This window comes from Rhizobium sp. C104 (assembly GCF_022354505.1).
Taxonomy (GTDB): Bacteria; Pseudomonadota; Alphaproteobacteria; order Rhizobiales; family Rhizobiaceae; genus Rhizobium; species Rhizobium redzepovicii.
The window spans coordinates 1425390-1656075 of sequence record NZ_CP092348.1 but is presented as its reverse complement, the minus strand read 5'-3'; the positions used below and the strand labels follow the sequence as shown (position 1 = coordinate 1656075).

General features: G+C 61.1%; 204 protein-coding genes, 7 tRNA genes and 24 pseudogenes (2 of these 235 only partly in view). 150 read left to right on the top strand and 85 right to left on the bottom strand.

Annotated elements, in window-relative coordinates; translation table 11 throughout:
• The 5 genes from MF410_RS09345 to MF410_RS09325 form a co-directional block, all read left to right on the top strand.
• A protein-coding gene (locus tag MF410_RS09345) for a DUF2157 domain-containing protein (RefSeq protein WP_097625296.1) crosses the window boundary here: on the top strand, positions 1-183 show its end. 921 nt of this gene lie to the left of the window's left edge; 183 of the gene's 1104 nt are visible here — the last part of the coding sequence; its start codon lies beyond the left edge, outside the window; it ends in the stop codon at positions 181-183.
• Entirely contained in the window at positions 180-770 is a 591-nt protein-coding gene (locus tag MF410_RS09340; protein WP_097625297.1) for a GDYXXLXY domain-containing protein, read from the top strand. The genes MF410_RS09345 and MF410_RS09340 overlap by 4 nt, the downstream gene beginning before the upstream one ends.
• Positions 771-922: 152 nt before the next feature.
• A tRNA-Leu gene (locus MF410_RS09335) sits at positions 923-1007 on the top strand.
• 174 nt (positions 1008-1181) lie between these two features.
• Entirely contained in the window at positions 1182-2669 is a 1488-nt protein-coding gene (tig, locus tag MF410_RS09330; RefSeq protein ID WP_097625298.1) for a trigger factor, read from the top strand.
• Positions 2670-2825: 156 nt separating this feature from the next.
• Positions 2826-3263, top strand: coding sequence for a nuclear transport factor 2 family protein (locus MF410_RS09325; RefSeq protein ID WP_097625299.1), 438 nt, complete (start codon positions 2826-2828; stop codon positions 3261-3263).
• A 52-nt stretch (positions 3264-3315) separates the two neighbouring features.
• Here MF410_RS09325 and MF410_RS09320 read toward each other — a convergent pair whose 3' ends face one another.
• The 7 genes and pseudogenes from MF410_RS09320 to iolD all read right to left on the bottom strand — a co-directional run bounded on the left by MF410_RS09320 (position 3316) and on the right by iolD (position 12666).
• Positions 3316-5091 carry a radical SAM protein gene (locus tag MF410_RS09320; protein ID WP_097625300.1) on the bottom strand — a complete coding sequence of 592 codons (1776 nt, stop codon included), beginning with the start codon at positions 5089-5091 and terminating at the stop codon, positions 3316-3318.
• Between the two features lie 158 nt (positions 5092-5249).
• Positions 5250-6054 (bottom strand): annotated as a pseudogene (locus tag MF410_RS09315) (endonuclease/exonuclease/phosphatase family protein).
• A gap of 60 nt (positions 6055-6114) precedes the next feature.
• Positions 6115-7521, bottom strand: coding sequence for a Si-specific NAD(P)(+) transhydrogenase (gene sthA / locus MF410_RS09310; protein ID WP_054183296.1), 1407 nt, complete (start codon positions 7519-7521; stop codon positions 6115-6117).
• A gap of 225 nt (positions 7522-7746) precedes the next feature.
• Positions 7747-8922: a Gfo/Idh/MocA family oxidoreductase gene (locus MF410_RS09305; protein ID WP_239620335.1), complete on the bottom strand. Its 1176-nt coding sequence runs from the start codon at positions 8920-8922 to the stop codon at positions 7747-7749.
• An 8-nt stretch (positions 8923-8930) separates the two neighbouring features.
• Entirely contained in the window at positions 8931-9986 is a 1056-nt protein-coding gene (locus MF410_RS09300) for a sugar phosphate isomerase/epimerase (protein ID WP_097625302.1), read from the bottom strand.
• Positions 9987-9995: 9 nt separating this feature from the next.
• The gene (locus MF410_RS09295) at positions 9996-10814 is read right to left on the bottom strand and encodes an SDR family oxidoreductase (protein ID WP_097625303.1); all 819 of its coding nucleotides are present in this window, start codon (positions 10812-10814) and stop codon (positions 9996-9998) included.
• A 1-nt stretch (position 10815) separates the two neighbouring features.
• Positions 10816-12666, bottom strand: a complete 1851-nt coding sequence (gene iolD / locus MF410_RS09290) for a 3D-(3,5/4)-trihydroxycyclohexane-1,2-dione acylhydrolase (decyclizing) (RefSeq protein ID WP_097625304.1) — start codon at positions 12664-12666, stop codon at positions 10816-10818.
• A 102-nt stretch (positions 12667-12768) separates the two neighbouring features.
• On the opposite strand from iolD, the gene iolG reads away from it, so the two are divergent.
• The 10 genes from iolG (at position 12769) to MF410_RS09250 (ending at position 21487) form a co-directional block, all read left to right on the top strand.
• On the top strand, positions 12769-13779 hold the full coding sequence (iolG, locus tag MF410_RS09285; RefSeq protein WP_206099934.1) for an inositol 2-dehydrogenase: 1011 nt from the start codon (positions 12769-12771) through the stop codon (positions 13777-13779).
• A 3-nt stretch (positions 13780-13782) separates the two neighbouring features.
• Positions 13783-15219 (top strand): NAD-dependent succinate-semialdehyde dehydrogenase, encoded by a 1437-nt coding sequence (locus tag MF410_RS09280; RefSeq protein ID WP_097625306.1) that lies wholly within the window; start codon positions 13783-13785, stop codon positions 15217-15219.
• An 11-nt stretch (positions 15220-15230) separates the two neighbouring features.
• On the top strand, positions 15231-16040 hold the full coding sequence (locus tag MF410_RS09275) for an aldolase/citrate lyase family protein (RefSeq protein WP_097625307.1): 810 nt from the start codon (positions 15231-15233) through the stop codon (positions 16038-16040).
• Positions 16040-16633 (top strand): NAD(P)-dependent oxidoreductase, encoded by a 594-nt coding sequence (locus MF410_RS36600; RefSeq protein WP_275593029.1) that lies wholly within the window; start codon positions 16040-16042, stop codon positions 16631-16633. The genes MF410_RS09275 and MF410_RS36600 overlap by 1 nt, the downstream gene beginning before the upstream one ends.
• The gene (locus tag MF410_RS36595; protein ID WP_345774730.1) at positions 16530-17006 is read left to right on the top strand and encodes an NAD(P)-dependent oxidoreductase; all 477 of its coding nucleotides are present in this window, start codon (positions 16530-16532) and stop codon (positions 17004-17006) included. The genes MF410_RS36600 and MF410_RS36595 overlap by 104 nt, the downstream gene beginning before the upstream one ends.
• 286 nt (positions 17007-17292) lie before the next feature.
• Positions 17293-17787: a substrate-binding domain-containing protein gene (locus MF410_RS36590; protein WP_275593027.1), complete on the top strand. Its 495-nt coding sequence runs from the start codon at positions 17293-17295 to the stop codon at positions 17785-17787.
• Positions 17696-18370, top strand: coding sequence for a substrate-binding domain-containing protein (locus MF410_RS09265; protein WP_275593033.1), 675 nt, complete (start codon positions 17696-17698; stop codon positions 18368-18370). Before MF410_RS36590 ends, MF410_RS09265 begins: the two co-directional genes overlap by 92 nt.
• 76 nt (positions 18371-18446) lie before the next feature.
• Positions 18447-19262, top strand: a complete 816-nt coding sequence (locus tag MF410_RS09260; RefSeq protein WP_239620333.1) for an ATP-binding cassette domain-containing protein — start codon at positions 18447-18449, stop codon at positions 19260-19262.
• Positions 19263-19296: 34 nt separating this feature from the next.
• On the top strand, positions 19297-20496 hold the full coding sequence (locus MF410_RS09255; RefSeq protein ID WP_097625311.1) for an ABC transporter permease: 1200 nt from the start codon (positions 19297-19299) through the stop codon (positions 20494-20496).
• Between the two features lie 118 nt (positions 20497-20614).
• On the top strand, positions 20615-21487 hold the full coding sequence (locus tag MF410_RS09250) for a MurR/RpiR family transcriptional regulator (RefSeq protein WP_097625312.1): 873 nt from the start codon (positions 20615-20617) through the stop codon (positions 21485-21487).
• A 64-nt stretch (positions 21488-21551) separates the two neighbouring features.
• On the opposite strand, the gene radC is transcribed toward MF410_RS09250, so the two are convergent.
• Positions 21552-22379: a DNA repair protein RadC gene (gene radC, locus MF410_RS09245; RefSeq protein ID WP_097625463.1), complete on the bottom strand. Its 828-nt coding sequence runs from the start codon at positions 22377-22379 to the stop codon at positions 21552-21554.
• A gap of 7 nt (positions 22380-22386) precedes the next feature.
• Positions 22387-23223 carry a type I methionyl aminopeptidase gene (gene map / locus MF410_RS09240; protein WP_097625313.1) on the bottom strand — a complete coding sequence of 279 codons (837 nt, stop codon included), beginning with the start codon at positions 23221-23223 and terminating at the stop codon, positions 22387-22389.
• A 248-nt stretch (positions 23224-23471) separates the two neighbouring features.
• Between map and MF410_RS09235 the strand changes: the two genes are divergently transcribed.
• The 3 genes from MF410_RS09235 to MF410_RS09225 all read left to right on the top strand — a co-directional run bounded on the left by MF410_RS09235 (position 23472) and on the right by MF410_RS09225 (position 24763).
• Positions 23472-24131, top strand: a complete 660-nt coding sequence (locus tag MF410_RS09235; RefSeq protein WP_097625314.1) for a TetR/AcrR family transcriptional regulator — start codon at positions 23472-23474, stop codon at positions 24129-24131.
• A 132-nt stretch (positions 24132-24263) separates the two neighbouring features.
• Entirely contained in the window at positions 24264-24437 is a 174-nt protein-coding gene (locus MF410_RS09230) for a hypothetical protein (RefSeq protein ID WP_003586917.1), read from the top strand.
• Positions 24434-24763 carry a DUF6105 family protein gene (locus MF410_RS09225; protein ID WP_097625315.1) on the top strand — a complete coding sequence of 110 codons (330 nt, stop codon included), beginning with the start codon at positions 24434-24436 and terminating at the stop codon, positions 24761-24763. The genes MF410_RS09230 and MF410_RS09225 overlap by 4 nt, the downstream gene beginning before the upstream one ends.
• Here MF410_RS09225 and ruvX read toward each other — a convergent pair.
• On the bottom strand, positions 24703-25194 hold the full coding sequence (gene ruvX / locus MF410_RS09220; RefSeq protein WP_097625316.1) for a Holliday junction resolvase RuvX: 492 nt from the start codon (positions 25192-25194) through the stop codon (positions 24703-24705). The two genes, MF410_RS09225 and ruvX, sit on opposite strands and share 61 nt — an antisense overlap.
• A gap of 227 nt (positions 25195-25421) precedes the next feature.
• On the opposite strand from ruvX, the gene MF410_RS09215 reads away from it, so the two are divergent.
• The 4 genes from MF410_RS09215 (at position 25422) to MF410_RS09200 (ending at position 28400) form a co-directional block, all read left to right on the top strand.
• Positions 25422-26126 carry a metal-dependent hydrolase gene (locus tag MF410_RS09215; RefSeq protein WP_097625317.1) on the top strand — a complete coding sequence of 235 codons (705 nt, stop codon included), beginning with the start codon at positions 25422-25424 and terminating at the stop codon, positions 26124-26126.
• A gap of 69 nt (positions 26127-26195) precedes the next feature.
• Positions 26196-26483, top strand: coding sequence for an Asp-tRNA(Asn)/Glu-tRNA(Gln) amidotransferase subunit GatC (gene gatC, locus MF410_RS09210; RefSeq protein ID WP_003578934.1), 288 nt, complete (start codon positions 26196-26198; stop codon positions 26481-26483).
• 57 nt (positions 26484-26540) lie between these two features.
• The gene (gene gatA / locus MF410_RS09205) at positions 26541-28022 is read left to right on the top strand and encodes an Asp-tRNA(Asn)/Glu-tRNA(Gln) amidotransferase subunit GatA (RefSeq protein WP_097625318.1); all 1482 of its coding nucleotides are present in this window, start codon (positions 26541-26543) and stop codon (positions 28020-28022) included.
• Between the two features lie 102 nt (positions 28023-28124).
• Positions 28125-28400: a hypothetical protein gene (locus MF410_RS09200; RefSeq protein WP_097625319.1), complete on the top strand. Its 276-nt coding sequence runs from the start codon at positions 28125-28127 to the stop codon at positions 28398-28400.
• Between the two features lie 48 nt (positions 28401-28448).
• Here MF410_RS09200 and MF410_RS09195 read toward each other — a convergent pair whose 3' ends face one another.
• Entirely contained in the window at positions 28449-28706 is a 258-nt protein-coding gene (locus MF410_RS09195; RefSeq protein ID WP_003586907.1) for a YjhX family toxin, read from the bottom strand.
• 298 nt (positions 28707-29004) lie between these two features.
• Here MF410_RS09195 and MF410_RS09190 point away from each other — a divergent pair.
• Positions 29005-29491 (top strand): annotated as a pseudogene (locus MF410_RS09190) (GNAT family N-acetyltransferase).
• A 94-nt stretch (positions 29492-29585) separates the two neighbouring features.
• Here MF410_RS09190 and MF410_RS09185 read toward each other — a convergent pair.
• Complete coding sequence (locus tag MF410_RS09185; RefSeq protein WP_097625321.1) at positions 29586-29960, bottom strand: VOC family protein; 375 nt, start codon at positions 29958-29960, stop codon at positions 29586-29588.
• A gap of 6 nt (positions 29961-29966) precedes the next feature.
• The gene (locus MF410_RS09180; protein WP_003586904.1) at positions 29967-30143 is read right to left on the bottom strand and encodes a hypothetical protein; all 177 of its coding nucleotides are present in this window, start codon (positions 30141-30143) and stop codon (positions 29967-29969) included.
• A gap of 268 nt (positions 30144-30411) precedes the next feature.
• Between MF410_RS09180 and gatB the strand changes: the two genes are divergently transcribed.
• The 5 genes from gatB (at position 30412) to MF410_RS09155 (ending at position 33956) form a co-directional block, all read left to right on the top strand.
• Positions 30412-31914 carry an Asp-tRNA(Asn)/Glu-tRNA(Gln) amidotransferase subunit GatB gene (gene gatB, locus MF410_RS09175; RefSeq protein WP_097625322.1) on the top strand — a complete coding sequence of 501 codons (1503 nt, stop codon included), beginning with the start codon at positions 30412-30414 and terminating at the stop codon, positions 31912-31914.
• Between the two features lie 3 nt (positions 31915-31917).
• Positions 31918-32421, top strand: coding sequence for a GNAT family N-acetyltransferase (locus MF410_RS09170; protein ID WP_097625323.1), 504 nt, complete (start codon positions 31918-31920; stop codon positions 32419-32421).
• A 3-nt stretch (positions 32422-32424) separates the two neighbouring features.
• Complete coding sequence (locus MF410_RS09165; RefSeq protein WP_097625324.1) at positions 32425-32898, top strand: GNAT family N-acetyltransferase; 474 nt, start codon at positions 32425-32427, stop codon at positions 32896-32898.
• Positions 32899-33001: 103 nt separating this feature from the next.
• Positions 33002-33400: an NADH:ubiquinone oxidoreductase subunit NDUFA12 gene (locus MF410_RS09160; protein WP_003586900.1), complete on the top strand. Its 399-nt coding sequence runs from the start codon at positions 33002-33004 to the stop codon at positions 33398-33400.
• Between the two features lie 115 nt (positions 33401-33515).
• A complete protein-coding gene (locus tag MF410_RS09155; protein ID WP_097625325.1) occupies positions 33516-33956 on the top strand; it encodes a DUF2155 domain-containing protein in 441 nt (146 codons plus the stop codon).
• A 38-nt stretch (positions 33957-33994) separates the two neighbouring features.
• On the opposite strand, the gene MF410_RS09150 is transcribed toward MF410_RS09155, so the two are convergent.
• The 6 genes from MF410_RS09150 to MF410_RS09125 all read right to left on the bottom strand — a co-directional run bounded on the left by MF410_RS09150 (position 33995) and on the right by MF410_RS09125 (position 38833).
• Positions 33995-34924 carry a DUF2167 domain-containing protein gene (locus tag MF410_RS09150; protein WP_179867106.1) on the bottom strand — a complete coding sequence of 310 codons (930 nt, stop codon included), beginning with the start codon at positions 34922-34924 and terminating at the stop codon, positions 33995-33997.
• Positions 34925-35000: 76 nt separating this feature from the next.
• Positions 35001-35615 (bottom strand): leucyl/phenylalanyl-tRNA--protein transferase, encoded by a 615-nt coding sequence (gene aat / locus MF410_RS09145; protein WP_097625327.1) that lies wholly within the window; start codon positions 35613-35615, stop codon positions 35001-35003.
• Positions 35616-35622: 7 nt separating this feature from the next.
• A complete protein-coding gene (gene accC / locus MF410_RS09140) occupies positions 35623-36978 on the bottom strand; it encodes an acetyl-CoA carboxylase biotin carboxylase subunit (RefSeq protein WP_179867103.1) in 1356 nt (451 codons plus the stop codon).
• Between the two features lie 4 nt (positions 36979-36982).
• Positions 36983-37456 carry an acetyl-CoA carboxylase biotin carboxyl carrier protein gene (gene accB, locus MF410_RS09135; protein ID WP_097625328.1) on the bottom strand — a complete coding sequence of 158 codons (474 nt, stop codon included), beginning with the start codon at positions 37454-37456 and terminating at the stop codon, positions 36983-36985.
• A 20-nt stretch (positions 37457-37476) separates the two neighbouring features.
• Positions 37477-37914, bottom strand: coding sequence for a type II 3-dehydroquinate dehydratase (gene aroQ, locus MF410_RS09130; protein WP_003578965.1), 438 nt, complete (start codon positions 37912-37914; stop codon positions 37477-37479).
• A 160-nt stretch (positions 37915-38074) separates the two neighbouring features.
• Complete coding sequence (locus MF410_RS09125) at positions 38075-38833, bottom strand: DsbA family protein (protein WP_097625329.1); 759 nt, start codon at positions 38831-38833, stop codon at positions 38075-38077.
• Positions 38834-39043: 210 nt separating this feature from the next.
• Here MF410_RS09125 and MF410_RS09120 point away from each other — a divergent pair, with 210 nt between their 5' ends.
• On the top strand, positions 39044-40201 hold the full coding sequence (locus MF410_RS09120; RefSeq protein WP_097625330.1) for an aminotransferase class I/II-fold pyridoxal phosphate-dependent enzyme: 1158 nt from the start codon (positions 39044-39046) through the stop codon (positions 40199-40201).
• Positions 40202-40238: 37 nt separating this feature from the next.
• Here MF410_RS09120 and MF410_RS09115 read toward each other — a convergent pair whose 3' ends face one another.
• Both MF410_RS09115 and phaC read right to left on the bottom strand, forming a co-directional pair.
• Positions 40239-41570 (bottom strand): DUF2778 domain-containing protein, encoded by a 1332-nt coding sequence (locus MF410_RS09115; RefSeq protein WP_097625331.1) that lies wholly within the window; start codon positions 41568-41570, stop codon positions 40239-40241.
• Between the two features lie 206 nt (positions 41571-41776).
• A pseudogene (phaC, locus tag MF410_RS09110) lies at positions 41777-43628 on the bottom strand (class I poly(R)-hydroxyalkanoic acid synthase).
• Positions 43629-43774: 146 nt separating this feature from the next.
• Here phaC and MF410_RS09105 point away from each other — a divergent pair.
• The 5 genes from MF410_RS09105 (at position 43775) to recJ (ending at position 49319) form a co-directional block, all read left to right on the top strand.
• The gene (locus MF410_RS09105; RefSeq protein WP_097625333.1) at positions 43775-44188 is read left to right on the top strand and encodes a hypothetical protein; all 414 of its coding nucleotides are present in this window, start codon (positions 43775-43777) and stop codon (positions 44186-44188) included.
• 220 nt (positions 44189-44408) lie between these two features.
• Positions 44409-45626, top strand: a complete 1218-nt coding sequence (locus tag MF410_RS09100; RefSeq protein WP_239620331.1) for an LL-diaminopimelate aminotransferase — start codon at positions 44409-44411, stop codon at positions 45624-45626.
• 62 nt (positions 45627-45688) lie between these two features.
• Entirely contained in the window at positions 45689-47014 is a 1326-nt protein-coding gene (locus MF410_RS09095; RefSeq protein ID WP_097625334.1) for a homoserine dehydrogenase, read from the top strand.
• A gap of 176 nt (positions 47015-47190) precedes the next feature.
• Positions 47191-47436, top strand: a complete 246-nt coding sequence (locus tag MF410_RS09090; protein WP_097625335.1) for a hypothetical protein — start codon at positions 47191-47193, stop codon at positions 47434-47436.
• Positions 47437-47516: 80 nt separating this feature from the next.
• Entirely contained in the window at positions 47517-49319 is a 1803-nt protein-coding gene (gene recJ / locus MF410_RS09085; protein WP_097625336.1) for a single-stranded-DNA-specific exonuclease RecJ, read from the top strand.
• A 49-nt stretch (positions 49320-49368) separates the two neighbouring features.
• Here the strand turns inward: recJ and MF410_RS09080 are convergent.
• The 5 genes from MF410_RS09080 to gloA form a co-directional block, all read right to left on the bottom strand.
• Positions 49369-49444, bottom strand: a tRNA-Glu gene (locus MF410_RS09080).
• Positions 49445-49876: 432 nt separating this feature from the next.
• A tRNA-Glu gene (locus MF410_RS09075) sits at positions 49877-49951 on the bottom strand.
• Positions 49952-50026: 75 nt separating this feature from the next.
• Positions 50027-50101, bottom strand: a tRNA-Glu gene (locus tag MF410_RS09070).
• A gap of 197 nt (positions 50102-50298) precedes the next feature.
• The gene (locus tag MF410_RS09065; RefSeq protein WP_097625337.1) at positions 50299-51360 is read right to left on the bottom strand and encodes a D-Ala-D-Ala carboxypeptidase family metallohydrolase; all 1062 of its coding nucleotides are present in this window, start codon (positions 51358-51360) and stop codon (positions 50299-50301) included.
• A gap of 165 nt (positions 51361-51525) precedes the next feature.
• Complete coding sequence (gloA, locus tag MF410_RS09060) at positions 51526-51966, bottom strand: lactoylglutathione lyase (RefSeq protein WP_097625338.1); 441 nt, start codon at positions 51964-51966, stop codon at positions 51526-51528.
• Between the two features lie 194 nt (positions 51967-52160).
• Between gloA and MF410_RS09055 the strand changes: the two genes are divergently transcribed.
• Both MF410_RS09055 and MF410_RS09050 read left to right on the top strand, forming a co-directional pair.
• Positions 52161-52739: a cold-shock protein gene (locus MF410_RS09055; protein ID WP_003573434.1), complete on the top strand. Its 579-nt coding sequence runs from the start codon at positions 52161-52163 to the stop codon at positions 52737-52739.
• Position 52740: 1 nt separating this feature from the next.
• A pseudogene (locus MF410_RS09050) lies at positions 52741-53228 on the top strand (DUF192 domain-containing protein).
• A 32-nt stretch (positions 53229-53260) separates the two neighbouring features.
• Here MF410_RS09050 and MF410_RS09045 read toward each other — a convergent pair.
• Both MF410_RS09045 and MF410_RS09040 read right to left on the bottom strand, forming a co-directional pair.
• Positions 53261-53337 (bottom strand) — tRNA-Arg (locus tag MF410_RS09045).
• 57 nt (positions 53338-53394) lie between these two features.
• The gene (locus tag MF410_RS09040) at positions 53395-53700 is read right to left on the bottom strand and encodes an ETC complex I subunit (protein WP_097625340.1); all 306 of its coding nucleotides are present in this window, start codon (positions 53698-53700) and stop codon (positions 53395-53397) included.
• A gap of 595 nt (positions 53701-54295) precedes the next feature.
• Here MF410_RS09040 and MF410_RS09035 point away from each other — a divergent pair.
• A tRNA-Pro gene (locus tag MF410_RS09035) sits at positions 54296-54372 on the top strand.
• 287 nt (positions 54373-54659) lie between these two features.
• Here the strand turns inward: MF410_RS09035 and MF410_RS09030 are convergent.
• Positions 54660-56701, bottom strand: a pseudogene (locus MF410_RS09030) (choice-of-anchor Q domain-containing protein).
• Between the two features lie 767 nt (positions 56702-57468).
• A complete protein-coding gene (locus MF410_RS09025; RefSeq protein ID WP_012557530.1) occupies positions 57469-57801 on the bottom strand; it encodes a hypothetical protein in 333 nt (110 codons plus the stop codon).
• 221 nt (positions 57802-58022) lie between these two features.
• On the opposite strand from MF410_RS09025, the gene MF410_RS09020 reads away from it, so the two are divergent.
• The gene (locus tag MF410_RS09020) at positions 58023-58418 is read left to right on the top strand and encodes a hypothetical protein (RefSeq protein ID WP_003586717.1); all 396 of its coding nucleotides are present in this window, start codon (positions 58023-58025) and stop codon (positions 58416-58418) included.
• A gap of 123 nt (positions 58419-58541) precedes the next feature.
• Here MF410_RS09020 and MF410_RS09015 read toward each other — a convergent pair whose 3' ends face one another.
• Both MF410_RS09015 and MF410_RS09010 read right to left on the bottom strand, forming a co-directional pair.
• Complete coding sequence (locus tag MF410_RS09015) at positions 58542-58853, bottom strand: hypothetical protein (protein ID WP_097625342.1); 312 nt, start codon at positions 58851-58853, stop codon at positions 58542-58544.
• Positions 58854-59022: 169 nt separating this feature from the next.
• The gene (locus tag MF410_RS09010; RefSeq protein ID WP_097625343.1) at positions 59023-59463 is read right to left on the bottom strand and encodes a DUF3597 domain-containing protein; all 441 of its coding nucleotides are present in this window, start codon (positions 59461-59463) and stop codon (positions 59023-59025) included.
• Between the two features lie 505 nt (positions 59464-59968).
• On the opposite strand from MF410_RS09010, the gene MF410_RS09005 reads away from it, so the two are divergent.
• Complete coding sequence (locus MF410_RS09005) at positions 59969-60541, top strand: hypothetical protein (RefSeq protein ID WP_097625344.1); 573 nt, start codon at positions 59969-59971, stop codon at positions 60539-60541.
• 78 nt (positions 60542-60619) lie between these two features.
• Here MF410_RS09005 and MF410_RS09000 read toward each other — a convergent pair whose 3' ends face one another.
• From MF410_RS09000 to MF410_RS08985, 4 genes are all read right to left on the bottom strand, one after another.
• A complete protein-coding gene (locus MF410_RS09000; protein WP_239620329.1) occupies positions 60620-61393 on the bottom strand; it encodes an amino acid ABC transporter ATP-binding protein in 774 nt (257 codons plus the stop codon).
• Positions 61394-61411: 18 nt separating this feature from the next.
• Positions 61412-62566, bottom strand: coding sequence for an amino acid ABC transporter permease (locus MF410_RS08995; protein ID WP_097625346.1), 1155 nt, complete (start codon positions 62564-62566; stop codon positions 61412-61414).
• A 1-nt stretch (position 62567) separates the two neighbouring features.
• Positions 62568-63764, bottom strand: a complete 1197-nt coding sequence (locus tag MF410_RS08990; RefSeq protein WP_097625347.1) for an amino acid ABC transporter permease — start codon at positions 63762-63764, stop codon at positions 62568-62570.
• A 96-nt stretch (positions 63765-63860) separates the two neighbouring features.
• Positions 63861-64886: an amino acid ABC transporter substrate-binding protein gene (locus tag MF410_RS08985; protein ID WP_097625348.1), complete on the bottom strand. Its 1026-nt coding sequence runs from the start codon at positions 64884-64886 to the stop codon at positions 63861-63863.
• 359 nt (positions 64887-65245) lie between these two features.
• Between MF410_RS08985 and MF410_RS08980 the strand changes: the two genes are divergently transcribed.
• Positions 65246-66436: a cystathionine beta-lyase gene (locus tag MF410_RS08980; protein WP_097625465.1), complete on the top strand. Its 1191-nt coding sequence runs from the start codon at positions 65246-65248 to the stop codon at positions 66434-66436.
• A gap of 11 nt (positions 66437-66447) precedes the next feature.
• Here MF410_RS08980 and MF410_RS08975 read toward each other — a convergent pair whose 3' ends face one another.
• Together MF410_RS08975 and MF410_RS08970 are read right to left on the bottom strand one after the other, a co-directional pair.
• The gene (locus MF410_RS08975; protein ID WP_097625349.1) at positions 66448-67602 is read right to left on the bottom strand and encodes an FAD-dependent monooxygenase; all 1155 of its coding nucleotides are present in this window, start codon (positions 67600-67602) and stop codon (positions 66448-66450) included.
• Positions 67603-67630: 28 nt separating this feature from the next.
• Positions 67631-67876, bottom strand: a complete 246-nt coding sequence (locus MF410_RS08970; protein WP_003539274.1) for a zinc-finger domain-containing protein — start codon at positions 67874-67876, stop codon at positions 67631-67633.
• A gap of 166 nt (positions 67877-68042) precedes the next feature.
• On the opposite strand from MF410_RS08970, the gene MF410_RS08965 reads away from it, so the two are divergent.
• The 6 genes and pseudogenes from MF410_RS08965 to clpA all read left to right on the top strand — a co-directional run bounded on the left by MF410_RS08965 (position 68043) and on the right by clpA (position 73908).
• The gene (locus MF410_RS08965; RefSeq protein WP_097625350.1) at positions 68043-68828 is read left to right on the top strand and encodes an alpha/beta fold hydrolase; all 786 of its coding nucleotides are present in this window, start codon (positions 68043-68045) and stop codon (positions 68826-68828) included.
• A 141-nt stretch (positions 68829-68969) separates the two neighbouring features.
• On the top strand, positions 68970-69803 hold the full coding sequence (gene cysE / locus MF410_RS08960) for a serine O-acetyltransferase (protein ID WP_012557537.1): 834 nt from the start codon (positions 68970-68972) through the stop codon (positions 69801-69803).
• Between the two features lie 125 nt (positions 69804-69928).
• The gene (locus MF410_RS08955; RefSeq protein WP_037094675.1) at positions 69929-70132 is read left to right on the top strand and encodes a DUF3126 family protein; all 204 of its coding nucleotides are present in this window, start codon (positions 69929-69931) and stop codon (positions 70130-70132) included.
• Positions 70133-70404: 272 nt separating this feature from the next.
• Positions 70405-70776: a phasin family protein gene (locus MF410_RS08950; RefSeq protein ID WP_097625351.1), complete on the top strand. Its 372-nt coding sequence runs from the start codon at positions 70405-70407 to the stop codon at positions 70774-70776.
• A 277-nt stretch (positions 70777-71053) separates the two neighbouring features.
• Positions 71054-71404, top strand: coding sequence for an ATP-dependent Clp protease adapter ClpS (gene clpS / locus MF410_RS08945; RefSeq protein WP_003586692.1), 351 nt, complete (start codon positions 71054-71056; stop codon positions 71402-71404).
• Between the two features lie 10 nt (positions 71405-71414).
• Positions 71415-73908: pseudogene (gene clpA, locus MF410_RS08940) on the top strand (ATP-dependent Clp protease ATP-binding subunit ClpA).
• A gap of 92 nt (positions 73909-74000) precedes the next feature.
• On the opposite strand, the gene MF410_RS08935 reads toward clpA, so the two are convergent.
• From MF410_RS08935 to MF410_RS08920, 4 genes and pseudogenes are all read right to left on the bottom strand, one after another.
• Positions 74001-74426: an HIT family protein gene (locus MF410_RS08935; RefSeq protein ID WP_097625352.1), complete on the bottom strand. Its 426-nt coding sequence runs from the start codon at positions 74424-74426 to the stop codon at positions 74001-74003.
• A 53-nt stretch (positions 74427-74479) separates the two neighbouring features.
• A pseudogene (locus MF410_RS08930) lies at positions 74480-75669 on the bottom strand (GNAT family N-acetyltransferase).
• 78 nt (positions 75670-75747) lie between these two features.
• A complete protein-coding gene (locus MF410_RS08925; RefSeq protein WP_097625354.1) occupies positions 75748-76467 on the bottom strand; it encodes a glycerophosphodiester phosphodiesterase in 720 nt (239 codons plus the stop codon).
• Entirely contained in the window at positions 76464-76934 is a 471-nt protein-coding gene (locus MF410_RS08920) for a RidA family protein (protein WP_003586684.1), read from the bottom strand. The genes MF410_RS08925 and MF410_RS08920 overlap by 4 nt, the downstream gene beginning before the upstream one ends.
• 136 nt (positions 76935-77070) lie before the next feature.
• Here MF410_RS08920 and MF410_RS08915 point away from each other — a divergent pair, with 136 nt between their 5' ends.
• The 15 genes and pseudogenes from MF410_RS08915 (at position 77071) to lpxB (ending at position 91686) form a co-directional block, all read left to right on the top strand.
• On the top strand, positions 77071-77907 hold the full coding sequence (locus MF410_RS08915) for a cell envelope integrity EipB family protein (RefSeq protein ID WP_097625355.1): 837 nt from the start codon (positions 77071-77073) through the stop codon (positions 77905-77907).
• Positions 77908-78093: 186 nt separating this feature from the next.
• Positions 78094-78324 (top strand): annotated as a pseudogene (locus MF410_RS08910) (hypothetical protein); the annotation flags it as partial.
• 233 nt (positions 78325-78557) lie between these two features.
• Complete coding sequence (gene rpsB, locus MF410_RS08905; RefSeq protein ID WP_003573382.1) at positions 78558-79325, top strand: 30S ribosomal protein S2; 768 nt, start codon at positions 78558-78560, stop codon at positions 79323-79325.
• Between the two features lie 240 nt (positions 79326-79565).
• Positions 79566-80492: a translation elongation factor Ts gene (gene tsf, locus MF410_RS08900; RefSeq protein WP_097625356.1), complete on the top strand. Its 927-nt coding sequence runs from the start codon at positions 79566-79568 to the stop codon at positions 80490-80492.
• A 96-nt stretch (positions 80493-80588) separates the two neighbouring features.
• Positions 80589-81311, top strand: coding sequence for a UMP kinase (pyrH, locus tag MF410_RS08895; protein ID WP_003573378.1), 723 nt, complete (start codon positions 80589-80591; stop codon positions 81309-81311).
• 63 nt (positions 81312-81374) lie between these two features.
• Positions 81375-81935 (top strand): ribosome recycling factor, encoded by a 561-nt coding sequence (gene frr / locus MF410_RS08890; protein ID WP_097625357.1) that lies wholly within the window; start codon positions 81375-81377, stop codon positions 81933-81935.
• Between the two features lie 37 nt (positions 81936-81972).
• On the top strand, positions 81973-82716 hold the full coding sequence (locus tag MF410_RS08885; protein WP_003586675.1) for an isoprenyl transferase: 744 nt from the start codon (positions 81973-81975) through the stop codon (positions 82714-82716).
• The gene (locus MF410_RS08880; RefSeq protein ID WP_003586673.1) at positions 82716-83546 is read left to right on the top strand and encodes a phosphatidate cytidylyltransferase; all 831 of its coding nucleotides are present in this window, start codon (positions 82716-82718) and stop codon (positions 83544-83546) included. The genes MF410_RS08885 and MF410_RS08880 overlap by 1 nt, the downstream gene beginning before the upstream one ends.
• A 37-nt stretch (positions 83547-83583) precedes the next feature.
• A pseudogene (gene rseP / locus MF410_RS08875) lies at positions 83584-84701 on the top strand (RIP metalloprotease RseP).
• A 202-nt stretch (positions 84702-84903) separates the two neighbouring features.
• A pseudogene (gene bamA, locus MF410_RS08870) lies at positions 84904-87244 on the top strand (outer membrane protein assembly factor BamA).
• 51 nt (positions 87245-87295) lie between these two features.
• A pseudogene (gene lpxD, locus MF410_RS08865) lies at positions 87296-88361 on the top strand (UDP-3-O-(3-hydroxymyristoyl)glucosamine N-acyltransferase).
• Positions 88354-88821, top strand: coding sequence for a 3-hydroxyacyl-ACP dehydratase FabZ (gene fabZ / locus MF410_RS08860; protein WP_097625360.1), 468 nt, complete (start codon positions 88354-88356; stop codon positions 88819-88821). Before lpxD ends, fabZ begins: the two are co-directional and overlap by 8 nt.
• Positions 88818-89681: an acyl-ACP--UDP-N-acetylglucosamine O-acyltransferase gene (gene lpxA / locus MF410_RS08855; protein ID WP_239620326.1), complete on the top strand. Its 864-nt coding sequence runs from the start codon at positions 88818-88820 to the stop codon at positions 89679-89681. The genes fabZ and lpxA overlap by 4 nt, the downstream gene beginning before the upstream one ends.
• Positions 89639-90520 carry an LpxI family protein gene (locus MF410_RS08850; RefSeq protein ID WP_097625362.1) on the top strand — a complete coding sequence of 294 codons (882 nt, stop codon included), beginning with the start codon at positions 89639-89641 and terminating at the stop codon, positions 90518-90520. The genes lpxA and MF410_RS08850 overlap by 43 nt, the downstream gene beginning before the upstream one ends.
• Positions 90517-91686 (top strand): lipid-A-disaccharide synthase, encoded by a 1170-nt coding sequence (gene lpxB, locus MF410_RS08845; RefSeq protein WP_097625363.1) that lies wholly within the window; start codon positions 90517-90519, stop codon positions 91684-91686. The genes MF410_RS08850 and lpxB overlap by 4 nt, the downstream gene beginning before the upstream one ends.
• Before the next feature lie 42 nt (positions 91687-91728).
• Here the strand turns inward: lpxB and gltA are convergent, their stop codons facing one another.
• Positions 91729-93018, bottom strand: coding sequence for a citrate synthase (gltA, locus tag MF410_RS08840; protein ID WP_049735207.1), 1290 nt, complete (start codon positions 93016-93018; stop codon positions 91729-91731).
• Between the two features lie 290 nt (positions 93019-93308).
• Here gltA and MF410_RS08835 point away from each other — a divergent pair.
• Positions 93309-95736, top strand: a pseudogene (locus MF410_RS08835) (ComEC/Rec2 family competence protein).
• Here the strand turns inward: MF410_RS08835 and lexA are convergent.
• On the bottom strand, positions 95717-96436 hold the full coding sequence (gene lexA / locus MF410_RS08830; RefSeq protein WP_097625365.1) for a transcriptional repressor LexA: 720 nt from the start codon (positions 96434-96436) through the stop codon (positions 95717-95719). The pseudogene MF410_RS08835 and the gene lexA sit on opposite strands and share 20 nt — an antisense overlap.
• Before the next feature lie 196 nt (positions 96437-96632).
• Here lexA and MF410_RS08825 point away from each other — a divergent pair, with 196 nt between their 5' ends.
• The 16 genes and pseudogenes from MF410_RS08825 (at position 96633) to MF410_RS08750 (ending at position 110255) form a co-directional block, all read left to right on the top strand.
• Complete coding sequence (locus MF410_RS08825; RefSeq protein WP_097625466.1) at positions 96633-97526, top strand: VOC family protein; 894 nt, start codon at positions 96633-96635, stop codon at positions 97524-97526.
• Complete coding sequence (gene kdsA / locus MF410_RS08820) at positions 97526-98371, top strand: 3-deoxy-8-phosphooctulonate synthase (RefSeq protein WP_097625366.1); 846 nt, start codon at positions 97526-97528, stop codon at positions 98369-98371. The genes MF410_RS08825 and kdsA overlap by 1 nt, the downstream gene beginning before the upstream one ends.
• 141 nt (positions 98372-98512) lie before the next feature.
• Positions 98513-99787: a phosphopyruvate hydratase gene (eno, locus tag MF410_RS08815; RefSeq protein ID WP_064838359.1), complete on the top strand. Its 1275-nt coding sequence runs from the start codon at positions 98513-98515 to the stop codon at positions 99785-99787.
• Between the two features lie 135 nt (positions 99788-99922).
• The gene (locus tag MF410_RS08810; RefSeq protein WP_097625367.1) at positions 99923-100243 is read left to right on the top strand and encodes a septum formation initiator family protein; all 321 of its coding nucleotides are present in this window, start codon (positions 99923-99925) and stop codon (positions 100241-100243) included.
• A 145-nt stretch (positions 100244-100388) separates the two neighbouring features.
• A complete protein-coding gene (gene pdhA / locus MF410_RS08805; protein ID WP_097625368.1) occupies positions 100389-101435 on the top strand; it encodes a pyruvate dehydrogenase (acetyl-transferring) E1 component subunit alpha in 1047 nt (348 codons plus the stop codon).
• A gap of 16 nt (positions 101436-101451) precedes the next feature.
• Positions 101452-102843 carry a pyruvate dehydrogenase complex E1 component subunit beta gene (locus tag MF410_RS08800; RefSeq protein WP_097625369.1) on the top strand — a complete coding sequence of 464 codons (1392 nt, stop codon included), beginning with the start codon at positions 101452-101454 and terminating at the stop codon, positions 102841-102843.
• A gap of 10 nt (positions 102844-102853) precedes the next feature.
• Entirely contained in the window at positions 102854-103156 is a 303-nt protein-coding gene (locus MF410_RS08795) for a hypothetical protein (RefSeq protein WP_097625370.1), read from the top strand.
• Position 103157: 1 nt separating this feature from the next.
• On the top strand, positions 103158-104507 hold the full coding sequence (locus MF410_RS08790) for a pyruvate dehydrogenase complex dihydrolipoamide acetyltransferase (RefSeq protein ID WP_097625371.1): 1350 nt from the start codon (positions 103158-103160) through the stop codon (positions 104505-104507).
• Between the two features lie 19 nt (positions 104508-104526).
• Positions 104527-105168, top strand: a complete 642-nt coding sequence (locus tag MF410_RS08785) for an SGNH/GDSL hydrolase family protein (RefSeq protein WP_239620325.1) — start codon at positions 104527-104529, stop codon at positions 105166-105168.
• A gap of 2 nt (positions 105169-105170) precedes the next feature.
• Entirely contained in the window at positions 105171-105752 is a 582-nt protein-coding gene (locus MF410_RS08780) for a GNAT family N-acetyltransferase (protein ID WP_097625373.1), read from the top strand.
• A 19-nt stretch (positions 105753-105771) separates the two neighbouring features.
• On the top strand, positions 105772-107217 hold the full coding sequence (gene lpdA / locus MF410_RS08775; RefSeq protein WP_097625374.1) for a dihydrolipoyl dehydrogenase: 1446 nt from the start codon (positions 105772-105774) through the stop codon (positions 107215-107217).
• A 120-nt stretch (positions 107218-107337) separates the two neighbouring features.
• Positions 107338-107592: a GlsB/YeaQ/YmgE family stress response membrane protein gene (locus tag MF410_RS08770; RefSeq protein WP_003539329.1), complete on the top strand. Its 255-nt coding sequence runs from the start codon at positions 107338-107340 to the stop codon at positions 107590-107592.
• Between the two features lie 14 nt (positions 107593-107606).
• Positions 107607-107855 (top strand): GlsB/YeaQ/YmgE family stress response membrane protein, encoded by a 249-nt coding sequence (locus tag MF410_RS08765; RefSeq protein WP_097625375.1) that lies wholly within the window; start codon positions 107607-107609, stop codon positions 107853-107855.
• A 151-nt stretch (positions 107856-108006) separates the two neighbouring features.
• On the top strand, positions 108007-108978 hold the full coding sequence (lipA, locus tag MF410_RS08760) for a lipoyl synthase (RefSeq protein WP_054183185.1): 972 nt from the start codon (positions 108007-108009) through the stop codon (positions 108976-108978).
• 220 nt (positions 108979-109198) lie between these two features.
• On the top strand, positions 109199-109792 hold the full coding sequence (locus tag MF410_RS08755) for an AAA family ATPase (protein ID WP_097625376.1): 594 nt from the start codon (positions 109199-109201) through the stop codon (positions 109790-109792).
• A 9-nt stretch (positions 109793-109801) separates the two neighbouring features.
• A pseudogene (locus tag MF410_RS08750) lies at positions 109802-110255 on the top strand (type II toxin-antitoxin system RatA family toxin).
• Here the strand turns inward: MF410_RS08750 and MF410_RS08745 are convergent.
• A complete protein-coding gene (locus tag MF410_RS08745; RefSeq protein WP_097625377.1) occupies positions 110240-110770 on the bottom strand; it encodes a CinA family protein in 531 nt (176 codons plus the stop codon). The pseudogene MF410_RS08750 and the gene MF410_RS08745 overlap by 16 nt on opposite strands.
• 7 nt (positions 110771-110777) lie before the next feature.
• A pseudogene (locus MF410_RS08740) lies at positions 110778-111986 on the bottom strand (bifunctional 2-C-methyl-D-erythritol 4-phosphate cytidylyltransferase/2-C-methyl-D-erythritol 2,4-cyclodiphosphate synthase); the annotation flags it as partial.
• Between the two features lie 145 nt (positions 111987-112131).
• Between MF410_RS08740 and dusB the strand changes: the two are divergent.
• The 4 genes from dusB (at position 112132) to MF410_RS08720 (ending at position 117276) form a co-directional block, all read left to right on the top strand.
• Complete coding sequence (gene dusB, locus MF410_RS08735) at positions 112132-113148, top strand: tRNA dihydrouridine synthase DusB (RefSeq protein WP_179867104.1); 1017 nt, start codon at positions 112132-112134, stop codon at positions 113146-113148.
• Positions 113145-114299: a nitrogen regulation protein NR(II) gene (locus tag MF410_RS08730; protein ID WP_097625380.1), complete on the top strand. Its 1155-nt coding sequence runs from the start codon at positions 113145-113147 to the stop codon at positions 114297-114299. The genes dusB and MF410_RS08730 overlap by 4 nt, the downstream gene beginning before the upstream one ends.
• Complete coding sequence (gene ntrC / locus MF410_RS08725; protein WP_097625381.1) at positions 114296-115747, top strand: nitrogen regulation protein NR(I); 1452 nt, start codon at positions 114296-114298, stop codon at positions 115745-115747. The genes MF410_RS08730 and ntrC overlap by 4 nt, the downstream gene beginning before the upstream one ends.
• A gap of 539 nt (positions 115748-116286) precedes the next feature.
• Positions 116287-117276 (top strand): aldo/keto reductase, encoded by a 990-nt coding sequence (locus MF410_RS08720; RefSeq protein WP_097625382.1) that lies wholly within the window; start codon positions 116287-116289, stop codon positions 117274-117276.
• A 125-nt stretch (positions 117277-117401) separates the two neighbouring features.
• On the opposite strand, the gene MF410_RS08715 is transcribed toward MF410_RS08720, so the two are convergent.
• The 6 genes from MF410_RS08715 to MF410_RS08690 all read right to left on the bottom strand — a co-directional run bounded on the left by MF410_RS08715 (position 117402) and on the right by MF410_RS08690 (position 124174).
• Positions 117402-118724, bottom strand: a complete 1323-nt coding sequence (locus MF410_RS08715; RefSeq protein ID WP_097625383.1) for a D-serine ammonia-lyase — start codon at positions 118722-118724, stop codon at positions 117402-117404.
• Positions 118725-118758: 34 nt separating this feature from the next.
• Positions 118759-119517, bottom strand: a complete 759-nt coding sequence (locus tag MF410_RS08710) for an amino acid ABC transporter ATP-binding protein (protein ID WP_097625384.1) — start codon at positions 119515-119517, stop codon at positions 118759-118761.
• A 25-nt stretch (positions 119518-119542) separates the two neighbouring features.
• Positions 119543-120670, bottom strand: coding sequence for an amino acid ABC transporter permease (locus MF410_RS08705; RefSeq protein ID WP_097625385.1), 1128 nt, complete (start codon positions 120668-120670; stop codon positions 119543-119545).
• Positions 120667-121881 (bottom strand): ABC transporter permease subunit, encoded by a 1215-nt coding sequence (locus MF410_RS08700; protein WP_097625386.1) that lies wholly within the window; start codon positions 121879-121881, stop codon positions 120667-120669. The genes MF410_RS08705 and MF410_RS08700 overlap by 4 nt, the downstream gene beginning before the upstream one ends.
• Before the next feature lie 57 nt (positions 121882-121938).
• Entirely contained in the window at positions 121939-122973 is a 1035-nt protein-coding gene (locus MF410_RS08695) for a transporter substrate-binding domain-containing protein (protein WP_097625387.1), read from the bottom strand.
• A gap of 304 nt (positions 122974-123277) precedes the next feature.
• Positions 123278-124174, bottom strand: coding sequence for a LysR substrate-binding domain-containing protein (locus MF410_RS08690; RefSeq protein WP_097625388.1), 897 nt, complete (start codon positions 124172-124174; stop codon positions 123278-123280).
• 126 nt (positions 124175-124300) lie between these two features.
• On the opposite strand from MF410_RS08690, the gene glyA reads away from it, so the two are divergent.
• From glyA to hflX, 8 genes are all read left to right on the top strand, one after another.
• Positions 124301-125578: a serine hydroxymethyltransferase gene (gene glyA, locus MF410_RS08685; RefSeq protein ID WP_097625389.1), complete on the top strand. Its 1278-nt coding sequence runs from the start codon at positions 124301-124303 to the stop codon at positions 125576-125578.
• Between the two features lie 71 nt (positions 125579-125649).
• Entirely contained in the window at positions 125650-126564 is a 915-nt protein-coding gene (gene folD / locus MF410_RS08680) for a bifunctional methylenetetrahydrofolate dehydrogenase/methenyltetrahydrofolate cyclohydrolase FolD (RefSeq protein ID WP_239620322.1), read from the top strand.
• Positions 126565-126586: 22 nt separating this feature from the next.
• Complete coding sequence (gene purU / locus MF410_RS08675; RefSeq protein ID WP_097625391.1) at positions 126587-127483, top strand: formyltetrahydrofolate deformylase; 897 nt, start codon at positions 126587-126589, stop codon at positions 127481-127483.
• 258 nt (positions 127484-127741) lie between these two features.
• On the top strand, positions 127742-130009 hold the full coding sequence (locus tag MF410_RS08670; RefSeq protein ID WP_097625392.1) for a PAS domain-containing sensor histidine kinase: 2268 nt from the start codon (positions 127742-127744) through the stop codon (positions 130007-130009).
• Complete coding sequence (locus tag MF410_RS08665) at positions 129999-131363, top strand: sigma-54 dependent transcriptional regulator (RefSeq protein WP_097625393.1); 1365 nt, start codon at positions 129999-130001, stop codon at positions 131361-131363. Before MF410_RS08670 ends, MF410_RS08665 begins: the two co-directional genes overlap by 11 nt.
• A gap of 65 nt (positions 131364-131428) precedes the next feature.
• Positions 131429-132292: a D-amino-acid transaminase gene (locus MF410_RS08660; protein ID WP_097625394.1), complete on the top strand. Its 864-nt coding sequence runs from the start codon at positions 131429-131431 to the stop codon at positions 132290-132292.
• A 111-nt stretch (positions 132293-132403) separates the two neighbouring features.
• A complete protein-coding gene (gene hfq / locus MF410_RS08655) occupies positions 132404-132646 on the top strand; it encodes an RNA chaperone Hfq (RefSeq protein ID WP_003539403.1) in 243 nt (80 codons plus the stop codon).
• Between the two features lie 77 nt (positions 132647-132723).
• Complete coding sequence (gene hflX / locus MF410_RS08650) at positions 132724-134049, top strand: GTPase HflX (RefSeq protein WP_097625395.1); 1326 nt, start codon at positions 132724-132726, stop codon at positions 134047-134049.
• 194 nt (positions 134050-134243) lie between these two features.
• Here the strand turns inward: hflX and mazG are convergent, their stop codons facing one another.
• Both mazG and MF410_RS08640 read right to left on the bottom strand, forming a co-directional pair.
• A complete protein-coding gene (gene mazG, locus MF410_RS08645) occupies positions 134244-135089 on the bottom strand; it encodes a nucleoside triphosphate pyrophosphohydrolase (RefSeq protein ID WP_097625396.1) in 846 nt (281 codons plus the stop codon).
• Positions 135090-135111: 22 nt separating this feature from the next.
• A complete protein-coding gene (locus MF410_RS08640) occupies positions 135112-135699 on the bottom strand; it encodes a nucleoside deaminase (protein WP_097625397.1) in 588 nt (195 codons plus the stop codon).
• Positions 135700-135966: 267 nt separating this feature from the next.
• Between MF410_RS08640 and cysG the strand changes: the two are divergent.
• The 5 genes and pseudogenes from cysG to MF410_RS08615 all read left to right on the top strand — a co-directional run bounded on the left by cysG (position 135967) and on the right by MF410_RS08615 (position 141171).
• Positions 135967-137402: pseudogene (gene cysG / locus MF410_RS08635) on the top strand (siroheme synthase CysG).
• 2 nt (positions 137403-137404) lie between these two features.
• Entirely contained in the window at positions 137405-137719 is a 315-nt protein-coding gene (locus MF410_RS08630; RefSeq protein ID WP_064838392.1) for a DUF2849 domain-containing protein, read from the top strand.
• Between the two features lie 8 nt (positions 137720-137727).
• Complete coding sequence (locus tag MF410_RS08625) at positions 137728-139398, top strand: nitrite/sulfite reductase (protein WP_097625398.1); 1671 nt, start codon at positions 137728-137730, stop codon at positions 139396-139398.
• Positions 139399-139408: 10 nt separating this feature from the next.
• Positions 139409-139921 (top strand): DUF934 domain-containing protein, encoded by a 513-nt coding sequence (locus MF410_RS08620; protein WP_097625468.1) that lies wholly within the window; start codon positions 139409-139411, stop codon positions 139919-139921.
• A gap of 38 nt (positions 139922-139959) precedes the next feature.
• Entirely contained in the window at positions 139960-141171 is a 1212-nt protein-coding gene (locus MF410_RS08615; protein ID WP_097625399.1) for a UbiH/UbiF family hydroxylase, read from the top strand.
• Here MF410_RS08615 and MF410_RS08610 read toward each other — a convergent pair.
• From MF410_RS08610 to MF410_RS08595, 4 genes and pseudogenes are all read right to left on the bottom strand, one after another.
• The gene (locus MF410_RS08610; protein WP_097625400.1) at positions 141139-142101 is read right to left on the bottom strand and encodes an AEC family transporter; all 963 of its coding nucleotides are present in this window, start codon (positions 142099-142101) and stop codon (positions 141139-141141) included. The two genes, MF410_RS08615 and MF410_RS08610, sit on opposite strands and share 33 nt — an antisense overlap.
• Positions 142102-142288: 187 nt before the next feature.
• Positions 142289-143225, bottom strand: a pseudogene (locus tag MF410_RS08605) (MBL fold metallo-hydrolase).
• Positions 143226-143415: 190 nt separating this feature from the next.
• Entirely contained in the window at positions 143416-144165 is a 750-nt protein-coding gene (locus MF410_RS08600) for a cytochrome c biogenesis CcdA family protein (RefSeq protein WP_097625401.1), read from the bottom strand.
• A gap of 158 nt (positions 144166-144323) precedes the next feature.
• Positions 144324-145205, bottom strand: a complete 882-nt coding sequence (locus MF410_RS08595) for an AraC family transcriptional regulator (protein ID WP_239620319.1) — start codon at positions 145203-145205, stop codon at positions 144324-144326.
• Between the two features lie 278 nt (positions 145206-145483).
• Here MF410_RS08595 and MF410_RS08590 point away from each other — a divergent pair.
• Positions 145484-145559 (top strand) — tRNA-Lys (locus MF410_RS08590).
• Between the two features lie 141 nt (positions 145560-145700).
• On the opposite strand, the gene MF410_RS08585 is transcribed toward MF410_RS08590, so the two are convergent.
• Entirely contained in the window at positions 145701-145928 is a 228-nt protein-coding gene (locus tag MF410_RS08585) for a hypothetical protein (protein ID WP_131710885.1), read from the bottom strand.
• A 151-nt stretch (positions 145929-146079) separates the two neighbouring features.
• On the opposite strand from MF410_RS08585, the gene MF410_RS08580 reads away from it, so the two are divergent.
• Both MF410_RS08580 and MF410_RS08575 read left to right on the top strand, forming a co-directional pair.
• Complete coding sequence (locus MF410_RS08580) at positions 146080-146283, top strand: CsbD family protein (protein WP_097625404.1); 204 nt, start codon at positions 146080-146082, stop codon at positions 146281-146283.
• Between the two features lie 178 nt (positions 146284-146461).
• Positions 146462-146632 carry a hypothetical protein gene (locus MF410_RS08575; RefSeq protein ID WP_165503887.1) on the top strand — a complete coding sequence of 57 codons (171 nt, stop codon included), beginning with the start codon at positions 146462-146464 and terminating at the stop codon, positions 146630-146632.
• 304 nt (positions 146633-146936) lie between these two features.
• On the opposite strand, the gene MF410_RS08570 is transcribed toward MF410_RS08575, so the two are convergent.
• Complete coding sequence (locus MF410_RS08570) at positions 146937-147395, bottom strand: DUF3237 domain-containing protein (protein WP_097625405.1); 459 nt, start codon at positions 147393-147395, stop codon at positions 146937-146939.
• Between the two features lie 107 nt (positions 147396-147502).
• Between MF410_RS08570 and MF410_RS08565 the strand changes: the two genes are divergently transcribed.
• Positions 147503-148360 carry a LysR family transcriptional regulator gene (locus MF410_RS08565; RefSeq protein ID WP_239620414.1) on the top strand — a complete coding sequence of 286 codons (858 nt, stop codon included), beginning with the start codon at positions 147503-147505 and terminating at the stop codon, positions 148358-148360.
• A 116-nt stretch (positions 148361-148476) separates the two neighbouring features.
• Positions 148477-149970, top strand: coding sequence for an FAD-dependent monooxygenase (locus tag MF410_RS08560; protein ID WP_097625406.1), 1494 nt, complete (start codon positions 148477-148479; stop codon positions 149968-149970).
• Between the two features lie 706 nt (positions 149971-150676).
• On the opposite strand, the gene MF410_RS08555 is transcribed toward MF410_RS08560, so the two are convergent.
• Entirely contained in the window at positions 150677-150859 is a 183-nt protein-coding gene (locus MF410_RS08555; RefSeq protein WP_097625407.1) for a hypothetical protein, read from the bottom strand.
• A gap of 309 nt (positions 150860-151168) precedes the next feature.
• On the opposite strand from MF410_RS08555, the gene MF410_RS08550 reads away from it, so the two are divergent.
• Complete coding sequence (locus tag MF410_RS08550) at positions 151169-151462, top strand: DUF982 domain-containing protein (protein WP_097612589.1); 294 nt, start codon at positions 151169-151171, stop codon at positions 151460-151462.
• A 153-nt stretch (positions 151463-151615) separates the two neighbouring features.
• Here MF410_RS08550 and MF410_RS08545 read toward each other — a convergent pair.
• A pseudogene (locus MF410_RS08545) lies at positions 151616-152444 on the bottom strand (nickel-binding protein).
• A gap of 387 nt (positions 152445-152831) precedes the next feature.
• On the opposite strand from MF410_RS08545, the gene MF410_RS08540 reads away from it, so the two are divergent.
• From MF410_RS08540 to MF410_RS08530, 3 genes are all read left to right on the top strand, one after another.
• A complete protein-coding gene (locus MF410_RS08540; RefSeq protein WP_003586584.1) occupies positions 152832-153089 on the top strand; it encodes a DUF982 domain-containing protein in 258 nt (85 codons plus the stop codon).
• Positions 153090-153190: 101 nt separating this feature from the next.
• On the top strand, positions 153191-153361 hold the full coding sequence (locus tag MF410_RS08535) for a hypothetical protein (protein ID WP_010069037.1): 171 nt from the start codon (positions 153191-153193) through the stop codon (positions 153359-153361).
• Positions 153361-153627, top strand: coding sequence for a hypothetical protein (locus MF410_RS08530; protein ID WP_097625409.1), 267 nt, complete (start codon positions 153361-153363; stop codon positions 153625-153627). Before MF410_RS08535 ends, MF410_RS08530 begins: the two co-directional genes overlap by 1 nt.
• A 59-nt stretch (positions 153628-153686) precedes the next feature.
• Here the strand turns inward: MF410_RS08530 and MF410_RS08525 are convergent, their stop codons facing one another.
• A complete protein-coding gene (locus MF410_RS08525) occupies positions 153687-154436 on the bottom strand; it encodes an SDR family oxidoreductase (RefSeq protein ID WP_097625410.1) in 750 nt (249 codons plus the stop codon).
• A 106-nt stretch (positions 154437-154542) separates the two neighbouring features.
• Here MF410_RS08525 and MF410_RS08520 point away from each other — a divergent pair, with 106 nt between their 5' ends.
• Positions 154543-155223, top strand: a complete 681-nt coding sequence (locus tag MF410_RS08520) for a TetR/AcrR family transcriptional regulator (RefSeq protein WP_097625411.1) — start codon at positions 154543-154545, stop codon at positions 155221-155223.
• 21 nt (positions 155224-155244) lie between these two features.
• Here MF410_RS08520 and MF410_RS08515 read toward each other — a convergent pair whose 3' ends face one another.
• Positions 155245-156759 (bottom strand): FAD-dependent oxidoreductase, encoded by a 1515-nt coding sequence (locus MF410_RS08515; RefSeq protein WP_097625412.1) that lies wholly within the window; start codon positions 156757-156759, stop codon positions 155245-155247.
• 44 nt (positions 156760-156803) lie between these two features.
• Between MF410_RS08515 and MF410_RS08510 the strand changes: the two genes are divergently transcribed.
• Complete coding sequence (locus tag MF410_RS08510) at positions 156804-157316, top strand: MarR family winged helix-turn-helix transcriptional regulator (RefSeq protein WP_097625413.1); 513 nt, start codon at positions 156804-156806, stop codon at positions 157314-157316.
• Between the two features lie 37 nt (positions 157317-157353).
• Here MF410_RS08510 and MF410_RS08505 read toward each other — a convergent pair.
• The 7 genes and pseudogenes from MF410_RS08505 to MF410_RS08475 form a co-directional block, all read right to left on the bottom strand.
• Positions 157354-157747: pseudogene (locus MF410_RS08505) on the bottom strand (RidA family protein).
• Between the two features lie 37 nt (positions 157748-157784).
• Positions 157785-158366: an NAD(P)H-dependent oxidoreductase gene (locus tag MF410_RS08500; protein ID WP_097625415.1), complete on the bottom strand. Its 582-nt coding sequence runs from the start codon at positions 158364-158366 to the stop codon at positions 157785-157787.
• 28 nt (positions 158367-158394) lie between these two features.
• Positions 158395-159771: pseudogene (locus MF410_RS08495) on the bottom strand (FAD-binding oxidoreductase); the annotation flags it as partial.
• Position 159772: 1 nt separating this feature from the next.
• Entirely contained in the window at positions 159773-161086 is a 1314-nt protein-coding gene (locus MF410_RS08490; protein WP_097625417.1) for a cytosine deaminase, read from the bottom strand.
• Entirely contained in the window at positions 161086-161937 is an 852-nt protein-coding gene (locus tag MF410_RS08485; RefSeq protein ID WP_239620316.1) for an ABC transporter permease, read from the bottom strand. The genes MF410_RS08490 and MF410_RS08485 overlap by 1 nt, the downstream gene beginning before the upstream one ends.
• Entirely contained in the window at positions 161937-162761 is an 825-nt protein-coding gene (locus MF410_RS08480) for an ABC transporter ATP-binding protein (RefSeq protein WP_097625419.1), read from the bottom strand. Before MF410_RS08480 ends, MF410_RS08485 begins: the two co-directional genes overlap by 1 nt.
• 72 nt (positions 162762-162833) lie before the next feature.
• Positions 162834-163850, bottom strand: a complete 1017-nt coding sequence (locus MF410_RS08475; protein ID WP_097625420.1) for an ABC transporter substrate-binding protein — start codon at positions 163848-163850, stop codon at positions 162834-162836.
• Between the two features lie 181 nt (positions 163851-164031).
• Between MF410_RS08475 and MF410_RS08470 the strand changes: the two genes are divergently transcribed.
• Positions 164032-164982: a LysR family transcriptional regulator gene (locus tag MF410_RS08470; RefSeq protein ID WP_097625421.1), complete on the top strand. Its 951-nt coding sequence runs from the start codon at positions 164032-164034 to the stop codon at positions 164980-164982.
• Between the two features lie 128 nt (positions 164983-165110).
• Here MF410_RS08470 and MF410_RS08465 read toward each other — a convergent pair whose 3' ends face one another.
• Positions 165111-165908, bottom strand: coding sequence for a creatininase family protein (locus MF410_RS08465; RefSeq protein WP_097625422.1), 798 nt, complete (start codon positions 165906-165908; stop codon positions 165111-165113).
• A gap of 240 nt (positions 165909-166148) precedes the next feature.
• Between MF410_RS08465 and MF410_RS08460 the strand changes: the two genes are divergently transcribed.
• Complete coding sequence (locus MF410_RS08460; protein WP_097625423.1) at positions 166149-166628, top strand: DUF2938 domain-containing protein; 480 nt, start codon at positions 166149-166151, stop codon at positions 166626-166628.
• Between the two features lie 188 nt (positions 166629-166816).
• On the opposite strand, the gene MF410_RS08455 is transcribed toward MF410_RS08460, so the two are convergent.
• The 3 genes and pseudogenes from MF410_RS08455 to MF410_RS08445 all read right to left on the bottom strand — a co-directional run bounded on the left by MF410_RS08455 (position 166817) and on the right by MF410_RS08445 (position 169811).
• On the bottom strand, positions 166817-167458 hold the full coding sequence (locus MF410_RS08455; protein WP_097625424.1) for a ThuA domain-containing protein: 642 nt from the start codon (positions 167456-167458) through the stop codon (positions 166817-166819).
• Between the two features lie 17 nt (positions 167459-167475).
• Positions 167476-168577 (bottom strand): annotated as a pseudogene (locus tag MF410_RS08450) (Gfo/Idh/MocA family oxidoreductase).
• A gap of 34 nt (positions 168578-168611) precedes the next feature.
• On the bottom strand, positions 168612-169811 hold the full coding sequence (locus MF410_RS08445) for an ROK family transcriptional regulator (RefSeq protein WP_097625426.1): 1200 nt from the start codon (positions 169809-169811) through the stop codon (positions 168612-168614).
• A gap of 199 nt (positions 169812-170010) precedes the next feature.
• Here MF410_RS08445 and MF410_RS08440 point away from each other — a divergent pair, with 199 nt between their 5' ends.
• From MF410_RS08440 to ugpC (MF410_RS08425), 4 genes are all read left to right on the top strand, one after another.
• Complete coding sequence (locus tag MF410_RS08440) at positions 170011-171315, top strand: extracellular solute-binding protein (protein WP_097625427.1); 1305 nt, start codon at positions 170011-170013, stop codon at positions 171313-171315.
• A gap of 78 nt (positions 171316-171393) precedes the next feature.
• A complete protein-coding gene (locus tag MF410_RS08435) occupies positions 171394-172332 on the top strand; it encodes a sugar ABC transporter permease (RefSeq protein WP_097625471.1) in 939 nt (312 codons plus the stop codon).
• On the top strand, positions 172325-173173 hold the full coding sequence (locus MF410_RS08430; RefSeq protein WP_097625428.1) for a carbohydrate ABC transporter permease: 849 nt from the start codon (positions 172325-172327) through the stop codon (positions 173171-173173). The genes MF410_RS08435 and MF410_RS08430 overlap by 8 nt, the downstream gene beginning before the upstream one ends.
• 23 nt (positions 173174-173196) lie before the next feature.
• Positions 173197-174270, top strand: coding sequence for a sn-glycerol-3-phosphate ABC transporter ATP-binding protein UgpC (gene ugpC, locus MF410_RS08425; protein WP_097625429.1), 1074 nt, complete (start codon positions 173197-173199; stop codon positions 174268-174270).
• A 112-nt stretch (positions 174271-174382) separates the two neighbouring features.
• On the opposite strand, the pseudogene kdgD reads toward ugpC (MF410_RS08425), so the two are convergent.
• From kdgD to MF410_RS08410, 3 genes and pseudogenes are all read right to left on the bottom strand, one after another.
• Positions 174383-175310 (bottom strand): annotated as a pseudogene (gene kdgD / locus MF410_RS08420) (5-dehydro-4-deoxyglucarate dehydratase).
• Positions 175311-175345: 35 nt separating this feature from the next.
• Complete coding sequence (locus MF410_RS08415; protein ID WP_097625431.1) at positions 175346-176320, bottom strand: mannonate dehydratase; 975 nt, start codon at positions 176318-176320, stop codon at positions 175346-175348.
• A gap of 65 nt (positions 176321-176385) precedes the next feature.
• Positions 176386-177096 (bottom strand): FadR/GntR family transcriptional regulator, encoded by a 711-nt coding sequence (locus tag MF410_RS08410; protein ID WP_097625432.1) that lies wholly within the window; start codon positions 177094-177096, stop codon positions 176386-176388.
• A 133-nt stretch (positions 177097-177229) separates the two neighbouring features.
• Here MF410_RS08410 and MF410_RS08405 point away from each other — a divergent pair, with 133 nt between their 5' ends.
• The 5 genes from MF410_RS08405 to MF410_RS08385 are packed head-to-tail and all read left to right on the top strand — an operon-like array spanning position 177230 to position 182361.
• Positions 177230-178825: an ABC transporter substrate-binding protein gene (locus tag MF410_RS08405; RefSeq protein WP_097625433.1), complete on the top strand. Its 1596-nt coding sequence runs from the start codon at positions 177230-177232 to the stop codon at positions 178823-178825.
• A gap of 21 nt (positions 178826-178846) precedes the next feature.
• Positions 178847-179875 (top strand): ABC transporter permease, encoded by a 1029-nt coding sequence (locus MF410_RS08400; protein ID WP_054183148.1) that lies wholly within the window; start codon positions 178847-178849, stop codon positions 179873-179875.
• The gene (locus tag MF410_RS08395) at positions 179872-180774 is read left to right on the top strand and encodes an ABC transporter permease (protein ID WP_097625434.1); all 903 of its coding nucleotides are present in this window, start codon (positions 179872-179874) and stop codon (positions 180772-180774) included. Before MF410_RS08400 ends, MF410_RS08395 begins: the two co-directional genes overlap by 4 nt.
• Before the next feature lies 1 nt (position 180775).
• Entirely contained in the window at positions 180776-181621 is an 846-nt protein-coding gene (locus MF410_RS08390; RefSeq protein WP_097625435.1) for an ABC transporter ATP-binding protein, read from the top strand.
• Positions 181618-182361 carry an ABC transporter ATP-binding protein gene (locus tag MF410_RS08385; protein ID WP_097625436.1) on the top strand — a complete coding sequence of 248 codons (744 nt, stop codon included), beginning with the start codon at positions 181618-181620 and terminating at the stop codon, positions 182359-182361. The genes MF410_RS08390 and MF410_RS08385 overlap by 4 nt, the downstream gene beginning before the upstream one ends.
• Here the strand turns inward: MF410_RS08385 and MF410_RS08380 are convergent.
• Positions 182348-183406, bottom strand: coding sequence for a LacI family DNA-binding transcriptional regulator (locus tag MF410_RS08380; protein WP_097625437.1), 1059 nt, complete (start codon positions 183404-183406; stop codon positions 182348-182350). The genes MF410_RS08385 and MF410_RS08380 overlap by 14 nt on opposite strands.
• Before the next feature lie 185 nt (positions 183407-183591).
• Here MF410_RS08380 and MF410_RS08375 point away from each other — a divergent pair, with 185 nt between their 5' ends.
• The 5 genes and pseudogenes from MF410_RS08375 to ugpC (MF410_RS08355) all read left to right on the top strand — a co-directional run bounded on the left by MF410_RS08375 (position 183592) and on the right by ugpC (MF410_RS08355) (position 190638).
• Positions 183592-186111, top strand: a complete 2520-nt coding sequence (locus MF410_RS08375) for a hypothetical protein (protein WP_131710886.1) — start codon at positions 183592-183594, stop codon at positions 186109-186111.
• Between the two features lie 65 nt (positions 186112-186176).
• Entirely contained in the window at positions 186177-187436 is a 1260-nt protein-coding gene (locus tag MF410_RS08370; protein ID WP_097625439.1) for an ABC transporter substrate-binding protein, read from the top strand.
• An 11-nt stretch (positions 187437-187447) separates the two neighbouring features.
• Positions 187448-188484: pseudogene (locus tag MF410_RS08365) on the top strand (sugar ABC transporter permease).
• Positions 188481-189530 carry a carbohydrate ABC transporter permease gene (locus MF410_RS08360; protein WP_097625441.1) on the top strand — a complete coding sequence of 350 codons (1050 nt, stop codon included), beginning with the start codon at positions 188481-188483 and terminating at the stop codon, positions 189528-189530. Before MF410_RS08365 ends, MF410_RS08360 begins: the two are co-directional and overlap by 4 nt.
• A gap of 28 nt (positions 189531-189558) precedes the next feature.
• Positions 189559-190638, top strand: a complete 1080-nt coding sequence (ugpC, locus tag MF410_RS08355) for a sn-glycerol-3-phosphate ABC transporter ATP-binding protein UgpC (protein ID WP_097625442.1) — start codon at positions 189559-189561, stop codon at positions 190636-190638.
• A gap of 534 nt (positions 190639-191172) precedes the next feature.
• Here ugpC (MF410_RS08355) and MF410_RS08350 read toward each other — a convergent pair.
• Positions 191173-191355 (bottom strand): hypothetical protein, encoded by a 183-nt coding sequence (locus tag MF410_RS08350; RefSeq protein ID WP_071086825.1) that lies wholly within the window; start codon positions 191353-191355, stop codon positions 191173-191175.
• A gap of 371 nt (positions 191356-191726) precedes the next feature.
• Between MF410_RS08350 and MF410_RS08345 the strand changes: the two genes are divergently transcribed.
• The 5 genes from MF410_RS08345 (at position 191727) to MF410_RS08325 (ending at position 195693) form a co-directional block, all read left to right on the top strand.
• Complete coding sequence (locus tag MF410_RS08345; protein WP_003586528.1) at positions 191727-191936, top strand: hypothetical protein; 210 nt, start codon at positions 191727-191729, stop codon at positions 191934-191936.
• An 8-nt stretch (positions 191937-191944) separates the two neighbouring features.
• The gene (locus MF410_RS08340) at positions 191945-192319 is read left to right on the top strand and encodes a GFA family protein (protein WP_097625443.1); all 375 of its coding nucleotides are present in this window, start codon (positions 191945-191947) and stop codon (positions 192317-192319) included.
• 160 nt (positions 192320-192479) lie between these two features.
• A complete protein-coding gene (locus MF410_RS08335) occupies positions 192480-193772 on the top strand; it encodes an efflux RND transporter periplasmic adaptor subunit (protein ID WP_097625444.1) in 1293 nt (430 codons plus the stop codon).
• A 12-nt stretch (positions 193773-193784) separates the two neighbouring features.
• On the top strand, positions 193785-194501 hold the full coding sequence (locus MF410_RS08330; protein WP_097625445.1) for an ABC transporter ATP-binding protein: 717 nt from the start codon (positions 193785-193787) through the stop codon (positions 194499-194501).
• A complete protein-coding gene (locus tag MF410_RS08325; RefSeq protein WP_097625446.1) occupies positions 194491-195693 on the top strand; it encodes an ABC transporter permease in 1203 nt (400 codons plus the stop codon). Before MF410_RS08330 ends, MF410_RS08325 begins: the two co-directional genes overlap by 11 nt.
• Positions 195694-195842: 149 nt before the next feature.
• Here the strand turns inward: MF410_RS08325 and tnpA are convergent.
• Positions 195843-196273, bottom strand: a pseudogene (gene tnpA, locus MF410_RS08320) (IS200/IS605 family transposase).
• A gap of 318 nt (positions 196274-196591) precedes the next feature.
• Between tnpA and MF410_RS08315 the strand changes: the two are divergent.
• From MF410_RS08315 to MF410_RS08295, 5 genes are all read left to right on the top strand, one after another.
• Complete coding sequence (locus tag MF410_RS08315; protein WP_097625447.1) at positions 196592-197347, top strand: autoinducer binding domain-containing protein; 756 nt, start codon at positions 196592-196594, stop codon at positions 197345-197347.
• Between the two features lie 436 nt (positions 197348-197783).
• The gene (locus MF410_RS08310) at positions 197784-198152 is read left to right on the top strand and encodes a hypothetical protein (protein WP_131710887.1); all 369 of its coding nucleotides are present in this window, start codon (positions 197784-197786) and stop codon (positions 198150-198152) included.
• 17 nt (positions 198153-198169) lie between these two features.
• A complete protein-coding gene (locus tag MF410_RS08305; protein ID WP_239620314.1) occupies positions 198170-203083 on the top strand; it encodes a calcium-binding protein in 4914 nt (1637 codons plus the stop codon).
• Between the two features lie 81 nt (positions 203084-203164).
• Complete coding sequence (locus MF410_RS08300; RefSeq protein WP_239620312.1) at positions 203165-203464, top strand: VOC family protein; 300 nt, start codon at positions 203165-203167, stop codon at positions 203462-203464.
• Between the two features lie 192 nt (positions 203465-203656).
• Positions 203657-204271, top strand: a complete 615-nt coding sequence (locus MF410_RS08295) for a GntR family transcriptional regulator (RefSeq protein WP_097628937.1) — start codon at positions 203657-203659, stop codon at positions 204269-204271.
• A gap of 50 nt (positions 204272-204321) precedes the next feature.
• On the opposite strand, the gene MF410_RS08290 is transcribed toward MF410_RS08295, so the two are convergent.
• Complete coding sequence (locus MF410_RS08290; RefSeq protein WP_097628936.1) at positions 204322-205134, bottom strand: ferredoxin--NADP reductase; 813 nt, start codon at positions 205132-205134, stop codon at positions 204322-204324.
• 111 nt (positions 205135-205245) lie between these two features.
• Here MF410_RS08290 and MF410_RS08285 point away from each other — a divergent pair, with 111 nt between their 5' ends.
• The 15 genes from MF410_RS08285 (at position 205246) to MF410_RS08215 (ending at position 221846) form a co-directional block, all read left to right on the top strand.
• Positions 205246-205485, top strand: a complete 240-nt coding sequence (locus MF410_RS08285; RefSeq protein WP_239620309.1) for a hypothetical protein — start codon at positions 205246-205248, stop codon at positions 205483-205485.
• Positions 205482-206210, top strand: coding sequence for a phosphatidylcholine synthase (pcsA, locus tag MF410_RS08280; RefSeq protein ID WP_097628935.1), 729 nt, complete (start codon positions 205482-205484; stop codon positions 206208-206210). Before MF410_RS08285 ends, pcsA begins: the two co-directional genes overlap by 4 nt.
• A 10-nt stretch (positions 206211-206220) precedes the next feature.
• A complete protein-coding gene (locus MF410_RS08275; RefSeq protein ID WP_097628934.1) occupies positions 206221-207201 on the top strand; it encodes a quinone oxidoreductase in 981 nt (326 codons plus the stop codon).
• A gap of 39 nt (positions 207202-207240) precedes the next feature.
• Positions 207241-208809: an ABC transporter ATP-binding protein gene (locus MF410_RS08270; RefSeq protein ID WP_097628933.1), complete on the top strand. Its 1569-nt coding sequence runs from the start codon at positions 207241-207243 to the stop codon at positions 208807-208809.
• A gap of 11 nt (positions 208810-208820) precedes the next feature.
• Entirely contained in the window at positions 208821-209903 is a 1083-nt protein-coding gene (locus MF410_RS08265) for an ABC transporter permease (RefSeq protein ID WP_097628932.1), read from the top strand.
• Positions 209900-210820, top strand: a complete 921-nt coding sequence (locus MF410_RS08260) for an ABC transporter permease (protein ID WP_097628931.1) — start codon at positions 209900-209902, stop codon at positions 210818-210820. The genes MF410_RS08265 and MF410_RS08260 overlap by 4 nt, the downstream gene beginning before the upstream one ends.
• Before the next feature lie 53 nt (positions 210821-210873).
• Positions 210874-211950, top strand: coding sequence for a BMP family ABC transporter substrate-binding protein (locus MF410_RS08255; protein ID WP_097628930.1), 1077 nt, complete (start codon positions 210874-210876; stop codon positions 211948-211950).
• A 141-nt stretch (positions 211951-212091) separates the two neighbouring features.
• Entirely contained in the window at positions 212092-213054 is a 963-nt protein-coding gene (ytfQ, locus tag MF410_RS08250) for a galactofuranose ABC transporter, galactofuranose-binding protein YtfQ (protein ID WP_097628929.1), read from the top strand.
• A 186-nt stretch (positions 213055-213240) separates the two neighbouring features.
• Entirely contained in the window at positions 213241-214764 is a 1524-nt protein-coding gene (ytfR, locus tag MF410_RS08245) for a galactofuranose ABC transporter, ATP-binding protein YtfR (RefSeq protein ID WP_097628928.1), read from the top strand.
• Positions 214761-215774, top strand: a complete 1014-nt coding sequence (locus MF410_RS08240) for an ABC transporter permease (RefSeq protein ID WP_097628927.1) — start codon at positions 214761-214763, stop codon at positions 215772-215774. The genes ytfR and MF410_RS08240 overlap by 4 nt, the downstream gene beginning before the upstream one ends.
• Complete coding sequence (yjfF, locus tag MF410_RS08235) at positions 215771-216739, top strand: galactofuranose ABC transporter, permease protein YjfF (protein ID WP_097628926.1); 969 nt, start codon at positions 215771-215773, stop codon at positions 216737-216739. The genes MF410_RS08240 and yjfF overlap by 4 nt, the downstream gene beginning before the upstream one ends.
• A gap of 15 nt (positions 216740-216754) precedes the next feature.
• The gene (locus MF410_RS08230; protein ID WP_097628925.1) at positions 216755-217540 is read left to right on the top strand and encodes a FadR/GntR family transcriptional regulator; all 786 of its coding nucleotides are present in this window, start codon (positions 216755-216757) and stop codon (positions 217538-217540) included.
• A gap of 165 nt (positions 217541-217705) precedes the next feature.
• Positions 217706-219067 carry a bifunctional UDP-N-acetylglucosamine diphosphorylase/glucosamine-1-phosphate N-acetyltransferase GlmU gene (gene glmU, locus MF410_RS08225; RefSeq protein WP_131710890.1) on the top strand — a complete coding sequence of 454 codons (1362 nt, stop codon included), beginning with the start codon at positions 217706-217708 and terminating at the stop codon, positions 219065-219067.
• 110 nt (positions 219068-219177) lie between these two features.
• A complete protein-coding gene (gene glmS / locus MF410_RS08220; protein WP_097628923.1) occupies positions 219178-221004 on the top strand; it encodes a glutamine--fructose-6-phosphate transaminase (isomerizing) in 1827 nt (608 codons plus the stop codon).
• A 134-nt stretch (positions 221005-221138) separates the two neighbouring features.
• Positions 221139-221846 (top strand): DUF502 domain-containing protein, encoded by a 708-nt coding sequence (locus MF410_RS08215; RefSeq protein ID WP_097628922.1) that lies wholly within the window; start codon positions 221139-221141, stop codon positions 221844-221846.
• Between the two features lie 80 nt (positions 221847-221926).
• On the opposite strand, the gene recG is transcribed toward MF410_RS08215, so the two are convergent.
• Entirely contained in the window at positions 221927-224032 is a 2106-nt protein-coding gene (gene recG / locus MF410_RS08210) for an ATP-dependent DNA helicase RecG (RefSeq protein WP_097628921.1), read from the bottom strand.
• A 92-nt stretch (positions 224033-224124) separates the two neighbouring features.
• On the opposite strand from recG, the gene MF410_RS08205 reads away from it, so the two are divergent.
• From MF410_RS08205 to MF410_RS08195, 3 genes are read left to right on the top strand one after another with little or no spacing between them, the layout of a single operon-like run.
• Complete coding sequence (locus tag MF410_RS08205) at positions 224125-224430, top strand: succinate dehydrogenase assembly factor 2 (protein WP_049735505.1); 306 nt, start codon at positions 224125-224127, stop codon at positions 224428-224430.
• Positions 224427-227930, top strand: coding sequence for a transcription-repair coupling factor (mfd, locus tag MF410_RS08200; protein ID WP_097628919.1), 3504 nt, complete (start codon positions 224427-224429; stop codon positions 227928-227930). Before MF410_RS08205 ends, mfd begins: the two co-directional genes overlap by 4 nt.
• Positions 227931-227946: 16 nt before the next feature.
• The gene (locus MF410_RS08195; protein ID WP_097628918.1) at positions 227947-228414 is read left to right on the top strand and encodes an OsmC family protein; all 468 of its coding nucleotides are present in this window, start codon (positions 227947-227949) and stop codon (positions 228412-228414) included.
• 29 nt (positions 228415-228443) lie between these two features.
• Here MF410_RS08195 and MF410_RS08190 read toward each other — a convergent pair whose 3' ends face one another.
• On the bottom strand, positions 228444-229115 hold the full coding sequence (locus tag MF410_RS08190; RefSeq protein WP_097628917.1) for a DsbA family oxidoreductase: 672 nt from the start codon (positions 229113-229115) through the stop codon (positions 228444-228446).
• Positions 229116-229179: 64 nt separating this feature from the next.
• Positions 229180-230686, bottom strand: a pseudogene (locus tag MF410_RS08185) (extracellular solute-binding protein) (it continues 297 nt past the right edge of the window).

The following is a 230686-nucleotide window of genomic DNA, read 5'->3' as shown; positions in this document are numbered from 1 at the left end:
CGTTATCTCGCTTATACGACCTTTGCCGCCGAGATGCTTTATCTCGCTTCCGTCACCGTTGGCTCGATCCTCGGCACGTCGAGCCTCTTCCTGTTCTCCGGTCTCGTCGTCGCGCTGGTTGCCTGGATCGTCATTCGTCTTGAACGGCGCTTTTCGGCGAATGCACAGGGGGAGGGCGCATGAACTCGCTGATGGCAAGGCTGCAATCCGGCAAGGGTTATCTGCTTTCGGCAATCATCGTCGCCGGCCTGCAGACCGTGATCCTCGGCACGATCATCCAAAGCCGCGCGTCGATCCTCAACAATGGCGCTGAAGTGCTGCTGAAGACCGCGCCCGTCGACCCGCGCGATTTCCTGCGCGGTGATTATGTCGTCTTGAACTATGACATTTCCTCGGTGCCGGTGCAGACGGTCTCGGGCGGCATTCCGGCAGAACCCGGCGAGCGCACGTTATGGGTTCGGTTGAAGAAGCAGGAAGACGGTTTTTGGACGGTGATCGAATCGTCCTTTCACCAACTGCCGCCGCTGCCGGAAACCGTGATCCTGCGCAGCCAGCCCTTCTACAGCGGTGGACTTGCCGCCGGCGACAGCATCCGCGTCGAATACGGCATCGAGCGCTACTACGTTCCCGAAGGTCAGGGCAAGCCGATCGAGGAGGCCCGCAACGGCGGCAATGTCGCAATCGCCGTGCGCGTCTCGCCGGCGGGAAGCGCGCAGATCCGCGGTCTTCTCGTTGACGGCAAGCCGGTTTACGACGAGCCGCTCTACTGATCCGGCGGGTCGTCGGATGAGCGCGGTTTGCGGGCCGCAAATCCCTGTCATTTCCCGTTCATTTTTCCTTTGCCTCGACCAAATCGGGTGATATAGAGACGCCGCGCTCCGGAAGGCCTCATGCGCAGGCATAGGCATGCGGTTTTGTGAACGCGGGTATGGTGAAATTGGTAGACACGCCAGATTTAGGTTCTGGTGCCGCAAGGCGTGGGAGTTCAAGTCTCTCTACCCGCACCAAGCTGTTTGCAGGCGGGAGATAGTCGTCCCGAATACCCGGAAGCGAGTGCCGTTCCCCTTTGGGTGGAATGATACAGGAATTGGGAAAAGCCACGCGCGGCACGCTGCCGGCGTCGTGCTCATTGAAACGAACGGCGTCTGGGCACGGCCGCCAGGACATGAAGGTAGGAAGACATGCAGGTTATCGAAACGCTCGCTGAAGGGCTGAAGCGCGAAATCAAGGTCGTTATCCCGGCCAAGGACATGCAAGACAAGATGAACGAGCGTCTTGCCGATGTGAAGGACAAGGTCCGCATCAACGGCTTCCGTCCGGGGAAGGTACCCGCTGCTCACCTGAAGAAGGTCTACGGCAAGTCGATCATGGCCGAACTCGTCAACGAGATCGTCCGCGAGCAGCCGTCCGCCATCCTCTCCAGCCGCGGCGAGAAGTCTGCCACGCAGCCGGAAATTGCCATGACCGAGGACAAGGACGAAGCCGACAAGATCCTCGCCGCCGAGCAGGATTTCGAATTCACGCTCTCCTATGAAGTGCTGCCGCCGATCGAGCTGAAGTCGGTCAAGGGCATCAAGGTCACCCGCGAAGTCATCGACATCTCTGACGACGAAGTCACCGAGCAGGTCCTGAAGGTTGCCGAAAGCGCCCGCGCTTACGAGACCAAGACCGGCAAGGCTGCCAACGGCGACCGCATCACCATGGATTACGTCGGCAAGGTCGACGGCGAAGCCTTTGAAGGCGGCACCGACCAGGGCGCCGAGCTGGTGCTCGGCTCCGGCCGCTTCATTCCGGGCTTCGAAGACCAGCTTGTCGGCGTCAAGGCCGGCAACGAGAAGACCATTACCGTGACCTTCCCGGCCGACTATCCGGCCAAGAACCTTGCCGGCAAGGAAGCCACCTTCGACGTATCGGTCAAGGATGTTGCAGCCCCCGGCGCCGTCGAGATCAATGACGAACTCGCCTCCAAGCTCGGCATCGAATCCGCCGATCGCCTGAAGGAGATCGTCCGTGGCCAGATCGAATCGCAGTACGGCTCGCTGACCCGCCAGAAGCTGAAGCGTCAGATCCTCGACCAGCTCGATGAGATGTACAAGTTCGAGACCCCGACCTCGCTCGTCGACGCCGAATATAACGGCATCTGGAGCCAGGTGAACAACGACCTCGCTCAATCAGGCAAGACCTTCGAGGACGAAGAGACCACCGAAGAGAAGGCACGTGAGGAATACAAGACGCTTGCAGAGCGTCGCGTCCGCCTCGGCCTCGTTCTCTCCGAAATCGGTGAAAAGGCCGGCGTCGAAGTCACCGAAGACGAGATGCAGCGCGCCATCTACGATCAGCTGCGCCAGTATCCGGGCCAGGAAAAGCAGATCCTCGAATTCTTCCGCAGCCAGCCGGGCGCCGCAGCTTCGATCCGCGCGCCGATCTTCGAAGAGAAGGTCATCGATCATCTGCTGACCGAAATCGACGTCACCGACAAGAAGGTGACCAAGGAAGAACTGCTCGCCGAGGAAGAGGGCGAGGCGAAGGCTGAAACCAAGAAGGCCGCCCCGAAGAAGAAGGCTGCCGCCAAAGCTGAAGCTGCCGACGCCGGCGAAGGCGAAGAAGCCGCCGCTCCGAAGAAGAAGGCCGCTCCGAAGAAGAAGGCAGCCGACGAAAGCGCCGAATAATCGCTTCCCGGTTTTGATGTTTGAAGGCCCCGCCATCGTGCGGGGCCTTTTCTTTTACGGAGCATCCGGCAGTCCCTCGTCTTCATCGGAAACAACAAATAGTTGCAATAAAGTATAATTCGGTGCAGATTTGCTGGTGGGTGGAGGGACCTGAAAGTGACCGCAAAGAACGACATGAAGAAGCTGGTAGAGGATATCTATGCTGTGCGTGGCCGCGGCGATATCGAGGGCACGCTGGCGCTGTTCGGGGAGGATTGTACCTTTCGGATGGCCGGCAATGCACGGATGTCGCCTCTTTCGACTGAATCCGGCGGGCCTGCCTTTCGTCAGGTGATAGAGCAGCTCATCACTGTCTGGGATCTATCCAAGATCAAGACAACCGGCATTTATGTGGACGAAGACGAGCATATGGTCTTCGCCCATCGCGAAGGTGAGGTCCGGCACATTCCATCGGGCGTGAGCTTCCATACGGAATTCGTCGACAAAATCCATTTCAAGGATGGGAAACCAGTCAAGATCGTCGAATTCGTCGACACGCTGCAAGTAGCTGAGATCATCCAGATAAACCAGGACGCTCAAACCTCAAGCCGCTAAAGCGCGTCGCATCAAACTTGATTCATGCGACGCGCTTCAGCGGAATTGCAATTCAATGCGCGGTCCGTGTCAGCTCCGCGACTTTTCTCACATGGCTGACGGCAGCAGTGCCGCCTGCTGTTTTGGTGAAGAGGCTGAGTGTTTCTTCCTCATCGTCGGCGACCGGCGTCAGGGCCTGATCCATATAGGTCTTCGACTTCGCTTCCCTTGAAATCAGGAATGCCGAAATGGTCAGGCCGATGATGGTGCCGGCGAGCGAAGCGTGTTTTCTGAATGTTTCCCAGGCAAAGCGCGGCCAGAAGACCAGCGGATTTTCGCGCGGCAGGTCAGGGCGCCGCTCCGAAGGCGTCTTCAGGCGGAGGAGGCCGCTCTGCAGCGGATGCACGTTTTCCAGCGGCACGGTGGTTGCGAAGGAGACGAGAACCTTGACAAGTCTTGCGAGCGGTACCCCGGTCGCCACGGCCCGGCGTAGCAGCGTCTTCATGTGATCAGGCGAATAATAGAGCGCCCAGGCCTCGTGGTAGATATCTTCCCACTCCTGCTTGCTCATCTTTGGATGCGCGGTGCAGACGTGTTCGACATCGTAGATGTTGAGATCGGCGTCCATCTCGACATTCTTCTTCCATAGGACCTGATGATCCTCGGAGCCGGGCAACGGCGTCAGGATGAAGAATTCGATGACATCGAGCGGCAGCTCTTCCTGGATGATTGCGATGTCGCGGCGGATCGATTCCGGCGTGTCGGCGGGGAAGCCCAGGATATAACCGGCGAGCGTCATGATGCCCTGCGCCTTCCAGGCGAGCAGCATCTTGCGATATTCGGTGATCTTGTTCTGGTTCTTCTTGGCGGCCGTCAGATTGTCAGGATTGACGTTTTCGAGGCCGATGAAGACGCGGGTGACGCCGGCGCGCCGGGATTTTTCGATGAAATTCGGTATCTTGTGGCAGAGCGTGTCGACCTGGATCATCAGACCGAGCGGAATGCCGTCCCGCTCCTTGAGCTCGATCAGCCGGTCGAAAATCGCTTCCCAATCCTTGTTGCGGGCGAAATTGTCGTCGGTGATGAAGAATTTGTGGATGCCCTGCGCCCAGTTCATCCGCACAAGCTTTTCGACGTCATCGGCCGAGCGGAAGCGCGACTTGCGTCCTTGCACGTTGATGATGGTGCAGAACGAGCACTGATAGGGACAGCCGCGCCCGGCATCGAAGCTGGTGCTGAGCCCGAGCGTGCGCTGGATATTGTCCTTCGGCAGGAAGGGAACCGGCGTGCCGCCGATGCCGGGAAGGTCGTTCATGAAATTGTAGAGCGGCTTCAGCTCGCCGCCTGCGGCATCGCGCAGCACCATTTCCAGCCGGCCCTCGGCCTCGCCGGCGAACATCGAGATGCCCATATCGCGGCAGGCTTCGAGCCCGACCGCCTTGCCGTCCAGCATCGACAGGCAGCCGGAAACATGGAAGCCGCCGATCGAAACCTGCAGGCCGGCATCGCGGAAGGGCCGGGCAATATCGAGCGCACGTGGATACTGGTTGGTCTGGACGCCAACCAGCGCGATCATGCCGAAATTGTCGTGGCGCTTGAACTGTGCGAGTAGCCCGGCGAAGTCGATCCGCGTATTGGTCTCGTCGATCACGGTGATGTCGATCGCCGTATCGGGCCCGAGCACTTTGCGTTCCGCGCATTCGGCAGCGATGCCATAGAGAGCCGCGAGCGAATTGGAAGGGATCATCGCCCGCCACCAGCGGATGACATAGCCGTCGTCGTCATAATGCGACGGCTTGATCAGGATCAGCTGAAAACGTCGGCGTGCAGCTTCCAAGACATGGGACAAGATTATCTATCTTTCTTCAGAAGCTTTTGCCGGAGGCAAAATGGCGTTGAATGCATCTATCAGGCATTGCGTATCAATACGATTCAGGCGGTCAAACTAAGGCGTAAAAAAAACGGCGCTGCACGCAAAACGCTTCTCGCAGCATATTCCTCAATATACTACCCGATATCGAGCAGCAATGCGCGGTGGTCGGAGACCTCGGGCGCCTCGACCACCTCGAAACTGGCAATCCTCACCTCCGGTGTGACCAGCATGTAATCGGCAAAGCGGCCCTGCTTCAGATAGTAGGAGGTTCGCGTGTCTACAAGGCCGTTTCCGGTGACCAGCTCGGAAAGCCCGAGTCTGGCGAGAATCGTGAAAGTCTCGCTGTCGGGCAATATGTTGAAATCGCCGCAGATGACGAGCCCTTCGTTGCCGGGCCAGACCCGCTCGACAAGCGCAACCAGTGCGGCCGCCTGCTTCTCGCGGGCGGCCGTGTCGCCCTTGCCGGCCGGATCACGCAGGCCATGCATGTGGGCGATGGTCAGGCTGGAAGCGTGCTCATGGCTGAAGACGCGGATGCAATGGGCGTTCCGCGGCCGCGGATGTTCACCCCAGCCATTGGCGGAAAACCTGCCATGCACGAAGTCCAGCCCCTGGGCGATGACCGAATGCGATTTGCGCACGAAGGTCGCCAGCCCGAATTCGGCGGCAATGGCGCTATCGCCGTTAAACAGCTCACCTCTCGATGTCGGGCAGAAGAAGCCGTCGTGGCCGGGCAGGGCGGCGCCGATCTCTGCAAACAGATTGGCGCGCTGAGGCAAGCTCCAGCTCCCCATCCCGATAGATCGACCATCCCTCATTCGCCCCCGGCGCCCGCAACACCTCCTGCAGGCACAGCACATCCGCATCGGCCCGTCTCACATAGTCAATGAGGGCCTCGTGCAGCCTGCCGCCCCAGGCGTTCAGCGAAATGATGCGCAATAGCGTTCGGCTCCGTTTTGGCGGCCGGATCTAGACGAGCCCGCCGCTTATGAGACGCCCTCAGAGTTCCGACTTGATGTCGCCCATCCGGTTCCAGGCGTCGAGGCCGGCGATCTTGTAGGCTTCCGCAAGCGTCGGATAGTTGAAGGTGTTTTCGACGAAATATTCGACCGTGCCTTTGAGATTGAGCACCGCCTGGCCGATATGCACCAGCTCGGTGGCGCCTTCGCCGACGATATGCACGCCAAGCAGGCGGCGTGTCTTCAGCGAGAAGATCAACTTCAAAAGCCCGGTGTCGAGGCCCATGATATGACCGCGCGAGGTTTCACGGAAACGAGCGATGCCGCATTCGTAGGGAATGCCGCGCTCCTTCATCTCCTCTTCGGTCAGACCGCAGGTGGAAATTTCCGGCACGGCATAGATGCCGTAGGGGAAATATTTCGGCGGCTCCTTGGCAACCGCGCCGATCGCGACGCGGGCGGCGATGCGACCCTGTTCCATCGAGGTCGAGGCAAGGCTCGGAAAGCCGACAACGTCGCCGGCGGCATAGACGTTGGCAACCGATGTCTGGAATGTTTCCGGATTGACCTTGAGGCGGCCGCGGCTGTCGGCTTCGAGGCCGATCGCCGGAAGGTTCAGCGCGTCGGTTGCGCCCATGCGGCCGGCGGCAAACAGCACCATATCCGTTGTCAGGCGCCGGCCGCTGTCGAGTGTCAGCTCGACCTTGCCGCCCTCAAGCGTCTCCACCTTGTCGGCCTTCTGGCCAAGCAGCAGCTTCATGTTGCGGTCGCGCAGCTGATAGGTGAAGTCCTCGACGATTTCCTTGTCGATGAAGTCGAGCATCGTCGCCTTAGGGTCGATGACGGTGACGGCCGTGTCGAGCGCGCTGAAGATCGTCGCATATTCGATGCCGATGACGCCGGCGCCGATGACGACCATCGAGCGCGGCAATTCCTGGATATCGAGCAACTCGTCGCTGTCGAGAACGGTCTTGCCGTCGAAGGGGATGTAATCCGGACGGAACGGCTTTGTGCCGACGGCAAGCAGCACGCTGGCGGCGGTGACCTGGGTGATCTCGCCGTCATCCTTGATCACCTGCAGCGTCGACGCATTGATAAAGCTCGCCTTGCCGCGAATATGCTGCACGCGGTTGCGGGCAAACTGATGTTCCAGCACCTCGACCTCGTGATTGAGCGTGATCAGCAGGCGGCGGCGCAGATCATCCGCACTGATCTCCTCCTTGACGCGGTAAGACCGGCCGTAGAAGCCGCGTTCGCGCCAGCCTGAAAGATTGAGGGCGGTCTCGCGCAACGTTTTGGAGGGGATGGTGCCGGTATGCACGGAGACGCCGCCGACGCGTTTGCCCTGCTCGATGACAAGCACTTTCTTGCCGAGTTTCGCAGCCTGGATCGCGCCGCGGCGCCCTGCGGGACCGCTGCCCACCACAACAAGATCGTACTGAAGCATCATCTGGCCCCGGATTGGAAAGGAATCATTGCGCCGCGAAATGTCGCCCCTCTATCGGTAGCCGGTCAATGTTACAGATTGTTTTACGAGCGTCGATTCAAGCCCGCCTGTGCTTTTCAGATCAGCTTCAGCCCCTTCAGGCTGACATGGCCATCCCCGCCGATGATGCCATCGTCGTGGACGGGGATACCGGAGCGCCTTGGCCGCGTTGACGGGCTTGAATGGTTAAACGGCAATTGGCGTAAACCAAGGCTGATTGGCTGCCGCTGCGCAGTCAGCAACGGCATCGACGAATGCGACACCCTTGAGCCCATCATGTGCAGTCGGAATATCGCGTCCGATCGCTGTCGGTTCGCGTCCTTCGCGCTTGGCACGGATTGCTTCAGCAAAGCCGGCATACAGATTCGCAAATGCCTCGAGATAACCCTCGGGATGGCCGGGAGGTGTGCGGATCCGCGCTTTGGCGCCTTCGCTAAGGTCGTCCGCACCGCGTTTGATGATTTCAGTCCTTCCGTTCAGCCGAGCGTGCACGAGCTCGTTCGGTTGCTCCTGGAACCACGTTAGCGAGGCTTGCTCGCCAAACACCCGGAGCCGCACGCCATTTGATGATCCAAGCGCTACCTGTGAAGACCAGAGAAGTCCACGGGCGCCGCCTTCATAGCGCAGCATGACATGAGCGTTGTCATCCAAGGCGCGCCCTTCAACAAAGGTGGCGAGATCCGCGGTCAACGATTGAAGCTTGAGGCCTGAGACGAAGCCAGCCAGATGGTAGGCATGCGTGCCGATATCGCCGATCGAGCCACCACGACCGTTTTTCTTCGGATCAGTGCGCCAGGCGGCCTGAGCATTGCCTTTTGTCTCAATGGCGGTTGCCATCCATTCCAGCGGGTATTCAACTTGGACGGTACGGATCTTTCCGAGCTGACCGGTCGCAACCATATGCTTGGCTTCATGTATCATCGGATAGCCAGAATAGGTATATGTGACCCCCATGAACCGGCCGCTACTGCGAACCAAGTTTTCGAGCGCGACAGCGTCTTCCAAAGTTGCGGTCAAAGGTTTCTCGCAGATGACGTCGAAACCTGCTTCCAGAAAAGCCTTGGCGATGGGGAAATGAGTGAAATTGGGCGTGCAGATCGCAACGGCATCGATCCGATCCTCACGGCGGCTTTCGCCCGCGATCATCGCCTTGAAATCATCATAGGAGCGCGTGCGATCCAAACCTTCGCTTGCCGCGAAGGCGTGACCGCGGGCAGCATCGACGTCGAATGCGCCAGCGACCAAGGCCCACGCCCTGTCCTGGCGAGCCGCGATACGATGAATATTGCCGATATAGGCGCCGTTGCCGCCCCCCACCATTCCGAGGCGGAGCGGCATTTGCGAAGAAGAGTTTGTCGTCATGGCTGTCCTCAATCAAGTCCGAGCATGGCTCGATTGGCGTCCTTGTTGGCGCCGGATTTCACGAAGTCATCGAACGCACGGTCCGCTACCCTGATAATGTGCTCGCGGATGAACTTTGCGCCTTCCGCGGCACCGTCCTCCGGATGTTTGATGAAGCACTCCCACTCCAGTACCGCCCATCCATCGAAGTCATAGGTTGCCAGTTTGGTGAAGACAGCGCCGAAATCTACCTGACCGTCGCCGAGTGACCGGAATCGTCCGGCGCGCTTCGACCAAGGCTGGAATCCGCCATAGGCGCCCGTTTTGCCGTTCGGCCTGAACTCGGCATCCTTGACGTGGAACATCTTGATGCGCTCGTGGTAGTGATCGATGAATTCTAGATAGTCGAGCGCCTGCAGGACGAAGTGGCTCGGATCGTAGAGGATGTTGCAGCGGCGATGATTGCCGACGCGCTCAAGAAACATCTCGAAGGTCAGTCCGTCGTGGACATCCTCGCAGGGATGGATCTCGAAGCAGAGATCGACGCCCTGTTCATCGAAGTCGTTCAGAATTGGCATCCAGCGCCTTGCAAGCTCATCGAAAGCCTCGTCGACCAGGCCCTCCGGCCATTGCGGATAGGGGTAGAGATAGGGCCACAGCAGCGATCCGGTGAAGCTAACATGGCGATCAATACCGAGATTCCGCGAGGCGCGGGCAGCAAAACGCATTTGTTCCTCAGCCCATGCTCGGCGCCCGGCCGGATTGTTGTGGACATTGGCGGGGGCGAAACTGTCCATGATCCGGTCATGGGCAGGGTGGACGGCAACGAGCTGGCCCGTGATATGCGAGCCCAGTTCGGTCACTTCAAGGCCACTTTCCGCCAGCACCCCCTTGAGGTCATCGCAATACGTCTTGCTTTCGGCTGCCATCTTCATATCGATCAGGCGATTATCCCAGGTCGGGATTTGAACGCCGGCGAAACCTCTGGCCGCGACCCACCTGGAGAGGCTGGAAAGCGAGTTATAGGGGGCTTCGTCAGCTGCGAATTGGGCGAGATAGATGCCCGGTCCCTTGATCGTTTTCATGCTTTTTTCCTATTCGGATAAGGCTTCTGCCGGCGCCGGGGGGCCGCCGTCATAGGCTCCCCAGACCGATTGATCGAAATGAACGACGGAGCCTGTCATCATTCCCGAATCGTTCGATGCGAGAAAGAGGACGGCCCGGGCGACTTCTTCGGGCGCCAGAATGCGGCCAAAGGGTTGCGCCGCCGCGGCCGTGGCGAGCCAGTTGGGGTCGGCCCCGTGGTATTCGCGCTGAATGCGATCTTCGCCGTCAGACGCCATCCAACCGATATCGAGCTGGTTCACGCGGATCTGGTTGCGCATCAGGGCGTAGCCGGAGTTCCGGGTGAGCGTCGCCAGCGCACCCTTCGACGCAGAATAGGGAGCTAGAAATGGCTGGCCCGCATGCTCCGATGTCGAGCCGATATTGACCATACTGCCCTTGACGCCACCACGGATCATCAGTCTCGCCGCTTCCTGCATCAGAAAGAACGGTGCCCGAACGTTGACGGCGAACATTCGATCGAAAAGATCTGGAGACGAATTCAAAAGATTGCCTCGGTCAGTGAGGCCCGCGGCATTGACCAGAATATCGACTCTGCCGAATTCGAAGTCCGCTTTGGCGATGATCGACCGGCAATCTTCGACCTTCTCAAGATCCGCCGGGACAAATGTCACCGGCACCCCGGTTTCGCTCGTTATCGAGGCCGCAACGGCGTTGCCTTTCCCGGCATTTCGTCCGCAGGTGATGATGCCGGCGGCACCTGCTTTGGCGAAAAGTCGCGCAATTGCCGCACCCAGTCCCTGCGTCCCACCCGTGACGACGGCGATTTTTCCCTCGATACTGTTCATCTCAAACACCTACGCGCTGCTTCTGGCGGATCTTTTCCTGATCAGCGCGTGCTTTTTGAACGGATTTACGCTCCGAGACCTCAGGAACGCCGACGTCCCAATCCGCATCGCCCGGCACCCAGGCATGGGCATCGGTGACGAGGGTGATGACCGTCGTCCGGTCGGTCGTTTGTGCCCACTCCATTGCGGTTTTCAGATCGGCAAGGCTTTCGCAGCGCCGGGCGAGCGCACCCATCGATTCAGCATGTTTGACGAAGTCGACGGCAAAAGGCTCCTTGACGCGGCAATCTTTGATGAGATTGTTGAAACCAGGCACGCCCTTGAACTGTTGGAGACGATTGATGACGGCATAACCGCCGTTGTCGCAGACGACGACTATCATCTTGTGGCCCGTCAATACCGTCGAATAGATGTCGGAGTTCATCATCATGTAGGTGCCGTCGCCGATCATCACGATCGGCGTGCCGTTACCGGCTTTCGCCATCGCATGGCCCCAACCTGCGGCGATCTCGTATCCCATGCAACTGAAGCCGAATTCGCAGTCGAACGTGTTGGGATTCTTGACGCGCCAGCCCTTGGTCACCTCACCGGGTGTGCCGCCTGCCGCTGCGATCAGCGTATCGTTCGGCTTTGAAGTTTCGTTGACGATGCCGACCACCTGCGCGTAGGTCGGGATCGGCCCATTCGTGACCGCTTGATGCCGATCGAGGAGCTTGTTCCAATCGGCAAATAGCGACTGCGCCTTCGGAAGCAGCGCCGGATCGGCCTTCCAGTCACCGAGAGCCTCGTCCAGTTCAATCACCGTTTCGAGAGCATCCCCGACGACGGCAAGTGCGCGATGCTTTACCGCGTCAAAGCGCGCGGCATTGATCGAAATGAACTTTGCATCCTGCTGAAACACGGTCCATGAACCGGTTGTGAAGTCCTGCAATCGTGTACCGATCGCCAGAATGACATCCGCCTCACCGGCAAGCGCATTCGCCGAGGTTGATCCAACGATCCCGATGGGGCCGGCGTGAGCGGGATGGTTGTGCGTCATCGCGCCTTTGCCGGCGATTGTTTCGACGATCGGGATGCCGCGTTTGACAGCAAATTCCGCGACCTTCTCTTCGGCCGACGAATAGCGGACGCCACCTCCCGAAATGATCAGCGGTCTCTTCGCGGCCTGGAGCAATGCGGCTGCTTCCACAAGCCTTGTTCTGTCGGCACGGGGGCGGGGTATGGACCATACAGCGGGCTCGAAGAACGCGGCGGGATAGTCGAACGCGACTTCCTGAGCATCCTGTGCAAGGCCAATGAATGCGGGACCGCAGTCTGCGGGATCAAGCATCGTGGCGATTGCCTGCGGCAAGGATGAGATGATCTGTTCAGGCAAAACGATGCGATCCCAATATCTGGTGACTGACTTGAAGGCGTCGTTGACCGTCACGGTCGGGTCACTGAAATGCTCAACCTGCTGAAGAACTGGATCGGGAATTCGGTTTGCGAACGTATCTCCCGCGATCAGGAGCACCGGCAGGCGGTTGGCATGGGCTGTGCCAGCCGCTGTCACCATGTTGGCCGCACCGGGTCCGATCGAGGTCGCCGCGACCATCAATTGGCGTCGGCGTTTGGCTTTGGCAAAAGCGATCGCTGCGAGTGCCATCGACTGCTCATTTTGACCGCGCCAGGTTGGCAACTGATCCTGCACCGACTCCAGCGCCTCCGACAAGCAAGTCACGTTGCCGTGACCGAAAATGCCGAACACGCCGGCAAAAAGCGGTAAGCGCTCGCCATCGATCTCCGTGAATTGATTGCATAAGTAGCGCACAAGCGCTTGCGCCATCGTCAGGCGTACGGTCTTCCGGGACATCCGGTCTCCTCCCATGGATCATGTTTTTTCGACGTTACGAAATATTAATTGACAAAGCAATAGTTCCGCAACAATCATTGCAAAAATAGAAATGAGAGGATCTTGATGTTGAAAATTGCCGTTCTCGGCTGCGGCCGTATTGGCCGCATGCATGCCGAAAACATAGCTGCCCATCCGCGGGCGACGCTTGCGGGCGTCTTCGACGTTCATCGCTCTGCGGCAGACGATGTTGGGAGCAAACACGGTGTGGCCGTCTTTGATTCTGCCGAGCGATTGTTCTCCAGCAGCGCCGTTGATGCGGTCCTGATCGCCACGTCGACACCGACACACGCAGATTTCATCGAGAAAGCCGTCGCGGCCGGCAAGCCGATATTATGCGAGAAGCCGATCGATTTGAGCCTCAAGCGTGTCCAGCAATGTGCGGAGGCAATTGGGACGACCAGGGTACCGATCATGCTCGGTTTTGTCCGCCGCTTCGATCCCGGCCACAGGGCGGCGCGCGATGCTATCCGTGCAGGCGATATCGGGGACCTTCATCAGGTCGTTATAACCTCGCGCGACCCCGGAATGCCGCCGGTCGCCTATACCGAAGCATCCGGCGGCATCTTTCGCGACATGACCATCCATGACTTCGATATGGCACGGTTCATGCTCGGCGAAGAGGTGATCGAGGTTTCGGCCGTGGGTAGCCGTCTTGTCGATCCGGTTCTTATGCAGCGATTGGACGACTACGACACCGTGACGGTCGTCCTCAAGACCACATCGGGCAAGCAATGCATCATCAATAATTCTCGCCAGGCCGTCTACGGCTATGACCAGCGGGTTGAGGCGCTCGGCACAAAGGGAATGGTCGTCTCCGAAAATCGCCGCCCAAACATGACGACGCTGCACGGTGCCGATTTCACCGGCAAAGGCGCGCCGCTTCTCAACTTCTTCATCGATCGCTACGCCGAGGCCTTCATGGCTGAAATCAGCGCTTTCGTCGATGCGATTGGCGCCGGCAAGGCTCCGGAGGTTGGATTTGAGGATGGTCGTCAGGCTCTGATCCTGGCCGAAGCGGCAATCAAATCGGCGGCCGAAGGCCGCGCCATAAAAACCAGCGAAATTGGGTGACCCATGTATCAGAAGTTTGGACTCTATATCGACGGCAACTGGCGCCGTGCCTCCGACGGCGCAACGGCTGACGTCCTAAGCCCCGTCACTCAGAGCGCTCTTGGCGCAGTTCCCGTAGCGACGACCGCCGACACGCAGGAAACCCTGGCTGCAGCCAGCAAAGGCTTCGCGGCTTGGCGGACGACGGCCGCTTTCGCACGTGCCGACGCCCTGCATCGGATTGCCGACGAGATGCTCCGCCGTGCCGATGAGGCGAAAAGGATGATTTCCGCCGAGACCGGCAAGCCGATCGCGCAGTCAGAGCGCGAATGGGGACTGTCCATCGATCAGTTTCGGTGGTTCGCGGAAGAGGCACGCCGCATCTATGGCCGGATCATTGAATCGCGCGTGCCGGGTGGTCGCTTCGAGGTGTCACGTGAGCCGGTCGGCATCGTTGGCGCCTTTACCGCTTGGAATTTTCCCGCGGCACTCGTCGCGCGCAAGGCGGCACCGGCGCTTGCGGCGGGTTGTGCAATCATTATCAGACCTTCGACCCAGACGCCGGGCGTTGCCATGGTCATGGTCGATTGCATGCGGGCGGGCAACTTGCCCGATGGCGTCGTCAATCTCGTCGTCGGTCCGACAGCGACGACCTACGTGCCAATCATGGCGGACAAGTCGGTGCGCAAGGTGTCCCTGACCGGCTCGACACGCGTTGGTCAGCAGATGATCCGCGATGCCGCCGATACAGTGAAGAAAGTATCGATGGAACTCGGCGGCAACGCTCCGCTGATCGTCTATGACGACGCCGATCTCGAGCTCGCACTGAACGTGTCCGTGCCGACAAAGTTTGCAAATGCTGGCCAGGTTTGCGTGACCCCGGATCGCTTCTTCGTGCATGAACGCTTGCACGACGCGTTTGTTGACGGGTTCGTTTCCCGCACAAACGCGCTCAAACTCGGCGACGGCCTCGATCCTTCCGTGCAAATGGGGCCTCTGATCAATGGCGGACGCCTATCGGAGATTGAGTCGATTGTCTCGGATGCTGTGAAAGCAGGTGCGCACGTTGCGGCGGGCGGCGAACGCGCGTCGGAATTCAACGCTGGTCATTTCTACAAGCCAACCGTTCTGACCAATGTCACCGACGATATGAAAGTCTTCGCCGACGAGAATTTTGGCCCCATTGCCGCAATCACACGGTTTAACGAGGAGGATGAAGTTCTTTCGCGCGCCAACGCTTCAGACATGGGACTGTCGGCCTACGCTTTTACCCGGTCGCCGGATCGGGCGCGGCGAACGGTATCGGCGCTGAAGGCAGGGATGGTCGGTATTAACAGCTTTGCGCTGGCGGCGTCCGAGGCACCGTTTGGCGGCACCAACCATTCCGGCATGGGCAGAGAGGGCGGGATTGAAGGCATTGGCGACTATCTCGACACCAAGCTTGCCCAGATCGTGTTTTGAGGGCTGCCGGTATGATCAAGAACAGGTTGAAGGAAATCTGGGCTCAAGGTCGCCCCTCGATCAATGGTTGGCTGTCAATCGGCAATGCGTTCACGGCGGAGATCATGGCAGCTCAAGGCTATGACTCAGTGTCGATCGACATCCAGCATGGTGCGCTGGACTACGGTTCGGTGCTGCCGATGTTTCAGGCCATGCGCGCCTCCGGTGTCGTGCCAATGGCACGCGTGCCTTGGCTGGAGCCCGGCATTATCATGAAGGTGCTGGATGCAGGCGCCTATGGCGTGATCTGCCCGATGGTCAACACTGCCGTACAGGCGGCCGAATTCGTCAGCTATCTACGCTATCCGCCTCACGGTCAGCGCAGTTTCGGGCCGACACGCGTCAGCTTCGCCGCCGGGCCGAACTATGCGGCTGAGGCGAATGGAGAAGTCCTTGCTTTCGCCATGGTCGAAACCAAGCAAGCGATGGAGAACCTCGATGCAATTGCCGCAACGCCACGGTTGGATGGCATTTATGTCGGTCCAGCCGATCTGACCTTCAGTTTGACCGACGGTCGGCTTGCGCCGGCCTTCGATCGCGAAGAGCCGGAAATGATCGACGCTCTCCAGCGCATCGTCGCTGTTTGCAAGAAGAATAGAATTCGCGCCGCCCTTCATTGCGGCACGCCGGAATATGCCGCCCGCGCCATTCAGTGGGGTTTCGATATGACAACTGTGTCCGGCGACACCAGACTGTTGGCGGCTGCAGCGGCGGCGAGCGTCGCGAAGTTCCGCGACCTCGTAGGACAGACGGCGGGTATAGCTGAAAAGGGGGCCTACTGATGCCCCATATTCTCATTGCGGGAAAGTTGCATCCGTCAGGCATGGCGCTCTTGAAAAGCGCTCCGGGCGTGACGTTCGACTACGTGGAAGAAGTGTCGGAGCAATCCTATCATCCATTTATCAGCAAGGCTGACGCCCTGGTGTTGCGCACGCAGCCGCTTTCAGCATCGACTGTTGCGAATGCGGACCGCTTAAAGATCGTCTCACGCCATGGCGTTGGATACGATGCCGTACATCTGGCATCGCTCAATGAAAGAGGCATTGCACTTGCAGTAGTCGGCGACGTGAATTCGGTGTCGGTGGCGGAACACGCCATGATGTTGATCCTGTCGGCGGCGAAACGGGTTCTTCGCGGCGATCGTGCCGTGCGCAATCCATCGGAATGGGGATGGCGGAATCGGCTGGAGGCGGAAGAGATTTCGGGAAAGCGCCTGCTGATCATCGGGTTCGGTCGCATTGGGCGTCATCTCTCCAGAATGGCCGCCGGCTTTGGCATGGAGATCCGAGCTTTTGATCCTTATCTGCAGGCCCAAGGCTGGCCCGGGGGCGGTCTTGCCCGAGGGCAGCCTCCTCAATGGCCTTCGGTGGGCTGACGTAGTCTCGGTCAATGTTCCAAAGGCCGATCGACCGATAATAGCCAAAGATGAACTTGCCGCGATGAACCCCGGTGCCATCCTCGTCAATACAGCCCGCGGTGGTGTTGTCGATGAGGCAGCTTTGATCGAAGCACTGCAATCCGGTCGTCTCGGCGCAGCAGGGCTCGACGTTTTTGACGACGAACCACCATCTGAGGATTGCCGCCTTCTAGCATTCGATCAGGTGGTGCTGTCACCGCATATCGCCGGACTGACCCGTGAATGCGGTGAGCGGATGGCCGTAGCATCGGTTCAAAATGTGCTCGATTTTTTTGCCGGAAGAATAGATCCGAGCCTCGTTGTGAACGCCCAGTACTTGCAAGCGACCTAGGCCAGCAAGCCGATAAGTTACAATCTGAATGTTGTGAGGGCCTGGCTTCCGCGCCCACGAAATTCTATGCGTAACTAGCAATGAAAATTGCACGTATTAAAAATGACATTAAGCATTGAAATATGGTTTGACTCAGTGATTATTGCTGATTAGTTTATTTTGCAATGGTTGTTGCAATTGAGGTTCTCGACAGCAATCATGGGCAGGCAGAAGTTTGGCGCTGGGAGGCGTCGTTCCTAGAAAATCTGTCGGTCCTGGATGCACTTTGTTCCATGGGAGGTAAGAGATGGAACGTCTGATCCGTGGCCTTATGGCCACAACAGTTATCGCAGTCGCAATGGGCGGCGTGGCAGTCGCGCAGGACAAGGCGAAAGTCTTCTTCTTGTTGCCAAATCAAACGACAATTCGCTTCGAAAGCCGCGATGCGCCGTTCTTCGTTCAGGCGATGAAGGAAAAGGCGCCCGACGTTGAAGTCGTGGTTCAGAATGCGCAGGGCGATCCCAATAAACAGCAGGCTCAGGTCGAAGATGCGATCGCTCAGGGGGCAAAGGTCATTCTGCTCACGTCTGCAGACGCGAACCTTGCCGCCGGTGAGCTTGCCGCGGCGGCCAAGGCGAATGTTCCTGTCGTTCTCTACGATCACGATGCTGTCGGCGGAAAGGCCGAAGCCCACATCGTCTTCGAACTCGCTGGCGGTTGGTCAGGCGCAGGGCAAACGCGCTGCGGAACTGATCAAGGCCATGTCGAAATCGCCGGTCAAGGTTGCACGCGTCAAGGGTAACCAGGGCGAGTACGGCACCGGGCAATACGAAAAAGGCCAGAATGAATTTCTTCAGCCGCTGATCGACTCCGGAAAGGTCAAGGTCGTTTGCGAACAGTACACGCAGAACTGGGATCCGGTGCTGGCTCAGAACTTCGCCGAAGATTGCCTGACGAAGAATGGTGGCGACGTCGACGTCTTTCTCGGCATGAATGACGGCACTACCGGTGGGTCTGTTGCGGCGCTGATCTCCCAGGGAGCAAAGCCGGGAGAGAAGCTCGTCACCGGCGGCCAGGATGCCACGGTAGAGGCGCTCCGCTACATCGCGCAAGGCTGGCAGGACAACTCCGTTCTCAAGGACCTGAAGGTCCAGGCAAACGAAGCCGCGGAAGTCGTCGCATCGATCGTTGCGGGCAAGGGGGTGCCGAAAGACCTGGTCAACGGCAAGGTCAACAACACCTTCATGGACGTCCCGGCCGTGTTCCTGCCGGTGAGCAACATCACGAAGGACAATCTTGGCGACGTGGTCTCGAAAAGCGTTTGGACCTGGGCAGAAATCTGCAAAGGCATCGAAACGGCCGACGTCTGCAAGAAAAATCTTTAATTTGATCGGTTGTTGCGGGGGAGGGCGGCGCGGCCGTCTTCCTCCGTTGCAGGATCAAGACCCTTCCGAGGATGACATGACCGTGACCGATTCAGGGCGTTCACAGGATAAAGCCCTTTCAACCAAAAAGTCTGTTCCGCTCATTTCGATGCGCAACATTCACAAATCGTTCGGCTCGGTTCACGCCCTGCGAGGAGCCTCCGTTGAAGTCCATGCCGGCGAAATCGTCGCGATGGTGGGCGATAACGGCGCGGGTAAATCGACGCTCGTGAAGGTGATGGCAGGCGTCTACGCGGCTGACTCCGGAGAATATGAGATCGAAGGTAAGCCGGTTACGATCCGAACCCCGGCGGATGCCACTGCGCAAGGCATTGCGACGGTCTATCAGGATCTTGCGCTCTGCAACAATCTGGACGCTGTCCAGAATCTGTTTCTCGGTCGTGAATTGACCGGCTCGGGCATTTTCGGCCGCCGCATCCGCCGCGCGGAATGCGAAGTGCGCGCCCGCGAAGTCATGACGAGAATGCGTCTGGGCAACCTTTCGCTGACCCGGCCCGTTGGCGCCATGTCCGGCGGCCAACGTCAGAACATCGCGATAGCAAGATCCATTCTTTGGAAGCCCAAGGTGGTCATCCTCGACGAGCCCACCGCAGCCCTTAGCCACTCGGCGGCGCAACAGGTCGCAGACCTTATCCGCGGCCTGGCCGATGATGGACTGGGTATCGTCATTGTCAGTCACGACATCCACCACTTTGTCGTGAATTCGACCGACCGCATCGAAGTCATGCGACTTGGCGCGAATGCGGCGAGCTTTCACTCCAAGGATGTGACCGGGGAAATGGTCGTCAACGCGATGGTCGGCGGCAACGAGGGTGTCAATCTTGCCGGCTGACCAGAACTCTTTCCATAGTCAAGGAACGAATACCATGGCCTCCATCTCCACAACCGCCGCGCCGAAGCGACGCACTTTCGGAGAGCTTCTCAACAGCGATCTGCGGGCGCTGCCCGTGGTCATCGCGCTGATCGCGCTGTGGATCTTCTTTGCCACTCAGAGCGATATTTTCCTCACGCCGCGAAATCTATCGAACCTGCTTCAGCAATCGACGGTCGTCGGCATGATGGCGCTCGGTTTGATGTTTGTCCTCCTGGTTAAGGAGATCGATCTTTCGATCGCGGCAATACATGGGGTCACGGCAGTCTTCAGCGCAAAGCTGATCGTCGATTATGGTTTCTCGCCCTGGCTGGCGCTGCCTGTTGCAATTGTGATCGGCGCAGCGATCGGGTCTTGTTCCGCGCGGTGGGTAAACTGGGTGGGAGTGCCATCGTTCGTCGTCACCCTGGGCCTGGGGCTTGCACTCAACGGCATTCAATTGCTTCTGCTTCCTGCGACCGCGCGTTATGCCTTGATGGGGACAGGGGTTGAATACATAGCGCAGACGACTGTCGCAGGCGCCAGCGCCTGGATCGCCTGGGCAGTTGGGTTGATACTGCTCGGAGGGTTGATTTTTTCTGGCGTCGTCCGGCGACAGCGAGCAGGCCTTGAAGTATCGATTCTTCATAGCGTGCTGCTTCCTCTCCTCGGAGCAGGCATTCTGGGGGCACTGGTTGTGCTCGTCCTCAATGCCAGTCAAGGCATTCCGTTGCCCGTTCTGATCTTTGTGTTTCTCCTTGGTATCGGCGGCTATGTCTTAGGCGAAACTCAATTCGGCCTTTATCTATATGCGGTTGGAAATAATGACGAAGCGGCACGCCGAGCCGGCATCAACGTGCCACTCATTCGAATGGCTGCCTTTGCAATCGCCGGCGGTATTGCGGCAATTGCTGGGATCGTTGCATCGTCGAGAACTCTCGGCGTCGGTGTCTTCTCTGGCGGCGGCGTCGGCGGTGGAACACTGTTGCTGGAATCAATCGCGGCGGCGGTCATCGGTGGCGTGAGCCTGTTCGGGGGGCGAGGCGCTATCCACGCAGCACTCTTGGGAGCCCTGGTCATCGGCACGGTCCAAAACGGCCTTAATCTCATGGGTGTGGAGAACGAAGTTCGTCTGATCGTCACCGGGCTTCTGCTGGTCCTCGCCGTTTCCATAGACAAGATCATTGAAAAGCTGACGGGACAACAGTCCTTTTGATCTTGCGCTGCAAGGGTTGCGGGCGGCTCCGGTAGCCGCCCGGCAAGGCAGATCGATTTGACATTGCCAATCTTTTGCTGTTCAGCGCATGATGCAATGAGATTTGCAGGTTTAGGAAATGGCGAAGATCGAACCACCGCGAGATTACGAGGAATTCATTCGTCTGGTTCATGACCGCTACGGCGACATGAGCAAAACCTATCAGAAAATCTCAGTCTATCTTACCCAGAGCCCGAATGATGTGGCAGTCCTCTCTGTCAATGCGATCGCGGAGCGCTGTGGCATTCACGCCTCCAGCTTCGTCCGTTTCGCCCAGTACCTCGGCTATGAGGGCTTCAAGGATCTGCAAGGCTTGTTTCAGCGCCGGCTCTCCACCGCCGCTCCTGGTTTCGAAGCGCGAAAGAAGGCATTGGAGACGGAGCTCGGTGCGCGGACGGATAGAAGCGAGGCGGGATTCCTTCGCGACCTCGTGGTGCGCGATATAGCGTCCTTACAGGACATTCTTGCGCAAATTTCCGGTGAGGACTTGGCCACAGCGGTCGACCTTCTGGAAAAAAGCGAGACAATCTTCTTAATCGGTCAGCTGCGTTCAGCGCCAGTGGTTGAATTGCTACGGTACGTTCTTACCATGCTTGGAAAGCGATGTGTTCTTCTCGACCCAGGTGGTGGGCTTGCCACATATATGGGGCGTACGATGAAGGATACGGATCTCCTCTTTGCCGTATCGTTTCGTTTCTATGCGACTGAAGTTGTGAACGTGGTGGAAGATGCGGCCGCCCGGGGCATTTCTATCGTCGCCATTTCCGACAGCACACTTTCACCTTTGGCCAAGTCTGCGACGGTTCTCTTCCCTGTCCCGGAGCATGAATACACGTTCTCGCGCTCTCTTGCTGCTCCGATGTGCCTGGCCCAGGCTTTGACTGTTGCGTTGGCAAGCCGCCTCCAGGGCAGCAAGGATGATCCTCGTATTCCGATCGTTACCGGACAATAGCGCGCCCATTTCCCTCAAAATCCAATCCGTCGATTCGACTGCCGCTTCCGCCGGCCCTGTGCTTTCAGATCAGCTTCAGCCCCTTCAGGCTGACATGGCCGTCCTTGCCGATGATGACGTGGTCGTGGACGGTGATATCGAGCGCCTTGGCCGCCTCGATGATCACCTTGGTCATGTCGATGTCGGCACGTGAGGGCGTCGGGTCGCCGGACGGGTGGTTGTGGACGAGGATGATCGCCGTTGCCGAAAGCTCGAGCGCGCGCTTGACCACTTCGCGCGGATAGACCGGCGTATGGTCGACCGTGCCGCGGCCCTGCACCTCGTCGGCGATCAGCACATTGCGCTTGTCGAGGAAGAGGATGCGGAATTGTTCGCGGGTCTCGTGCGCCATGGCGGCGTGGCAGTATTGAATGACCGAAGACCAGGAGGAGAGCACCTGCTTGCTTCTGATCTCGCTTTTCAGCGTCCGGTGGGCCACCGTCGAGATCAGTTTCAGGTCGAGCGCCACGGCCTCGCCGACGCCCTTCACCTCGGTCAGCAGCGCCGCCGGCGCGCCAAAAACGCCGGAAAGCGAGCCGAAGCGTTCGATCAGCGCCTTGGCGATCGGCTTGGTGTCGCGCCGCGGGATCAGGCGAAAAAGCAGGAGTTCAAGGATTTCATAGTCGGCAAGGGCGATGTCGCCCTGTTCGCGGAAGCGGTCACGCAGCCGCTCGCGATGGCCGTGATAATGCTCCTGAGCGGCGAGCGAAGCGGGCAGGGCGGCCTTGGCGTTCGGCGCGGCCGGTTTTTGCGGCTGTCCGCCGAAGAACGAGCGTTCGTCGGCGGCAACAGGCTCTTCGGTCTCAAAAGGCAGCTCGTCGTCGGAAGATGTCGCAACCGGCCTCTTCGCCATCGGATCGTCACCCGGCAAACGATGGCAAGCCCGGGCGGTCGAGCCCGCCTGGCGACAGCGTAAAGATCTCGCAGCCGTCGGAGGTGACGCCGATGGTGTGTTCGTACTGCGCCGAAAGCGACCGGTCGCGGGTGACCGCCGTCCAGCCGTCGGCCAGCACCTTCACATGCGGCCGGCCGAGATTGATCATCGGCTCGATGGTGAAGATCATGCCTTCGCGCAGTTCCGGCCCTTCATTGGCGCGGCCGTAATGCAGGATATTCGGTGAATCGTGGAACAGCCGGCCGACGCCGTGGCCGCAGAAATCGCGCACCACCGAACAACGCTCGGCCTCGGCATAGGTCTGGATCGCCTCGCCGATTGCGCCGGTGCGGGCGCCGGGCCTGACGGCGGAAATGCCGCGCATCAGCGATTCATAGGTGACCTCGAGCAGTCGCTCGGCGGCGCGCTTGATCGTTCCCACCGGATACATCCGGCTGGAATCGCCGTGCCAGCCGTCGAGCACGAAGGTGACGTCGATATTGACGATATCGCCCTCACGCAGCGGCTTGTCGTTCGGAATGCCGTGGCAGACAACGTGGTTGATCGAGGTGCAGGTCGATTTGGTGTAGCCGCGATAATTCAGCGTCGCCGGGTGGGCGCCGTGATCCATGCCGAAATCGAAGACGAACCGGTCGATGTCATCGGTCACCAGCCCCGGCTTGACGATGTCGGCCAGCGCATCGAGGCAGCGCGCCGTCAGCTGGCATGCCCTGCGCATGCCTTCGAATGCTTGCGCGTCGTAAAGCCGGATGGCGCCCGTATTCTTCGAGGGCGCGGAAGAGGCTTCGATATAGTTCACCATTGCAGGGCCTTAGCGGAGAATATTAGAATTGTTCATAATGTAGCTATGCCGGGTTCGTCCATCGCGATCAACCGTCGGGACGAGATTTCTCAGCAGATCCTAATCGCATAGCGGGCAGCCTCCCGCATCGGCTCATCGTCAAATCCTCGGACAGGATGGAATATCCACAATCTTCTCAAGAGGATAGGATTGATTGCATGAAGCCTCCTCGCTACTCACCGATTGGTGACAGTGGGGAAGGGTCGTTCGTGCTTGATGAAGCGGTAAAACTTGAAAATTTGCCTGAGGCCGGCGGCGAGCCGGAGCGGCGAGTGCGCGATCGGGGCGCCACCGAGCGCGCCATCCTTGCCGCCGCCAAGGGATTGCTGGCCGAGGAGGGCTTCCAGAATTTCGGCATCAATGCGGTCGCCCGCCGCGCCGGTTGCGACAAGCAGCTGATCTATCGTTATTACGGCGGTCTTGACGGTCTGGTCGAGGCGATCGGCGCCGATCTCGGCACTTGGGTGAAGGATCGCATTCCCGAAGATGCCGGCGGCATGTTCCTGTTGACCTATGGCGACCTGATGGAGCGGCTGTCGCTTCTCCTGCTCGACGCTTTGAGAAACGATCCGCTGATGCGCCGCATCCTCGCCTGGGAGATATCTGAGAACACCGAGCAGGTGAGGCGGCTTTCCGAAGCGCGTTCGAAGGCTTTGGCTCTCTGGCTGGAGCGCATGCGCGGCTCGCTGGCGCCGCCGAAAGGTGTTGATGCCGCGGCCGTCAATGCCGTCATCATCGCCGCGATCCAGCATCTCGTGCTTGCCGCAGCAAGCGGCGGGCAGTGCGCCGGTCTGTCGCTGAAGACGCCGAAGGACTGGGAGAAGGCGGCGATGGCGCTGAAGCGCATCGTGCGCGGCGTCTACGGCTGACAGCTCATTCATCCACAGGCAGCGGCTGCCGCGTTAACCTTAATGAATGGTTTACGTTGCCTGGCCTGGGTTAACCCGACAGTGTGAAGGGGAGCAGAGATGGAATGAGTAAGAGCCCCCGAGTTGACATCAATGGGAACCAGGATCGCCAAAGCCGCCTTTCTCGTGACTGCGATGATGTTCTTCGCGGTCCTGGCGCTGGATATCGCAATTCCGACGCTGGTGCTGTGCATCATGGCATTGTCGACCCGGTTGGTTTCCCTCGATCTGCCCGTCGCGCGCAAGCATGGAGGTGAGGCCGCATGAAGTGGTTTCTGATCTTCTGGGCCGGCCCCATCGTCTTTCTGGGCGGATGGTACTGGCTCTCCTATTACGACATGAATTTCGGCATCTTCATGCTGTCGCGGCAGGTCCATGACCTGACGTTCCAGCTCTATGGCGAGGCGCTCGGCATTCCGCCGGAAAACATTCCGCCGCTCGTTGCCCGCGCCATCGCCGTCGACAGTCTCGTCGTCTTCGCCATCCTCGGCTTCCGGAAACGCAGGTCGATCGTCGCCTGGTGGAAGGCGCGTCAGCTGAATTCGTCTCCATCGGATCTCGCCAGCAAGGAAAGCCTGTCGAGCGCGCCTTGAAGGATGAAGCTCGCGGCGGCCGAATCGATCCGTTCGGCCCGTTTGGCGCGCGAGACGTCCATTTCGAGCAGCGTCCGTTCAGCCGCCACCGTCGATAACCGCTCGTCCCAGTAGACAAAGGGCAGCGCCGTCTTCTGCTCCATATTGCGCACGAAGGCGCGCGTCGCCTGCACCCGCGGACCTGCCGATCCGTCCATGTTCATCGGCAGACCGATGACGAAACCCGCGACCTTTTCCGATTGTGCAAAATCCATGAGCGCCTGCGCATCGATGGTGAACTTGACGCGCCGGATCACCGGGCGGGGCGTGGCGAAACGCCGCCCGAGATCGGACATCGAAAGCCCGATCGTCTTGGTGCCGAGATCGAGGCCGGCAATGGCCTGCCGCGGGGCAAGCGTCTCGGCCATTTCCTCGATCGTCAGCACCGTCATCGCCATTTCATCCCGTCAAAAGAAATTGAAGTCGCCACCGCTTTTCTTTGCGGCCGCATGAGATATGTCCATAGAGCATGATGCCGAAAAGTGTGAGCGGTTTTCTCATGACATCATGCTCCAATTGTTTGATTGAGATGCGGATTCAGATTTTAGGCAGATCCGGCCTGAAATCATCTGGACCTTCCCGAACGGGCTTTTGCATCACGTAATAAAGGAGAGATTTGATGAAGATCACCTGGCTTGGCCATTCCGCCTTCCGCATCGAGATCGGAAAAGCGACGATCCTGCTCGATCCGTTCCTCAGCCATAACGCTTCCTTCTCCGGCCAGGATATCAAGGATGTCTCTGCAGGCGTTACTCATATCCTGCTGACGCATGGGCACGGCGACCATGTCGGCGATACAGTGGCGCTTGCCAAGGAAACCGGCGCCGTCGTTCTCGCCAATGCCGATCTTGCCGCCTGGCTCGGCTCCAAGGGTCTCGACAGGCTCGAGATGGGCAATACCGGCGGCACGATCGCGCTCGGCAGTTTCTCGGCGACCTTCACCAATGCGCTGCACTCGTCTGCCCAGATCACCGAAGACGGCGTCTCGCATGCGCTCGGCAATGCCAACGGCCTGATGCTGCATTTCGAGGATGAAGCCTCGATCCTCGCCATGGGTGATACCGACATCTTCGCCGACATGGCGCTGATCAATGAGTTGCACCAGCCCGATATCGGCCTCGTGCCGATCGGCGACCGCTTCACCATGGGCGGCGCCGTGGCGGCCCTTGCCTGCCGGCGCTATTTCAACTTTAAGACCGCGATTCCCTGCCATTACGGCACCTTCCCGATCATCGAGCAGACGGCCGATAAATTCGTTGCCGGCATGGAGGGATCGAAGACGGATGTGAAGGCGCTGAAGCCCGCGGAGAGCCTGTCGATCTGACGAAATCCCGTTGCACCGGGCGGACATGGCCTTTATAGCGGGTAGGAAAAATCCCATCCGGAGAATGCCATGTCCGTCGACCTTGCCACCGTGAAGCGCGTTGCCCACCTTGCCCGTATTGCCGTCTCCGAGGACGAGGCAAATCGCATGGTCGGCGAGCTGAACGGTATCCTGGGCTTCGTCGAGCAGCTCTCCGAAGTCAATGTCGATGGCGTCGAAGCGATGACATCCGTCACCCCGATGGCGATGAAGAAGCGGACGGATGAGGTGACCGACGGCAGCAAGGCCGCCGATATCGTTGCCAATGCGCCCGTCACCGATCACAATTTCTTCCTGGTGCCGAAAGTCGTCGAATAGGGCTTCAAGCCTCTTTCCGACCCCTGTTGCCATTTTCAGATCTGAAGCGAAAACATCATGAGCGAACTCACCAGCCTGACCATTGCCGAAGCCCGCCGCAAGCTGCGCGCCAAGGAAATCACCGCACTCGAACTGACCGAGGCCTATATCTCGGCGATCGATGCGGCCAATGGTCATCTTAACGCCTATATCAAGGTGACGCCGGATCTCGCCCGCCTGATGGCGAAGAACTCCGACGAGCGCATCGCTGCCGGCAAGGCCGGCGAACTCGAAGGCATCCCGCTCGGCATCAAGGATCTCTTTGCCACGGTAGGCGTCCACACCCAAGCCTGCAGCCATATTCTCGATGGTTTCGAGCCGCGCTATGAATCGACCGTCACGCAGAACCTCTGGGATGACGGCGCCGTCATGCTCGGCAAGCTGAATATGGACGAGTTCGCCATGGGCTCCTCCAACGAGACCTCGCATTATGGCGCGGTGATCAACCCCTGGCGTGCAGCAGGGTCCAACCAGCAGCTCGTTCCCGGCGGCTCCTCCGGCGGCTCGGCCGCGGCCGTTGCCGCGCATCTTTGCGCCGGCGCCACCGCAACCGATACCGGCGGCTCGATCCGCCAGCCCGCCGCCTTTACCGGCACCGTCGGCATCAAGCCGACCTATGGCCGCTGCTCACGCTGGGGCACCGTCGCCTTCGCCTCCTCGCTCGACCAGGCGGGCCCGATCGCCCGTGACGTGCGCGATGCCGCCATCCTTCTGAAGTCGATGGCCAGCGTCGACGCCAAGGACACGACGTCGGTCGATCTGCCCGTTCCGGATTATGAGGCAGCCCTTGGTCAGTCGCTGAAGGGCATGAAGATCGGCATTCCAAGCGAATACCGGGTCGACGGCATGCCTGAGGAGATCGAGACCCTCTGGCGTCAGGGCATCGCCTGGCTGAAGGATGCCGGCGCCGAAATCGTCGACATCACGCTGCCGCACACCAAATACGCACTTCCGGCCTATTACATCGTCGCTCCGGCCGAGGCATCATCGAATCTGGCGCGGTACGACGGCGTGCGCTACGGCCTGCGCGTCGACGGCAAGGATATCGTCGACATGTACGAGAAGACGCGCGCCGCCGGCTTTGGCCAGGAAGTCAAGCGCCGTATCATGATCGGCACCTATGTGCTGTCGGCCGGTTATTACGACGCCTATTATATCCGCGCCCAGAAGGTCCGCACGCTGATCAAGCGCGATTTCGAACTCGCCTTCGACGCCGGCGTCGACGCCATCCTGACGCCGGCAACCCCGTCGTCCGCCTTCGGCGTCGCCGATGAGAACCTCGCTGCCGACCCGGTGAAGATGTATCTGAACGACATCTTCACCGTCACGGTCAACATGGCCGGCCTGCCTGGTATCGCCGTGCCCGCCGGTCTCGACCAGAAGGGCCTGCCGCTCGGCCTGCAGCTGATCGGCAAGCCCTTCGACGAGGAAACCCTCTTCAAGACTGCTCACGTCATCGAGCAGGCAGCCGGCCGGTTCACGCCGGCCAAGTGGTGGTAACAGGCCGCACGATCCCGCTCTTCCAGAGCATGGGCGTCGAATGCGAAAAGGTGCATCTTAAGAAGCTGTTGGCTGATCGATAACGGGAATCAGGAGGAGCGTGTGGCGACCAATGATCTTGCGCGATTGATCGAGGCAACTGATCGCCTTGCAGCCGGCGGCTTCACCATGGGCGCGGATTGGCAGGCGGTTCACGAAATCTGTCAGCGCCACGAGGGCGAGCAACCGTTCGATTGGGGCCATGCGCTCTGCCATCGCATCGAAGGCGACGACTGGAATGCCGACTACTGGTATCGCCGCGCCGGCAAGCGACGCGGCACGGGCACGATGGCCGAGGAATGGTCGGCGATGCGGACGGAACTCTCTGCAAAGGCCTGAGACTAGTCCTGACCGCGCCGTTCGAGACGCGGCCAGGATGGTTGGTTGCTATCTGTTGTTCAGCTGCGACCTGACCAGCTTCAGCCCTCTTTCGGTGATCCGGTAGGGCTGGCCACTGGAGGACTTGATCGCTCTCAGCCGCTTCAGCCTGCGGAAGAGATCGAGGTCGACGCCGGGATAGAGCCAGCCATCGCGGGTGAAGCAGCTGACCGCCTCGATCTTCCTGTCGTCGTCGCGGGAAATTTCGATGCGGCCGCCTTGGGCCATGAGATGCAGGATGCGCTGCTCCGTGCGGGAAATGTCCATCTGTTGAGATCCGGTATCGCGCCCGGCAGGGCGCACAAAAACGATCTGGCGCTCCTTCGAACGTCAGGGCTTCGTTTTTTCGGGCCATGCGCGCAAGCGGACTTGCGGGCAGGGCCTTTACCGGGTCTGTGACTGGCTCAACATAAGGAGTTTATTATTTCGATCGCAAAAGGCGGTCAAGACCGCGATCGCCGATCAAACCGGTCGAAAACTCCAGTTTCCAGCCATCGTCCCGCTGGGGGGTACTGGTAAATTCCCCGACTCAATGGTCTAGTTGCGGGGTAACGCGGAGGTGTCGTTGATCCACATTCGCAATGCCCGCGACGGCGAAGCGGAGCTTGTTGAGCGAGATCGGGCTGAGGGCCTGGCAAAAAGCGATGGCGTCGATCGGCGAATCGGACGCGATGATCGATGCAGCCCGCAACGCCTTTCGCAACTTCGTGGAAAACGACTGGCTGACCATCACCGTCGTCGAGCAGAACGGCCAGGTCGCAGGCTGGGCAGCGCGCGAGGGATTGGACGAAACCATCTCGGATTTCTGGATCGATCCGGCCTTCATCGGCCAGGGGTTGGGCTCCGCCCTTCTCGAGCGGATCGAAAAGGAGATTGCCGAGCAGGGCCTGGAAAAGGCGGCGATGCAAACCCATTCCGGCAACAACGAGGCGATCGGCTTCTTCCGCAAGCACGGCTACAGCATCCACTGGCTCTCGGTCGCCTATAATCCGAAGCTCGACCGCGACGTGCCCTCGGTCGGGCTGACGAAATCGCTGGTTTCGGACGGTTAGGGTGGGTACGGGCAGGAATTCTGACATTTCGAAAGTCAGGCGGAAAGCGAAAGATTGCTCGCTTTGCGAATATCAGTGTTCAGCCCATAGCGGACTATTCGGACGTCACGCAAAAATTGTTGCCTTCGGGATCATACAATACGCTGTAGCTATTCGTTTCGCGGACGAATGTCGCACCGAGGGATAAGAGCCGCTGAACTTCTTTTTCTCGATCTGGAGCGGCGATATCGAGATGTACGCGGTTGCGGATGGGACGTTCTCCCCGACGAAGGTGGAAGCAAAAGCGCAGGCCCGGACCATCGACCATCACGGTCGGGTCCGTGTCAGGTGTCAGTCCGATCGCGGCGAGGCGGGCCAACTCCGCATCGTCATAGGGCATCACTTCGTAGCCATCGAGCGCAGCCGCCCAGAAACGAGCAACCCGTGAGGGGACGTCGCAATCAACCACGATTTCTTTCAGCTTTGCCATAACGCTTTACAACTTATCCGATCGACGCTGGAGAACGCGCTCAAAGATCGCTCCGCCGATTGCCGGCAGCAATGCGAAAAGAATGAGTTGTGGTGTTCCCTGCAGCGTCAACAGGGCGGAAATGGTCAACGCGATCAGCACTCCCGCCAAGGCTCCGGCCAGATAGGGAAGATAATCCTTCAATACTGCCTCCGTCGTGCGAAGATCTCAAATCAAAGCGGCATCGTGGCTGAAGATAGAGATCCTGATGCTGACGACAACCGGGAGCGGGCTAAACTCATGTCCATTAGCATGATCAAATATTGAGCCGTCGCGCTTCAGGTGCAAAGCCGCCTCGATCTGGGCGGAAGCGGGCAACGGCCACTGCTACACAATTCCGCGAAAGCCTTGCACCGACATCCCATTTCCGTTACCTCACCAGTGGAAAAGAACAGCCTGCAAAGAGTATCAGATGACCCTTGTCGACGTCCGCACGCCTGATCCGAAACGCTTCATCCCCGGCGCCACCGGCGACTGGGAAGTCATCGTCGGCATGGAAGTCCATGCCCAGGTGCTGTCCAATTCGAAGCTCTTCTCCGGCGCCTCGACGGAATTCGGCAAGCCGCAGAATTCGAACGTCTCGCTGGTCGATGCCGCCATGCCCGGCATGCTGCCCGTCATCAACGAGGAATGCGTCAGGCAGGCCGTGCGCACCGGTCTCGGCCTCAAGGCCCAGATCAACAAGCGCTCGCTCTTCGACCGCAAGAACTATTTCTATCCCGACCTGCCGCAGGGCTATCAGATCTCGCAGTTCAAGGATCCGATCGTCGGCGAGGGCAAGATCGTCATTTCGCTCGGGCCGGACCGCCAGGGCCAGTTCGAGGATATCGAGATCGGCATCGAGCGCCTGCATCTGGAGCAGGATGCCGGCAAGTCGCTGCATGACCAGCATGCGACCATGTCCTATGTCGATCTGAACCGCTCCGGCGTCGCGCTGATGGAGATCGTCTCCAAGCCCGACATGCGCTCGTCCGACGAAGCCAAGGCCTATATGACCAAGCTGCGTTCGATCGTGCGTTATCTCGGCACCTGCGACGGCAACATGGACGAAGGCTCGATGCGCGCCGACGTCAACGTCTCCGTCCGCCGCCCCGGCGAAGGTTTCGGCACGCGCTGCGAGATCAAGAACGTCAACTCCATCCGCTTCATCGGCCAGGCGATCGAATATGAAGCCCGCCGCCAGATCGGCATTCTGGAAGATGGCGGCACGATCGAGCAGGAGACGCGGCTGTTCGACCCGAACAAGGGCGAGACGCGTTCGATGCGCTCTAAGGAGGATGCGCACGACTATCGTTATTTCCCCGATCCGGACTTGCTGCCGCTCGAATTCGACGACGCCTTCGTCCAGGCGCTCGCCGTCGATCTGCCGGAATTGCCTGACGACAAGAAGGAGCGCTTCGTGCGCGAGCTCGGCCTGTCGATCTATGACGCCTCGGTGCTCGTCTCCGAAAAGGCGATCGCCGATTATTTCGAAGCCGTGGCTGCAGGCCGCGACGGCAAGACAGCGGCAAACTGGGTGATCAACGACCTGCTCGGCGCGCTGAACCGCACCGGCAAGGATATCGAGCAGACGCCGGTTTCGCCGGCCCAGCTCGGCGCCATCATCGATCTCATCAAGGCTGGCACCATTTCCGGCAAGATCGCCAAGGATCTCTTCGAGATCGTGCTGACCGAGGGCGGCGATCCCGCCGAGATCGTCGAAGCGCGCGGCATGAAGCAGGTGACGGATACGGGCGCCATCGAAAAGGCCGTGGACGAGATCATTGCCGCCAATCCCGATCAGGTGGAGAAGGTCAAGGCGAAGCCGACCTTGGCCGCATGGTTCGTCGGCCAGGTGATGAAAGCGACCGGCGGCAAGGCCAATCCGCAGGCCGTCCAGGCGCTCGTCAAGGCGAAGCTCGGCATCGAGGAATAAGCGGTGTATTTCGTCCGCACTGCCGGCGAGCGCGACCTGGAGAAGGTCCGCGCCCTGCTGGTGGAAAGTTTTCACGCGACCTATGACAGTCTCCACGGCAGAGCCAGGGTGGAGGAGCTCACTGCCCAGCTGTTTTCGCCGGAGGCGCTGAAAACGCGCCTGGTGCGCAAGGATGCCGAATTCCTCGTTGCCGACGACGGCCGCAAAATCGGCGGCATGGGGTATGCGGCGATGTCGCAGGAGCTGACGAAGACGGTCATGCTGCATCTGCTCTATGTCGCTCCGGCGCTACAGCGCCAGGGCATCGGCCGCGATCTCTTCGCCGAGCTCGAAACCTGCTTTCCGGATGCGGAGATCATGCGCCTCGAAGTCGAGCCGCAAAATGCAGCGGCGATCGCCTTCTATCAGGCGCACGGCTTTGCCGAAGTCGGACGCAACGAGAATAGCGCGCCTGGGCAATCCGGCATCCCGGCGGTGATCCTCGAAAAAACGCTCGAGGGGCATTGAGGCGTGGAAGGCGAATTGCCCGACATTCGCATTCGCCAGGCGCGCAGGGAGGATTTGCACGCTCTCGTGTCAATATTTGCCGCCGACGCCGTCGGCGGTCATGGCGACACCACCGATCCAGTGGCCTTTGCCGATTATGTCAGGGCCTTCGCGGCCATCGAGGCTTCGCCCGACCAGGTGCTGTATGTCGCGGAGCGCGGCGGCGAGGTTGTCGGCACGTTCCAGACGATGGTCACGACCACGCTGACTGGCCGAGGCTCGTCGGCGATGATCATCGAGGCGGTGCAGACGCGGGCCGACATTCGTGGGCAGGGGATCGGCGCCGGGATGATCGAGTTCGCCATTGCCGAGGCAAAAAGCCGCGGGATCAAGCGGGTAGCTTTGACCTCGAATGCGATCCGCAAGGATGCGCATCGTTTCTATGAAAGACTGGGCTTCAAGCCCTCGCATCTCGGCTTCAAGATGGCTTTGAAATGACCTTTGGCTGTCGCGGAATCGCTGGACAATTCGGCTTGGCGGCGGCATAAGCGAGAAAACGAATTCTGGTTTGGCCCGCATCTGGCGGGCACAAGGAAAAGACATGTGGAATCTTCTGGTTCAGACCTTTACCTGGTGGAACAGTCAGACGATGGGCACGCGTTTTGCGACCTGGCGTTTCGGCAAGCGCGTCGGCGAGGATGAATTCGGCAACGTCTATTATGAAGGCGGCATGTCGTCCTACGGTCTGCCGAAGCGCTGGGTGATCTACAAGGGTTATGCCGATGCCTCCGCCATCCCGCCGGGCTGGCATGGCTGGATGCATCACCGCACCGATGTTCCGCCGTCCAAGGAAAACTACGTCGCCAAGGAATGGCAGAAGGCGCATCGTCCCAACTTCACCGGTTCTCCGCAGGCCTACCGTCCGCCAGGATCCATCGCCGTTCCGGGCGAGCGTCCGCGGGTCACCGGCGATTACGACGCCTGGACGCCGGGCAACTGAGACGGCTCGACCGGGGCAATCCCAAACCCGGCTTTTGGCCACAATTGACCTTTACCCGCAGGTTGGCCGCGCTTGACCGCGGCCGTGAACGAAGAATATCTGGAGACGGGTACACATGAAGCTCTTCACGCGAAACAGGGCGCTGCGTGCCGCCGGGTCGCTGCTGGCGCTCTCGGTCCTGCTTCCGCCGGTTGCGGCACGTGCTGCACGCATTGAAAACCCGGTAGCCGTTTTCTCTGGCCTCGACAAGATCACCGGCCGCATCACCACCTTCGACGTCTACGTTAACGAGACCGTCCAGTTCGGCGCGCTGCAGGTAACGCCGAAGGCCTGTTACTCGCGCGACCAGGCCGAAGCGCAGAAGATCGACGGTTTCGTCGAAGTCGACGAGATCACCCTCGACCGCAAGATCCGCCGCATCTTCACCGGCTGGATGTTTGCCGCCAGCCCCGGCCTCAACGCCGTCGAGCATCCGATCTACGACGTCTGGCTGAAGGACTGCAAGGCAAACTCGGATGTCCCCGCGCCTGACAACGCCAAGGCGACAGCGCGCTAACGCGTGTCGCCGGCGGTGATCTTGGCCCTGAGCAGGATCTATGCAGTGGGCGTCTTGTTCCTGTTGAAAAGGCCCTTGGCGAAGCGAAGCACAGCGCCGGCCGCGATGACGACAAGGATGCCGGCCTTTTTGAAAAAGGCGAGGGCAACGGCCAGCAATCCCACCTTCGCGGCAATCTTGGCGCCGGCGCCCGCAGCGATCATTCCCGCCATCCCATAGGCCGCGATCTTGTCGCCTTCGACATAGTCGGCATAGGCCATTCCCTTGTCGAACTGCACGAGCTTCGTGACTGTCGGAATGACGTCCTCGATCTCCTTCAACTGGTCGAGGGCAGCGACGAAGTTGAATTGAAAGACACCCTCGCGGCCGAGCGCACGCACGGAATAGTTCAGCGTGTGCTGCCCCTGTGCATCATCGCCGAAGACCAGATCGCGCGCCCAGTGCAGCGCATGCGCCGATTTGTCGTAATGCGGTGTCGAGGCCCAGCCGACAAGCGTGATCTTCTCGAAACCCTGCTTTTCGCGCTCGACGTTGTTTTCTCGGATGGAATCCTTGATGTTCTGCAGCAGTTCGTCGTAATTCGTCGTGGCGGCATCGGCGTCAGAGACATAGCCGTCCGCGCTGTATTCCACAACGGAGCCCCAGGCCTCGATATCGGTCGGCGCGTATTTCGCCGGGAAGATCATCCCCATCTTTCCCTCCGCCGCAGCCGCGGGATTTCCCCAGATATCGACGAGCACCTTTTTCGTGTCGGCGGAATTGAGGTAATAGAAGCCTTGGGGCACGTTCAGCGTCGCCTTTGCCTCAGGCAGCTTGATCGCACCCTGCTGAAAATCGAGCTTCTCCAGCAACGGTTTTTCCGCTTCGGAAAAATCGCTCCTGTCCGGGAACATCTCCTGGTAAGGTCGGGCGTCGGCCTGGCCTGTGAACAAGGCGAAAAGGACCGCCGCCGCAAAATATCGTCTCAAAATTCTATCCCCCATTGCATTTTCCGAACCTATTCAAATCGGCTGGAAAATCAACGCAGGGATGAAATGATCGCGCTTAAAACTTCAGGTGTGGCGATACCATCGCGGCTTCAAGCAGCACGCCATAATCGGCCTTCGCAACGTCGATCGCCCCGAACGTCTTCAGGTGCTCGGTGGTGAACTGTGTATCGAGCAGCGTGAAGCCTCTTTCCCGTAGTCGCTCGACCAGATGCACGAGGCAGATCTTCGAAGCGTCCGTGCGGCGTGAGAACATGCTTTCGCCGAAGAAGGCCGAGCCGAGCGAGACGCCGTAGAGGCCGCCGACCAGCTCGTCGCCGTCCCACGCTTCGACGGTATGGGCATGGCCCATGTCGAAGAGCGTCGCATAAAGGGACCTGATCGTCTTGTTGATCCAGGTACTCGGGCGACCGGATGTCTCCTCGGCGCAGGCAGCGATCACCTGCTCGAAAGCGTGATCGAAACGGATTTCGAAGGGTTTCCTGCGCACCGTCTTGGCAAGACTCTTCGACAGGTGGAAATGGTCGAGCGGCAGCACACCGCGCAATTCCGGCTCGACCCAGAAAATCTCCGGGTCGTCGGCGGATTCAGCCATCGGGAAAAGGCCGATGGAGTAGGCGCGCAGGAGAATTTCAGGGGTAATGCCTGGTGACTTCCTGCGCGATCCCGCCATTCCTGCCCTATGCCGCCGGTTCGTTGGCGAGGTAGTGTTCCAGCCAGTGGATGTCGTAGTCGCCGTTGGCGATATCCTGGTTGGAGACGAGATCCTGGAACAGCGGCAGCGTCGTATTGATGCCGTCGACGACGAATTCGTCGAGCGCCCGCCGCAGCCGCATCATGCATTCGACGCGGGTACGGCCGTGCACGATCAGCTTGCCGATGAGGCTGTCGTAATAGGGCGGGATCTTGTAGCCCTGATAGGCGCCGGAATCGATGCGCACGCCGAGACCACCCGGCGCGTGGAAATGCGTGATCGTGCCGGGCGAGGGCACGAAAGTGCGCGGGTGCTCGGCATTGATGCGGCATTCGATGGCATGACCGGAAAAATGCACTTCATCCTGCGTCACCGAGAGACCGCCGCCGGAGGCGACGCGGATCTGCTCGTGCACCAGATCGATGCCGGTGATGGCTTCCGTGATCGGATGCTCCACCTGCAGGCGGGTGTTCATTTCGATGAAATAGAACTCGCCGTTCTCATAGAGGAATTCGATCGTGCCGGCGCCGCGATATTTCAGCTTCTTCATGGCGTCGGCGCAGACCTGGCCGATCTTCATGCGCTGCTCGACGTTGAGCGCCGGCGAATTCGCCTCTTCCCAGACCTTCTGGTGGCGGCGCTGCAGCGAGCAGTCGCGCTCGCCGAGATGGATGGCATTGCCTTCGCCGTCGCCGAACACCTGGATTTCGATATGGCGCGGCTTGCCGAGATATTTTTCCATATAGACGGCATCGTTGCCGAAGGCGGCTGCCGCTTCCGTGCGCGCCGTCGACCAGGCCTCGATCAGGTCGACCTCGCTCTTGGCGACCTTCATGCCGCGTCCGCCACCGCCGGCCGTTGCCTTGATCAACACTGGATAGCCGATTTCGGCGGCCGTCTTCAGCGCGTCCTCTTCGGTCTTCACTTCTCCGTCCGAGCCCGGAACGACGGGAATGCCGAGCTCCAGCGCCGTCGTCTTGGCGGTGATCTTGTCACCCATGATGCGGATATGGTCCGCCGTCGGCCCGATGAAGGTTATGCCGTGGGCTTCGAGAATATCGGCGAACTTGGCATTCTCCGACAGAAAGCCGTAGCCTGGATGCACGGCATCGGCGCCGGTGATCTCGCAGGCGGCGACGATCTGGTGGATATTGAGGTAGCTCTCGCGCGAGGAGGGCGGACCGATGCAGACGCTTTCGTCGGCAAGCCGCACATGCATGGCATCGGCGTCGGCGGTCGAATGCACCACGACGCAGGCGATGCCGAGCTCCTTGCAGGCCCGGAGCACGCGAAGGGCGATTTCCCCGCGATTGGCGATGAGAATTTTCGAAATCATGGGCATCGGCCTATTCGATGACGACGAGGGCTTGGCCGTATTCGACGGGATGTCCGTCATCGACGAGGATCTCGGTCACCTTGCCTGACTTCGGCGAAGGGATCTGGTTCATCGTCTTCATCGCTTCGATGATGATCAGCGTCTGGCCTTCCTTGACGGTGGCGCCGACTTCGATGAACGGGCGCGCGCCCGGTGCCGGCGCCATGTAGACGGTGCCGACCATCGGTGCGCTGACTGTATTGGCGGGGTTGCGGGCGGGAGCTGCGGCCGGTGCAGCGCCTGCTGCTGCCGGAGTGGCCGCTGCGGGTGCGGCATAGGCAGGCGCTGCGATCGGCGCCTGGACATATTGCTGGGTGCCGGCGCGCGAAACGCGGATGCGCAGGTCGTCCTGCTCGACCTCGATCTCGGTCAGGTCGGTCTCGTTGAGGATATTGGCGAGATCGCGGATCAGTGCCTGATCGATACCCGATTTCTTTTCAACCATGGTGTTGCCCTGTCTTCTTCTTATGCCGTGATGTTCTTCAGCGCCTGCAGCGCCAGGATGTAGCTGTGAGGCCCGAAACCGCAGATCACGCCTTTGCATGCCGGCGCGATCATCGATTTGTGGCGAAATTCTTCCCGTGCATGGACGTTGGATATGTGGAGTTCGATGACGGGAATGGAAATAGCGCGGATCGCATCATGCAGCGCAACCGATGTATGCGTATAGGCGCCCGCATTGATAGCGACGCCAGCGGCTTTCTCGTCGGCCTCATGGAACCAGTCGACGAGCGTACCTTCGTGGTTGCTCTGGCGGAAATCGATGTCGAAGCCCAGTTCGCGGCCGGCGGCTTTGCAGTCCGCCTCGATGTCCTTCAGCGTTTTGCCGCCATAAATGCCGGGCTCTCGTTTGCCCAGCATGTTGAGGTTAGGGCCGTTCAGGACAAAAATCGTTTGCGTCATCGAATGTTCCGTAAAATGTACGACGGCAACCTATAGACTCCGCGAAGGCCGAATGAAAGCCCTTACGGATTGCCGGCAGGAATCGCGCCACATTTGTCCACATGGTTGAAACGCTTCGATTTTGGCGATTTGATGGGCAGCCGTCCGGCGGCTGACGTGCTCAGCAGGCGGTCTTGCCGCAGCTGCGCATGTTCTTGACCTTGGTTTCGAGATCGTCGAGCCCGACGGCGCCCGGCACCAGTTCGGTGCCGATCACATAGGACGGCGTGCCGCTGATGCCGAGACTGGAGGCGAGCTGGTAGGTAGCCTGGACGATGCCGTCATTCGGGTTCTTCGCCATCTCGGCGCGGATTTTGTCCTCGCTGACGCCGAGCGAAGCGGCAACCGCGATCGCCGTTTCGTCCGAAGCGCGGCCTTCGCTGCCGAGCAGGGCGACATGGAAATCGGAATATTTTTCAGGCGCCAGCTTGCGGAAGGCGTCGGCCACCTTGTGGGCAGCGACCGAATCCGGTCCGAGGATCGGAAATTCCTTGAGCACGAAGCGGACGTTTTTGTCCTTCTTCAGCATTGCCTGCATGTCGGGAAGCGCGTGACGGCAGTAGCTGCAATTATAATCGAAGAATTCGACGACGGTGACATCGCCCTTGGGATTGCCGAGCGTGACGTCGTTCTTCGAATCGAAGATGTCGTTGGTGTTCTCTTCGATCGCCATATTGGCCTTCACCAGCCGCTGGGCTTCCTGCTTCTTCTGCAAAGCGTCCTGGACATCGAGCATGATCTCGGGATTTTCGATCAGATATTGCTTGATGAATTCACCGAACTCCTTCTTCTGCTGGTCGTCGAGCGCTGCTGCCGGAAAGGGAAGGGCGATCGATGCGGCAAGCGCCAGTGCGGTGAAGGTTTTCGGAAGAAAGGCCATGATATCCTCGTCAACGGCGATGGGGTCGTCTCCTGGGCGAGATGACCGTCGCCGGGTTAATGGACTTGAATGCGTCGCGTCAAGGTACGGCGCGTTGAGTTCCGCTCAAACAGGAAATTTCACCCCCGCGCGGCCCTCGCGGGATTGTGATGAGCCGATTAATGCGGCAATTGTCGGGCCATCATTGCAGAAGCCGAGCGAGAAGCGATCTTGTTTTCCATATCGAAACGCAGCGAAGTCGAGCCTTTTCATGCCATGGACGTGCTGGCGGAGGCGACGAAACGGCGCGTAGCCGGCCATCCGGTGATTTCGATGGCGGTCGGTCAGCCCTCGCATCCAGCCCCCCAGGCGGCCCTCGAAGCGGCGCGCGCAGCCCTTGCCGAAGGCCGGATCGGTTATACCGATGCGCTGGGGACGGCGCGGCTGAAAACGGCTCTTGCCCAGCATTACCGGTTTCGTCACGGCCTGGAAATCGATCCCACGCGGATCGCCATCACCACCGGTTCCTCTGCAGGCTTCAATCTCGCCTTTCTCTCGCTCTTCGATGCCGGTGATGCGGTGGCGATCGCAAGGCCCGGTTATCCCGCCTATCGCAATATCCTCGGTGCGCTCGGCCTGAGGGTTGTCGAAGTGCCGGTAACCGCCGAGACCCACTTCACACTCACCCCTGAGAGCCTCGAGGCGGCGCAGAAGCAAAGCGGCGTGAGCCTGAAGGGCGTGCTGCTGGCGAGCCCCGCCAACCCGACCGGCACGGTGACCGGCCGCGATGGGCTGAAGGCGCTTGCGAATTACTGCGCGGCCCATTCCATCGCCTTCATCTCCGATGAAATCTACCACGGGCTGACTTTCGCCGGCGAGGAGGCGAGTGCACTCGAACTGACCGACGAGGCGATCGTCATCAACTCCTTCTCCAAATATTACTGCATGACCGGCTGGCGAATCGGCTGGATGGTGCTGCCAGAGCGCTTGGTGCGGCCGATCGAGCGGTTGGCGCAGAGCCTCTATATCTCCCCGCCCGAACTCTCCCAGATCGCCGCCACGACCGCGCTCGGCGCCGGCGCCGAACTCGATCTTTATAAGGCGAGCTATGCCGCCAACCGCGATTTGCTGATGAAGCGCCTGCCGCAGATCGGTCTTTCGATCGCCTCGCCGATGGACGGCGCCTTCTATGCCTATCTCGACGTCACCCGCTTCACCAATGATAGCATGGGTTTTGCCAAGCGCATGCTCGCGGAAATCGACGTCGCCGCAACACCCGGTCTCGACTTCGATCCGCTGGAGGGACATCGCACCCTGCGCCTGTCCTACGCGGGCTCGCAAGCCGAGATCGCCGAGGCGGTGGAGCGGATTGCAGTCTGGTTGAAGTAGCGCGCAGGCACACCAGCGGCTGCTGCTCTCCCATCGCTTAACTGCGCGACGAAAACAGCGAGGCGAGCGTCGAAGACGGCTTGTTGTTCAGGCGCGGCACGACTACGAGCTGCCTGATGTCGCCGCGCTTGTAGGCGGCGAGGAAGCGCTTGTAATCCTTGAAGGAGACGCAGCCGTTGGAATCGCCGTTCTTGCCGAGCATGTAGGTGTGGGCGAGCAGGCCGACACGGTCATAGATGGCGTCCGACCCCTCGAGCGGAGTCAGCCGCAGCGCCTCGACACCGTGGAAAAGGCTTTCGCGCATGGTGAGGGCGTAGGTATGTGGCGGGGTCGGCCCGCGCATCTTCTTGTCGACGTAACGCGGATTGTCGCGCATCTTGCCGAGCCCGGAATGAGCTTCCAGCCTCTCGCCGTTCGGCAGATAAACCGTGCTGTTTTCGATGTCGTAGATGGCGACGCCGGCGCGCAGCTTCGGCGAGAAGACCGGCTTGTCGTAGCGCGGCACTGCATCGTCCTGGTCGTCTTCGATCGGCGAGTTCGGCTGGGCATAGGCAAGGGCAGGCTCGCCGGCGCGCTGCGAACCCTTGGCGGCCGGTGCCGGTTTGCCGATAAGGCCGTCAGGACGCGCCATCGGCAGCGGTACGGAACCGGCATCCGGCGCCAGAACGAGATCGAAAGGCTGCGGGTCTTCGGCCGCGGCAATTTCTACGGGCGCAGATTTTTCCTGCGGCAGTGACGCCGTCTTGAGGGCGGGCTGGACCGGGGCAGGCGCAATCTGCTGCGGTCCGGCATCGGCAAGCGCCAGCAGGGCCGGGAGTTCGGCAGCGGCGACGGCCTCCTTCGAGGGAACGACGATCCGGTCGCCGTCGTCTTCTTCTACACTCTCTGCCGAGGCAACCTCGACGGCCGGCGGCGTGACCACGTCATCCTTGCGGAATTTGGCGCTGTCGGAAATCGCGGCAACCACAGGCTGCTCGGCAGCCATGACAAGCCGATTGTGTTTTGTAAGTGCCGCCAGTGCCGTTGCAGTAGCATTGGTTTTCTGCGCATGCGATTGGACGAGGTCGGCCGTCAGGGCGACGACCGGCTTGGCGTCGAAGGCGGCCAAGCGATCGGCCTTGCCGACATGGATCAGCCGTTCGTGCGTCGCCGGCCTGGGCTTCGGCGCCGCTGCGGCCTGGGTGAATCTTTCGGGCGGAGAAACGGGCGCGGCAACCGAATGCATCGTCGCCAAGGTCGCAATCAACCATGTGGAGGTCAGAAATCCGGCGCCGACGACGCCGTAAAGAAAGCCACGAGATCTGCGCAAACGAAAAGCAGATCCGCCAAGAGGGGTGACGTCATCGAACGTCCCGACCGCAAACGCCATACTGAACTCGTCTTTCAAACTCGCTACGCAGGCCGGCGGCACTGACTGACTACACTTCGCCGGGGCCGGTAATGGCGCAAATGGGCCGAATTTAGACCACCCGCGACATCCGACTGTTTCGCAAGGATGACGAATTATGGTTTCTAATTTGTTTACGCGGTGTTGCGCTTTTTCATGACGTCTCAAAAAGAGATGCGTGGGATCTTTCAGACGCGTTCCATCACATAACTTCCGGGGGCTTCCTCGATCGCGTTCAGCGCATCGCCGCCCGGTTTGCGCGCCGCAACGCGCCTGCCGTCATGGGTCTCGATCCAGGCCAGCCAATGTGGCCACCATGATCCCGCCGTCTCGGTCGCCTGCTCGATCCAGGTCTCGTACTCGCCCTTGGCCGGGCCGCCCGTCCAGAATTGATACTTCTTCTTATCCGGCGGGTTGACCACGCCGGCGATATGTCCCGAGCCCGTGACAACGAATTCCACCTTGCCGCCGAAAAACTGGCTGCCGACGAAGACGGATTTGGCAGGGGCGATGTGGTCCTCGCGGGTGGCGAGATTATAAATCGGGATCTTCACGTCCTTCAGCGACACTGGCTTGCCGTCAAGGATCATCTCGTTCTGCGTCAGCGAGTTCCTGAGATAACAGTTGCGCAGATAGAAGGTATGGTTTGCCGCCGCCATGCGGGTCGAATCGGCGTTCCAGAACAACAGATCGAAGGGCAGGGGATCCTGGCCCTTGAGGTAGCTGTTGACGAAATAAGGCCAGATCAGCTCGGAAGCGCGCAGCATGTTGAACGCCATCGACATCTTCGAGCCGTCGAGATAGCCGGTCGCCTGCATATGCTCTTCGAGCGCTGCAAGCTGCTCCTCGTCGACGAAGACCTTGAGATCGCCGGCATGGGTGAAATCGACCTGGGTGGTGAAAAGTGTCGCCGTTTTGATGCGTTTGTTCTTCTCCTTGGCGTGCAGCGCCAGCGTTGCGGCCAAAAGTGTGCCGCCGACGCAATAGCCGACGGCGTTGACCTCCTTCTCGCCGGTCGCCTTCTCGATCGTCTCGAGCGCGAAATCGATGCCCTCGCGGGCATAGGCCGCCCAGTCCTTGGCGGCATGGCGCGCATCCGGGTTGACCCAGGAAATCACGAAGACGGTCTGACCCTGATCGACGCACCATTTAATGAAGGATTTCTGTGGGTTGAGGTCGAGAATATAGAATTTGTTGATCCAGGGCGGGCAGATCAGCAGCGGCCGCTTCAGGACCGTTTCGGTTGAAGCCTCATATTGGATGATCTGGCAGATGTCGTTCTGGGCGATCACCTTGCCCGGCGTCAGCGCCATGTCGCGGCCGACGGCGAATTTCGTCATGTCTGTCTGGCGAAGGCGAAGATCACCCTTTCCGGCAGCGATATCCTCGGCCAGCATCTTCATCCCGCGCACCAGGTTTTCGCCGCTGGTTGCGATCGTCTCGCGATAGAGACTGCGGATTGGTGGCGACGAAATTGCTCGGCGAGAGTGCTGCCGTGATCTGCTTCACGTAGAAACCGGCCTTGTGCTTGGTGTGCTCGTCGAGGCCGTCGGTCTCCGACACCAGCTTCTCCACCCAGTCGGTGGTGACGAAATAGGCCTGGCGGATGAAATCGAAGAACGGATTTTTCTGCCAGTCCTCGTCGGAGAAGCGTTTGTCCTTGCGGGTGTCCGGTTCCGGAGGCGAGGGCTCGCCCTGCATGCGCTGCATAGAGCGCATCCAGATGCCGAAGAAGGAGGACATCAGCTGCGTCTGCGCCTCGAAGGTGCGGCGGGGATCGGCAATCCAGTATTCGGTGACCTTGGAAAGCGTCTTGACCATGTCGGTCATCGGATCGACGACGGTTTCGCTGATCTCGCCGCGTTCGCGCGGCGCAAGCCAGGCCGAGGCCGCCTGGCCGAGATTTTCGAGCGCCCGGGCGAAATTCATCGCCATCGCCTCGGGATCCTTCAACAGATAGGGATCGAGATCGGTCGCGTCGAAACCGGCCTTGCCGCCATTCTTCTGGCCGCCATTCTCCTGCTTGCTGTCGGTCACCATTTCCTCCGGCGGCAGCACTCTTTTTATCCAATCGTTGTACATCGTGATTGAACGAGAAAACAAGTTCCACCCGCGCCGGCTCATGCTATTGCTTTGTCGCTGCGACAAATTTAACAGTCGACGCAGTCAGAACTGGATTTTGAGGCATGACGAAGAACGGCATTCGGCGCATCGCAACCTTCAACCGCACCGCATTGATCTGCGCCGCGGCGGCGATGGCCCTGGCCGGATGCAATCTGACGGCCGAGGAGAAGGCCGCAGCCGCCGCCAAGCGAGCGGCGCCGACCGCCGTGGTCATGCCGGCCACCAAGGGCGATGCGGTCGAAGGCGGCCTGGCGAAGTCGCCGGACGGTTACCCAAATTTCGGCGCGCCGCTGACGGCCGCCAATGTGCAGATGAGCGACGAGCAGGCAGCCGAACTGCAACATCAGCTGACCGCACTTGCCGCCCGGCGTAAGGCCGGCACGATCTCGGAAGCCGAATATCAGGCCAAGGCCGCCGAAATGCGCCGCCTCGCCGCCGAGCACGGCGCTGATACGCTCTCCGAAATCTCCAAATAGACCTTGCCTTTCAGGCATTTTGGACGCAAAGCCTTCCGGATGGATCGGAAGACAAGATTTTCCCGATAATGCGCTTTATGCGGCTTTTCCGTCAAAGATTTGCCGCGTGTCTTGGGTCTGATGAATACGGCGTTGCGATTCTGAAGTTCGTGTCGCAGCCGCCGGGAGACGGAACGAACTTCGACTGCGGCCCGAAAGCCGCCTTTCCATGGGGAATGAAATGGAAGAGTTTCACAAAGTCCGGCGTTTGCCGCCTTATGTTTTTGAACAGGTCAACCGTTTGAAAGCAAGCGCGCGAGCGGGCGGCGCCGATATCATCGATCTCGGCATGGGAAACCCCGACCTTCCCACTCCCCAGTCGATCGTCGACAAGCTGTGCGAGGTCGTGCAGGATCCGCGCACCCACCGTTATTCGTCCTCCAAGGGCATTCCGGGGCTGCGCCGCGCCCAGGCCGCCTATTATGCCCGCCGTTTCGGCGTCAAGCTCAACCCGGATACCCAGGTAGTCGCCACCTTGGGCTTCAAGGAAGGCTTCGCCAATATGGCGCAGGCGATCACCGCGCCCGGCGACGTCATCCTCTGCCCGAACCCGACCTATCCGATCCACGCCTTCGGCTTTCTGATGGCGGGCGGCGTGATCCGCTCCATGTCAGTGGAGCCGGATGAGAGCTTTTTCCCGCCGCTTGAGCGCGCGGTCCGGCATTCGATCCCGAAGCCCCTGGCACTCATCCTCAACTACCCCTCGAATCCGACTGCCCTGGTCGCGACACTCGATTTCTACAAGGACGTCATCGCCTTCGCCAAGAAGCACGACATCATCGTGCTTTCCGACCTTGCCTATTCGGAGATCTATTTCGACGGCGCTCCGCCGCCGTCGGTTCTCGAGGTGCCGGGTGCAATCGATGTGACGGTCGAGTTCACCTCGATGTCGAAGACCTTCTCCATGCCTGGCTGGCGCATGGGCTTTGCCGTCGGCAACGAGCGGCTGATCGCGGCGCTCACCCGCGTCAAGTCCTACCTCGACTACGGCGCCTTCACGCCGATCCAGGTGGCGGCGACGCATGCGCTGAACGGCGACGGCTCCGACATTGCGGAGGTTCGCAACGTCTACAAGCGCCGCCGCGACGTCATGGTCGAAAGCTTCGGCAAGGCGGGCTTCGACGTGCCGCCGCCGGCTGCCACCATGTTCGCCTGGGCGAAGATCCCGGAAAAGTTCCGTCATCTCGGCTCGCTTGAGTTTTCCAAGCTGCTGGTCGAGAAGGCCGACGTCGCCGTTGCTCCCGGCATCGGCTTCGGCGAACAGGGCGACGACTACGTCCGTCTGGCGCTCGTCGAGAACGAACACCGCATCCGCCAGGCTGCGCGCAACATCAAGAAGTTCATGTCGACGGCAGACGAAACGATGCACAACGTCATTTCGCTGAACGCGCACCGTTAATCCAACTCTTAAAGGCAGCCGCGTCCTGCGGCTGCCGCCACACAGACATTCAGGATCGATCCATGGCAGATGCCCTCAAAATCGGCATTGCGGGCTTGGGCACCGTTGGCGCCTCGCTAGTCCGCATCATTCAGCAGAAGAGCAACGAGCTTGCCGTCACCTGCGGGCGTCCGATCACCATCACGGCGGTCTCCGCGCGTGACAAAAGGAGAGACCGCGGCATCGATCTTTCCGCTGTTACCTGGTTCGATCGGCCGGAAGATCTTGCCGAAAAGGGCGATATCGACGTCTTCGTCGAGCTGATGGGCGGCGCCGAAGGGGCTGCCAACACCTCCGTACGCGCCGCACTCAAGCGCGGTCTCCATGTGGTGACAGCCAACAAGGCGCTGCTTGCCTATCACGGCGTCGAGCTTGCGACGATCGCCGAGGAGAAGGGCGCGCTTCTAAACTTCGAGGCCGCAGTCGCCGGCGGCATCCCGGTCATCAAGGCGCTGCGCGAATCGCTGACCGGCAATGCCGTCTCGCGCATCTATGGCATCATGAACGGCACCTGCAATTACATCCTGACCAAGATGGAAAAGGAGGGGCTTTCCTTCGCCGAGTGCCTGAAGGAAGCCCAGCGGCTGGGTTATGCCGAGGCCGATCCGGCCTTCGATATCGAGGGCAACGACACGGCCCATAAGCTTTCCATCCTGACGACGCTCGCCTTCGGCAATCGCATCGCGGCCGACGATATCTATCTCGAAGGCATCACCAACATCTCGATCGAGGATATCCACGCTGCCGCCGAGCTCGGTTATCGCATCAAGCTCCTGGGTGTTGCCCAGCGAACCGACACCGGCATTGAGCAGCGCGTGCATCCGACCATGGTGCCGGTCGATTCGGTCATTGCCCAGGTCGATGGCGTCACCAATGCTGTCGCAATCGAATCCGACGTGCTCGGCGAACTGCTGATGGTCGGTCCCGGCGCCGGCGGCAATGCGACGGCCTCGTCCGTACTTGGTGATATCGCCGATATCGCCAAAAGCCAGCCGGGCGCACAGCGCGTACCGGTGCTCGGCCATCCCGCAAAGGCGCTGGAACCCTACCGCAAGGCGCAGATGCAGAGCCACGAGGGCGGCTACTTTATCCGCTTGACCGTGCTCGACCGCACCGGCGTCTTTGCCAGCGTCGCAACCCGCATGGCGGAAAACAACATCTCGCTGGAATCGATCGTCCAGCGCTCCAAGCAGCATCTGGCGCCGTCGCACCACCAGACGATCATTCTCGTCACCCACGCGACGATGGAAGAGTCGGTGCGCAAGGCGGTCGCCTCGATCAAATCGGAAGGCTATCTCTTCGGCGAACCGCAGGTGATTCGCATCGAGCGGCCGAAAGAAGAAGCTTAAGCCTTTCCAGCCGGCGAATATCAGCCGCCCTGTCTTGTTGAACTGGCAGTTCAACAAGACAGGGCGGTTTTTTTGTTGATCGTCCGGGCTCCCCTTACGGAAGTCTATATTAACAAATACCGAAATATTGATATAAATAAAACCATAGATGGTGAGTCGTCGGCGTGGAGAATTTCATGAGCAAGGACAGCCACGCCGGCAAGGGGTATGGCCGCCCGAGCGAGGTGCCGCCGGACCGTCCTGATATGCTTGGGGAAATTCTCAAGCCGGCCTACCGTGACATTCGCGAAGAGGTCCCTGATGAGGCTGACGGCGATGAATACACGGAAGGCCGCAACTGGGCTATTCTGCTGACGCTGTTCTCCTTCCTGCTCGTGCAGCTTGCCGGCGTCGCCGCAATCATCTGGGCGGTGTTCTGGTAAAAATCCGTGTCTGTAAATCCATCGCTATGTTATCTCCGCTGCTTCTGTAGAAAGAGCAGATGAAGTCAGCGGAGTATGGCATGGCAGATCTCGTCGATCCGGTACAGCGCGCGTTTCTCGGCGTGGAGAAATCCGCGCTCGACAATCGCTGGGTGGCGCGGCTCGACCAGGCCGGGCAGAACCGGGCGCTGGCCATGTCGCAAATCCACGGCATGCCGGATCTGATCGCCCGCGTGCTGGCCGGGCGCGGCGTGACGGTGGACGAGGCGATCGAATTCCTCGATCCGACGATCCGCGGCCTGATGCCCGATCCGCATGTTTTGACGGATTGCGAAAAGGCCGCCACCCGCCTGGTGAGCGCCATCGAGCGCGGCGAGAATGTCGCGATCTTTGGCGACTACGATGTCGACGGTGCGGCTTCCTCGGCGCTGATGTTTCGTTTCCTCACTCATTTCGGCGTCAAGGCGCACATCTATATTCCCGACCGCGTCTTTGAAGGCTACGGCCCCAATCCGGCGGCGATCAACCAGCTGATCGACAACGGCGCCCGGCTGATCGTCGCGGTCGATTGCGGCTCGACCAGTCACGAGGCGCTGGCCGCCGCCGCCGCGCGCAATATCGATGTCGTCGTCATCGATCACCACCAGGTGACACATGAGCTGCCGCCCTGCCATGCGCTCGTCAATCCGAACCGCGAGGACGATCTGTCGGGGCAGGGGCATCTTTGCGCCGCCGGCGTGGTCTTCATGGTGCTGGTCGCCACACTGAGGCTGCTGCGGGCGGCCGGCAACAAGGGCATCCTGGCGCTCGACCTCTTGCAATGGCTGGATATCGTCGCGTTGGCGACAGTCTGCGATGTCGTGCCGCTGAAGGGCCTCAACCGCGCCTATGTGGTGAAGGGGCTGGTCGCCGCCCGCCACCAAAGCAATGCCGGGCTTGCAGCGCTGTTCCGCAAGGCCGGGCTCGCTGGCCCTGTCACACCCTATCATTTCGGCTTCCTGATCGGTCCGCGCATCAATGCCGGCGGTCGGATCGGCGATGCCGCGCTCGGAAGCCGCTTGCTGACGCTCGATGACACGGGGGAGGCTGAGGTGATCGCCCAGCGCCTGGATGAGCTCAACCGCGAGCGCCAGGCGATGGAGGCGATCATGCTGCAGGAGGCTGAGGCCGAAGCGCTCGCCGAATATGGCGACGGCGAGGGCGCCTCCGTCATCGTCACCGCCCACGAGAAATGGCATCCCGGCATCGTCGGACTGATCGCGGCGCGGCTGAAGGAGAAGTTCAAACGGCCGGCCTTTGCGATCGCCTTCGATACCTCCGGCCGCGGCACCGGCTCGGGCCGCTCTATCAACGGCTTCGACATGGGCCGGATGGTGCGCGCGGCGGTCGATGAAGGGTTGCTGATCAAGGGCGGTGGTCACGCCATGGCCGCGGGGCTGACGGTCGAGCGCGCCGATCTCGGCAGGTTGAGGACCTTCTTCACAGAGAAGTCGGCAAGAACCGTGGCGAACCTCGTCGCCAACGAGACCTTGAAGATCGACGGGGCGATCGGCGCCAGCGGCGCCACGCTCGAACTCATCGACCGCCTGGAGGCCGCCGGCCCCTATGGCTCCGGCCACGCCCAGCCGCTCTTTGCCGTGCCGGCGCATCGGGTGCGCGATGCACGCCTGGTCGGGGAGAAACATGTGAAGGTGACGATGGAGGCAATGGATGGATCGCGGCTCGACGGCATCGCCTTCCGCGCCGCCGATACGGCACTCGGCAATCTTCTCATCAATTCACGCGGCGCCAGCCTGCATGTTGCAGGCTCGCTCGGTGCCGAGCATTACCAGGGCGCCCGCCGCATCCAGCTTCGCGTCTGCGATGCTGCGCCGGCAAAATAAAATAGCCGCGCAAAAAATGCTGACGATGTGGAGTTCAGAGAGAAGAAAGTGGCACGCCCTAGGGGAGTCGAACCCCTCTTCCCAGAATGAAAATCTGGTGTCCTGAACCGATAGACGAAGGGCGCTTCCTTCGTGGTGGCGCCCTTATAGTCAGCACCTTCAAAAGCCGCAAGCGCCAAGACGCGAAAAAATCATCGTTTTCGCCGATTTATTTGTGGCTGTGGAGAAACGTGGCGCTATGCCGATAAGCCAGTTGCGGAGGCCGCAGAGATACGCGCCTCAGAATGTCGCGCAGGAGACCCATTGCCAAGTCTGTTGCAGTTGGTGATCCGCATTGCGGGCTGTGCAGGTACGTAGACGACCGGGGCGGGCGGGTACTGTTGTCCTCGGAATCGGAAGTCGAGGTTCGACGCATTCTGAGCCGACCTGTTTCGTTGCAAATGGGGAATGCCCAGAAATCCATCAACAAGCGTCTTAGTCAAAGAGGGCGGGGACGACACCGTCTGTCGGACAGGCTATTGATCCGGTGCCGCGCCGGTAGTTGATTTGGATAAAATTGGTACGCCCTAGGGGAGTCGAACCCCTCTTTACAGAATGAGAATCTGTCGTCCTAACCGATAGACGAAGGGCGCAGGCCGGCCCCGTTAAAATAGGAGCACGCGCAGACTTCTGCAAGCGGATGCAATGGCTTCTATATGGAGAGAAAGTGGCACGCCCTAGGGGAGTCGAACCCCTCTTCCCAGAATGAAAATCTGGTGTCCTAACCGATAGACGAAGGGCGCTTCCTTCGTGGTGGCGCCCTTATAGTCAGGCGTTATGAATCCCGCAAGCGGCAAATTCGGTTTCTTTCAAAAAAATGACAGGAAATCCGAATGCGTTCGAGGAGCTGATTATTGAAGCTGAATCAACGGGCTGCCGGCTATCTCTTCAACAAGACGAGGCGGCGCTTCCGTAAGGTCATGCGAAGAACGCGCGGCCGTCAGATCGCTCTTGCGGTCGCCATAGGCGCGCGTTTGCCGCCGCAGCCCCAGTTCCAGTCGCGACTTTTGCCGGTATCGAGATGGACCGAATCCGTGTGGCAATAGGTGCCGACGCCGCCGCGGTTCGGCAGTGAGCGGATATAGGCGGCGATATCCCATTTCGTGACGCCGTCGATCTGAATGTCGGCCGCCTCGCAACTCTTGTGCATCGATTCGTCGGCGCCGCCGACCAGGCGGTTATGCTCTTCGTCGCGATAGCCCGACGTAACGATGACAGGCCGGCCGAAATGGGTTTCGACCGTCTTGATCACGTTCAGCAGCTCGGGCTTGAAGCAGCCGACCTCGACCTTGTCGTTCTGGACATGCAGCCCGTTCGGCGCGATCCGCGTCATGCCGGGCAGGGACGCTTTTTGCAACAGGCCGGTGAGGCTGCCGAGCAGGTTCTGCTTCGGCGCGCTGTAGAGCGCATTCATCGTCGGGGCCGGATTGCCGTCTGCCGCCAGCGACGCCGTTTGGACGGGCACAAGCTGTGTGCTGCCATTCTGCGAGGATTGTTGCGGCAGCACCGGATCCGCAGGCGGTTCTGTTACGGGTTGCTGGCTGTAGACGCTGCTTCTGGCGGGTGCTGCACCGACAGGCGCATAGGCCTGCGGCTGAATGACAGTCGACGTGCTGTTGTTCTGCGGCGCCGGCTGGTGGTCGGAAAAGATGCTCATGGCCTGCGCGTTGATCCGGGTCGACTGCAGCACCAGCCCGCCGATATTGGCAGGCGCTGCCGCCGCCGGATCGGCCGGCGGTACGGGGGCATTCGGATCTGCTCCTACGGCCTGGGGCGCGGCTTGGGCGCCGGAGACATTGACGAGCCGGGGATCCGTGTAGACCGAACGTGGGGCAGGGCTTGCGGGTGCCGCCGCGGCAAGCTGCGGTGCGGCTGCCTGCGGTGCCGGAACGGCTGCGGCGGAATCGAGTGCCTTCTTGTCCGACGCGCAGCCGGACAGCGCCAGCACCGAAGTGGCGATCAGCAAAGCGCCCGTCAGGGGCCGCATCTCAATGTTACGCAAGCGACAGTCTCCAATTGATGCGGAAAATGGTCGAAAACCGCCATCTTCCGCGTCGAGTCGTCAGGAGATTGCCTGCGGGGCCGGGTCGCGGCAAGCGTCAAGGCGCCGGCCGGACCCGAAATCGCAAAAGCCGCAAGCCTCGCAAAAGCCTTGCGGCGAAAAGCCTTACCAGGCGCCGGTATTGCCCATCGAGGCCCAGGGTTCGGCGGCGGCGAGCGGGCTGCCTTTCTGCAGGATTTCGATCGAGATGCCGTCGGGCGAGCGCACGAAAGCCATGTTCCCATCGCGCGGCGGCCGGTTGATGGTGATGCCGTTGTCCATCAGCTTCTGGCAGGTTGCGTAAATATCGTCGACCTCATAGGCGAGGTGGCCGAAATTGCGTCCTCCGCTATAATCTTCCGTATCCCAGTTATAGGTAAGCTCGAGGCAGGGAGCCTTTTCGCTGCGCGCACGGTCGAGATCGTCGCGAGCAGCCAGGAAAACCAGGGTAAAGCGGCCCTTCTCGTTTTCGTGCCGGCGAATCTCCTCCAGCCCGAACAGGGTGGTGTAAAAGGCGAGTGAGGCGTCCAGGTCTTTGACGCGAACCATTGTATGGAGATAACGCATTCTATCTACTCCTTTATTGGGTCTGGCTTTTTCGGCGAGCTGAGGTCAGCTTCGGGCAAGTCATCGATATAAAATGTGCAGTTGGGAATAACCGAAAACTAGGACTTGCGCTTATCCGTTACCAAGATGTTAATCTTGATTTCAAGAATCAGTTAACCGTAACAGTGTGACGCGTATTCGAGGGGCTGGCGACTATGGCTGACAGGATTTCATCGAACGAATACTCCGACCTTGACGAGCTATCGGCAGAGGCGGTCGATCTTGTTGAAATCACCGGCGTCGTCAAGTGGTTCGACGTCGCTAAGGGTTTCGGCTTCATCGTGCCCGACAACGGCATGCAGGATGTTCTCCTGCACGTGACCTGCCTGCGCCGCGACGGCTACCAGACGATCCTCGAGGGAACGCGTATCGTCGCCCTCATTCAGCGCCGCGAACGCGGCTACCAGGCTTTCAAGATCCTTTCGATGGATCAGTCGACTGCGGTTCATCCCTCGCAGCTGCCGCCGGTGCGCACGCATGTGCAGGTCACCGCGACGAGCGGCCTCGAGCGTGCGCTGGTCAAATGGTTTAACCGCACCAAGGGCTTCGGCTTCTTGACGCGCGGCGAGGGCACCGAAGACATCTTCGTGCACATGGAAACGCTCCGCCGCTTCGGCCTGACGGAACTGCGCCCCGGCCAGGTGGTGCTCGTCCGCTTCGGCGACGGCGAAAAGGGCCTGATGGCCGCGGAAATCCATCCCGACATTCCGAGCCCGGCCAGCCGGTCGCATTGATATGCGTGACATCGTCCTTCTTCATGCGATCAAAAGCGCCATCCTGGCGCTTTTTTCATGGTCGCGCTGCCGGCTTTCGCCGAGGAGCAGGTCCGCTTCGACAAGGAGCCGCTTCTTATCCAGACCGCCGCGGGCAAGGTGCTGCACTTTACCGTCGAGATCGCCTCGACGCCGGATCAGCGCGCCTACGGGCTGATGTTTCGTAAGACGATGGCAGATGATGCCGGGATGATCTTCGATTTCGACGAGCCCAGGCGCGTAACCATGTGGATGGAAAATACCATCCTGCCGCTCGACATGCTTTTTGCCGACGACACTGGCACGATCCGCCACATCAAGGAAAACGCGACGCCCTATTCGCGCGATATCATCGATTCGATGACCCCGGTGAAATATGTCGTCGAACTCAATGCCGGCATCGCCGCCAAACTCGGGATCAAACCGGGCGACAGAATCGTCAGCGCCACGACGACCAAGAAGTCGAAGTGACGAGCCCGGGCGGCTTCAGGTCATTAAATTTGTGGCGACCCCTGCAGGAATCGAACCTGCGACAACCTGCTTAGAAGGCAGGTGCTCTATCCAGCTGAGCTAAGGGGCCGTCTGGCGATCGCGTTCAGGGAGCGCGATCGGATGCGGCAGTTCTGGACGAGAAATCTCAATGCGTCCAGGGCTGCGTGCGGGTATAGCGGAAATTATCCGGATAGGCGACAACCTGGCGAACCGGATCCTTCGGCGCGATCACCCGGTATTCGATGCCGTTGCGCTGGGCATAGGCTTCGGCCAGTTCCTGTGTTTCAAAAGTGAGTTTCACCTGCTGGCGCGTATCGCCGGAGGAGGTGTAACCCATGATCGGATCGATCTTGCGCGGCGACTCCTGATCGAATTCAAGCACCCACAGATGGGTCTTGGCCTTGCCGGACTGCATGGCGGTCTTGGCTGGACGATAGATCTTGGCAGACATGACTGCGCATCTCCGACTATGCGGGCAACACCCGCCTTTAATGGTCTCATTTCTCGTTGCCGAGGCTCTTGCTTCATCTTGAGAGATAGCGCGAAGAGATGAATTTTGCTTATCCGCGAATCCCCGCCTTTTCAAGAAAAAAGGCGGCGTATGACGCGTTGCCGGTACCATCGCGATGATAGGGCGATGCTGCGGAAGCAAGACACCGGCAGACAGGCCGGTTGCGCAATATTACCGATCGTCTCATGTTGTGATCATAACCTGATTGCCGCGGCCAACCCGCGGGACTATTTACGGCGCAGTCAATTTCAGTGGATTGCACGCATGATGAGACGTTCGGCGGAGTTCAATGCCATTGTGATCGGGGCCGGCATTACGGCTTTCTTCTACGTTGCCATTAGCTACGCTCAATATATCGGTCTGCTCGAACGCGGCTGAGGCAGCGCTCTCCTGACGTCTAGTTGCGTCCGGCGGTGCAGACGCGCGTCATGCAGCTTTTTCTAGAGACATCGACGTATCAGGCGGGATTCTTCGACCCGCGCTGGATTTATGGGTTGCGACGGCGAAGTGAACCGTGTATCTCCCCGCCACGGCACGGAGTGTAGCGCAGTCTGGTAGCGCATCTGGTTTGGGACCAGAGGGTCGGGAGTTCGAATCTCTCCACTCCGACCATTCAATATCCCGATATCTTGCATCTTTGACAGCCGCATCATGGCCCGCATTGTCGGGCGTGCTGTCGGCCAACTGCTTCCGGAAACGGATGACAGACAGATAAAGCGCGTCGCATCAAACTTGATTGATGCGACGCGCTTTAGCTTTGTTTTATGCATGATTGCCACGTTAGTCACCAGCAACCTTCCGTCGACGATGACGGAGACCTTGGTGTCCGAACGCCTGATCGGCGCTCGGATGTCAGCACGATGGTTGTGGCGATCGGACGACCGCCACAACGGGGACAATTACAGGAGAAAATCGCCTGCCCCCAAGTGGACCAAGCCCTTCAGCTGAACCTCGAAGTCATGAACACCGTCGCCGTTCGTGTCGGCCTGGATAACGGTAACATCGTTCGCGGTTCCGGACTGGTCGTCATAGTGCCAAGCGAGCGCGCCAGCCTTGTGGTCGAACAGGGCATTCTCCTGTGCCTGAAAATGGAAGGTTCCATTGCCCGCCGCAGAGCCATTCGCATCGATCGCCGAGAGGTCGATCTTATCGATGCCGTGCTGGAAGTCGGTGATGACGTCGCGGTTCAAGCCGGACCCGGTTTCCGTCGGTGCTTTCAAGATAAACTTATCCTCGCCGGTGCCACCGGTCATAATGTCCTTTCCGGCACCACCAATCAGGACATCATTGCCGGCGCCGCCATCCAGCTTGTCCGCGCCAGCCCCGCCAGTGAGAACGTTGCCGCCGCCGTTGCCGCCGGTCAGTACGTCGTTGTAGCTTGAGCCGGTCAAGTTTTCGATACTGGCGATCTTGTCGCCGGTCGCCTCGCCGCCCGATGCGACCTTAGTCGCCAAGTTGACGTTGACCGCGCCGGAGCCCGCATAGCTGGCGGTGTCGTTGCCAGTACCGCCGTCGAGCGCGTCCGCGCCGGCCCCGCCCTTCAACACATCACTACCACCGAGACCCTTGAAGGTTTCGTTGCCGCCGTTCGACTGACCGGTGTGTGGCAGGATATCGTTGCCATTGGTGCCGACGAATTCCTTTGTCGGCGCGGTTGGCGTTGTCGGTTGCGTCGGGGTGGTTGGCGTTGTTGGCGTTGTCGGTTGCGTCGGCGTTGTCGGCGTTGTCGGCGTGGTTGGCGTTGCCGGGGTCGAGCTGGAGCCCGATTCGTAGGCACCGATATCGACAGTTCCAACGACGCGAGCGTGGCCGTCCAGATCGACCGATGCGACACCGTATTTGCTGGTTCCGCTGTCGATCGCCGACGAGCCGGAGCCGAGGTGGAAGTTGTCGCTCGCTGCCCCCGCGAATGTCGGGTCGACGCCGAGCTTATTGCCGTTCGCCGTGCTGGGCATCGCGTTGCCGCCGTCGGTCTTGACCGATGCCTGGCCGGCCGTGCCGTTGTAGGTGATGTTGTTGGCCCAGACGACGTTGCTATTGGCGCCACTGGTAGACGTGTTATCGATCGCAGTGTTGTTCTTGTTCACCGATGGGTCCGCTACGGCGACGTTGTTGACCCAGGTGTTGTTGTTCGACGCGGAGTTGCTGAGCTCGCCGCGCCAGGTGCCGGTGTTCGCGTTGTCCTGATTGTTGTGGTATGCGGTGTTGTTTTTCACCGTGACAGAGTCGCTCCAGGTAACCTGAATGCCCTTGCCACCGTTCTCGTAGACGAGGTTGTTCTCAACCAGGGTCTTGAACGTGTAGTTCGGATGACCGCTCGACTGCGTGCTCTGGAAATCGTCGATGATGATGCCATTGCCATCGGTGTGTGCACCCGCCTTCGTGACGTTGTCGTGTGAGATATTGTTCCGCACGATCGTCCGGTAGCCGTCCGTCGAGGTATCGCCGGTAATGTTCCGGTTCTCGTAGATCGAGATGCCCGAGTACCAGCCGGACGACGCGTTATTGTACGTCTCGTTCCCTTCGACCCGGATGAAGTCCGATTGGTTGAACTGAATGCCCAACTCGCCGCTGTCGTGGACAGTATTGTTGAGGATCTGGATGTGGTGGACGTTGTTCGCTTCGATGCCGTCGCCAGTGCCGCCCTTGATGTCAAAGCCGTCGATGACCACGTAGTTGCCGTTGACACTGATCCCGGTGTATGAGCCCGCTGGCGGCCGGATCAGCGCCCCCCGGGCACTTCCGAGCGCAGTGTGATGTTGCCTGCCGCTGAGCCGTCCTTGTCGATGTTGATGGACTCGTTGTAGGTCCCCGCTTTCACCACGACCTCGTCGCCGGGCTTGAGGTTCGACGCCATCGCGTCACCGATCGTGCGGAAAGGCGAGGAGGCACTGCCGTTACCGCTGCTGCTGCCAGTCGTCGCTACGTAGTATGTTGTCATTGTCTTGTTCCTCAACCCCTGCCCGTTAATATTTCAGGTTAATCATGTCTTACGGCGGGGGGTTATAGGGCGACATTTTGGAGGGCGCAACAGCAACGCAACGGTAAGTACTTGAGAAACATAGCCATATTGCCGCCACATTATCCCAATCACTTCGATGTTACGTTTTGAAATATTTGTAGAATTTCGAGTCGCCCAAATTGGGGCAGTATAAATGTCTCGCATTTCGCGAATTATTCTTTCTGCAACTATAGCGAAATGCGTCTATTGAAAACATTAGAAAAACCTGACGGCGTGACTGGAATCCTGTCGTCAGAGGCGGAACCGACATTTTTTTCTGAATTTAGCAATTTTTGGGTAAAATCACCCTAAAAATGCGGGCGGATCGCGATGGTTAGGGGAGGCAGGACCGTAGAATCGCCCGCACTTCGGGGCCCAGAATAAGCCCCGCTCAAACGGATCGGCGATCAGGAAATGCTCTCGTTTTCTGATCTCGATGCAGCATTCGGGTACTCTGAACGCCGCGGCAGGCATGCCGCAAGAAGCGCGCCTGCCACGCCGGGGAAGTCCCGCTCTATGACATCGAGCTTGCTCCGACGGCTGTTGCGATGTCAGCCGTCGCCGAGAAACATCGGCTTTGCAAGGCCTGTCGGCGATACGACCTACAACGGCAACGAAACGTGCCTAAGGTTTGAATGCAAACCGCGTTTCGAGCGGGCCGTTGACGGCTTGCAAGGTCGAGGCTGCAAGCCGTCGCTTGACCCAGTTTAACGCCCTTGGAAAATCTTGATCAGCTTCGGTGTGAACTTGTGGCTTTTGATGTCAACGAAGTCATCGTAGGTGGCGCGACCGGAAATCATCGCCGCTAGAAGCCGATTGCAGGCAACGCGCGGAGCGTCTTTGTCCGAAGCGTTTGTCACGATGCCAGCGTTGCGGCGCGCATTTGCATCGAAGCTCTTCACGCAAATATTGACAGCCTCATTTCTCGCTCTTGCACTCCCCTGCGTCAAAGTAACGAAGGAATCATATTCCTGGCGAGTCGGTACGCAGGCAGCGAGCAAGGCCATGGCAATCAATACTATTATGGTGCGAGTAGGCATTGTTACCTTATTCCTTTAAATATCCGATGGTCGGTTTCTGGTGTTTATTTCGATTCGTGTGATGCAGGAAAGACAACGCGCAAAAATTGCGATGTCGCCCAGAAGAAAAATTGCTGCATTTTGACAGTTCAGCCCTGCCGTATACTGCCCTAATCACAATAGGCGGGATGTTGTTTCGCCCGACGGGTTGTAATTTGCCGCCAATCCTGAGGAGGCGGAACATGAGAACCATCCTATCCAGCGTCGGCGCTGCGGCCTTCATGCTGTCGGCTGTGAACACCTATGCCGTCGATCTTCCGGCCGGCGCCAAGAAGGTCACGATGGAAGAGTTTAAAGCATTTGCTGATGGCAAGCATGTGAAGGTGGAGATCGTTGATCTGGACAAGCCCGTGACCGCTGATCTGGTCTGGAACTGGAAGAAGGGCACGATCACCGGTAAGGCTGATGTCGGCGGCAAAACGATCGACGTGAAAACCAAACTCACATTCAAGGGCGATAAAGCTTGCTCCAATGGCAAGGGCGAAAAACCGAGCTGCCATTCGATCTATATCGACGGCGACAAGTTCTACGAAGTTCGCGATGATATGAAAGTTCATGCGGTCTCGACGGTCGGCTGAAGCTGCGGCTCGATTAAGGAACTTGCTGACATGTGGGCAGTCGCAGTGGACACGGCCCGCCAACACGGCGGGCTGATGTTTTACCTTGAAGGCCCATGACGGATCTGCGCTGCCCGGATCTTCTTAGCGATCGAGGAAATGCTCGAAGTAGATCTCGGGGATCGGGTAGGCGTAGACGCCTCTATCGACGAAGCCGTGTCTGTAGAGGCAGTTTCTCAGCGCCGCGTTGTAATGCAGGCTTTGCGGATCCGGCGAGCCGCGTCGCCAGGAACCCGCCTCCGGCACGCACCACCGGAGCGATTTGTCGTATCGAGCCAGGAGGACCGGATCGGTATCGACCCGGATGCCGCTGTAGGATTGATAGTTTGAAGGAGACTCCGCGGCCGAAATACAGCCCAAGCTAAGCGCAACGCCAACGACTGCCATCAATTTCATTGGATTTAGTTCTCCCCTGATCGATTATCGAAGTAATCGAGCGGAACGTTATTGGTTCCAATGCCTGCGGGCAAGGGGACTTGTGGCCTGCGGTCTGAGCGGCGCATGGACTGGATTGCCGGCGCTCCGTGACAGATGAGCCTCGATCGCGAAGCGCCGGGCTCTTCGATCAATCCAGGAGATCGGCCGGTACTTTGCCGCCATTTTCCGACAGGCGTTTCATCAGTGCTTTGTGCAGCCACATATTCATCTTGGCGGAATCACCGATGTCGCCGGTATAGCCGAGTTCAGAGGCGAGCTCCTTGCGCTCGGCCATGCTCGCATCCATTCCGACCGCTTTCATCAAATCCACGATCGAGTGGCGCCAATCGAGTTTCTGGCCGCTCTTTTTCACGGCCGCGTCGAGGATCGGGACGATATCGACATTTGCTGTGGACGGTGCCGCGGCCGGCTTGCTTTGAGCGGGAGAGGCGGCAGGTGCGGCACTGGGCGCTGCCGGCGGCGAGACGGGCGCCTGGGCGGGTTGCGTCTTCGGCGCGCCTGATGCAACGGGTTCGGCTGCTTTCGCTTCTCCGAAGATTGCATGTTTGATCTTGTCGAAAATGCCCATTCTTGAACCTCCAGTTCCATTAGATGAGAACATGCTGAAACATGGACTTCCTGCCTGATATATCCAGACGGAGGGGAGTTATTTTTGCCTATCTCAATCGATGATGGAAAATCCAGTTTCAAGGCAAGGTGCAGGCGACCCGCAAAACGCTGCGAATGGATCAATCGCCGTCCAGTCGCATCGAGATCTGCGCTTTTCTTGCCCGCTGTGAAGATTGCTGACGCGGCCGGGAAGGAAATACTCGGCCGGCACTCCGGCCGATGCAAGACATGCTCGCTTTCGGCACAGTCGGGTTGGCAATTCGTATTTCAATAACCGTGAAAGATCATTGTACGCCACAGAGCCGACTTGCCCCGCTGTGTTGTGAAACATTCGTCATCCCTTCACGTTGCCTTGCCATGGATGTCCCGCAGGTTGCAGGCGTCCAGACGATCGAAGGCACGCGCGTTCCTCGATTTTCGATTGCCGGGCAGATCGCTTGGCGAATGGGAAACGGAGGAAAAACATGACCCATAATCACAATGGACTATCCCTGGCGGTGCTTGCATCCACCTGCGCCCTGCTTGCCATGCCGGCAAGCGATGCACACGCCATCGATGTCGGCGTATCGGTAAATGCCGGCAATGCCGCCAGCGCCGATGTCGGGGCGTCGCTTGGCGGCGGCAGTGGCATCCGCGCCGATGCCAATGCTTCCGTCGGCGGTTCGAGCGGCGTCAACGCCAATGCGACCGCCAATGCCGGCGGCGGCCGGGGCGTTGATGCCGATCTCAATGCACGCATCGGCGGCTCCAGTGGGCTTGATACCGATGCCACGGCCTCGGTCAGACGCGGCAGCGGCATCGATGCCAATCTCGCCATCGGCGGGGCAGGGGGCAGCAACAAATCCGCGGCAGACGGTAACCTCAGCGCATCGCAGGCCCGCATCCTGGATGACTTCCGGTCGAGGCCGGTCAATGAGCAACGCAAGATGCTTGTCCGTTGCGTTGATATCTCATCGCCTGGCGGCTCGGCCTCAGGTGGTTCTGATTCCGGCCTTGCCGGTCTCTGCAGCCTGCTGCAGGCGTCAGCCTCGCGCTGAACGTGAAAGACCCGCCGAACCGGAAGGCACGGCGGGTCTTTCAAATTGCTCGGTTCCCCAGCCTTATGCAGGATCTGCCTAATGCAGGATCTGGCTGAGGAACAGCTTGGTGCGTTCGTGCTGCGGATTGTCGAAGAACTCGGCCGGGGAATTCTGCTCGACGATCTGGCCCTGATCCATGAAGATGACGCGGTTGGCGACCTGGCGGGCAAAGCCCATTTCATGGGTGACGCACAGCATGGTCATGCCTTCCTCGGCAAGGCCCACCATGGTGTCGAGCACTTCCTTGATCATCTCGGGATCGAGCGCCGAGGTCGGCTCGTCGAACAGCATGATCTTCGGGTTCATGCATAGCGACCTGGCGATCGCCACGCGCTGCTGCTGGCCGCCGGAAAGCTGTCCCGGATATTTGTTGGCCTGCTCGGGGATCTTGACGCGCTTGAGGAAATGCATGGCGATTTCTTCCGCCTGCTTCTTCGGCATCTTGCGCACCCAGATCGGCGCCAGCGTGCAATTTTCGAGGATCGTCAGGTGGGGGAAGAGGTTGAAGTGCTGGAACACCATGCCGACTTCGCGCCTGACCTCGTCGATCTTCTTCAGGTCGTTGGTGAGTTCGGTGCCGTCGACGATAATGCGGCCCTTCTGATGCTCTTCCAGGCGGTTGATGCAGCGGATCATCGTCGACTTGCCGGAACCCGACGGGCCGGCGATGACGATGCGCTCGCCGCGCATGACCTTAAGGTTGATATCGCGCAGCACGTGAAAATCGCCGTACCACTTGTTCATGTTGAGGATATCGACCGCCACTTCCGTTGCGGAAACGGTGAGCTTTTTAGCTGGAGCTTCAGCCATGATTGTTTTCCCTCATTCTTATCGTTTGTGGCCGGTATCGAGATGGCGTTCAATGAATGCTGAATAGCGCGACATGCCGAAGCAGAAAAGCCAGAAGGCGAAGCCGGCAAAGATCAGGCCGGTCAGCGGCGTGACGGCGCTGGCCCAGTAAGCGTCGCTGAAATTCAGGCGGACGATGCCGAGCAGATCGAACATGCCGATGATCGAGACCAGCGATGTGTCCTTGAACGTACCGATGAAGGTGTTGACGATGCTCGGTATGACCAGCTTGATCGCCTGCGGCAGGATGATGAGCCGCATCTTCTGCCAATAGCCGAGGCCGAGCGAATCGGCACCCTCAAACTGACCCTTCGGGATCGCCTGCAGACCGCCGCGGATAACCTCCGCCATATAGGCCGAGGTGAAAATCGCGACGCCGATCAGCGCCCTGAGCAGTTTGTCGACATTCCAGCCGGTGGGCAGGAAGAGCGGCAGCATGACGCTTGCCATAAACAGCACGGCGATCAGCGGAATGCCGCGGACGATCTCGATGAAGCCGATGCAGACTGTGCGGATGATCGGCATATGCGAGCGCCGCCCAAGTGCCAGGATGACGCCGAAGGGAAGCGATACGGCGATGCCGACGAAGGAGAGTACCAGCGTCACCATCAGGCCGCCCCAGAGCGAGGTCTCGACCGGCTCAAGCCCGAAACCGCCGCAGAGCAGCCAAATGGACAGAAGCGGCAATGCGATGAACAGCAAGATGGCGTTCAGCCCCTTGCGCGGGGCGCGGGGGATCAGCATCGGCACCAACAGGACGATGAACAGGATGCCGACGATCGTCGGGCGCCAGCGCTCGGAGAGCGGATAACGGCCATAGACGAACTGATCCATCTTGGCGTTGACGAAGGCCCAGCAGGCGCCACTCCAGCCATCCGGCTGGATGCCGCCCTGCACGGTTGTCGCGCAGAATGTCCGGTCCGGGCCGCTCCAGACGGCCTGGACGAACAGCCAGTTGATCATATGCGGCAGTACCCAGGCGAGAACGGCGAGTGCAAGCACCGTCATCACTATATCCTTGGGTGTCGCAAGCAGGTTCTTGCGGACCCAGGCGAGGGCGCCCCTTTCGCCGGGAGGGGCCGGTTCGGGTGCCAGCATGGCGGTTCTGACGAAGGATTGGTTCGATATCGACATCTTATCGCTCCACCAGGGCCATTTTGGCGTTGAACCAGTTCATGAAGACCGAGGTCACGACGCTGAGCAGCAGATAGGCGACGACCACCAGGAACATGAGCTCGACGGCCTGACCGGTCTGGTTGAGGATCGTGCCGCTGACGGCGAAGTAATCGGCGAAACCGATGGCGATCGCCAGCGACGAATTCTTCGTCAGGTTCAGATACTGGCTGGTCAGTGGCGGAATGATGATGCGCAGGGCCTGCGGCACCACGACGAGGCGCGTGATGCTCGATGGATGCAGCCCGAGCGCGCCTGCCGCTTCCGACTGGCCCTTCGCCACGCCGCGAATGCCGCTGCGTACGATCTCGGCGATGAAGGCTGCGGTGTAGAAGGAGAGGGCCAGGAAGAGCGACATGAACTCCGGACCGATGACGCTGCCGCCGGTCAGGTTGAACTTGCCGGCAACCGGCATGTCGAATGACATGGGCAGGCCGCTTAGCAGGAAGGCGAGAATCGGCAGCCCGACGATCAGGCCGATCGCCGCCCAGATCGTATGGAACTGCTTGCCTGTTGCCGCCTGCCGCTTGTGCGCCCATTTCGTCATCAGGACGGTTGCGACGATCCCGATCAAAAACGCGATGCCGACAACCCACATGCCGGTCTCGAAGATCGGCTTCGGGAAGGCGAGCCCGCGATTGTTGAGGAACATGTTGAGCGGCAGATGCAGCGATTCACGCGGCTGCGGCAACACGGCAAGAACGCCGGAATACCAGAAGAAGATGACGAGCAGCGGCGGGATGTTGCGGAATACTTCGACATAGACGGTGCAGAGCTTGGCGATCAGCCAGTTGCGCGAGAGCCGGCCGATGCCGATGACGAAGCCGATGATCGTCGCGGTGATGATGCCGGTGATGGCGACCTGGATCGTGTTCAGGATGCCGACGAGCAGGGCGCGTCCATAGGTGCTGTCGCTCGAATAGCCGATCAGCGACTGGCCGATCTCGAAACCGGCGCGTCCGCGCAGGAAGGCAAAACCCGATGCCGTATTGCTGCGGGCAAGGTTTGCTGCCGTATTGTGCGCGATCCATGTGATCGCCACGACAAGCACCACGACGGTTAGGATTTGGAAGAAAATACCCCGAATTCTCGGGTCGTACATGGCGGAGCTCAAACTCCAGCCGGTCGCATGCAAAGGTACAGATGCCTCTTGCGTCATGCCGCGCCAATCCCCTGTGAGCCCGTTTTTGGGCTTTTCTTTTTGGAAGAGGAAAGGCGTTTTACCGCCTTTCCCTGCTTTTCAAGCGGTGCGCGATCAGCGAACCGGCGGAGCGTACTGGATGCCGCCCTTGCTCCAGAGAGCGTTGAGGCCGCGTGCGATCTTCAGCGGGCTGCCCTGGCCGATATTGCGCTCAAAGACTTCGCCGTAATTGCCGACGTTCTTGATGATGTTGTAAGCCCAGTCGTTGGTCAGGCCGAGGTCGGTGCCAATCTTGGTATCGGCCTCGCTGCCGAGGAAGCGCTTGATATCGGGGTTCGGCGAGTTCTTCATCTCGTCGACATTCGCCTGGGTGATGCCGAATTCTTCGGCGTTAACAAGCGCATAGGCCGTCCAGGAAACGATGTCGAACCACTGGTCGTCGCCCTGGCGCACAGCCGGGCCGAGCGGCTCCTTGGAGATGATCTCCGGAAGGACCATGTGCTCGTCGGGGTTCTTCAGCGTCAGGCGCAGCGAATAGAGGCCGGACTGGTCGGTGGTATAGACGTCGCAACGGCCGGAATCATAGGCGGCGTTGACTTCTTCAAGCTTTTCGAAAACCACCGGATTGTACTGAAGGTTGTTCGCCTTGAAATAGTCGGCGAGGTTCAGTTCGGTGGTCGTGCCCGACTGCACGCAGATGGCCGCACCTGATAGTTCCAGCGCCGACTTCACGTTCAGGCTCTTGCGAACCATGAAGCCCTGACCGTCGTAATAGGTGACCGGGCGGAAGTTGAAGCCGAGTGCGGTATCGCGGTTGATCGACCAGGTGGTGTTACGCGACAGAATGTCGATTTCGCCGGACTGCAGTGCCGGGAAACGATCTTTCGCCGACAGTGGCGTATATTTGACTTTGGTCGGATCGCCGAGGACGGCCGAAGCGACGGCCTTGCAGAAATCGACGTCGAAGCCGGCCCAATTGCCGGATGCATCAGGCTGCGCGAAACCGAGAAGGCCGGTATTGACGCCGCATTGCACGAAACCCTTCGCTTTGACGTCTCCGAGAGTGGTGGCCGAGGCAGCCGAGGTGCCAAGAGCGAAAACTGCTGCGCCGAGTGCGGCGGACAGAAGCTTGTTCTTCATTTTTTCCCAACCTTTTCCGTTGTCTTATATTTTCTTGTGGGGAAGTTCCGGCGGAAAAACCTGCCGCCCCCAATGTCTCGACACCCTCCCGGCGCGAGTGCCCTATCACAGTCGCAAATGTCACCATGGTCAAGTGTCACCATCAATAATTGCGGCAAAATTCAGAATTTTGGTTGATTGCGCCGCATTCGAGGGCGGTTGGCTATGAAATAGGCGTCCGATTGCGGAAAAATAACGCGAAATTCGGAAATTCCATCATGTCCAAGCGTTGTCGCCAACCCACGGTCAAGGGGTTGACCGGAAACGGCGGGGCGTCCAAAAGTCTGGTTTTGCGCCCCTCGCCAAAGGCTATTTCCGACATGAAAGAAAAAGACAGCTTGCTGCAGAATGCCGGCATCAACACCCGCCTGACGCATATCGGCAACGACCCTTTCGACTATCACGGCTTCGTCAATCCGCCAGTCGTGCATGCCTCGACGGTGCTGTTTCCGAATGCGCGCACGATGGAGACACGCTCGCAGAAATACACCTATGGAACGCGCGGTACGCCGACGACGGATGCGCTCTGCGAGGCAATCGACGCACTCGAAGGCTCGGCCGGCACGATCCTCGTCCCCTCGGGCCTTGCAGCCGTGACCATTCCGTTTCTGGGTTTCGTCGCCGCCGGCGACCATGCGCTCGTCGTCGATTCGGTCTACGGCCCGACGCGCCATTTCTGCGACACGATGTTGAAGCGTCTTGGCGTCGAGGTCGAATATTACGACCCGTCGATCGGCGCCGGCATAGAGACGCTCTTCCGACCGCACACCAGGGTCGTCCACACCGAGGCTCCCGGCTCCAACACCTTCGAGATGCAGGATATCCCGGCGATCTCGGCGGTGGCGCACCGCCGCGGCGCCGTTGTCATGATGGACAATACCTGGGCGACGCCGCTCTATTTCAAACCGCTCGATCACGGCGTCGATATCTCGATCCACGCATCCACGAAATATCCCTCAGGCCATTCCGATATCCTGCTTGGAACCGTGTCGGCCAATGCCGAGCACTGGGAGCGGCTGAAGGAAGCAAACGGTGTGCTCGGCATCTGCGGCGCGCCCGATGACGCTTACCAGATCCTGCGCGGATTGCGCACCATGGGCCTGCGTCTGGAGCGGCATTATGAAAGCGCGCTTGATATCGCGCAATGGCTGGAGGGCAGGGAGGACGTCGCCCGCGTGTTGCATCCGGCCTTGCCGAGTTTCCCCTCTCATTATCTATGGAAGCGCGATTTCAAAGGCGCCAGCGGCATCTTTTCCTTCGTGCTCGCCGCCGATGGCCCGGAAAAATCCAGGGCAAAGGCGCATGCCTTTCTCGACGCGCTCCGGATCTTCGGTCTCGGCTATTCCTGGGGTGGCTTTGAAAGCCTCGCATTGCACGCCTATCTCAACGACCGCACGGTCGCCAAGGCTCCGACGGATGGTGCTGTCATCCGCCTGCAGATCGGCATCGAGGATGTGGTTGACCTCAAGGCCGATATCGAAAGGGGTTTTGCCGCCGCAAGCGCTGTCTGACACGCTGTGCTTTATGGCAGACGCAGAGCCCGGTACCCGTAAATCCAGTCGAGGTCCGCCGCCAGGCTTTGCGGCGGCTTGAGGCCGAGCACGAGATCGCGGCCGATCCGGATTGGCCCCTTCGCATGATAGGCGAACCGGTTGAAGGCGCCGCGCTGGCGAAGTTTCGCGATGCGTGGCGCCCGATGGCTTTCAAAGAGCTTTATAGCTTCCGCCGCCGGACGATTGGAAAGAAACACGGCAAGTTCGTAGGCGTCTTCGATCGCCATGGCCGCGCCCTGTGCGGCAAAGGGCATCATCGCATGCGCGGCATCGCCGATCAGAACTGTCTTGCGGCCGTCCTGCCACGCACCGGCGGAGGTTTCGAACAGCGGCCAGAACGTCAGCTTCCGGCGTTGGTCGAACAGCGAGACGATCGCGGCGTTCCAGCCCGAAAAGCGTTTCCTGAGTTCTGCGCGCTGCTCGGCCGTCGGCTCGCTTTGCCAGGCCTGCGGCGCGCTGTTGCCGGCGGTTATCGCCACCATGTTGAAGTTGGCAGTCTCCCTCAAAGGGTAGCAGACGAGATGTGCCGAGCCGCCGAGGAAAGCGCATACGCTTTGTCGGTCGAGGAAGCCGGGCGCTTCGGTTTCGGCAATGGTGAAGCGGTAGGCGATATTGCCGGAAAACCGTGGCGAGGGGCTGCCCGGAACCAATTGTCGCAGCTTCGACCAGACGCCGTCGGCGCCGATGACGGCATCGGCGTCCCGCTCGAAATCCGGCAGCGCCGATTCCATCCTGATACCAAGGTGAAGCCGGCAGAGCGGATCGGCCTCGACCGCGGCCAAAAGGGTTTTCTGCAATGTGCTGCGATGCAGGACGCCATAGGGAGCGCCCCAGCGCTGCCGTGCGAATGTGCCTGCAGGCACGGCTGCCAGCTGGCGCAGCGAACTGCCCGAGATCAGCCGGATCGTTTCCGGCTCGAGCCAGACCTTTGACAACCCGTCAAGGATACCAAGTTCGGCAAGAATGCGCGAGGCGTTGGGCGAAACCTGCAAGCCGGCGCCGACCTCGGTGAGTTCACCCGCCTGCTCGAAGATGTCGGAGCTGATGCCCCGACGCGAAAGCGATAGCGCAGCGGTCAGCCCCGATATCCCGGCGCCGATGATGGCGGCATGTTCGACCGGCATTATCCGTCCGATCCGAAATCTGGACGGGTTACGCCGCCTTCACGTGGAAAACGCAGCCGGCCGGGTTGGTCTGGCTCGGCTTGAGCGCGGAATTGAAGCGATAGAGCGTCGAACAGTAGGAACAGACCTTCTCGTTGTCGTCGCCCATGTCGATGAAGATATGCGGATGGTCGAACGGGGCCGAAGCGCCGGTGCACATGAATTCCTTGACGCCGACTTCGATAACCCGGTGACCGCCGTCGTTCTGGAAGTGGGGAATGTTGTGGCCGGCCATGTCGCTCTCCGAATGCTTGAAATCTGCGCGGACCTTATAAGCCTTCGCCGCAAATGTGTAGAGCCAAAGCGCCGCGGTGGGTACTGTTTTTAGGCACAGTTTCTAGCTTCACGATGAATGGCGGCTCGATTATGGTCGCGCGGAAAAGGCCCTGAAGGAAGACGCGATGAACCTGAACACGCCTGCATTTTCAAGCTTCACCCATGACGGATTGAAGCTCGCCTTCTTCGATGAGGGCGATCCGGCCGGCTTGCCCGTCTTGTTGATCCACGGATTTGCTTCGACCGCAAACGTCAACTGGGTGCACCCCGGCTGGCTGAAGACGCTGGGCGATGCCGGCTACCGGGTGATCGCCATCGACAATCGTGGCCACGGCGCAAGCGACAAGCCGCACGATGCCGAAGCCTATCGTCCATGGGTGATGGCCGGCGATGCGATCGCGCTTCTGGATCATCTCGGCATCCCGGAAGCCAATGTCATGGGTTATTCGATGGGCGCGCGCATTTCGGTCTTTGCCGCCCTTGCCAATCCGCATCGGGTCCGCTCGCTGGTGCTCGGCGGTCTCGGCATCGGCATGACCGACGGCGTCGGCGACTGGGATCCGATCGCCAATGCGCTGCTTGCTCCCTCGCTCGAGGACGTCACGCATGACCGCGGCCGCATGTTCCGCGCCTTCGCCGAACAGACTAAGAGCGATCGCGTCGCCCTTGCCCTCTGCATCCGCGGCTCGCGCGATCTCGTTGCCCGCACGGATATGGGAAGGCTCGACATGCCGACGCTGATCGGCGTCGGCACAAAAGACGATATCGCCGGCTCGCCGCAGGCGTTGGCGGCGCTGATGCCTGATGCCGAAGCGCTGGATATTCCGGGCCGTGATCACATGCTCGCCGTCGGCGACAAGGTTTTCAAGCAGGCGGTGCTGGCCTTCTACGCGAAAGTCGCCAGCGGGTGACATTGGTGGGTGAGATCATCATGATGCCGAAAACCCATGCTAAAAAACCATGGCGACGGCACCCATTTATGTTATTGGCGTTTTCCACTATATATTGGCATTCCGAAAACGGCATTCCTGTTGGCAACGAGGAGAGCGGCCATGGTCGCCAAGACTGATATTCGTGCTTTTGAGACAGGCCATCCGCTAAAGGTGATGGATCCCATCTGGGACAGCCTGCGCGAGGAAGCCCGGCTCGCCGCCGAACGGGACCCGGTTCTCGCCGCCTTCCTCTACTCGACAGTGATCAACTACCATTCGCTCGAGGAATGCGTCATCCATCGCATCTGCGAACGTCTCGATCACCCCGACATGCAGGCGAACCTGCTTCGCCAGACCTTCGAGGAAATGCTCTCCGATTGGCCGGAATGGAGTTCCATTCTGCGCGTCGACATCCAAGCCATCTACGATCGCGATCCCGCCTGCCTGCGGTTCATGGAAGCCGTGCTCTATTTCAAGGGCTTCCACGCGCTGCAGACACACCGTCTCGCCCATTGGCTGCTGAACCGCGGCCGGCGAGATTTCGCGCTCTATCTGCAGAGCCGTTCTTCTAGCGTCTTCCAAACCGACATCAATCCGGCCGCCCGGATCGGCAAAGGCATCTTCCTCGATCACGCCACCGGCCTCGTCGTCGGCGAGACGGCTGTGATCGGCGATAACGTCTCGATCCTGCACAACGTCACGCTCGGCGGTACCGGCAAAGAGGGCGCCGACCGCCATCCGAAGATCGGCAGCGGCGTCATGATCGGCGCCGGCGCAAAGATCCTCGGCAATATCGAGATCGGCTACTGCTCACGCATCGCCGCCGGTTCCGTCGTCTTGAAAGCGGTGCCGCCGAAGAAGACGGTCGCCGGCGTACCGGCCAAGGTCGTCGGCGAAGCAGGTTGTTCCGAGCCGTCGCGCAACATGGACCAGGTGATCGGCGCCGATATCTGATCGGCTGCCGGAAGGATTGGGAAAGGTCGGCGGGGACGAAAATTGCCAAGTGGCAACCTTGCCTTTACACCGCTGCTTTTCCTGTGCAAGAAGCGGTCAATCAAGACCGTTTACGGAGATACAGAGTGAAGCCTGAAGAAATCAAGAAGCTCGACGCCTATTTCAAACGCATGCTCAATCCGCAGATCGTCGTCAAGGCGCGTCCGCGCAAGAATGATTCTGCAGAAGTCTATCTCGGCGAAGAATTTCTGGGCGTCGTCTATATCGATGACGAGGACGGCGACCGCTCCTACAACTTTTCGATGGCGATCCTCGACGTCGATCTCTAATCCGCTCGAACGCTTTCCAAGGGACCGAACGGCGCGATCCGTTCGGTCTTTTTCGTTTTCTGGGCTTCAGTTCAAAATTTATTTGAAGCTTCAGGTTGCGTTTATATGATATATATTAGCAAAAACAGTTAAAGACGTACGTGCCCCGGCGCGCATCCTTTGTTTTATTATTGTTGCACAACCGGTGGGTGTTTTGCAATGCACAAGACTACTTGACTATTTGTGCGTTGCAGCTACCCTGCCGCCATCCCACAGCCCAACGGAGGACGGTCATGTTCAACTTTGACGACGCAAACAAGAAGAGCAAGGAAGCCGTTGATACGGCGCTGAGAACCTATTCGGATACGACCAGGGGCTTTCAGGCGATCGCTGCCGAAGCTGCGGATTATTCGAAGAAATCCTTTCAGGACGCGGTTACGCATTTCGAAACGCTGGCTGGCGTCAAGAGCTTCGAGGCGGCTTTCGAACTTCAGACCAACTACGTCAAGTCCTATTTCGAAGGTCTCGTTTCCGAGACGACGAAGCTCAGCGAGATGTATGCCGATCTCGCCAAATCCGCTTACAAGCCCTATGAAGCGCCGATCGCCGCTGCCGTCGCCAAGACCAGCCGGCAGGCGCAGCCTTCCACACCAGCCGCTGCATGAATTGATTGCGACGGCGCAACCTGCGCTACATATTGAAAATTATGGACCGGCTACGCATCTGTAGCCGGTCTTTTTGTTTCCACTTTATGCTGCAGTACCTCCGTGGGATTGGCCGGGGACTTTTTTGGTCTTTCCCGTGCATGCCGGCCATTTCTTGATTGCAGTGACTGACAGGGGGCTTAAAATCGGCCTATTATGAACTAAGTTAGTGTTTCAGATATTCGGCGGGAAAAGCACCCTCCCATGCTCCGCCGGATTGCTTGAGGAATGAATGACAATGATCGCAAAGCCGATCCGGATGCAGAACGACAGCGATAGGAACGGGGAGAACGGAAATCGAACCTCGGTCATCACACGCACCAAGCCGAAGACCAAGAAGCCCAATCTCTACCGCGTGCTGCTTTTGAATGACGACTACACGCCCATGGAATTCGTCATCCATATTCTGGAGCGTTTTTTTCAAAAGGATCGTGAAAGTGCCACCCGCATCATGCTCCATGTCCATAACCACGGCGTCGGCGAATGCGGAATATTCACATACGAGGTGGCGGAAACGAAGGTCAGCCAGGTGATGGACTTCGCCCGGCAGCACCAGCATCCGCTGCAATGCGTCATGGAAAAGAAGTGAGGATCTGAACGTGCCAACATTTTCGCCTAGTTTAGAGAAGGCGCTCCATCAGGCACTGACCTTTGCCAACGAGCGGCACCACGAATATGCGACGCTCGAGCATCTGCTGCTCGCCCTGATCGACGATGCCGATGCGGCCGCGGTCATGGGCGCCTGCAATGTCGATCTCGACGCGCTGCGCAAGACGCTCGTCGAATATGTCGATAACGAACTCTCCAATCTGATCACCGGATATGACGAGGATTCAAAGCCGACATCCGGCTTCCAGCGTGTCATCCAGCGCGCCGTGATCCATGTGCAATCGTCCGGCCGCGAGGAAGTGACCGGCGCCAACGTGCTCGTCGCGATCTTTGCCGAGCGCGAAAGCCATGCCGCTTATTTCCTGCAGGAGCAGGAGATGACCCGCTACGACGCCGTCAACTATATCTCCCACGGCATCGGCAAGCGCCCGGGTGCTTCGGAAGCGCGGCCCCCGCGCGGCGCCGAGGAGGAAGCCGAGAGCAGCAAGCCGACGGCGCGCGGCGGCGAGGAAGAGGGCGGCCCGAAGAAGCAGCAGGATGCGCTCAAGGCCTATTGCGTCAACCTCAACGAGAAGGCCAAGGGCGGCAAGATCGACCCGCTGATCGGCCGTCACGCCGAGGTGAGCCGCACCATCCAGATCCTGTGCCGCCGTTCGAAGAACAATCCGCTCTATGTCGGCGATCCCGGCGTCGGCAAGACGGCGATCGCCGAGGGCCTGGCCAAGCGCATCGTCGAAGGCAAGGTTCCCGAAGCGCTCGCCGATGCGACGATCTTCTCGCTCGACATGGGCACACTGCTTGCCGGCACGCGCTACCGCGGCGATTTCGAGGAGCGCCTGAAGCAGGTCGTCAAGGAACTGGAGGAATATCCGGGCGCCGTGCTGTTCATCGACGAGATCCACACGGTGATCGGCGCCGGTGCCACCTCGGGCGGCGCGATGGATGCATCGAACCTCTTGAAGCCGGCCCTGTCGTCGGGCGCGATCCGGTGCATCGGGTCGACCACCTACAAGGAGTATCGCCAGTTCTTTGAAAAGGACCGGGCGCTGGTTCGCCGATTCCAGAAGATCGACGTCAGCGAACCGTCGATCGATGACGCGATCGAGATCATGAAGGGCCTCAAGCCCTATTTCGAAGAATATCACCACCTGCGTTATTCCAACGATGCCATCAAGTCGGCCGTCGAACTCTCGGCCCGCTATATCTCCGACCGCAAGCTGCCGGACAAGGCGATCGACGTGATCGACGAGACGGGTGCTGCCCAGATGCTGCTCCCGCCCTCGAAGCGCCGCAAGCTGATCACCGAAAAGGAGATCGAGGCGACGGTCGCCACGATGGCGCGCATTCCGCCGAAGACCGTCTCCAAGGATGACGAAGCGGTGCTTGCCAATCTCGAGCAGGAACTGCGCTCGGTCGTCTATGGCCAGGATATCGCCATCGAAGCGCTTTCGACCTCGATCAAGCTGGCGCGTGCCGGCCTTCGCGAGCCGAACAAGCCGATCGGCGCCTATGTCTTCTCCGGTCCGACCGGCGTCGGCAAGACCGAGGTGGCAAAGCAGCTGGCATCGTCGCTCGGCGTCGAGCTTCTGCGCTTCGACATGTCGGAATATATGGAGCGGCACACGGTGTCGCGCCTGCTCGGGGCACCTCCCGGCTATGTCGGCTTCGACCAGGGCGGTCTGTTGACCGATGGCGTCGACCAGCACCCGCATTGCGTGGTCCTGCTCGATGAAATCGAGAAGGCGCATCCCGACATCTACAATATCCTGCTGCAGGTCATGGACCACGGCACGCTGACCGACCATAACGGCAAGAAGATCGACTTCCGCAACGTCATCCTGATCATGACGACGAATGCGGGCGCGTCCGAAATGGCCAAGGCGGCGATCGGCTTTGGCTCGTCTAAGCGCACTGGCGAGGACGAGGAGGCGCTGACCCGCCTGTTCACACCGGAGTTCCGCAACCGTCTCGACGCGATCATTCCTTTCGCGGCACTCCCGACGGCCGTCATTCACAAGGTCGTGCAGAAGTTCATCATGCAGTTGGAGGCCCAGCTTTCCGAAAGGAACGTCACCTTCGACCTGCATGAGGACGCGATCGCCTGGCTGTCGGAAAAGGGTTACGACGAGAAGATGGGCGCCCGCCCGCTGGCCCGCGTGATCCAGGACACCATCAAGAAGCCGCTTGCCAACGAAATCCTCTTCGGCAAGCTGAAGAAGGGCGGCGTCGTCAACGTCACGGTCGGCCCGAAGGAAGACGGCAAGCCCGGCATCGTGCTGGAGGCCATCCCGGATACGGCGCCGATCAAGCCGAAGCCGGAAGCCGAGGTCGTCCATCCCGACGCCGACGACCAGGGCGACGGCGAGCTGAAGACCAAGGCGGCGCCCAAGACTTCGCGCCAAGACGGTCCCGCAGGCCGAGCCCGAGGTTCGCGACGCCCCGAAGAAGGGCAGCACGGTTCCGAAGGTTCCGCGCAAGAAGTGAGCTTTCCTCGTTGAATTGAAAAAGGCCGCGTCATCGCGGCCTTTTTCCGTTTCTGCTCTTTCCGTAGCCTCTGTCTCGCTTCGGGATCAATGTCAGGCCAGTGCCGCCCGGATCTTTTCTGCATGAGCGGCAAGCACGGCGCCATCTTCCATCTTGCCGGAGTGCGGCTTGAGTGCGGCGCCCTCGTGGCGCGGGATGACGTGGAAATGCAAATGAAAGACCGTCTGCCCGGCGGCCGGTTCGTTGAACTGGGCGACGAACACGCCGTCGGCGTCGAAGACGTCCTTAACTGCATTGGCAATCTTCTGGACGACGGTAATCGCATGGGTGAGGGTGGCTGGATCGGCATCGAGAATATTGCGCGACGCCGCCTTCGGCACGACGAGCACATGGCCCGGCGCTTGCGGCATCACATCCATGAAGGCGACGGTATGCTGATCCTCGTAGATACGGTGCGAGGGAATTTCGCCGCGCAGGATCTTGGCGAAGATATTGTTGTCGTCATAGGCGCTGGTCATCGCGAAATCTCCTCATTTCCTCTTGATCGGGTAACGCCGCCGGCAGGGCGGCGTCAATCCTCCTGCTGGCGCTCGCCTTTGCGGAACGGGCTGTGCTCGCTCAGCAGCTCGCTCATCTGTTCCACATCGGCGCGCTCGCGGGCGAGATAGTCGCCGATCGCCCGGCGAAGCCCGGCATGGGCGACATAATGGGCCGAATGCGTCGTCACCGGCAGGTAGCCGCGGGCGAGCTTGTGTTCGCCTTGAGCACCGGCCTCGACCCGCTTCAACCCTTTCGATAGGGCAAAGTCGATCGCCTGATGATAACAGACCTCGAAATGCAGGAAGGGATGATCCTCGACGCAGCCCCAGTGACGGCCATAGAGCGTATCGCCGCCGATGAAGTTGATGGCGCCGGCGATATAGCGTCCGTCACGCTTGGCCATGACAAGCAGGATGTCGTCGGCCATGCGCTCGCCGATCAGCGAGTAGAACTTGCGGGTGAGGTAGGGCCGGCCCCATTTGCGCCCACCGGTATCCATGTAGAACTTGAAGAACTGGTCCCAGATGCGTTCCGTCAGGTCACGGCCGGTCAGCCATTCGATGCTGATGCCGTTTTCGAGCGCGGCGCGCCGCTCCTTGCGCAATGCCTTGCGTTTGCGCGACGCGAGCGTTTCGAGAAATGCCTCATGATTGGCATAGCCGTCATTGATGAAATGGAACTGCTGGTCGGTGCGGTGCAGATAGCCGTCCATCTCGAAGACGCCGATCTCCTCATCGGGCACGAAGGTGACATGGGCAGACGAGATGCCGAGTTGGCGCACGACCTCCTTCAGGCTTTCGGCGATCGCGCTCTGGATCGGCAGCCGCTGCAGTCCCTCGGCGACGAGAAGACGAGGCCCCGTCGCCGGGGTGAAGGGGATCGAGCATTGGAGTTTGGGATAATACCGCCCCCCGCCCGCTCGAACGCATCGGCCCAGCCATGGTCGAAGACATATTCGCCCTGGCTGTGGCTCTTGAGGTAGCCGGGCAGCGCGCCGATCAGTTCGCCGCGCTCGGTCTCGAGCAGCAGGTGGTGGCCGAGCCAGCCGGTCTCGGCGCTGGCCGAACCGGACTCTTCCAGCGAAGACAAAAAGGCGTGCGAGACGAAGGGGTTATAGGCAAGCGTCGGGCAAGTCTTCGATGCCCCGGAAAGCCTGGACCAGCTCTCCGGGGAAATCGCGGTGAAGGAGCGTTCTACGCGAATGGATAGTTCATCGGTCATGGGGCAGATGCGAAGCCTGTGGTAGGATGATCTCGGCTCTGCCTCAGTCTGCGCATGATCTTGGCCAAAAAGCGAGCGTCAAACCGCCACACGCGGGTCGAAGCCCTCGAAGGTCATCTGGTCCGCGTTGGCGAAGGTGAGCCGGCGCGCTTCTTCGTCGCGCACCGTCCAGGTGATGACGGGGATGCCCTTCTCACGTTCGCCTGTGATGAAGGCGTTCGGCAGGTCGTCATAATAATAGGAGATGAAATCGAGACCGATCTCCATCGCCTTCGCATGCGTCGCAAACTCCTCCGGTGTGTTGCCGTTGGCGGTAAGACCAAGCGGGTAGGGGGCGTCAAGCGCCTTCAGATCGCGCAGCAGCCAGTGGTCGAAGCTCATCAGCGCCACCTTGCCCTGATAATCCTGAAGCACTTCGAGCACGGCTTCTGCAAATCCCTCGTCATCGGCCTCGCGGCCCTTCAGCTCCAGCACCAGCGGCACCTTGCCCTGGACGAGATCGAGAAGCTGGCGGAGCGTCGGCACCTTGTCTCCAGTGCCGCCGACGGCGATCAGTCCGAGCTCACGGGAGGTGCGCTCGCGGATGTCGCCCGGAAGATTGCAGAGCCGCTGCAGGTCCTCGTCGTGAAAGACGACCGGCACGCCGTCGGAGGCGTAATGCAGGTCGCATTCGATCGCAAAGCCCGCTTCGACGGCACGTGAAAAGGCCGAAAGCGTGTTTTCCCAGACGAGCTTATTGAGGTCGTGATAGCCGCGATGGGCGACGGGCACGTCCCGAATCCAGGCCGCATTGGTCATTCCGCGATTTCCATGATAGCATCGATCTCGACGGCGGCGTTCAGCGGCAGGGCGGCCATGCCGACGGCGGCACGAGCATGTTTGCCGGCCTCGCCGAGCACGCCGGCAATCAGGTTCGAAGCGCCGTTGATGACGAGATGCTGCTCGACGAAGTCGGGCGCCGAGGCGACAAAGCCGTTCAGCTTGATGACGCGCCGGATGCGGCCGAGATCGCCGCCAAGTGCTGCCTTCGCCTGGGCTAGGATGTTGATGGCGCAGAGCTCGGCGCCGCGCTGGCCGCTCGCAACGTCCACGGTCTTGCCGAGATGGCCGGAGACGGCGATCTTGCCGCCTTCGAGCGGCAGCTGGCCGGAGATGTAGAGGAGATTGCCGCTGATGACGTAAGGAACGTAATTTGCAGCAGGCGCTGCGGCTTCGGGCAGGGTTATCCCCATCTCAGTCAGGCGCTTTGCAATTTCATCCGACATTTTCGTCTCCGCTTTTGTTGTCAATTCTTCAAAAATTATGCATCAAGACTAGAATCTTTAATATGACAGGTTCGAGCCTCGATTTGGCCGAAAGCGTTCTTATAACATCGCGACCGAGTCCAACAGGAGTTAATGAATGTTCCGATCAGGTCTTGTCGCTCTGCTTTTCGCCAGCGTTTCCGCCAATGCATGGGCGGCCGCGCCCGCGGTAAGCGCTGCGATCGCGACCGGCCTCGTCGCACATCGCGCGGTCTACGATCTGGAACTGAAGGACGCCTCTGACCGCTCCGGCATTGCCGGCATGTACGGTCGCATGGTCTATGAGTTCGACGGCAGCTATTGCCAGGGCTTCACCACCAACTTCCGCTTCGTGACGCAGATCGACACCGGCGACAGCGTCCGCGTCAGCGACCAGCAGACGAAGACCTTCGAGAATCTCAAAGACGGCAAGTTCACCTTCGACACCAAATCCTTCACCGACCAACAGCTCGACAAAGAGGTCAACGGTGCGGCTCAGGATCAGCCGGACGGGGTCAAGGTCGATCTCAAGCAACCGTCGAGCCGCGAACTGCAGCTTGCCGAAAGCCGGTTCCCGACCGAACATATGCTCGACGTGATCCAGAACGCAAAGGACGGCAAGCGCTTCTTCGAGGCCCGCGTCTTCGACGGCTCGGATGACGGCGACAAGTCGCTGGTGACGACGACGATCGTTGGCAAACAGGAGACGCCGGTTGCCGAGGAGGCAGATTCCGGAAATGCCGGCGCTTTCTCCAAGACGGCCTTCTGGCCGGTGACGATCGCCTATTTCAACGAGAATGCAAAATCCGACGCTCTGCCGGTCTACCGTATGTCGTTCAAGCTCTATGAGAACGGCATCACGCGCGACCTGACCATGGATTACGGCGATTTCGTTCTGACCGGCAAGCTCGCAAAGCTCGAGCTGCTCGACCGCAAGGCCGAGGTTTGCAAGTAAGCCTGCAAAGCTTTTCCAACTGTCATAAAACTGTATCATAAAGTTCATTATTGTGCGGCGACCAGCGTCTTCCGTCGTCCTGCTTTTCGGGTCGGTGTGATCCTAGCGGCCAGTCCATCGTGACAAGGCCTGCTTATTGCGAAGATGGGTCTCCAGGCGATTACCTTTCGCAAGCCTGGAAAGCCCGCCTCGCTGACCGTCGTCGACGAGAACGCCGATCGGCTGATCGAGGCGCTGGTGAGCCCGAAGCTGCAGGAACTGGCCTGGACGAGGCACGGCTTCGGCGGTCCGCCAGGAGCCGCCGCCGGCACCGCCGACAGCGCAATCGGCAGCCTGCTGCCGGCCGAGGTCGATGCCGTCCTGCCGATGCCGGACGCCGAGCTGATGCTGTCGCTGCTGACGATGCTGGCAAGCTGAGCGGACGCATGCGAAGGGCGGGGCAGCGGCTGAATTTCTCGGCATAAACCTTGTTTGTCTGCCGATTGGAATGTTTTCCTTGCTTTTATGCCGGACGGAATGTATGGGCAGCGGCATTCCACACGTAAGGCATGGGATTGTCCGGGAGAAATCCGGATCGTTCCGCCCGGTGGCATTCTCGAAGAGGATGCTGTTCGCCTTGCGGAGGTTCAACCGGAAAAGGATACAAAGGCATGGCATTGCCCGATTTCTCTATGCGCCAGCTTCTCGAAGCAGGCGTCCACTTCGGTCACCAGACGCACCGCTGGAACCCGAAGATGAAGCCGTACATCTTCGGCGATCGTAACAACATCCACATCATCGACCTGGCTCAGACCGTTCCGATGCTGTCGCGCGCCCTGCAGGTCGTCAGCGATACCGTTGCCCGCGGCGGCCGCGTTCTCTTCGTCGGCACCAAGCGCCAGGCGTCCGAGATCATCGCCGACAGCGCCAAGCGTTCGGCCCAGTACTACGTCAACTCGCGCTGGCTCGGCGGCATGATGACGAACTGGAAGACGATTTCCAACTCGATCCAGCGCCTGCGCAAGCTCGATGAGATCCTCAACGGCGAAGCCCAGGGCTTCACCAAGAAGGAACGCCTGAACCTCGAGCGCGAGCGTGAAAAGCTCGACAAGGCTCTCGGCGGTATCCGCGATATGGGCGGCACTCCGGACCTGATGTTCATCATCGACACCAACAAGGAAAAGATCGCGATCGACGAAGCCAAGCGCCTCGGCATCCCGGTCGTTGCCATCATCGACTCGAACTGCGACCCGGACCTGATCGACTATCCGATCCCGGGCAACGACGACGCATCGCGCGCCATCGCTCTTTACTGCGAGCTGATCTCCCGCGCGGCCATCGACGGCATTGCGCGTCAGCAGAGCTCTTCCGGCCGCGATCTCGGCGCATCCTCCGAAGTTCCGGTCGAGCCGGCTCTCGAAGAAGCAGCCGAAGGCTGATGAAAGCTGGCGGATCGAAAGGTCCGCCAAAGCTTGCATGACTGGGAAAGGCCGCTCGCGAACTGATCGAAGTTCGGCGGCCTTGCCTGTTTCAGGGCGAGGGCATCAGGCTCTTTGCCAGATAAGTTTCGTTATGACGCGTCTTCATCACGCTGTCATACATACAGGTACATTTCGTGCCTCAATCCGGTGCCGCGCCGCGCTTTGCGGCCCACCGTATGAACCGACAAGAGGAAGCTAATGAGCGAGATTACGGCTGCGATGGTGAAGGAACTGCGCGAAAAGACCGGCGCAGGCATGATGGACTGCAAGAAGGCTCTTGCTGAAACCGGCGGCGACATGGAAGCGGCGATCGACTGGCTGCGCGCCAAGGGCATCGCCAAGGCCGACAAGAAGTCGGGCCGCACCGCTGCCGAAGGCCTCATCGGTGTTTCGAGCCAGGGCACCAAGGCCGTTGTGGTCGAAGTCAATTCCGAAACCGACTTCGTCGCCCGTAACGATGCCTTCCAGGATCTGGTCCGCGGCATCGCCAAGGTTGCCGTCTCCACAAACGGCACCGTCGAGGCCGTTGCGGCTGCGACCTACCCGGCATCCGGCAAGTCCGTTTCCGACACGATCAAGGACGCGATCGCAACGATCGGCGAGAACATGAACCTGCGCCGCTCGGTCGCGCTCTCCGTCGAGGACGGTGTCGTCGCCACCTATATCCACAATGCTGTTTCCGACGGCCTCGGCAAGCTCGGCGTTCTCGTCGCGCTGAAGTCGACCGGCGACAAGGAAGCCCTGAACGCAATCGGCCGCCAGGTCGCCATGCATATCGCTGCGACCGCACCGCTGGCGATCCGCCCCGAGGAAGTCGATGCCGCCGTCGCCGAGCGCGAGCGTAACGTCTTCATCGAGCAGTCGCGCGCTTCCGGCAAGCCGGACAACATCATCGAGAAGATGGTCGATGGCCGCATGCGCAAGTTCTTCGAAGAAGTCGCCCTTCTCTCGCAGGCTTTCGTCATCAATCCGGATCTGACCGTCGCAGCCGCCGTCAAGGAAGCTGAAAAGGCCGTCGGCGCGCCGATCGAAGTTGCCGGCATGGCCCGCCTTCTGCTCGGCGAAGGCGTCGAGAAGGAAGAAACCGATTTCGCAGCCGAAGTTGCGGCTGCCGTCAAGGGTTGATCTTCCAGCCATAATTGGGAAAACAACAGGGGCATCGCGTGACAACGCGGTGCCCTTCGTGTATCGGGCATTCACGGCAATTTACGAGGAGCCAAGATGTCTTTAGAGCCTGTCTATAAACGCGTTCTACTCAAGGCTTCCGGCGAAGCGCTCATGGGTAGCCAGGGTTTCGGGATCGATGTTGCGGTGGCGGACCGCATTGCATCCGATATCGCCGAAGCAAGGCATATGGGCGTGGAAGTCGGCGTCGTCGTCGGTGGCGGCAATATTTTCCGCGGTGTCGCGGTCGCGTCCAAGGGCGGTGACCGGGTCACCGGCGACCACATGGGCATGCTCGGCACCATCATCAATGCGCTGGCGCTGGCGACCTCGCTGCGCAAGCTCAACATCGATACCGTGGTGCTTTCGGCCATCTCCATGCCTGAGATCTGCGAGAGCTTTTCGCAGCGCGCGACCCTCTATCACCTGTCGATGGGACGTGTGGTGATCTTTGCCGGCGGCACCGGCAACCCCTTCTTCACCACCGATTCGGCCGCAGCGCTGCGCGCCGCCGAAATGGGCGCGCAAGCGATCTTCAAGGGCACGCAGGTCGACGGCATCTATACCGCCGACCCGAAGAAATATCCCGATGCGACCCGGCTCGACCGCCTGACGCACCAGGAAGTGCTGGACAGGGGGCTTGCGGTGATGGACGTTGCCGCCGTGGCGCTCGCCCGGGAGAATTCCATTCCGATCATCGTCTTCTCGATCCACGAGAAAGGCGGTTTTGCTGAAATCCTGACGGGCGGTGGCCTCAAGACCATCGTCTCCGACAACTGATATAGACTGCGCCGCCTTTGTCAGGCGCAGCCATCGCGACGCGCTTTATACGGGAGCATCGACATGAGTGAAGGTATCGACATCAAGGAACTGAAGCGCCGCATGGACGGCGCGGTTTCCGCATTCAAGAGCGACATCGCATCGCTGCGCACCGGCCGCGCTTCGGCCAACATCCTCGATCCGGTCACGATCGAGGCCTATGGTTCGCGCATGCCGCTGAACCAGGTCGCCAACATCACCGTGCCCGAGCCGCGCATGCTGTCGGTTTCCGTCTGGGACAAGTCGATGGTCAGCGCCGTCGAGCGCGGCATTCGCGAATCCAATCTCGGCCTCAACCCGATCGTCGACGGCCAGAACCTGCGCATTCCGCTGCCCGAACTGAACGAGGAGCGCCGCAAGTCGCTCGTCAAGGTGGCTCATGATTACGCCGAAAAGAGCAAGGTCGCGATTCGCCATGTACGCCGTGACGGCATGGACGGCCTTAAGAAGGCCGAAAAGGATGGCGTAATCGGCCAGGACGAGGGCAGGGCGCAGTCGGAACGTGTACAGAAGATGACCGACGAGACGATTTCCGAAATCGACCGCTTGCTTGGCGAGAAGGAAAAGGAAATCATGCAGGTCTAGTGGATCTGTGCCTTTGCCTGGAAAGACCGGACGGGAAATGTCGGAATCTGTATTTGTGACTGTGCCAGAGCATGTTGCCATCATCATGGACGGCAATGGCCGTTGGGCCAAGCAGCGCGGCCTGCCGCGCACGATGGGCCATCGCAAGGGCGTCGAGGCGGTCCGCGAGACAGTGCGCGCCGCCGGCGCGGCCGGCATAAAATATCTGACCCTCTTTGCCTTCTCCTCGGAGAACTGGCGCCGGCCGGAGGCCGAGGTCTCCGACCTGCTTGGTCTGCTCAAGGCTTTCATCCGCCGTGACCTTGCCGAGCTTCATCGCCAGAATGTGCGGATCAAGGTGATCGGCGACCGCCACAGCTTGCGCAACGACATTCTGGGCCTGCTGCTTGAGGCGGAGGAAACGACCAAGGACAATACGGCGCTGACGCTGGTCATCGCTTTCAATTACGGCTCGCGCGACGAGATCTCGCGGGCTGTGGTCAGCCTGGCGAGAGACGTCGAGGCCGGCCGCCTGAGGGCGCAGGATATCACGCCATCGCTGATCAACGCCCGTCTCGATACGGCCGGTATCCCCGATCCGGACCTCATCATCCGCACCAGCGGCGAGGAGCGGCTTTCCAATTTCCTCCTCTGGCAGGCCGCCTATTCGGAATTCATCTTCGTTCCGGAGTATTGGCCGGATTTCAGCCCCGAGATCTTCCGCTCGGCGCTGGAGAAATTCGCCTCCCGCGACCGGCGCTTCGGCGGCCTGTCGTCGCAGGCAGCCGCGGTCGGCACCTGATGCAGCAGGAATTGAAGCTCCGCATTGTTTCAGGCCTGATTCTTGCGGTGATCGTTCTTGCCGCCACCTGGTACGGCGGATTTGCCTTCCGCATCCTGGCGGCCGTGATCGGCCTGCTGATCTATTATGAATGGTCGACAATAACCGGCGTCGCGCGTGATTGGGTCGCCAATGCCGTCGGCTGGATCGGCCAGGCGGCGATTGCCTTCCTCGTGCTTGTCGGCAATTTCGAATTCGCCGCCGGCATGCTGGCCGGCGTCACCGCCGTCGGCATAGCGCTGATCATCCTGCACGGCACCAGCCGCTGGTTGCCGGTGGGCCTGTTTTATGCCGGTGCCACGGGCCTCGCGCTCGCCGCGATCAGAAGCGATGACCGGCCCGGCCTTTATGCCATGCTCTTCGTCTTTGCCGTCGTCTGGGCAACCGACATCCTTGCTTATTTCGTCGGTAGGGCGCTTGGCGGACCGAAGCTTGCCCCTTCGATCTCGCCGGGGAAGACATGGTCGGGGGCAATCGGCGGCGCCGTTTCGGCGGTCGTAGCCGGCGTCGTTCTTATCCACTTTCTCCTTCCAGGGACGGAAATCATCGCTGCCGTCGCAGCCCTCGTTCTCTCGGTTTGCAGCCAGTCGGGAGATCTGTTCGAATCGTTCATCAAGCGGAAATTCGGCGTCAAGGATTCAAGCCGTCTCATTCCTGGTCATGGCGGCGTCATGGACCGTGTCGACGGACTGATTTTCGCCTGTTTTTCGGCGTTCTTGCTAGCTGGATTATTTTCCCTGATAAAGGGGACTGCGATGACGTCGCTCGGCGCGGCCTTGTTCGGCCTTTGATGACGCGGCAGCCTGACGGAAGGAACTGATAGAAGTGATGGCCGATATATACGCATTCCTGATGGGGAATATCGTCACCTTCATCCTCGTGCTCTCGCTGCTCGTCTTCGTGCACGAGATGGGCCACTACCTCGTCGGACGCTGGAGCGGCATCCGCATCCTCGCCTTCTCTGTCGGTTTCGGTCCGGAGATATTCGGCTTCACCGACCGCCATGGAACGCGCTGGAAGATCTCGGTGATCCCCCTTGGCGGTTACGTCCGTTTCTTCGGAGACGAGGACGCCTCGAGCAAGCCCGACAGCGACAAGATCGCGGCCATGTCCGAAGAGGACAGGGCGCGCTCCTTTGCCGGAGCAAAATTGTGGAAACGTGCAGCAACGGTCGCAGCTGGCCCGATCGCCAATTTCCTGCTGGCCATCGCTATTTTCACCCTTCTTTCTCGGTCTACGGCCGCTCGGTCGCCGATCCCGTCGTTTCCGAAGTTAAGCCGGAGGGCGTGGCGGCTGCCGCCGGCATCCTCCCCGGCGATCTGCTGGTCGCCATCGACGGCGGCAAGGTCGAGACCTTCGACGATGTGCGCCGCTATGTCGCCATCCGCCCGAGTCAGGAGATCGTCGTCACCATCGAGCGCGGCGGCCAGAAGCTGGATTTGCCGATGGTGCCGCAGCGCGTCGACATGACCGACCAGTTCGGCAACAAGATCGAGGTCGGCCAGATCGGCATCGTGACCAGCAAGGAGGTCGGCAATTTCCGCCTGCAGACCTACACACCGCTCCAGGCGCTGCGCGAAAGTGTGATCGAGACCCGGGATATCGTCACCGGCACCTTCAAATATATCGGCAATATTTTCCGCGGAACGATGCGGGCCGATCAACTAGGCGGCCCGATCCGTGTGGCGCAAGCTTCGGGCCAGATGGCGAAGCTTGGAATAGGGGCAGTGTTGCAGCTTGCCGCCATGCTTTCAGTTTCGATAGGATTGCTTAACCTGATGCCGGTTCCGGTACTTGATGGCGGCCACCTGATGTTCTATGCGGTGGAAGCGGTCAGAGGAAAACCGCTGGGCGCCAAGACCCAGGAAATCGCATTTCGCATTGGCTTGGCCATGATACTGACATTGATGGTTTTCACGACCTGGAACGACATTGGCGCGAGCTAAGGGTAAACGCGCGAAGCAGGGGAATTACTATTTATTTACGATGTTTCAAGGCTGTAGTGGCGAATGGGTCACGCTTCGAAATGAAGTAAACAGAAATTAACGACCTCCCTTGCTTGTATGTCAAAAGCGGGTAAAACGACACACGTGACCGGAATCGGGTTTTCCTGAGGCCGGGGACGAGGGAAAAAAGGTAATAGGTGAAATGAAGGCTGGTTCAAAGTTTTTGAACGCAGTATCGGCGGTTGCGCTGTCTGCTAGTGTTGTTGCTTCGGGCGCAGGTGCTTTGACGTTCGTTTCCGCTACCGCCGCCGAGGCCGCGGTCATCCAGCGCATTGATGTGCGCGGCGCAAGCCGCGTCGGCGCGGAAGCGGTCCGGTCGAACCTCACCATCGCTCCCGGAAAGAGCTTTTCGAACACCGATATCGATGAATCGGTCAAGCAGCTCTACGGGACGGGTTACTTCTCCGACGTGAAGATCTCGGTCTCCGGAAGCACGCTTGTCGTCAACGTCCAGGAAGCCCAGCTCGTCAACCAGGTCGTCTTCAACGGCAATCGCAAGATCAAGGATGACAAGCTCGCGACCATCGTCCAGACGCATGCCGCAGGCCCCTACAGCGACACCCAGATCCAGTCCGACATCCAGTCGATCAAGGAAGCTTACGCCGCCACCGGCCGCAGCGAAGTCGAAGTCACGACGCAGGTGGTGCCGCTCGGCGAAGGCCGCGTGAACCTTGCCTTCGTCATCAACGAAGGCGATCGCACCAAGATCGATTCGATCAATTTCGTCGGCAACAATGCCTACAGCGCCGGCCGCCTGGCTGCTGTCATCAACACCAAGCGTTCGAACTTCCTGTCGTTCCTGACCCGCAAGGACGTCTATAACGAAGACAAGCTGCACGCCGACGAAGAAGCGCTGCGCCAGTTCTATTACAATCGCGGCTATGCCGACATGCGCATCGTCTCTTCCGATGCCACCTTCGACGATGCGACCAACAAATACACGCTCACCTTCAACATCGAGGAAGGCCAGCGTTACGACTTCGGGCCGGTGACCGTCCAGTCGACCGTCGAAGGCGTCGGTTCCGAGCAGTTGCAGCCGCTCGTGCGCACCCATGAAGGTCATGTCTACAACGCCAAGGAAGTGCAGAAGTCGATCGAGGCGATCTCCGATCAGGTCGCGTCTGCCGGTTATCCTTTTGCGCGCGTCACGCCGCGCGGTAACCGCGACCTCAACAACAATACGATCGGTGTCGAATATCTGGTCGACCAGGGCGAGCGCGCCTATGTCGAGCGTATCGAAATCCGCGGCAACAGCCGCACGCGCGACTACGTCATCCGCCGCGAATTCGATATGAGCGAAGGCGACGCCTTCAACCAGCAGATGATCACCAAGGCCAAGCGCCGCCTCGAAGCGCTCGGTTACTTCTCGTCCGTCAACATTTCAACCCAGCCGGGCAGCTCGCCGGATCGTGTCGTGGTGGTCGTCGACGTGCAGGATCAGTCGACAGGTTCGTTCGGTGTCGGCGCCGGTTATGCCGCCGGCGGTGACGGCCTGCTGCTTGAAGCGTCCATCGAAGAAAAGAACTTCCTCGGCCGCGGTCAGTATATCCGCATCTCGGCCGGCGGCGGTCAGGAAGGTTCGCGCGCCTACGGCGTCAGCTTCACCGAGCCCTATTTCCTCGGTTATCGTCTGGCCGCAGGCTTCGACGTCAACCACAGCGAGACGTCGAGCAACGACAACTACGACTATGAGGAAACCAGCGTCGTTCTGCGCGTCACCGCGCCGATCACCGAAGACCTGGCGACGACTTTCCGCTATAACTACAAGCAGATGAAGTATGACGCGGACAGCAGCGATCTTTCAGATCTGTCAGCTCCGTATCAGCACCTCGTTGAAGACAGCCCGTGGACGCGCTCTTCGATCTCGCAGACGCTGACCTATAACACGCTTGATGACACCGTCCTGCCGCGAGAAGGCATCTATGCGACGGCGACGCAGGAACTGGCTGGCCTCGGCGGCGAACTCGCAGTTCTATAAGATCTACGGCAAGGCCCGTTATTACCGTCTGCTCGCTGACGATGCCGATATCATCGGCTCGGTTTCTGCTTCGGCGGGTTATGTCATCGGCCTCGGCGACCATCTGAATGTCTTCGATCAGTTCACCCTGACCAACGGCGATATTCGTGGCTTTGAAAACAAGGGCATCGGCCCGCGCGTTTCCGGCACCAACGATGATCCTCTGGGTGGTACGACGTATTTCACCGCATCGGCCGAAGCGACCTTCCCGATGCCGGGCTTCCCGCGTGACTTCAACCTGCGCGGCGCGGTCTTCGCGGATGCCGGCACGCTGTTCGGCAATGACGTTGACCTGAGGGGCGACGGCATTGATGGTGAAGACGCCTCTCTGCGCGCTTCCGTCGGCGTCGGTGTCGTCTGGCAGTCTCCCTTCGGTTCATTGCGCCTGGATTACGCGATCCCGGTTCTCAAGGAAGACTTCGACAAGACGCAGAACTTCAAGTTTGGCATCAACAACCAATTCTGATATCGGCAGTCCGGAACTGTAAGAACTCAATTCCGTTCTGGAGCATTGCCGATGGAGCAAAACGTTTTTTTTCTGCCCCATGAAGGTCTGAAGCTCGCTGAGCTGGCAGAGTTTCTTGGGCGGAACTTCCCAATTCCGACCATGCCGACATCGTCGTCCGATCCGTGGCCCCGATCAACCGGGCGCGGGCGGGTGATGTCTGTTATATCCTGTCGCGCCGCAGCCGCGATGAGCTGGCGACATGCGAAGCCTCGGCGGTGATCTGCGACAAGGCGCTGGCCGATCTCGTCCCCCGCATATCCCCATCATCCTGTCGTCCAATCCGCACGCGGCCTTTGCGATGGCAGGCGGACTGTTTTACCCGGCAGCATTGCGTCCGGTCGCCATTTCGCCGGGTGAAAGCGAGATTGCGCCGAGCGCGGTGATCGATCCGAGCGCCAGGCTGGAAAAAGGTGTGATCGTCGAGCCCCTGGCGGTTATCGGCGCGCATGCCGAAATCGGCGAAGGCACGCGCATCGGCGCCCACAGTGTCATAGGCCCGAATGTCAAGATCGGCCGCGATTGTTCGATTGCAGCCGGCGCCAGCATTCTCTGCGCGCTGATCGGCAACGGCGTCATCATCCATAACGGCGTCCGCATCGGTCAGGATGGTTTCGGCTATGCGCCCGGTCCGCGCGGCATGATCAAGATCGTCCAGATCGGCCGGGTGATCATCCAGGACAACGTCGAGATCGGGGCCAATACCACGATCGACCGCGGCGCCATGGACGATACGGTGATCGGTGAGGGGACCAAGATCGACAACCAGGTCCAGATCGGCCACAACGTCCAGATGGGCCGCCATTGCGCCATTGTCGCGCAGGTCGGCATCGCGGGCAGCACGAAGATCGGCAATGGCGTGCAGATCGGCGGCCAGGCCGGCATCAAGGGGCATGTAACGATCGGCGACGGCGTGCAGATCGCTGCCAAAAGCGGTATCATGACCGATCTTGCCGCCGGCGGGCAATATGGCGGTGTACCGGCCCGTCCGCTAAAAGACTATCTGAGAGAGGCCGCACAACAAGTGTCGAAGTCCAAGTTGCGCGGTCGGAACCCTGGAGGCAAGGAAAATGACTGAAGAAGCCACGACAACGCTTTCTTCGGCGGACATCATCGAGATCATGAAGCTGCTGCCGCATCGTTACCCCTTCCTCATGGTCGACAAGATCATCCAGATCGACGGCGACAACTCGGCGATCGGCATCAAGAATGTCACGGTGAACGAACCGCATTTTACCGGCCATTTTCCGGAAGCTCCGATCATGCCGGGCGTTCTTTTGATCGAGGGCATGGCGCAGACCGCGGGTGCGATCTGTGCCAAGAAGGAAGGCCAGCCCGGCAACCTCGTCTACTTCATGACCATCGAGAATGCCCGTTTCCGCAAGCCTGTCGTTCCTGGAGACCGCGTCGAATTCCATGTCGCCAAGCACAAGCAGCGCGGCAATATCTGGAAATTCCATTGCGACGCCAAGGTTGACGGCGCCCTGGTCGCCGAAGCCGATATCGGCGCAATGATCGTTCGTAAGGAACAGGCATGAGCACTATTGCCGAAAGCGCCCGCATTCATCCGATGGCTGTCGTCGAAGACGGGGCTGTGATCGGTGAGGGCGTCAAGATCGGTCCCTTCTGCCATGTCGGGCCGCACGTCGTCCTGCATGAAAATGTCGAGCTCTTGTCGCATGCTATTGTCACCGGCCGCACCGTGATCGGCAGGGGCACGCGCATCTTTCCGATGGCTGTCATCGGCGGCGATCCGCAGAGCGTGCATCACGGCGGCGAGGAGACGACGCTTTCGGTTGGCGCCAACTGCACGATGCGCGAAGGTGTGACGATGAACACCGGCACGGCCGATTTCGGCGGCCAGACGATCGTCGGCGACAACAACCTCTTCCTTGCCAATTCCCATGTCGCGCATGACTGCAAGGTCGGCAATCACGTGATCATGTCGAACAATGTCATGCTCGCCGGCCATGTCGTCATCGAGGATCGCGTCATCCTGGGCGGCGGCTCGGCCGTTCACCAATTCACCCGCGTCGGCCGTCAGGCCTTCGTCGGCGGGCTTTCGGCAGTGAGTTACGACGTCATTCCCTACGGTATGCTGAACGGCAATCCCGGTCTGCTGAGCGGCCTGAATGTCGTCGGCATGACCCGCGCCGGCGTCGACCGCGCCGTCATCCACAGGGTACGCCGCGCCTATAAGTCGATCTTCGAAGGAACGGGCTCCGTCCGCGAAAACGCCGCCGCCATCCGCGACGAATATGCCGATTGCGAGCAGGCGGTCCAGATCCTCGATTTCATCGCCGCCGACAGCGATCGCGCTCTGTCCTCGCCGACCCGGGGCAGAAGGGCTGATCCGTGGCTTTATCAGGCGACACCGCTGCGGGCCGGCTGGCGATAATTGCCGGCGGCGGTCTTCTGCCTTCTTATGTCGCCGAAGCCGCGCGTGCGGCGGGTGAAAATCCCGTCATCGTCGCCCTGAAGGATGAAAGCGACCGGCGCTGGGAAGACTATGATCACGCCGTCATCGGCATCGGCGATTTCGCAGCTCTTGATGGGTTGCTCAGCCGTTATGGTGTCGGCCGTGTCGTGATGTCGGGCAGCGTCGCCCGCCGACCGGAATGGCGCGAGGTGCGTCCGACACTGCGCATTCTGATGAAAGTGCCGGCCGCCATCCGCACACTGCTCTCCGGCGGCGACGACACGGTTCTGCAGATGGTGATCCGGCTGATTGAGGGGAACGGCCGCCGGGTTGTCGGCGCTCATGAAATTGCTCCGGATCTGCTTGCCTCTGTTGGTGCGCTTGGCGCGACGACGCCTAGTGAGGAAGACCGGCGCGATATCCGCCGCGCCGCCGAAGCCGCGGACATGCTCGGTCGGCTGGATGTCGGGCAGGGTGCTATCAGCATCGGCGGCCGTGTCGTGGCACTCGAGGGGCTCGAGGGTACGGATGAGATGCTGGACCGTGTCGCGGGTCTCAGAGCCGCCGGGCGCATCTCGCCGCGGCGCCGCGGCGCGCTCGTCAAGCTCTGCAAGCCGCAGCAGGATATCCGCGCCGACCTGCCGGCGATCGGCGTTTCCACGATCCTGAACGCAAAAAAAGCCGGTCTCGGCGGCATCGCGGTAGAGGCCGGCCGCTCGCTGGTGCTCGATCGCGCCGCCGTCATCAAGGCCGCCGATGAGGCAGGGCTTTTCGTCTGCGGCATCGATCGCGGGCTGCCGGCATGGGGGCTCGAATGAACGGGGCGCCGCTGAAGATCGCCGTCATTGCCGGCGAGGTATCGGGTGATCTGCTCGGCGCCGATCTCGTCGCCGCCCTGAAGCGGGTCCACACCGGGCCGGTGGAACTTGTCGGCGTCGGCGGCGAGGGGCTGCAGGCCGAGGGCTTGCGATCCCTGTTCGATTTCTCCGAGTTGTCGATCATGGGCATCACCCAGGTGCTGAGCCGGCTGCCGAAGCTGTATACGCTGATCCGCCGGACGACCGCTGCCATCGTCGCTGCAAGGCCCGACATTCTCCTCATCATCGACAGCCCGGATTTCACCCATCGCGTCGCAAAGCGCGTCCGCACCGCGCTGCCCGATCTGCCTGTCGTCAATTACGTCTGTCCGAGCGTCTGGGCCTGGAAAGAATATCGCGCCACGCGCATGCTCGCCTATGTCGATCATGTGCTCGCCGTCCTGCCCTTCGAACCGGCGGCGATGCAGCGCCTTGGCGGGCCGGCAACCACCTATGTCGGCCATCGCCTGACCGCCGACCCGGCGCTCTTGGAGACCCGGCGCCGGCGCGCCGGCAGGCAGCCCGGCAACGACGCGATCCTGCTTCTGCCCGGCTCACGCTCCTCGGAAATCCAGAAGCTCCTGCCCCATTTCGAGGTGGCGGCAAGCGAACTTGTCGCCCGCAATGGGCCGACGCGCTTTGTTCTGCCGACGGTGACGCACAGGCAAGCGCTTGTCCGCCAACTGACGGCGGGATGGGCGGTCAAGCCGGAGATCGTTGTCGGCGCTGAAGCTAAATGGAAGGCATTCGCTGAAGCCGATGCGGCGATGGCGGCATCGGGAACCGTCATTCTTGAACTGGCGCTTGCCGATGTTCCTGTCGTCTCCGCCTACAAGGTCGACTGGATCATGCGTCTGCTGACGTCAAGCATCAAGACTTGGACTGGCGCACTGCCGAACCTGATTGCCGATTACGCCGTCGTCCCGGAATATCTGAACGACGTCGTTCGCGGGGCAAGCCTCGCCCGCTGGATGGAAAGGCTGTCGGCTGACACCTACCAGCTTAAGGCGATGAAGGAAGGCTATGATCTCATCTGGCAGCGCATGCAGACGGAAAAACCACCAGGCGAACATGCCGCCGAAATCCTGCTCGACGTGCTGGACAAGAAAAAACCCGGTCGTCTCTGACCGGGTTTTCTCCTTTTCGGGCCGATATGTTGGCCGAAGCGATCAGCGCTTCGAAACCGGGATGTAGTCGCGCTTCGGTTCGCCGACATAGAGCTGGCGCGGGCGGCCGATGCGCTGCTCCGGATCCTCGATCATCTCGTTCCACTGGGCGATCCAGCCGACGGTGCGGGCAAGCGCGAAGAGCACGGTGAACATGGTCGTGGGGAAGCCGAGCGCCTTCAGCGTGATGCCGGAATAGAAGTCGATGTTCGGATAGAGCTTCTTTTCGATGAAATATTCGTCGGTGAGCGCGATGCGCTCCAGCTCCATCGCCACTTCGAGCAACGGATCATCCTTGATGCCGAGTTCGCCGAGCACTTCATGCGTCGTCTTCTGCATGATCTTGGCACGCGGATCGTAGTTCTTGTAGACGCGGTGACCGAAGCCCATCAGGCGGAACGGATCGTTCTTGTCCTTGGCGCGGGCAATGTATTCCGGAATGTGGTCGACCGAGCCGATCTCGTTCAGCATGTTGAGCGCTGCTTCGTTGGCGCCGCCATGGGCCGGGCCCCAGAGGCAGGCGATGCCGGCCGCGATGCAGGCGAACGGGTTGGCGCCCGACGAGCCGGCGAGACGGACGGTCGAGGTCGAGGCGTTCTGTTCATGATCGGCATGCAGGATGAAGATGCGGTCCATGGCGCGGGCGAGCACCGGATTGACCACGTATTCTTCGCAAGGCACAGCAAAGCACATGCGCAGGAAGTTCGAGGCGTAGTCGAGATCGTTCTTCGGATAAACGAAAGGCTGGCCGATATGGTACTTGTAGGCCATCGCGGCAAGCGTCGGCATCTTGGCGATCATACGCAGGCTGGCGACCATGCGCTGGTGCGGATCGGTGATGTCGGTGGAGTCGTGATAGAAAGCCGACAGGGCGCCGACGCAGCCGCACATGACGGCCATCGGATGCGCATCGCGGCGGAAGCCGGTGAAGAAGCGGCTCATCTGCTCGTGCACCATGGTGTGGTGCGTGACGCGATAATCGAAATCCTTCTTCTGCGCGGTGGTCGGCAGTTCACCGTAGAGAAGCAGGTAGCAGACTTCGAGGAAGTCCCCATGCTCGGCCAGCTGCTCGATCGGATAGCCGCGGTGCAGCAGCACACCTTCGTCGCCGTCGATGTAGGTGATCTTGGATTCACAGGATGCGGTCGAGGTAAAACCCGGATCGTAAGTGAAGGAAGCGGTGTTCTTATAGAGAGCACCGATATCGATGACGCTCGGGCCGATCGTGCCGCTCTTGACGGCTAGGTCGACAGATTTGTCACCGATTTTTATTGTAGCGCTTTGATCCGTCATGCTGATCCTCCGAAATGGCGGTGGCGCCATAAAAGCGCCATAGGGGTTAAGCGTCCTCACCGATAGCTATATGATCGCGAAGCTAATGCCAAGTTACCGTGACGGCATTTTGTGCATTGCGGCATCACCTTTTAGGCACTGCAGCGATGAGCCGTGCGCATACCGGAAGCCAATGATTCGACTGCTCTTTTGGCGGTGGCGATTTTCCCTCATATTTCAATCGATTATTCTTGCTCGTTTTGATTGAAGGTTGCATTCTGCCCGCAGGTGCGGGTGATCTTGGGCGGGGTATGGAGGAATTGACGACAGTCGAATTGCGGCCGGAAGCGGGCGCTGGCCTGGCCCAGTCCCGGGTTTTTCCGCGCCTGCGGTGGGGAGGCGGCCGGCAAGGACCCAGTCCGCGATGCCATTGCGCCACTGGCTGCCGGCCGCGGCCTCGCAATCGCTGCGTGCTGGAATCCGCATGTTGGGCGAGGAGGCCGACCATGGCCGACTGCTGCTGTTCTCGCCGGTCTTCCTCGGCGCCGGGGCGGCCTTCTGGTTTCTCGCGCGATGGGATTTTCCCCTCGTCGCGTCGCTCCTCTGCCTGGCGATGCCGGCGGTCGTGGTTCTCGCCGCCGGCCCCAGCCGGCCGGTGCTGCGGGCCAGCTTCCTGGCGTTGGCGCTTTTCGCCTGCGGCATGCTCTCAGCACGATTCGAGAGCTGGAGGGCTTCGACCGTGATCCTCGATTCATCCGTGACGACGACGGTGACCGGCCGTGTCGAACGGCGGGAAGGCGATGGACGTGGGCGTTGGCGCTACATCCTTGCCGTCACCGGCACGGAGGCGCCGGAGCTGAAGCGGCGGCCGGGGCGCATCACCGCGATCGTCCGCGGCGCCGATACGCCTTTCGAGATCGGTGACATCATCACCGGCAGGGTGCGGCTGACGCCTCCGGCAGGCCCAGCGCTGCCTGAACTCAACGATTTCTCCTTCAGTGCCTATTTCGACGGCATCGGTGCCAACGGCTTCTTCTATGGCGCTCCGGAGAGGGATTTGGGGGCGGGCCCGCAGGGTGCAATGTCGACGTCGGAAGCAATGCTCGAATGGCTTTACCGGCTGCGCAGCGGTATCGGCGATCGCATTCGATCGATCCTGCCCGGCGATACGGGCGCTTTTGCCGCTGCTCTGGTGACCGACGAGCGGCGCGCCATCTCGAATGCGACGACGGAGGCGCTGCGCCAGTCCGGCCTTGCTCATATCGTCGCGATCTCGGGCCTCAACATGGCGCTGTCGGCCGGCATCTTCTTCGTCGGCTTCCGGATGCTGCTCAGCCTTTTTCCAGGCGCTGCCCAGGCCTATCCGACCAAGAAGATCGCCGCAGCAGGCGCGCTCATCGCCGTCACCGCTTACTACCTGATCTCCGGCTTCGGGGTCTCGGCTGAACGCGCCTTTATCATGATGGCCATCATGCTGATTGCCGTCTTCTTCGATCGGCCGTCGATCAGCCTGCGCAATGTCGTGCTCTCGGCCCTCGTCATCATCGCCATTTCGCCCTCCGAAGTCCTGGGCCCGAGCTTCCAGATGTCCTTTGCCGCGACATTGGCGCTGGTATCGGGTTATCAGTTGTGGAAGGAGCGGCGCATTCGCGAAAACGCTTTGCTGAGGCTGCCGGTCTTCCGGCCGCTCGTTGCGGTCGCCGGTTTCTTCGGCGGCGTCTTCCTGACTTCGCTGATCGGCGGTTTTTCCACGGCGCTGTTTTCGATCGAACATTTTCATCGCCTGACCGCTTACGGCCTGCCGGCAAACCTCGCGACGATGCCGATCATCTCCTTCATCGTGATGCCGGCCGGGCTGCTGGCGATGTTGCTCATGCCGTTCGGTCTGGACGCTCCGCTCTGGAAGGTGGTCGGCTTCGGCCTTGATCTGGTGATCGCGGTCGCCAAGACAGTGTCCGGCTGGGGCGGCGATATCGGCGTCGGCCGCTTGCCCGCCTGGTATTTCGCCATCGCCGTGGCAGGCTTCCTGCTGCTGACGCTGCTCCGCACCCGGCTGCGCCATGCCGGCTCAGCAATCCTCGCCGTTTCGACCTTCATTCTGTTGATTCTGCCGGTTTCCCGGCCGCCGGATCTGGTGATTTCGGAGGATGGCGGTCTGGTCGCGCTCGTCGAGACCGCGGCAATGGCTTCCAATCGTGAAAACCCGCCGGATTTCATCTTCGACCAGTGGCAAAGAGCGCTGGTCCTGCCGACGCATCACCCGCCGAAGATGCTGGGTGGCCCCGCTATCCCGCCGGAGGGGAAGACCGACGCGTCAGGCTTTCCCGCGAGCAACAGAATGAAGCAAGGACAGCGATGCGGGGGGCCGCCGCGGGCGGTGAAACAAACCGCTTCTCCTGCGTCAAAAAGGCCTGGTGCATATCAAGGCTTGGCAATGGCCGTGTGGTAAGCATCATCGACAATGCCGCTTATCTCGGCCCGGCCTGCGATGCAGCCGATATCGTCGTGACGCCGGTCCGCCTGCGTTTCAACAGCTGCCGCTCAGGCGCGACGCTCTTCACCGGTGAGACGCTGCGCAAGACCGGTTCCCTCGAGCTGCGCTTCGCAGATACCGGCCTGGAGGTCGCAACCGCATTCGAAACGCTGTCGCGGCCATGGATGCGCCAGCGCGCCTATGACTGGCGCAGCAACAGTTTTACCGAATCCGGCCTGTCCAGTGTCAGTGATAGCGGCGAATGAGGCCGACGAGCTTGCCCTGCACCTTGACGCGGTCGGGCCCAAAGATCCGGGTCTCGTAAGCCGGGTTGGCCGCCTCAAGCGCGATCGAGGCGCCCTTGCGGCGGAAGCGCTTCAGCGTCGCTTCCTCGTCATCGACGAGGGCAACGACGATGTCGCCGGGGCTTGCGGTGCTGCCGTTGCGGATGATCACCGTGTCGCCGTCGAAGATGCCGGCGTCGATCATCGAATCGCCCTTCACCTCGAGCGCATAATGTTCACCGGAGCCGAGCATGTCGGCGGGAACGACGATGTCGTGGGTATTGTTCTGGATTGCCGAGATCGGAACACCGGCAGCGATTCGGCCCATGACCGGCACCGAGACCGAGTTGCCGTTGTCGGCGACGGGTTTTACAGGCGCGGGGGCGGCGACCGGCTGGGGCTTGCCGAGGCTGCCTTCGATGACGCTCGGCGAAAAGCCGCGCCGGGGCTGGATGCTGGGACTATAGGCTTCGGGAAGCTTGATGACCTCGAGCGCCCTGGCGCGGTTCGGTAGGCGGCGAATGAAACCGCGTTCTTCGAGCGCTGTAATCAGGCGATGAATGCCGGATTTGGAGGCCAGATCCAGGGCATCCTTCATCTCGTCGAAAGATGGCGGAACGCCGGATTCCTTCATGCGCTCATGAATGAAAAGGAGAAGCTCCTGTTGTTTGCGCGTGAGCATCGGCGTGTGACCCCTGATTGAAACAAATCCAGAACAGACACTATATGTTCCATATGTGTTCTGCAAGTAGCTAAATTTCCGTAAAACTTGCCGCCAACTCTTTGAGATTTTTATTTTCATTCGCCGGATTGGCACACATGTCTTGCATTGGGGGTGGTGCTGTCGCACATCTCTTATCGTTTGAGGGAGGGATATGATGAACGAGCGTTCCGCCAAACCGCACCCGCTGGATCATGTCGTGCTGCCCGTCGTCAATATCGATCTGGCCCGCGAGCGGCTCGGCAAGCTCGGCTTCACGGTTGCCGCCGATGCCCGCCATCCCTTCGGAACGGAGAATGCCTGTGTCTTCTTCGCCGACAAGACCTATCTGGAGCCGCTCGGTATCGCCAGCGTCGAGGAGAGCGAGGCCTCGGCGCGGCAAGGGAATGTCTTCACCGCCCGCAACCGGGCCTTCCGCTTCCGTTGCGGCGATGAGGGGCTTTCGGCGGTGGTTTTCGGCACCGAGGATGCCGGCCACGATCATCGGCACTTCGCTGCCGGCGGATCGAGCGCCGGCGAGATGCTGGAGTTCAGCCGGCCAATGAAGATGCCGGACGGTTCCGAAAGCGTCGGCAGCTTCAAACTGGCCTTTGCAGCGGATCTGCGTGCGCCGGACTTCTTTCTCTTTACCTGCCAGCGCATCAATCCATTGCCCGCCGACCGCGGCGCGCTGGAGACACATGCCAATGGCGTGACCGGCATCGCCGAGATCGCGCTGTGCGCGCCTGATGCCGCGACCTACGCCGGTTTCGTCAGCCTTGCCATGGCGCAGTCGGCGGTCGAGAAAACCGGTTTTGGCGCCAATATCGCGGCGCCGAATGCGAAAATCAGCCTGATGACGCCGGAGGGGCTGGAGGCCTATTTCGAGGTTGCCGTCTTATCCGCCGACCGCGGCCTGCGCGGCCGGGCCATCCTCTTCACCGTCGCCGATCTTGCCGTGACAGAAGCGCATTTGGCTGCTAACGGAGTGACCTACACGCGCAAGAACAATCGCATTCTGGTGAAGCCGGCGCCCGGGCAGGGCACGCTTTTCGCCTTCGAGGAAAGATGATGAGCACTGATACGAATTCGGAAGTCAGGATCGGCGAGGGCGCAGGCCAGGTCACCTTTTCCAATACCGGCCGCCTGTCGCTGATTGCCGGCCCCTGCCAGATGGAGAGCCGCGACCACGCTTTCATGGTTGCCGGCACGCTCAAGGAGCTCTGCGCCAAGCTCGGCATCGGCCTCGTCTACAAGAGCTCCTTCGACAAGGCGAACCGCACCTCGCTGTCGGCCGAGCGCGGCATCGGGCTTGAAAAAGGCATGCAGGTCTTCGCCGATCTCAAGAAGGAATTCGGCTTTCCGGTTCTCACCGACGTTCATACCGCCGAGCAATGCGCCGAAGTGGCGAGGGTGGTCGATGTCCTGCAGATCCCGGCCTTCCTCTGCCGTCAGACCGACCTTCTGATCGCCGCCGCCGAGACCGGCCGTGCCGTCAATGTCAAGAAGGGCCAGTTCCTCGCCCCCTGGGACATGAAGAACGTCCTGAAGAAGCTCAACGCCAGCGGCAATCCTAACGTGCTGCTCTGCGAACGCGGCGCCTCCTTCGGCTACAACACGCTGGTTTCCGACATGCGCTCGCTGCCTATCATGGCGTCGATGGGCGCGCCCGTTATCTTCGATGCGACCCATTCCGTGGCGCAGCCGGGCGGGCAGGGCGATTCCTCCGGCGGTCAGCGGGAATTCGTGGAAACGCTGGCGCGCGCAGCGGTGGCGACCGGCATTGCCGGCGTCTTCGTCGAAACCCACCAGGACCCCGACAACGCACCGTCCGACGGCCCGAACATGGTCTATCTGAAGGACATGCCGCGGCTTCTGGAAAAGCTGCTGGCCTTTGACGCTGTCGCCAAGGGCTGACAGTCAAAAGCCTGACATGTTCGTGCTATAGCGACGATCGGACATGCAGGTCGAGGGTGCCGCAATGTGCCATTGTAATTTGCACGCCTTCGATTATGACAGGCTTCGAACGATTGATCACCCACCGAGCAGGAAGAACCCATGACTGCAATCACCGATATCATCGCCCGCGAGATTCTCGATAGCCGTGGCAACCCCACCGTCGAAGTCGATGTCTATCTCGAAGACGGCAGCATGGGCCGCGCGGCCGTTCCCTCGGGCGCTTCGACCGGCGCCCATGAGGCGGTCGAGCTGCGCGACGGCGGCAAGCGCTACCTCGGCAAGGGCGTGCAGAAAGCGGTCGATGCGGCCAATACCGAGATCTTCGACGCGATCGGCGGCATCGATGCCGAAAACCAGATCCAGATCGACAACATCATGATCGAGCTCGACGGCACGCCGAACAAGTCGCGCCTCGGCGCCAACGCTATCCTCGGTGTGTCGCTGGCCGTGGCTAAGGCTGCTGCCCAGGCCTCCGGCCTGCCGCTCTATCGCTACGTCGGCGGCGCTTCCGCGAGCCTGCTTCCGGTGCCGATGATGAACATCATCAACGGCGGCGCCCATGCCGACAATCCGATCGATTTCCAGGAATTCATGATCCTGCCGGTCGGCGCCGATACGATCGCCGAAGCCGTGCGTATGGGTTCGGAAGTCTTCCACACGCTCCGCAAGGAACTGGCCGCCCAGGGCCACAACACCAATGTCGGCGATGAAGGCGGTTTCGCACCGGGCCTGAAGAGCGCTTCGGAAGCCCTCGATTTCATCGTCAAGTCGGTCGAGAAAGCCGGCTACAGGCCGGGTGAGGACATCTACCTCGGTCTCGATTGCGCCTCGACGGAGTTCTTCAAGGACGGCAAATACGTCCTCGAAGGTGAAGGCCGCACGCTCGAATCGGGCGCCATGGCCGAATATCTGGCCGAACTTGCCGCCAAGTACCCGATCATCTCGATCGAGGACGGCATGGCTGAAGACGACTGGGACGGCTGGAAGACGCTGACCGACCTCACAGGCAAGAAGACCCAGCTCGTCGGCGACGATCTCTTCGTCACCAACTCCGCCCGTCTTCGCGACGGCATCCGCATGGGTGTCGCCAACTCGATCCTCGTCAAGGTCAACCAGATCGGTTCGCTGACGGAAACGCTCGACGCCGTCAACACGGCGCATAAGGCTGCCTACACAGCCGTCATGTCGCACCGCTCCGGCGAAACCGAAGATTCGACCATCGCCGATCTCGCTGTCGCCACCAACTGCGGCCAGATCAAGACCGGCTCGCTGTCCCGTTCGGACCGTCTTGCCAAGTACAACCAACTGATCCGCATCGAGGAAGGCCTCGGCCCCCAGGCCCAGTATGCCGGCCGCTCGATCATTCGCGGCTGATCGGATCTGCTTTCGATAATTTGACCCGCGCCCTCCCGGCGCGGGTTTTTTGTTGGCCGTTTTTACGGTCAACGAACGGTTAATCTCTGGGCGTTATGCTGAACGAATTGGTAATGCGTTCAAGAGCATGCGTGTATGTGGACAAAGCATCATAAGAAGAGAAAATTCGGCCGCTTCGTCATTCCTGCCATGACGGTCGCCTTCCTCTCCTATTTCGGCTATCATTGCATTCACGGCGATTACGGCCTGCGCGCAACGGAGACGTTCGAGCACCAGCGCGTCGCGCGTGAAAAAGAGCTTGCGATCTTGAAGGCGAAGCGCGAACATCTGGAAAATGAGGTCGCGCTTCTGAGTGATGGCTCGCTCGACAAGGATATGTTGGACGAAAAAGCGCGCTATCAGCTCAATATGTCGCGCGCGGACGAGATCGTCATATTCAACCATTATTCCAATTAACCGGAATTCGGTTAATTGGAATTTTCTTCGTATTTCCAATAGTTTAGTGCTGAATACGAGCCATGCAATTATGGCATTGCTGTGGTCATATTTCTTCCCTATGGTACGCGCCATCGAGAAACGACAAACCCATAGGGAGGGTTGAATGGCGCCGCGAAAGACCGCGACCGTTTCCAGCCGCAAAACTGCAGCAAAACCGGCAGCCAAAGCATCGAATGGAGGCCCGGTAGCCGACTTCGATCGCGATGAGGAGTTCAAGGCCTATCGCGAGATGCTGCTGATCCGCCGCTTCGAGGAGAAGGCCGGCCAGCTTTACGGCATGGGCTTCATCGGCGGCTTTTGCCACCTCTATATCGGTCAGGAAGCTGTCGTCGTCGGCATGCAGATGGCGCAGAAGGAAGGCGACCAGGTCATCACCGCCTATCGCGACCACGGCCACATGCTGGCAACCGGCATGGAAGCGCGCGGCGTCATGGCCGAGCTGACCGGCCGCCGCAGCGGCTATTCCCACGGGAAGGGCGGCTCGATGCACATGTTCTCGAAAGAGAAGCATTTCTACGGCGGCCACGGCATCGTCGGCGCCCAGGTTTCGCTCGGAACCGGTCTTGCCTTTGCCAACCATTACCGCGGCAACGGCAATGTCTCGATCGCCTATTTCGGCGATGGCGCCGCCAACCAGGGCCAGGTCTACGAGAGCTTCAACATGGCGGCCCTCTGGAAGCTGCCGATCGTCTATATCGTCGAGAACAACCGCTACGCCATGGGCACCTCGACGGCCCGCGCCACTGCGCAGTCGAACTACTCGCTGCGCGGCTCCGGCTTCGGCATCCCCGGCATCCAGGTTGACGGGATGGACGTTCGCGCCGTCAAGGCGGCTGCCGACGAGGCGCTCGAACATTGCCGCTCCGGCAAGGGCCCGATCATTCTCGAAATGCTGACCTATCGTTACCGCGGCCACTCCATGTCGGATCCGGCGAAATATCGCTCGAAGGAAGAAGTGCAGAAGATGCGCTCCGAGCAGGATCCGATCGAGCAGGTCAAGGCGCGCCTCATCGAAAAGGGCTGGGCCTCCGAAGACGATCTGAAGGCGATCGACAAGGATGTCCGCGACATCGTCGCCGACAGCGCCGATTTCGCCCAGGCCGATCCGGAGCCGGATGCATCCGAGCTCTACACCGACATTCTGCTCTAATCGGGGGAGGGAACCCATGCCTATCGATATCCTCATGCCCGCCCTCTCTCCGACGATGGAAGAAGGCACGCTGTCCAAATGGCTGAAGCAGGAAGGTGACAAGGTCACCTCAGGCGACGTGATTGCCGAAATCGAAACCGACAAGGCGACGATGGAAGTCGAAGCCGTCGACGAAGGCGTCATCGGCAAGCTGCTGGTCGATGCCGGCACCGAAGGCGTCAAGGTCAACACCAAGATCGCCGTGCTGCTGCAGGACGGCGAATCGGCCGACGCGATTTCCACTGCGCCTGCTGCTGCTCAGCCAGTCGCTGCTCCGCAGGTTGCCCAGGAAGAAAAGCCGACCAATACCGGTTCGGCTACTGCTCCCGTTCCGGCCGAGCCGAAGGCTGCCGTTCCGAACGATCCGGAAATCCCGGCCGGCACCGAAATGGTGTCGATGACCGTGCGCGAAGCGCTCCGCGACGCCATGGCCGAAGAAATGCGCGCCAGCGACGACGTCTTCGTCATGGGCGAGGAAGTCGCCGAATATCAGGGCGCCTACAAGGTCACCCAAGGCCTGCTGCAGGAATTCGGCCCCCGCCGCGTCATCGATACGCCGATCACCGAGCACGGCTTTGCCGGCGTCGGCGTCGGTGCCGCCATGGCCGGCCTGCGCCCGATCGTCGAGTTCATGACCTTCAACTTCGCCATGCAGGCGATCGACCACATCATCAACTCCGCCGCCAAGACGCTCTATATGTCCGGCGGCCAGATGGGTGCTCCGATCGTCTTCCGCGGCCCGAACGGTGCGGCCGCCCGTGTCGGCGCCCAGCACAGCCAGGATTATGCGGCCTGGTACAGCGCGATCCCCGGCCTGAAGGTCGTCATGCCTTATACGGCGTCCGACGCAAAGGGCCTGCTGAAGGCAGCGATCCGCGATCCGAACCCGGTCATCTTCCTCGAAAACGAAATTCTCTACGGCCAGCACTTCGACGTGCCGAAGCTCGACAATTTCGTGCTGCCGATCGGCAAGGCCCGTATTCACCGTTCGGGCAAGGACGTCACAGTCGTCTCCTTCGGCATCGGTATGACCTATGCGACGAAGGCGGTTGCCGAACTCGAAAGGATCGGCATCGACGTCGAGCTTATCGATCTTCGCACCATCCGGCCGATGGACCTTCCGACGGTCATCGAATCGGTCAAGAAGACCGGCCGTCTGGTCACCGTCGAGGAAGGTTATCCGCAGTCTTCAGTCGGCACCGAAATCGCCACCCGCGTCATGCAGCAGGCCTTCGACTATCTCGATGCGCCGATCCTGACGATTGCGGGCAAGGACGTACCGATGCCTTACGCCGCCAATCTCGAAAAGCTGGCGCTTCCGAACGTCGGCGAAGTCGTCGATGCGGTGAAGGCTGTTTGCTACAAATAAGGGGCGGGTGATGGCCGTGATGAAAGATGTCAGGCGCATTGCTTGGTCGATCTATTGGAAGTTGGTTTTACTCAGCGCCATCTGCGGTTTTGTTGCCGGTGCAGCTTTTGGGTTCGTTTTAGGGGTTGCTGGTGGAATTGCCGGCATACCTCGGGAGACGATAACTCCGCTTCTGCAATGGGGTGGTGCTATTAGCGGTCTGATCGCAAGTTTTTTTGTGTTCAACTTTATTTTGGCACGCACAATTGGAAAGTCGATTGGCGGGCGGCAGCTTGAACTCGCCGTTGCCGGTTCGCTCAGGGAGGGCCACTAATATGCCGATCAATATCACGATGCCCGCCCTCTCTCCGACCATGGAGGAAGGCAATCTTTCCAAATGGCTGGTCAAGGAAGGCGACACGGTCAAGTCTGGCGATGTGATCGCCGAGATCGAGACCGACAAGGCGACGATGGAAGTCGAAGCCGTCGATGAAGGCACGGTCGCCAAGCTCGTCGTTGCCGCCGGCACCGAAGGTGTCAAGGTCAATGCGCTGATCGCCGTTCTCGCCGCTGATGGCGAGGATGTCGCCACTGCGGCAAGCGGTGCAGGCTCTGCCGCTCCGGCGAAGGCTGACGCCGCCCCCGCGCCGAAGGCCGAGGCTGCACCGGCGAAGGCTGAGGCGGCTGTAGCGCCGGCGCCCGCCGCCGCACCCGCGGCGGTTTCCTCAAACGGCAACCGCACCTTCTCTTCGCCGCTTGCCCGCAGGCTTGCCAAGGACGCCGGTATCGATCTTTCGGCTGTCGCCGGCTCTGGACCGCATGGCCGCGTCGTTAAGAGCGACGTCGAAGCCGCCGTTGCCGGTGGTGGCGCCAAACCTGCCGCCGCGCCGTCCGCTGCTGCCCCGCAGGCTGCCGCCGCTCCGGCTCCGGCCGCAGCGCCGAAGGGCGCTTCCGAGGATGCCGTGCTCAAGCTCTTCGAGCCGGGCTCCTACGAGCTCGTGCCGCATGACGGCATGCGCAAGACGATCGCCCGGCGTCTGGTCGAATCCAAGCAGACGATCCCGCATTTCTACGTTAGTGTCGATTGCGAGCTCGATGCGCTGATGGCGCTGCGCGCCCAGCTGAACGACGCTGCTCCCCGCAAGGACAACGCTCCGGCCTACAAGCTCTCGGTCAATGACATGGTCATCAAGGCGCTGGCGCTGGCGCTGCGTGACGTGCCGGATGCCAACGTTTCCTGGACCGAGACCAACATGGTCAAGCACAAGCATGCTGATGTCGGCGTCGCCGTCTCGATCCCCGGCGGCCTGATCACGCCGATCATCCGCAAGGCCGAGCAGAAGACGCTGTCTGTCATCTCTAACGAGATGCGCGATCTCGGCAAGCGGGCCAAGGACCGCAAGCTGAAGCCCGAGGAATATCAGGGCGGCACCAGCTCGGTGTCGAACATGGGCATGATGGGCGTCAAGAACTTCGCCGCCGTCGTCAACCCGCCGCATGCGACGATCCTCGCGGTCGGCGCCGGCGAACAGCGGGTCGTCGTCAAGAACGGCGAAATGGCGATCGCCACGGTGATGTCGGTTACGCTGTCGACCGACCATCGCTGCGTCGATGGTGCGCTCGGCGCCGAGCTGCTCCAGGCCTTCAAGGGCTACATCGAGAACCCGATGGGCATGCTTGTCTGATAGCTGGGCGGAGGCGGAAATGACCAAGACCGTTCTTTGCTATGGCAACTCGCTGACCTGGGGTTATGACGCCGATACGATCGGCCGTCATGACTACAAAAACCGCTGGCCGAGCGTGCTTCAGGCAGCGCTCGGCAGCGAGGCGCGCATCATCGCCGAAGGGCTGAACGGCCGCACGACCGCTTTCGACGATCATCTCGCCGATTGCGACCGCAATGGTGCGCGCGTTCTGCCGACGATCCTGCAGACGCATGCGCCGCTCGATCTCGTCATCCTCCTGCTCGGCACCAACGATATGAAGCCGGTCGTGGCGGGTTCGGCCTTTGCCGCCTGCCAGGGCATCAGCCGCCTCGTGCGGCTGATCCGCAATCACGCCTGGCCCTTCGAATTCGACGGGCCGGAGATCCTGATCGTGGCGCCGCCGGCGATCTGCGCGACGGGCAATGTGCCTTTCGCCGCGTCCTTTCCGGGCGGCATCGACGAATCGGCAAAGCTTGCGACGCTTTATCGTGATCTTGCCGACGAACTCGGTTGCGGCTTTTTCGACGGCAATTCCGTCGCCAGGACCACGCCGATTGATGGCATCCATCTCGATGCGGAGAATACGCGGTCGCTGGGGCGCGGGCTGGAATCGATCGTTCGGATGATGCTGGGGATCTGACGATGACCGCCTTCATCGCGCTGCGGCAGGCCTCACGGCGGGATGCCTCGGAGCTGGCGATTCTGGCGGATATTGCTTCGCACGGTTTTGCCTCCTGGCTCTGGTGCGCCGATGTGGCGAATGGCGTCAGCGACACGCCGATGGAGCGGGGCAGGCTGAAGATGAGCGAGGAGGACGCTGTCGGCAGCTGGCGGGATTCCGTCATCGCCGAGGCCTATGGCGAAGTCGCAGGTGTGGCGATCGGCCATGCGCTGGAGGACGGCATAGGTGATATCGAGGCGACGATCCCGGCGACCGAGCCGATGCTCGCCTTGCAGAAAACGGTTGTGGGAAGCTGGTTCATCGGCAGTCTCGGCGTCTATCGTCATCTGCGCGGCATCGGCATCGGACGCAGGCTGCTGGAAGATCAGATCGACAGGGCCGATCGCCGCCCCGTCAGCCTGATCACCGCAAGTGATAACGAAGCGGCTTTGTCGCTTTATGGAAGAAACGGATTCCTGGAGGCTGCGCGCGCCGATGCCGTGCCGCTCTTCGAAAACAGCAAGAGCCACGCGTGGGTGCTCATGACCCGCAGCGCAGCGTAAAACAAAGGGCAGGAAACACATGGCTGAATCCTACGACGTCATCATCATCGGCTCCGGTCCCGGCGGCTATGTCGCCGCCATCCGCGCCGCTCAGCTCGGCCTCAAGACCGCGATAGTCGAGCGCGAGCATATGGGCGGCATCTGCCTGAACTGGGGCTGCATCCCCACAAAGGCGCTGCTGCGCTCGGCCGAGGTGCTGGATCACGCCAATCACTTCAAGGATTTCGGCCTCGTCCTCGAAGGCACGGTCAAGCCGGATGCCAAGGCCGTCGTTGGCCGCTCGCGCGCCGTCTCCGCCCGCCTCAACGCCGGCGTCGGCTTCCTGATGAAGAAGAACAAGATCGACATCATCTGGGGCGAGGGAAAGATCACCAAACCAGGCGAGATCGTCGTCGGCAAGTCGTCGAAGCCGGTCGTCGAGCCGCAGCACCCGCTGCCGAAGAATGTCAAGGGCGAGGGCACCTACACCGCCAAGCACATCATCATCGCCACCGGCGCCCGCCCGCGCGCGCTGCCCGGCATCGAGCCCGACGGCAAGCTGATCTGGACCTATTTCGAGGCGCTGAAGCCGGATGCGCTGCCGAAGTCGCTGATCGTCATGGGCTCGGGCGCGATCGGCATCGAATTCGCCAGCTTCTACCGCTCGATGGGCGTCGACGTGACGGTTGTCGAAGTCATGCCGACCATCATGCCGGTCGAAGATGCCGAGATCACCGCCATCGCCCGCAAGCAGCTTGAAAAGCGCGGCCTGAAGATCTTCACCAGCGCCAAGGTCACGAAGGTCGAGAAGGGTGCCGGCAGCATCACCGCCCATGTCGAGACTGCGGATGGCAAGGTGCAGCAGATTACCGCCGACCGGATGATCTCCGCCGTCGGCGTTCAGGGCAACATCGAAAATCTCGGATTGGAAGCGCTCGGCATCAAGACCGACCGCGGCTGTGTCGTCGCCGACGGTTACGGCAAGACCAATGTCGCCGGCATCTATGCGATCGGCGACGTTGCCGGCCCGCCGATGCTGGCGCACAAGGCCGAGCATGAGGGTGTCGTCTGCGTCGAAAGGATCGCCGGCCTGCCGAACGTTCATCCGACCGATAAGGGTAAGGTTCCCGGCTGCACCTATTGCAATCCGCAGGTCGCTTCCGTCGGGCTCACCGAAGCGAAAGCCAAGGAACTCGGCCGCGACATTCGCGTTGGTCGCTTCTCCTTCGCGGCAAACGGCAAGGCGATCGCGCTCGGTGAAGACCAGGGCATGGTGAAGGTGATCTTCGACAAGAAGACCGGCGAACTGCTCGGCGCCCACATGGTCGGCGCCGAAGTCACCGAGCTCATCCAGGGCTTCGTCGTTGCGATGAACCTGGAGACGACCGAGGAAGAATTGATGCACACCATCTTCCCGCATCCCACAGTCTCCGAAACGATGAAGGAAGCGGTGCTCGATGCCTATGGCCGCGTGCTGAACGCTTGATAATTTCCAGGGCTGCCCTCTATCCCAGGGCGGCAAGCCGTCCCGCAGAGGCGGCGAAGCCATCCTACGGGATGGCCTAGGCCATCCATCGGGGGCTGGAAAAAACGAAAGGAAATCATCATGTCTATGGAGACGCAGGCGTTGTTGGTGTTTTTGCTGATCGGCCTGGTTGCAGGCTTCCTAGCAAGTCTGGTCGTCGGTGGCGGCGGCTTGATCAGATGCCTGCTGAGCGGAATCATCGGCGCCTTCGTCGGCGGTTATCTGTTCAGCGCGCTCGGCATTTCGCTGGGCATTGAAAACGCGCTGGTCGTGCAGATCATCCACGCCACCGTCGGCGCCATCATCGTGGTGCTGATCGCCAGGGCGGTCGCTTAAGGGTAAGGGCAGGCATGGAAGGCGTGGGCTGGATTTCGGCAATCATCATCGGCGGGCTTGCGGGTTGGCTTGCCGGCAAGCTGATGGAGGCGCGGTATGGGATTTTCCTGAACATTGTGCTCGGCATCGTCGGCTCGGTCGTCGCCACTGCCATCCTCGCTGAGTTCCATGTCCAGCTTGCCGGCGGACGGCTCGGTTATTTCGTGACCGGTTTCCTCGGCGCCTGCCTGCTGATATTCCTTGCGCGGCTGGTGCGGCGCTAAAGTATGTCGCGCAAAAGTGTGCAGCGGTTTTGCGGCAACGACGTGCGGAAAAACAAAGAGCTAAAGCGCGAGGAGCGAATCTGAAAGATCGCGATGCGCTTTAGATCCAAGAGATGATGCCGCTTAGGGGCGGCGGAAAGCTGATACTGCAATGGTGACCATTCTCGATACGATCAATCCTGACGCCAAGCGCGTGCGCCATCCCGAGAAGGCGCATCGGCCCGATACCGAGGTCATGCGCAAGCCGGACTGGATCCGCGTCAAGGCGCCGACCTCCAAGGGCTATGCCGAAACGCGCGCGATCGTGAAGGAGCACAAGCTCGTCACCGTCTGCGAGGAGGCCGGCTGCCCGAATATCGGCGAGTGCTGGGACAAGAAGCACGCGACGTTCATGATCATGGGCGAGATCTGTACGCGCGCCTGCGCCTTCTGCAATGTCGCCACCGGCAAGCCGAACGCGCTCGATATGGCCGAGCCGGAGAACGTCGCCAAGGCGGTCAAGGAAATGGGCCTATCCCACGTCGTCATCACCTCGGTCGACCGCGACGACCTGGAGGACGGCGGCGCCGAACACTTCGAAAAGGTGATCTGGGCGATCCGCGCCGCTTCGCCGGCAACGACGATCGAGATCCTGACGCCGGACTTCCTGAAGAAGCCGGGTGCCTTGGAGCGGGTCGTCGCCGCCAAACCCGACGTCTTCAACCACAATATGGAAACGGTCGCCGGCAATTATCTGACGGTTCGCCCCGGCGCCCGCTACTTCCACTCCATCCGTCTCTTGCAGCGGGTGAAGGAACTCGATCCCACGATGTTCACCAAATCGGGCATCATGGTCGGCCTTGGCGAGGAGCGCAACGAGGTGCTGCAACTGATGGATGACCTGCGCACCGCCGACGTCGATTTCCTGACGATTGGCCAGTACCTGCAGCCGACCCGCAAGCATCACAAGGTCGAAAGCTTCGTCACGCCGGACGAGTTCAAGTCCTACGAGACGGTCGCCTACAGCAAGGGCTTCCTGATGGTTGCCTCCAGTCCGCTGACCCGCTCCTCCCACCACGCCGGCGATGATTTCGCAAGGCTGAGAGCGGCGCGCGAAAAGAAGCTGCTGATGGCAGCTGAGTAAGGGTTCGCGCTCCGCGACATGAGAATATCCTCGCCCTCGCGATCGCCGCATGCCCCTCATCCGCCTGCCGGCACCTTCTCCCGTAAACGGGGCGAAGGGGATATGCCGCACCCGCCTCCTCAACTTTAACGCTGCGTTTGGCACGTCCCCTCTACCCGTTTACGGGGAGAGGGTTAGGGTGAGGGGCAGCCTTTGGCGCGGACGGACCGAGGACGACACGATGGACCAGAGAGCAGAGCTGCCGCCGCATCAGACGATCACCGACATCGAACAGGCTGCGGAGCATATCCGTAGAGCCGGACGCATCCTCGTCGTGGGCTGCTCGGGTGGTGGAAAATCAACTATTTCGCTGAAGATCGCCAAGCGCTTCGGGCTGCCGTATATTTCGCTCGATCGCGACGTTTTCTGGCTTCCCGGCTGGGTGGTGCGCGAAAGGGCAGAGCAGAGAAATATCATCGCCAGCCGCATCCTCGAAGAACGCTGGATTATGGATGGCAGCAATCCGTCCTCGTTGGACATTCGGATGCCGCGGACCGATTTCGTCCTCTGGGTCCGAATGCCGCGACTTCTCTGTATCTGGGGCGCAATCAGCCGATGGGCGAAATGGATCGGTCGCAACCGCCCGGAAATGGCACCGGGCTGTCCCGAGAAGATCGATTTGGAATTCCTGCGCTTCATCTGGACATTCGAGGAGAAAATCGCACCGCGCATCACCGCCGGCATTGCTGAACATGGCCCTGAAGTACCCGTGCTCCAGCTAAAATCCCGCCGTCAGATGCGTGAGCTTCTTGATCTTCTCGCCCGGCCCGCTTAATTGCCGCCTATGCCGCAATTCGAAACCCATCGTCCCGTCCCGCACACGCCCGATCAGATGTTTGACCTCGTTGCCGATGTCGAGCGCTATCCGGAATTCCTGCCGCTCTGTGAAGCGCTCGCCATCAGGAGCCGCAAAGAGCGCGATGGCAAGATCCTGCTCGTTGCCGATATGACGGTGGGATACAAGGCGATCCGCGAAACCTTCACGACGCAGGTGTTGCTGAACCGCGCCGAGCACGTCATCGAGGTCAAATATATCGACGGCCCGTTCAGATACCTCGACAATCGCTGGCATTTCGCCGAGACGCCGACCGGCGGCTGCACCGTCGATTTCTTCATCGACTACGAGTTCAAGAGCCGCATTCTCGGGGCATTGATGGGCTCGATGTTCGACCGCGCCTTCCGCATGTTCACGGAAGCCTTCGAGACTCAGGGCGAGCAGGATCTACGCGCCGGCCTGACGCGGCGATTGCCGGCGTCCGTCAAGGAGGGAGCGCACCATCTCCAGCGCCGTTCCGACCGTTGCCAGCCGAACCTCGCTGCGGCCGATATCGCCATAGAGCATTTTCCGATGGACGAGCGCGCCGGCGCGCGATTGGGCGGCGAGATGCACGAGGCCGACCGGTTTTTCCGCCGATCCGCCGCCGGGGCCGGCAATGCCGGTGACGGCGACGGCGATCGCCGCGCGCGAGCGGAAGAGGGCGCCATGCACCATTTGCCGCGCCGTTTCCTCGGAGACCGCCCCGAAGCGCAAAAGCGTTGCCTCCTGCACGCCAAGCAGCTCCATCTTTGCGGTATTGGTATAGGTGACGAAGCCGCGGTCGACGACGGCGGATGAACCCGATATCTCGGTCAGCGCGCCTGATATCAGCCCGCCGGTGCACGATTCGGCGGTCGAGATCATCAGTCCCGCGGCCGTGAAGTCCCGGATAATCGTCTGCGCCGCCGACAGAATTTCCTCGGGAAAAAGGCTCATCGATTCCCCCGCGATAGACGACGGTCGCCGTGGCGATCGCCGCGATGCCTTCGCGCCGGCCGACGAAGCCGATCGTCTCGTTGGTCGTCGCCTTAACCGAGCAGCGCTCGATATCGATGCGGAGATACTCCGACAGTCTCATCCGCATGGTCTCGCGATGCGGGCCGACCTTCGGCGCCTCGGCGATCAGCGAGACATCGGCATTCATGATCGTGCCGCCGCGCTCGCGCACGATCCGGGCGGCATGTTCGATGAAGATGCGCGACGCCGCCCCTTTCCATTGCGGGTCGGAGGGTGGGAAATGATCGCCGATATCGCCGGCGCCGCAGGTGGCGAGCAGCGCGTCCGTCAGCGCATGCAGCGCGACGTCGGCATCCGAGTGGCCTTTGAGCTTCTGGTCGTGCGGGATAAACACGCCGCAGAGTGTGACGCCATCACCCGCTACGAGTTGGTGCACGTCGTAGCCATTGCCGGTGCGCACATCAGGAAGCAGCGACGTCGACAGTTTGTCGTCGGCCATGGCGATATCCTTCTTCACCGTGAGTTTGACGTTATCGGCCGCGCCCTCGACGATCGTCACCGGAATGCCCGCCCATTCCGCGATCGAGGCATCGTCGGTGAAATCGCTGCGCCCGCTCGCCGCCGCCTTTTCATGCGCGTCGAGGATCGTTTCGAAGGCGAAGGATTGCGGCGTCTGCGCGGCGTAGAGGTGGTCGCGCGACACCGTCGTCAGCACGGTGCCGGCACTGTCGGCACGTTTCAGCGTGTCTGTGACCGGGATCGCCGGCAGCACTGCCTGCGCGCCGTCGCCAAGGTTCTCGGCGATGCGGTCGAGAAGCGCATGGTCGAAGAACGGCCGCACCGCGTCATGGATCAGCACATGGCTGATTTGCTTGCTCTTGAGGTATCTCAGCCCGGCCAGCACGGATTGCTGCCGGGTCGCGCCGCCATGCACGGTTTCGATCGGGGTTGCCGAGACGATGTGGCGCAACGCCTTTGCAAACAGTGCCTCGTCATCAGGATGAATAACGACGACGATCTCGGTCGTCGGCCCCCACGTCATGAAGTTTTCAAGCGTATGAGCGATAACCGGCTTGCCGCCGATCAGGCGATACTGCTTGGGGCCTTCCTCGGAGGAGCCTGCACGCTCGCCGCGGCCGGCGGCGACGATGACAATTCCAGCCGATATCGGTTGCTTAGAAGGCATTTGCAGCATAAATCCCCTAAATTATGCGGAATTGACCCGAGTGCTCTAACGTCTTGTTTTGGCCTTTTCCAGCATCTGCCCGAAAAATATCGATTTCGATCTTAGCCCCCTTGGCAAGCCGGGGAACAATGGCTAAAAATCATGCAGTTCTATAGTGTGCCCGAAAGATAATCATTTGATTTCCAAGGACCTCGCAGCGCCTTTCCGAATCGGATCCGTATCCGTGCGGAACCGCGTCGTTCTGGCGCCGATGTCCGGCGTCACGGACATGCCCTTCCGCGAACTCGCCTGGCGCTTCGGCGCCGGCCTCGTCGTGACCGAAATGGTGGCGAGCCGCGAACTGGTCAACGACACGGCCGAATCCTGGTCGCGGCTCAAAGCCGCAGGCTTCCGGCCGCATATGGTGCAGCTTGCCGGCCGCGAGGCGCATTGGATGGCGGAGGCGGCGAAGATCGCTGCCGATCATGGCGCCGATATCATCGACATCAATATGGGCTGCCCGGCAAAGAAGGTGATCGGCGGTTACTCCGGCTCGGCGTTGATGCGCGATCCCGATCACGCGCTCGGCCTCATCGAGGCGACGGTCAAGGCCGTCGATATTCCCGTGACGCTGAAGATGCGCCTCGGCTGGGACGAGAGCTCCATCAACGCGCCCGAGATTGCGCGCCGCGCCGAGGCGGCCGGCATACAGCTCGTGACCATTCATGGGCGCACCCGCATGCAATTCTATGAAGGCCGCGCCGATTGGGATGCGATCCGTCCCGTCCGTGAAGAAATCTCCATTCCGCTGATCGCCAATGGCGATGTCGAAACGGCCGAGGACGCGCAGGAAATATTGCGCCGCTCCGGCGCCGATGCCGTCATGATCGGCAGGGGCTGCCAAGGCAGGCCGTGGCATGCCGGTGTGCTTGCCGGTGCAGCGGAGCCTCCGCCACACGAGATCGCCGATATCGCCGTCGAACATTACACGATGATGCTGGATTTCTACGGAGAGGCGGTGGCGATCCGCCACGCCCGCAAGCATCTCGGCTGGTATCTCGACCGTTTCGCCGCTGATCTCGCCGGCGGCGACAAGGCTGTGATCATGACCTCGCGCGATCCGCGCGAGGTGGCCGCGCGCCTTTACGAGGCATTGGCATCGGGTGTTGTCGACAGCCGGGAGGCGGCATGACGAAGGATACGACTTCTCCGCCCGATCAGGCCGGCGGGACCGTCGCCATGGCCGTGCTCAACGCCATCCAGAACCCCGTCGTCATGGTCGACGAATCCGGCTTCGTCGTTTTCGCCAATTGGGAGGCGGAGGCCTTCTTCGGCGCCAGCGCCTCGCATCTGGCGCGTTACCGCATCTCGACCTTCATTCCCTTCGGCAGCCCGCTGCTCGCCCTGATCGACCAGGTGCGGGAGCGCAAGGCCCCGGTCAACGAATATCGCGTCGACCTGAGTTCGCCGCGTCTCGGCCAGGACAAGCTTGTCGACCTCTACGTCGCCCCGGTGCTCAGCGAACCCGGCGCCGTCGTCATCGTCTTTCAGGAACGCTCGATGGCCGACAAGATCGACCGGCAGCTGACGCATCGCGCCGCCGCCCGTTCGGTGACCGGCCTCGCTTCGATGCTGGCGCACGAAATTAAGAACCCGCTCTCCGGCATCCGCGGTGCCGCCCAGCTTCTCGAACAGTCTGCAATCGACGACGACCGGGCGCTGACCCGGCTGATCTGCGATGAAACCGACCGCATCGTCTCGCTGGTCGACCGCATGGAAGTCTTTTCCGACGAGCGTCCGGTCGACCGCATGCCGGTCAATATCCATTCCGTGCTCGATCACGTGAAGGCCGTCGCCAAGGCGGGTTTTGCCCGCAACATCCGCGTGACCGAGAGTTACGACCCGTCGCTGCCGGCCGTCTATGCCAATCGGGATCAGCTCGTGCAGGTCTTCCTCAATCTGGTGAAAAATGCTGCCGAAGCGGTCGGTGACCGGCCGGACGGCGAAATCATGCTGACGACCGCCTATCGCCCGGGCATCCGCCTTTCGGTCGCCGGCACGCGCGAAAAGATCTCGCTGCCGCTGGAGTTCTGCGTCCACGATAACGGTCCTGGCGTTCCCGCCGATCTGCTGCCGCATCTTTTCGATCCGTTCATCACCACCAAGACTAACGGCAGCGGCCTCGGCCTGGCGTTGGTCGCCAAGATCATCGGCGATCACGGCGGCATCATCGAATGCGACAGCCAGAATAGCCGCACGACATTCCGCGTCCTTATGCCGGCGTCGAAGGACGCCTCGCTCGAAGACGCCTCTTCCGCAAGCTCGACAGGACCTTCTCGATGACAGCTACGATCCTCGTTGCAGATGATGATGCGGCCATCCGCACCGTGCTCAACCAGGCTTTGAGCCGCGCCGGCTATGACGTTCGCATCACCTCCAACGCCGCTACCCTCTGGCGCTGGATTTCGGCGGGTGAGGGCGATCTCGTCGTTACCGACGTGGTGATGCCCGACGAAAATGCCTTCGATCTGCTGCCGCGTATCAAAAAGGCGCGTCCCGATCTGCCCGTCCTCGTCATGAGCGCGCAGAACACCTTCATGACCGCCATCAAGGCCTCGGAGAAGGGTGCCTACGACTATCTGCCGAAACCCTTCGATCTCACCGAGCTGATCGGCATTATCGGCCGGGCGCTCGCCGAGCCGAAGCGCAAGCCCGCCAAGCTCGAAGAGGACATGCAGGATGGCATGCCGCTCGTCGGCCGCTCGGCGGCGATGCAGGAAATCTACCGCGTGCTCGCCCGGCTGATGCAGACCGACCTGACGCTGATGATCACCGGCGAATCCGGCACCGGCAAGGAGCTCGTCGCCCGCGCCCTGCATGATTACGGCAAGCGCCGCAACGGCCCCTTCGTCGCGATCAACATGGCGGCAATCCCGCGCGACCTGATCGAATCCGAACTCTTCGGCCACGAGAAGGGCGCCTTCACCGGCGCGCAGACCCGATCGACCGGCCGCTTCGAGCAGGCCGAAGGCGGCACGCTGTTCCTCGACGAAATCGGCGACATGCCGATGGACGCCCAGACCCGGCTCCTGCGCGTGCTGCAGCAGGGCGAATACACCACCGTCGGCGGCCGTACGCCAATCCGCACCGACGTGCGCATCGTCGCCGCCACCAACAAAGATTTGAAACAGGCGATCAACCAAGGCCTCTTCCGCGAGGATCTCTATTATCGCCTCAACGTCGTGCCGCTGCGCCTGCCGCCGCTGCGCGACCGCGCCGAGGACATTCCCGATCTCGTGCGCCATTTCATCCAGCAGGCGGAGAAGGAGGGACTCGGCTCCAAGCGCTTCGATCAGGAAGCGCTGGAACTGATGAAGGCCTATGCCTGGCCGGGCAATGTCCGCGAGCTGGAAAACCTCATCCGCCGCCTGATGGCGCTCTATCCTCAGGATGTCATCACCCGCGAGATCATCGACGCGGAACTTCGCTCCGACGTGCCCGACAGCCCGATCGACAAGGGTCCGATGCGCAGCGGCTCGATGACGATTGCCCAGGCCGTCGAGGAGAATATGCGCACCTATTTCTCGGGCTTCGGCGAAAACCTGCCGCCGCCCGGCCTCTACGACCGCGTGCTGACGGAAATGGAATATCCGCTGATCCTCGCTGCGCTGACGGCAACGCGCGGCAACCAGATCAAGGCGGCCGATCTTCTCGGCCTCAACCGCAACACGCTGCGCAAGAAAATCAGGGAGCTTGGTGTCTCGGTCTATAGAAGCTCGCGCACCGCCTGAATGAAAACTGGCTGAATGAAAAGAGGGCGGCGGGCCCTCATGTTGCCCACCGCCCACTTCCTCCCGGCGTCCGCCGCCACGGTCGGGAAGAGAATTGAATCTCAGCTGAGCCGGGTCGCGGTTTATATCCGGGCGGACAAACAAAAGCGCAGTGTCATTCAACGGTCACAGAGCATTTGCGACGTGCGGATTGCCGCCCGGCGAATGTCATTGAAGTTGCTGTGGTCGTAGCCGCCGTGCCTGTGGATAGGCTGTGGATAACAGGTGGATGACCCGGGCGATCGGCGGGCGATAACGTCCGCAACTCCACTTGCATGTTGCCAATCCGTTCCGAATCTCGTCATCTGCCTCAGCTGCTGTCGACCTCCGCCGCAAACGTCGTCGATTGCATGCAACGGGCGCTCCGGCTGATGTCGTCGAGCGCCCTTTTGCTTTCCGCTCCTCGCATATCGACGTTCATGCCATAGATTACGCGAGTCGGTCGTCGATCGATCGCGCAATGCCGGCGAGCGGCCGGCACGTTTTTCAGGAGCTGCATGATGGAATATCGTCGTCTGGGAAAGTCGGGTCTGCAAGTGAGCGAGTTCTCCTTCGGCTCATGGGTGACATTCGGCAAGCAGGTCAATGGTGGCGACGCCGTCGACCTGATGAAGCTTGCCTATGACAATGGGGTGAACTTCTTCGACAATGCCGAAGGATACGAAAGCGGCAAGTCCGAGATCGTCATGGGCGAGGCGCTGAAATCGCTTGGCTGGAGCCGCGACAGCTTCGTCGTCTCCAGCAAGGTGTTCTGGGGAGGCCAGAAGCCGACGCAGCGCGGCCTTTCGCGCAAGCACGTGACCGATGCCTGCCATGCCGCGTTGAAGAGACTTCAGGTCGATTACCTCGACCTCTATTTCTGCCATCGCCCGGATATCGACACGCCGGTCGAGGAAACGGTCCGGGCGATGCACGATCTTGTCGCCCAGGGCAAGGTGCTCTATTGGGGCACCTCGGAATGGTCGGCGCAGCAACTGACGGAAGCCTATGCCGTGGCCCGCGATCTGCGCATCACGCCGCCGACCATGGAGCAGCCGCAGTACAATATCTTCGAACGCCACAAGGTCGAATCCGATTATCTGCCGCTCTACGACCTCATCGGCCTCGGCACCACGATCTGGTCTCCGCTCGCCTCAGGCGTCCTGACCGGCAAATACAATAACGGTGTGCCGGCCGACAGCCGTATGAACCTGCCGGGCTACGAATGGCTGAAAGAGAAGTGGTCCAGCGATGCCGGCCGCGCCCAGCTCAAACAGGTTGGCGAACTCGCCAAGCTTGCCGACGAGATCGGCCTGTCGATCACCCATCTCGCCCTGCTGTGGTGCCTCGCCAACCGCAACGTCTCCACCGTCATTCTCGGCGCCTCGCGCGCCAGCCAGCTGCAGGACAATCTTGCGGCCCTGTCCCACAGGCAGAAGATGACGCCTGAGGTACTGGACCGGATCGATGGGATCGTCGGAAACAAACCGGAAGCCCCGCGTCGATTCTAGAACCTGTCGCGCGAGACTTTGCGCTAACGACCTGCATGAAAATAGAGACCTAAAGGCTGCGGCATCAGGTCGACAGGCGCGGATCGTTCCCGACCCGCGCCTGTGGCACCATTCGGCATGCGGGACTACGCGAGGGCTTCCGCCTGACGGAGAAAGTTCTGGAACTGCTCCTCCGGGACGAACGAGCCGCCTGTCGTCCAGAGCACGTGCGTCGCTCGCGACATCTTCTCCGCAACGCCCTGTTCAGCCTGGAAACGCCGGCCTTCGCTGTGGCGCAAGAGGAAGTCGGGCCCGAGCAAGGCGGCGGCGGCCGAAGGCTCCAGCTTCTGCCTTTGGGTGATCCACGCCATGCGAAGCAGTTTGAACAGATCATTGTCGGCGGTCGTGTAGACGCCGGCGAGCATCTCTCGCATCACTTTGGCCACGAAGGCCGACATACGGGCGACGGCCATGCCGTCGGCTTCGGTCTTGTTGGTCAGGCCGACGTCATAGACCGACACCAGCTCCTGCGAACCCGACATCATGTGGACGAGGGCGCAGGGCGACTGCACCGGCTCGACGAAGAAGGCGTGCACATTGTCGCCGAAGATCGCCTTGGCGCCGAAGGCGACGCCCCCCGGTGCGCCGCCGATGCCGGAGGGCAAGTAGAGGAAAAGCGGATTTTCCTCGTCGATCGTGATCCCGCGCTCGTCGAGCTGCGTTGCCAGCTCTGACGCCGCCGCGCTGTAGCCGAGGAACAGGTGCCGAGACTGCTCGTCGTCGACGAAATAGATCGTTGGGTCGGTGTCGGCGATGTCGCGGGCGTTTTCGACGGCGGTCGTATAGTCAGCCTCGTGCTGGATGACATCGACGCCGAGCTTCCGCAGGCGCTCGACCTTCCAGGCCTTGGCGTCGGACGACATGTGGACCGTGGCTTTGAAGCCAAGCGCGCGCGCGGCGATGCCGACGCTCAAGCCGAGATTGCCGGTGCTGCCCACCGCCACGGTATGGCCTGAAAATAACGAGCGGGCCTCTTCCGTTGCCAGCTTCCGGATATCCTCGCCGGCGCCGAGCAGTCCCTTCTGACGGGCGAGGCCTTCTGCAAAGAGGAAAACCTCGTAGACGCCGCCGCGCGCCTTGATGGAGCCGGCAACCGGCAGGTGGCTGTCGGCCTTGATGAAGACGTTGCCGAACTCTCTCGTTCGGTAGCCGAGCGCCTCGCGGAGTTTCTTGAGTTCCACCAGTTCGGAGCGGATCTCGCCGCCCGTATCCTTCAGTTCCGGAAAGCATTCGGCAAGAACCGGCGCCAAGCGCTGCCAGTTCTGGCGCGCGCTCTGCACGTCGGCCGGTGAAACCGGCAGGTCCGAGGTGTCGATCGCCTGTTTCCGATAGGATGGATTGAGCCAGAGGGTGGGGCGGCCTGCGAGAACATCATCGCGAGCAGGATCACTGGGGAGTATCGTGTTCATGGACATTTCCATTCGTGAGCCGGGCTGCGGTTGGTCAGTGTCTCAGGACGCGGGCGAGGAAAGAGCGAGCCCGGTCGTTTTTCGGATTTTCGAAGAACTCGTCCGGCTTCCCGACCTCGATGATCGAGCCTTGGTCGATGTAAACGACGCGGTCGGCGACCTCTCTGGCGAAACCCATTTCGTGCGTCACCACCATCATGGTCATGCCTTCGGCGGCCAGTTCCCGCATGACGTCGAGGACTTCGCCGACCATTTCCGGATCGAGCGCGCTGGTGGGCTCGTCGAACAGCATCAAATGCGGCTCCATGGCGAGCGAGCGGGCGATGGCCACGCGTTGCTGCTGACCGCCGGACAACTGGCCCGGATATTTGTGCGCATGCGCCTTGAGGCCGACGCGGTCGAGGAGCTTCATGGCGGTCGCTTCGGCTTCTTCCCGCGACTTTTTGCGGACCCGCATCGGCGCGATGGCGATATTGTCCAGCACCGTCTTGTGCGGGAACAGGCCGAATTGCTGGAATACCATGCCGACGCCCTTACGGATCGCCGCGAGTTCGCGTTCTCCGCCGAGCTTCCGGTCGGCCTCGACCGGCATGTCATAGCCGTCCACGACGAGGCTGCCGGTCTGGTACATTTCGAGGCCGTTGACGCAGCGGATGAGGGTCGACTTTCCTGAGCCACTGGCCCCGAGGATGACCATGACTTCACCGCGTGTGACGGCGAGATCGATGTCCTTGAGCACATGGTGGGCGCCGTAGAACTTGTTCATGCTTTTCATTTCGACGATGGCGTTCATCGTGATGTCTCCGTGTTGGAACAGCTCAGCGCGCACTCGTTGCCATATGGTCTTCGAGCTTTCTGGCGGCATAGGTGATCATCGAGCCGACCAGGAAATAGGTGACGAGCAGGAACGAGAGGACTTCGAAAGTCCGGTCGCCATATTGCGGGTTCGCCAGGATCATCTGCCCCGCGCGGAGAAAATCCGTCAGCCCGATGATGAAGACGAGCGGCGCGGAGTTGAAGATGTCGAGCACGTTGCCGACCAGCGGCGCCACCACGACCCGGAGCGCCTGTGGCAGAACGATCGAGCGGTTGATGTCGAATTCGCTGATGCCGAGAGACCTTGCCGCCTCGGTCTGGGCGCGCGGAACCGCCTGAAGCCCGCTTCGGACATATTCGGCGACATAGGCGGAGTAGAAGATCGTGAAGCCGATCATGCCGCGCGCGACGTCGGCCAGTCCCAACTGCGGTGCAAGGACCGGCATGAGAATCCAGATCCAGTAAACGACGAGGATGAGCGGCACCGAGCGCATGACTTCGATGTACCAGGTGCAGATGATCCTGAGACTTGAGTGCCGGCTCTGCCGTCCGAACGCGAGCAGGATGCCGATCGGCAGAGACAGGACCGACGTCACCAGCGTCAGCAGGACGCTGAGAAGAAGTCCGCCCCAGAGCTCCACGCCCGGAGGGGCCATGACCGCAACGACGACGATGAAGCCCGTAAACGCCGCAGCAGGCATCGCCTTCCTGGACAATGGCACATACGACGTCAGCACCCATCCCAGCGAGGTTGCGGCAACGATGCCTGCCGCGGACAGGGCGTTCTGCGGATCGCCATGATCGACGATCAAAATCAACAAGGGAACGAGAGCGAGAACCAGCCCATGGTGAGGCTTGAACGAAAACACGCAGCCGAGACCGGCGCCGAGGGTCGCTGCCATGATCGCCGACGCCGTCCATGCGCGCCACGCCTGATCGGCTGGAAAAACGCCGATCATCAGCACCCGCAGGCTCTGCACGATGATATCCCACCTTGCCGTGGTGAGCGCCCAGTCAAGGATCGAACAGGCAATCCAGAGAACGCCCGGAATGACCAGCAGCGACAGGGCGACGTCGAAAGGCTTTCCAAACAGGTTGTGGCGGGTCCATTTTATTGAGGTGGCGATCATTGCGACACTCCCATGGGGTTAAGACGGCGGTTCGCCCAGTACACCGACGAACTGATGATCCAGCTGAGGACCAGGTAGGACGCCATGACGATGATGATGCCTTCAAGGCTGTGGCCGGTCTGATTGGCGATCGTCCCGTAAATGTTGAACAGATCCGGAAATCCGACCGCGATCCCGAGCGCGGTGTTTTTGGTCAGGCTGATATACTGATTGCCGAAGGAGGGGAGAACGACGCGGAACACTTGCGGAAGGATGATGTCGTTGACGGTGTCGCGCCGGCTGAGCCCCAGCGATCCGGCGGCTTCCCATTGGGCCTTCGGAAGAGCGTCGATCGCGCCGCGGACGGTTTCGGCGATGAAGGAAGCGCTGCTCACGACGACGGCAACGAGAAGGGCTGCCATCTCCGGGCTGATGCTCGTTCCCCCGCTGGCCTTGAACTTGTTGGCGACGGGGAAATTCACGATCATCCCGCCGGTCGCGACCAGCAGCCCGAGGCAGACGACCGCCGCGCCGACGCATATCCGCCGCGCTCCACGGATGGGGTCGAATATTGCGCCGAGCGCCGACACTCCTGTGGCGGTGACCAGGATCAGCGAAAGGGTGGATGCGCCGCCGGTCCAGGACAGCGTGGGGAGGTATATGCCTTGCTGGCTGACGATAAGGCCACCGTAGAGCTTTGCTGCAGACGCCATTGGCGGAAAGTGCAGTACGACCGCGAAATACCAGAAGACAAGCTGTATGAGCAGCGGCGTGTTGCGAACGAATTCGACGATCCAGAAACAGAGATTTCTCACCACCCAGTTGGTCGACAGACGGCCGACGCCGAGCATCGTTCCGAGGATCGTGCTGAGGATGATCGCCAGCAGTGCGATCTTGGCGGTGTTGAAAATGCCTGTGACGAAAGCCGACGCGATCGACATCTCCGAAGAGAACTGGGCGAGGTTGGGGACGAAGCCTTCAACAGACGTCAGCGTTAATCCTTCGCTAATATCGAAGCCGGCGGTGTTAGCAAGAAACGAGAAGCTGAACCGTATGCCCTTCTCGGCAAGCCCCGCCTTGACCGCATATGCCAGGATGCCGAGCAGCACGACGACCAGAGCGACGATTCCCAGCTGGATCGCTTCGTGCCGGATGCGATTGCGCAGGCGCAGCGACCTCAGCCTATCGTTGTCTGGCATGCCGTGGATCGCACTCGTTTCGTGGATTGTCATGTTCAGGCTCCAAGTGCTTGGGGGGCGGAACGACATGGTTCCGACCCCCGGCCGGCGTCAGTTCCAGAGCGGCGAGTAGATTGCGCCACCCTGCGTCCACAAGGCGTTCGGCGTGCCCCTGCGGTCGAGATACATCTTGGTCTTCGGACCGAGGTTGCGATCATAGGCCTCGCCGTAGTTGCCGACGGCCTTGATCGCCTGAGCCATGAAGTCGTCGGAGAGGCCGAAGTCCTTGCCGTAGCCGCCGCCATTGCTGCCGAGGAACTTCTGAATGAAGGGATCCTCGCTCTTCAGCTTTTCGGCCAGATTGGCCTGGGTGATCTCGGACTCCTCGGCCTGGAAGAGGCCGTACTCGATCCAGCGCAGCGCATTGCGCCACTTGGAGTCGTTGGCAGCCACGAAGCCGCCGAACGGAGACTTGTCCAGCGTATCCGGGAGGATCAGATAGTCGGCTGGCTTCGGTGCATTCCCCGCCCAGGCGGCAAGAGCTGATTTGTCGGTGCTCATCGCATTGCAACGACCCGAGTTGAGCGCGGAGAAAAGCTTCTCGAGGTTTTCATAGGTCAGGACCTTGGAGTCCTTCCAACCACGCGCCTTGAAGACAGCAGCCAGAACCGTCTCGGTGGCCGATCCCTGGGTGGTGCAGATTGTTGCACCATCGAGGTCTGCGAATTCCTTGATCCCGGCATCAGTTTTCACCATGAGGCCGGTACCGTCGTAGAAGTTGATCGGCAGAAAATCGATCGCGATTGACGATTCACGCGCCGGTTTGATCGTGGTGTGGGCGAAGACGACATCGACCTGGCCGGTGAGAACTGCGTCAAAGCGGCTCTTGTCGGTCACCGTGATGAACTTGACCTTGGCGGCGTCGCCGAGAACGCCGGCGGCAACCGCCTTGCAGAAGTCGACATCGAGCCCTTCCATCTGTCCGGTCGTGGTATTGAGATACCCGAAGCCGGGAGCGGTGTTATCGGTGCCGCAGTTGAGCACACCGCGCTGCTTGACCGTGTCGAGAACGGAAGCGGAAGCATTGGCCGCCGTGAACGCAACGCCTGCGAAAACGCCGGCAGTCAGGATTTTGAGTAGTTTCATCGAAGTTCCCCTTTCGGATCGCATAGTGACGGTGACGCCAAATCAATGAGCAATGGCTCGATCGAAAGTCCGGTAAGACGCTGGAGGCGTTATCGCCTTTCTGAATACGTCGTTCCCATTATTGGCCAAGGTCTGCGTGCGATCCTCGCTCCCAGTCCCATCAATTGGCAGATGGACAGTAGGAGCGGGGTCTCTTCAAATCTACTTAATTCTCCTGAGGTGATACATTAGGAAATCTGTTGGTTTTGCCCCGATGCCCCCGTGAGGTTTATCGGGGTGGTGCTCGGTGCGCCGGCACCCGGCGTCAGGAGAGGGGCGGCTTCTCGGCCATCCGGTCGAGGAACGCCTGAAGGGCCGGACTGCGCTTTTCCTCTGTCCGGAAGGCGATAAATATCCTCCGGCGGATTTCCGGAACGAGCCTGCAGACCCAGACGTCTTCGAGATCGTAGCTGGCGCGCAGGCCAGGCAGGATCGAGATGCCGTAATTCTGCCGGATTAGCGCGATGGTCACTTCGAAACCTTTGCATCTCGCTACGATGTTGGGCTTGAAGCCCTCTTCCTGACAGGCTTCCACCAGCATCCTCGTATAGGTGTCGGACGCGGTGTCGATCGCCCACCGCTCATCCCGAAGCTCATGCAGGCCGACGGTCGGCCGCTCCGACAGCCTGTGATCCCTCGAGACCATGACGTTGAAGACGTCCTCCATCAGGAAGATCGTCTCGATGTTGGGATCGAGCGCGCCGGTCGGTATGTTCAAGTCATCGATAATCGCGACGTCAGTCTGCCAGCTGCGCAGCGCGGCAACGCTTTCGCCCGGCTCCATTTCTTCGAACTGGACGGTGAGGTGAGGGTGCCGTTCGGCGAGATCGTAGACGACCTTCGGAATGAGGGCGGCGGCCACGGAAGGAAACGCCGCCACCCGAAGTTCGCCGGAAACGACGCTTTTCAATTCAGCGATGTCTGCTTTCGCCGATTCGATTTCGATGAGGATCTTCTCTGCCCGCAGCACCAGCTGCTGGCCGGCGGGCGTCATGACAACGCCCCGGCCGCGTCGCTCGACGAGCCGTATGCCGACCTCTTCTTCAAGAAGCGCAATTTGTTGCGACACGGCCGACGGCGAGACGTGCAAGGCTTCTGCCACCGCGGCCATGGTCTTGCGGATCGACAGTTCGCGCAGCGCCCGCAGACGTCCGACATCCATTTCGACCTCCTCGCAGCTCCGAAATCATTAGCATGTCTGAACGTATAAGCAAATATTATTAACTTTTTCTGGTGTTTCGATCGATCTAGGGTCCGCCTCACGAATTCGAGGAATTGGAGAACTCAGATGACCAACGCTGCAAGGGTGCATTTCAACACCACCGTCCAGGAGGCTGATCCACTCGTCGCCGATGCCCTCGCGTCCGAGCGGGCCCGCCAGCAGAACCAGATTGAGCTCATCGCTTCGGAGAATATCGTCAGCCGTGCGGTTCTGGACGCCTTGGGGCACGAGATCACCAATAAGACGCTCGAAGGCTATCCGGGCAACCGTTTTCACGGTGGCGGGCAGTTCGTCGACATTGCCGAACAGGCCGCGATCGACCGCGCCAAGCAGCTGTTCAATTGCGGCTACGCCAACGTCCAGCCGCATTCGGGGACGCAGGCCAACCTTGCCGTCTTCTTCCTGCTGCTGAAGCCAGGCGAAAAGGTGCTATCGCTGGACCTTGCGGCCGGTGGCCACCTGTCGCACGGCATGAAGGCGAACCTGTCGGGCCGCTGGTTCGACGCCAACAATTACAGCGTCAACCCGCAGAACGAGGTCATCGACCTCGATGAGATGGAGCGCATCGCCGAAGAGATCCGCCCGAAGCTGCTGATCACCGGTGGTTCGGCATATCCGCGCGAACTCGACTTCGAGCGCATGTCGAAGATCGCAAAGAAGGTCGGCGCCCACTTCCTGGTGGATATGGCCCATATCGCCGGCCTTGTTGCAGGCGGCGTCCATCCTTCGCCGTTCCCGCATGCCGACATCGTGACCTGCACCACGACCAAGACGCTGCGCGGTCCGCGTGGCGGCCTGATCCTCACGAACAACGAGGAATGGTACAAGAAGCTGCAAGCGGCAGTGTTTCCCGGCGTCCAGGGCTCGCTGCACAGCAACGTCCTGGCCGCCAAGGCGATCTGCCTGGGCGAAGCCCTCCGCGACGATTTCAAGGTCTATGCCCGCCAGGTCGTGGCGAACGCGAAAGTCCTCGCCGAAACGCTTGCCGATCGTGGTATTCGCATCGTTTCCGGCGGCACCGACACCCACATCATCCTGCTCGATCTGTCGAGCAAGGGACTGCTTGGAAAACAGGCCGAGACGCTGCTCGCCAAGGCGAACATCACATCCAACAAGAACCCGATCCCCGGCGACAGTCCCCGTCCTCCGGAGTGGGTGGGCATGCGCCTTGGCTCGTCCGCTGCGACGACGCGCGGCCTGAAGGAGGAGGAATTCCGGGTCCTCGGCCATGTCATCGCGGATCTCATCGACGCCGAAACAGAGGGCAGGACCGACGAGATCGTCGGAACCGCCCGGGCGAAGATCGCGGAATTAACCGAGAAGTTCCCGGTCTACGGCCACTAGGCAACGTACCCACGATGCGGAAATGCCCCGCCCACATCGCTAGGCGCGGCATTTTGCCGGTTGGAGCTTGGATGCAATGGAGCACACCATGGGAATGGACAGAATTCACACGCGCCGCAAACATCGACGGCAAAGCGTACGCAGCAGGGCTCCTCGAGCGCATCAAGACCGATGTCGAAACGCTCAAGGCAACGACTGGAACCGTTCCCGGTCTGGCCGTCGTTCTGGTGGGGCACGACCCGGCAAGCGCAATCTACGTGAGTTCAAAGCGCCGTCAGACCGTTGCCGCCGGGATGCGGTCCTTCGAATATCGGCTTGCTCAGGAAACCACGCAGGGCGAACTTCTTGACCTCGTGCATCACCTTAACAACGATGCAGAAGTACATGGAATTCTTGTTCAGTTGCCGCTGCCGGCGCATTTGGATCCGAACTCCGTGATCCAGGCCATCAATCCCGACAAGGATGTCGACGGCTTCCATGTATCGAATGCCGGCCGCCTTGCCACCGGCAACCCGGCTTTGATTCCCTGTACGCCGCTCGGCTGCATGATGCTCATTAAGGATACGCTCGGCGAGAGCCTCTCCGGCCTTCATGCCGTCATCGTCGGCAAGTCCAACATCGTCGGAAAGCCGATGGCGCAGATGCTGATGAATGCCCACTGTACCGTCACGGTCGTTCACTCGCAGACAAGGAACGCGGCGGAGCTCTGCCGGACAGCCGACATTCTTGTCGTCGCGGCAGGTCGGGCAGGCTTGGTTCGTGGTGACTGGATCAAACCCGGCGCCGTCGTGATCGACGTCGGCATCAATCGGATCCAGGACGGCGAAAAATCACGGATCGTCGGCGACGTGGCATATGGCGAAGCCGGCCACGCGCGCGCCATCACGCCGGTGCCGGGCGGCGTCGGCCCGATGACGATCGCATGCCTGCTGTCCAACACGCTCGCCGCATTCCGCCGTCATCACGCGATGATTGCCGCGGCCTGAGACGACGAACAAGGAAATAGACATGACCATCACGGCCCCTCGCTACGCTCTGCGTGTCGCATGCCCGTCGATCCGCGGCGTGACAGCCGCCATCGCCGGCTATCTCTCCCAGAACGGCTGCAACATCTCCGACAGCGCGCAATTCGACGACGCCGACACCGGACGCTATTTCATGCGGATCAGTTTCCAGCCGCATGACGGACATACACTTGACCAGCTTCGTCAGGGCTTCGAACCGATCGCCGGGAAGTTCGAGGCGAGCGCCGAATTTTTCGATGAGAGCGAGAAGAAGAAGGTGATCCTGATGGTGAGCCGCTTCGGCCACTGCCTGAACGATCTCCTCTACCGCTGGCGCATCGGGGCGCTTCCGATCGACATCGTCGGCGTGATCTCCAACCACACGGATTACCAGCGGGTCGTCGTGAACCACGACATCCCGTTTCACTGCATCAAGGTGACTAGGGAAAACAAGCCCGAGGCCGAGGCGAAGCAGATGCAGATCGTCGAGGAGTCAGGCGCCGAACTCATCGTGCTGGCCCGCTACATGCAGGTCCTGTCCGACGACATGTGCCGCAAGATGTCCGGCAGGATCATCAACATCCACCACTCCTTCTTGCCGAGTTTCAAGGGCGCCAATCCTTATAAGCAGGCATTCGAACGGGGCGTGAAGCTCATCGGCGCGACGTCGCACTACGTCACCGCAGACCTCGATGAAGGCCCGATCATCGAGCAGGACATCGTCCGCGTCACCCATGCGCAGAGCGGCGAGGACTATGTCAGCCTCGGCCGCGACGTCGAAAGCCAGGTGCTGGCCCGGGCCATCCACGCCCACATCCATGGCCGGGTGTTCATCAACGGCAACCAGACCGTCGTCTTTCCTGCTTCACCCGGCTCCTACGCGTCGGAGCGCATGGGCTGACCGCGGCATGCTCAGGTCAGCAGGAGCGGGATCACCCATCGAACTTCCATTCTCGTGAGTGACGGACCACGTTCATCCGCGGCTTGACAATGTGACGGAGTGCGTTGCATTTTCGCCACAATGCGTTGCTTAAAGGTCACGCAGGGTTTTGGACATTCGCTCCCGATCGAGTCGTTCCAGCGCTGGCTTTCTTGAGCCGGCGTTCTTTGGTTTCGATCGGATGGCGCGGGCGGCGGGTGCCGTCTGAAGAGAGGCCGAATGACGCAGGATGGGGTATCGCCGGCGGCGGGCGAGGCGGTGACTACGGTGACCGATCGCCGCGCCCTTTTCGCCGTGCCCGGCCTGGTACTTGCCGGCGGCGCGCTTCTCTGCGCCACCGCGACACTGTTCGTGCTGCTCGGCCTCACGCCGATCGCGCCGACGTCGCATGTCGTCATCACCTCGGTCATCGTCAATTCCTTCTTCGTCCTGACGCTGCTGGCGCTGATCGCCCGTGAGGTGGCAAGGCTGCTCAAGGCGCGCACCCGCGGCCGGGCGGCTGCACGCCTGCATATCCGCATCGTCGTGCTCTTCTCGATCGTCGCGATCACGCCGGCGATCCTCGTTGCCATCTTTGCCAGCATCACGCTGAATGCCGGCCTCGACCGCTGGTTTGCGCTGCGCACCCAGTCGATCGTCAGCTCGTCGCGCAATATCGGCCAGGCCTATATGATGGAAAACGCCAGCTACCTGCAGGGGCAGACGGTTTCCATGGCCAACGACCTGGAGCGCAACCGCGCGCTCTACAGTCTGGATAGAACGGGCTTTGCCGACTTGATGACGCGCCAGGCGAGGGGTCGCGGCCTGCTCGGCTCCTTCCTCGTCGAGCGCGACGGCTCGGTCGTCGTCCAGGCCGACATCACCACTGAAAAACCGTTGCCGGCAATCCCGCAGGACGCGCTGGAGAAGGCCGCGGCCGGCCAGCCGACGCTCATTCCGCCAGGCGTCACCAACCTCGTCGGCGCCATCATCAAGCTCGATGCCATCCCGGGCACCTTCCTCTATACGGTGCGCGCCGTTGATCCCAAGGTCATGGGCGCCATGCGCATGATGGAGGAGAACGCCACCGAATATCGGTCGATGGAAGCCAATCGCTTCTCGCTGCAGATCGCCTTCGCGGTGCTTTATATCGGCTTCGCGCTGATCGTGCTGCTCGCGGCGATCTGGACCGCGATTGCCGTTGCCGACCGCATCGTCCGGCCGATCCGGCTGTTGATCACCGCAGCCGATAGCGTCGCATCGGGCAATATGGACATCGTCGTGCCGGTGCACGCCGTCGATGGCGACGTCGCCAATCTGTCGCGCACATTCAACAAGATGATCTCGGAAATCCGTACCCAGCGCGACGAGATCCTCGAAGCCAAGGACGAGGTCGACGACCGCCGCCGTTTCATCGAGGCGGTGCTGTCCGGCGTCACCGCCGCCGTCATCGGCGTCGAGCAGGACCGCCGTATCGCCATTGTGAACAGTTCGGCCGAGACGCTGATGTCGCTGTCGGCCGATCAGATGCTCGGCAAGCAGCTGGCCGATATCGCGCCTGAGGTCGATCACGTGCTGACCGAAGCGGCGTCGCGTCATCGCGGCGATTTCCGCAAGCAGATCGCGTTGGTGCGCGGCGGCACGGTGCGCACACTGAGCGTGCAGGTCACCCGCGAAGAAGTGCGCGATATGAGCGAATCCTATGTGATCACGCTCGACGACATCACCGACCTCGTCATCGCCCAGCGCTCGACCGCCTGGGGCGACGTGGCACGGCGCATCGCCCATGAGATCAAGAACCCGCTGACCCCGATCCAGCTTTCCGCCGAGCGCATCCAGCGCCGTTACGGCAAGCAGATCGACCCGAACGACCGGACCGTCTTCGATCAGTGCACCGATACGATCATCCGCCAGGTCGGTGATATCGGCCGCATGGTCGACGAATTCTCCGCCTTTGCCCGCATGCCGAAGCCGACCAAGGAGCCGAGCGACCTGCGCGATATCCTGCGCGACGCGATCTTCTTGCGTGAGATGGGCAACCATCACGTCACCTTCGAGCAGGATTTCGGCGACCAGCCGCTGGAGGGCCTGTTCGACAGCCGCATGCTCGGCCAGGCCTTCGGAAATCTCATCAAGAATGCTGTGGAATCGATCGAGGCGGTGCCGAGCGACGAGCGGGACGAACGCAAAATTCTCGTGCGCGCCGCACTCGATGCCGACCGCGACCGCTTCACCGTCGACGTGATCGACAATGGCCGCGGGCTGCCGGTGGAGAACCGCCACAGCATTCTGGAACCCTATATGACGATGCGCGAGAAGGGCACCGGCCTCGGCCTCGCCATCGTCAAGAAGATCATCGAGGAACATGGCGGGCAGCTCGAGCTGCATGATGCGCCCGCCGATTTTGACCGGGGAAGAGGGGCCATGATCCGCGTGCATCTGCCACGCCTGGATCCGACGCCTGCTGCCCCCGCAGCCAATGACAAGGAAAGCGTTTATGGCCTCTGATATTCTCGTCGTCGACGATGAGCATGATATTCGCGAGATCGTTTCCGGCATTCTCTCCGACGAAGGGCACGAGACGCGCACCGCCCATGACAGCGACAGCGCGCTGGCGGCAATTTCCGATCGCGTACCGCGGCTGATCTTCCTCGATATCTGGATGCAGGGCAGCAAGCTCGATGGTCTGTCGCTACTCGACGAGATCAAGACCCGCCATCCGGAATTGCCCGTCGTGATGATATCAGGCCATGGCAACATCGAGACCGCCGTCTCGGCGATCAAGCGCGGCGCCTTCGATTTCATCGAGAAGCCTTTCAAGGCCGACCGGCTGATCCTGATCGCCGAACGGGCGTTGGAGAATTCCAAGCTGAAGCGCGAGGTTTCTGAGCTGAAACGCCGCACCGGCGACGCATTGGAGCTGATCGGCACCTCGGTCGCCGTGTCGCAGCTGCGCCAGACGATCGAGAAGGTCTCGCCGACCAACAGCCGCATCATGATCCTCGGCGCATCCGGCTCCGGCAAGGAGCTGGTGGCGCGGATGATCCACAAGAAGTCGACGCGCGCCAACGGCCCCTTCGTGGCGATCAACGCCGCCAACATCACGCCGGATCGCATGGAGGTGGCGCTGTTCGGCACCGAGGGCACACCCGGCCAGGCCCGCAAGATCGGCGCGCTCGAGGAAGCCCATCGCGGCATCCTCTATCTCGACGAAGTCGGCGAGATGCCGCGCGAAACGCAGAACAAGATCCTGCGCGTGCTGGTCGATCAGCAGTTCGAGCGCGTCGGCGGCTCCAAGCGCGTCAAGGTCGACGTCCGCATCATCTCCTCTACCGCCTATAATCTCGAAAGCCGCATCACTGAGGGATGGTTCCGCGAGGATCTCTATCATCGCCTCGCCGTCGTGCCGGTGCGCGTGCCGGCGCTGGCCGAACGGCGCGAGGATATTCCCTTCCTCGTCGATCAGCTGATGCGCCAGATTTCCGAGCAGGCCGGCATCCGTCCGCGCCGCATCGGCGACGACGCCATGGCGGTGCTGCAGGCCCATGACTGGCCGGGCAATATCCGCCAGCTGCGCAACAATATCGAGCGGCTGATGATCCTTGCCCGCACCGACGGACCGGATGCGCCGATCACCGCCGACATGCTACCGACCGATCTCGGCGACATGCTGCCGAAGGTGTCCGCCAAGAACGACTATCACATCATGACGCTGCCGCTGCGCGAAGCCCGCGAGATGTTCGAGAAGGACTATCTGATCGCCCAGATTAACCGCTTCGGCGGCAATATCTCGCGCACTGCCGAGTTCGTCGGCATGGAGCGGTCGGCACTGCACCGCAAGCTGAAGTCGCTCGGCGTCTGATCTTTCCGGCGCGGGCATTGCCGCGCCACATTCCCTCTATCGCTTTCTGCAAGACCGGGTTTCCCATGCCGAGAATTGCTTATGTGAATGGCCGTTACGTCAAGCATTCCGATGCCAGCGTGCATATCGAGGATCGCGGTTACCAGTTCGCCGACGGCGTCTACGAGGTCTGCGAGGTCCGCCATGGCTATATCGTCGATCTCACCCGCCATCTGAACCGTCTCGACCGGTCGCTGGGTGAGCTCAGCATCGCCTGGCCGATGGGCCGGGCCGCGCTGACACAGGTCATCCGCGAGACACTGCGCCGCAACCATGTCCGCAACGGGCTTTTCTATATGCAGGTAACGCGCGGCGTCGCGCGGCGCGATCATGTCTTCCCGGCCAAGGGGACGCCGCCGTCGCTTGTCATCACCGCCAAGAGCACCGATCCCAAAATCATCGCCGCCAAGAACGCCAATGGCATCAAGGCGATCACGCTCGCCGACAACCGCTGGGACCGCGTCGATATCAAGTCCGTCGGCCTGCTGCCCAATGCCATGGCCCGCCAGCAGGCCAAGGAGGTCGGCGCCCAGGAGGCCATCTATGTCGATGGCCACGGCATGGTGAAGGAAGGAGCGGCGACCAATGTCTGGATCGTCGATTCCGAGGGAATGCTGGTGACGCGGCCGGCCGAACACGGCATCCTGCGCGGCATTACCCGCACCACCTTAATAGATGTCGCAGCCAAGCTCGGCCTTGAAATCGCCGAGCGGAATTTCTCGGTTGCCGAGATGCTCGCGGCTCGCGAGGTCTTCCTCACCGCAGCCACAAGTATTTGTTTTCCGGTCGTTTCCGTCAATGACCAGACGATCGCCAACGGTCATCCGGGCAGCGTTTCGCAGAAAGTCCGCGAAGCCTTTTTCGACGTTGCGGAAAAGATTGCGATTTGATACCAAGATTTGCTGGACGGGTGGAATGAGGGTGCCACCGGTCTTTCATGGTGAGATTGATTGATACTCCACCGGCCAGCTCAGGTCGGCAATAAAGAAAGAAGCGGCGCGATGGCGGAACGTTCTCAGAATCTTCAGGATCTATTTCTTAATACTGTTCGCAAGCAAAAGATTTCCCTGACAATCTTTTTGATCAACGGCGTGAAACTCACGGGCGTTGTTACGTCTTTTGACAATTTCTGTGTTCTTCTTCGCCGTGACGGCCATTCGCAGCTCGTGTATAAGCATGCGATCTCGACGATCATGCCGGGCCAGCCCATGCAGATGTTCGAGAGCGAAGAAGCAGCGTCCTAACAGGATCAGCCGTCATTTCGACACGCGATACCAAGAACGATTCGATCATCCCTGAGGCCGCCAAGCACAGGGACGACATGCGCGCGACCGTCGTCGTGCCGGTTCTGAAATCGCGCAGCCGCGGCGGTCAGACCGAATCGGCCTCGACCCGCACGCCGGAAAGCCGCCTCGAAGAGGCGACGGGCCTTGCCCAGGCGATCGACCTCGACGTCGTCAGCGGCTCGATCGTGCCGGTCAATGACCCGCGACCGGCGACATTGCTCGGCACCGGCAAGATCGAGGAAATCAAGGCGCTGCTCGATGAGCGCGATTCCGGTCTCGTAATCGTCGATCACCCGTTGACACCGGTGCAGCAGCGCAATCTCGAGAAGGAATGGAACGCCAAGGTCATCGACCGGACGGGCCTCATTCTCGAAATCTTCGGCCGCCGCGCCTCCACCAAGGAGGGCACGCTGCAGGTTGATCTCGCCCATCTGAATTATCAGAAGGGCCGGCTGGTCAGAAGCTGGACCCACCTTGAACGCCAGCGCGGCGGCGGCGGCTTCATGGGCGGCCCCGGCGAAACCCAGATCGAAGCCGACCGGCGGTTGCTTCAGGACCGCATCATCAAGCTCGAACGCGAGCTGGAGCAGGTCGTGCGCACCCGCCAGCTCCACCGTGCCAAGCGCCGCAAGGTGCCGCACCCGATCGTGGCGCTCGTCGGCTATACCAATGCCGGCAAGTCGACCCTGTTCAACCGCATCACCGGCGCCGGCGTGCTGGCCGAAGACATGCTCTTTGCCACGCTCGACCCGACGCTGCGCCGGATGAAGCTGCCGCACGGCCGCACCGTCATCCTGTCCGACACCGTCGGTTTCATCTCCGACCTGCCGACCCATCTGGTAGCCGCCTTCCGGGCGACGCTGGAAGAGGTGCTGGAAGCCGATCTCATCCTGCATGTCCGGGATATGTCCGATCCCGACAATCAGGCCCAAAGCTCCGACGTGATGCGCATCCTTGGTGATCTTGGCATCGACGAGGCCGAAGCGGCGAAGCGGCTGATCGAGGTCTGGAACAAGATCGACCGGCTGGAGCCAGAGGTGCACGACACCATGGTGCAGAAATCAACAGGCGCCAGCAATGTCGTAGCCGTCTCAGCCGTCAGCGGCGAGGGCGTCGACACGCTGATGGACGAGATCAGCCGCCGGCTTTCCGGCGTCATGACCGAAACCACAGTCCGCCTTCCCGTCGATAAGCTGGCGCTGCTGCCCTGGCTCTACGACCACGCGATCGTCGACGGCCGCGAGGACAATGAAGACGGCTCGATCACGCTCGATCTGCGCCTCTCCGAAACCGAAGCGACCGAACTCGAACGCCGCATCGGCAGTGGGCCGAAGGCTTCGAAGGAAGATTGGGAGCGGTAAGGCACCTATTCTCTCTGGGCTCCAGCCACTGAATCGTTCGCGCTCAAGGACTTGGAAGGCGCCAAACTCACCCTCCCTCATTCCTGTGCCTGTCACAGGAATCCAGCCACCGCGCGTCTGCGCGGTGAATCACTCTTTTCAAAGCAAGTGAATATCCCGTGTCAGATGGGCCGAGAGGCGATGCCGCCGAGTGCTCACTCAGTGCCCGAGATCACAGCCCGCTCAATCGCCTTCGCCGCCTGCCAGATCTCCTCCATCCGCTCCAGGCTGGCCGCTTCCAGTGTCTCGCCTGCTGCATCAAGAACATTCTCGATGTGATTGAAACGACGACGGAATTTCATATTCGTTCCGCGCAGCGACTGTTCTGGATCGGCCTTCACATGCCGGCCGATATTGACCACCGCAAAGATCAGGTCGCCGAGTTCGTCGCTGACTTTTGCCCGATCACCGTCTCTCAGCGCCACCCGCAGCTCATCAATCTCTTCCTCGATCTTGTCGAGGATCGGCTCGGGCGCCGACCAGTCGAAACCGACCTTGGCGGCGCGTTCCTGCAGCTTCAGCGCTTCCGTCAAAGCCGGAAAGCTGCGCTGCACCGATCCCAGGAAGCCGCCCTTGAAATCTTCGGTGATCCCGCGCCTTGCCCGGCGCTCGGCGCGATCGCGTTTTTCCGCCTGCTTGATTTCGTCCCACTGAATCTTCACCGCGTCCGGCGTGTCGGCTGCCGAGCGGGCGAAGACATGCGGGTGGCGGCGGATCATCTTGGTGGTGATGGCGTTGATGACGTCGCCGAAGGAGAATTCGCCGGCCTCCTCGGCCATGCGGGCATGGAATACCACCTGCAGCAGCAGGTCGCCCAGCTCGTCGCAGAGATCGTCCATATCGCCGCGCTCGATCGCGTCGGAGACCTCATAGGCTTCCTCGATCGTATAGGGTTTGATCGTCTCAAAATTCTGCTCGATGTCCCAGGGGCAGCCGGTCTCGGGATGGCGCAATGCCGCCATGATCTCGATCAGCCGGGAAATATCTTTGGAAGGTTCCATGGTGCCTCAGTTGAGCGGGAACTCAGTTAAGGGGAATATCGTTGGCGCTCTTCGACGACTGGTAGGTCGTGGAAAGCGCGTCGTAGCGGGCCTTGATGCGCGCGGTCTGCGCCATGAGCGCGGTCTTCGGCTGAGCCTCTTCGGTCTCGACGAGATCGGCGATGGCAAAGCTATTCCAGAAGCCGTTTTGCCTGCGATAGCCGCCGGGTTCAAGTCCGAAGACCTCCTTGAGGATCTTCAGGTCGTGCGGAATGGCGAAGGCATCGCGGGAATCCTCATGGCTGAAGAAATAATAGAAATTGTCGAAGCCCGCCCAAGTGATCGCCGACATGCACATGGTGCAGGGTTCGTGCGTCGACAGGAAGATCAGATCCTTGGTCGCCGGCTTCTCGCCAAGTTCGTAGAAGCGCTTCAGCGTATGCACCTCGCCGTGCCAGAGCGGGTTCTCCAACTCGTTATTGGTCTCGGCGACGACGAGCGACAGATCGGATTTGCGCAGGATCGCCGCGCCGAACACCTTGTTGCCCAGGGAAACGCCGTGCTCGGTCAGCGGCAGGATATCGTTCTCGATGACCGAAAGCAGGCGGGCGGCGATCGTCTTGTCAGGCATTGGCGTCTCCGGTTTTCCCTCAGTCTATCGTCTTGGCGGCGCGAGCGAAATGCGCCAAACGCCGGTGGACGCCGTTTGTCACAGGCTTTATACTGCGCTGCAGCAAAGAGAGTGGGATCAGGTGGTTTTCGTCAGCACGGGTGACTTTTCTCAAATCGCCGACGACGCGAGCAAAAGAATACGCGCTTGCTGGGGCTTTCGAATTTCTGTTCCTTCAATCCCTTGTCGATCACGGGCATATTCTGGCAACTTCGAAGTGGATTGATGATGTCTCCCAAGACTGAGCAGCTTTCGGTATTTCCAGCCTTCTTTCGCGTGGAAGGCCAGAAGACGGCTGTCTTCGGCAATGGCGACGAGGCTTTCGCCAAGGTGCGGCTGCTGCTCAACACGCGGGCGCGGATCGTTGCCTATGCCGACAGGCCGGAAGCCGATTATCACGCCTTCCTGATTGCCAACCGCATCGAGACCGTACGCGCCGGCTTTTCCGCCGAGCAGGTCGCGGATTCGGCACTGGTTTTCGCCGCCACCGGCGATGAAGCCGAGGATCGCGAGATCGTCGATGCCGCCCGCGCCGCCCGAATTCCGGCCAATGCCGTCGATCAGCCCGATTACTGCGATTTCTTCACCCCGGCGCTGGTCAATCGCGCCCCGGTCGCTGTAGCGATCGGCACCGAAGGGGCAGGGCCGGTTCTGGCGCAGATGATCCGGGCGCAGATCGATCAGCTTCTTTCCCCTCGCTCGGGCGGCTTGCTGCACTCGCAACGAGCTACCGCAAAGTCGTCGAACAACTGGTGCCACGCGGCGTTTCCCGCCGCGTCTTCTGGCGCCGCTTCTTCTCAGGCGCTGTGGCCGATGCGGTCGCCAACGGCAACCTGCCGCAGGCCCGTCATGCCGCCGACCGGCTGCTAAGGTCTATCGACAAGGTCGCCGGCCATATCTGGCTGGTTGGCGCCGGCCCAGGCGCCGAGGATCTGCTGACGCTGCGCGCCCAGCGGGTCATGATGGAAGCCGATGTCATCGTCTTTGACGCGCTCGTGCCGCAGGCGATCGTCGATATGGGCCGCCGCGACGCCGAGCGGCTTTCCGTCGGCAAGCGCAAGGGCTGCCATTCGAAATCGCAGGAAGAGATCAACGAGCTTCTGGTCGAGCTCGGCCGCCAGGGAAAGCGCGTCGTCCGCCTCAAGTCGGGCGATCCGTTGGTCTATGGCCGGGCAGGCGAAGAGATGGCCGCATTGCGCGCTGCCGGCATCACCTATGAGGTCGTGCCCGGCATCACCTCGGCTTTCGCCGCTGCTGCCGATTTCGAGCTGCCGCTGACGCTACGCGGCGTTGCCTCCTCGCTCGTCTTCACCACGGGCCATGATCTCACCGGCGACGTGCTACCCGATTGGGCAAGCCTTGCTGTCTCGGGCGCGACGATCGCCGTCTATATGGGCCGCACGGTTGCCGCCTCGGTCGCCGAGCGGCTGATGCAGGCCGGCATTCCCTCCGAGACCACAGTCGCCGTTATCGAAAATGCCAGCCGCGCGGAGCGCCGTCTGCTGCATGGCACGCTTGCCGATCTTCCCGATCTGCAGCACCGTGACGAGTTGACGGGACCAGTCATGGTCATTATCGGCGATGCGGTTGCCGGCGCCAATTTCGAACTGTCCGAGCCGCTGGTGCGTGCGAACGCCCGGCTCGAGGAACTTGCAAGGAGCTGAATATGGTAGACAAGGTTCTGACGGCCAACCGGCTGACGGACGGCATTGCCGTCTGGCTGGATGCGAACGGGAAATGGTCCACCTCGCTGCAGGAGGCGCTTGTCGCCCGTCATAACGAAGCCGTCGAAGCGCTGGAGGCGATCGGCAAGAAGTCCTATGCCGACAACGAGGTGGTTGACGTCGCCGTCGTCGACGTTCAGGAAACTGACGGTATTCTCTGGCCGCTTCGCCTTCGTGAGCGCATCCGTGCGCAAGGTCCGACCATGGAATATGCACCGGGCTACGCTCCGGCCGATCCCGAATTCATTGCAGTCTGAGGAAGACGATGTACCGTTACGACGAATTTGACCATGCCTTTGTCAGCGAGCGTGTCGAGCAGTTCCGCGACCAGGTTCAGCGCCGCCTTGCCGGCGAGCTTGCCGAGGATGCGTTCAAGCCGCTGCGCCTGATGAACGGCGTCTACCTGCAGCTTCATGCCTATATGCTGCGCATCGCCATTCCCTATGGCACGCTGAGCGCGCGCCAGATGCGTATGCTCGCCCATATCGCCCGCACCTATGACCGCGGTTATGGCCATTTCACCACGCGCCAGAACCTGCAGTTCAACTGGCCGAAGCTGTCGGAAATCCCCGATGCGCTCGCCGATCTTGCCAGCGTCGAGATGCATGCGCTGCAGACCTCGGGCAACTGCATTAGAAACGTGACCGCCGATCACTTCGCCGGTGCAGCCGCCGACGAGATTGCCGATCCCAGGCCTTATGCCGAAATCCTCCGCCAGTGGTCGTCGGTCCATCCGGAATTCTCCTTCCTGCCGCGCAAGTTCAAGATCGCCGTCACCGGCGCCGAGCGCGATCGCGCCGCCATCCAGGTCCATGATATCGGCTTGCACCTGAAGAAGAACGACAAGGGCGAGATCGGCTTTGCCGTCTATGTGGGCGGGGGCCAGGGCCGCACGCCGATGATCGCCAAGCTGATCCGCGACTTCCTGTCCGAGGAGGATCTGCTCTCCTACACCACGGCAATCGTGCGCGTGTACAATCTGCATGGCCGCCGCGACAACAAATACAAGGCCCGCATCAAGATCCTGGTGCACGAAACCGGCGCCGAGGAATTGACGCGCCAGGTGGAGGCCGAATTCGCCTCGCTCAGGGATAGTGAGCTGAAACTGCCGGAACAGGATGTCGAGGCGATCACCAGCTATTTCGCGCTGCCTGACCTGCCTCAGCGCGCCGAGGGCTGGGAAAACCTCGCCCGCTGGAAGAAGGCCGATCCGGCTTTCGCCCGCTGGGTCCAGCAGAATGTGCAGCCGCACAAGAACCCCGATTACGGCATGGTGACGATTTCGCTGAAGCCGATCGGCGGTATTCCGGGCGATGCCACCGACGCGCAGATGGATGCGATCGCCGATCTCGCCGTGGAATATGCCTTCGACGAAATCCGCGTCAGCCACGAGCAGAACCTGATCCTGCCGCATGTGGCGCTGGCCGATCTCGAAGCCGTCTATCGCGGTCTCGTCGCTATCGATCTGGCGGAAGCCAATGCCGGCCTGATCACAGATATCATTGCCTGTCCGGGGCTGGACTACTGTGCGCTCGCCAATGCGCGCTCCATTCCGCTGGCGCAGGAAATCTCCCGCCGCTTCGGCAGCGCCGAACGCCAGGCCGAGATCGGCGAGCTGAAGATCAAGATCTCCGGCTGCATCAATGCCTGCGGCCATCACCATGTCGGCCATATCGGCCTGCTCGGTGTGGAGAAGAAGGGCGCCGAACTCTACCAGATCACGCTTGGCGGCTCCGGCGACGAACATACCTCGATCGGTGAAATCATCGGCCGCGGCTTCGAGCCGGACCGGGTGACGGACGCGATCGAGACGATCGTCGACACCTATCTCGGCCTGCGCCTCGATCCGTCCGAAATCTTCCTTGCTGCCTATCGCCGCGTCGGACCGCAGCCTTTCAAGACCGCGCTCTATGGCGCCGCCGCGGAAGCGGCGTAAGGAGGCGATGATGACGAAGATCTGGAGAGAGACCGGTTTTGTCGAGAACGATCCCTGGGTGATCGAGACCGATGAGGTGAAGGCGAGCGGGCAGCAGAAGCCGCTGCTCGGCCTCGACGAACTGATCGCCAAGGCCGACGAAAGCAATGATGTCGGCCTCGGCGTGCTGATCAAGCCGGCCGACGACGTGCGCCGGCTAGAGCCCTATCTATCCCGCCTCGACATCGTTGCCGTCGCCTTTCCGGCGTTCAACGACGGCCGCGCCTTCAGCCATGCCTCGCTGCTGCGCCAGCGTCTCGGCTATACCAACGAGCTGCGCGCCGTCGGCGACGTGCTGATCGATCAGGTGCCGCTGATGCAGCGCGTCGGCATCGACAGTTTTGCTGTCAGCAATGCCACGGCGCTGAAGCGGCTTTCCGAAAACCGTCTTCCCGCCATTCCCCATCATTATCAGCCGGCGGTGCGTGACGCCGAAGCCGGCAAGGGCTATAGTTGGCGCCGTCAGGCGAAGCCGGCCGCATAAGCGGCCGCTCCGTCTTTTCACGATGACGGAACGGTAGCATGAAGACATTCGAAGTGGCGGTGATCGGCGGCGGCCTCGCCGGTATGATCGCGGCAATCGCGCTCGCCCGCGGCGGCCGCAGCGTGGCGCTGGTGGCGCCCGTTGCCGCAAAGGAGGACCGGCGCACCACGGCGCTGATGGATCAGTCGATCCGCTTTCTCGATCGGCTGGCGCTCTGGGACAAGCTCCGCCCGGCGACGGCACCTCTTGCCAGCATGCGCATCATCGACGGCACCGACCGGCTGCTGCGCGCGCCGACCACCACCTTCCGCGCCGCCGAAGTGGGCCTCGATGCCTTCGGCTATAATTTCCCCAACAAGGCGCTGACCGCGATCCTCGAACAGGCCACGGCCGACGAGGGCAATATCACCCGCTTCACCGATATGGCCGAATCGATCGAGATCTCGGCCGAGAAAGTGTCGATCGCACTAGCCGGCGGCGAGACGCTTTTCGCCGATTTTGCCGTCGGCGCCGATGGTCGCGGCTCGAAACTGCGCGAGACGGCCGGGATCGGCGTGCGCAAGTGGTCTTATCCGCAATCGGCCATGGTGCTGAATTTCGCCCATTCCCTGCCGCACCAGAACATCTCGAGCGAATTCCACACCAAACACGGCCCCTTCACCCAGGTGCCGCTGCCGGGGAGCCGCTCGAGCCTCGTCTGGGTGCAGGATCCGGCTGAGGCGGCCGCCCGCATGGAATTGCCGGTTGTCGAACTCGGCCGGCTTGTCGAGGCGCAGATGCAGTCCATGCTCGGCAAAGTCGATGTGGAGGAGGGCGTCCAGCTCTGGCAGCTGTCGGGCATGATGGCGCATCGTTTCGGCAAGGGACGCATCGCGCTGATCGGCGAGGCCGCCCATGTCTTCCCGCCGATCGGGGCGCAGGGGCTGAACCTCAGCCTGCGCGATATCATGGCGCTGACCGACATCCTTTGCGACAGGGCGGAATTGCCGGTGCCAGCCGATGCCGGCGAAAGTTTCGACCACAAGCGCCGTGCCGACATCATGACGCGCACGGCAAGCGTCGATCTTCTCAACCGCTCGCTGCTCTCGGATTTCCTGCCGGTGCAGATGCTACGGGCCGCCGGCCTGCATATCCTCTCGGCCATTCCGCCGCTGCGCAGCATCGTGATGCGCGAAGGCATCGAGCCCGGCCGGGGCTTCCGCGATATTCCCGATGCGCTACGGGAAAAGCTGAAGCGGAAGAAGGCCTGAGCGGATCGCGATCAGCCACAGCGAAACCGTCGCCACTGAAAGCACCGTCGTGATCAGGATCGTCGCCGAGGCGCGCTCCTGCCACACGCCATATTGCTGGCCGATGACGAAGACATTGGTCGCCGTCGGCAGCGAGGCGAGCAGCACCGCGGCCTGGATCCACACCGGCTCGAAACCGCCGACGGCAGTCAGCGCCAGGAACACCACGATCGGATGTAGGATCAGCTTAGCCGGCACGATATATGAGATTTCGGCCGGGATGCGCTTCAGCGGCCGCAGCGCCAGCGTCACGCCCATGGCAAACAGAGCGCAGGGCGCGGCCGCCTGGGCGAGGTAATCCACCAGGCGCTGAAACGCCAGCGGCTGGTCGAGATGCAGGGCGGCGACCGCAAAACCTGCCGCCGTCGACAGGATGAAGGGATGCAGCGCCACCTTGCGGGCGATATCGGCGACAAGCCGTCCGGCGGAACGCCTGTCGTCGCCGGCCGCCGCCATCAGCGCCGGCGCCACGATGAAATGCAGCGCGTTCTCGAAACAGATGATCAGCGCCACCGGCACGGCGGCACCTTCACCGAGCGCCAGCAGCGCCAGACCAGGCCCCATATAACCGATGTTGCCATAGGCGCCGGCAAAGGACTGGATGGTGCAGTCGGCAAGCGAATTGCGGCGCACGAGGCGGCCGATGACGAACAGCAGCGTGAACACCGCATAGGTCGCGGCGATATCGGTGACGATGAAATCGATGCGCGTCAGCTCTTCGATCGGCGTGCGCGAGACGAGCTTGAAAAACAAGGCGGGCAGGGCGGCATAGATGATGAAGGTGTTCAGCCATCCCAGCGCTTCGGCCGGCTGCTTCGTCGCCTTGGCGGCGGCATAGCCGATGAGGATCAGGCCGAAGAACGGCAGGAGCAGGCTGAGGATATCGGCCAAGAGGTCTTCCAGTGCGCGGGGATCGGCGGGTCAGGATCTGACTTAAGCAATTCCAGCGAAACTGTGTAGCGGTTTGGTCTCGGGAGTTGTGCAAAACAAATCGATAGAGCGTTTTCGTCATTCGAGGGAAAGACGGAAACGCTCTACAGGCGGGGCGCCTTTTGTTGCAGACCTGACCAGAGAGCGGTCAGTAATCCCAGAAGACCGGCACCCAGCGGAAGGTTTCGCCCTCAACCGCCACATGGCAGACGGAGGGGAAGGGCAGGTGGGTGGCCACCAGTAGTTCGCCGGTCGCCGCCAGTTCCCGCAGGAGAGCGACCCGGACGCGCGCCGCTTCCTCGGGGTCATGCTCGAAGCCGTTATGCCAGTCAGGCTGGTCGAAGCCGACGGCGAACACCGCGTCGCCGGCGAAGGTCAGCCGGTCGCCGCCGGAGGCCAGGCGAACCACGCTGTGCCCGGGGGTGTGGCCGCCGGTGCGGCGGGCGACGACGCCTGGCGCCACTTCGCACTCGTCATCGAATAGCCGCAGGTGGCTGCGGTACTCGTTCACGAACCGTTTGGCGGTCGCCCGAAGCGCATCCGGGAAGCCCGGCGGCATGCGGGTCCGGGAGAAATCGGGCGCTTCCCAGAACTTCACCTCGGCCGCCGCCAGGTGGATCCTGAGGTCGGGGCGCAGCCGCTCCTTCACCCCGTCCACGAGAAGCCCGCCGATGTGGTCCATGTGCAAGTGGGTCAACACCACATCGGTCACGGATGCAAGATCGACGCCGGCATCCTCCAGTCGTTTGATCAACTGCCCGGCCCGCGGCAAGTGCAGGTCCGGGTCGAGGCCGAGCCCGGCATCGAGAAGTATGGTCTGCCCGCCGCTGCGCGCCACCACCACGTTTAGTGGCCAATCCAGCGAGTTCTTGCGGCAGGAACATGTGGTTCAGCCAGGCTTCACGCACCGCAGGCTCGGCATTGTGCGCCAACATCGTGGTGGGGAGCGGCAGCACTCCATCGCTGATCACCAGCACCTCGATCTCGCCGATCTGCACTGCGTAGCGCGAGGGAACCAGTTCACCGGGCCCTGGTCCACCGGGATGTGAGGTGTCTTCCAGGCTCATATTTGTCGCGAGGCTCATGTTTGTCTACTTCTGACCGCCGCTTAAACACGGCATCGACGACGCTACATCGAGGCGTGTTTTCGATCGATTGGGTCGAAGGTAAGGGCGGATGGGTCGAGGGAGAGGGCGGCCTATACCACGGCATAGGTCCTGTCATGCAGGGTACCGGCGTCGGACAACCGGCGCGGATCGACCGACCGGGCGCGCTTCAGCCGATCTGCATCAGGATCGGGAAGGTCTGCTGAAACCAGATCGCCACATCGCTGACCCACCCGAACAGGAAGGCGAGGCCGGTCAGCACGAGGAAGACGCCCATCACCTTTTCCACCGTGCCGAGATGGCGGCGGAAGCGCGACAGGAAGCGCATGAAGGCACCGGAAAAGCCGGCGGCGATCCAGAAGGGGATGGCAAGGCCGAGCGAATAGACGGCGAGCAGCCCGGCCCCGGAGCCGACCGTCTCGCGCGAGGCGGCGACGCCGAGGATCGCGCCGAGCACCGGGCCGATGCAGGGTGTCCAGCCGAAGGCGAAGGCAAGGCCCATGATATAGGCCCCCGTCAACGTCGCCGGCTTGCCGCCACCCTGAAAGCGCGCCTCGCGGGCCAGGATGCCGATTCGGAAAAGGCCGAGGAAATTCAGCCCCATGACGATGATGATCAGACCGCCGAGCTTCGACAACAGGTCGAGATGCTGGCGAAGCGCCATGCCAATGCTGGAGGCGCCGGCGCCAAGCGCCACGAAGACGGTGGCAAAACCGAGCGTGAAGAGCAGAGCGGAAAACAACACGCCGCGTCGGACGTCCGGCGAGACGGCAACCGCACCGCCGCCGCGGAACTGCTCGACTGAAATGCCGGCCATATAGCAGAGATAGGGTGGGACGAGGGGAAGCACGCAGGGCGACAGAAAGGAAAGCGCCCCGGCAATCAGCGCGCTCCACAGGGAAATATCGGCAATCGACACGCATTCTCTCCGGCTGCAATCTGCATGATGTTCCTAGCTTTGCAGGCCGTGGATTGCCAATCACCTTTTTGCGTTTGGCGAGCCCTGAGCCGCAAATGGGGGGATAGCGGCCTGTCCGTATCTTGCGATCAGAAGCGACAGGCCGCCACCAGAGAGCGCTATTTCAGCGGCAGAAACAATCCCGCAACCGCCTCATGCTCCGGCACCTCCGGAAAGAAGCTCAGCCGCTGGCAATAGATCGGGAAATCGCGAGTTTCTTCGCCGCTCAGCGGAAGCCAGTCGCGATAGAGATAGAGCGCGGCGGGCTCCAGATTATCGGTGTTGCCGACGACGCGCAGCACGGCGCAGCGTCCGCCGGGGATCTCGCCGGCCTTGATCTCATCGCCGTTCGCCGCGATCGGCTGATCGGTCCCGACACAAAGGTCCACGCTATAATCTGCAGGCGAGGCGGGACGCCGCTCGGAACGCCAGACGTTGAAGGTCGGATTTGTCCTGGGGTGCAGGCCTGCGGCCGTGCGCCAGACGATGAACCGTTGGATGGTGGCGCCGAGCGTCGTCGGGTCGCCCCGATGCTCGATGATCGCCACCGGCGTCGGCGGCACATATCGAATCGTCACGTCGTCAGTGGTAAAATTCTTCTGCATGCGCTTGCTCCTAGCGTTATTGAGAGGCCCGAAGGCCGCAAGCCACGGCTCCCATTCGGGAGACTTCCGGAACGACGAAGGCGATTGCCCGAACCGTTGCCGAAAGGCGCGGGCGAAGGCATCCGGTGCGTCGTAACCGGCATCCATCGCTATCTCGGTGACGCTTTGCGCATCCCTGTAGGCCAGCCGGTGCGAAGCGCGCTTCATCCGGGCAAGCTGGACATAGCGATGCACAGACAGACCGAAGGTCGCCGTGAACTGCCGGTGGAGGTGAAACTTCGAGAATGCCGCAACGCCGCTCACCGTTTCCAGGTCCAGATCGTCGTCCAGGTGGCGGTCTATGTAGTCAAGCACCCGCTGCATCCGGGCATGGTAGTTTTGAAGCGCCGCCTTCATCCGTCTGTTCTCCGTGGCAGCATCAACTAAGCGCAGGCCGGCCTGATGCGCTCGACCGATCTTGCGGTTTTCTCACGGGTCGCAGAGCATCGCCAAGGATTCGATGACAAGCTCACCGCCGATTTTCTCGTCATGTGCCTTGCGTCCGCAAGGATGTGCCTTGCGTCCGCAAGAAATGTGCCGACTGCCGGAAAAAGCTGAATTTTTCGGTTGACCGCAATGGGTCGCCTGCCTATGTTCCGCCCACTTCCAGCCGGGGTGCTTCACCCGCGGAGAGGGAGAGCGTAGCTCAGCCGGTAGAGCAACTGACTTTTAATCAGTAGGTCTCGGGTTCGAACCCCGACGCTCTCACCATAAAATCAATTAGATACTGGTGTTGCGTGCGGCTTTTGCGACGACCGCAAAGTCGCACGGTCGGTCTAATTGGTCGACCGATTCATGGCGCTGCTGGTCGCCTGGTTCAACCGTGCGGGGTGGGACACACATAGCCGGTGGTCATGAATATCCGCCAAAAGCCAATAGAAGCACGCCAACCGCAATCACAGCCAGGGCCGGCCAATTTTGCGATACGCCCAGGAACCTGAGGCCCTGGTGCCGCGGTTCCAGTGTGCTGCCGCCTTGCGGCATCTGGCGCGAGTCACTCGGCCTTCGGCTGAGCGTCGACCGAAAGAGAAAAAGAAGTCCTCCAATTATGAGAGCCGCACCGATCAGGATTGCCCACATCGTCGCCTCCGCTACGGACAAGGGTGCACGTTAAACTGGATCTGGATCTGATTGTTCCCGGGTGACTGCATCTTTCGGGTTGTCCATTTATGGATCGGAACACTTAACCTCCATCCCCGTTCTTCTATTCCAACGATAGGAGGAAATACCCATGGATTGGAACCGTGTTGAAGGTAACTGGAAGCAGATGAAGGGCAAGGTAAAGGAGCAGTGGGGTAAGCTCACTGACGATGACCTTGACGTTATCGCTGGCAAGCGCGATCAGCTCGAAGGCAAGATCCAGGAGCGCTACGGTTACGAAAAAGACCGTGCGAAGAGAGACATAGACGACTGGTACGGCCGCCAGCCCTGGTAATCAGAGAGACATCGCCTATCTCAAGCCGCCGGCATTCGCCGGCGGCTTGTGCGCGCCGGTCGCGCCTTCGATGAAGCGCAACCTGGCATGTGAGAAAAGCGATCATCGACAGACCTCCATTCTCGGAACCAGAAGCGCGCGCAGTGAATTTGAGCACTGAGCAATCCTGGAGATCCCAATGGACAAGACACCGAAAACAGCCATCCGCGGAATGATGTTGTACGTACTCGCCCTTCTCGTCTTGGGCGTTCTGGCGGGCGCCGCCTACACGATTTATGGCCATCCCGCCGATCCGTCCGAGCGACCAGCGGCTGAGACGATTCCGCAAAAAACCGCGGCTCCGCATTGAGGCACATCACACCAACTATTTGATTGATCGCCCCTCGAGAACAAACGGTGGCCGGGAGAGTGCCTGCCACACGGGCTTCCAACCCGGTCTGGTCGTGTTGAAAAGTCCGGGTTCCACGGCAAGAAGGCAGCAAGCGGCAAGCAACATGGCTTTGGAAAGCAGGGCAGAAACCCCTGTCGCAAGTCGTTCCAACCAGTAGGGTCTTTATTTATAGGGAGAATTACCTGCGACACGGAATCAGCCTCCGCTGAAAGAAGCCGTTGCGGCTTGATGTTTACCCATCGCCGATGGCCTAGGAGCACATCTAGAGAATTTCAAATACGTCATACTCAACGCCGCCCGGACACCGTCCGCCCTGCGCAACCGCGACGATTTGGTTGAGCCACGCGTGCCGTGGCGCGGCCGTCTCGAACCAGGGAGTTGTCCGCAGATAATATTCGGAGGCGTCGACCGCTTCGCCGCGTGCCAGACGCTCATCAACGGCCGCGGTGGAGCGCCTGATGCCGCGATAGGTCATCAAGATCAGATCGCCGTCATCGGCGACGAGCAGGAGCCTGACATCCTGCTGAAACGTGCCGTCTGCGCGCGCAAGCAGCAGATCGGAGCCAATCAGCGGCGACACCTCGCCCTTCAGGCGCTCGCCCTCAAAATATCCACCGGAAACGGAAAATATGCGGCGGCCTCCGGCCGGCGTCTGGCCGAGCTCCAGGGCCGGCTGAAGTGTCATGAAAAGTCTGAATAAGGGCCGAGATTGCAGGGTCATGTCAGATCGCCTATCGTTGACTTCAACCCTAGCCGCAAGCGCTCTGTCGCCAAAACGCGCTTTGCTTGTGAGCATCACAAGAAAAACTCATGAAAAGCGAAGAGATTATGCGGCCGCCGTTGGAGTCCTTGCGAATTCTGGAAGCGTGCGTTTCTGTCGGCAGCTTTGCCCGCGCGGCAGAGCGTTTATGCCTTACCCCAGCGGCAGTCAGCCTGCGTATCCGTACGTTGGAGGCCGACCTTGGCCAGTCGCTGTTCCAGCGCGCCGGGCGCCGCGTTGTCCCGACGGCTGCTGCCACTGTTCTGGCGGGCCGAATTCGGACGTCATTGGATGGCATTGCCGGCGCGCTTGATGAGTTCCAGGCGGCCATGCCGCCGCTCCGGCTGACAGCGCCTCCGACATTCGCCTCGCGTTGGCTCGCACCCCGGCTGTCACGATATCACTCAGGAGGAACATCACCGATCGAGGTCGATGTCTCCGCCGATATTCGCGATCCCAGCGCATTTGACGTCGCCATACGGACAGGGCGTGGCGGATGGGAAGGGCTTGACGAGTATCGGCTCGCGCCGGTTGAGGCAACTCCGATGCTGGCGCCCTCTCTGCTTGGAACAAGAACCCTGAATAGGCCGAATGAGCTGGCCGATTTCGAGCTTTTGCCGCACCCGGATTGGGATGCCTGGTTCAGGGGCGCTCAATGCGAGACGCCGCCGGCTCTGCGGTTCGTGATGGTCGACTATCCCACGCACGAACTGGATGCCAGTGCGGCGGTGGCAGGTGTCGGCGTGGCGCTGTTGTCGCCGTCCTTGTTTCGACCGCTTTTGGAAAAGGGACTGCTGATCGCACCCTTTCAATATGTGTTGACCGGGCCGGCCTGGCATTTCGCGTTGATGCGCGCCGACAACTCCCGTCTCGCGCCCAGGCAACTCTGCGCATGGCTTTGTGAGCGGGCTCACGAGCCAGCCTGATAGGGAACAACCTGCGACAGGCAAAACCGACAACAGGCCAGCCCGATCGGTTTGGCTTCCCGGTAGCACCTGAACTCCTATATCGCGCCTGGACATCCAAACCGAGGAGTTTGCGGATGAGAGAACATGCTGTCGTGATTGCCGGAGGAGGGCCGACGGGGCTGATGCTGGCGGGCGAATTGGCCCTGGTAGGTGTCGACGTCGCGATCGTCGAACGCCGGCCGAACCAGGAAATCGTCGGTTCGCGTGCCGGCGGTCTCAGCGCGCGCACGCTTGAGGTTCTCGATCAGCGCGGCGTGGTCGACCGGTTCCTCGCGGAAGGGCAGATCGCCCAGGTTACCGGGTTTGCGGTCACGCGGCTCGATATCAGCGATTTTCCGACCCGGCACAATTACGGGCTGGCGCTGCGGCAGAAGCATATCGAGCGCATTCTGGCCGGATGGGTCGGCGAACTGCCGGTGACGATCTATCGTGGCTGCGAGTTGACCGGATTCGTACAGGACGACACCGGCGTCACCGTCGAACTTTCCGATGATTTCAAGCTCAGGGCAGGCTACCTCGTCGGCTGCGATGGCGGCCGCAGCCTGGTTCGCAAGATCGCCGGCATTGAATTTCCGGGATGGGATGCGACCACCAGCAATATTCTCGCTGAGGCCGAGATGGAGGTGGAGCCGCCGCTCGGCGTCCATCGCACAGTGCTCGGCCTGCACGCCTTCGGCCGCGAGGAATATGAAATTCGCGACGGCAAGGTCGTCTTTGCCAGCGAAGGCCCGGTCAATGTCATGGTGACGGAAAAGAGTGCCGGCGGCACGGCCGAGCCGACGCTCAGCGATTTCAGGCAAGCCCTGATCGAAACATGCGGCACGGATTATGGAATCCATAGCCTGAGGTGGATTTCCAGGTTCACCGACATGTCGCGGCAGGCGGAGGCTTATCGCAAGGGCCGCATCTTCCTGGCCGGCGATGCCGCGCATGTGCATTCTCCAGTGGGCGGGCAGGGCCTCAACACCGGCGTGCAGGATGCCGTCAATCTCGGCTGGAAGCTGGCGCAGGTGGTGAAGGGAATATCGCCGGAAAGCTTGCTCGACAGCTATCACGCCGAGCGCCATCCGGTGGCTGCCCGCGTGCTGCGCACGACGATGGCGCAGGTCGCCTTGCAACGGACCGATGACCGCAGCGAAGCCTTGCGGGACATCGTCCTGGAACTCCTCGCCATGGACGAGCCGCGCAAAAAGATCGCCGCCGAAATGTCCGGACTGGCCATCCATTACGATCTCGGCGAGGGCCACCCGCTGCTCGGCCGCCGCATGCCCGACCTCGACCTCATCACGCCCGATGGCCCGTTGCGCGTCAATGCGCTGCTCCGAAATGCGCGGGCAGCGCTTCTGAATTTCGGCACACCCAGCAGCCTTGACATCACGCCGTGGTCGGCCCGCGTCCAGTTGGTTGAGGCCAGCTATGATGGCGCATGGGAGCTGCCGGCATTGGGCGCGGTCTCTGCCCCAGCCGCAGTGCTGATCCGGCCCGACGGCTATGTGGCGTGGGTGGGCGAGGGCAAGCCGGATGGTCTCCACGAGGCGATGACGACCTGGTTCGGACCACCTGGCTAATGCCGAAAAGATTGCGGCCTAGTCTAAGCGGCCAGCGGCATCGAACCGCAATCCGATATCGCCTCGGTCCCCGGCACGGGTTTGCCGCGGCGCTCCCATGTCCGGCGGCTGATGCCGAAAGCCTCCCAGGGGCGCGCCTGGCTGAAGGAATGGGCGAGATAGTCGGCTCTGGGAAGCGCGCCGGCGGGGGTGATGTAGCCTATCCGACAGACATTCGGTGGATTGTCGATGAAAGGGCAGCGGATCTTAGATCGACCTTGGCGGACAAGGCGCGCAAATAGGCCCAGTCACGTCAAGCCAACAGAGACAAGTCGCTCCGAAGCTTATCGATCCGTTGGCGCCAGCGGGTCCCATCTCCATCTGAATGGAGAGAAGGCCCGTCGCCACAATTTACATCGGTAAGGTCTTAAATCAGCGAAAGCCAAAGAAGCTCAAAATTGCGAGCACGATGACGACAGCGCCGACAAGCCAGATCAAATTGTTCATTGGGAACGCTCTCCTGTTTGAATTGAGCCAACCGTGACCCGCTGGCTTAACTGCCCGGCGGGGCTTGCGGTTCCCTAACCATTCCTACTGCCGTCTCGCGCTTCTCCTCGACGCAGTGATGCCACGGCTGCTCTCCCGCAAGGCGGGGCCCGGCAGCAGCTTGCTTCGGCGGTCCGGCAATCGCAGCGAGGCGCTGAACGAAGGTCTGCGGCCCAGACCTTCAATAACTGCACGAGCGGGCGTTGCCGGGTCTGAAACCACCTGCGCAAGCCGGGTTGATCGACGTGTCCCGTTGATACTGGAAATCTTCACGATCGTGCTTGCCGGGCGAGGTGCAGGAAGATGTGATCACGGACACACAAAGCAGTGCGCCGACGGCTACGAAAGTCAGAAATCGGTTCATCTGGGCTCTCCCTTGCGGAGTTGATCTTGGTCGCATTCTGCCATGCCGCTCACGAGCCTATACCAAACTTACGGCGCGATTGATCATATTTGGCTGAACACGTGTGCGATGGATCAATCAATCTAGATCTTGGTGCTTTTGAACCTAGATCGCTGACCAATTCACTCAAGATAAGCTGATCGGGCTATTCTGCCGTTATGGAAGTAGTTGCGGATGCTTTTGGCTAAAGGCAGGTGATTTTGTCTTGAATAAATCAAGGTTTTTCAGTAATATTATCCCATAAAAAAGTAATATAAATGGGAGGATACTATGGCGGAAACTCGGTTTGATCCGGTTTTGCTTCATCGTCAGCATTTCATCGCGGAGATCACATGTCTCGATGAAATCTTCGATTTTCTGGATGAATGGCCGCAGGACAAACGAGGTCTGGCATATGACACGCTGTTGAAGGCGTGCAGGGACACGGCCAGCGGCCGTTTCCCGCTGAGCGCTGCGCGCGAGAATTTCCGGCGTTTTCTGAAGATGTCGGGTGTGCTCGCCAAAGTCGAGGGCGCCCCCAAATTCGAGCAACTAATGGGGGATCGAAATATCGGGAATGCCTGATGATAGTGAGTAGGCAGGGGGCGCGCCGTCACGTCATGTGCGGCGCGTCTTGCGTTCAGGCTGCTCGGCGGCCGCCTATTCTTCGCCAGAAAGCGTCATGACACTCACTACGAGAGACAGATGTCCTCCGGTGGTCGCAGGCTCGACGGAATTTCAAGCAAGGCTGTCATTCGCCCAGTCGCAGCGGAACACCATCACAGGCTTCGAAAAGCCCTTGAGCCGCCGGCGCGAGGCGTGACCGAAGAGATCGGCGGCGCCGTATTCCCTGAAAAATATTCTCTGAGACGAGAATCTGGTCACTTGATGCGGCCGCACAGAGGCGTGCGGCGAGCTGTACGGTCGAGCCGAACAGATCGTTACTGTCCTCGACCGGCTCGCCGCAATCCAGCCCGATGCGGATATGGATCGGCTCGGTGTTTCCGCCGTTGTAAAGCTGGAATTCCTTCTGGATTGCCATGGCGCATTCGACGGCGGCAGTGGTCGCGGAAAAGGCCGCCATGATGCCGTCGCCGGTGTGCTTCACTTCGCGGCCGGAATTTTGGCCGAGGCATCGGCGCACGATCGCGTCATGGGCTCTCACCATTTCAGTCCCGATGCGGTCGCCGAGCCGCGCGGTCATCTCGGTCGATCCGACGATATCGGTAAAGAGGATTGCCCGGTGGCCGGGATCTATTTCGGCGGAGGATTGGCCAGGCGCCGGATCGGGGTCATGAATGCGGCCGAGAAACGCCTCGACAGCCGACAAAGCGACCTCAACGACCTCGCCAGCGACGAAGCCGTGCGCCTCGCGATGCACACATTGGGCGGTTTCCATGTCAGGGGCATCCACGAGACAGAAGGCGGTCCCGCGGCGCTGGTCGAACCAATAGGTCAGGAACTTGACGCCGTAGCGATCTTGGATGTCCAGATCCATGCGATGCGCCTGCGCAACGTCGGCCGCCGACGTTCCCTCGAGAAAGTGCCGATCCATGAAGATAGGCATCGCGTGTCCTCCCAGATCCGTTGCGTGCAAGCGATGGCATTCTACGATCTGGACGCTTTCGCGTCCACCTTTGGCACAATCAATGAATGAATATAAAGGCTGTTGCTTCCGGAGAATTCGATGCGTTGCTGTAAATTCTATAGAATACTCGGCAAAGGCCGGCTTTTAATGAGTAGGCTCGGCAGGAGAAGCCTGATATTTACCATAATCAGCCGTTTGATAACCAGTTGCGGGGTTCTCGACGCCGATCAGAGCACTTCAAGCGTTGCATGTTCTCAAAGCGCCTGCTGGAGGGGGCGAGGAGAATGTCCGCTCCCGCCTACCCCACGGCACGCAAATTGCATCTTTAACTCGTAAGCTCACCGAAATTGGAAAAGCTGTAGCAAAGTGAGACAGACGGCAAATTTTCGACCGGTCGGCTTGGCCTCAATGGGGCTTGGCCATTATGCCGTTATTAACTCTGTGTGGGACGCTGCGCGCACGCTGCTGCACGAGTGGCCGGTCGATGACGGCGAAGACTATTTCGAAGCCGTGAAGTCCTGCCTGGATGCGATTATCGGCGATCTCCCGCCGGAAGAGGTGCGGGCATCCTTTATCCGGGCTGCTCAGGAAGCCGGCATCGCCGTCATTGAGGCTGCGGACTGAACACCCGCCTGATCCAATCGTCCTGAACGCCAGATCCGCCCGACTTGACATTTTCGGCCGAGAGGCTAAATTAGAACAAAACAGGAACATTGGAGATGGTCATGACGCATACGGAACAAGTGATCGCCAACGCCCTAGCCCTTGTCGAAGCGTCGCGTGCGGCGCGCGAGCGCGATCAGTTGCGCCGCGCCGCCTGGCAGAGAAAGGTCGAACTCAGCCGGCCGCTGCCGCCCTTGCCGCGTCCGGTTCAATTGCCATTGGCGCTGAACTGATGCAGCCGGCAAAGATCCAGGAGCCCGATCCCATGTCGCCCAATCTGGCCTTGCCTGATCCTGCTTGGCCCGATGCTGCTTGGCCCGATCGTGCTTGGGAAGTCGAAGCCGTGCTGGCCTGGCATGACGACAATGCTAAGGCGGCGATCCGCTCGCTGCTCGACGACTGCAAACATCTCCGCCAGCAATTGGCCCTGGCGGAGCGGGCGATGAGCCGCGGAATGACCCGCGGTTGGACACCGCGATACAAGCGCGACGCCCTCTGACACGAGAGGGCCTCCCGCCGTTTCAGGCCGCGCCTCACGGAGAGCCGCCGAAAGCGTTGTCAGATCTGCGCCCAGCCACCGTCGACGCACAATTCAGAGCCTGTGATGTAGGCCGAGTCATCGGAGGCGAGAAACAGCACTGTTTTGGCGATCTCATCGACCGTGCCGCTGCGGTGCATCGGAATTTGAGCATGCACCTGCACCTTCGTCTGCTCGATCATCTCTTCGCTCATGCCTGCTTTACGCGCCTGATCGGTATCGATGTAGCCCAGAGCCATGGCATTCACGCGAATCCCTTTCTCGCTCAGTTCCACGGTCAGCGAGCGTGCCAGCGAACGAATGGTGGCTTTCCCCGCGGAGTAGACGCTGACATAGGGGCGGCCTTGTCTGCTGAGCGTCGAGGTGTTGAGGATGATCGAGCCGCCGGAGTGCATGAGCGGAACGAGTTTCTGCACTGTGAAGTAGGTTCCCTTAAAGGTGTTGGCGATGGAAAAATCGAATTCTTCCTCCGACATGTATTCGAACAGGTTTGGCTTTGCCCCGCCGGCATTCGCAAAGATGATATCGACGCGACCATACTTTCTTTCGAGATGGTCGCGAAGCGCATCGATATCTGCAATCCTGGAAATATCGCTGCGGATGGCGTCGACACCATTGCCGATGCTTTGCGCCGCCGCATCCAGCGTCGCCTGATCGCGGCCAGTGATAACGAGTTTTGCGCCTTCTCGTGCGAAGAGCTTGGCTGTCGCCAGTCCCATTCCCGAGTTGCCGCCGGTGATGACTGCGATTTTACCGTCCAATTTACCCACATTCGTCTCCAATTTACGTCTGAAGACCCGGCATGGCGTGCAGGATTGCTGGAGCAGCGGGGCCGGAAGTTATATATGAAACATCCTTCAGCTTTTGGATTCGCTTATGGGAACGGGCTCTCCGCTACCGCTAACCCCCCGGAAATCCCCGCGTCAGGGCCGAGCCATCGCCACTGTCGACGCCATTTTCGAGGCAACCCTTCAGGTTTTGTCGAGCGATGGCCTCATCCGTCTGAACACCACGCGAGTGGCTCGCCGTGCCGGCGTTTCTGTGGGAACGCTCTACCAGTATTTCCCGAACAAGCTGGCCTTGCTCTTCGCGGTGCTGGAGCGACACCTCGAAATGCTGGCCGGCGCCATCGAGAAAGCGCGTGATCAAAACCGGTGCGCTGCGAAAGAGTTGATCGCCGAGCCCGTGGTGAAGGCCTATCTTCAAACGCAGTTGGCGCAGGCTGAGATTTCCCCAGCCCTCTATCGCATCGCCATGGAACTCGACGTCCGCGCGTTGATCGAGGCGGCGGTCCGGCGGAGCGCAGGGGCCATCGAGGCGATGCTGTCCACATCGGCGGACGGCCGTTTCGCCGATCCGGGCCTGCTTGCTCAAACCCTGGCGGCAGCGCTTTACGGAACCGTCCCGCCCTTCTGCCACCGCGTTTTGTCCGCGGCCGATGGTCTTGAGGCCGAAAGGCAGCTGACGACCATGTTTCGCTCATATCTGGTTGCGCAGCCGGAATTGAACGACCGGGAATGCGAGGTCAGCGAGCCGGGAATGCGCTGTGACCGATAAAGGCGCGGTCAGCTTATCGCCTCATGACCGTTCTCCCGCCGTCAGGCCAAGGCCCAACTGGGCGAGATAGTCTTCCAGCGCCGAAGCTTCACGGGATGCGACAATTGCGCCGATATAACCGTCCGGACGCACCAGCACGAAGTCGCCCGGCGTCAGGGCGTAGGCGTTAAGGAAGTGTCCGCTTTGATCGATGAGGTCGCCGCTCCCGCCGATCCTGTGAATATGTAATCCCTTGCGCGATGGCACGGCTGCCTGGTCGACCTCATAGCCGAGCAACGTCCAGTGCGTGCCCTTGTACAGTTCGAACAAACGTCTCGGCTGGCCGGCCGCAGCCATGAGCGGTGCATCGGGCGCACGGTTGCCTGCCAGCAGGCCGCCGCGCCGGGCCGGTTTTTCCAATGAGAGGGAAGATTCGGGATAGCCGATATCGAGCTGATGGACCTCGCGGCCACGCCTGAGATCGCCGCGCTTCAGCGCATCGAGAAGACCGGTGGCAAGACCGAGCATCGCCGCCGCGATCGGGCGGCGCTCTTGCTCATAGCTGTCGAGCAGCGCATCCGGCGCGCCGCCGGCGACCGCCGCCAGCTTCCATCCGAGATTATAGGCGTCCTGCACGCTGGTATTCAGACCCTGGCCGCCGGTCGGCGGATGCGTATGGGCGGCATCGCCGGCCAGGAAGACGCGGCCGAGCCGGTAGCGATCGGCAAGGCGGGCATTCATGTGGAAGGCCGACGCCCAGGAAACCGAGTGGACGTGAATATCGTCGCGGCCGGTGCGCTCCGCCACCAGCGCGGTCAGACCCGCCGCGGAAAGATCGATCTCACCTTCGAGCGGGATCGGTGCCTGGATCTGGAACAGCTCCGTTCCGGCGAGCGGGCAAAGCCCAATCTGCCGCTGCATATAGCCTTCGCCGAACCGATGCCAGGCGTCGCGATCCAGACCCGTCAGCATGACGTCGGCGACGATGGCGCGCACGCCGAGCGTCTTGCCGGGAAAGCCGATATCAAGCGCGTGGCGCACGAAGCTGCGCCCGCCATCGGCGCCGACCAGCCAGCGCACGCGGATCGTCTCTTGCCCGGACGGACCCTGGAGCCGCGCCGTCACGCCCGCATCATCCTGCTCGAAGCCGATGAGTTCACATCCGAAGTCCGGGCGGTACCCTAGTTCGAGGAGGCGCTCGCGCATCACGCCCTCGGTCTGGAACTGCGGCACCATCAGCGGAAAATGATAGGGCTCGGCAGGCGTCGGCTCCTCGCGCAGGACGGCGTCGGATTCGCTGAAGCTTCCATCGTCGCGATATTCCCGCTGCCGGGGATAGGCGCCGCCGAGCGCGACGATCCGGTCGAGGATGCCGAGATCCTCGAAGACTTCCTGCGTTCTCGGCTGAATGCCCTTGCCGCGCGAGCCGCGGAACGGGTCGTTCAATTTCTCGATTAGACGAAAGCTGACGCCGCGCCGCGCCAGCTCGATCGCCAGCGTCAGGCCAGCTGCACCGGCACCTGATATTAGCACGTCCACCGTAGAATTCTGTGTCATTGCCATCTCCATGTGTGTATTATGCACATAATAGGAGAATCGATATGCCGTCAAGAAATAATGTGCATAATACACATATGTCGGAAAGGCTGCGTGAACTGCATGGGGCTTTGATCGAGATTGTCAGCGTCATGAACCGGCCGCAGCGTGACGAGCAGATGGTGCGCGAGGCGGGGATATCACTCGATCGTGCGCTGTTTCCGCTGCTGGTCACGGTGGAACGCCTCGGCCCGATCGGTGTGGTCGAGCTCGCCGATCGCGCCGGGCGCGACTACACCACCGTCAGCCGTCAGGTTGCCAAGCTCGAAAGCCTCGGCCTGGTCGAGCGTCGCGGAAGTGCCGCCGATCGCCGCGTGCGCGAGGCGGTCATCAGCCCGAAAGGCAAGGCGATGACCGATCGCATCGACGTGGCGCGTGAAAGGATCGGCCGCGCCATCTTCGAGCGCTGGGACGAGCACGACTTCAATGAGCTCGTGCGGCTGATGCGGAAGTTTGCAGAGGATATCGGCGATGATACCGGCGGTAACGTGGCAGAGTCCCAGGGAGCGGGCGGGTGACGAGGGTGCGTCCCTGGGTGCGTCCCGAGGGCTCGCCTCAGCAAAACAGTTTGGCGGCGGTGACTTCGACTTCCACGAGGAATTCTCAGGCGGGTGAAGCCGCTGACGATGATCAGCGTCGAGGCCGGCTTCGGATCGAGCGTATAGCGATCCCGCATGGCCATATAGGCGGGGAAATCCTCACGTTTCGTCACAAAACCTGAGATGCGGATGACGTCGGCAAAACTCATTTCCGCTTCGGCGAGAATTGCCTTGATGGCCTCGAAGCAAAGTTCTGCCTGAGCGCCGATATCCTCCGGCACTTTCTCGTCGAGACCGATGCCGAGCTGCCCTGAGGTCACGAGCAGCGAAGCGCCCGGCGGCACCAGCAGCCCGTGATTGTAATTTCCGAACGGACGGCGGACGGACGGGGGATTGAAAATCTTCTTCATAGGCCGTTCCTCAGTGCAACGAGGACGCTGCGGGCTCTTAAAACCGCTCCATCGCCGTCTTCACCTTCTCCAAAAAACTGGCCCGGCTTTCCGGCGTGCAGTTGTTCATGTCGTAATGGGCAAGAAAGGTGACCGGCCGCAGCGGATTGATCTGCGCCCTCAGCACACGCTTGACGATCTTCTTCGGCGGGTTGCCGGCGGCGAAGGCGCGAAACGGCGTCGCGCCGTATGTCAGCACCGCCGCGAGTTTCCTGATGTGGCGCAGCCGCGATTCCACCTTGCCGTCGACCAGTTCGAAGGAGACGCCAGGAAGCCAGACGCGATCAAAATAGCCCTTCAGGATCGCCGGGAAACCGAAATTCCAGATCGGCGTCACCAGCACCAGCGCTTCGGCCTGCTTCAGCCGCTCGACATAGGGTTTCACCAGCTCGGTATTGCCGGGATAATCGTGATAGGCGAGCCGGTCGTGTCGGGAGAGCACGGGATCGAAATTCTCGGCATAGAGATCGCACGCATCCACCTCGTGACCGGCCTTTTGCAGGCTCTCCAGCGTCTGTTTGTAGAGCGCCTTGCCGTAGCTTTCCTCGACCGGATGCGAGTGAAGAACCAGAACTCTCATCAGGCCTCCATGACGCTCGCGAGCCCCGGAAGAGATAATTCTTGCCGGCATTGAAATCGAAATCGGGATTTTCCCAGGCGATCATCTTGCCGGGGTTCAACAGCCCTCTCGGGTCCGTTTCCTGCTTGAAGGCGAGCTGTACCTTGTCGGTGCGCTTCATGCCGCCTTCTTCAAGCGTATAACGATGCGGATTGAAGATCGGGCAGCCGTGATCCTGGTGGATCTTGATGATCTCCTCGAGGCGTTCCTCCGTGCTATAGCGCACCAACGGCAGGCCGGAGCACTGGATCTGACCGTCGAACCTGATGAATTCGAGATGGCCCGGCACTTCGTCGCCGAAGATCTCGACCATCTTGGCGACCTTGGCGACGTGATCCGGGCCCGGATACTGAACCTGCAGATAGGTGAAGCCGGGATCGACCTTCAAGGCACGCAGCGTCGTGTGGTTCCAGGCAAGCTCATAGGCATGCGGAATACCCTTCATGCTTTCGACCGTGTCGGAGCGGAAGATGATCTCGCCCTTGTGGGCGGCTGAAAAGGCGAGGAAGGCATCCATCGAATGCGGCGCGATCATCAGCACCACCACCGACTGGCCCTTGCGGATATAGGGTCTGTGGCGGGTGAAATAATCGTGCGGGATCGGTGCCGCGATCGGGGCGATTTCCTTGACGAGGATGCCGTTGCATTTTGCCAGCGCATCCGAGAAGCGCACCGAAGCCATGAAGTCGTCATGGCCGACAAGCACGTCGACCCAATCATAGGCAGGGGCGAGCGGCATTTCGATTTCGGTGATGATGCCGTTGGTGCCGTAGGCATGGCTGACCTTCTGCAGATCCCAGCCGGTTAGGTCGAGCACGCGCGGCTCGGCCTCCATGGTAACGACGCGCAGACGCAGAATATTGCCGAGATCGCGCAGTCCGCCCCAGGTGATCGAACCGACGCCGCCGGAGCCGCCGGCGACGAAGCCGCCGACCGTTGCCGTCTGCGCCGTCGACGGATGGAAACGCAGTTCCTGACCGGAATGCGCCTTGGTCTGCTTGTCGAGTTGAGCAATGACGATGCCTGGTTCGCAGACCACCCGACCGGGATGGATTTCTTTGATCCTGTCCATGGCGGCAAGGTTCAGCACGATCCCGCCGGAAAGTGGCATGGCCTGGCCGTAATTGCCGGTGCCGGCGCCACGCGGCGTCACCGGCACGCCATGGGCGAAGGCGACCTTCAGCGTTTGGATGACCTCTTGCTCGTTTTTCGGCGTGACGACGAGATCGGCCGTCACATTGTCGAGCTGCGCTTTCAGGATCGGCGAATACCAGTAAAAATCGCGGCTCTTCTGGCGCACCAGCGCCGGATTGTCCTCGATGGCGATGCCCTCGAGTTCCTTTTTGATCGTTTGATAATCCGGCATGTCAGGCTCCAACGATGTTATCGAGTTCACGGTAATCCGGCAGGCTGCGGTCGATCACCTTGCCGCGACGAAGCACGACGCGGTCGGACTGTGGACGGGAGAGAAATTCGCCCCAGCGCCGGGCGCTGAAGAGCACGAGATCGGCCAGCGCGCCGGCGGCGATGCGCCCCTTGTCGGGCCGGCCGAGAATATCCGCAGGCGAGGTAGTGACGACGCGCGCGGCCGTGTCCAGCGGGTGATCGAGATGCAGGATGCGGACTGCTTCACGCAACACCTCGACCGGGTCGAGATCGCCATAGGCATAGAAGGGATCGCGGGTATTGTCGGAGGCCACCGCTGTCGCAACGCCGGCGGCCGCCAGTTCCTTGAACAGGGTCACGCCGCGCCAGCGAGGGGTCCGGCCGGGATATCGGTCCTGCAGATAGAGGTTGCACATCGGCAGCGAGACAATGGAGAGGCCGGCCTTTGCGACGAGCTCGACCGTGCGTTTTGCCGCCTCCTCGTCCTGCCTGGCGAGCGAGCAGCAATGGCCTGCCGTCACCTTGCCGTCGAACCGGTTGCGCAGCACGGCTTGCGCGATCGCCTTCAGCGTCTCGGCGGCGGGATCGTCGCTTTCGTCGACATGAAGATCGACGTCGAGGCCCTTATCGGCGGCAGCCCTGAAAAGCACATCGAGCTGGCTGTCGAGATCGGGATTCATCCGGGTAACGCCGCCGATCAGCCCGCCTTTTTCGCGCACGACGGCAACCAGGTCAGCGAAATAAGCCGCGTCCACCATATTCTCCATCGGGAAGAGCGCCACCGCCTGCAGCGCGACCCTGTCTTTCCAGGCCTCGCGCATCTCGGCAAAAACCTCGAAGGAAATGCGGTGCTGCGGCGCCAGCGAATCGAGATGCGTGCGGATCAGGCTGGTGCCGTGCGCATAGGCCGAGCGCAGCGAGAATTCCATGCGCTTGCCGACATCCGCTGCCGACCAGTACGCCTCCCGGTCCGCTCGCACCGCGTCCAGGGCGCCAGTGAAGGTGCCGTCGGGATTGGCGTTGCGCGGCCAGATATGCCCCTTGTCGAGATGGGTGTGCATGTCGGTGAAGCAGGGCCAGACCATGCCGTCCTTCAGATCGGATCGTGGCAATTCCACCGGGGCTGCACCCGCCGGCAGCAGCGCGGAGATGACGCCATCGGCGATGACGATATCCGCCTTGACCAGCCCCTCGATCGCCGGCGCGTCAAATCCCTCGATGGCGACGGCAGGCAGCGTCGCATTGCTCAGCACGAAGCGGCCGGCATTGGGCGGCGAAATGAAGGAATGGGTCATCAGTTTTCCCGTTTCAGGCTGCTCTCATGCCAACGATGCAGGGCGAGCCAGGAAATGAACGAGGTGACGGCGAAGATCGCCACGCCAAGCAGGGAGAGCATCAGCAGCGCGGCGAAGAGGCGCGGAATGTTGAGCCGGTACTGTGCTTCGAGCAGCCGGAAGGCAAGGCCGGAGCCGGCGCCCGCCGAGCCGGCCGCGAATTCTGCGACGACGGCGGCAATCAGCGCCAGGCCGCCGCCGATCCTGAGGCCCGTCATGAAATAGGGCTGGGCGGCGGGCAGTTTGAGGAAGAGCAGCGTCTGCCAGCGCGAGGCGCCGTAAAGCTCGAAGAGATTGATGAGATTGTGGTCGACGCTCTTCAACCCCTGGACCATATTCGAAAGGATCGGGAAGAAGGCGACGAGGAAGGCGCAGATTAGCAGCGCCACCTGGGTCGACGGTGCATAAATCAGGATCAGCGGCGAGATCGCCACGACCGGCGTCACCTGCAGGATGACGGCAAGCGGATAGAAGGCAAGCTCGATCCAGCGCGACTGCACCAGGAAGATCGCAAAGCCGACGCCGCCGACAAGGGCCAGCATCAGCGACAGCAAGGTGATCTTGGTGGTGACCCAGAGGGCAGGGGCAAGCGTATCCCGGTCCGTTACGAAGGCGTTTGCGACGGCGGCCGGACCCGGCAGGATATAGGGCGGCACGCCTGAGAGCTTCACATAAGCATACCAGATCAGGACCAGCAGGCCGATAACGAGGAAGGGGATGGCGATGCGCAGCGCGAGATCGCGGCGTCTTGCGCCTGCTGCATTTACGGAAAGATGAAGGAGCCGCGGCGGCGTATCCGTTTCGTCATGCATCAATGCTCTCCCGCCGCGTTGATTGCCCCGATCAGCGAAAGGGAGACCGTCTCACAGGCCTTCCGGTATTCTTCCGAGGTGCGGTAATGCTCGTCGCGTTCCAGGCTGGTGGTCAGCGGAACATCGGCATGCACACGGCCGGGCCTTGCCTTCATCACCACGATGCGGTTCGAAAGATAGGCGGATTCATAGACCGAATGGGTGACGAAGATGACGGTGATGCCTGTCGTCTTCCACAGCCGCAGCACGTCGTCGTTCAGCCTCTGGCGGGTGATTTCGTCAAGCGCGGCGAAGGGCTCATCCATCAAAAGCAGCTTCGGTTTCGTGACCAGCGCGCGGGCGATCGAGACGCGCATCTTCATGCCGCCGGAAAGTTCGCGTGGATAGGCTTTGGCGAAATCCTGGAGGCCGACGGTGGTCAGCGCCTGCATGATCTCTCCATGCGCTGCCGCCTTCGAAACCCGCCTCAATCTCAGCGGCAGGTGGACATTGTCGAACACGTTCTTCCACGGCATCAGCGTCGGCTCCTGGAAGACGAAGCCGATATCGCCCTCCGGCAGGCCCCTGGCATTGATGCGCGAACTCGGCCAGTCAATCGCCCCCGACGTCACGTCGCCAAGGCCGGCGATGATGCGCAGCGCTGTCGACTTGCCGCAGCCCGAAGGGCCGAGCAGGCTGACGAACTCGCCGCTTTCGACGGTGAGCGACATGTCGGAAAGGGCGACAGTGCCGCTGGAAAAGACCTTCGAGACCGACTGCATCACGACCAGCGGCCGCTTGCGCGTCTCTTGCGGGGATAAGGCCTGGGCCTTTGCTAACGGCATTGCCTGTCTCATTCACCAGGGGAGTATGCGGTCCGCCACCACAGGCGGACCATCGGCCGACGTCGGAGGTGCCTACTTCTTCATCGCCATTCCGATGCTCTTGCAGACGAATTTCGTCGTGAAGGCTTTGCCGTAATCGGTCTCCGGCTTGAACACCTTGATCGCCACCATCTCGTCGAAGAACGCCTTGTAATGCGCGTCGGTGATGCAGCCGATGCCCTTGTCCAGGCTGTCGCCGGATTCGATGATGCCGTATTCCTTCATCTTGGCGATCGAGTAGGCGATCTGGCCATCCGTCATTTCAGGATTGTCCTTCTTGATCAGCTCATTCGCCTTGCTGTTGTCGCCGTAGAGGTAGTTGTACCAGCCCTCGATCGAGGCATCGACGAAGCGCTGGACGACATCCGGCTTGCTGTCGATCATCGTCTGTGTGGTGGTGATCATCGTCGAATAGGGCGAATAGCCGTTGTCGGCGAGCAGGAAGACCTTCGGTTCGAAGCCGGCCTGCTTCTGGATCTCGTAGGGCTCGGAAGTGAGGTAGCCCTGCTGGGCGGATTCCTTGTCGGCAAGGAAGGGCGCGGGGCTGAAATTGTAGGGCTTATACTGCTCGTCCTTGAAGCCCTTGAAGTTCGCCTTCATCCATTCGAAATAGGTAAGGTAACCGTCCTTGCCGAGAAACAAGGTCTTGAGCTTGGCAAGATCCTCGAATTTGTCGATACCCGTATCCGGATGGGCGATCAGGACCTGCGGATCCTTCTGGAAGATCGCCGCGACATCGACGAGCGGGATGCCCTGTTCGACAGCCGAGATCTCACCCTGCGGCCCACCCATGTAGAAATCGATCTTGCCGGAAATCAGCAGCGCGCTGTTGGCCGCGTTCGGGCCGCCCTGCACGATCGTGACGTCGAGGCCGTGTTTCGCATAGGTGCCGTCGGCGACCGCCTGGTAGAAGCCGCCGTGCTCGGCCTGCGCCAGCCAGTTCGTTCCGTAGCTGACCTTGTCGGCCGCATGCGCCGCAACAGTAGCGACGAGCGCGCCACCAAAACCCATAAGGGCGGAAAAGACCGTATTCTTCAGTGCATTGGGCATGATCAGCGTTCCCCTTTTGAGTTCGCAACGCCTGTGATGACGTCGGATTTTCTTCATTGGAGCGATTGCTTTGCTCTTTGAAAAGCATCAAATTTCGTGCGCAACGATGCCTTTTTGGCATCTCAACGGCAGCCTGTGCCTAATTTGTGCGTCTGCTTTATTTTCATGCAACGAGGTTGCCATGCTGCATTCCCGAAAGCTCATCTACATCAATGAGATCGCCCGCACCGGTTCGATCCGCAAGGCGGCGGCGCGGCTGAATGTGGCGTCATCGGCGATCAACCGCCAGATTCTCGCGCTGGAGGAGGAAATGGGCGCGCCGCTCTTTGAGCGGCTGCCGCGCGGCCTGCGGCTGACGGCGGCCGGTGAACTCTGCATCGAACATATTCGCGAAGTGCTGAAGAATTACGAGCGGCTGGAAGGGCGTATCCGCAGCCTGAAGATGCAGCAGGCCGGCAAGGTCCGCATCGTTACCACGGTTGGCCTTGCCGCCGGCCCTCTGCCTGACATCATCGCTCGGTTCCAGTCGGAGCATCCGCGCGTCTTCATGCAGCTGCGCAATGACGCGGGCACGATGACGGTCACTCCGGTGCTGTCGGGCGAGGTGGATATCGGCCTCGGCTTCAACATTCCGGCGACACCGGGCATCCGAACGCTTGGCAGTTTCGATATCCCGATCGGCGTGGTGCTGCCGCCCGGCCATCACCTGATCGGTTCAGGCCCGATCAATCTGGCGGATATCGTCCAGGAGCGCCTGGTGCTGGCCCAGCAGGGCACCAGCCTGCGTGATGTGATCAATCTGGCCTTGGCGCGCCTCGACGTGCATGTCGAGCCGGTGCTTGAGACCAATGCGTCGGAGATGTTGAAGAAGCTGGTCAAATCGGGGGCGGGGCTGACGATACTAAATCCGCTCGACGTCATCACCGAATGCAGGCAGGGCGAGCTCGTTTTCCGGGCGATCGCCGAACCGCATGCGCGCCAGCAGCCGATGAAGCTTTTTGCCCGCGCCCGCGCGCCGCTCGATTCAGCCACCAGCTTGTTCGTCGAATACCTGCTCGCCGAACTTGCCGGCCTCGTGCAGGAACTGCAGGCCAAAGGTCATATCGTGATGGAAAAGCCTGTCGCACCTTAGAACAGGATTCATATTCTAGGGGTCGACCTAAATATGAATCCTGTTCTAAATTAAAGGGTTAGAGCATGATGTCGTCCGAAAACCGCACACACTTTTCGGCCTAATGCTCTTGGTCGCTTTCGCCGGCGTTATTGTGAATAGAGGCTGGAAAGCGGATAGCGCTTCAGGTCGGACAGCAACTCGATGAAGCCCTTGACCTGATGGCGGCAGATCGCTTCGCCTTTCTCCACCGTTCCGCGCGAGGCGTCGCCGACGACGCCGTGCGGATTGAGGTCGTGGGCGATCCAGGCAAGCGAATGCGGCGGCAGCGGCTGGATATATCTCGATTGTCCGCGCATCCATTCGGCCTTGGAGGTGAAATTCTGCGCCCTGTCCATCCGCACCAGATCGGGGCGGAAATAGAGCATCAGCGAGGTCTCGACCTCGCCCCCATGGATGCCGTATTTCAACTCGTCTTCGCCGATCATGCCTTCGGGATGACCGAAGCGGCCCCATTGCGTTGAGACGACGGCCATCTGACAGCGGACGCGCAACTCGCGCGCGACGATGCTCATGATGTCGACATTGCCGCCATGCGAATTGACGATGACCATCTTGCGAATGCCGGCTTCGGCAACCTTGGCGCCGATCGCCGTCCAGACGGGAATGAGCAGCTCAGCATCGAGCGACAGCGTTCCCGGCCCATAGATATGTTCGTTCGCCTTGCCGATCTCCTGCGTCGGCAGGACCAGAAAATCGAGGTCGTCGGGCTTCTGTTTCCGCAGTTCGGCCAGCATGCCGTTGGCGATCGCCACATCGGTCGCGATCGGCAGGTGCGGACCGTGCTGTTCGGTCGAGGCGATCGGCAGGATGGCAATGGTCGTGTCGGGCGAAAGTCCGGCGAAATCGGAGCTATTCAGTTCGTTCCAGTAAAATGGCATTGCCATCGCCGCGCCTCTCATTGCCGTTTCGACAGTGAGTAGGAAATATCGCTGCACGCGAAAAGCATCAATTTGCGCCCGCACCGATGCCTTTTTGCGGATGATGCAGCATCGGCCATCGCCCAGAGGGCGGGGCACTGTCATATAATCCCCGGATGCGCGAGGAATTCACTGGAGCCATTGCGCCGACGCGCCTGCAATGGTTTGCTGGCGTCTCTGCAATTTAACGCTCTCCGGTGATTCCCAATGTTCGATATTCTGTGGCGCGGCTTGGCGATCGGCGCCGGCGCAACCATCCTGATGGACCTCTGGGCGATCGTGCTCACCAAGGTCTTCGGCCAGACGGCGCCCAATTGGGCGCCGGTCGGCCGCTGGTTCTGGCATCTCCGCCGCGGCAAGGTCTTTCACGACAGCATCGCCGATGCCGAGCCCTATGCCAATGAACTGGCGCTCGGCTGGATCAGCCACTACGCCGTCGGCATTCTCTACGGCGTTATCTTCGCGCTCATCATGGGGCAGGGCTGGTTGGCCGTCCCGACATTTCTCCCCGCCTGGATATTCGGCATCATCACCGTCGGGGCAGGGTGGTTCCTGCTGCAGCCGGGCCTCGGCATCGGCTGGGCCGCTTCCAAACATCCGACCCCGAATAAGGTGCGGTGCTTCAATCTGCTGGCGCATACGGTGTTTGCGCTGGGGCTTTATGGGACGGCGTTGATCCTGCGTTGAGATTGCCAAAAACCCCTCCCCACAAGGGGGAGGGGCTAAGCTGTGGTGTCCGGCGGCGACCGAAAGCAGAGGTCGTATTGGCTGGTGCCGTTCGACGGATTGATACGATAGAGTTTATGTGAAGCGGTGCGGCATCTGAGTCCCTCCCCCTTGTGGGGAGGGGTCTTTGTTCCCCGCGAACCGAACAACTATCGCGCTGCCCAATTGGCGCCGCGGCGGAAAATCGTCTTCATCTCCGGCACGTCGAACTCCTTGGCCTGATGGCCGAGCGAGGAATAGAAAACCCGGCCCTTGCCGTATTTGCGCTTCCAGACGACCGGCATGACGACGCCGTCGATCCAGTAGGCGTGCTCGCCGGTGAATTTCGTCGTCGCCAGCACCTCGTTCGAGGGGTCGACATGCATGTAATATTGCTCCGACGTATAGGGGAAATCGGCAATCCCCTCCATCAGCGGATCGTCCGGCCGGGTGATGTTGACGGTATAGTCGATGATATTGCCGGGATGGGCCACCCACTGGCCGCCGATGATGAACTGGTAGTCGACGGAGTCGCGGAAGGCATCGCCTGCGCCGCCGTGATAACCGGCGATGCCGACGCCGCTTTCGACCGCGGCGGCGAGGTTCTTGACCTCCTCCTTCTCGATCTTCGACATCGTCATGATCGGCACGACCAGGCTGAGATCATGAACGGAAGGGTCGGCAAGGGCCTCGGTGCCGTGTTCGAGATAGACCTTGAAGCCGTCCTCCTCGAGCATCCCCTTGATGATTTCGGCGCATTCCTGCGGCTCGTGGCCGCTCCAGCCGCCCCAGACGATCAGTGCTTCACGCATAGTCATTCCTCCTGAAATTATTTCGCCAGCCGTCCGTCGACGATGGATTGCGATATGGGGGCAGGGCGCTCCACCGCCGTTGAGATCGCCACCGTCCGGCCGGTCTCAGACGCAGTGTGGAACGCTTCCATGACCTCCAGCACATGCAGCGCCAGATCGCCATTGGCGCGATGCGGCCGGTTGGAGCGGATCGCATGCGCCATGTCGGCGACGCCGAGCGAGCGGTAATTGCCATCGGCATAGGGAGATGTGAGGGGCTGATCCTCGAATTGGCCGCCCTTGCGCAGATATTCGACAGGGCCTTCAAATCTGTTGGGATCGGGCACAATAAGCGTGCCCTCGGTGCCGTAGACCTCGAGCGGCACATGCTTGTGGCCGGCGACGTCGAAGCTCATGGCGATCTGGACGACGGCACCGCCTGCAAAAGCCATCATGCCGGTGACATGGGTCGGCACGTGCACGGGAATGCGCTCGCCGTTGCGCGGCTCGCTTGATATCAGCCGTTCGGGCCGCGGCGTCGTCGCAAAGCCCGCCACTTGAGCGACCGGCCCGAGAAGATTGACGAGGTCGGTGATGTAATAGGGACCCATGTCGAGCATCGGCCCGCCGCCCAATTCGTAATAGAAGGCCGGGTTCGGATGCCAGCGCTCATGGCCCGGGCACATGAAGCTCGCCGAGCCGCCGACCGAGCTGGCCGATGACGCCCTGGTCGATCAGCGCGCGCGCCGTCTGATGACCGCCGCCGAGGAAGGTGTCGGGGGCTGCGCCGATGCGCAGATTCCTGGCCTTGGCGGCCTCCGCCAATTTTTTCCCTTCCGCGAAATTAATCCCCAGCGGCTTTTCCGAATAGGTATGTTTGCCGGCCTCGAGCGCCTGCAATGCCACGGCAACATGGGCTTTGGGGATCGTCAGATTGACGATGATTTCGACCTTGGGGTCGGCGAAAAGCTCCTCGACCGTTCTGGCGGGAACATTGAATTCACGCGCCTTGGCTTCCGCCAGTTCCCGGTTGAGATCGGCGACGCCGCGGATGTCGAGAATGGGAAAGGACGCCATCGCTTTGAGATAGGCGCCCGAAATATTGCCGCATCCGATGATGCCGATACCAACTCTTTCCATGAATTCCTCCATCTGATCGTGATTGTGACACCCGTCAGAGTGCCGGCCCGGTGGTGCTCCAGGGCGATTCGTAGAGTTCGTAGAGCGCCACCGCAGCGGCACCCTGAGCCCAGAAATCATCGCTCGAATCGTCGAAGACGAGTTCGCTCACGCCCTTCAGTGAGGGCGGAATGGCAAGCGCATAGGCATCGCGCAGGCTGTTCAAAAAGGGTTCGCCGAGCGCCAGGCTCGACCCGACAAGGATGACGCGCGGCGGCGCAAACAGCGTAACGATATTGGCGATGGTCAATCCCACCGCTTCGCCGGCGCGGATGGCGGCGCCGATCAGCCGGTCGTCATCGGCCTTGATCAGGGCCTGGGCATGAGTCATGCCGCGCCCGAGCCGGATCGCTTCGGCAAAACGCCCGTCGGCCTGCTGTTCGCCGAGGATGGCGCTTTCGCCGGCCTGGCTGAACAGCCGCACCACGCCATTCGGCCCCATGCCGAGCACGAGGTCGCCGAGATTGTGGCTGAGACCGCCGGCGCCGCGGAACAGGCTGTTGCCGTGCAGCACACCGAGGCCCAGCGTCTGCTCCAATGAAATCAATACCATATCCTCGAGATCGCGCGCTTTGCCGAACCAGTGATGGCCAAGCGTGATGGCATGCGCGTCACTTTCGACGATGGTCGGCGTCGACAGCCGCGTCGACATCTCGGCGGCGAAATCGACATTGGTGTCCCGGAAGATCGGGCTGCTTCTGATGTAGCCGGTGCGGTGCTCGATGACGCCGGGAAAGCCGAGGCAGACGCTGTCGACATCTTCGAGCGACAGCCCGGCATCGACGACGCAGCGCCGCACGCCGTCCTCGACCAGATCGGCGATGACGCCGATCGGCTGCCGGTCGAGGCGGATCGGCAAAGCGAGTTTCGACAGCACGTCGCCGCGGAAATTGGTGACGACGAAGACCATCCGGTTGGCGGCGATCTTGCCACCGACGACGCGGGCGGCGTCGGGATTGAGCTCCAGCGCCACACGCGGCCTGCCGCGCACCGCCTCGTTGCGGATATCGCCTTCGTGGCGCGGCAGGATCAGCCCGTCGTCGAGCAGCGAGGCGGTAATGGCGGAAACCGTGGTGGTCGAGAGTTCGGTGCGTTCGCTGATCTCGATGCGCGAGATCGGACCATGGCGCCGGATGGTGTCGAGCACGTTCAAGCGATTGATCGCGCGCATCAATTCTGGATCTGCGGTCTTCATGAAAAACTAGCCGGCATCGTTCGTTGGGCGGAAGCCAATATTTTTAACGGGTTACGAAATAAATAGCAGGCAATCCCACGGACCTGTCAAGCACATTTGGTAAAAATAGCGGCAATTGGGTTGACATCCGGCAAAAGCTCCGGTGAATTAATCCGCATTGGGGAAAAATTGTGAGGATAGGTCCCCTGGGAGGAAAATCATGAATTTTATGCTGAAGAACGCCGCTTTCGGCGGCAGGCGCATCGTATCCATGGCCGCGGCAGCCGGCATGTTGCTGGCGGGTGCGGGTGCTGCCTCCGCGACGACGGTGGTCAAATGGTTGCATCTCGAGCTCGACCCGAAGAACGTCGCGGCCTGGGAAGACATCGTCAAGAAATACGAAGCCCAGCATCCGGACGTCGACATCCAGATGCAGTTCCTCGAAAACGAGGCCTTCAAGGCCAAGCTTCCCACGCTGCTGCAATCCGACGACGTGCCGGATTTCTTTTTCAGCTGGGGCGGCGGCGTGTTGAAGCAGCAGTCCGAGACCGGCGCGCTGCAGGATGTGACGGCAGCGCTCGATGCCGATGGCGGCAAGCTGCGCAAGGCCTACACGCCGGCCTCGGTCGACGGCCTGAGCTTTGAGGGCAAGACCTGGGCTATTCCCTACAAGGTCGGTCTGGTCAGCTTTTTCTACAACAAGGCGCTGTTTGCCAAGGCTGGCGTCAAGGCCGAAGACATCAAGACCTGGGCTGATTTCCTCGCTGCGGTGAAGAAGATCAAGGCGGCCGGCATCGTGCCGATTGCCGGCGGCGGCGGCGAGAAATGGCCGATCCATTTCTACTGGAGCTATCTCGTCATGCGCGAAGGCGGCCAGAAGGTCTTCGACGCCGCCAAGAACGGCGAGGGCGAAGGCTTCCTCGACCCCGCCATCATCAAGGCCGGTGACGACCTTGCCGAACTCGGCAAGCTCGAGCCTTTCCAGCCCGGTTATCTCGGCGCCACCTGGCCGCAGACGCTCGGCGTTTTCGGTGACGGCAAGGCGGCGATGATCCTCGGCTTTGAGGCCACCGAGGCCAACCAGCGCAAGAATGCCGGCGACGGCAAGGGGCTGGCACCGGACAATATCGGCCGTTTCGTCTTCCCGACGGTCGAGGGCGGCGCCGGCAAGCCGACCGATACGCTCGGCGGCCTGAACGGCTGGGCCGTCACCAAGAAGGCCTCCAAGGAAGCGATCGATTTCCTCGCTTTCCTGACGAGCGCGGAGAATGAACGGGCGATGGCCAAGGCCGGCATGTTGCTTCCCGTTGCCGTCGGCGCCGATGACGGCGTCGTCAATCCGCTGCTGGCCGAATCGGCCAAACAGCTTGCCGGTTCGACCTGGCATCAGAACTTCTTCGATCAGGATCTCGGTGCGGCCGTCGGCCGTGTCGTCAACGACGTCTCGGTGGAAATCGTCTCCGGCCAGATGAATTCCAAGGACGGCGCCCAGATGATCCAGGACGCTTTCGAGCTGGAACAATAACCGGCGCCCGCAGAGCCTTCCCGGCGCTCCAGATCCAGTGGAGCGCCGGCATTGCTGCCGACGAACGAAAGCAGGACCATGGCCAATATTTCAGTTCCCTCGATAACGACTGCCGCAAGGCCGGCACGAAGAGCCGCAAACAGCAGAAGTTCGGTCGCCCATGACCGGCTGGCGGTGCTCTTGCTGTTTCTGCCGCCGGCGCTGCTGCTCTTCACGCTCTTTGTCATCATGCCGATGGGCGAGGCGGCCTGGTACAGCCTCTACAAATGGAACGGCTACGGCACGCCGACCGAGTTCATCGCACTCCGCAATTTCCAGGTCCTGTTCCGCAATGCGGCCTTCACCCAGGCGCTGGTCAATAACGGCCTGATCATCGTCATCTCGATCTGCATCCAGGTGCCGCTCGCCATCTGGCTTGCGACCATGCTCGCCCACCGCATTCCGGGCGTCGTCGGCTATCGGCTGATCTTCTTCCTGCCCTATGTGTTGGCGGACGTTGCCGCCGGCCTGATCTGGCGCTTCGTCTATGATGGCGATTACGGCCTGTTTGCCGCCATTTCCAACTTCTTCGGCTTCGCCAATCCTTATGTGCTCGCCGACAAGGACCTGGCGATCTATGCCGTGCTCGGTGTCATCGTCTGGAAATATTTCGGCTTTCACATGATGCTGTTTATCGCAGGGCTGCAATCGGTCGACAAGAGCGTGCTTGAGGCGGCCGAAATCGATGGCGCCACCGGCTGGCAAAAATTCCGCTATGTCACGCTGCCGCTGCTCGGTTCGACCCTGCGCCTGTCCATCTTCTTCGCCGTCGTCGGTTCGCTGCAGCTTTTCGACATGATCATGCCGCTGACCGGCGGCGGCCCGTCCAACTCCACCCAGACAATGGTCACCTTTCTATACACCTATGGCGTCATGCGCATGCAGGTGGGTCTCGGCAGCGCCGTCGGCGTCGTGCTCTTCATCATCTGCGTAACGCTCGCCTTCGGTTACAAAAGGATCTTCATGCGCCATGACTGATACGAGCTCTTCCATCCGCATGCGCGCATCGACCCGCATCTACCTCTACGTGTCGCTGACCCTGATTGCCGCCATCGTGCTGATCCCGCTGCTGACGACGGCGCTTGGCGGCTTCAAGACGCTGGGCGACCTGCGCACCAATCCCTTCGGCCTGCCGACGGAATGGCAGTGGGCGAATTATACCGACATTCTGTTCGGCGAGCGCTACTGGCTGCAGATCGGCAATTCGCTGATCATTGCAGCGCTCACCGTGCTGCTGACGCTGATCGTCTCGTCGATGGCGGCCTTCGCCTTTGCCCATGTGCGCTTCTTCGGTTCGTCCTTCCTGCTCAATTATTTCCTGCTCGGCCTGATGTTTCCGGCAGCGACCGCGATCCTGCCGCTGTTCATCCGCATCCGCGATCTCGGCTTGCTGAATACCTATTGGGGTGTGGTGCTGCCGCAGGTCGCCTTCGGCCTCGGCATGAGCATCCTGTTGTTCCGGAACTATTTCCGCAACCTTCCGGAAGAATTGTTTCAGGCGGCCTTCGTCGATGGCTGCGGCTATCTCCGTTTCTTCTGGCATATCTCGCTGCCGCTCTCCCGGCCGATCGTCGCGACCGTCAGCATCATCTCCTTCGTCGGCAGTTGGAACAGCTACATCCTGCCGCTGATCATGCTGAACTCGGAATCGAAATATCCCTGGCCGCTCGGCATCATGGTCTATCGCGGCGAATACGGCACGGAATGGCAATTGGTGCTGGCCTTCATCACCCTGACCATCCTGCCGACAATCATCGTTTTCTTCGTCGCCCAGAGGCACATCATCGCCGGATTGACCGCCGGCGCCGTCAAGTCCTGAGCCGAACTATTGGAGTTGCAATCATGGCATCCGTTTCACTGCACGATGTAACCAAGGCCTATGGCGCCGTCGACGTTATCCACGGCATTTCGCTTCATATCGAGGATGGCGAATTCGTCGCCCTGGTCGGTCCGTCCGGCTGCGGAAAGTCGACGCTGCTGCGGATGATCGCCGGCCTGGAAGAAATCACCGATGGCGAGATCGCGATCGGCGGCAATATCGTCAACGCGATGACACCGCGCGAGCGCAACATCGCCATGGTCTTCCAGTCCTATGCGCTCTATCCGCATATGACGGTCGCCGAAAACATGGGCTTCAACTTGAAGCTCGCCGGCGTTGCCAAACCCCAGATCGAGGCCCGCGTTGCCGAGGCTGCCCGCATGCTCGATCTTGCCGAGTTGCTCGACCGCAAGCCGGCCCAGCTTTCCGGCGGCCAGCGCCAGCGCGTCGCCATGGGCCGCGCCGTCGTGCGCAATCCGGCCGTCTTCCTGTTTGACGAGCCGCTGTCCAACCTCGATGCGAAACTGCGCGTGCAGATGCGCTCGGAGATCAAGACGCTGCACCAGAAGGTGAAGACGACGTCGATCTATGTCACCCATGACCAGATCGAGGCGATGACGCTCGCCGACCGCATTGTCGTGCTCAATCAGGGCAGGGTGGAGCAGTCGGGCACGCCGCTCGAACTTTACAAAAAGCCGGCCAACCTCTTCGTCGCCGCCTTCATCGGCTCGCCGGCGATGAATATGCTCGACGGCACGGTGGAGGGTCAAAACGGCGCGCCCGCCGCCCGCCTCGAAGACGGCACAGCGATCCTTATTGCGCCCGACCGCCGGGTCAGGCCCGGCCAGGCCGTCACCATCGGCCTGCGCCCCGAACATCTCGTTCCCGGCCTGTCGGCCGGCACGCCGCTTGCCGGCCGCACCATGCTGGTGGAACCCACAGGCGCCCAGACCCATGTGGTCTTCGATCTCGCCGGCCAGCAGGTGACCGCCATCGTCGACGGTGAATACCCCGCCCGCTACGGCGCGGTGTTCGAGGCAAGCATCGCCAGCGACCAGGTGCATGTTTTCGACCGCGGCAGTGGCGTGGCGCTTTGATTGCTGCGCGCGTTTTGTGCGATAGGCTGTGGGCGTGATTTAACGGATGGCTGACAACGACAAAACCGCCGAGCAAGCCCGGCGGTTTTGTCGTTGAAAAGGTAACCCGCGACTACTCCGCCGCGATCCGCGAGACGCCGTTGGCCTGGACGATCTTTTCCAAGAGTGTCAGCTCTTCCGGGGTGAGGTCCGTCAACGGCGGGCGAACCGGGCCGGGGTTCTGGCCGAGGACGCGAAGACCCGCCTTGATGATCGAGACGGCATAGCCCTTCTTGCGGTTGCGCAAGGCGACGAAGGGGAAGAAGAAGCTCTTCAGGATTTCATCGACGGTTGCCTGGTCGCCGGTGCGAAGGGCGCCGTAAAAGCGCTGGGCCAGCGCCGGGACGAAGTTGAAGACGGCCGAGGAATAGGTCGTCACGCCGGCGGCGAAATAGGCTTGCGCATAGACCTCGTGGGTCGGCATGCCGCCGACATAGACCAGACGGTCGCCGAGCAGGGTGGTGATCTCGATGACCTTGTCGACATCGCCGACGCCGTCCTTGAAGCCGATCAGGTTCGGGCATTCGTCGGCGAGCCGCGCGATGCTTTCGGCCGTCAGGACGGCGTTGTCGCGGTTATAGACGATCACACCGATGCCAACCGATTGGCAGACTGCCTTCACGTGTGCGATCAGGCCGGCCTGTTCGGCAAACATCAGGTCAGGGCGGCAAAAGCAGCAATCCGTCCGCGCCGGCCTTTTCCGCCGCCTTGGCGATTTCGATGGCGAGCGATGTGCCGTAACCGGTGCCCGAGATGATCGGCGTCTTGCCGGCCGAGGCCTTGGCGGCGCGGACGACCTGAGGGATTTCGGCCGGATTGAGGGAGAAGAACTCTCCCGTGCCGCCGGCGGCAAACAGCGCAGCCGCGTCATACCCCGAAAGCCATTCGACATGACGACGGTATTTTGGCTCGTCGAATGTGAGCTGATCGTCGAAATGCGTCACCGGAAACGAGAGGAGACCACTACCGACGGCCTTCTTCAATTCAATCGGGTTCATCATGAAGTCCTGTTCCTTAGCTGTTGAAATTGGCGGTCTCAGGCGCTTTCGAGCGTCTGCAGAAGGGCCGCGATATAGCCGTAGCAATAGGCGAATGCGGTGGCGGAAGGGTCCTTGCCGCTGACGGTCGGCACATGGTCGGGCATCAGCATGTATTTGAAGCCCACTTCCTTGTAGATCCTGGCCGAGCGGACCATGTCCATGTCGCCCTCGTCGGGGAAGGTCTCCATGAAGGAGAGCTTGCCGCCGCGAATATTGCGGAAGTGGACGTTGAAGATCTTGTTGCGCTCACCGAACCAGCGGATGACGTCGTCGATCTCCTTGCCGGGACTTTCCAGCATCTCGCCGATCGAGCCCTGGCAGAAATTGAGGCCGTGATAGGGGTTTTCCCGCATCAGCACGAACTTCTTCAGGCCTTCGACGGTGCCGAGCACCCGCGTGACGCCGCGAAAGCCGGGTGGCGTATAGGGATCATGCGGATGGCAGGCGAGCCTGACGCGGTTGCTTGCGGCGACCGGCACGACCCGTTCGAGGAAATAGTCGATCCGTTCCCAGTTTTCGTCTTCGGAGAGAACGCCGGCAAGACCGGGTGCTGCCTGCTGATCGGTCTTGTCCCAGCGGAAGCTGGCATTCATCGAGCCGCCGCGTCCCGGCTCATCGGGTGTGCGGGGAATGCCGATCAGGTTGAGATTGTATTTCACCGCCGGAATGCCGGCCGCTGCGGTATTCTCGATCAGCTTGCAGACGGCGTCGATCTGCCTGTCGCGCTCCGGGCCGGCGAGCAGAATATCGGGATAGGACGCCTTCTCGATCGGCTGCGAGGGCAGCGGCAGCTGGATCATGTCGAGGATCAGGCCGAAGCTTTCGACCTTGTCGCGATGGCGCTCGAGGTCTGAAAGCGTCCAACTGCTCGGTTCTCCCGGCGGATCGGCGTTGATATGCTTCACACCCAGTTGCGCGAAGATACGATAATCGTCGTCATCCCGCGCGGCGACCTGTGTTCCCAGATACATTTGAGTCTCTTTCGAAATTACACAATGTCATATGACATAATATGAATTTCGAAGAGAGTCGAGCCCTATTGCTGCTCGGAGAGCATCCGATAGCGACGTTGGCTGGCCATCATATGCGCACGCATCGCCTGGCGGGCGCGCTCCGGATCCTGATCGGCGATGGCCGACAGGATTTCGACATGCTCGGCATAGACCTTTTGCAGATAGTCGCGGTCATTGGCCTCCGGCAGCGTCGGAAACTGGCCGCGGGGGATCGCTTTGGGGCCGAATTGGCGCAGCACATCGACATAGAATCGGTTGTTGGTGGCGGCGGCGATCGCCATGTGGAAGGCGTAATCCGCCTCCACCGTTTGCTGCCCGGTCTCGATCAAGTTCGCCATCCGGCGGTTGGCCTCACGGATCGCCGCCTCCTGCTCGGCGGTGCGGCGATAGGCGGCAATCGCCGCCGCTTCACCCTCGGCCGCCATGCGAAACTCCAGCAACTCAAGGGTTTCGGGGATGCTTTTGATTTCCACCGGCGTCAATGGCAGCACCGATTGAGATTTCGGATCCGCGACAAACACTCCTTTGCCCTGGATCGGCTTGACGAAGCCGGCCGACCTGAGATCGGCGATCGCCTCGCGCACCACGGTGCGGCTGACGCCGAAGGTCGCTTCAAGCTGCGGCTCGGTCGGCAGCTGGTCACCGACCCGTAGCATGCCAGCCTCGATCTGCGCCCGCAGCTGATCGATGACCTGCTGCGCCAGTCTTTGCCGGCCACGGCCGAGTGTCGTCATTTTCTGTTCCCCAATCCCATTGCACTCAAGTCTCCCGTTCGGGCCTTGTCAATCGTATCTGACTTCGATAGATCATAATACGACATACGGTCGACATAATATGTCTTCTATAGTAATTCATGGAGGAGTGACAATGAAGCATTTTTCTAAAGGCCTGTTCCTCGGCGCCGTTTTCGGCGCCCTGACCATGGCTGCCCCGCAGCTGCAGGCTGCGACGCCGCAAGACCAGCTGGTGATGGGAACGTCGTTGGCCCAGGTTCTGTCCCTCGATCCGCAGCAGGCGACCGAGGGCAAAGCCGTTGAGATCATGTCGAATCTTTACGACCGGCTGGTCGCCAGCACGGCGGACGGCAAGATCCTTCCGCAGCTGGCGGAAAGCTGGAAGGTTGACGACAAGGGCATCACTTTTACGCTGCGCAAGGCCAATTTCGCGTCCGGCAACCCGGTGACTTCGAAGGACGTCGTCTATTCGCTGGGGCGGCTCTTGAAGATGGATCAGGCCGCAGCCGCCAACCTCAAGCGCGTCGGCTACGACAAGAACAATGTCGACAAGCTCGTCAAGGCGGTCGACGACCAGACGGTGCGTATCGATCTTTCCGACCAGGTGACGGCGGAGCTTCTGCTCTACCGGCTGACGACGACCACCACCAGCGTGGTCGACAGCGTCGAGGTCGAAAGCCACGCCGTCGACAATGACTATGGCAATGCCTGGATGCGAACGCATTCGGCCGGTTCCGGTCCATTCACCCTCAACCGCTGGTCTCCGAACGAGCTGGTCATTCTCGACGCCAACAAGGGTTATGTCGACGGCGCTCCGAAGATGCGTCGCGTCATCGTCCGCCATGTGCCGGAAAGCCAGGTCGAGCGGCTGATGCTGGAGCGCGGCGATATCGATATTGCCAGTGCGCTGACAGCCTCCGATCTCGCGACATTCCAGGCCAAGCAGGGTTTTGCCATCCAGCGCATTCCGACAGGCGGTTTCTACGTGCTGTCGATGAATGCCGGCAACCAATTCCTCTCCAACCCCAAGGTCCGCGAGGCAATCGCCTACGGCATCGACTACAAGGGCATCGAGAAGACGATTATGGGCCCCTACGGACGGGCGAGAACCGTGCCCGTGCCGGAGAATTTCGAATATGCTATCCCGAGCCCGGATTGGCAGCTCAACGTCGAGAAGTCCAAGCAGCTGCTGGCAGAGGCGGGTTATAAGGACGGCTTCTCGCTGACGCTGAAGACAATCGCCCAGACACCGCGCATCGATCTTGCCACCGCCATTCAGGCTTCCCTTGCCCAGGTCGGCATCAAGATCGACATCCAGCAGGGCAACGGTTCGGAAATCATCGCCGCCCATCGCGCCCGGGATTTCGATCTGCTGATCCCGCAGACCAGCGCCTACATGCCGAACGTGCTCGGCTCGATGGAGCAGTTTTCCTCAAATCCCGACAACTCGAAAGAGGCCAACAATGCCGGCAATTTCGTCTGGCGGTCGGCCTGGGATATTCCCGAGTTGACGGCGCTGACGGCGAAAGCATCGATGGAGCCGGACGCCAAGAAGCGCGGCGAACTCTACGTGCAGATGCAGAAGATGTTCGTCGAACAGAAGCCGGCGGTGCTGCCGATGTTCGAGCGCTTTGAGCCGATCGTCCTGACCGGCAAGGTCCAGGGATATGTCGGACATCCGTCTCAAATGACGCGTCTCGAGAACGTAACCAAGGTCGAAACCCAGTAAGACTCGGGAGGACAGCCGATCATGAAGGAACTCTCCGTAGCCGAATTTGGCCGACGCCTGGCGCATTTGCTGGTCAGCCTGTTCATTCTCCTCTGTGTGACCTTCGTGATCGGCCGCGTCCTGCCCACTGATCCGGTCGGCGCGATCGTCGGCGAGCTCGCCGATCCCGCCGCCTATGCGGCGATGCGGGCCCGCCTCGGGCTCGATCTGCCGATTTACCAGCAGTTCTTCCTCTATCTGAACGGGCTGGCGCATGGCGATTTCGGCACTGCCGTGCTCACCGGCAATCCCGTCTCCTCAGACCTCGCCCAGGCATTTCCGGCGACATTCGAACTGGCGACGCTGGCGGTGATCATTTCGACATTCGTCGGCGTGCCGCTCGGCCTGGTCGCGGCCTTGTTTCGCGACAGCTTCATCGACAAGATAGCCCGGGTGGTGGCCCTCGTCGGGCATTCGATCCCGGTTTTCTGGTTCGGCATCGTCGGGCTGGTCATCTTCTATGCCGGCCTCAACTGGGTCGGCGGGCCCGGCAGGATCGATGTCTTTTATGAAGGCCTCGTCACGCCGCAGACCGGCCTGTTGCTGATCGACAGCCTGCTGCAGGGCGAGACGGAAATCTTCTGGAATGCGCTCGGCCATATCATTCTGCCCGCCATCATCCTCGCCTATGCGGCGATGGCCTATATCACCCGCATGACTCGCAGCTTCACCTTGGAGCAGTTGAGCCAGGACTATGTCATCGCCGCCCGTGCCAAGGGTGTGAGCCCCTTCGGCACGATCTGGCGCCACGTCCTGCCGAACATCGCGGTGCAGTTGATCACCATCCTGGCGATTTCCTATGGCGGGCTGCTGGAAGGCGCTGTCGTCACCGAGATCGTCTTCTCCTGGCCGGGCATCGGCCAGTACATGACGAACGCCCTCATGATCGGCGATATGAACGCCATCGTGGCCGGCACCATCATCGTGGGATTCATCTTCATGCTGTTAAACTTCCTCGCCGACGTGGCTTATGCCGTCTTCGATCCGCGCATGCGGGAGGCGGCCCGATGAGCGACGCCATCCGCACTGACATTCAGATCCGCCCACCAAGTGTCTCGACCCGCGTCGCGGCCTCGTTTGCGCGCGCCGGCCGCAAATTGGCTGCGGAACCGCTTGGCCTTGCCGGCTTCGTCATCCTCGGCCTGCTGTGCCTGATCGCGATCTTCGCGCCGCTTCTGGCGCCTTATGATCCGGTCGTGCAATCGCTCGGCGATGCCCTGCAGGCCCCGAGCCTGGCGCATTGGGCCGGCACCGACGAATTTGGCCGCGACATTCTGAGCCGCCTGATTTTCGGCACGCGCATCACCATCCAGACCGTGCTGTCGATCTCCCTAATCGTCGGTCCGATCGGCCTGCTGATCGGCGTCGTCGCCGGCTTCTTCGGCGGCCGCACTGACGCGCTGCTGATGCGCGCCACCGATATCGTCCTATCTTTCCCGTCGCTGATCCTGGCGCTGGCCTTTGCCGCCGCACTCGGCGCCGGCCTGACCACGGCAATCATCGCGATCTCGCTGACCGCATGGCCGCCGATCGCCAGGCTGGCGCGCGCCGAGGCCCTTGTCGTCAGAAACGCCGATTACGTGGTCGCCGCCCGCCTTTACGGCGCCTCGCCGATCCGCATTCTTCTTTTCTATATTGCGCCGATGTGCGTTCCTTCGGTCATCGTTCGCCTGACCCTCAATATGGCCGGCATCATCCTGACGGCGGCTTCCCTCGGCTTTCTCGGCCTTGGCGCGCAACCGCCGGCACCGGAATGGGGCGCGATGATCTCCAACGGCCGCAAATTCATGCTGGATTACTGGTGGGTCGCCGTCATGCCGGGTATCGCCATCCTTCTCACCAGCCTTGCCTTCAACATCGCCGGAGATGCTCTGCGCGACATTCTGGATCCCCGCCATGCCAGATCGTGAAATGAGAGATCGTGATCTTCAACCCGTTCTCTCCGTCAAAGGATTGACCGTCCGCTTCGGCCGCGGCGCCGTGCCCGCCGTTTCCAATGTCAGTTTCGACGTCGGGCGCGAACGGGTCGGCATCGTCGGAGAATCCGGTTCCGGCAAATCGACGACGGGGCGCGCCATCATGCGCCTGCTGCCACCGGCAGCGGTGGTCTCCGCCGAACGCCTGGATCTCGGCGGCGATCCCCTGCTGTCAAAGAGCGAGCGGCAGATGGGCGCGCTTCGCGGCAAGGACATCGCGCTGATCATGCAGGATCCGCGTTATTCGCTGAATCCGGTGCTCTCGATCGGCAAGCAGATCGCCGAGGCCGCGCGCCTTCACCTCGGTCTCGGCAAGGCCCCGGCGCAAGACGCCGCCCGCGCCATGCTGGAGCGTGTGCGCATCAGCGATCCGGATCGGGTCATGGCGCTTTATCCCCATCAGATATCGGGCGGCATGGGTCAGCGCGTGATGATCGCCATGATGCTCTTGGCGCGGCCGAAGCTGGTCATTGCCGACGAACCGACCTCGGCGCTCGATGTCAGCGTCCGCAAGGACGTGCTGTTGCTGCTCGATGAGCTGGTGCGCGAGCACAATTCCGGCCTGCTGTTGATTAGCCACGACATTCGCATGGTGGCGGCCTTCTGCGAGCGGATCATCGTCATGTATGCCGGCCGTATCGTCGAGACGCTGACCAGTCTGGAAGAGGCCCGCCATCCCTATACCCGCGGGCTGATAGCCGCATTGCCGGACCCGAAGAACCCGGTGCGCCGGCTGGCGGTTCTCGACAGGGCGAAACTCGATCTGGAGACGGCGCAATGATCAATGTCCGCGACCTCAATGTCGTCTTTGCCTCCGGCAAGTCCAGCAACCATGTCGTCAGGGGCATCAGTTTTCAGGTCAAGCAGGGAGAGACGCTCGGCATTGTCGGCGAATCCGGCTGCGGCAAGTCGACGGTGCTGCGTTGCCTCGCCGGCATGGAGGCCGGGTGGACCGGTCAGATCGAGCTCGGCGGCAGACCGATCGGCAAGCATCGCTCCCGCGAGGAGCTGAAATTTGCCCAGATGGTGTTTCAGGATCCGTATGGATCCCTGCATCCGCGACATCGCATCGGCACCGCCTTGGCCGAACCGCTGCGCGCCATGGGCCATTCGGAGATCTGGTCGAAGGTCGAAAAGGCCTTGATCCAGGTGGGCCTGCCGGCAAGCTTCGCCAATCGTTTTCCGCATGAGCTTTCCGGCGGCCAGCGGCAGCGCGTGGCGATCGCCCGGGCGCTGATCCTCTCGCCGCCCATCCTGCTTCTCGACGAGCCGACATCGGCGCTCGACGTCTCCGTCCAGGCCGAAATCCTTAACCTGCTGGCTGATCAGCGTGACGAAAAGGGACTGACGTATCTGCTCGTCAGCCACGACCTCGCGGTCATCGCCCATATGTGCGACCGGGTGCTGATCATGAAGAACGGCTGTTTCGTCGACGAACTCACCAAACAGGATCTGCAGGCCGGCGTGACACATGATGCCTATGCCCGCGAACTGTTCGAAGCGAGCTTTATCGAGGCCTGATATTTCGCGCTGCTGCGCCGCTGACGGCCGCGACGCTGCCTCTTTCGACGAGATGGCAGGAAAGCTCGACACGCCGCCGCGGCGTCGCCAGGCCGAGCATCATGTCGCGCAACAGATCGAGCGCGGTGGCGCCGAGTTCGCGCATAGGAATATGCACTGTCGAGAGCGGCGGATTGAGAAAGGCCGATTGCGGCAGGTCGTCGATGCCCATGACGGAGATATCTTGCGGCACGGCATACCCCATCGCCTGCAATCCGCGCACGGCGCCGTTGGCGAGGCTGTCGCCCGCCGTCAGGATGGCGGTGAAGGACAGACCCTTGTCGCGGACGAGGCGGGTGACCGCCTCGGCGGCCAATTCCGGCAGCCAGTCGTCGACCTCGAGCACCAGATCGGCATCGGCCTGCAGCCCGTGATGCTGCAGGGCATCGCGCCAGCCCTCCAGCCGCCGCTCGATCGTCCGCCGTCCCGGGCGCAGCATGAACAGGATGCGTTGGTGCCCGGCCTCGATCAGCCGCTCGGCGGCGATGAAGGCGGCCGAGCGGTTGCAGGGCGTCACACTGGAAAGCCGCATATAGGGATCGTCACTGTTGACGAGCACGACGGGCTTGCCGAGACCGGCGGCTGCCGCCAGCATATCTTCCTCGTCGACGGTCAGGATCAGCATGCCGCCAAAGCCTGGGTCGTCCCGCATCTCGGCGACGACACGGGCTTCATCGGCCTTATCGGCCACCGGGCGCATCGCCAGTTCGATGCCGAGGGCGGCCGCGCGGGCATTCAAGCCTTCGAGCACATGGAGCGTGAACTGGTTGCGGACATAGTCGATCATTGCCGCGCCGGAGGCGACGAGCATAACCTTCTTGCCGGCGACGCTCGCCGGCAGGGCGTAGCTGACCGCGCTTGCCGTTTCCAGTACCAGCTTGCGAATCTCCGGCCGGACGCCTTTTTCGCCCGCCAAGGCGCGTGAGACTGTGCTGATCGAGACGCCGCAGCGGGCGGCGATGTCGTCGAGACGTGTGCGCCTGCCTTTTTTCTCCTCCGCTGACATGTCGTTCTCCTCGTTCACCTACTCTTATGCAAAAATCTTTCAGATTGCGCAAACGGAATGCCTATGCACAATTGCACATGAGGAGTCCGCGACAAGCGGCAGAGCAGGGAGGCTTTGAAGATGCGGCTTGACCGTCATCCACGCGTCGGCGTTTCCAACGTCTCAGGGCTCGAGCGAGTTGAAACATGACCGCTGATAAATCCCATCTTCGCCGCGCCACCGGCAAACAGACCCAGATCGTCTATTGGCAGCTCGGCCACCTCTCACAAAAGCGCTACGATGTCGCCGACCGGCCGATGGAAGGCAGGATGGATCCGTTTTTCTTCGTCACCAAGACGAAGAACTTCATCCCGCATGAATATCCTTGCCGCACCGAATTCAAAAAATCATTCTCCGGCCAAAGACCACAACCGACCGACGACTTCGAACCCATCCGCTGGTGGCTTCCCTTTGCCTCGCCGCGCGTCGATCTTTCCGGCTTCTGGTTTCGCCCGACGCGCATCGGCTGCTGGGCGCGCACCTTCCTCGATGCCCGCACGGCCGGATCTGCTACGCTTCGCCTGTCGACCTGCGGCGGCGCCATCCTTTTCGTCAACGGCCGCGAGCAGGGCTTCATGGCGCCTTACGAGCGCAATCTGGAAGCCCAGCAGATCTTCGAGGTCGAACTTTCAGCCGGCCTCAACGAGATCAGCATCTATTTCGACGATCTCGCCGAGCGTGACGCCCGCTTCTATTTCCAGCTGGATTATCTCGACGGGCCGGAGGTCGAAACCGCTGTCCCCGTTCCGGTGGCCGCCGCTGCTGCGGATGCGCTGGAGACGATCCTCGAAGGCATGCGCTTCGACCGCACCGCCTATCTCGGCCAGGATGTGACGATCCTGTTTCCCGCGCCGCTGCCACTGGCGCTGAGCTGTCATGTCGAGATCGAAGGTGACTTCATGTCGGTCGAGCGCTTCGACTATGACTTCGCGCTGGAAGCGGGAGCAACCAAGCTGGAACTCGGCACCTCGGCTGATATGCCCGCCGATTTCCGCCATTTCCGCATCACCTTCAAAACCGGCGAGTTGTCGGTCGGCCGCACGCTCGGCGTCGAGATCTGTCATCCCCAGCGCCAGGGGCAAGCGCCGGCTGTGCTGGAAGACCGCGTTGCCGAGGCGCTTGCCGAAGTCGCCGCCCATTCCGAGCCCGACACGGTCTGTGCTTTTGCGCGTCTGGCTCTGGGGCAGGGTGGCGAGCAGACCGAGTCAATGATTTCGGCCATGCTGCCGGTCATCGAGGATTGCCACGACTGCGCCGATTTCGTGCTGGTGCCGCTGCTTTTTGCCTATACGCGCTGGAGCGATCTGCTGTCAGCGGAACTGCGTGGCAGGATCGAGCAGGCCGTTCTCAATTACCGCTATTGGATGGACGAGCCGGGCAACGACGTTCAGTGGTATTTTTCGGAAAACCACGCGCTGCTCTTCCATACCGCCGCCTATCTCGGCGGCAGGCTTTTCCCCGACGCCGTCTTCATCCGTTCCGGCCGCACCGGCGCCGAGCAGATGAAGGTCGGCGAAGAGCGCGTCCGCGCCTGGCTCGATCATTTCGAGCGCTGGGAAATGGCCGAGTGGAATTCCGTTCCCTATTTCCCGATCGACCTCAAGGGCCTGACGGCGCTTGCCGCCTGCGCGCCCGATGAGATGATCCGCGCTCGCGCCAATGCCAGCATCGTCCGCCTGATGGAGATCGTCGCCCGTTCGGCCCATCACGGCATGCTGACCGGCAGCCAGGGCCGCTCCTACGAACATACGCTGCGTCCCGGCCGCTCGGTCGAACTCTCGGGCATCGCCCGGCTGCTCTGGGGCCGCGGCTGGTATGGCCGGCGCGTCCACGCTTTGCCGCAGCTTGCCGTCTGCATCCGCGACCACGGCCTGCATTTCCCCGAATCCCTTGCCGCGATCGCCGCGCATGACGCCGACGACGCGCAGGAATGGACCTTTTCCCAGGGCGAGAACCGTTTTGCCGCCCTCTATCACTACAAGACGCGCGACACCGCGCTCGGCACCATCGCCCATTATCGCCCTGGCGCATGGGGCTATCAGGAGACGGTGCTGCACCTGCGCCTCGGCGACCGGCCGGAAGCGCAGGTCTGGATCAATCATCCCGGCGAGACCATTCAATTCGGTTACGGCCGGCCGAGCTTCTGGGGTGGCTGCGGAACGCTGCCGCGCGTCCATCAATATCGTGATCTCGCCATTCTCGATTTCGACATCCACGAGGGCCAGCCGGATTTCACTCATGCCTGGTTCCCAATCGAAGCTTTCGACGACACGGTGGTCGATGGCAATCTGGCGCTCGCCCGCGCCGGCAACGGGCTTGCGATGCTGATCGGCAATGGCGCGCTCGAACCGGTGAAACACGGCCCGACGACGGATGTCGAGCTGCGCCTGTCCGGCCGCAAGGGCTGCTGGATCGTCCGTCTCTCCGATTGTGGGCGCGAGGGCGGCCTCGACGGCATGCGGGCGCGTTTCGCCACGTTCGCGGCCCGCCGCGACATTGAGGGCGCATTGATCGTCATCGATCCGGATTATGGTCAGATCGTCTTCGAAGAGGACGGCACCGTGCGCGCTGAAGGCCGCATTCTTCGCCCGTCGGACTGGTCGGTGCGGGGAGACGCGGTACATCTTGAGATACCAGGCAGGCAGCCTCGGCGCGCGGCCTCATAGACGACATGCCCGGCAGGTGGAGGACCCGGCCGGGCAACGCATTCATCCGTCAGGAGGAGGAGAAAATGACCAGAATGAAATCGATCGGCGCGGCCTTGGCTGCGGTTCTCTTGAGTTCCGTTGCCGCCCATGCCGGCGACGTGCGTATCATGTGGTATTCCGACGGCGGCGAAGGCGCTGTCATCAAGGACCTGCTGGCGCGCTTCTCGAAGGCCAATCCCGACGTCAACGTCATCCTCGACGAAGTCTCCTACGACGTCGTCAAGGAACAGCTGCCGGTGCAGCTCGAAGCCGGGAAGGGGCCTGACATAGCCCGCGTCACCAATCTGAAGGCGCAGGCGCAGCACTGGCTCGATCTACGCCCGCTCCTTGCCGATGCGAAATATTGGGACGACAACTTCGGCGCCCAGGCTGACTGGATGCGTCCAGACGGCTCGAACGCCATTACCGGCTTCATGACGCAGATCACCCTGACCGGCGGCTTCGTCAACAAGACGCTGTTCGATCAGGCCGGTGTCGAAATTCCTGGCCCGAAGGCCACCTGGGACGACTGGGCAGTGGCCGCCAAGAAGGTCGCCGACAGCCAGAAGGTCTTCGCCATGGCGATCGACCGCTCCGGCCATCGCGTCTCCGGCCCGAACATTTCCTATGGCGCCAACTATATCGCCGCCGACGGCAAGCCGGCGCCGATCGATCAGGGCGCCAAGGAATTCCTCAGCCGCTTCGTCAAGTGGAACGAGGAGGGCATCGTCAACAAGGATGTCTGGGTCAGCGCTGCCGGCACCACCTATCGCGCCGCCGCCGAAGATTTCATCAATGGCGGCCTTGCCTATTATTATTCCGGCAGCTGGCAGATTTCCGGCTTCGCCCAGAAGATCGGCGACAGTTTCGACTGGGTCATGGCCGGAAGCCCCTGTGGCACGGCGGCCTGCACCGGCATGCAGGGGGGCGCGGGTCTCGTCGCCGTCAAATACACCAAGAACCCCAAGGACGTCGCCAAGGTGATGGATTACCTAGCGAGCGTCGACGTGCAGAAGGAATTCGCCGAGCGCAGCCTGTTCATTCCGGCGCATAAGGATGTCGCCGCTGGCCAGATGGACTTCAAGACCGACGATCCGCATGTGCAGGCGGCATTGAAGGCCTTCGTCGCCGCGGCCGGTCAGACGGCGGCGCCGGCCATGAAGCTTCCGGGCTGGAAGTGGTCGGATGCCTATTACAGCGCCATCGTCGCCCGCATCAGCCAGGTGATCGCCGGCGAAATGAAGCTCGCTGACGCCTATGCCCGCATCGACGAGGACATCAAGGCCAAGGTCGGCGCCAACTGACGGACGAATAGATGGCGGGAAAGACGGTTTCTTCCGAACCGCCGGCGAAAGCCGGCCTGCGGCAGGCGCTCTCGGCACCTGTCCGGCTCTTCATGGGTATCGTCGATATTCCCATGCGCGGCTGGCAGAAGCTGACCGGGCTGAACGGCATGGCGGGCGTCTTCCTGGCGCCCAACATGCTGATCTTTACGGTCTTCGTGCTCCTGCCGCTGGTCATCAACTTCATCTATTCGACGACGAGCGGCGGCGCCATCTTCCTGCCGAACAGGACCTATGTCGGCGCCGAGCAGTATCGCATCCTGTTTGATTGCGGTTCTTATCTCGACCCTTCGACCTGCGCTGCCGACACATTCTGGGCGGCCGTGCGCAACACTGCCGTCTTCGTTGTGTTCCAGGTCTCGGCGATGCTGGTCGCCGCGCTGGCGACGGCTTTGATCCTCAATCGCGAGCTTTCCAATCGCGGCTTCTGGCGCGCCGTCTTCTTCTTCCCGTGCTTCTTTCGCCCGTCGTCGTCGGCCTGATCTGGAAATGGATCCTGCAGCGCCAGGGACTGTTGAATTATGCGCTGAGCCCCTTCGGCTTCGAGCCCTTCTCCTGGCTCAGCGATCGTTTCTGGGCCTTCTTCTTCGCGGTCTTCGTCTCTGTCTGGGCGCATATGGGCTTTTACGCGCTGATCCTGCTCGCCGGTCTGCAGGCAATCCCGAGGGATCTCTATGAGGCGGCGGCGATGGACAAGGCGAGCCCCACCCGCATCTTCCGGCGCATCACCCTGCCGCTCCTGATGCCAAACCTCATCGTCGTCCTGGTGCTGGCGTTGATCCGCGCCGTGCAGATCTTCGACGAGGTGTTCGTCTTGACCGGTGGCGGGCCGGGCACCAGCACCATGTACATCACCCAGTATATTTACGAGACCGGCTTTGCGAGTTCGCTGCGCAATCCGGGGCTTGCCTCGGCCGCCTCGATCCTCATGGGCATCGTGCTCGTCATTCTGACGCTGATTCAGCTTGCCGCAAGCAGCCGCAACGAGAAGAAGGGGAAACGCCAATGAGTGCTGTCGGCACCTTTCTCCTTCGCCGCCGCGGCCGCGGCTGGCACTGGACCGACGTGGTCACCTGGATTTGGCTGATCTCGGGCGTCTTCCTGATGTTCGGTCCGGCCGTCTGGCTGGTCTTCTCCTCGTTCAAGACGCCGGCCGCCCTTGCCGAATTCCCGCCGTCCTTCCTGCCCTATGTCACCGAACAGGCAGTCGTGCCGGGCTACGACAAGCCGTTGCCGCTCTATAACGTGACGATGCCGGACGGCAGCAGCCGGATGCTCGCCGAAGTCCGCCGCATCGGCATTGTCGGTCAGATGGTCGATCCGAAACAGCCGGGTGAGATCGTCAAGGCGAACATCAAGGACCGCACCTCGGTGCGGAAGGTGGAATTCGCTGCCGGCAACTACACCGAACCGTTCCAGCGCTTCGATTTCTTCCTGTTCCTGCGCAACTCCGTCTTCGTGACTGTTGTGGCGACGGCGATCACGCTGCTCGTCAATTCCATGGCCGCGTTCGCGCTGTCGAAATACCAGTTCCCCGGCCGCACCGCCGTCATGCTGATGATCCTGGCGACACTGATGGTGCCGCTCTCGGTGATCGTCGTGCCGCTCTATTCCGTCATCGGCACACTGAACCTTTTCGACAGCCTCTGGGGCGTCATCCTGCCGACGGTCGCCACCCCCACAGGTGTCTTCCTGCTCCGCCAATATATGCTGACCATCCCGGACGAGCTGATCGACGCCGCACGCATGGACAAGGCCAGCGAATGGCAGATCTACTGGCGCATCATCCTGCCGCTGTCGGCGCCGGCGCTTGCGGTGCTGGCGATCTTCTCGGTCGTCTGGCGCTGGAACGATTTCCTCTGGCCGCTGATCGTGCTCTCGCGCAAGGAACTGTATACGCTGCAGGTCGGCCTCAACGTCTATGCCGGCGAGCTCAATGTGCAATGGCACTATATCCTCGCCATGACCGTCGTCTCGATGATCCCCGTCGTGCTGATCTTCGTCTTCCTGCAGCGTTTCATCACCACAGGCATCGCCGGCTCCGGCCTGAAATAGGCCAGGCTACAAAAATACAGGAGAGTGCATGAGCGGGCTCGAGCTCAGAAACATCGTCAAGAATTTCGGCTCCGTCGAGGTCATCCGCGATGTCTCGCTTGAGGTCAAGGACGGCGAGTTCGTCGCCTTCGTCGGCCCCTCCGGTTGCGGAAAATCGACGCTGCTGCGCCTCATCGCCGGCCTCGATAAGCCAACAGGCGGCAGCATCGCTATCGACGGCACGGATGTCACCGAGATCGGCGCCGCCGACCGCGGCCTCGCCATGGTCTTCCAATCCTATGCGCTTTATCCGCATATGAGCGTCAGGGAAAACCTTGCCTTCGGTCTCGAGAATACCAAGGTGGCCAAGGCCGAGATCGAAGCGCGCATCGCTGACGCCGCCCGCATGCTGGAGATCGAGCCCTTCCTGCAGCGCCGCCCGGGCCAGCTTTCCGGCGGCCAGCGCCAGCGCGTCGCAATCGGCCGCGCCATCGTCCGCCGGCCTGATGCCTTCCTGCTCGACGAGCCGCTCTCCAATCTCGACGCCGAGCTCAGGGTCAGCATGCGCGCCGAACTCGCCGCCCTGCATGCGCGGCTGAAGGCGACGATGATCTATGTCACCCACGATCAGGTCGAGGCGATGACGCTTGCAAACCGCATCGTCGTGCTCAGAGGTGGCCGGATCGAACAGGTGGGAACGCCGCTGGAGCTCTACAACAAGCCGGCCAACCGCTTCGTCGCCGGCTTCATCGGCGCCCCGCACATGAATTTCCTGGAGGGCGCAATTATCGGCCATGACGGCAATCTCACCGAGGTCGAAACCGTCGGCGGGCATCGCCTTTCCGTTATTGCTGAGGAAACGCGCCTAATCGGCAAGAGGGTCAGCATCGGCATCCGCCCGCAGCACATCACCCTTGCCGATGGGACTGACGCGCGCAAGCTGGACACCCGCATCCTCCTCGTCGAGGAACTGGGCTCGGAGACCGTCGTCCACGCCGACGCATGTGGAAAGAAGCTTATCGCCGTCTTTGCCGGCCAGCGACGGATGAAATCGGGCGACAGCTTGCCGCTGCATCTCGATCCCGCCGTGCTGCACCTCTTCGGCGAGGACGGAAGGCGTCTGTCCTGAGACGCTCAGGGACGTCCGGGGTTTTGAGCTGTGATTGATGTTGACAGGGAAGTCTTCATTTGAGCTTGGTCTCTCCGCCGCCAAGACGGCTAATCGGAGATTCTTTCCGCAACCACAGCCCGACCGCGAAATAAATGCATGCGAGTAGCGACGATGGAGCAGCGAGGATTAGGAATACATACAGAAGGCGGAAATCGCTTTCGCTATAGAATAATATAAAATAAATTAATAAAACCAGGCACGACGAGATAGCAAATACCAAGGCGGCCCAGAAAAGGATTGAAAGAGTAAGTCAATCTGAGGCGCGTTGAGGTTAATTTTAGTCATTTTTCCCGCACGTATTGAATTTCAGTTTCAATGCTACCGAAGTATTGATCGATGTTCAAGACGGCCCCGCGAACACTATAGGGCGTAACGTCCTGATCTGCTGACATTCTGCTCCGAAGCGCGTGGTGCAAACCAAGTGGCACGGATTAAAAGAAAAAGCCCGCGCCGGAATGGAGGCGCGGGCCGAATTTTCACATCAAGACAGCTTTAGTGGCTATTCTTGTGGCTCTGTTGACCAGCTTTTACATGCTGTTCATGGCTGCCGCCGCGGGATCCGCTGGACTGCGCGTCGCGGCCACCTGAAGAGGAGCTGCGGGCATTGGCGTCGTTCTTGTGACTCTGCTGCCCGGCTTTGACGTGCTGTTCATGCGTTCCACCTTGGTTTGCCATTCGGTTCTCCTTGGGTTTGAACGAGGCCACGTCGACCTCGAAAGAAAAACCTCGCTCCAGCGCATGCGTTCCACATTTTAATATTTCGTGATCGTCTCGAAATGAGGAATGAGGAAGCGGACCGGGCGGGTAGGGAGCTCGCCTGCCGTTTCGTTGGCCATCGGGAGAAAGCGGAAAAATCCCGATGTTCTCCGGCGCCGCCGCGTCCGCTTGGCGCGGCCCGCAACCTCGATTCGACAATGCGTCTGGCGGCAGGAAGGTTCCGCGATCAGCCCGATCGATCTACGCCGGAAGCCCGCTCCAGCTCGTCGGCTCTTTCCAATCGACCCCATCGCTCTAACTTAAAGGGCATGGAATGAAAGGAGAAACCCATGACCGACGCACCGAATACGGCGACCCCGGCGCGAAGAGTGTTGCGTGGCCGCCCCTACAGTATCGGCGAATTTGCCAGGAAATACCGGTTGGATGACAAGGAGGCAAAACGCCTCTACGACAAGTTTGGCCCATCCGCCACCGAACTCGATCTGCTGATGGCGGCCAAGCGCCGCCCGCCGGGACTGCCCACCAGTCTCGACGCCTGACGGCCGCCATGCGGATCCGGACGGGAAGCTGCCTGTGCGGGGCAGTCGGCTATCGCGTCGAAGGCGAGCCGCTTCGCGTCGGCCTTTGCCACTGCGCCGATTGCCGCAAATCGAGCGGCTCGGCCTTCGTCTTCTTCGCGGTCTGGCCGCGCCGGGCTTTTGCCCATAGCGGCGAGATCGCCACGTTTGCCGGCCGCAGCTTCTGCCCCGCCTGCGGCAGCAGGCTTTTCTGCCTGCGGGAGGAGGCGGCGGAACTCCGTCTCGGTTCGCTCGACAGCCCACCGACTGACCTCGCGCCGGATCATGAAATCTGGATCACGCGGCGCGAACCTTGGCTGAATCCGCTGCCGGGCGCGGGGCAATCCGCCGGCGATGCCGACTGACGAGCGCTTCCGCGCCAAAACTTGACTTTTCTTACCAATATTTCATTTCCCCCATCCGCAATTCCGTGCCACTTCGGCGGCAACGCTAATGCCCGGTTCATCTGCGCTATGCTTATTTCGCTGCAAGGGCCGAGACGGCCAATGACTGATCGAGGATGACATGAACGACACAGGAACCGGCAAGAAGACCGGGCCACAGACAAGCGGCGCGTCCGATCTCGCAGCGGTGCTTGCCGCATCGGGACGTCAGGGCAAGCGCAGCCGCTGGCGTGGACGCCTGCTCATCTTGCTGATCCTCGTCGCTGCCGTAGCCGGCGCCGCCTATTTCTATATGGGCCGCGGGCAAAGAGAAGTGAGCTATGCCACTCAGCCGGCAAAACGCGGCGATCTGACGGTGCTCGTCACCGCCACCGGCTCGGTGCAGCCGACCGAGCAGGTGGATATATCGAGCGAGCTTTCCGGCACGGTCCGCGACGTCAATGTCGATTACAACAGCACGATCAAAGCGGGTGACGTGCTGGCGCTTCTCGATACCAACAAGTTGGAGGCGGATGTGAAGAGTTCGCGCGCCAAGCTGAATTCTGCCAAGGCGAACGTCGCCAAGGCCAATGCCGATCTGGAATCCGCAAGCACCTCGCTCGAGCGGCTGAAGAGCCTGGTCAAGAGCAACGTCTCCACCCAGCAGAGCCTCGACGACGCCACTTACAAATATGATTCCGCCGTCGCCGCCAAACAGATCAACGAAGCCGAGGTGCTCGCCTCGGAGGCCGACCTGCAGCTTGCCGAGGTCAATCTTGCCAAGGCCAAGATCGTCTCGCCGATCGACGGCGTGATCCTCACCCGCGCCGTCAATCCGGGTGCCACGGTCGCAGCCTCGCTTTCGGCGCCGATCCTGTTCACCATCGCCGGCGACCTCAAGAAGATGGAGCTGCAGGTCGATGTCGATGAGGCCGATGTCGGCCAGATCGCCGTCGGCCAGAAGGCGAAGTTTACGGTCGACGCCTATCCCGACCGCAGCTTTCCGGCCGAGATCGAGCAGATCCGCTTCGCCTCCGAAGTGGTCAACAATGTCGTGACCTATAAGGCGGTGCTCTCGGTCGACAATGCCGATCTGCTGCTGCGCCCTGGCATGACGGCGACGGCCGACATTACCGTGGAAGCCGTCAAGGAAACGCTGATGGTGCCGAACGCTGCGCTGCGCTACGCCCCGGCGCAGGCGGAAAGGCGCGGCCGCGGCATTTTCGGCATCTTCGGCCCGCCGCGCCAGCGCGGCGGCAATTCAGGTCAGGCATTGACGGGCGCCGAGCGGCGCGTCTGGGTGCTGCGCGACGGCCGGCCCGCACCTGTTGTCATCCAGGTCGGCTCCTCCGACGGCCAGTTCACCCAGGTCGTCTCCGGCGAAATCAAGGAAAACGACGCCTTGGTGACCGACGCCACGACGCGTGCGAACTAGGCGGAGAGACGGATGGCAAGCCCGCCGCTCATCGAATTCAGGCAGGTCTCGAAAATCTACGGCGAGGGCGAGGCGGCGATCCGCGCGCTCGACCGCGTCGACCTGGCGATCAACGCCCATGAATTCGTCGCGATCATGGGGCCGTCTGGCTCCGGCAAGTCGACGGCGATGAATATTCTCGGCTGCCTCGACGTGCCGAGCGCCGGCGACTACATCTTCGAAGGCATTCCGACCAGCGGCTTCGACCGCAGCCAGCTGACGCTGCTGCGCCGCCACATGCTCGGCTTCGTCTTCCAGGGCTTCAACCTCCTGTCGCGCACCTCGGCCGTCGAAAATGTCGAACTGCCGTTGATCTATCGCGGCATGGCGGTGCGCGAGCGGCGCGAGCGGGCCCGCGAAGCCCTGGCGCTGGTCGGTCTCACCGGGCGCGAACATCACAAGACACAGGAACTGTCAGGCGGCCAGCAGCAGCGAGTCGCTATCGCTCGCGCCATCGTTACCGAGCCGGCGCTGCTCCTCGCCGATGAGCCCACAGGCAATCTCGACACCAGGACCAGCGTCGAGATCATGGATCTGATGACGCGGCTGAACCGCGAGCAGGGCATCACCATCGTCATGGTCACCCATGAGCCCGATATCGCCGCCTATGCCCAGCGGCTGCTGCGTTTCGTCGACGGCAAGCTGGAGACGGAAGTCGAGCACCGGAGGAGGGCGGATCATGTTCTTTGAGACGCTGAAACTGGCATTGCGCGCCATCAGCCGCAACATGCTGCGTTCCTTCCTGACCGTGCTCGGCGTCGTCATCGGCGTTGCCGCCGTCATCGCGCTGGTGACGATCGGCAATGGCACGACCGCGCAGGTCTCGACGGAATTGTCGCGGCTCGGCACCAACATGCTCTTCGTCCGCCCCGGCCAGTTCGGTCCCGGCCGGGCGAGCTCGGAAGCCAAGCGCTTCAGCGTCAAGGACGTCGCCGCCATCCGCGACCAGATCAGCGGCTTGAGGGCGGTCGCGCCGCTCAACCAGTCGACAGCGACGGTGATATCAGGTGGCCAGAACCATTCGACCAGCGTTTCCGGCACCACCAACGACTATTTCGTCGCGCAGGACTGGAACCTGGCGCTCGGCCGCAATTTCACCCCCGCCGAGGAGCGGGGCCAGTCCCGCTGCATCATCGGCGAGACTGTGCGCTCGCAGCTCTTCGGCGCCGCCGACCCGATCGGCCAGCAGATCCGCGTCGGCAAGGTTTCGTGCCCCGTCATCGGCGTGCTCGCCAAGCGTGGCCAGTCCGGCATGGGGACCGATCAGGACGATGTCGTCATCATGCCGGTCAAGGTGTTCCAGCGGCGCATCAGCGGCAACAGCAATGTGCCGCAGATCATCATCTCGGCCCGCGACGGGGTCTCCACCGCCAAGGTGCAGTCCGATGTCGAAGATCTGCTGCGCGAGCGCCGCAAGATCATCCCCGGCCGGCAGGATGATTTCAACGTCAACGACATGACCCAGATCGCCGAGGCGATGACCGGCACGACGACGCTGCTGACCGGCCTGCTCGGCGCGGTTGCCGCGATCAGCCTGCTCGTCGGCGGCATCGGCATCATGAACATCATGCTGGTTTCTGTCACAGAGCGAACCCGCGAGATCGGCATTCGCCTGGCGATCGGCGCACTCGAAAACCAGGTGCTCACCCAGTTCCTGGTCGAGGCGGTGGCGCTCTCGCTCTTCGGCGGCATCACCGGCATCGTGCTCGGCTTGAGCCTCGGCTTCGGCGCGGTGACCCTGATGAAGGTCCCCTTCGTCTTCAGCCCCCTGATGGTCGCCGTCGCCTTCCTCTTCTCCGCCGCAATCGGCATGATCTTCGGCTATTTCCCGGCGAGACGGGCAGCACAGCTGAACCCGATCGAGGCGCTGCGGCACGAGTGACGCATGATGAATGCGTCATGGTGCATGAGGATCTCACGAGTAAGTATCCCCCGGCAAAGCCGGGGGCTTTAAGATGTGAGCCGCTCAAAGCGGCTGGATGGGGACGCTGACGCGGCCCCGGTTTCAATGCGCCACCTGAAGGTGGCCGTTCAACGCCACAGGTTCAATTGCTCAAGCCTGTGGTCTTCCTTCTCTTGGTTGCGGATATAATCGCGGATCGTCTCCTCATCACGACCGACGGTAGACACGAAGTACCCACGCGCCCAAAAGTGCTGCCCGGTAAAGCCGCGCTTTCTCTCACCGTAAACCCGCGCAAGGTGGATGGCGCTCTTGCCCTTCATGTATCCAACAACCTGACTGACCGCGTATTTTGGCGGGATCGACAGCATCATATGCACATGGTCGGCATCAAATGCCCTTCCTCCACACGGCTTTCACGCTGTTCAGCCAGTTTCCGGAATATCTCGCCAAGGTGCTGCCGCAACTCGCCGTAAAGCGTCTTGCGACGGTATTTCGGGATGAAAACGACGTGATATTTGCACTCCCATCTGCTGTGGCTTAAACTTTCAAACTCGTCCATCGTGACTTGACCTTTCGTGTGCTTGGCGGCTCACAAAGGAAAAGTCGCGGTGGGCTCCAGCAAATGTCAAACTGTTACTGCCACCCCGGCACAGCCGGGGGAACTCTCACGTTCGTTTAGCCGTGCTGGATGGACAGCTGTCCGAATGCTTAAGATTCCCTCCGCAGTGTCGCCTGACAATTGTCAATTCTGCATCGCAATAATGCAGACTGGATAAATACAACCCAAACTGTAAAATCCGCGTGTAATAAATGTATATCAAAAGCATGCGGGCCGCTTCGGCCTGCTGCTGATTAGAAATATTGATTTCGGAAGAAAATGTCTGTCGATCAGCGTATCCTGCAGGAAGCATTCCACTGCATCCGCAACCTCCATGAAATTGGCCATCTCTCAGCAATTGTCCACCAACTGCGAGCATTGGTCGGGGCTGCCAATCTTGCCTATCAAGCTCTTTTCATTCCGGGCCGGGTGACCAATGAACGGCTCGTTGCAGAGACCTATTCCGACAGGTGGAAGAAACTCTATCAGTCGAAAAATTACGTTCGCACCGACCCCATCGAGATCGCCGCACGCAAAGCATCTCAACCGTTAGACTGGAGCCACTTGAAGTCTGTGTCGAAGGAAACCGCGTCCTTCTTCGCGGAAGCCGAGCGCCATGGCGTCGGCAATAATGGCGTCTCCATACCTCTTGTCGATGCCCAGGCCGGGCGGGCGCTGTTCAGCGTCACATCAAATCTCGAGGGGGACGATTGGGCGACGTTCAAGGGCCGTACTCTGCCATCGCTCATTCAGATCGGCAAAGCCATTCAGGTCAGGACGGCTGAGATCGAGACAAAACCCGCAGCGCAGGCTTCTCGCATTTCCGCATTGACCGCCAAGGAAACCGATTATCTGGCGCTTTACGTCGCCGGCCACGAAGTCAAACAGATTGGCGATATGCGTTCGGTTTCGGGCACCGCCGTGCGAGCTGTCTTGAATTCCGTCACGGAAAAACTCGATGCGCGCGGGCCGCGTCATGCCGGCTATCTCGCCGTTGCGCTCGGCATTATTCCGACCTCGATCATTTTCAAATAGCTCCGAAGACGGGAGAGAAGTAGCTCCGTCCGCCTTGTCGTCGCAATTCCTATGCGTCGTTCGTTGGCGCTTTCTGAGGCCGCGGCTCGTGCTCTGAAATGTTGTGGAATAATTTCTCGGAGATGACTCGATTTGCAGCTATTCGAATTTCTTTTTCATTGAATTCGAATGTTACCTTAAGAGATTGAATTCAATCAAAAATAGATATTTTATAGATACTTACATCCGAGGTTTAACACTATAGCGGGCATGAGTTCCGCCTTATGTCAAGATTTTAAATTAAAAGTTGCACCTGAATTTCTGTCATCCTAACGATCTCATGGGGAGTTATAGCGGCGAGAAGGATGCAGGTGCTGGGTAGGAAACAGCCTCAGGAGTATCGGAGTTGCCTTGCCGCTTCAGGTGGCGTGTTTCTCTTTTCACGCCTAATCAATAGTTGGAGCTCACCAAACCGATTTTCATGGTCGAGGTCTGCGATCAGGCGATGCTGAGCAAGAGCGTTCCGGCCCTGATCGCCCCAATCCTCCTCGCAACAGGACTCTTGATGGAGGTCATTCGCTCGCACGTGATGCTACGCATGGCTGCAGTGGTTGATGGTGCGCTGACAAAACACGCCTTTGCTGTGATTTCAGACGATATCTCAAGACGAACGGCAAAAGCTCGCGATCTCAAGCTCTTACCGGTCCACGCAGGTTTTCATTCGCAGGACGGATCGAATGGTCCTCCCTTATTTCCTGAAGCCAATCAGCGACCACGTCGAGCACGTGTCTCGGGACGACCAACATCATTTCTTTTCCACATTTGAATCGACAGGGGGCTAAAATGGCAGTCATTACGGGAACGGCAGGTAACGATACTTTGAATGGCACTAGCGGAGATGATCAGATCTCCGGCCTCGGAGGCAACGACATCCTCATCGGCGGCGCAGGGGCGGACCGATTGGATGGTGGCGCCGGTGTCGACACGGTTGACTACTCGACCTCGGCGGCTGCGGTGAACGTCGACTTTTGGACCAATACGGGCAGCGGCGGCGATGCTGCCGGCGACACCTATGTTAACATCGAGAAGGCGATCGGCTCGGCCTATGGTGACACGCTGGTCTCGGCGGTGCCAGGACATGTGCTGCAGGGCGGGGCTGGAAACGACGTCTACATCCTCGGCGTTCAGGGCGTCTCCGTCGTCGAAGCGGCGGGCGAGGGCGACGACACAGTGCAGACGGCGCAGGGGACGTTGAGCATCGCGGGCTACGCCAATGTCGAGCGGCTGACCTTCACCGGCAGTGTCAACTTCGTCGGCACGGGCAATGCCTTGGACAACATCATCACCGGCGGGATCGCCAACGATACCCTGGACGGCGGCGCCGGCAATGACCAGCTGTTCGGCGGCGCCGGCACCGACATCCTGATCGGCGGCGCAGGCGCAGACCAGTTGGATGGCGGCGACGGCGCTGACAATGCGAGCTATAGCTCGAGCACGTCGGCTGTGACGATCAACCTGAAGACCGGCGTGTACACCGGCGATGCGGTCGGCGACACCTTCACCTCGATCGAGGGTTTCATCGGCACGGGTTCTGCCGACACCTTCGTAAGCGGCTCCGACGCCAGCTTCTTCAACGGCGGCGCCGGCGTCGACACGGTGGATTATTCGACCTCGACGGCTGCGGTGAACGTCGACTTCTGGACCAGCACGGGCAGCGGCGGCGATGCTGCCGGCGACACCTATGCCAACATCGAGAAGGCGATCGGCTCGGCCTATGACGATCTGCTGGTCTCGGCGGGACCCGGGCACGTGCTGCAGGGCGGGGCCGGGAACGACGTCTACATCCTCGGCGTTCAGGGCGTCTCCGTCGTCGAAGCGGCGGGCGAGGGCGACGACACGGTGCAGACGGCGCAGGGGACGTTGAGCATCGCGGGCTACGCCAATGTCGAGCGGCTGACCTTCACCGGCAGTGTCAACTTCGTCGGCACGGGCAATGCCTTGGACAACATCATCACCGGCGGGATCGCCAACGATACCCTGGACGGCGGCGCCGGCAATGACCAGCTGTTCGGCGGCGCCGGCACCGACATCCTGATCGGCGGCGCAGGCGCAGACCAGTTGGATGGCGGCGACGGCGCTGACAATGCGAGCTATAGCTCGAGCACGTCGGCTGTGACGATCAACCTGAAGACCGGCGTGTACACCGGCGATGCGGTCGGCGACACCTTCACCTCGATCGAGGGTTTCATCGGCACGGGTTCTGCCGACACCTTCGTAAGCGGCTCCGACGCCAGCTTCTTCAACGGCGGCGCCGGCGTCGACACGGTGGATTATTCGACCTCGACGGCTGCGGTGAACGTCGACTTCTGGACCAGCACGGGCAGCGGCGGCGATGCTGCCGGCGACACCTATGCCAACATCGAGAAGGCGATCGGCTCGGCCTATGACGATCTGCTGGTCTCGGCGGGACCCGGGCACGTGCTGCAGGGCGGGGCCGGGAACGACGTCTACATCCTCGGCGTTCAGGGCGTCTCCGTCGTCGAAGCGGCGGGCGAGGGCGACGACACGGTGCAGACGGCGCAGGGGACGTTGAGCATCGCGGGCTACGCCAATGTCGAGCGGCTGACCTTCACCGGCAGTGTCAACTTCGTCGGCACGGGCAATGCGTTGGACAACATCATCACCGGCGGGATCGCCAACGATACCCTGGACGGCGGCGCCGGCAATGACCAGCTGTTCGGCGGCGCCGGCACCGACATCCTCATCGGCGGCGCAGGTAATGATGTGCTCCAGGGCGGCGACGGCAACGACAGCCTCACCGGCGGCGCGGGGGCAGATCAATTGGATGGCGGCACGGGCAACGATACAGCAGCCTATACCGGCCAGGTCACCCTTAATCTGAAGACCGGCGTCCATACAGGCGATGCGGCCGGCGACACCTTCAGCGGCATCGAGATGCTCAGCGGCTCGTCCGCCAACGACACTTTCGTCGGCAACGGCACTACCATCACCTTCAACGGCGGCGCCGGCACCGACATCGTCGATTATTCCACCTCGGCTGCGGCCGTCAACGTAACCCTTGGGGCCGCCGGGGTGACGACGGTTGCAACGGGCGGCGACGCTGAAGGCAACAGCCTCGTCAACATCGAGCGAGTCGTAGGATCGTCCTTCGCCGACACCTTGGGCTCTTCCACGTCTGGACACACCCTCGTCGGCGGAGCGGGAGACGATATCTATCTCGTCGACAACCAGGGCGTCACCATCGTCGAGGCCGCTGGCGAAGGTACGGACGAGATCCGTACCACGCTGACAACCTTTTCAATGGCGAACTACACCAATGTCGAGCGGGTGACCTTCACCGGCACCGGGGCAGTGAACCTGACCGGCGGCGCCGGCGATGACATCCTCATCGGAGGCGCGGCCAATGATATCCTGGACGGCGCCGGCGGGAACGATACCCTGATCGGCAGCGGGGGCGCCGACCAGCTGATCGGCGGCACAGGGACGGATACCGCCAGCTATGCCAATGCGGCGGCTGCGATCACGCTTAATCTGAAGACCGGGGTCCACACCGGCGACGCCGCCGGCGACACCTTCACCGGCATCGAAGCATTCGAGGGCTCGAGCTTCGACGACACCTTCTTCAGCTCAGCTTCGGCAGATAATCTGAATGGCGCAGCAGGCACTGATACGATTGACTATTCGCTCTCCAGTGCTGCGGTAAACGTCGATCTGACGACCAACATCGTTAGCGGTGGCGATGCGGCGGGGGACGTTCTCGCCAATTTCGAGCGGGTCATTGGCTCTTCCTTCGCCGACACCCTGGGCTCGTCGACATCAGGACACAGCCTCGTCGGAGGAACCGGAGATGATATCTATCTCGTCGGCAACCAAGGCGTGACGATTACGGAGGCTGCTGGAGAGGGTACGGACGAGATCCGCACTACGCTGGCAACCTATTCGATGGCGGCTTTCGCCAATGTCGAGCGGCTGACCTTTACCGGCACCGGCAACGCGACCCTGACCGGTAATAGCGGCAATAACGTCATAACCGGTGGAACCGGCAATGATACGCTGAATGGCGGCGCCGGAGCCGATCAACTGATCGGCGGTGCGGGCACGGATACCGCCAGCTATGCCAATGCGGCGGCCGCAATCACTATCAATCTGAAGACTGGCGTCCACATTGGCGACGCCGCCGGAGACACCTTCAGCAGCATTGAGACGTTCGTCGGCTCTTCCTCCAAGGACACCTTCGTTGGCAACGGCACAGCCGTCACCTTCAACGGCGGTGTCGGCACCGACACCGTCAGCTATTCCTCTTCGGCTGCAGCGGTCAGCGTGATCCTTGGGGCTAGCGGAGTGACGGCCATCGCATCGGGCGGCGACGCGGAGGGCAACAGGCTCGTCAGCATCGAGCAGGTCATCGGTTCGGCCTTCGCAGACACGCTCGGCTCGACCGCCACGACCACCCAGACGCTGCAGGGCGGCGGCGGCAACGATACCTATGTTGTCAGCTCCCAGAACATCGTCATCACCGAATCGGCAGGCGGAGGCGACGACGAGATCCGCACCACTGCGACCTCCTACTCGATGGCGGCCTACGCCAATATCGAGCATCTCACCTTCACCGGCGCCGGCAACGCGACCCTGACCGGCAATGCCGGCGACAACGTCATAACAGGTGGAATAGGCAACGATACGCTGATCGGAGGTGCCGGAGCCGACCAGTTGATCGGCGGTGCGGGCGCGGATACCGCCAGCTATGCCAATGCGGCGGCGGCAATCACTCTCGATTTGAAGACCGGGGTCCATACAGGCGACGCCGCCGGCGACAGCTTCGACAGCATTGAAGCTTTCGTAGGGTCGAACTTCAACGACACCTTCTTCAGCTCAGCTTCGGCGGACAATCTGAATGGCGGAGCGGGCACTCTGGATACGATCGATTATTCGCTCTCCAGCGATGCGGTAGATATCAACCTGACAACCAAGGTCGTCAGCGGTGGCTACGCGTCAGGTGACGTTCTGGCCAATTTCGAGCGGGTCGTTGGCTCCTCCTTCGCCGACACCCTGGCCTCTTCCACTTCGGGACACGCCCTCGTCGGAGCCGCGGGAGACGATATCTATCTCATCGACGCTCAGGGTGTGACGATCACGGAGGCTGCAGGAGAGGGGACGGACGAGATCCGCACCACACTGACAAGCTATTTGATGGCGAACGATGCCAACGTCGAGCGGCTGACTTTCACCGGCACCGGCAATGCAACACTGACCGGCAACACCGGCGACAACATCATCACCGGTGGAACCGGCAATGATACGCTGAATGGCGGCGGCGGAGCAGACCAGCTTCATGGGGGCAGCGGCGATGATACGCTCTTTAGCGGCACTGGCGATTTCCACCTCTATGGCGACGACGGCAGCGATACCTTGAACCTGATATTGGGCCAAGGTTTTGCAGATGGTGGCAACGACGGCGACAGCTACCATGTGAACATGGCTCTTGCTGCGACGATCAAGGACACTGGTGTCGAAGGAAGTGACGCGGTGTATCTGGACAGGGTTCTATCCTTGGCGGATTTGGATAACCTGAGAGTGGGGGATGATCTCGTTCTTCAATCTCATGCCGACGCGACGCCCGGCACAGGCTATGAAAACGCCACGGTGATACTGCAAGACTGGTACGCCGGAGCAAACAGCATCGAGTTCTTCTACCTTGCGGATGGCACGCAGGTTTCGGGAACTCTGTTCAGCTAAGTTTGGCCTGAGGCAACGCAGCCGCAGGAACAGCGGTTGCGTTGCACTCAAAGTAAACTTGAGGAGACATGAGGCGCCGTCATGCCGCTCAACAGGCTGGTGATCTACGCCGGGAACGTCGAGGAAACGGCGCGGTTTTATGAGAAGCACTTCGGATTTAAGGCGACCAGCTTGCCCGGCGATCGCATCGTTGAACTCGTCGCTCAGGACGGCGGCGCCAATATAATGCTTCATCAGGCCGCCAAAGGGCAGCGGGGCGGCCAATCCATCGTCAAGCTTGTATTCGACGTGGACGCCAACCCCGCTCTCTGTCCTCCTCGGCTTTGGGCCGAGGATCCATGCCATTACCGCTGGTGGATGTGGTGTGGATGCTCGGCTTAAGGCCGAGCATAACGGAGGTGGGGCGAGGGAAGGGAGTTCTTTGCGGCGTAGACCACCAGGTCAGCAATCGCATTCGTCGAATTCACACCGCTGTTATCTCTTTGTCTCTATTCCGATATTTCAATGCCGACTTGTCTTCGGCTTTTCGCCGTGCGACAAGGTGATATATCAGATCGGCAGCGGATTTTCAGCATGCAGACCTCACAGAGCCATCTTGCCTATCTTGCGCTGGAACACCTGATCGTCACACTGGCGCTGAAGCCCGGGGCGCTCGTCACCGAAAAACAGCTGATCGATATGGCGGGCCATGGGCGGACGCCGGTGCGGGAGGCCATTCAGAAGCTCGCCTGGCAGGGGCTGATCTTGGTAAAGCCGCGCGTCGGGCTGCAGATTGCCGAGATCGCGCCGGAGGATCATGGCAATGTCATGCAGGTGCGCCGTGAACTGGAGCCGATCGCGGCAAGCCTCGTTGCCGAGCATGCCACGGACGAACAGCGCGGGCGCCTCGGCGACTGCGCCCGGGCCATGGACAAATGCGCCGCCACGGGCGATCTCGCCGGCTTCTTTGCCGCCGACAAGACCTTCGACGAAATCCTCGAAGAGGTCTGCCCGAATGGTTTTATCACCGCGGCGCTCGGCCCGGTGCAGACGCATTCGCGTCGCCTCTGGTACTCCACCGCAAACCCGGAGCGAATGGATCGCGCCATCGCATTGCATGTCGCTGTCATCCAGGCCATCCACCGAGGCAAGCCGGATGCGGCGCGCGCCGCGATGGCGATGCTGATCGACTATCTCGCCCAGACATAAAAACGGCCCCGTTTCCGGAGCCGTTGTCAGGTCTGATTGTCGGAAAAACCTCAGCCGACGAAAGCGCGCTCGATGACGAATTCGGCGGGCTTGCTGTTGGCGCCTTCGTTGAGGCCGGCCTTTTCGAGCAGTTCCTTGGTGTCCTTCAGCATGGCCGAGGAGCCGCAGATCATGCCGCGGTCGATCGCCGGGTCGAGCGGCGGTACGCCGAGATCGGTAAACAGCTTGCCCGACGAGATCAGGTCGGTGATGCGGCCGCGATATTCGAAATCCTCGCGCGTGACGGTCGCATAATGGCGCAGCTTGTCGCCGACCACTTCCTTCAGCAGCTCGTCATTCTGGATCTCGTTGACGAGGTCGAAGCCGTATTGCAGCTCGGCGACATCGCGGGTGGTATGGGTGAGGATGACTTCCTCGAACTTCTCATAGGTCTCGGGATCGCGGATCAGGCTGGCGAAAGGCGCAACGCCCGTTCCCGTCGAGAACATGTAGAGACGACGGCCTGGTGTCAGCGCATCGAGCACCAGCGTGCCGGTCGGCTTCTTGCGCATCAGCACCTGATCGCCCGGCTTGATCGCCTGCAGATGCGAGGTCAGCGGGCCATCCGGCACCTTGATCGAGAAGAATTCAAGCTCTTCGGCCCAGGCGGGGCTGGCGATCGAATAGGCGCGGAAGACCGGTTTGCCCTCGACCATCAGGCCGATCATCGCGAATTCGCCGGAACGGAAACGGAAGCCCTGCGGCCGGGTCATCGTGAAGCGGAAGAGCCGGTCCGTATAGTGCGTGACATCGAGCACCGTCTCGGCATAGACGCCGGCGGGGATGGACAAGGCGAAGTCTTCGGTCTTTGCAGGCGCGTTCATTTCGGTAGCGGATCCCGTTTCGTCGGATGAACAGTCGGATGCGAGCGAGATATTACAAATCGGGCCGGAATTAAAGGCATTCCATTCCACGCGACGCTTCTAAAGGGAAATATGCATGTCATCGTCAGGATTCAATGGCTGGCGGGGAATGTCGTATTTCCCGCTGGCGAAGCCCGGCAAAGGATGCATATTAGAGCAGCACGCCGGAAACGGATGCCGGTTTTCGGCAAAAATGGTGCGACAACAAAGACCTACGGCGTCGAACCCGATTCAGCAACAGGGTTCGGCGATGGTGGCGAAAAAAAGATGCTTGCCGGGGCGAGCGCGATCAGGGCGGTCGGGGGAATATGAAGATTTTCAACTACAAGCGTGTTCCTTATGCGGAGATGCGCGCCTTTTCCGTCCATATCCTGACGGCATCCGGCTCCTTCCTTGCCTTTCTCGGCGTCGTTGCCGCCGCCGAACACCGCTTCATCGACATGTTCTGGTGGCTGGGCCTCGCCCTTCTGGTTGACGGCATAGACGGGCCGATCGCCCGCAAGGTGCGCGTCAAGGAAGTGCTGCCGAACTGGTCGGGCGATACGCTCGACAATATCATCGACTACGTCACCTATGTGCTTCTGCCGGCCTTCGCGCTTTATCAGAGCGGCATGATCGGCGAGCCCTGGTCCTTCGTCGCCGCCGGCATGATCGTCGTCTCCAGCGCCATCTACTATGCCGATATGGGCATGAAGACGGACGAGTATTTCTTCTCCGGCTTCCCTGTCGTCTGGAACATGATCGTCTTCACGCTGTTCGTCATCGATGCGAGCGCCACGACGGCGCTCACTGTTGTCATCGTCTCGGTGGTGCTGACCTTCCTGCCGATCAATTTCCTCCACCCGGTCCGGGTCAAAAGGCTGCGCCCGCTCAACCTCGGCGTCTTTTTCCTGTGGTCGGCGCTGGGGATTTTTTCGCTGCTGATGCATTTCGACACGCCCGAATGGGCGCTCATTCTCTTTATCGTGACCGGGGTCTATCTTTACGTCATCGGCGCGGTGCTGCAATTCTTCCCCGCCCTCGGACGAAAAGCTTAGGACAAGCCAGATGACGAAAACGCAGGCGATTTCATTTTCGAGAACGGGCGGGCCGGAGGTCTTCGATTACGTCGAGCTCGATCTGCCGCCGCCCGCAGCCGGCGAGGTGCAGATCCGCCAGGCGGCGGTCGGCCTCAATTTCATCGATGTCTATTTCCGCAACGGCACCTATAAGGCGCCGCATTTGCCCTTTGTCACCGGCAAGGAGGGCGCCGGCACGGTGACGGCAGTCGGCCCCGGCGTTACCGATTTCAATATCGGCGACCGCGTCGCCTATGCCGGCGCCGACGGCGCCTATAGCGCCGAACGCAATATCGAGACGCGGCATCTGGTGCTTGTGCCTGACGGCATAGAACTCGAAACGGCAGCGGCGATGATGCTGAAGGGCATGACCGCCGAATATCTCTTGAACCGCACCTTCAAGGTCGGCCCGCAGACGGTCCTACTGTTCCACGCCGCTGCCGGCGGCGTCGGCCTAATCGCCGGCCAATGGGCAAAGGCGCTCGGCGCCACCGTCATCGGCACGGCGGGCTCCGAAGACAAGATCGAGCTGGCGCTCGCCCATGGCTACGACCATGTGATCAACTACAAGAGCGAAGACTTCGTCGCCCGCGTGCGCGAAATCACCGGGGGCAAGGGCGTCGATGTCGTCTACGATTCGATCGGCCGCGATACTTTTCCACAGTCGCTCGACTGCCTGAAGCCGCGCGGCCTTTTTGCCTCTTTCGGCCAATCCTCCGGGCCGATCGAGAACTTTACCCTGGCGATGCTGGCGCAGAAGGGCTCGCTGTTTGCGACGCGGCCGACGCTCTTCACCTACATCGCCGCCCGCCAGGAGCTGACCGACAGCGCCAAGGCGCTATTTGATGTTGTGCAAAGCAACAAAGTGCGTATCAATATCAATCAAACCTATCCCTTGCGTGAAGTTGGGCAGGCTCACGCGGATCTGGAAACAAGAAAAACAACAGGAACGACGCTGCTGATTCCATGAGATCCGAACGGACCGATCGGCAGAAGAAATGAGGGGAACGTGTCGCCATTGAATGTGCCGGAACCCGGTGCGTTGTTATCCGTCCAGAAGCTGACGAAGTTTTTCGGTGGCTTTGCCGCCTGCAATGAAATCGATCTCGATATCGCGCCGGGCGAAATTCACGCGCTTCTCGGCGAAAATGGCGCAGGCAAATCCACCCTGGTGAAGATGCTGTTCGGCGTGCTGGAGCCGACGCACGGGCATATCCTCTGGCAGGGCAAGCCGGTGTCGGTCGCCTCGCCGGGCGAGGCCCGCAAGCTCGGCATCGGCATGGTCTTCCAGCATTTTTCGCTGTTCGAGGCGCTGACCGTCGCCGAAAACATCGCGCTGTCGCTCGACGACTCCATCCCGATCGGCAAGATCGCCGAGCAGGCGAGGGCGCTGTCTCAAGCTTACGGCCTGCCGCTCGATCCGCATGCCCATGTCGCCGATCTCTCCGTCGGCGAGCGCCAGCGCATCGAGATCGTCCGCGCGCTGCTGCAGAACCCGAAGCTGATCATTCTCGACGAGCCGACCTCGGTGCTGACGCCGCAGGAGGCCGACCGGCTGTTCGAAACGCTGTTCAAGCTGCGCGCCGAGGGCCGCTCGGTTCTCTATATCAGCCACCGCCTGGAAGAGGTGCAGCGCATCTGCGATCGCGCCACGGTGCTGCGCCATGGCAGCGTCACCGGCGCCTGCGATCCGAAGCAGGAAACGCCGGCCTCGCTTGCCCGCATGATGGTCGGCAGCGAGGTGGCGAGCGTCACCCATCCCGAGCGGAGCGACAAGGGTGAGGTGCAGCTTGCCGTTGCCAACCTTTCGGTCGCACCCCGCACGCCTTTCGCCATGCCGCTGCGCGACGTCTCGATGGCGGTGCGCGCTGGCGAAATCCTCGCCATCGCCGGCGTCGCCGGCAACGGCCAGAGCGAGCTTTTCGATGCCCTCTCCGGCGAATATCCGGTCGCGTCGGCAGAAGCGATCGTCATTCGCAAGAAGCCTGTGGGCACGGAGGGCATCACCGCCCGCCGCCTGCTCGGCGCCGGTTTCGTGCCGGAGGAGCGGCACGGCCATGCCGCCGTCTCCGCCATGAAACTGTCTGACAATCTGGTGCTCGCCCGCAGCCAGTCGGACCGCAAGGCCTTTCTCGGCCTGCTCGGCATCATCCGCCATGGCGCGGTGAAATCTGCCGCACGGCGGATTTCCGAGGCGATGGATGTGCGCAAGAGCGGCGACGACCCGGCCGCAGGCTCGCTCTCCGGCGGCAATCTGCAGAAATTCATCGTCGGCCGCGAACTCGACCGCCAGCCGGCCGTGCTCGTCGTCAACCAGCCGACCTGGGGTGTCGATGCCGGGGCTGCAAGCCGCATCCGCCAGGCTCTGGTCGATCTGGCAAAGGCCGGCTCCGCCGTCGTCGTCATCAGCCAGGATCTCGACGAGATCTTCGAAGTGGCGACCGATATTGCCGTCATCTCCGAGGGACGCCTTTCCAGCCCGTTCCCGGCTGGCGAACTGACACGCGAAAAGATCGGACTGCTGATGGGCGGCCTGCACCAGAGCGGTGGTGCCCCAGAGGCGCCGCATGCGCATTGAAGAGGCAGCCCATGCGCATTGAACTCGAAAAACGCCCCGACGTCTCGAAGCTCTATACCTTCGTCTCGCCGCTGCTGGCCCTTGTGCTGACACTGGTGTTCGGCGCCATCATGTTTGCCATGCTCGGCAAGGACCCTGTGGAGGCGCTGGACGCCTTCTTCGTCGAGCCGCTGCTCGAGGTCTGGTCTCTGCACGAACTGGCGATCAAGGCGGCACCGTTGATCCTGATCGCTGTCGGCCTGGCGGTCTGCTACCGCTCGAACAACTGGAATATCGGCGCCGAAGGCCAGTTCACCATCGGCGCCATCACCGGCTCCTATCTGCCGATCGTCTTCTACGACTGGCACTCGCCGCTTGTCCTGCCGCTGATGCTCATCCTGGGAGCGCTCGGCGGTGCGCTTTTCGCCGCCATTCCGGCGCTGTTGAAGGCGCATTTCAACACCAACGAAATCCTGACGTCGCTGATGCTGGTCTATATCGCCCAGCTCTTCCTCGACTGGCTGATCCGTGGCGCCTGGCGCGATCCGAAGGGCTTCAACTTTCCGGTCTCGCGCGATTTCGCGCCTGAGGCGGTGCTGCCGGCGATCTGGGAAGAGTCGGGCCGGGCCCATTGGGCCTTCATCTTCGCCCTCATTGCGGCCGTCGGCGTCTGGTTCATGCTGCGCTACACGCTGAAAGGCTTCGAGATCGTCGTGCTCGGCCAGTCGGAACGGGCAGGGCGCTTTGCCGGTTTCTCGTCGAAGAAAATGATCTGGTTCAGCTTCCTCTTCTCCGGCGCCCTTGCCGGCCTCGCCGGGATAGCCGAGGTCTCCGGCTCGATCGGCCACCTGCAGCCGGCGATCTCGCCGGGCTACGGCTTCACCGCCATTATTGTCGCCTTCTTGGGACGCCTCAATCCGCTCGGCATCATCGCATCGGGCCTGGTGCTGGCATTGACCTATCTCGGCGGCGAGGCCGCACAGCTGTCGCTCGGCGTTTCCGACAAGGTCACCCGCGTCTTCCAGGGGCTGCTGCTCTTCTTCGTGCTCTCCTGCGATACGCTGATCTATTACAAAATCCGCATCGTCTGGTCGCGGGTCAGGGGCGCGGCATGAGCATCTTCGAAGCAATTCTGCTGACCGTCATCACCGCCTCGACGCCGCTCGTCATCGCAGCGCTGGGCGAACTCGTCACCGAGCGCTCCGGCGTGCTCAATCTCGGCGTCGAAGGCATGATGATCATGGGCGCGGTCGCCGCATTTGCCGGAGCGCAAATGTCGGGCTCGCCCTATGTCGGCATGGTCTGCGGCATTGCCGCAGGCGCGCTTTTCTCGCTTCTCTTCGCTTTCCTGACGCTGACGCTGGTGGCAAACCAGGTGGCAACGGGTCTGGCGCTTACCCTTCTCGGCCTCGGCGTGTCGGGCATGCTCGGCGAAGCCTATGTCAGCATGCCCGGCATTCGTCTGGGTGAGATCGTTATTCCGCTCCTCTCCGGCATCCCGGTCATCGGCCATGTTCTCTTCCGGCAAGATCTGATCTTCTACCTGTCGATTGCGCTTGTGGTCGGCGTCAGCTGGTTCCTGTTCCGCAGCCGGGCCGGGCTGAAGCTGAGGGCGATCGGCGACAGTCACGCTTCGGCCCATGCGCTCGGCATTCAGGTTATCCGCACGCGCTATCTGGCGGTGATGTTCGGCGGCGCCTGCGCCGGTCTTGCCGGCGCCCAGCTGTCGCTCGTCTATACCCCGCAATGGGCGGAGAACATGTCGGCCGGACGCGGCTGGATCACGCTGGCGCTGGTGGTCTTTGCCTCCTGGCGGCCGTGGCGGGTCTTTGCCGGCGGTTATCTCTTCGGCGCGGTCACCATCCTGCAACTGCACGCGCAGGCCTTCGGTCTCGGCATTCCCTCACAGTTCCTCTCGATGCTGCCCTATGCCGCGACTATTGTGGTTCTCATCATCATTTCTCATAATCGGCGCACGACGTTGATCAATACGCCCGCCTCGCTCGGAAAAGCCTTCGTGCCGGAGCGATAAGGCAAAGACAAAGACGGGTTTCCGCAAATAACTTCAAACCAACAGGGGTTACCATGAAGAAATACGCATTCGCACTCGCCGCCTCGGCTGCCGCCGTGATCGGCATCTCGTCGGCCGCTCAGGCTGCTGATAAGACGAAGGTCTGCTTCGTCTATGTCGGTTCGCACACCGATGGCGGTTATTCGCAGGCGCATGATCTCGGCCGCCAGCAGGTCCAGGCCGAATTCGGCGACAAGATCGACACGCCTTACCTCGAAAACGTGCCGGAAGGCCCGGATGCCGAGCGCGCCATCGAGCGTCTTGCCCGTTCCGGCTGCAAGCTGATCTTCACGACGTCCTTCGGCTTCATGGATGCGACGGTCAAGGTTGCCGCCAAGTTCCCCGACGTCAAGTTCGAGCACGGCACCGGGTACAAATCCGGCCCCAATCTCGCCACCTACAATTCGCGCTTCTATGAAGGCCGCTATATCCTCGGCCAGATCGCCGCTAAGACCTCGAAGAATCACGCCGCCGCCTACATCGCCTCCTTCCCGATTCCGGAAGTGGTGATGGGCATCAACTCCTTCGAGCAGGGCGCCAAGTCGGTCGATCCGAGCTTCAAGCTGAAGGTCATCTGGGTCAACACCTGGTTCGACCCCGGCAAGGAAGCCGATGCCGCCAAGGCGATGGTCGACCAGGGCGTCGACGTGCTGACCCAGCACACGGATACGACCGCGCCGATGCAGGTTGCCGAAGAACGCGGCATCCACGCCTTCGGTCAGGCATCCGACATGATCGCGGCAGGCCCCAAGGCGCAGCTGACGGCGATCGTCGATACCTGGGGCACCTACTACTCCAAGCGCGTCCACGCGCTTCTGGACGGCACCTGGAAGTCCGAGCAGAGCTGGGACGGCCTGAAGGACGGAATCCTGAAGATGGCGCCCTATACCAACATGCCTGACGATGTGAAGAAGATGGCCGAGGAAACCGAAGCCAAGATCAAGTCGGGTGAGCTGCATCCCTTCACCGGCCCGATCAACAAGCAGGACGGCACGCCCTGGCTGAAGGCCGGCGAGAAGGCCGATGACGGCACGCTGCTCGGCATGAATTTCTATGTCGAAGGCGTCGACGACAAGCTACCGGCGCAATAAGCAGTCTTCAATTCGCACGTGCGAAGGGCGCCCCTTGTGGGCGCTCTTTTTGCTGCGCTGCATGCAAAGATTCCGATTTACAAAAGTAATACTATATGATTTTTTGACCGTGCGCCGCGAGACGCGGCTTGGGAGGAAATCATGAAATTGAAGACTGCACTTTTGAGTGCCACGATTCTTGCTACCTGCATGTTTGGTTCGGCTTCGGCCGGCGGATTGACCGTCGGCTTCTCGCAGATCGGCTCGGAATCGGGCTGGCGCGCGGCTGAAACGACCGTAACCAAGGAGCAGGCCAAGAAGCGCGGCATCGATCTGAAGTTTGCCGATGCACAGCAGAAGCAGGAAAATCAGATCAAGGCTCTGCGCTCCTTCATTGCTCAGGGCGTCGATGCCATTCTCATTGCTCCGGTCGTCGAAACCGGCTGGGATGACGTTCTGAAGGAAGCCAAGGAAGCCAAGATTCCGGTCATCCTGCTCGACCGCACCATCAAGGCTCCTGATGATCTCTACCTGACGGCTGTCACTTCGGACCTGGTCCACGAAGGCAAGGTCGCCGGTGACTTCCTGGTCAAGACCGTCGGCGACAAGAAGTGCAACGTCGTCGAGCTGCAGGGCACGACCGGTTCGTCGCCGGCCATCGCCCGCAAGAAGGGCTTCGAAGAAGCTCTCGCCGGCCACGACAACCTCAAGATCGTTCGCAGCCAGACCGGTGACTTCACCCGCACCAAGGGCAAGGAAGTCATGGAAAGCTTCCTGAAGGCCGAAAATGGCGGCAAGGACATCTGCGCTCTCTACGCCCATAACGACGACATGGCCGTCGGCGCCATCCAGGCGATCAAGGAAGCCGGCCTGAAGCCCGGCAAGGATATCCTCGTCGTCTCGATCGACGCCGTGCCGGATATCTTCAAGGCCATGTCCGAAGGCGAGTCCAATGCCACGGTCGAGCTGACGCCTAATATGGCAGGTCCGGCCTTCGATGCGCTCGATGCCTACCTGAAGGACAAGAAGGCTCCGCCGAAGTGGATCCAGACCGAATCCAAGCTCTACACGCCCGCCGACGAGCCGATGAAGGTCTACGAAGAGAAGAAGGGTCAGGGCTACTGATCTGATTTGACGCCGCTGCATAATCCTCAAATCGGGATCGATTTGAGGGTAGAATGATGCAGCATTCAAGCGCTGTAGAACCGCACCGGCCCATCATGGACCGGTGCGGAACTGCCTTGCCGCCTTGGGACGTCATGTCCGGCCGCGGCGCGGCTTTTGCCGTCAATATCAGGAAAACAGACCCTTATGATTCACGATTTCGAGAACGTTCTCGCGGCTTCCGGAATATCGAAATTCTTTCCCGGCGCAGTGGCGTTGGACAAGGTCGATTTCACGCTGCGCAAGGGCGAGGTGCACGCGCTGCTGGGCGAGAACGGTGCCGGCAAATCGACACTGATCAAATGCATCACCGGCGCTTATCATCGTGACGAGGGCAGCCTGACCCTCGACGGCCAGGAAATCAATCCGGCTAATACGCTCGCCGCCCAGAAGCTCGGCATCGGCACGGTTTACCAGGAGGTCAACCTGCTGGCCAATCTGAGCGTCGCCGAAAATCTCTTTCTCGGACGCCAGCCAAGGCGTTTCGGCATGACCGACGTGCGCGCGATGAACCGCAAGGCGCGCGATCTGCTCACCGGCTACGGCATCGATATCGACGTCACCGCCGAGCTTGGCCGCTTCTCCGTCGCCGTCCAGCAGGTGGTCGCCATCGCCCGCGCCGTTGATCTTTCCGGCAAGGTGCTGATCCTGGATGAGCCCACCGCCAGCCTCGACAACCAGGAAGTGGCGCTGCTCTTTCGCATCATCGAGGACCTGAAGAAGCGCGGTCTGGGCATCGTCTTCATCACCCATTTTCTCGAACAGGTCTATGCGATCAGCGACCGGATCACCGTGCTGCGCAACGGCAAGCTCGTCGGCACCCGCGACGTCGCCGATCTGCCGCGCCAGGGCCTGATCGCCATGATGCTCGGCCGTGAATTGGCGCATGTCGAGGAGACGGTACGGGAGCACAGCCTTGCGGCCGGCGAGGTCCGCTATCGTTTTGCCGGCTACGGCAAACGCGGCAAGGTCAAGCCCTTCGATCTTGATGTGCGCGCCGGCGAGGTGGTCGGTGTTGCCGGTCTGCTCGGCTCCGGCCGCACGGAAACCGCCGAGCTTCTCTTCGGCATCGAGCATGCCGACAGCGGCAGCGCCACGATCGACGGGCAGCCGGTGACGCTTTCCAGCCCGCGATCGGCCATCGAAAAAGGTTTCGGCTTCTGCCCCGAGGACCGCAAGACCGATGGCATCATCGGCGACCTGTCGATCCGGGAGAACATTGCCTTGGCGCTGCAGGCGCGCCGCGGCTGGACCCGGCCGCTGTCGCGCGCCGAGCAGAATGCGCTTGCCGACCGCTACATCAAGGCGCTTGATATCCGCACCACCGATCGCGAAAAGCCGATCCGGCTCCTCTCCGGCGGCAATCAGCAGAAGGCGATCCTGGCCCGCTGGCTGGCGACCAATCCGGAGTTTCTGATCCTCGACGAGCCGACCCGCGGCATCGATGTCGGCGCCCATGCCGAGATCATCAAGCTCATTGAGCAACTCTGCGCCGAAGGCATGTCGCTGATCGTGATTTCCTCGGAACTTGAAGAGCTTGTCGCCTATAGTTCACGTGTCATTGTCCTTCGCGACAGGCAGCATATCGCCGAACTCACCGGCGAACGTATCACCGCGGCGGGCATTGTCGAAGCCATTGCCGCCGCCGAACATAAGAAGGAGGATGCATGAGGTCCTCGCTGAAGGCGCTGGCTTATCGCCTGGCGCCGCAATTGATCGCGCTCGTTGTCATTCTTTTGTTGAATTTCATCACGTCGCCGCAGTTTTTTAATGTGGTTGTTCAGAACGACCGGCTTTACGGCAGCCTGATCGATGTGCTCAATCGCGGCGCGCCGGTGGCGTTGCTGGCGATCGGCATGACGCTGGTCATTGCCACCAAGGGCATTGACCTGTCCGTCGGCGCCGTCATCGCCATCTGCGGCGCCGTCGCCGCCTCGTCAATTGTCACCGGAAATTCAGTGGCCTACACCATTGTCCTGACGCTGGCGATCGGCATTGCCTGCGGCGTCTGGAATGGTTTCCTGGTGGCGGTCCTCAATATCCAGCCGATCATCGCTACGCTGGTGCTGATGGTCGCCGGCCGCGGCATCGCCCAGCTCATCACCGAAGGCGCGATCCTCACCTTCAACGATGACGGGCTGACCTTCTTCGGTAGCGGTTCCTTGGCGCTCCTGCCGATGCCTGTGGTCATCTGGCTGCTCGTCGCTTTGCTCGTCATCCTGCTCGTCCGCCGCACGGCGCTCGGCATGCTGATCGAGGCCGTCGGCATCAATCGCCGCGCCAGCACGCTCTCCGGCATCCAGACGCCGGTCCTGCTGATGGCCGTCTACATGCTGAGCGGTCTCTGCGCCTCGATCGCCGGCATCATCGTCGCCGCCGACATCAAGGGGGCCGATGCCAACAATGCCGGCCTCTGGCTGGAACTCGACGCCATCCTCGCCGTCGTCGTCGGTGGCAATTCGCTGCTCGGCGGGCGCTTCAGCATCCTCGGATCGCTGATCGGCGCGATGATCATCCAGGCGGTGAATACCGGCATCCTGTCCTCCGGCTTCCCGCCCGAATTCAACCTGATCATCAAGGCCGTCATCATTATCGTCATCCTCGTCATCCAGTCGCCGGCGGTGCAGTCGCTCGCCATCTTCGCCAGCCGCCGGCAGGGCGGAAGGGAGCAGTCGAAATGAACTCCAAATACCTGCCGCTGCTGGCGACCATCGTCATCTTCGTGCTCGCTTATGCCGGTTGCACGCTGCAATATCCGAACATGCTGTCGACCCGCGTCATCGGCAATCTTCTGACCGACAACGCCTTCCTCGGCATCGCCGCCGTCGGCATGACCTTCGTCATCATCTCCGGCGGCATCGATCTGTCGATCGGATCGATCATCGCCTTCACCGGCGTCTTCCTCGCGGTGATCCTGCAGAAGACCTCGATCCATCCGCTGCTGGCCTTCGCGCTGGTGCTGGTCATCACCACCGCCTTTGGCGCGGTCATGGGCGCAATCATCCACTATCTCGAAATGCCGGCCTTCATCGTCACGCTCGCCGGCATGTTCCTGGCGCGCGGCATGGCCTTCGTGCTCTCGATCGACAGCATCCCGATCGACCACGAATATTATTCGACGCTGACGAGCCTCTATTGGCGCCTGCCCGGCGGCGGCCGGCTGACGCTGATCGGCGCCATCATGCTTCTGGTCTTTGCCGTCGGCATTTTCATCGCCCAGCGCACCCGCTTCGGCACCAATGTCTATGCGCTCGGCGGCGGCCCGCAGACGGCCCGGTTGATGGGCGTGCCTGTGGGACGCACGACAATCCAGATTTATGCGCTGTCGGGCTTTCTAGCAGGCCTTTCCGGGATCGTTTTTTCGCTGTACACCTCTGCCGGATATTCTCTTGCAGCAGTCGGTGTCGAACTCGATGCCATCGCGGCGGTCGTCATTGGGGGGACGCTGCTGACCGGAGGAGCGGGATTCGTGGCGGGAACCTTCATCGGTATCCTGATCCAGGGGCTCATTCAGACCTACATCACCTTCGACGGCACTCTGTCGAGCTGGTGGACCAAGATTCTGATTGGCCTTTTGCTGTTTGCATTCATCCTGATGCAGAAAGCCATCCTGTTCGTTTCCAGTCTGAACAAGAGGTACGCCTGAGGGGAGAGGGATCGCTTGCGCAACAAATTGGACGAGACCCGTAAGACGGGGCGCAGAACCCGGACGAGCCACGCACAGGTGGTCGACGAACTCGGCAAGGAAATCGTCGCCGGCACCTATCCCGTCGGCACCATCCTGCCTGGCGACACCGAGCTGGCGCAGCGCTTCAAGGTGTCCCGTACCGTCTTGCGCGAGACGATGAAGACGCTTGCCGCCAAGGGCATGGTCGTCGCCAAGGCGCGGGTCGGCACGCGTGTGACCGAAAAGAACTTCTGGAACATGTTCGACAGCGAGATCATCGCCTGGCACTTCGATAACGGCGTGACGGAAGAGTTTCTGCTGCAGCTCTACGATATTCGTCTCGCCATCGAACCCTTCGCCGCCGGTCTCGTTGCCGAACGGGCGAATGCCGAGGATATCGAGACGCTGCGCGCGCTGGCGCTCGAGATGGCGGCGAGCGGCCATACCGCCGACAGCCTCGCGCTCGCCGACCTTAACTTTCACCTGGCGCTCGCCGAGGCCTCGCACAATCCCTTCATGCGCACCTTGGGCAGCCTCATCGAAGCGGCCCTCGTCGGCATGTTCCGCATGAGCACGCCGCCATCCGAAAACGGCTTCGCCAATATCGCCGACACCCATATGCGTATCGTTGACGCGATCGTTTCCGGCGACAGCCTTGCTGCGCGCCGCGCCATGGAACTCGTCATCCTGGACGGCCGCCATCATGTGCACGAGGCGTTCGCCGCCCGCGGTTCGGAGACAGTCATCGTGCCGATTTCAGCCGATATCTCACACCTGTAGAGGCTCTGCTCTGTTCCGCGCGCCCCGCGTCTTTTTCGGGGCGCAAAGCACGCCGCAAGACTTTCGATCCACAAAGCGCACTTCCCGAAAATCGATTCCGATTTCAGGAATTATGCAGTATGAGGCAACAAAGCCGCCTCATGGCGCGGATTCGCGGAGCAGATCATGGAACGTACTTGTCTTGCCGTCATCCTTGCCGCCGGTGACAGCACGCGGATGAAATCCTCGAAATCGAAGGTGCTGCATCCGGTCGCCGGACGGCCGATGATCGCCCATGTGGTCGAGGCGGTCGCCTCCGCCGGCATTTCCTCCGCTGCACTCGTCGTCGGCCGCGATGCCGAGGAAGTGGCAAAGGCAGCACACATTGGCGGCGTCGGAATTGAATCCTGCCTGCAGAAGGAGCGCCTCGGCACCGGCCATGCGGTGCTGGCGGCGCGCGAATCGATCGCCAAGGGCTATGACGATATTCTCGTCACCTATGGCGACGTGCCGCTGCAGACCGACGGGCCGTTGAAGGCCGCCCGCCAGGGCCTTGCCGAAGGCAGCGATATCGTCGTCATCGGATTCCACACCGATCGCCCCACAGGCTACGGCCGCCTGCTCGTCAAGGACGGCGAACTCATCGCCATCCGCGAGGAAAAGGACGCGACCGATGCTGAGCGCACGGTGACGTGGTGCAACAGCGGGCTGATGGCGATCAACGGCCGCAAGGCGCTCGATCTGCTCTCGCGCATCGGCAATGCCAATGCCAAGGGTGAATTCTATCTGACCGATCTCGTCGAAATCGCCCGTTCGCTCGGCGGCCGCGTCACCGCCGTCGACGCCCCTGAGATCGAGATGACCGGCTGCAACACCCGGGCTGAGCTTGCCGTCATCGAGCGGTTCTGGCAGGAGCGCCGCCGCCACGACATGATGCTGTCAGGCGTCACCATGATTGCGCCGGAAACGGTCTTTCTGTCCTACGACACCGTCATCGGCCAGGACGCGCTGATCGAGCCGAACGTGGTCTTCGGCCCCGGCGCTGTGATCGACGGCGGCGCCGTCATCCATGCCTTCTCGCATATAGAAGGCGCCCATGTCAGCCAAGGCGCGACCGTCGGCCCCTTCGCGCGGTTGCGGCCAGGTGCCGATCTCGCCAATGGTTCGAAGGTCGGCAATTTCTGTGAGGTCAAGAACGGCCGGATCGGCGACGGCGCCAAGGTCAACCATCTTACCTATATCGGCGACGCCGTTATCGGCGCCGGCAGCAATATCGGCGCCGGTACGATCACCTGCAATTATGACGGCGTCAACAAGGCCGAGACGGTGATCGGTGAAAACGCCTTCATTGGTTCCAACTCCTCGCTGGTCGCCCCGGTGACGATCGGCGACGGCGCCTATATCGCCTCCGGCAGCGTCATCACCGCCGACGTCCCGGCCGATGCGCTGGCGCTCGGCCGTGCCCGGCAGGAGATCAAGCCCGGTCGGGCCACACTGCTGCGCGAGCGCGCGCTCGCCATCAAGGCCGCGAAGAAGGCTAAGGCCTGAAGCCGCTTTGCGTAACCGGCGGAAATTGAAAGTGACCGCCGAGGTGATTGATAACTAAGCGGGAATCGTTAGGACTGGCCTCGATTGTCGGAGCCTTGTGGGGATATTGCATGTGCGGAATTGTGGGGATCGTCGGAACTCAGCCTGTTGCCGGGCGACTGGTCGATGCGCTGAAGCGTCTCGAATATCGCGGTTATGATTCCGCCGGTGTCGCCACCATCCATGAGGGGGTGATGGATCGCCGCCGCGCCGAGGGCAAGCTGTTCAATCTGGAAAAGCGCCTCGACGCCGAACCGCTGCCAGGCCTGGTCGGCATTGCCCACACGCGGTGGGCGACGCACGGCGTTCCCAATGAAACCAATGCCCATCCGCATTTTGTCGAAGGTGTCGCCGTTGTCCATAACGGCATCATCGAGAATTTCTCCGAACTGCGCGACGAACTGACCGCCGAAGGCGCGGTCTTCGAAACGCAGACCGACACCGAGGTCGTCGCCCAGCTGATGGCGAAATACCTGCGCGAGGGCCTGGAGCCGCGCGCCGCCATGCTGCAGATGCTGAACCGGCTGACCGGCGCCTATGCTCTCGCCGTCATGCTCAAGGCCGATCCTGGTACGATCATGGCCGCCCGTTCCGGCCCGCCGCTTGCCGTCGGTTATGGCCGCGGCGAGATGTTCCTCGGTTCGGATGCGATTGCGCTCTCGCCCTTTACCAACGAGATCACCTATTTGGTCGACGGCGACTGCGCCGTCATCACACGCGACAGCGTCGCCGTTATCGACTTCGCCGGAAAGCCGGTCAAGCGCTCTCGCCAGATCTCGCAGGCGACCGCCTATGTCGTCGACAAGGGCAACCACCGCCATTTCATGGAAAAGGAAATCTACGAGCAACCGGAGGTGATCTCCCATGCGCTCAGCCATTACGTCGATTTCGCCGAGAACACGATCGGCGCCAATGCCGCTGCGATCGATTTCAAGGCGGCGACCGGCTTGGCGATCTCGGCCTGCGGCACTGCCTATCTCGCCGGTCTCGTCGGCAAATACTGGTTCGAGCGTTATGCCCGCCTGCCTGTCGAGATCGACGTCGCCTCCGAATTCCGCTATCGCGAAATGCCGCTGTCGCCCTCGCAGGCAGCGCTCTTCATCTCCCAGTCCGGCGAGACCGCCGATACGCTGGCATCGCTGCGCTATTGCCGGGACAACGGCCTGAAGATCGGCGCCGTCGTCAATGTCCGCGAATCGACGATCGCTCGCGAATCCGACGCCGTTTTCCCGATCATGGCCGGACCTGAAATCGGCGTCGCCTCGACCAAGGCCTTCACCTGCCAGCTGGCCGTGCTGGCATCGCTGGCGATCGGCGCCGGCAAGGCCCGCGGCACGGTGAGCGCCGAGGAGGAGAGGGCGCTGGTGCGCCATCTCGCCGAAATGCCGCGCATCATGAGCCGAGTGCTGAACCTCATCCAGCCGCAGATGGAAAGCCTGTCGCGCGAGCTGTCGAAATGCAAGGACGTGCTTTATCTCGGCCGCGGCACCAGCTTCCCGCTCGCCATGGAAGGCGCGCTGAAGCTCAAGGAAATCTCCTATATTCACGCCGAAGGCTATGCCGCCGGCGAATTGAAGCACGGGCCGATCGCGCTGATCGACGAGAACATGCCTGTCATCGTCATTGCCCCCTTCGACCGTTTCTTCGAAAAGACCGTCTCGAACATGCAGGAGGTCGCAGCCCGCGGCGGCCGCATCATCTTCATAACCGACGAGGCCGGTGCGAGCGCCTCGAAACTGCCGACCATGGCGACGATCACCCTGCCTGTGGTCGACGAAATCATCGCACCGATGATCTTCTCGCTGCCGATCCAGCTGCTCGCCTATCACACCGCCGTCTTCATGGGCACGGATGTCGATCAGCCGCGCAATCTGGCGAAATCCGTGACCGTGGAATAAGCCCGCAACGACCTGATCTTCGCGCCGAAACATATTGTGCGACGCCCCGAATTCTGGCAGTTTTACCAGGCGGACAAGGGGGAAGGGCCGGCGTTCCGGCCTGTCCAGGACCGAGATGGAGTTCATCAGGCGAGATGACCGACAACACCCCCAGAATGCCGGTCGCGACCCGGCTGAGGAATAATTTTCTTGCAGGCCTGATTATCTGCGCGCCGATCGCGATTACCATCTGGCTGACCTGGACCTTCATCCACTGGTCGGATAGCTGGGTCAGGCCCTATATTCCGGCGCGCTGGAATCCGGAAAGCTACCTCAATTTCGCCATTCCCGGATTCGGCCTGCTGACCGCCGTCGTGCTGATCACCGTTGTCGGCTTCCTCGGCAAGAACCTCATCGGACAGAGCATCGTTCGTTTCGGCGAATCGGTCGTTCAGCGCATGCCGCTGGTGCGCACCGTCTACAGAAGCGTGAAGCAGATTTTCGAAACCGTGCTGAAGGAACAGGCGAACTCCTTCAAGAAGGTCGGCCTCATCGAATATCCCAGTCCCGGCCTCTGGGCGCTGGTCTTCATCGCCACCGACGCCAAGGGCGAGATCGCGTCGAAGTTCAACGACATGGGTCAGGATATGGTCGCCGTCTTCCTGCCGCCGACGCCGGTGCCGACGGCGGGTTTCCTGGTCTTCGTGCCCCGCGAAAAGATCGTCCTTCTCGACATGAGCCCGGAAGACGCCGCCAAGTTCCTGATCTCGGGCGGACTCGTCGCCCCCGAGCACAAGCCTTCCGAACCGAAGCAGAAGCATCTGCCGCGGCCGAAGCCCGTAGCGGTTTCCAAGGCGGATTGATGCATGTCGCCCAAAAGTGTTTGGCGGTTTTGGGATAACGACATGCATGGAAGGAAGATTAAAGTGCGCCGCGGCGCGCTTTATCCAGCTCTCAAGAACCGGATCGCCTCGTCGCGACGGAAGAGATAGAGCAGGGTGCGGATCGCCGTTCCTCTGTCGCCGGTGAGCTCCGGATCGCGCTCGATCAGATAGGCGGCATCCTTGCGGGCGATTTCCAGGAGGTCGGCATGCGCCTCGAGGCTGGCGATGCGAAAGCCCGGCGTGCCGGACTGGCGCGTGCCGAGCAGCTCGCCTTCACCGCGCAATTTCAAGTCTTCCTCGGCGATGCGAAAACCGTCTTCGGTCTCGCGCATGATCGAAAGCCTGGCGTGGCCGGTTTCGCCGAGCGGGCCCTTGTAGAGCAGGATGCAGGTCGAAGCCTCGTCGCCGCGCCCCACGCGGCCGCGCAACTGGTGCAATTGCGCCAGGCCGAAGCGCTCGGCATGTTCGATCACCATGATCGTCGCATCCGGCACGTCGACGCCGACCTCGACGACGGTGGTGGCGACCAGAAGCCGGGTCTCGCCGTTCTTGAACGCCATCATCGCCGCATCTTTTTCCGGCCCGCTCATCCGGCCATGGATGAGGCCGATATCGGGGCCGAGCGTGGCAACAAGTGTTGCATGCCGCTCCTCGGCCGACATCAGGTCGAGCTGCTCGGATTCCTCGACCAGCGGGCAGATCCAGTAGGCTTTCTTGCCCTCGGCAAGGGCACCCTGCAGCCGCCCGACGATTTCGCCTGTCCTTTCCATCGGCACGGTGATCGTCTGGATCGGCTTGCGGCCGGCCGGCTTCTCAGTGAGCTTGGAGACGTCCATGTCACCGAAAGCGGCAAGCACCAGCGTACGCGGGATCGGTGTCGCCGTCATCACCAGCATGTGCGGCGAGATGCCCTTGGCAGTCAATCTCAAGCGCTGATGCACGCCGAAACGGTGCTGCTCGTCGACGACGGCCAGCATCAGCTTGGCGTAAGCGACGCTGTCCTGGAACAGCGCATGCGTGCCGATGACGATCTGTGCGGCGCCCGAGGCAATGCGTTCGAGGATCTCCTCCCGTTCGCGCCCCTTGGTGCGGCCGGTCAGGACCTCGATGCCGAGGCCGGCGGAGGCAGCGAATTTCGAGATCGTCGCGTGGTGCTGCCGCGCCAGAATTTCGGTCGGCGCCATCAGCACGGCCTGGCCGCCGCTTTCGATCACCGCCGCCATCGCCATCAGCGCCACCAGCGTCTTGCCGGAACCGACATCACCTTGCAGCAGCCGCAGCATGCGCTCGGCGCCTGCCATGTCCTTCAAAACCTCGGCGATCGCCACGTTCTGGCTAGATGTGAGCGAGAAGGGCAGGGACTTCAGGATCTTGGCGCTGACTTTGCCCGTCGCCTGCACCGGCTGGCCCGCCACCTTGCGCAGCCTCTGGCGCACCAGGCTCAGCGATAGCTGGCCGGCGAGAAACTCGTCATAAGCAAGCCGCCGTCGTGCGGGGGCCTGCGGATCGATATCGGCGGGGTCGCGCGGCTCGTGCAGCATGTGGAAACTGTCGCGGATCGACGGCAGGCCTTGCTTCTGCGCCAGCGCCGGGTCGATCCATTCCGGCAGCTCGGGAAAACGCGGCAGGGCGGCATCGATGATCTTGCGCAATGTCTTCGGCGAGAGCCCTGCCGTGAGCGGATAGATCGGCTCGACCAGCGGCAGGTTCTCCGCCTCGTCAGCCCTGACGATGTAGTCCGGATGCACCATCGAGGCGCGGCCGTTGAACCAGTCGACCTTGCCGCTGACCGTCACCTCGGCATCGACAGGCAGCTGTTTTTCCAGCCAGGCTGCCTGGCCGCGGAAGAAGACCAGCGTCAATTCGCCGGTCTCGTCATGCAGAAAGACCCGGTAGGGCACATTGCTCTTGCCACGCTGCGGCACCTGGTGGCGATCGACGCGGGCGGTGATCGTGACGATCGCGCCCTGCGGCGCGCGGGCGATCCCCGGCTGATTGCGCCGGTCGATCAGCGAAAAGGGCGCATGGAAGAGGAGGTCGATGACCCGACAATCCTCCGCCGTCTCGCGCCCGAGCAGCTTGATCAGCAGCTCGGCGATCTTCGGGCCGACGCCAGGAAGGCCCGAAATGGGAGAAAACAAAGGATCGAGAATGGCGGGGCGCATGCGGCCAAAATGCGATGAACAATGCGGCCTTGGCAAGGCTGACAAGCCGCTTTCCAGGGTCTATAGAGGCGCATCAACAGGAAGGTAATGCCATGACAGGTGTCACGCTCACGAGTGCCGGTCTCGACCCGCGCCGCCGCCGGATCCTTTTCCGCTGCTGGCATCGCGGCATCCGCGAGATGGATCTGGTCTTCGGCCAGTTCGCCGAAGCCGAGATCGCGACGCTTTCGGAAGCCGAGCTCGACGAGTTCGAGACGATCATGGCTGAGGAAGACAATGACCTAGTCCGCTGGATCATGGGAACATGGCCTGTTCCCGAGCGTTTCCAGACACCGATCTTTGCCCGCCTTGCCGCCTATACGCCCGATTTCGACAAGCCCCTCAGGACGCCGGAATGATCCCTGGTTTTGATGCCAAGAAGCTTGCGGCCATTGCCGAGCCGCTGACGATCGGCAATGTGCCTGTCGGCCTCGAACCGCTGCTGCTGGCCGAACTCGCCCGGGCGGGAGAGCCGGTTGCCTATGTCATATCAGACGGCCACCGCATGGCCGATCTCGAGCAGATGCTGGGCTTCGTCGCCCCCGATATTCCGGTTCTCACCCTGCCGGCTTGGGACTGTCTGCCCTATGACCGCGTTTCGCCGAGCGCCGATACCTCGGCCCGCCGGCTTGCCGCACTCGGTGGCCTCATCGCCCATCGGAAGAAGCCGCATGCGGCGATCGTGCTCGTCACCGCCAATGCCATGCTGCAGAAGGTGGCGCCCCAGGATGTGATCGAAAGTCTGAGCTTTTCGGCCCGTCCCGGCAATCAGTTGCGCATGGACGATCTTGCCGGGCGCCTGGAGCGCAACGGCTTCGACCGCGTCGCAACCGTTCGCGAGGTCGGCGAATATGCCGTGCGCGGCGGCATTCTCGACGTCTTCGTGCCGGGTTCTGAAGAACCGGTCCGCCTCGATTTCTTCGGCGATACGCTGGAATCGATCCGCAGCTTCGATCCGGCCAGCCAGCGCACGACCGGCCAGGTGCGCTCCCTCGATCTCAATCCGATGAGCGAGGTGACGCTGACGCCGGATACGATCAGCCGCTTTCGCAAGAATTATCTCTCGGCTTTCGGCGCGACGACGCGAGACGACGCGCTCTATCTCGCCGTCTCCGAAGGCCGCCGTTATCCGGGCATGGAGCACTGGCTGCCGCTCTTCTACGAGAAGCTCGATACCGTCTTCGATTATCTCAGCGGCTTCCGTGTCGTCACTGACAACACGGTGCGTGAGGCAGCCGAGGAGCGCTCCAAGCTGGTTTTCGATTATTACGACGCCCGGCTGAATTCCGCTCAGCCGGCCAAGGGCCAGATGGCGCAGGGCACGCCGTACAAGCCGGTGACGCCGGGCCAGCTTTATCTCGACAGCAAGCTTTTCGCCAAAACCCTCGACGCGCTCGGCGCGATCCGCATCAGCCCCTTCAACGAAATCGAAGGCGAGGCGCGCCGCGTCGTCAATATCGAGGCCCGCCAAGGCCAGCGCTGGGCTCGCTCGAATGCCGAAGGCGGCGGCGATGCCGAGCGCATCAACATTTTCGACGTCGTCGTCAAACATATTGCCGACCGCCGCGCTGCCGGCGCGAAGGTGCTGGTCACCGCCTGGACTGAAGGCTCGCTGGAGCGCCTGCTGCAGGTGCTGAACGAACACGGCCTGGAAAAGGTCAAGCCGATCGAGGCGCTGAAGGATCTCGGTTCGCTGGCGAAAGGCGAGGCGGCCGCCGCGGTGCTCAATCTCGAATCCGGATTCGAGGCGGGCGATCTCGTCGTCATCGGCGAGCAGGATATTCTCGGCGACCGCATGGTGCGGCGCTCCAAGCGCCGCAAGCGCGCCGCCGATTTCATCGCCGAGGTTGCCGGCCTCGACGAGGGCTCGATCGTCGTCCACGCCGAACACGGTATCGGCCGCTTCATCGGGCTGAAGACCATCGAGGCCGCGGGCGCGCTGCATGCCTGCCTCGAACTGCAATATGCCGACGAGGCGAAACTCTTCCTGCCGGTCGAAAACATCGATCTTCTCTCGCGATACGGTGGCGAGGGTACCGAGGCGCAGCTCGACAAGCTCGGCGGCGGCGCCTGGCAGATGCGCAAGGCCAAGCTGAAGAAGCGCCTGCTCGACATGGCCGATGCGCTGATCCGCATCGCCGCCGAGCGGCTGACGCGCCACGCGCCTGTTCTGACGACGCCGGACGGCCTCTACGACGAATTTGCCGCCCGCTTCCCCTATGATGAGACCGAGGACCAGGACAACGCCATCGACGCCGTCCGCTCCGATCTCGGCGCCGGCCGGCCGATGGACCGTCTCGTCTGCGGCGACGTCGGCTTCGGCAAGACGGAAGTGGCGTTGCGCGCCGCCTTCGTCGCCGCGATGAACGGCGTCCAGGTTGCCATCGTCGTGCCGACGACACTACTCTCCCGCCAGCATTTCAAGACCTTTTCCGAGCGGTTCCGCGGCCTGCCGGTGCGCATCCAGCAGGCCTCACGCCTGGTTGGTGCCAAGGAGCTGGCGCTGACCAAGAAGGAAGTCGCCGAAGGCAAGACCGATATCGTCGTCGGCACGCATGCGCTGCTCGGCGCCGGCATCAAATTCGCCAATCTCGGCCTGCTCGTCATCGATGAGGAGCAGCATTTCGGCGTCAAGCACAAGGAGCGGCTGAAGGAGCTGAAGAGCGACGTGCATGTGCTGACACTGTCGGCGACGCCGATCCCGCGCACACTGCAGCTGGCCATGACCGGGGTGCGCGAATTGTCGCTGATCACCACACCGCCGGTCGACCGCATGGCGGTGCGCACCTTCATCTCGCCCTTCGACAGCCTGGTCATCCGCGAGACGCTGATGCGCGAGCACTATCGCGGCGGCCAGAGCTTCTATGTCTGCCCGCGGCTGGCCGATCTCGCCGATGTGCATGCCTTCCTGCAGTCCGACGTGCCGGAGCTGAAGGTCGCCGTCGCCCACGGCCAAATGCCGGCCGGCGAACTCGAAGACATCATGAACGCCTTCTATGAAGGCCGCTACGACGTGCTGTTGTCCACAACCATCGTCGAATCCGGCCTCGACGTGCCGACAGCCAACACGCTGATCGTCCACCGTGCCGATATGTTCGGTCTTGCCCAGCTCTATCAGCTGCGCGGCCGCGTCGGCCGCTCGAAGGTGCGCGCTTTCGCGCTCTTTACCCTGCCTGTGAATAAGGTGCTGACGGCGACGGCAGACCGGCGGCTGAAAGTGCTGCAGTCGTTGGATACACTCGGTGCTGGTTTCCAGCTCGCCAGCCACGATCTCGATATCCGCGGCGCCGGCAACCTGCTCGGCGAGGAGCAGTCCGGCCACATCAAGGAGGTCGGCTTCGAACTCTACCAGCAGATGCTGGAAGAGGCGGTCGCCGAGGTCAAGGGTGTCGACGAGATCCACGACACCGGCTGGTCGCCGCAAATCTCCGTCGGCACGACCGTGATGATCCCTGAGGGCTACGTCCCCGACCTGCATCTGCGCATGGCGCTTTACCGCCGCCTCGGCGAAATCACCGAACTCAAGGAAATCGACGGCTTCGGCGCCGAGATGATCGACCGTTTCGGCCCGATGCCGATCGAGGTCCAGCATCTCCTGAAGATCGTTTACATCAAGTCCCTCTGCCGCACCGCCAATGTCGAAAAGCTCGATGCCGGCCCGAAGGGCGTCGTCGTGCAGTTCCGCAACAAGGAATTCCCCAACCCGGCCAACCTTGTCGGCTATATCGGCAAGCAGGGCGCCATGGCGAAGATCCGCCCCGACCACAGCCTGTTCCTGACTCGCGACCTGCCGACCCCGGAAAAGCGCTTGCAGGGCGCTGCTGTTATCATGACGCAGCTGGCCGAGATGGCGAAATAAACAAAGGGAGACTGAGATGGCGACATACGGCGCGACGATCGCCTGGCAGCGCAACGGCGAGACCTTCACCGACAATCGCTACAGCCGTGCCCATCGCTGGACCTTCGACGGCGGCATTGAGCTGCGTGCATCCTCGTCGGCCCACGTCGTTCCGCTGCCTTATTCGGCCGAGGACGCCGTCGATCCGGAGGAGGCGTTCGTCGCCTCGCTCTCCAGCTGCCACATGCTCTGGTTCCTGTCGATCGCCGCAAAACGGCGCTTCTGCGTCGACAGCTACACCGACGCCGCCGAGGGCGTCATGGAAAAGAATGGCGAAGGCCGCCTTGCCATGACCGTGGTGACGTTGAAGCCGCATGTCGTCTTCAGCGGCGAGAGACAGCCCTCGTTAAGCGAACTCGAAAACCTGCACCATCACGCCCACGATGAATGTTTCATCGCCAATTCGGTGACGACTGAGGTGCGTTGCGTTCCGGTTCTGGGGTAAAGCGGGACCATTTCAGGCCATGCCGCCGGTCAGTTGAGTCCCGATCGCGCCTCGGCCTTTGCCTTGGCGATATCGCGCAGCGCATTCGCCAGCACATCGGGTGTCTGCGCGCCGCTGACGGCATATTGCTGGTCGAAGATGAAGAACGGCACGCCGTTGACGCCCATCTCCTGCGCCGCCTTGATCTCGGCGACGATCAAATCGCGATCGGCATCGGAGGCAAGCAGCGAGGCGATGACCGAGCGGTCGAGGCCGGCCTTTTCCGCGATGTCGAGCAGCACCGCGTGGTCGCCGACATTGCGGCCATCCTCGAAATTCGCCTTGAACAGGGCGTCAACCACCTTGTCCTGCTTCTCGCGTCCTTCGATCATCGCCCAGTGGATCAGCCGATGCGCATCGAGCGTGTTCGGGCCGATATTGATCGCCTCGAAATCGAAGGCGATTCCGACCTCGCGGCCCAAATCGGTCAGCATCTTGTGTGCCTGCGCCACGCGCTCCTCGCCGCCAAGCTTCTCAGCCAGCGCCTTCTTTTGGTCGACGCCCTCTTTGGGATAGTCGGGATTGAGCCGATACGGCCGCCAGTTGATGTCGACGCCGATTTCGTCCTGCACCTCGGCGATGGCGAGTTCCAGCCGCGCCTTGCCGAGATAGCACCAGGGGCAGACGACATCCGAGACGACGTCGATGGTGATACGCTCCATGATGATTTTCCTTATTTTGTGCGTCTCCGAAGGGAGACATAAAGGCCGGGTGGTTCGGCTGCATCTACTGCGCGCTTGTATCCCACCATACAGGCAGCTGATAGCCATTGAGCGGCACGCTGTCGGGACGGCCGATGCGCTTGCTATGGGCCACCCATTGCTGGTCGATATGGTAGAGCGGCAGCACGTAGTGGCCGGAAAGTAGCAGCCGATCGTAGGAGCGCACCGCCGCGGTGAAATCCTCAGCCGAGCGCGCCCTGAGCAGGTGGTCGATCAGCGTGTCGATGTCGGGATCATTGGCGCCGGCAAAGCTGTCCGTACCCTCGCGCGTGCGCGCAGCCGAAGACCAGCGGCCGAGCTGTTCGTTTCCGGGCGACAGCGACGAGGTGTAGGACTTCATGATCATATCGTAGTCGAAACTGTTCGTTCGGCTCTGATACTGCGAATCGTCGACGGTGCGGATCGAAGCGGCGATGCCGATTGTCTGCAGCGAACGCTGATAGGCGATGGCGAGTTTCTCCTGATCGGCATTCTGCGTCATGATCTCGAAGGCGAGCTGGCGGCCGGAGGCATCCAGCATTTTGCCGCCCTGGATCGTATAACCGCCCTGTTTCAACAACCCGACGGCTTGCTTCAGCACATCGCGGTCGCGGCCGGAACCGTCGGTGACCGGCAGCTTGTAGGTGCCATCGAGAATCGCGGGTGCGATTTTGTCCTTGATCGGTCCGAGCAGCGCGAGCTCGGCCGCATTGGCGGAAACGCCGAAACTCGAAAGCTCGGAATTCTGCCAGAAACTCTGCGTGCGTTTATAGGCGCCGGAATAAAGATTTCTTGTTTGCCCATTCGAAATCGAACACCAGCGACAGGCCCTCGCGCACCTTGGGATCGGCAAATATCTGCCGGCGCGTGTTGAACACGAAGCCGAGCATGCCGCTCGGAAGTTTCGGCGTGAATACGTCCTTGACGACGGCGCCAGAAGTGACCGCGGGGAAATTATAGGCGTTGGCCCAATGGCCGGGATTGCCGTCGGGATAGACGTCGACATCGCCCTTCTTGAAGGCCTCGAACAGCGTCGTGTCCTGCAGGAAATACTGGACGGTGATCTGATCGTAATTGTCGGTGCCGACCTTGGAGGGAATGTCCTTGCCCCAGTAATTCGGGTCGCGCTCATAGGTGATGCTCTCACCTGGTTTGACCGTCTTCACCTTGTAGGGACCGGAGCCCACCGGCGGTGTCAGCGACGAACGGTCGAAGGTTTCCGGATCGATCGCATGTTTCGGCAGCACCGGGAAAAGACCGAAAATCAGTGGCGTCTCGCGGTCGGCCTTGTCATTGAAGGTGAATCGCACGCTGTTTTCGCCGACCTTTTCCATCTTGGCGACGACGTTGAGGCGGTTGGCGAAGGGCACGCGGCCCTTGTCGCGCATCAGTTCAAAGGTGAACATCACGTCCTCAGGCGTCACCGGCTGGCCATCGGCCCATTTCGCCTTCGGATTGAGGTTGAACTGGATGAAACTCCTGTCCTCGTCCCATTCCACAGTCTCGGCCAGCAGGCCGTAGAGCGTGAAAGG

Excerpts from the sequence above, each read along its gene's own strand:
- MF410_RS09230 (WP_003586917.1), top strand. The coding sequence starts at position 24,264 with ATGGGAACCAGGATCGCCAAAGCCGCCTTTCTCGTGACTGCGATGATG.
- lexA (WP_097625365.1), bottom strand. The coding sequence starts at position 96,436 with ATGCTCACGCGCAAACAACAGGAGCTTCTCCTTTTCATTCATGAGCGC.
- MF410_RS08375 (WP_131710886.1), top strand. The coding sequence starts at position 183,592 with ATGACCGCTGATAAATCCCATCTTCGCCGCGCCACCGGCAAACAGACC.
- MF410_RS08660 (WP_097625394.1), top strand. The coding sequence starts at position 131,429 with ATGCCGAGAATTGCTTATGTGAATGGCCGTTACGTCAAGCATTCCGAT.
- MF410_RS09040 (WP_097625340.1), bottom strand. The coding sequence starts at position 53,700 with ATGTCTGCCAAGATCTATCGTCCAGCCAAGACCGCCATGCAGTCCGGC.
- MF410_RS08915 (WP_097625355.1), top strand. The coding sequence starts at position 77,071 with ATGTTCCGATCAGGTCTTGTCGCTCTGCTTTTCGCCAGCGTTTCCGCC.
- MF410_RS08415 (WP_097625431.1), bottom strand. The coding sequence starts at position 176,320 with ATGTATCTGGGAACACAGGTCGCCGCGCGGGATGACGACGATTATCGT.
- MF410_RS08710 (WP_097625384.1), bottom strand. The coding sequence starts at position 119,517 with ATGAACGCCATCGTCGAAATGAAAAGCATGAACAAGTTCTACGGCGCC.
- MF410_RS08950 (WP_097625351.1), top strand. The coding sequence starts at position 70,405 with ATGTTCAACTTTGACGACGCAAACAAGAAGAGCAAGGAAGCCGTTGAT.
- aat (WP_097625327.1), bottom strand. The coding sequence starts at position 35,615 with ATGGCGGGATCGCGCAGGAAGTCACCAGGCATTACCCCTGAAATTCTC.
- MF410_RS08565 (WP_239620414.1), top strand. The coding sequence starts at position 147,503 with ATGCGGCCGCCGTTGGAGTCCTTGCGAATTCTGGAAGCGTGCGTTTCT.
- lpdA (WP_097625374.1), top strand. The coding sequence starts at position 105,772 with ATGGCTGAATCCTACGACGTCATCATCATCGGCTCCGGTCCCGGCGGC.
- eno (WP_064838359.1), top strand. The coding sequence starts at position 98,513 with ATGACTGCAATCACCGATATCATCGCCCGCGAGATTCTCGATAGCCGT.
- MF410_RS08705 (WP_097625385.1), bottom strand. The coding sequence starts at position 120,670 with ATGATCGCCACCTCAATAAAATGGACCCGCCACAACCTGTTTGGAAAG.
- yjfF (WP_097628926.1), top strand. The coding sequence starts at position 215,771 with ATGAACTCCAAATACCTGCCGCTGCTGGCGACCATCGTCATCTTCGTG.
- gatA (WP_097625318.1), top strand. The coding sequence starts at position 26,541 with ATGAGCGAACTCACCAGCCTGACCATTGCCGAAGCCCGCCGCAAGCTG.
- MF410_RS09125 (WP_097625329.1), bottom strand. The coding sequence starts at position 38,833 with ATGGCCTTTCTTCCGAAAACCTTCACCGCACTGGCGCTTGCCGCATCG.
- MF410_RS08985 (WP_097625348.1), bottom strand. The coding sequence starts at position 64,886 with ATGAAGAACAAGCTTCTGTCCGCCGCACTCGGCGCAGCAGTTTTCGCT.
- MF410_RS08970 (WP_003539274.1), bottom strand. The coding sequence starts at position 67,876 with ATGGCCGGCCACAACATTCCCCACTTCCAGAACGACGGCGGTCACCGG.
- MF410_RS08530 (WP_097625409.1), top strand. The coding sequence starts at position 153,361 with ATGCAGCCGGCAAAGATCCAGGAGCCCGATCCCATGTCGCCCAATCTG.
- pdhA (WP_097625368.1), top strand. The coding sequence starts at position 100,389 with ATGGCGCCGCGAAAGACCGCGACCGTTTCCAGCCGCAAAACTGCAGCA.
- MF410_RS09090 (WP_097625335.1), top strand. The coding sequence starts at position 47,191 with ATGAGCAAGGACAGCCACGCCGGCAAGGGGTATGGCCGCCCGAGCGAG.
- MF410_RS08300 (WP_239620312.1), top strand. The coding sequence starts at position 203,165 with ATGCCGCTCAACAGGCTGGTGATCTACGCCGGGAACGTCGAGGAAACG.
- cysE (WP_012557537.1), top strand. The coding sequence starts at position 68,970 with ATGGTCGCCAAGACTGATATTCGTGCTTTTGAGACAGGCCATCCGCTA.
- MF410_RS08995 (WP_097625346.1), bottom strand. The coding sequence starts at position 62,566 with ATGTCGATATCGAACCAATCCTTCGTCAGAACCGCCATGCTGGCACCC.
- MF410_RS08360 (WP_097625441.1), top strand. The coding sequence starts at position 188,481 with ATGAGTGCTGTCGGCACCTTTCTCCTTCGCCGCCGCGGCCGCGGCTGG.
- mazG (WP_097625396.1), bottom strand. The coding sequence starts at position 135,089 with ATGGAACCTTCCAAAGATATTTCCCGGCTGATCGAGATCATGGCGGCA.
- MF410_RS08465 (WP_097625422.1), bottom strand. The coding sequence starts at position 165,908 with ATGGCAATGCCATTTTACTGGAACGAACTGAATAGCTCCGATTTCGCC.
- MF410_RS08470 (WP_097625421.1), top strand. The coding sequence starts at position 164,032 with ATGCTGCATTCCCGAAAGCTCATCTACATCAATGAGATCGCCCGCACC.
- recG (WP_097628921.1), bottom strand. The coding sequence starts at position 224,032 with ATGCGCCCCGCCATTCTCGATCCTTTGTTTTCTCCCATTTCGGGCCTT.
- MF410_RS09260 (WP_239620333.1), top strand. The coding sequence starts at position 18,447 with ATGACCGTGACCGATTCAGGGCGTTCACAGGATAAAGCCCTTTCAACC.
- pyrH (WP_003573378.1), top strand. The coding sequence starts at position 80,589 with ATGTCTTTAGAGCCTGTCTATAAACGCGTTCTACTCAAGGCTTCCGGC.
- ytfQ (WP_097628929.1), top strand. The coding sequence starts at position 212,092 with ATGAAATTGAAGACTGCACTTTTGAGTGCCACGATTCTTGCTACCTGC.
- MF410_RS08265 (WP_097628932.1), top strand. The coding sequence starts at position 208,821 with ATGCGCATTGAACTCGAAAAACGCCCCGACGTCTCGAAGCTCTATACC.
- MF410_RS08730 (WP_097625380.1), top strand. The coding sequence starts at position 113,145 with ATGACGAAGGATACGACTTCTCCGCCCGATCAGGCCGGCGGGACCGTC.
- ytfR (WP_097628928.1), top strand. The coding sequence starts at position 213,241 with ATGATTCACGATTTCGAGAACGTTCTCGCGGCTTCCGGAATATCGAAA.
- MF410_RS08440 (WP_097625427.1), top strand. The coding sequence starts at position 170,011 with ATGAATTTTATGCTGAAGAACGCCGCTTTCGGCGGCAGGCGCATCGTA.
- MF410_RS08810 (WP_097625367.1), top strand. The coding sequence starts at position 99,923 with ATGTGGACAAAGCATCATAAGAAGAGAAAATTCGGCCGCTTCGTCATT.
- ugpC (WP_097625429.1), top strand. The coding sequence starts at position 173,197 with ATGGCATCCGTTTCACTGCACGATGTAACCAAGGCCTATGGCGCCGTC.
- MF410_RS08715 (WP_097625383.1), bottom strand. The coding sequence starts at position 118,724 with ATGAACACGATACTCCCCAGTGATCCTGCTCGCGATGATGTTCTCGCA.
- MF410_RS09025 (WP_012557530.1), bottom strand. The coding sequence starts at position 57,801 with ATGCCTACTCGCACCATAATAGTATTGATTGCCATGGCCTTGCTCGCT.
- MF410_RS08515 (WP_097625412.1), bottom strand. The coding sequence starts at position 156,759 with ATGACACAGAATTCTACGGTGGACGTGCTAATATCAGGTGCCGGTGCA.
- MF410_RS08620 (WP_097625468.1), top strand. The coding sequence starts at position 139,409 with ATGACGAAGATCTGGAGAGAGACCGGTTTTGTCGAGAACGATCCCTGG.
- lpxA (WP_239620326.1), top strand. The coding sequence starts at position 88,818 with ATGAGCACTATTGCCGAAAGCGCCCGCATTCATCCGATGGCTGTCGTC.
- MF410_RS08580 (WP_097625404.1), top strand. The coding sequence starts at position 146,080 with ATGGATTGGAACCGTGTTGAAGGTAACTGGAAGCAGATGAAGGGCAAG.
- MF410_RS09160 (WP_003586900.1), top strand. The coding sequence starts at position 33,002 with ATGTGGAATCTTCTGGTTCAGACCTTTACCTGGTGGAACAGTCAGACG.
- folD (WP_239620322.1), top strand. The coding sequence starts at position 125,650 with ATGCAATGGAGCACACCATGGGAATGGACAGAATTCACACGCGCCGCA.
- MF410_RS08885 (WP_003586675.1), top strand. The coding sequence starts at position 81,973 with ATGTCGGAATCTGTATTTGTGACTGTGCCAGAGCATGTTGCCATCATC.
- MF410_RS09015 (WP_097625342.1), bottom strand. The coding sequence starts at position 58,853 with ATGAAATTGATGGCAGTCGTTGGCGTTGCGCTTAGCTTGGGCTGTATT.
- MF410_RS08285 (WP_239620309.1), top strand. The coding sequence starts at position 205,246 with ATGCATGTCATCGTCAGGATTCAATGGCTGGCGGGGAATGTCGTATTT.
- MF410_RS08460 (WP_097625423.1), top strand. The coding sequence starts at position 166,149 with ATGTTCGATATTCTGTGGCGCGGCTTGGCGATCGGCGCCGGCGCAACC.
- MF410_RS09100 (WP_239620331.1), top strand. The coding sequence starts at position 44,409 with ATGGAAGAGTTTCACAAAGTCCGGCGTTTGCCGCCTTATGTTTTTGAA.
- MF410_RS08520 (WP_097625411.1), top strand. The coding sequence starts at position 154,543 with ATGGGAACGGGCTCTCCGCTACCGCTAACCCCCCGGAAATCCCCGCGT.
- MF410_RS09000 (WP_239620329.1), bottom strand. The coding sequence starts at position 61,393 with ATGGCTGAAGCTCCAGCTAAAAAGCTCACCGTTTCCGCAACGGAAGTG.
- MF410_RS08405 (WP_097625433.1), top strand. The coding sequence starts at position 177,230 with ATGAAGCATTTTTCTAAAGGCCTGTTCCTCGGCGCCGTTTTCGGCGCC.
- MF410_RS08400 (WP_054183148.1), top strand. The coding sequence starts at position 178,847 with ATGAAGGAACTCTCCGTAGCCGAATTTGGCCGACGCCTGGCGCATTTG.
- MF410_RS09185 (WP_097625321.1), bottom strand. The coding sequence starts at position 29,960 with ATGGCAAAGCTGAAAGAAATCGTGGTTGATTGCGACGTCCCCTCACGG.
- MF410_RS08435 (WP_097625471.1), top strand. The coding sequence starts at position 171,394 with ATGGCCAATATTTCAGTTCCCTCGATAACGACTGCCGCAAGGCCGGCA.
- MF410_RS09215 (WP_097625317.1), top strand. The coding sequence starts at position 25,422 with ATGAAGATCACCTGGCTTGGCCATTCCGCCTTCCGCATCGAGATCGGA.
- MF410_RS08975 (WP_097625349.1), bottom strand. The coding sequence starts at position 67,602 with ATGCCGGTCGAACATGCCGCCATCATCGGCGCCGGGATATCGGGGCTG.
- MF410_RS08630 (WP_064838392.1), top strand. The coding sequence starts at position 137,405 with ATGGTAGACAAGGTTCTGACGGCCAACCGGCTGACGGACGGCATTGCC.
- MF410_RS08920 (WP_003586684.1), bottom strand. The coding sequence starts at position 76,934 with ATGTCGGATGAAATTGCAAAGCGCCTGACTGAGATGGGGATAACCCTG.
- MF410_RS08480 (WP_097625419.1), bottom strand. The coding sequence starts at position 162,761 with ATGCCGTTAGCAAAGGCCCAGGCCTTATCCCCGCAAGAGACGCGCAAG.
- MF410_RS09020 (WP_003586717.1), top strand. The coding sequence starts at position 58,023 with ATGAGAACCATCCTATCCAGCGTCGGCGCTGCGGCCTTCATGCTGTCG.
- MF410_RS08205 (WP_049735505.1), top strand. The coding sequence starts at position 224,125 with ATGACAGGTGTCACGCTCACGAGTGCCGGTCTCGACCCGCGCCGCCGC.
- accB (WP_097625328.1), bottom strand. The coding sequence starts at position 37,456 with ATGGTTGAAAAGAAATCGGGTATCGATCAGGCACTGATCCGCGATCTC.
- MF410_RS08455 (WP_097625424.1), bottom strand. The coding sequence starts at position 167,458 with ATGCGTGAAGCACTGATCGTCTGGGGCGGCTGGAGCGGCCACGAGCCG.
- MF410_RS08570 (WP_097625405.1), bottom strand. The coding sequence starts at position 147,395 with ATGACCCTGCAATCTCGGCCCTTATTCAGACTTTTCATGACACTTCAG.
- gatB (WP_097625322.1), top strand. The coding sequence starts at position 30,412 with ATGACCCTTGTCGACGTCCGCACGCCTGATCCGAAACGCTTCATCCCC.
- MF410_RS09340 (WP_097625297.1), top strand. The coding sequence starts at position 180 with ATGAACTCGCTGATGGCAAGGCTGCAATCCGGCAAGGGTTATCTGCTT.
- tsf (WP_097625356.1), top strand. The coding sequence starts at position 79,566 with ATGAGCGAGATTACGGCTGCGATGGTGAAGGAACTGCGCGAAAAGACC.
- MF410_RS08240 (WP_097628927.1), top strand. The coding sequence starts at position 214,761 with ATGAGGTCCTCGCTGAAGGCGCTGGCTTATCGCCTGGCGCCGCAATTG.
- MF410_RS08380 (WP_097625437.1), bottom strand. The coding sequence starts at position 183,406 with ATGTCAGCGGAGGAGAAAAAAGGCAGGCGCACACGTCTCGACGACATC.
- iolD (WP_097625304.1), bottom strand. The coding sequence starts at position 12,666 with ATGTCCCGGAAGACCGTACGCCTGACGATGGCGCAAGCGCTTGTGCGC.
- MF410_RS08390 (WP_097625435.1), top strand. The coding sequence starts at position 180,776 with ATGAGAGATCGTGATCTTCAACCCGTTCTCTCCGTCAAAGGATTGACC.
- MF410_RS08720 (WP_097625382.1), top strand. The coding sequence starts at position 116,287 with ATGGAATATCGTCGTCTGGGAAAGTCGGGTCTGCAAGTGAGCGAGTTC.
- MF410_RS08275 (WP_097628934.1), top strand. The coding sequence starts at position 206,221 with ATGACGAAAACGCAGGCGATTTCATTTTCGAGAACGGGCGGGCCGGAG.
- MF410_RS08880 (WP_003586673.1), top strand. The coding sequence starts at position 82,716 with ATGCAGCAGGAATTGAAGCTCCGCATTGTTTCAGGCCTGATTCTTGCG.
- MF410_RS08825 (WP_097625466.1), top strand. The coding sequence starts at position 96,633 with ATGAACGAGCGTTCCGCCAAACCGCACCCGCTGGATCATGTCGTGCTG.
- MF410_RS08990 (WP_097625347.1), bottom strand. The coding sequence starts at position 63,764 with ATGACGCAAGAGGCATCTGTACCTTTGCATGCGACCGGCTGGAGTTTG.
- MF410_RS08765 (WP_097625375.1), top strand. The coding sequence starts at position 107,607 with ATGGAAGGCGTGGGCTGGATTTCGGCAATCATCATCGGCGGGCTTGCG.
- MF410_RS08935 (WP_097625352.1), bottom strand. The coding sequence starts at position 74,426 with ATGACCAGCGCCTATGACGACAACAATATCTTCGCCAAGATCCTGCGC.
- tig (WP_097625298.1), top strand. The coding sequence starts at position 1,182 with ATGCAGGTTATCGAAACGCTCGCTGAAGGGCTGAAGCGCGAAATCAAG.
- MF410_RS08350 (WP_071086825.1), bottom strand. The coding sequence starts at position 191,355 with ATGGCAAACCAAGGTGGAACGCATGAACAGCACGTCAAAGCCGGGCAG.
- glmS (WP_097628923.1), top strand. The coding sequence starts at position 219,178 with ATGTGCGGAATTGTGGGGATCGTCGGAACTCAGCCTGTTGCCGGGCGA.
- MF410_RS08295 (WP_097628937.1), top strand. The coding sequence starts at position 203,657 with ATGCAGACCTCACAGAGCCATCTTGCCTATCTTGCGCTGGAACACCTG.
- hfq (WP_003539403.1), top strand. The coding sequence starts at position 132,404 with ATGGCGGAACGTTCTCAGAATCTTCAGGATCTATTTCTTAATACTGTT.
- kdsA (WP_097625366.1), top strand. The coding sequence starts at position 97,526 with ATGAGCACTGATACGAATTCGGAAGTCAGGATCGGCGAGGGCGCAGGC.
- ruvX (WP_097625316.1), bottom strand. The coding sequence starts at position 25,194 with ATGACGGTGCTGACGATCGAGGAAATGGCCGAGACGCTTGCCCCGCGG.
- MF410_RS08965 (WP_097625350.1), top strand. The coding sequence starts at position 68,043 with ATGAACCTGAACACGCCTGCATTTTCAAGCTTCACCCATGACGGATTG.
- MF410_RS09055 (WP_003573434.1), top strand. The coding sequence starts at position 52,161 with ATGGCTGACAGGATTTCATCGAACGAATACTCCGACCTTGACGAGCTA.
- hflX (WP_097625395.1), top strand. The coding sequence starts at position 132,724 with ATGCGCGCGACCGTCGTCGTGCCGGTTCTGAAATCGCGCAGCCGCGGC.
- fabZ (WP_097625360.1), top strand. The coding sequence starts at position 88,354 with ATGACTGAAGAAGCCACGACAACGCTTTCTTCGGCGGACATCATCGAG.
- MF410_RS08670 (WP_097625392.1), top strand. The coding sequence starts at position 127,742 with ATGACGCAGGATGGGGTATCGCCGGCGGCGGGCGAGGCGGTGACTACG.
- pcsA (WP_097628935.1), top strand. The coding sequence starts at position 205,482 with ATGAAGATTTTCAACTACAAGCGTGTTCCTTATGCGGAGATGCGCGCC.
- MF410_RS09305 (WP_239620335.1), bottom strand. The coding sequence starts at position 8,922 with ATGACGACAAACTCTTCTTCGCAAATGCCGCTCCGCCTCGGAATGGTG.
- MF410_RS36590 (WP_275593027.1), top strand. The coding sequence starts at position 17,293 with ATGGAACGTCTGATCCGTGGCCTTATGGCCACAACAGTTATCGCAGTC.
- MF410_RS08575 (WP_165503887.1), top strand. The coding sequence starts at position 146,462 with ATGGACAAGACACCGAAAACAGCCATCCGCGGAATGATGTTGTACGTA.
- MF410_RS08255 (WP_097628930.1), top strand. The coding sequence starts at position 210,874 with ATGAAGAAATACGCATTCGCACTCGCCGCCTCGGCTGCCGCCGTGATC.
- MF410_RS09155 (WP_097625325.1), top strand. The coding sequence starts at position 33,516 with ATGAAGCTCTTCACGCGAAACAGGGCGCTGCGTGCCGCCGGGTCGCTG.
- MF410_RS08795 (WP_097625370.1), top strand. The coding sequence starts at position 102,854 with ATGGCCGTGATGAAAGATGTCAGGCGCATTGCTTGGTCGATCTATTGG.
- sthA (WP_054183296.1), bottom strand. The coding sequence starts at position 7,521 with ATGCTTCAGTACGATCTTGTTGTGGTGGGCAGCGGTCCCGCAGGGCGC.
- ugpC (WP_097625442.1), top strand. The coding sequence starts at position 189,559 with ATGAGCGGGCTCGAGCTCAGAAACATCGTCAAGAATTTCGGCTCCGTC.
- MF410_RS08770 (WP_003539329.1), top strand. The coding sequence starts at position 107,338 with ATGTCTATGGAGACGCAGGCGTTGTTGGTGTTTTTGCTGATCGGCCTG.
- MF410_RS08385 (WP_097625436.1), top strand. The coding sequence starts at position 181,618 with ATGATCAATGTCCGCGACCTCAATGTCGTCTTTGCCTCCGGCAAGTCC.
- MF410_RS08980 (WP_097625465.1), top strand. The coding sequence starts at position 65,246 with ATGAAAGAAAAAGACAGCTTGCTGCAGAATGCCGGCATCAACACCCGC.
- MF410_RS08335 (WP_097625444.1), top strand. The coding sequence starts at position 192,480 with ATGAACGACACAGGAACCGGCAAGAAGACCGGGCCACAGACAAGCGGC.
- MF410_RS09255 (WP_097625311.1), top strand. The coding sequence starts at position 19,297 with ATGGCCTCCATCTCCACAACCGCCGCGCCGAAGCGACGCACTTTCGGA.
- MF410_RS09115 (WP_097625331.1), bottom strand. The coding sequence starts at position 41,570 with ATGGCGTTTGCGGTCGGGACGTTCGATGACGTCACCCCTCTTGGCGGA.
- MF410_RS08190 (WP_097628917.1), bottom strand. The coding sequence starts at position 229,115 with ATGGAGCGTATCACCATCGACGTCGTCTCGGATGTCGTCTGCCCCTGG.
- lpxB (WP_097625363.1), top strand. The coding sequence starts at position 90,517 with ATGAACGGGGCGCCGCTGAAGATCGCCGTCATTGCCGGCGAGGTATCG.
- MF410_RS08745 (WP_097625377.1), bottom strand. The coding sequence starts at position 110,770 with ATGAGCCTTTTTCCCGAGGAAATTCTGTCGGCGGCGCAGACGATTATC.
- MF410_RS08290 (WP_097628936.1), bottom strand. The coding sequence starts at position 205,134 with ATGAACGCGCCTGCAAAGACCGAAGACTTCGCCTTGTCCATCCCCGCC.
- MF410_RS08330 (WP_097625445.1), top strand. The coding sequence starts at position 193,785 with ATGGCAAGCCCGCCGCTCATCGAATTCAGGCAGGTCTCGAAAATCTAC.
- MF410_RS08625 (WP_097625398.1), top strand. The coding sequence starts at position 137,728 with ATGTACCGTTACGACGAATTTGACCATGCCTTTGTCAGCGAGCGTGTC.
- MF410_RS08550 (WP_097612589.1), top strand. The coding sequence starts at position 151,169 with ATGGCGGAAACTCGGTTTGATCCGGTTTTGCTTCATCGTCAGCATTTC.
- MF410_RS36600 (WP_275593029.1), top strand. The coding sequence starts at position 16,040 with ATGCCCCATATTCTCATTGCGGGAAAGTTGCATCCGTCAGGCATGGCG.
- MF410_RS08785 (WP_239620325.1), top strand. The coding sequence starts at position 104,527 with ATGACCAAGACCGTTCTTTGCTATGGCAACTCGCTGACCTGGGGTTAT.
- ntrC (WP_097625381.1), top strand. The coding sequence starts at position 114,296 with ATGACAGCTACGATCCTCGTTGCAGATGATGATGCGGCCATCCGCACC.
- MF410_RS08595 (WP_239620319.1), bottom strand. The coding sequence starts at position 145,205 with ATGAAGGCGGCGCTTCAAAACTACCATGCCCGGATGCAGCGGGTGCTT.
- MF410_RS08340 (WP_097625443.1), top strand. The coding sequence starts at position 191,945 with ATGCGGATCCGGACGGGAAGCTGCCTGTGCGGGGCAGTCGGCTATCGC.
- radC (WP_097625463.1), bottom strand. The coding sequence starts at position 22,379 with ATGGCGAAGAGGCCGGTTGCGACATCTTCCGACGACGAGCTGCCTTTT.
- frr (WP_097625357.1), top strand. The coding sequence starts at position 81,375 with ATGAGTGAAGGTATCGACATCAAGGAACTGAAGCGCCGCATGGACGGC.
- glmU (WP_131710890.1), top strand. The coding sequence starts at position 217,706 with ATGGAACGTACTTGTCTTGCCGTCATCCTTGCCGCCGGTGACAGCACG.
- aroQ (WP_003578965.1), bottom strand. The coding sequence starts at position 37,914 with ATGACGCAAACGATTTTTGTCCTGAACGGCCCTAACCTCAACATGCTG.
- lipA (WP_054183185.1), top strand. The coding sequence starts at position 108,007 with ATGGTGACCATTCTCGATACGATCAATCCTGACGCCAAGCGCGTGCGC.
- MF410_RS09225 (WP_097625315.1), top strand. The coding sequence starts at position 24,434 with ATGAAGTGGTTTCTGATCTTCTGGGCCGGCCCCATCGTCTTTCTGGGC.
- MF410_RS08535 (WP_010069037.1), top strand. The coding sequence starts at position 153,191 with ATGACGCATACGGAACAAGTGATCGCCAACGCCCTAGCCCTTGTCGAA.
- MF410_RS08395 (WP_097625434.1), top strand. The coding sequence starts at position 179,872 with ATGAGCGACGCCATCCGCACTGACATTCAGATCCGCCCACCAAGTGTC.
- MF410_RS08445 (WP_097625426.1), bottom strand. The coding sequence starts at position 169,811 with ATGAAGACCGCAGATCCAGAATTGATGCGCGCGATCAATCGCTTGAAC.
- purU (WP_097625391.1), top strand. The coding sequence starts at position 126,587 with ATGACCATCACGGCCCCTCGCTACGCTCTGCGTGTCGCATGCCCGTCG.
- accC (WP_179867103.1), bottom strand. The coding sequence starts at position 36,978 with ATGCCCATGATTTCGAAAATTCTCATCGCCAATCGCGGGGAAATCGCC.
- recJ (WP_097625336.1), top strand. The coding sequence starts at position 47,517 with ATGGCAGATCTCGTCGATCCGGTACAGCGCGCGTTTCTCGGCGTGGAG.
- MF410_RS08370 (WP_097625439.1), top strand. The coding sequence starts at position 186,177 with ATGACCAGAATGAAATCGATCGGCGCGGCCTTGGCTGCGGTTCTCTTG.
- MF410_RS08345 (WP_003586528.1), top strand. The coding sequence starts at position 191,727 with ATGACCGACGCACCGAATACGGCGACCCCGGCGCGAAGAGTGTTGCGT.
- MF410_RS09280 (WP_097625306.1), top strand. The coding sequence starts at position 13,783 with ATGTATCAGAAGTTTGGACTCTATATCGACGGCAACTGGCGCCGTGCC.
- MF410_RS08555 (WP_097625407.1), bottom strand. The coding sequence starts at position 150,859 with ATGAACCGATTTCTGACTTTCGTAGCCGTCGGCGCACTGCTTTGTGTG.
- mfd (WP_097628919.1), top strand. The coding sequence starts at position 224,427 with ATGATCCCTGGTTTTGATGCCAAGAAGCTTGCGGCCATTGCCGAGCCG.
- clpS (WP_003586692.1), top strand. The coding sequence starts at position 71,054 with ATGATCGCAAAGCCGATCCGGATGCAGAACGACAGCGATAGGAACGGG.
- MF410_RS08490 (WP_097625417.1), bottom strand. The coding sequence starts at position 161,086 with ATGACCCATTCCTTCATTTCGCCGCCCAATGCCGGCCGCTTCGTGCTG.
- MF410_RS08925 (WP_097625354.1), bottom strand. The coding sequence starts at position 76,467 with ATGACCAATGCGGCCTGGATTCGGGACGTGCCCGTCGCCCATCGCGGC.
- MF410_RS08315 (WP_097625447.1), top strand. The coding sequence starts at position 196,592 with ATGTCTGTCGATCAGCGTATCCTGCAGGAAGCATTCCACTGCATCCGC.
- MF410_RS08485 (WP_239620316.1), bottom strand. The coding sequence starts at position 161,937 with ATGCATGACGAAACGGATACGCCGCCGCGGCTCCTTCATCTTTCCGTA.
- MF410_RS08560 (WP_097625406.1), top strand. The coding sequence starts at position 148,477 with ATGAGAGAACATGCTGTCGTGATTGCCGGAGGAGGGCCGACGGGGCTG.
- MF410_RS09005 (WP_097625344.1), top strand. The coding sequence starts at position 59,969 with ATGACCCATAATCACAATGGACTATCCCTGGCGGTGCTTGCATCCACC.
- MF410_RS08585 (WP_131710885.1), bottom strand. The coding sequence starts at position 145,928 with ATGTGGGCAATCCTGATCGGTGCGGCTCTCATAATTGGAGGACTTCTT.
- MF410_RS08215 (WP_097628922.1), top strand. The coding sequence starts at position 221,139 with ATGACCGACAACACCCCCAGAATGCCGGTCGCGACCCGGCTGAGGAAT.
- MF410_RS09275 (WP_097625307.1), top strand. The coding sequence starts at position 15,231 with ATGATCAAGAACAGGTTGAAGGAAATCTGGGCTCAAGGTCGCCCCTCG.
- MF410_RS08500 (WP_097625415.1), bottom strand. The coding sequence starts at position 158,366 with ATGAGAGTTCTGGTTCTTCACTCGCATCCGGTCGAGGAAAGCTACGGC.
- MF410_RS09010 (WP_097625343.1), bottom strand. The coding sequence starts at position 59,463 with ATGGGCATTTTCGACAAGATCAAACATGCAATCTTCGGAGAAGCGAAA.
- MF410_RS08510 (WP_097625413.1), top strand. The coding sequence starts at position 156,804 with ATGCCGTCAAGAAATAATGTGCATAATACACATATGTCGGAAAGGCTG.
- MF410_RS08410 (WP_097625432.1), bottom strand. The coding sequence starts at position 177,096 with ATGACGACACTCGGCCGTGGCCGGCAAAGACTGGCGCAGCAGGTCATC.
- MF410_RS08695 (WP_097625387.1), bottom strand. The coding sequence starts at position 122,973 with ATGAAACTACTCAAAATCCTGACTGCCGGCGTTTTCGCAGGCGTTGCG.
- MF410_RS08325 (WP_097625446.1), top strand. The coding sequence starts at position 194,491 with ATGTTCTTTGAGACGCTGAAACTGGCATTGCGCGCCATCAGCCGCAAC.
- MF410_RS08305 (WP_239620314.1), top strand. The coding sequence starts at position 198,170 with ATGGCAGTCATTACGGGAACGGCAGGTAACGATACTTTGAATGGCACT.
- MF410_RS08755 (WP_097625376.1), top strand. The coding sequence starts at position 109,199 with ATGGACCAGAGAGCAGAGCTGCCGCCGCATCAGACGATCACCGACATC.
- MF410_RS09195 (WP_003586907.1), bottom strand. The coding sequence starts at position 28,706 with ATGGACATTTCCCGCACGGAGCAGCGCATCCTGCATCTCATGGCCCAA.
- MF410_RS09295 (WP_097625303.1), bottom strand. The coding sequence starts at position 10,814 with ATGAACAGTATCGAGGGAAAAATCGCCGTCGTCACGGGTGGGACGCAG.
- gatC (WP_003578934.1), top strand. The coding sequence starts at position 26,196 with ATGTCCGTCGACCTTGCCACCGTGAAGCGCGTTGCCCACCTTGCCCGT.
- MF410_RS08690 (WP_097625388.1), bottom strand. The coding sequence starts at position 124,174 with ATGGATGTCGGACGTCTGCGGGCGCTGCGCGAACTGTCGATCCGCAAG.
- MF410_RS08475 (WP_097625420.1), bottom strand. The coding sequence starts at position 163,850 with ATGCCCAATGCACTGAAGAATACGGTCTTTTCCGCCCTTATGGGTTTT.
- MF410_RS08790 (WP_097625371.1), top strand. The coding sequence starts at position 103,158 with ATGCCGATCAATATCACGATGCCCGCCCTCTCTCCGACCATGGAGGAA.
- gltA (WP_049735207.1), bottom strand. The coding sequence starts at position 93,018 with ATGACGGATCAAAGCGCTACAATAAAAATCGGTGACAAATCTGTCGAC.
- MF410_RS08615 (WP_097625399.1), top strand. The coding sequence starts at position 139,960 with ATGAAGACATTCGAAGTGGCGGTGATCGGCGGCGGCCTCGCCGGTATG.
- map (WP_097625313.1), bottom strand. The coding sequence starts at position 23,223 with ATGGTGAACTATATCGAAGCCTCTTCCGCGCCCTCGAAGAATACGGGC.
- MF410_RS08195 (WP_097628918.1), top strand. The coding sequence starts at position 227,947 with ATGGCGACATACGGCGCGACGATCGCCTGGCAGCGCAACGGCGAGACC.
- gloA (WP_097625338.1), bottom strand. The coding sequence starts at position 51,966 with ATGCGTTATCTCCATACAATGGTTCGCGTCAAAGACCTGGACGCCTCA.
- rpsB (WP_003573382.1), top strand. The coding sequence starts at position 78,558 with ATGGCATTGCCCGATTTCTCTATGCGCCAGCTTCTCGAAGCAGGCGTC.
- MF410_RS08260 (WP_097628931.1), top strand. The coding sequence starts at position 209,900 with ATGAGCATCTTCGAAGCAATTCTGCTGACCGTCATCACCGCCTCGACG.
- MF410_RS08780 (WP_097625373.1), top strand. The coding sequence starts at position 105,171 with ATGACCGCCTTCATCGCGCTGCGGCAGGCCTCACGGCGGGATGCCTCG.
- MF410_RS09105 (WP_097625333.1), top strand. The coding sequence starts at position 43,775 with ATGACGAAGAACGGCATTCGGCGCATCGCAACCTTCAACCGCACCGCA.
- MF410_RS08700 (WP_097625386.1), bottom strand. The coding sequence starts at position 121,881 with ATGACAATCCACGAAACGAGTGCGATCCACGGCATGCCAGACAACGAT.
- MF410_RS09300 (WP_097625302.1), bottom strand. The coding sequence starts at position 9,986 with ATGAAAACGATCAAGGGACCGGGCATCTATCTCGCCCAATTCGCAGCT.
- MF410_RS08640 (WP_097625397.1), bottom strand. The coding sequence starts at position 135,699 with ATGCCTGACAAGACGATCGCCGCCCGCCTGCTTTCGGTCATCGAGAAC.
- MF410_RS09250 (WP_097625312.1), top strand. The coding sequence starts at position 20,615 with ATGGCGAAGATCGAACCACCGCGAGATTACGAGGAATTCATTCGTCTG.
- MF410_RS08800 (WP_097625369.1), top strand. The coding sequence starts at position 101,452 with ATGCCTATCGATATCCTCATGCCCGCCCTCTCTCCGACGATGGAAGAA.
- MF410_RS08665 (WP_097625393.1), top strand. The coding sequence starts at position 129,999 with ATGGCCTCTGATATTCTCGTCGTCGACGATGAGCATGATATTCGCGAG.
- glyA (WP_097625389.1), top strand. The coding sequence starts at position 124,301 with ATGACCAACGCTGCAAGGGTGCATTTCAACACCACCGTCCAGGAGGCT.
- MF410_RS09095 (WP_097625334.1), top strand. The coding sequence starts at position 45,689 with ATGGCAGATGCCCTCAAAATCGGCATTGCGGGCTTGGGCACCGTTGGC.
- MF410_RS08430 (WP_097625428.1), top strand. The coding sequence starts at position 172,325 with ATGACTGATACGAGCTCTTCCATCCGCATGCGCGCATCGACCCGCATC.